232 protein-coding genes, 2 tRNA genes, 1 pseudogene and 1 riboswitch (3 of these 236 cut by a window edge) are annotated in these 230,686 nt (G+C 39.5%); of the genes and pseudogenes, 97 read left to right on the plus strand and 138 right to left on the minus strand.

The window, feature by feature from the left end:
• From IB67_RS05660 to IB67_RS05670, 3 genes are all read left to right on the plus strand, one after another.
• Positions 1-514 carry the end of an ABC transporter substrate-binding protein gene (locus IB67_RS05660; RefSeq protein ID WP_072759723.1) on the plus strand. The gene continues 746 nt to the left of window position 1, outside the view, so only the last 514 of its 1,260 coding nucleotides appear in the window; its start codon lies beyond the left edge, outside the window; it ends in the stop codon at positions 512-514.
• 121 nt (positions 515-635) lie between these two features.
• Complete coding sequence (locus IB67_RS05665; protein ID WP_072759725.1) at positions 636-1,526, plus strand: ABC transporter ATP-binding protein; 891 nt, start codon at positions 636-638, stop codon at positions 1,524-1,526.
• A gap of 30 nt (positions 1,527-1,556) precedes the next feature.
• The gene (locus tag IB67_RS05670; RefSeq protein WP_072759727.1) at positions 1,557-2,357 is read left to right on the plus strand and encodes an ABC transporter permease subunit; all 801 of its coding nucleotides are present in this window, start codon (positions 1,557-1,559) and stop codon (positions 2,355-2,357) included.
• 65 nt (positions 2,358-2,422) lie between these two features.
• On the opposite strand, the gene IB67_RS05675 is transcribed toward IB67_RS05670, so the two are convergent.
• The 5 genes from IB67_RS05675 to uvrC form a co-directional block, all read right to left on the minus strand.
• Positions 2,423-3,574: an ABC transporter ATP-binding protein gene (locus tag IB67_RS05675; protein WP_072759884.1), complete on the minus strand. Its 1,152-nt coding sequence runs from the start codon at positions 3,572-3,574 to the stop codon at positions 2,423-2,425.
• Between the two features lie 29 nt (positions 3,575-3,603).
• Positions 3,604-4,620: an ABC transporter ATP-binding protein gene (locus IB67_RS05680; RefSeq protein ID WP_072759728.1), complete on the minus strand. Its 1,017-nt coding sequence runs from the start codon at positions 4,618-4,620 to the stop codon at positions 3,604-3,606.
• 18 nt (positions 4,621-4,638) lie between these two features.
• The gene (locus IB67_RS05685) at positions 4,639-5,583 is read right to left on the minus strand and encodes an ABC transporter permease (protein WP_072759730.1); all 945 of its coding nucleotides are present in this window, start codon (positions 5,581-5,583) and stop codon (positions 4,639-4,641) included.
• Positions 5,584-5,597: 14 nt separating this feature from the next.
• On the minus strand, positions 5,598-6,635 hold the full coding sequence (locus IB67_RS05690) for an ABC transporter permease (RefSeq protein ID WP_072759732.1): 1,038 nt from the start codon (positions 6,633-6,635) through the stop codon (positions 5,598-5,600).
• 111 nt (positions 6,636-6,746) lie between these two features.
• Positions 6,747-8,432: an excinuclease ABC subunit UvrC gene (gene uvrC, locus IB67_RS05695; RefSeq protein WP_072759734.1), complete on the minus strand. Its 1,686-nt coding sequence runs from the start codon at positions 8,430-8,432 to the stop codon at positions 6,747-6,749.
• 267 nt (positions 8,433-8,699) lie between these two features.
• Here uvrC and pyrG point away from each other — a divergent pair, with 267 nt between their 5' ends.
• The 5 genes from pyrG to IB67_RS05720 all read left to right on the plus strand — a co-directional run bounded on the left by pyrG (position 8,700) and on the right by IB67_RS05720 (position 12,796).
• On the plus strand, positions 8,700-10,277 hold the full coding sequence (pyrG, locus tag IB67_RS05700; protein ID WP_072759736.1) for a CTP synthase: 1,578 nt from the start codon (positions 8,700-8,702) through the stop codon (positions 10,275-10,277).
• Entirely contained in the window at positions 10,274-10,999 is a 726-nt protein-coding gene (locus IB67_RS05705; RefSeq protein ID WP_245789603.1) for a histidinol-phosphatase HisJ family protein, read from the plus strand. The genes pyrG and IB67_RS05705 overlap by 4 nt, the downstream gene beginning before the upstream one ends.
• Positions 11,000-11,035: 36 nt before the next feature.
• The gene (gene tsf, locus IB67_RS05710) at positions 11,036-11,629 is read left to right on the plus strand and encodes a translation elongation factor Ts (protein WP_072759738.1); all 594 of its coding nucleotides are present in this window, start codon (positions 11,036-11,038) and stop codon (positions 11,627-11,629) included.
• 229 nt (positions 11,630-11,858) lie between these two features.
• Complete coding sequence (locus IB67_RS05715; protein WP_424695242.1) at positions 11,859-12,284, plus strand: type II secretion system protein; 426 nt, start codon at positions 11,859-11,861, stop codon at positions 12,282-12,284.
• 53 nt (positions 12,285-12,337) lie between these two features.
• Complete coding sequence (locus tag IB67_RS05720; protein ID WP_339747544.1) at positions 12,338-12,796, plus strand: type II secretion system protein; 459 nt, start codon at positions 12,338-12,340, stop codon at positions 12,794-12,796.
• Positions 12,797-12,802: 6 nt separating this feature from the next.
• On the opposite strand, the gene kamE is transcribed toward IB67_RS05720, so the two are convergent.
• From kamE to atoD, 11 genes are read right to left on the minus strand one after another with little or no spacing between them, the layout of a single operon-like run.
• A complete protein-coding gene (kamE, locus tag IB67_RS05725; protein WP_498875178.1) occupies positions 12,803-13,600 on the minus strand; it encodes a lysine 5,6-aminomutase subunit beta in 798 nt (265 codons plus the stop codon).
• A 36-nt stretch (positions 13,601-13,636) separates the two neighbouring features.
• Positions 13,637-15,193, minus strand: a complete 1,557-nt coding sequence (kamD, locus tag IB67_RS05730) for a lysine 5,6-aminomutase subunit alpha (protein ID WP_072759746.1) — start codon at positions 15,191-15,193, stop codon at positions 13,637-13,639.
• Between the two features lie 41 nt (positions 15,194-15,234).
• On the minus strand, positions 15,235-16,713 hold the full coding sequence (kamC, locus tag IB67_RS05735; protein WP_498875179.1) for a lysine 5,6-aminomutase reactivase ATPase KamC: 1,479 nt from the start codon (positions 16,711-16,713) through the stop codon (positions 15,235-15,237).
• Positions 16,714-16,751: 38 nt separating this feature from the next.
• Positions 16,752-17,744, minus strand: coding sequence for a lysine 5,6-aminomutase reactivase subunit KamB (gene kamB / locus IB67_RS05740; protein ID WP_072759750.1), 993 nt, complete (start codon positions 17,742-17,744; stop codon positions 16,752-16,754).
• Positions 17,744-18,148 (minus strand): MaoC family dehydratase, encoded by a 405-nt coding sequence (locus tag IB67_RS05745; RefSeq protein WP_072759752.1) that lies wholly within the window; start codon positions 18,146-18,148, stop codon positions 17,744-17,746. The genes kamB and IB67_RS05745 overlap by 1 nt, the downstream gene beginning before the upstream one ends.
• Before the next feature lie 4 nt (positions 18,149-18,152).
• Entirely contained in the window at positions 18,153-19,427 is a 1,275-nt protein-coding gene (gene kamA / locus IB67_RS05750; RefSeq protein ID WP_072759754.1) for a lysine 2,3-aminomutase, read from the minus strand.
• Positions 19,428-19,447: 20 nt separating this feature from the next.
• Positions 19,448-20,485: an L-erythro-3,5-diaminohexanoate dehydrogenase gene (kdd, locus tag IB67_RS05755; protein WP_498875180.1), complete on the minus strand. Its 1,038-nt coding sequence runs from the start codon at positions 20,483-20,485 to the stop codon at positions 19,448-19,450.
• Between the two features lie 24 nt (positions 20,486-20,509).
• Positions 20,510-21,325: a 3-keto-5-aminohexanoate cleavage enzyme gene (gene kce / locus IB67_RS05760; protein WP_072759759.1), complete on the minus strand. Its 816-nt coding sequence runs from the start codon at positions 21,323-21,325 to the stop codon at positions 20,510-20,512.
• A 31-nt stretch (positions 21,326-21,356) separates the two neighbouring features.
• Positions 21,357-21,761 (minus strand): 3-aminobutyryl-CoA ammonia lyase, encoded by a 405-nt coding sequence (gene kal / locus IB67_RS05765; protein WP_072759762.1) that lies wholly within the window; start codon positions 21,759-21,761, stop codon positions 21,357-21,359.
• A 30-nt stretch (positions 21,762-21,791) separates the two neighbouring features.
• Positions 21,792-22,442 carry a 3-oxoacid CoA-transferase subunit B gene (locus IB67_RS05770; RefSeq protein ID WP_072759764.1) on the minus strand — a complete coding sequence of 217 codons (651 nt, stop codon included), beginning with the start codon at positions 22,440-22,442 and terminating at the stop codon, positions 21,792-21,794.
• Position 22,443: 1 nt separating this feature from the next.
• Positions 22,444-23,097, minus strand: coding sequence for an acetate CoA-transferase subunit alpha (atoD, locus tag IB67_RS05775; RefSeq protein ID WP_072759766.1), 654 nt, complete (start codon positions 23,095-23,097; stop codon positions 22,444-22,446).
• A 296-nt stretch (positions 23,098-23,393) separates the two neighbouring features.
• Between atoD and pgeF the strand changes: the two genes are divergently transcribed.
• Both pgeF and IB67_RS05785 read left to right on the plus strand, forming a co-directional pair.
• Positions 23,394-24,197, plus strand: coding sequence for a peptidoglycan editing factor PgeF (gene pgeF / locus IB67_RS05780; RefSeq protein ID WP_072759768.1), 804 nt, complete (start codon positions 23,394-23,396; stop codon positions 24,195-24,197).
• 43 nt (positions 24,198-24,240) lie between these two features.
• Entirely contained in the window at positions 24,241-24,909 is a 669-nt protein-coding gene (locus IB67_RS05785; RefSeq protein WP_245789605.1) for a hypothetical protein, read from the plus strand.
• 1 nt (position 24,910) lies between these two features.
• Here IB67_RS05785 and IB67_RS05790 read toward each other — a convergent pair whose 3' ends face one another.
• Genes IB67_RS05790 through IB67_RS05800 form a run of 3 tightly spaced genes read right to left on the minus strand, consistent with a single transcriptional unit; the run spans position 24,911 to position 27,069 of the window.
• Complete coding sequence (locus tag IB67_RS05790; protein WP_072759888.1) at positions 24,911-25,492, minus strand: isochorismatase family protein; 582 nt, start codon at positions 25,490-25,492, stop codon at positions 24,911-24,913.
• A 13-nt stretch (positions 25,493-25,505) separates the two neighbouring features.
• Complete coding sequence (locus IB67_RS05795) at positions 25,506-25,838, minus strand: hypothetical protein (RefSeq protein ID WP_498875181.1); 333 nt, start codon at positions 25,836-25,838, stop codon at positions 25,506-25,508.
• A complete protein-coding gene (locus tag IB67_RS05800; protein WP_245789607.1) occupies positions 25,828-27,069 on the minus strand; it encodes a DUF1576 domain-containing protein in 1,242 nt (413 codons plus the stop codon). The genes IB67_RS05795 and IB67_RS05800 overlap by 11 nt, the downstream gene beginning before the upstream one ends.
• A gap of 402 nt (positions 27,070-27,471) precedes the next feature.
• On the opposite strand from IB67_RS05800, the gene IB67_RS05805 reads away from it, so the two are divergent.
• The 5 genes from IB67_RS05805 to IB67_RS05825 all read left to right on the plus strand — a co-directional run bounded on the left by IB67_RS05805 (position 27,472) and on the right by IB67_RS05825 (position 35,164).
• Positions 27,472-29,307, plus strand: a complete 1,836-nt coding sequence (locus IB67_RS05805) for an ABC transporter ATP-binding protein (protein ID WP_072759773.1) — start codon at positions 27,472-27,474, stop codon at positions 29,305-29,307.
• Between the two features lie 23 nt (positions 29,308-29,330).
• A complete protein-coding gene (locus IB67_RS05810) occupies positions 29,331-31,130 on the plus strand; it encodes an ABC transporter ATP-binding protein (protein ID WP_072759775.1) in 1,800 nt (599 codons plus the stop codon).
• A 168-nt stretch (positions 31,131-31,298) separates the two neighbouring features.
• Positions 31,299-32,291 (plus strand): ABC transporter substrate-binding protein, encoded by a 993-nt coding sequence (locus IB67_RS05815; RefSeq protein ID WP_218587316.1) that lies wholly within the window; start codon positions 31,299-31,301, stop codon positions 32,289-32,291.
• A gap of 85 nt (positions 32,292-32,376) precedes the next feature.
• A complete protein-coding gene (locus tag IB67_RS05820) occupies positions 32,377-34,068 on the plus strand; it encodes an ABC transporter permease (RefSeq protein ID WP_072759777.1) in 1,692 nt (563 codons plus the stop codon).
• A 4-nt stretch (positions 34,069-34,072) separates the two neighbouring features.
• A complete protein-coding gene (locus tag IB67_RS05825) occupies positions 34,073-35,164 on the plus strand; it encodes an ABC transporter ATP-binding protein (RefSeq protein ID WP_339747575.1) in 1,092 nt (363 codons plus the stop codon).
• Between the two features lie 39 nt (positions 35,165-35,203).
• On the opposite strand, the gene IB67_RS05830 is transcribed toward IB67_RS05825, so the two are convergent.
• The 8 genes and pseudogenes from IB67_RS05830 to IB67_RS05865 form a co-directional block, all read right to left on the minus strand.
• A complete protein-coding gene (locus IB67_RS05830; RefSeq protein ID WP_072759781.1) occupies positions 35,204-35,905 on the minus strand; it encodes a queuosine precursor transporter in 702 nt (233 codons plus the stop codon).
• Positions 35,906-35,926: 21 nt separating this feature from the next.
• Positions 35,927-36,262: an STAS domain-containing protein gene (locus tag IB67_RS05835; protein WP_339747580.1), complete on the minus strand. Its 336-nt coding sequence runs from the start codon at positions 36,260-36,262 to the stop codon at positions 35,927-35,929.
• Positions 36,263-36,286: 24 nt separating this feature from the next.
• On the minus strand, positions 36,287-37,636 hold the full coding sequence (locus tag IB67_RS05840; protein WP_072759785.1) for an ArsB/NhaD family transporter: 1,350 nt from the start codon (positions 37,634-37,636) through the stop codon (positions 36,287-36,289).
• 36 nt (positions 37,637-37,672) lie between these two features.
• Positions 37,673-38,620: a SufB/SufD family protein gene (locus IB67_RS05845; RefSeq protein ID WP_072759787.1), complete on the minus strand. Its 948-nt coding sequence runs from the start codon at positions 38,618-38,620 to the stop codon at positions 37,673-37,675.
• Positions 38,620-39,351, minus strand: a complete 732-nt coding sequence (locus tag IB67_RS05850) for an ATP-binding cassette domain-containing protein (RefSeq protein ID WP_072759789.1) — start codon at positions 39,349-39,351, stop codon at positions 38,620-38,622. The genes IB67_RS05845 and IB67_RS05850 overlap by 1 nt, the downstream gene beginning before the upstream one ends.
• Positions 39,352-39,369: 18 nt before the next feature.
• Complete coding sequence (locus IB67_RS05855) at positions 39,370-40,074, minus strand: 2-phosphosulfolactate phosphatase (protein ID WP_084634393.1); 705 nt, start codon at positions 40,072-40,074, stop codon at positions 39,370-39,372.
• A 172-nt stretch (positions 40,075-40,246) separates the two neighbouring features.
• On the minus strand, positions 40,247-42,217 hold the full coding sequence (locus tag IB67_RS05860) for a sensor domain-containing protein (RefSeq protein WP_178137756.1): 1,971 nt from the start codon (positions 42,215-42,217) through the stop codon (positions 40,247-40,249).
• 48 nt (positions 42,218-42,265) lie between these two features.
• Positions 42,266-42,868 (minus strand): annotated as a pseudogene (locus tag IB67_RS05865) (histidine kinase N-terminal 7TM domain-containing protein); the annotation flags it as partial.
• 129 nt (positions 42,869-42,997) lie between these two features.
• On the opposite strand from IB67_RS05865, the gene IB67_RS05870 reads away from it, so the two are divergent.
• Genes IB67_RS05870 through IB67_RS05880 form a run of 3 tightly spaced genes read left to right on the plus strand, consistent with a single transcriptional unit; the run spans position 42,998 to position 45,272 of the window.
• The gene (locus IB67_RS05870; protein WP_072759793.1) at positions 42,998-44,122 is read left to right on the plus strand and encodes an NAD(P)-dependent malic enzyme; all 1,125 of its coding nucleotides are present in this window, start codon (positions 42,998-43,000) and stop codon (positions 44,120-44,122) included.
• A gap of 14 nt (positions 44,123-44,136) precedes the next feature.
• On the plus strand, positions 44,137-44,550 hold the full coding sequence (locus tag IB67_RS05875; RefSeq protein WP_072759796.1) for a hypothetical protein: 414 nt from the start codon (positions 44,137-44,139) through the stop codon (positions 44,548-44,550).
• 38 nt (positions 44,551-44,588) lie between these two features.
• On the plus strand, positions 44,589-45,272 hold the full coding sequence (locus IB67_RS05880; RefSeq protein ID WP_072759798.1) for a DUF554 domain-containing protein: 684 nt from the start codon (positions 44,589-44,591) through the stop codon (positions 45,270-45,272).
• A 58-nt stretch (positions 45,273-45,330) separates the two neighbouring features.
• Here IB67_RS05880 and IB67_RS05885 read toward each other — a convergent pair whose 3' ends face one another.
• From IB67_RS05885 to IB67_RS05895, 3 genes are all read right to left on the minus strand, one after another.
• Positions 45,331-45,687 (minus strand): class II SORL domain-containing protein, encoded by a 357-nt coding sequence (locus tag IB67_RS05885; protein ID WP_072759800.1) that lies wholly within the window; start codon positions 45,685-45,687, stop codon positions 45,331-45,333.
• Between the two features lie 46 nt (positions 45,688-45,733).
• Entirely contained in the window at positions 45,734-46,237 is a 504-nt protein-coding gene (locus IB67_RS05890) for a rubrerythrin family protein (protein ID WP_072759802.1), read from the minus strand.
• A 79-nt stretch (positions 46,238-46,316) separates the two neighbouring features.
• Positions 46,317-46,739 carry a Fur family transcriptional regulator gene (locus IB67_RS05895; protein ID WP_084634394.1) on the minus strand — a complete coding sequence of 141 codons (423 nt, stop codon included), beginning with the start codon at positions 46,737-46,739 and terminating at the stop codon, positions 46,317-46,319.
• Between the two features lie 250 nt (positions 46,740-46,989).
• Here IB67_RS05895 and epsC point away from each other — a divergent pair, with 250 nt between their 5' ends.
• From epsC to pyrE, 7 genes are all read left to right on the plus strand, one after another.
• The gene (gene epsC, locus IB67_RS05900; RefSeq protein WP_372589803.1) at positions 46,990-47,691 is read left to right on the plus strand and encodes a serine O-acetyltransferase EpsC; all 702 of its coding nucleotides are present in this window, start codon (positions 46,990-46,992) and stop codon (positions 47,689-47,691) included.
• Positions 47,688-48,590: a PLP-dependent cysteine synthase family protein gene (locus IB67_RS05905; protein ID WP_072759804.1), complete on the plus strand. Its 903-nt coding sequence runs from the start codon at positions 47,688-47,690 to the stop codon at positions 48,588-48,590. Before epsC ends, IB67_RS05905 begins: the two co-directional genes overlap by 4 nt.
• Positions 48,591-49,078: 488 nt before the next feature.
• Entirely contained in the window at positions 49,079-50,245 is a 1,167-nt protein-coding gene (locus IB67_RS05910) for a dihydroorotase (RefSeq protein WP_072759808.1), read from the plus strand.
• Complete coding sequence (locus IB67_RS05915) at positions 50,217-50,960, plus strand: iron-sulfur cluster-binding protein (RefSeq protein WP_084634395.1); 744 nt, start codon at positions 50,217-50,219, stop codon at positions 50,958-50,960. The genes IB67_RS05910 and IB67_RS05915 overlap by 29 nt, the downstream gene beginning before the upstream one ends.
• Positions 50,951-51,817, plus strand: a complete 867-nt coding sequence (locus IB67_RS05920; protein ID WP_245789610.1) for a dihydroorotate dehydrogenase — start codon at positions 50,951-50,953, stop codon at positions 51,815-51,817. The genes IB67_RS05915 and IB67_RS05920 overlap by 10 nt, the downstream gene beginning before the upstream one ends.
• Positions 51,818-51,832: 15 nt before the next feature.
• Entirely contained in the window at positions 51,833-52,525 is a 693-nt protein-coding gene (gene pyrF / locus IB67_RS05925) for an orotidine-5'-phosphate decarboxylase (protein WP_084634396.1), read from the plus strand.
• Between the two features lie 17 nt (positions 52,526-52,542).
• Positions 52,543-53,133 carry an orotate phosphoribosyltransferase gene (pyrE, locus tag IB67_RS05930; RefSeq protein ID WP_072759907.1) on the plus strand — a complete coding sequence of 197 codons (591 nt, stop codon included), beginning with the start codon at positions 52,543-52,545 and terminating at the stop codon, positions 53,131-53,133.
• Positions 53,134-53,168: 35 nt separating this feature from the next.
• On the opposite strand, the gene IB67_RS05935 is transcribed toward pyrE, so the two are convergent.
• From IB67_RS05935 to IB67_RS05960, 6 genes are read right to left on the minus strand one after another with little or no spacing between them, the layout of a single operon-like run.
• Positions 53,169-53,822: a class II aldolase/adducin family protein gene (locus IB67_RS05935; RefSeq protein WP_178137757.1), complete on the minus strand. Its 654-nt coding sequence runs from the start codon at positions 53,820-53,822 to the stop codon at positions 53,169-53,171.
• Positions 53,823-53,853: 31 nt separating this feature from the next.
• The gene (locus IB67_RS05940) at positions 53,854-54,927 is read right to left on the minus strand and encodes a galactokinase (RefSeq protein ID WP_143145296.1); all 1,074 of its coding nucleotides are present in this window, start codon (positions 54,925-54,927) and stop codon (positions 53,854-53,856) included.
• A gap of 2 nt (positions 54,928-54,929) precedes the next feature.
• Positions 54,930-55,883, minus strand: a complete 954-nt coding sequence (galT, locus tag IB67_RS05945; RefSeq protein WP_072759810.1) for a galactose-1-phosphate uridylyltransferase — start codon at positions 55,881-55,883, stop codon at positions 54,930-54,932.
• A gap of 25 nt (positions 55,884-55,908) precedes the next feature.
• The gene (locus tag IB67_RS05950) at positions 55,909-57,579 is read right to left on the minus strand and encodes a glycoside hydrolase family 36 protein (RefSeq protein WP_072759812.1); all 1,671 of its coding nucleotides are present in this window, start codon (positions 57,577-57,579) and stop codon (positions 55,909-55,911) included.
• Positions 57,580-57,632: 53 nt separating this feature from the next.
• On the minus strand, positions 57,633-58,640 hold the full coding sequence (locus IB67_RS05955; RefSeq protein ID WP_072759814.1) for a LacI family DNA-binding transcriptional regulator: 1,008 nt from the start codon (positions 58,638-58,640) through the stop codon (positions 57,633-57,635).
• Positions 58,641-58,653: 13 nt separating this feature from the next.
• Positions 58,654-60,480, minus strand: coding sequence for a beta-galactosidase (locus tag IB67_RS05960; RefSeq protein ID WP_072759825.1), 1,827 nt, complete (start codon positions 60,478-60,480; stop codon positions 58,654-58,656).
• Between the two features lie 314 nt (positions 60,481-60,794).
• Between IB67_RS05960 and IB67_RS05965 the strand changes: the two genes are divergently transcribed.
• Positions 60,795-62,018: an MFS transporter gene (locus IB67_RS05965; protein ID WP_424695416.1), complete on the plus strand. Its 1,224-nt coding sequence runs from the start codon at positions 60,795-60,797 to the stop codon at positions 62,016-62,018.
• 146 nt (positions 62,019-62,164) lie between these two features.
• Positions 62,165-64,690, plus strand: coding sequence for an adenosylcobalamin-dependent ribonucleoside-diphosphate reductase (locus tag IB67_RS05970; RefSeq protein WP_072759829.1), 2,526 nt, complete (start codon positions 62,165-62,167; stop codon positions 64,688-64,690).
• 72 nt (positions 64,691-64,762) lie between these two features.
• Here the strand turns inward: IB67_RS05970 and IB67_RS05975 are convergent, their stop codons facing one another.
• The 5 genes from IB67_RS05975 to IB67_RS05995 all read right to left on the minus strand — a co-directional run bounded on the left by IB67_RS05975 (position 64,763) and on the right by IB67_RS05995 (position 68,332).
• On the minus strand, positions 64,763-65,404 hold the full coding sequence (locus tag IB67_RS05975) for a redox-sensing transcriptional repressor Rex (protein ID WP_072759831.1): 642 nt from the start codon (positions 65,402-65,404) through the stop codon (positions 64,763-64,765).
• Positions 65,405-65,547: 143 nt separating this feature from the next.
• A complete protein-coding gene (locus tag IB67_RS05980) occupies positions 65,548-66,189 on the minus strand; it encodes a lactate utilization protein (RefSeq protein WP_072759833.1) in 642 nt (213 codons plus the stop codon).
• 86 nt (positions 66,190-66,275) lie between these two features.
• Positions 66,276-66,353, minus strand: a tRNA-Asp gene (locus IB67_RS05985).
• A gap of 117 nt (positions 66,354-66,470) precedes the next feature.
• A complete protein-coding gene (lysA, locus tag IB67_RS05990; RefSeq protein ID WP_072759835.1) occupies positions 66,471-67,655 on the minus strand; it encodes a diaminopimelate decarboxylase in 1,185 nt (394 codons plus the stop codon).
• Positions 67,656-67,657: 2 nt separating this feature from the next.
• Positions 67,658-68,332 carry a class II glutamine amidotransferase gene (locus IB67_RS05995; RefSeq protein ID WP_072759837.1) on the minus strand — a complete coding sequence of 225 codons (675 nt, stop codon included), beginning with the start codon at positions 68,330-68,332 and terminating at the stop codon, positions 67,658-67,660.
• Between the two features lie 144 nt (positions 68,333-68,476).
• Between IB67_RS05995 and IB67_RS06000 the strand changes: the two genes are divergently transcribed.
• From IB67_RS06000 to IB67_RS06020, 5 genes are all read left to right on the plus strand, one after another.
• The gene (locus IB67_RS06000) at positions 68,477-69,652 is read left to right on the plus strand and encodes a CsgG/HfaB family protein (RefSeq protein ID WP_498875182.1); all 1,176 of its coding nucleotides are present in this window, start codon (positions 68,477-68,479) and stop codon (positions 69,650-69,652) included.
• A 123-nt stretch (positions 69,653-69,775) separates the two neighbouring features.
• On the plus strand, positions 69,776-71,344 hold the full coding sequence (locus IB67_RS06005) for a sensor domain-containing diguanylate cyclase (protein ID WP_072759841.1): 1,569 nt from the start codon (positions 69,776-69,778) through the stop codon (positions 71,342-71,344).
• A gap of 83 nt (positions 71,345-71,427) precedes the next feature.
• Positions 71,428-73,242 carry a heme NO-binding domain-containing protein gene (locus tag IB67_RS06010; protein ID WP_072759843.1) on the plus strand — a complete coding sequence of 605 codons (1,815 nt, stop codon included), beginning with the start codon at positions 71,428-71,430 and terminating at the stop codon, positions 73,240-73,242.
• Between the two features lie 80 nt (positions 73,243-73,322).
• Positions 73,323-73,535 (plus strand): 50S ribosomal protein L31, encoded by a 213-nt coding sequence (gene rpmE / locus IB67_RS06015; RefSeq protein ID WP_072759845.1) that lies wholly within the window; start codon positions 73,323-73,325, stop codon positions 73,533-73,535.
• 51 nt (positions 73,536-73,586) lie between these two features.
• Positions 73,587-73,946, plus strand: coding sequence for a S1 RNA-binding domain-containing protein (locus tag IB67_RS06020; protein WP_072759847.1), 360 nt, complete (start codon positions 73,587-73,589; stop codon positions 73,944-73,946).
• Positions 73,947-74,011: 65 nt separating this feature from the next.
• On the opposite strand, the gene IB67_RS06025 is transcribed toward IB67_RS06020, so the two are convergent.
• From IB67_RS06025 to IB67_RS06035, 3 genes are read right to left on the minus strand one after another with little or no spacing between them, the layout of a single operon-like run.
• A complete protein-coding gene (locus IB67_RS06025; protein ID WP_245789612.1) occupies positions 74,012-75,196 on the minus strand; it encodes an MFS transporter in 1,185 nt (394 codons plus the stop codon).
• Between the two features lie 24 nt (positions 75,197-75,220).
• Positions 75,221-75,799 (minus strand): TetR/AcrR family transcriptional regulator, encoded by a 579-nt coding sequence (locus IB67_RS06030; protein WP_072759849.1) that lies wholly within the window; start codon positions 75,797-75,799, stop codon positions 75,221-75,223.
• 43 nt (positions 75,800-75,842) lie between these two features.
• Positions 75,843-77,291: a radical SAM/SPASM domain-containing protein gene (locus IB67_RS06035; RefSeq protein ID WP_072759852.1), complete on the minus strand. Its 1,449-nt coding sequence runs from the start codon at positions 77,289-77,291 to the stop codon at positions 75,843-75,845.
• A gap of 190 nt (positions 77,292-77,481) precedes the next feature.
• On the opposite strand from IB67_RS06035, the gene IB67_RS06040 reads away from it, so the two are divergent.
• From IB67_RS06040 to IB67_RS06085, 10 genes are all read left to right on the plus strand, one after another.
• A complete protein-coding gene (locus IB67_RS06040; protein WP_072759854.1) occupies positions 77,482-77,751 on the plus strand; it encodes a type II toxin-antitoxin system Phd/YefM family antitoxin in 270 nt (89 codons plus the stop codon).
• A 2-nt stretch (positions 77,752-77,753) separates the two neighbouring features.
• A complete protein-coding gene (locus IB67_RS06045; RefSeq protein WP_072759856.1) occupies positions 77,754-78,863 on the plus strand; it encodes an ABC transporter ATP-binding protein in 1,110 nt (369 codons plus the stop codon).
• A gap of 127 nt (positions 78,864-78,990) precedes the next feature.
• Positions 78,991-79,668, plus strand: coding sequence for a 16S rRNA (uracil(1498)-N(3))-methyltransferase (locus IB67_RS06050; RefSeq protein ID WP_072759858.1), 678 nt, complete (start codon positions 78,991-78,993; stop codon positions 79,666-79,668).
• A gap of 456 nt (positions 79,669-80,124) precedes the next feature.
• The gene (locus IB67_RS06055; protein ID WP_498875183.1) at positions 80,125-81,273 is read left to right on the plus strand and encodes an ROK family transcriptional regulator; all 1,149 of its coding nucleotides are present in this window, start codon (positions 80,125-80,127) and stop codon (positions 81,271-81,273) included.
• Positions 81,274-81,307: 34 nt separating this feature from the next.
• Positions 81,308-83,122: an ABC transporter substrate-binding protein gene (locus IB67_RS06060; protein WP_424695390.1), complete on the plus strand. Its 1,815-nt coding sequence runs from the start codon at positions 81,308-81,310 to the stop codon at positions 83,120-83,122.
• A gap of 95 nt (positions 83,123-83,217) precedes the next feature.
• Positions 83,218-84,234, plus strand: coding sequence for an ABC transporter permease (locus tag IB67_RS06065; protein WP_072759866.1), 1,017 nt, complete (start codon positions 83,218-83,220; stop codon positions 84,232-84,234).
• A gap of 2 nt (positions 84,235-84,236) precedes the next feature.
• Positions 84,237-85,079 carry an ABC transporter permease gene (locus IB67_RS06070; RefSeq protein WP_072759868.1) on the plus strand — a complete coding sequence of 281 codons (843 nt, stop codon included), beginning with the start codon at positions 84,237-84,239 and terminating at the stop codon, positions 85,077-85,079.
• Positions 85,080-85,081: 2 nt separating this feature from the next.
• Positions 85,082-86,074: an ABC transporter ATP-binding protein gene (locus tag IB67_RS06075; protein ID WP_072759870.1), complete on the plus strand. Its 993-nt coding sequence runs from the start codon at positions 85,082-85,084 to the stop codon at positions 86,072-86,074.
• Positions 86,071-86,877 carry an ABC transporter ATP-binding protein gene (locus IB67_RS06080; protein ID WP_072759872.1) on the plus strand — a complete coding sequence of 269 codons (807 nt, stop codon included), beginning with the start codon at positions 86,071-86,073 and terminating at the stop codon, positions 86,875-86,877. Before IB67_RS06075 ends, IB67_RS06080 begins: the two co-directional genes overlap by 4 nt.
• A 2-nt stretch (positions 86,878-86,879) precedes the next feature.
• Positions 86,880-87,083, plus strand: coding sequence for a TM0026 family membrane protein (locus IB67_RS06085; RefSeq protein ID WP_072759874.1), 204 nt, complete (start codon positions 86,880-86,882; stop codon positions 87,081-87,083).
• 66 nt (positions 87,084-87,149) lie between these two features.
• On the opposite strand, the gene IB67_RS06090 is transcribed toward IB67_RS06085, so the two are convergent.
• The 11 genes from IB67_RS06090 to IB67_RS06140 form a co-directional block, all read right to left on the minus strand.
• On the minus strand, positions 87,150-88,550 hold the full coding sequence (locus IB67_RS06090; RefSeq protein WP_072759876.1) for a B12-binding domain-containing radical SAM protein: 1,401 nt from the start codon (positions 88,548-88,550) through the stop codon (positions 87,150-87,152).
• Between the two features lie 21 nt (positions 88,551-88,571).
• The gene (locus IB67_RS06095) at positions 88,572-88,970 is read right to left on the minus strand and encodes a thioesterase family protein (RefSeq protein ID WP_072759878.1); all 399 of its coding nucleotides are present in this window, start codon (positions 88,968-88,970) and stop codon (positions 88,572-88,574) included.
• Between the two features lie 51 nt (positions 88,971-89,021).
• On the minus strand, positions 89,022-90,854 hold the full coding sequence (gene ftsH, locus IB67_RS06100) for an ATP-dependent zinc metalloprotease FtsH (RefSeq protein WP_072758688.1): 1,833 nt from the start codon (positions 90,852-90,854) through the stop codon (positions 89,022-89,024).
• Positions 90,844-92,199 carry a tRNA lysidine(34) synthetase TilS gene (gene tilS / locus IB67_RS06105; protein ID WP_084634356.1) on the minus strand — a complete coding sequence of 452 codons (1,356 nt, stop codon included), beginning with the start codon at positions 92,197-92,199 and terminating at the stop codon, positions 90,844-90,846. Before tilS ends, ftsH begins: the two co-directional genes overlap by 11 nt.
• Before the next feature lie 6 nt (positions 92,200-92,205).
• On the minus strand, positions 92,206-95,541 hold the full coding sequence (locus tag IB67_RS06110) for a YjgP/YjgQ family permease (RefSeq protein WP_339746877.1): 3,336 nt from the start codon (positions 95,539-95,541) through the stop codon (positions 92,206-92,208).
• A 52-nt stretch (positions 95,542-95,593) separates the two neighbouring features.
• On the minus strand, positions 95,594-96,289 hold the full coding sequence (locus IB67_RS06115) for a phosphate signaling complex PhoU family protein (RefSeq protein ID WP_072758684.1): 696 nt from the start codon (positions 96,287-96,289) through the stop codon (positions 95,594-95,596).
• A 30-nt stretch (positions 96,290-96,319) separates the two neighbouring features.
• On the minus strand, positions 96,320-97,111 hold the full coding sequence (locus IB67_RS06120; protein ID WP_072758682.1) for an NAD(+) kinase: 792 nt from the start codon (positions 97,109-97,111) through the stop codon (positions 96,320-96,322).
• Positions 97,108-97,404 (minus strand): YggT family protein, encoded by a 297-nt coding sequence (locus IB67_RS06125; RefSeq protein WP_498875184.1) that lies wholly within the window; start codon positions 97,402-97,404, stop codon positions 97,108-97,110. Before IB67_RS06125 ends, IB67_RS06120 begins: the two co-directional genes overlap by 4 nt.
• A 3-nt stretch (positions 97,405-97,407) precedes the next feature.
• Positions 97,408-98,109, minus strand: coding sequence for a YggS family pyridoxal phosphate-dependent enzyme (locus IB67_RS06130; protein WP_245789508.1), 702 nt, complete (start codon positions 98,107-98,109; stop codon positions 97,408-97,410).
• The gene (gene ruvB, locus IB67_RS06135) at positions 98,099-99,094 is read right to left on the minus strand and encodes a Holliday junction branch migration DNA helicase RuvB (protein WP_245789516.1); all 996 of its coding nucleotides are present in this window, start codon (positions 99,092-99,094) and stop codon (positions 98,099-98,101) included. The genes IB67_RS06130 and ruvB overlap by 11 nt, the downstream gene beginning before the upstream one ends.
• Before the next feature lie 67 nt (positions 99,095-99,161).
• Positions 99,162-99,608 (minus strand): hypothetical protein, encoded by a 447-nt coding sequence (locus IB67_RS06140; protein ID WP_072758676.1) that lies wholly within the window; start codon positions 99,606-99,608, stop codon positions 99,162-99,164.
• A 275-nt stretch (positions 99,609-99,883) separates the two neighbouring features.
• Between IB67_RS06140 and IB67_RS06145 the strand changes: the two genes are divergently transcribed.
• From IB67_RS06145 to IB67_RS06180, 8 genes are all read left to right on the plus strand, one after another.
• Positions 99,884-100,357 (plus strand): MarR family winged helix-turn-helix transcriptional regulator, encoded by a 474-nt coding sequence (locus IB67_RS06145; protein WP_084634354.1) that lies wholly within the window; start codon positions 99,884-99,886, stop codon positions 100,355-100,357.
• 4 nt (positions 100,358-100,361) lie between these two features.
• Positions 100,362-102,119: an ABC transporter ATP-binding protein gene (locus IB67_RS06150; RefSeq protein WP_072758674.1), complete on the plus strand. Its 1,758-nt coding sequence runs from the start codon at positions 100,362-100,364 to the stop codon at positions 102,117-102,119.
• Positions 102,120-102,123: 4 nt separating this feature from the next.
• Positions 102,124-104,025 (plus strand): ABC transporter ATP-binding protein, encoded by a 1,902-nt coding sequence (locus IB67_RS06155; RefSeq protein WP_084634353.1) that lies wholly within the window; start codon positions 102,124-102,126, stop codon positions 104,023-104,025.
• A 202-nt stretch (positions 104,026-104,227) separates the two neighbouring features.
• Positions 104,228-104,818, plus strand: a complete 591-nt coding sequence (locus IB67_RS06160; protein ID WP_072758672.1) for a uracil-DNA glycosylase — start codon at positions 104,228-104,230, stop codon at positions 104,816-104,818.
• Positions 104,819-104,845: 27 nt separating this feature from the next.
• Positions 104,846-105,388, plus strand: a complete 543-nt coding sequence (locus tag IB67_RS06165) for a metal-dependent transcriptional regulator (RefSeq protein WP_339746868.1) — start codon at positions 104,846-104,848, stop codon at positions 105,386-105,388.
• Complete coding sequence (locus IB67_RS06170; protein WP_072758668.1) at positions 105,381-106,316, plus strand: SDR family oxidoreductase; 936 nt, start codon at positions 105,381-105,383, stop codon at positions 106,314-106,316. The genes IB67_RS06165 and IB67_RS06170 overlap by 8 nt, the downstream gene beginning before the upstream one ends.
• Positions 106,303-107,535 carry a replication-associated recombination protein A gene (locus tag IB67_RS06175; protein WP_372589811.1) on the plus strand — a complete coding sequence of 411 codons (1,233 nt, stop codon included), beginning with the start codon at positions 106,303-106,305 and terminating at the stop codon, positions 107,533-107,535. The genes IB67_RS06170 and IB67_RS06175 overlap by 14 nt, the downstream gene beginning before the upstream one ends.
• A 15-nt stretch (positions 107,536-107,550) precedes the next feature.
• A complete protein-coding gene (locus IB67_RS06180) occupies positions 107,551-108,108 on the plus strand; it encodes a macro domain-containing protein (RefSeq protein WP_072758665.1) in 558 nt (185 codons plus the stop codon).
• A gap of 4 nt (positions 108,109-108,112) precedes the next feature.
• Here the strand turns inward: IB67_RS06180 and IB67_RS06185 are convergent, their stop codons facing one another.
• Complete coding sequence (locus tag IB67_RS06185; protein ID WP_339746863.1) at positions 108,113-110,020, minus strand: SUMF1/EgtB/PvdO family nonheme iron enzyme; 1,908 nt, start codon at positions 110,018-110,020, stop codon at positions 108,113-108,115.
• Positions 110,021-110,174: 154 nt separating this feature from the next.
• Between IB67_RS06185 and IB67_RS06190 the strand changes: the two genes are divergently transcribed.
• From IB67_RS06190 to IB67_RS06255, 14 genes are all read left to right on the plus strand, one after another.
• Positions 110,175-110,648, plus strand: a complete 474-nt coding sequence (locus IB67_RS06190; RefSeq protein WP_072758661.1) for a hypothetical protein — start codon at positions 110,175-110,177, stop codon at positions 110,646-110,648.
• A 4-nt stretch (positions 110,649-110,652) separates the two neighbouring features.
• Positions 110,653-111,930 (plus strand): cell division protein FtsA, encoded by a 1,278-nt coding sequence (ftsA, locus tag IB67_RS06195; RefSeq protein ID WP_072758660.1) that lies wholly within the window; start codon positions 110,653-110,655, stop codon positions 111,928-111,930.
• Between the two features lie 18 nt (positions 111,931-111,948).
• Positions 111,949-113,013 (plus strand): cell division protein FtsZ, encoded by a 1,065-nt coding sequence (gene ftsZ, locus IB67_RS06200; RefSeq protein WP_072758658.1) that lies wholly within the window; start codon positions 111,949-111,951, stop codon positions 113,011-113,013.
• 41 nt (positions 113,014-113,054) lie between these two features.
• Positions 113,055-114,752, plus strand: coding sequence for a GspE/PulE family protein (locus tag IB67_RS06205; RefSeq protein WP_072758657.1), 1,698 nt, complete (start codon positions 113,055-113,057; stop codon positions 114,750-114,752).
• A 3-nt stretch (positions 114,753-114,755) separates the two neighbouring features.
• Positions 114,756-115,922 carry a hypothetical protein gene (locus tag IB67_RS06210; RefSeq protein ID WP_072758655.1) on the plus strand — a complete coding sequence of 389 codons (1,167 nt, stop codon included), beginning with the start codon at positions 114,756-114,758 and terminating at the stop codon, positions 115,920-115,922.
• A gap of 27 nt (positions 115,923-115,949) precedes the next feature.
• Positions 115,950-117,161 carry an adenosylhomocysteinase gene (locus IB67_RS06215; RefSeq protein WP_072758653.1) on the plus strand — a complete coding sequence of 404 codons (1,212 nt, stop codon included), beginning with the start codon at positions 115,950-115,952 and terminating at the stop codon, positions 117,159-117,161.
• 22 nt (positions 117,162-117,183) lie between these two features.
• On the plus strand, positions 117,184-118,566 hold the full coding sequence (locus IB67_RS06220; RefSeq protein WP_084634352.1) for an Rne/Rng family ribonuclease: 1,383 nt from the start codon (positions 117,184-117,186) through the stop codon (positions 118,564-118,566).
• Positions 118,567-118,607: 41 nt separating this feature from the next.
• Positions 118,608-120,284 carry a nucleoside kinase gene (locus IB67_RS06225; RefSeq protein WP_072758744.1) on the plus strand — a complete coding sequence of 559 codons (1,677 nt, stop codon included), beginning with the start codon at positions 118,608-118,610 and terminating at the stop codon, positions 120,282-120,284.
• Between the two features lie 30 nt (positions 120,285-120,314).
• Positions 120,315-120,803 carry a metal-dependent transcriptional regulator gene (locus IB67_RS06230; RefSeq protein WP_072758651.1) on the plus strand — a complete coding sequence of 163 codons (489 nt, stop codon included), beginning with the start codon at positions 120,315-120,317 and terminating at the stop codon, positions 120,801-120,803.
• Positions 120,804-120,837: 34 nt separating this feature from the next.
• Positions 120,838-121,098, plus strand: coding sequence for a DUF4911 domain-containing protein (locus IB67_RS06235; RefSeq protein ID WP_143145269.1), 261 nt, complete (start codon positions 120,838-120,840; stop codon positions 121,096-121,098).
• 79 nt (positions 121,099-121,177) lie between these two features.
• Positions 121,178-121,741 (plus strand): GNAT family N-acetyltransferase, encoded by a 564-nt coding sequence (locus tag IB67_RS06240; protein WP_072758650.1) that lies wholly within the window; start codon positions 121,178-121,180, stop codon positions 121,739-121,741.
• Positions 121,742-121,857: 116 nt separating this feature from the next.
• The gene (locus IB67_RS06245) at positions 121,858-122,382 is read left to right on the plus strand and encodes a cob(I)yrinic acid a,c-diamide adenosyltransferase (RefSeq protein ID WP_072758649.1); all 525 of its coding nucleotides are present in this window, start codon (positions 121,858-121,860) and stop codon (positions 122,380-122,382) included.
• Positions 122,379-123,860 carry a histidine ammonia-lyase gene (gene hutH, locus IB67_RS06250; RefSeq protein ID WP_178137742.1) on the plus strand — a complete coding sequence of 494 codons (1,482 nt, stop codon included), beginning with the start codon at positions 122,379-122,381 and terminating at the stop codon, positions 123,858-123,860. The genes IB67_RS06245 and hutH overlap by 4 nt, the downstream gene beginning before the upstream one ends.
• Entirely contained in the window at positions 123,857-125,848 is a 1,992-nt protein-coding gene (locus IB67_RS06255) for a methyl-accepting chemotaxis protein (RefSeq protein ID WP_072758648.1), read from the plus strand. The genes hutH and IB67_RS06255 overlap by 4 nt, the downstream gene beginning before the upstream one ends.
• A gap of 71 nt (positions 125,849-125,919) precedes the next feature.
• Here the strand turns inward: IB67_RS06255 and IB67_RS06260 are convergent, their stop codons facing one another.
• The 8 genes from IB67_RS06260 to IB67_RS06295 all read right to left on the minus strand — a co-directional run bounded on the left by IB67_RS06260 (position 125,920) and on the right by IB67_RS06295 (position 132,227).
• Entirely contained in the window at positions 125,920-126,327 is a 408-nt protein-coding gene (locus IB67_RS06260; RefSeq protein ID WP_072758647.1) for a hypothetical protein, read from the minus strand.
• Between the two features lie 2 nt (positions 126,328-126,329).
• Positions 126,330-126,617 carry a 30S ribosomal protein S20 gene (gene rpsT, locus IB67_RS06265; protein ID WP_072758646.1) on the minus strand — a complete coding sequence of 96 codons (288 nt, stop codon included), beginning with the start codon at positions 126,615-126,617 and terminating at the stop codon, positions 126,330-126,332.
• A gap of 143 nt (positions 126,618-126,760) precedes the next feature.
• The gene (metK, locus tag IB67_RS06270; RefSeq protein WP_072758645.1) at positions 126,761-127,951 is read right to left on the minus strand and encodes a methionine adenosyltransferase; all 1,191 of its coding nucleotides are present in this window, start codon (positions 127,949-127,951) and stop codon (positions 126,761-126,763) included.
• Positions 127,948-128,277, minus strand: coding sequence for a hypothetical protein (locus IB67_RS06275; protein ID WP_072758644.1), 330 nt, complete (start codon positions 128,275-128,277; stop codon positions 127,948-127,950). The genes metK and IB67_RS06275 overlap by 4 nt, the downstream gene beginning before the upstream one ends.
• A gap of 4 nt (positions 128,278-128,281) precedes the next feature.
• Positions 128,282-129,271: a M23 family metallopeptidase gene (locus IB67_RS06280; protein ID WP_072758643.1), complete on the minus strand. Its 990-nt coding sequence runs from the start codon at positions 129,269-129,271 to the stop codon at positions 128,282-128,284.
• Positions 129,272-129,312: 41 nt separating this feature from the next.
• Positions 129,313-130,593, minus strand: a complete 1,281-nt coding sequence (hflX, locus tag IB67_RS06285; protein WP_143145268.1) for a GTPase HflX — start codon at positions 130,591-130,593, stop codon at positions 129,313-129,315.
• Between the two features lie 12 nt (positions 130,594-130,605).
• On the minus strand, positions 130,606-130,902 hold the full coding sequence (gene hfq, locus IB67_RS06290; RefSeq protein ID WP_072758642.1) for an RNA chaperone Hfq: 297 nt from the start codon (positions 130,900-130,902) through the stop codon (positions 130,606-130,608).
• 161 nt (positions 130,903-131,063) lie between these two features.
• Positions 131,064-132,227, minus strand: a complete 1,164-nt coding sequence (locus IB67_RS06295) for an MFS transporter (RefSeq protein ID WP_072758640.1) — start codon at positions 132,225-132,227, stop codon at positions 131,064-131,066.
• Positions 132,228-132,426: 199 nt separating this feature from the next.
• On the opposite strand from IB67_RS06295, the gene IB67_RS06300 reads away from it, so the two are divergent.
• The 4 genes from IB67_RS06300 to IB67_RS06315 are packed head-to-tail and all read left to right on the plus strand — an operon-like array spanning position 132,427 to position 134,610.
• Complete coding sequence (locus IB67_RS06300; RefSeq protein ID WP_143145267.1) at positions 132,427-132,828, plus strand: DUF2089 domain-containing protein; 402 nt, start codon at positions 132,427-132,429, stop codon at positions 132,826-132,828.
• The gene (locus tag IB67_RS06305; RefSeq protein ID WP_072758638.1) at positions 132,809-133,306 is read left to right on the plus strand and encodes a hypothetical protein; all 498 of its coding nucleotides are present in this window, start codon (positions 132,809-132,811) and stop codon (positions 133,304-133,306) included. Before IB67_RS06300 ends, IB67_RS06305 begins: the two co-directional genes overlap by 20 nt.
• A gap of 27 nt (positions 133,307-133,333) precedes the next feature.
• The gene (locus IB67_RS06310) at positions 133,334-134,290 is read left to right on the plus strand and encodes a hypothetical protein (RefSeq protein ID WP_072758636.1); all 957 of its coding nucleotides are present in this window, start codon (positions 133,334-133,336) and stop codon (positions 134,288-134,290) included.
• Between the two features lie 14 nt (positions 134,291-134,304).
• On the plus strand, positions 134,305-134,610 hold the full coding sequence (locus IB67_RS06315; RefSeq protein WP_072758634.1) for a LiaF transmembrane domain-containing protein: 306 nt from the start codon (positions 134,305-134,307) through the stop codon (positions 134,608-134,610).
• 61 nt (positions 134,611-134,671) lie between these two features.
• On the opposite strand, the gene guaB is transcribed toward IB67_RS06315, so the two are convergent.
• The 12 genes from guaB to IB67_RS06375 form a co-directional block, all read right to left on the minus strand.
• Positions 134,672-136,165 (minus strand): IMP dehydrogenase, encoded by a 1,494-nt coding sequence (gene guaB / locus IB67_RS06320; protein ID WP_072758632.1) that lies wholly within the window; start codon positions 136,163-136,165, stop codon positions 134,672-134,674.
• Between the two features lie 136 nt (positions 136,166-136,301).
• Positions 136,302-136,377 (minus strand) — tRNA-Gly (locus tag IB67_RS06325).
• Between the two features lie 94 nt (positions 136,378-136,471).
• Positions 136,472-137,635, minus strand: coding sequence for a hypothetical protein (locus IB67_RS06330; RefSeq protein ID WP_072758630.1), 1,164 nt, complete (start codon positions 137,633-137,635; stop codon positions 136,472-136,474).
• A gap of 167 nt (positions 137,636-137,802) precedes the next feature.
• Positions 137,803-138,351: a 2-oxoacid:ferredoxin oxidoreductase subunit gamma family protein gene (locus IB67_RS06335; protein ID WP_072758628.1), complete on the minus strand. Its 549-nt coding sequence runs from the start codon at positions 138,349-138,351 to the stop codon at positions 137,803-137,805.
• Positions 138,348-139,103 carry a thiamine pyrophosphate-dependent enzyme gene (locus tag IB67_RS06340; protein WP_072758626.1) on the minus strand — a complete coding sequence of 252 codons (756 nt, stop codon included), beginning with the start codon at positions 139,101-139,103 and terminating at the stop codon, positions 138,348-138,350. Before IB67_RS06340 ends, IB67_RS06335 begins: the two co-directional genes overlap by 4 nt.
• Before the next feature lie 5 nt (positions 139,104-139,108).
• Positions 139,109-140,167 (minus strand): 3-methyl-2-oxobutanoate dehydrogenase subunit VorB, encoded by a 1,059-nt coding sequence (locus tag IB67_RS06345; RefSeq protein WP_072758624.1) that lies wholly within the window; start codon positions 140,165-140,167, stop codon positions 139,109-139,111.
• 34 nt (positions 140,168-140,201) lie between these two features.
• Positions 140,202-140,432, minus strand: coding sequence for a 4Fe-4S dicluster domain-containing protein (locus IB67_RS06350; RefSeq protein ID WP_072758622.1), 231 nt, complete (start codon positions 140,430-140,432; stop codon positions 140,202-140,204).
• Positions 140,433-140,450: 18 nt separating this feature from the next.
• Complete coding sequence (locus tag IB67_RS06355; RefSeq protein WP_072758620.1) at positions 140,451-141,095, minus strand: ZPR1-type zinc finger protein; 645 nt, start codon at positions 141,093-141,095, stop codon at positions 140,451-140,453.
• Positions 141,096-141,111: 16 nt separating this feature from the next.
• A complete protein-coding gene (gene buk, locus IB67_RS06360; protein ID WP_339746833.1) occupies positions 141,112-142,197 on the minus strand; it encodes a butyrate kinase in 1,086 nt (361 codons plus the stop codon).
• Between the two features lie 30 nt (positions 142,198-142,227).
• Entirely contained in the window at positions 142,228-143,118 is an 891-nt protein-coding gene (locus tag IB67_RS06365; RefSeq protein ID WP_072758618.1) for a bifunctional enoyl-CoA hydratase/phosphate acetyltransferase, read from the minus strand.
• Positions 143,115-144,188 carry a butyrate kinase gene (gene buk, locus IB67_RS06370; RefSeq protein ID WP_072758616.1) on the minus strand — a complete coding sequence of 358 codons (1,074 nt, stop codon included), beginning with the start codon at positions 144,186-144,188 and terminating at the stop codon, positions 143,115-143,117. The genes IB67_RS06365 and buk (IB67_RS06370) overlap by 4 nt, the downstream gene beginning before the upstream one ends.
• A gap of 2 nt (positions 144,189-144,190) precedes the next feature.
• Positions 144,191-145,426 carry an aminotransferase-like domain-containing protein gene (locus IB67_RS06375; protein ID WP_339746827.1) on the minus strand — a complete coding sequence of 412 codons (1,236 nt, stop codon included), beginning with the start codon at positions 145,424-145,426 and terminating at the stop codon, positions 144,191-144,193.
• 285 nt (positions 145,427-145,711) lie between these two features.
• Here IB67_RS06375 and IB67_RS06380 point away from each other — a divergent pair, with 285 nt between their 5' ends.
• From IB67_RS06380 to IB67_RS06400, 5 genes are all read left to right on the plus strand, one after another.
• Positions 145,712-146,854: a pyridoxal-phosphate-dependent aminotransferase family protein gene (locus IB67_RS06380; RefSeq protein ID WP_072758614.1), complete on the plus strand. Its 1,143-nt coding sequence runs from the start codon at positions 145,712-145,714 to the stop codon at positions 146,852-146,854.
• 1 nt (position 146,855) lies between these two features.
• Positions 146,856-147,767, plus strand: a complete 912-nt coding sequence (locus IB67_RS06385; RefSeq protein ID WP_072758612.1) for a hydroxyacid dehydrogenase — start codon at positions 146,856-146,858, stop codon at positions 147,765-147,767.
• Between the two features lie 281 nt (positions 147,768-148,048).
• Positions 148,049-148,477, plus strand: a complete 429-nt coding sequence (locus IB67_RS06390; RefSeq protein WP_072758611.1) for an Hsp20/alpha crystallin family protein — start codon at positions 148,049-148,051, stop codon at positions 148,475-148,477.
• A gap of 278 nt (positions 148,478-148,755) precedes the next feature.
• Positions 148,756-149,235 (plus strand): hypothetical protein, encoded by a 480-nt coding sequence (locus IB67_RS06395; RefSeq protein WP_072758609.1) that lies wholly within the window; start codon positions 148,756-148,758, stop codon positions 149,233-149,235.
• A 12-nt stretch (positions 149,236-149,247) separates the two neighbouring features.
• Positions 149,248-150,300, plus strand: a complete 1,053-nt coding sequence (locus tag IB67_RS06400; protein ID WP_072758606.1) for a vWA domain-containing protein — start codon at positions 149,248-149,250, stop codon at positions 150,298-150,300.
• 62 nt (positions 150,301-150,362) lie between these two features.
• Here the strand turns inward: IB67_RS06400 and IB67_RS06405 are convergent, their stop codons facing one another.
• The 12 genes from IB67_RS06405 to IB67_RS06460 all read right to left on the minus strand — a co-directional run bounded on the left by IB67_RS06405 (position 150,363) and on the right by IB67_RS06460 (position 158,469).
• Positions 150,363-151,076: a pseudouridine synthase gene (locus tag IB67_RS06405; protein WP_339746820.1), complete on the minus strand. Its 714-nt coding sequence runs from the start codon at positions 151,074-151,076 to the stop codon at positions 150,363-150,365.
• Positions 151,077-151,089: 13 nt separating this feature from the next.
• Complete coding sequence (folP, locus tag IB67_RS06410) at positions 151,090-151,914, minus strand: dihydropteroate synthase (protein ID WP_072758604.1); 825 nt, start codon at positions 151,912-151,914, stop codon at positions 151,090-151,092.
• Between the two features lie 11 nt (positions 151,915-151,925).
• Positions 151,926-152,447, minus strand: a complete 522-nt coding sequence (locus IB67_RS06415) for a hypothetical protein (RefSeq protein ID WP_072758602.1) — start codon at positions 152,445-152,447, stop codon at positions 151,926-151,928.
• 76 nt (positions 152,448-152,523) lie between these two features.
• Positions 152,524-152,949, minus strand: a complete 426-nt coding sequence (gene nusB / locus IB67_RS06420; RefSeq protein ID WP_072758600.1) for a transcription antitermination factor NusB — start codon at positions 152,947-152,949, stop codon at positions 152,524-152,526.
• A 36-nt stretch (positions 152,950-152,985) separates the two neighbouring features.
• The gene (locus tag IB67_RS06425; RefSeq protein WP_072758598.1) at positions 152,986-153,300 is read right to left on the minus strand and encodes an Asp23/Gls24 family envelope stress response protein; all 315 of its coding nucleotides are present in this window, start codon (positions 153,298-153,300) and stop codon (positions 152,986-152,988) included.
• Positions 153,301-153,350: 50 nt separating this feature from the next.
• On the minus strand, positions 153,351-153,908 hold the full coding sequence (gene efp / locus IB67_RS06430; protein ID WP_072758595.1) for an elongation factor P: 558 nt from the start codon (positions 153,906-153,908) through the stop codon (positions 153,351-153,353).
• A gap of 20 nt (positions 153,909-153,928) precedes the next feature.
• Entirely contained in the window at positions 153,929-155,305 is a 1,377-nt protein-coding gene (locus IB67_RS06435; RefSeq protein WP_072758593.1) for a PP2C family protein-serine/threonine phosphatase, read from the minus strand.
• The gene (locus IB67_RS06440; protein ID WP_072758591.1) at positions 155,298-155,660 is read right to left on the minus strand and encodes a response regulator; all 363 of its coding nucleotides are present in this window, start codon (positions 155,658-155,660) and stop codon (positions 155,298-155,300) included. Before IB67_RS06440 ends, IB67_RS06435 begins: the two co-directional genes overlap by 8 nt.
• Positions 155,657-156,274, minus strand: coding sequence for a TIGR03936 family radical SAM-associated protein (locus tag IB67_RS06445; protein ID WP_072758589.1), 618 nt, complete (start codon positions 156,272-156,274; stop codon positions 155,657-155,659). Before IB67_RS06445 ends, IB67_RS06440 begins: the two co-directional genes overlap by 4 nt.
• A 36-nt stretch (positions 156,275-156,310) precedes the next feature.
• The gene (gene lptB, locus IB67_RS06450; protein WP_072758587.1) at positions 156,311-157,039 is read right to left on the minus strand and encodes an LPS export ABC transporter ATP-binding protein; all 729 of its coding nucleotides are present in this window, start codon (positions 157,037-157,039) and stop codon (positions 156,311-156,313) included.
• Positions 157,040-157,063: 24 nt separating this feature from the next.
• Positions 157,064-157,501: an OmpH/Skp family outer membrane protein gene (locus tag IB67_RS06455; RefSeq protein WP_245789504.1), complete on the minus strand. Its 438-nt coding sequence runs from the start codon at positions 157,499-157,501 to the stop codon at positions 157,064-157,066.
• Between the two features lie 38 nt (positions 157,502-157,539).
• A complete protein-coding gene (locus IB67_RS06460) occupies positions 157,540-158,469 on the minus strand; it encodes an ROK family protein (protein ID WP_072758586.1) in 930 nt (309 codons plus the stop codon).
• A gap of 144 nt (positions 158,470-158,613) precedes the next feature.
• Here IB67_RS06460 and disA point away from each other — a divergent pair, with 144 nt between their 5' ends.
• A complete protein-coding gene (gene disA, locus IB67_RS06465) occupies positions 158,614-159,684 on the plus strand; it encodes a DNA integrity scanning diadenylate cyclase DisA (protein WP_072758584.1) in 1,071 nt (356 codons plus the stop codon).
• A 26-nt stretch (positions 159,685-159,710) separates the two neighbouring features.
• On the opposite strand, the gene IB67_RS06470 is transcribed toward disA, so the two are convergent.
• From IB67_RS06470 to IB67_RS06485, 4 genes are all read right to left on the minus strand, one after another.
• The gene (locus tag IB67_RS06470) at positions 159,711-160,946 is read right to left on the minus strand and encodes a DUF1015 domain-containing protein (RefSeq protein WP_072758581.1); all 1,236 of its coding nucleotides are present in this window, start codon (positions 160,944-160,946) and stop codon (positions 159,711-159,713) included.
• Positions 160,947-160,983: 37 nt separating this feature from the next.
• Positions 160,984-162,261 carry a serine hydroxymethyltransferase gene (glyA, locus tag IB67_RS06475; protein ID WP_072758579.1) on the minus strand — a complete coding sequence of 426 codons (1,278 nt, stop codon included), beginning with the start codon at positions 162,259-162,261 and terminating at the stop codon, positions 160,984-160,986.
• A 174-nt stretch (positions 162,262-162,435) separates the two neighbouring features.
• Entirely contained in the window at positions 162,436-163,428 is a 993-nt protein-coding gene (locus IB67_RS06480; protein WP_072758577.1) for a phospholipase C/P1 nuclease family protein, read from the minus strand.
• A 33-nt stretch (positions 163,429-163,461) separates the two neighbouring features.
• Complete coding sequence (locus IB67_RS06485) at positions 163,462-164,622, minus strand: alpha/beta hydrolase (protein ID WP_084634349.1); 1,161 nt, start codon at positions 164,620-164,622, stop codon at positions 163,462-163,464.
• Between the two features lie 165 nt (positions 164,623-164,787).
• Here IB67_RS06485 and IB67_RS06490 point away from each other — a divergent pair, with 165 nt between their 5' ends.
• The 5 genes from IB67_RS06490 (at position 164,788) to IB67_RS06510 (ending at position 169,090) form a co-directional block, all read left to right on the plus strand.
• On the plus strand, positions 164,788-165,678 hold the full coding sequence (locus tag IB67_RS06490) for an SPM autocatalytic domain-containing protein (RefSeq protein ID WP_072758575.1): 891 nt from the start codon (positions 164,788-164,790) through the stop codon (positions 165,676-165,678).
• Between the two features lie 150 nt (positions 165,679-165,828).
• Positions 165,829-166,929, plus strand: a complete 1,101-nt coding sequence (locus tag IB67_RS06495; RefSeq protein ID WP_072758573.1) for a M20 family metallopeptidase — start codon at positions 165,829-165,831, stop codon at positions 166,927-166,929.
• A gap of 53 nt (positions 166,930-166,982) precedes the next feature.
• Entirely contained in the window at positions 166,983-167,741 is a 759-nt protein-coding gene (locus IB67_RS06500; RefSeq protein WP_072758571.1) for an SAM hydrolase/SAM-dependent halogenase family protein, read from the plus strand.
• Between the two features lie 8 nt (positions 167,742-167,749).
• Positions 167,750-168,331 (plus strand): hypothetical protein, encoded by a 582-nt coding sequence (locus tag IB67_RS06505; RefSeq protein ID WP_434223526.1) that lies wholly within the window; start codon positions 167,750-167,752, stop codon positions 168,329-168,331.
• Between the two features lie 18 nt (positions 168,332-168,349).
• Positions 168,350-169,090: an energy-coupling factor transporter transmembrane component T family protein gene (locus tag IB67_RS06510; RefSeq protein ID WP_339747360.1), complete on the plus strand. Its 741-nt coding sequence runs from the start codon at positions 168,350-168,352 to the stop codon at positions 169,088-169,090.
• Here the strand turns inward: IB67_RS06510 and IB67_RS06515 are convergent.
• From IB67_RS06515 to IB67_RS06565, 11 genes are all read right to left on the minus strand, one after another.
• Complete coding sequence (locus IB67_RS06515) at positions 169,084-170,217, minus strand: aspartate aminotransferase family protein (protein ID WP_339747357.1); 1,134 nt, start codon at positions 170,215-170,217, stop codon at positions 169,084-169,086. The genes IB67_RS06510 and IB67_RS06515 overlap by 7 nt on opposite strands.
• A gap of 25 nt (positions 170,218-170,242) precedes the next feature.
• Complete coding sequence (locus IB67_RS06520) at positions 170,243-171,448, minus strand: aspartate kinase (protein ID WP_072758726.1); 1,206 nt, start codon at positions 171,446-171,448, stop codon at positions 170,243-170,245.
• 56 nt (positions 171,449-171,504) lie between these two features.
• Positions 171,505-172,221: a 2,3,4,5-tetrahydropyridine-2,6-dicarboxylate N-acetyltransferase gene (gene dapD / locus IB67_RS06525; RefSeq protein WP_072758723.1), complete on the minus strand. Its 717-nt coding sequence runs from the start codon at positions 172,219-172,221 to the stop codon at positions 171,505-171,507.
• Positions 172,222-172,281: 60 nt separating this feature from the next.
• Entirely contained in the window at positions 172,282-172,944 is a 663-nt protein-coding gene (locus tag IB67_RS06530; RefSeq protein ID WP_072758565.1) for a 4-hydroxy-tetrahydrodipicolinate reductase, read from the minus strand.
• The gene (gene dapA, locus IB67_RS06535) at positions 172,941-173,822 is read right to left on the minus strand and encodes a 4-hydroxy-tetrahydrodipicolinate synthase (RefSeq protein ID WP_339747376.1); all 882 of its coding nucleotides are present in this window, start codon (positions 173,820-173,822) and stop codon (positions 172,941-172,943) included. The genes IB67_RS06530 and dapA overlap by 4 nt, the downstream gene beginning before the upstream one ends.
• A gap of 1 nt (position 173,823) precedes the next feature.
• Positions 173,824-174,561: a diaminopimelate epimerase gene (gene dapF / locus IB67_RS06540; protein ID WP_339747355.1), complete on the minus strand. Its 738-nt coding sequence runs from the start codon at positions 174,559-174,561 to the stop codon at positions 173,824-173,826.
• Positions 174,545-175,564: an aspartate-semialdehyde dehydrogenase gene (locus IB67_RS06545; RefSeq protein ID WP_339747352.1), complete on the minus strand. Its 1,020-nt coding sequence runs from the start codon at positions 175,562-175,564 to the stop codon at positions 174,545-174,547. Before IB67_RS06545 ends, dapF begins: the two co-directional genes overlap by 17 nt.
• 108 nt (positions 175,565-175,672) lie before the next feature.
• Positions 175,673-175,807, minus strand: a complete 135-nt coding sequence (locus tag IB67_RS06550; protein ID WP_281246562.1) for a hypothetical protein — start codon at positions 175,805-175,807, stop codon at positions 175,673-175,675.
• Positions 175,808-175,979: 172 nt separating this feature from the next.
• Positions 175,980-176,843, minus strand: a complete 864-nt coding sequence (locus tag IB67_RS06555) for a YitT family protein (protein WP_339747349.1) — start codon at positions 176,841-176,843, stop codon at positions 175,980-175,982.
• Complete coding sequence (locus tag IB67_RS06560) at positions 176,813-177,670, minus strand: succinate--CoA ligase subunit alpha (RefSeq protein ID WP_072758557.1); 858 nt, start codon at positions 177,668-177,670, stop codon at positions 176,813-176,815. Before IB67_RS06560 ends, IB67_RS06555 begins: the two co-directional genes overlap by 31 nt.
• On the minus strand, positions 177,654-178,706 hold the full coding sequence (locus IB67_RS06565; RefSeq protein WP_339747346.1) for an ATP-grasp domain-containing protein: 1,053 nt from the start codon (positions 178,704-178,706) through the stop codon (positions 177,654-177,656). Before IB67_RS06565 ends, IB67_RS06560 begins: the two co-directional genes overlap by 17 nt.
• Before the next feature lie 59 nt (positions 178,707-178,765).
• A riboswitch (cobalamin riboswitch) is annotated at positions 178,766-178,951 on the minus strand.
• Positions 178,952-179,225: 274 nt separating this feature from the next.
• On the opposite strand from IB67_RS06565, the gene IB67_RS06570 reads away from it, so the two are divergent.
• The 5 genes from IB67_RS06570 to IB67_RS06590 are packed head-to-tail and all read left to right on the plus strand — an operon-like array spanning position 179,226 to position 185,136.
• Positions 179,226-181,079, plus strand: coding sequence for a thiamine pyrophosphate-dependent enzyme (locus tag IB67_RS06570; RefSeq protein ID WP_498875185.1), 1,854 nt, complete (start codon positions 179,226-179,228; stop codon positions 181,077-181,079).
• Positions 181,076-181,648: a 2-oxoacid:acceptor oxidoreductase family protein gene (locus IB67_RS06575; protein ID WP_072758550.1), complete on the plus strand. Its 573-nt coding sequence runs from the start codon at positions 181,076-181,078 to the stop codon at positions 181,646-181,648. The genes IB67_RS06570 and IB67_RS06575 overlap by 4 nt, the downstream gene beginning before the upstream one ends.
• A 2-nt stretch (positions 181,649-181,650) precedes the next feature.
• Positions 181,651-183,330 carry a 2-oxoacid:acceptor oxidoreductase subunit alpha gene (locus IB67_RS06580; protein WP_072758548.1) on the plus strand — a complete coding sequence of 560 codons (1,680 nt, stop codon included), beginning with the start codon at positions 181,651-181,653 and terminating at the stop codon, positions 183,328-183,330.
• Position 183,331: 1 nt separating this feature from the next.
• Positions 183,332-184,162, plus strand: a complete 831-nt coding sequence (locus IB67_RS06585) for a thiamine pyrophosphate-dependent enzyme (RefSeq protein WP_072758546.1) — start codon at positions 183,332-183,334, stop codon at positions 184,160-184,162.
• On the plus strand, positions 184,159-185,136 hold the full coding sequence (locus tag IB67_RS06590; RefSeq protein WP_072758544.1) for a redoxin domain-containing protein: 978 nt from the start codon (positions 184,159-184,161) through the stop codon (positions 185,134-185,136). Before IB67_RS06585 ends, IB67_RS06590 begins: the two co-directional genes overlap by 4 nt.
• A 42-nt stretch (positions 185,137-185,178) precedes the next feature.
• On the opposite strand, the gene IB67_RS06595 is transcribed toward IB67_RS06590, so the two are convergent.
• From IB67_RS06595 to IB67_RS06620, 6 genes are all read right to left on the minus strand, one after another.
• Entirely contained in the window at positions 185,179-187,653 is a 2,475-nt protein-coding gene (locus IB67_RS06595; protein WP_498875186.1) for a beta-alanine-activating enzyme beta-propeller domain-containing protein, read from the minus strand.
• A 107-nt stretch (positions 187,654-187,760) separates the two neighbouring features.
• A complete protein-coding gene (locus IB67_RS06600) occupies positions 187,761-188,015 on the minus strand; it encodes a DUF4258 domain-containing protein (RefSeq protein ID WP_072758539.1) in 255 nt (84 codons plus the stop codon).
• Positions 188,016-188,022: 7 nt separating this feature from the next.
• Positions 188,023-189,027: a Gfo/Idh/MocA family protein gene (locus IB67_RS06605; protein WP_072758537.1), complete on the minus strand. Its 1,005-nt coding sequence runs from the start codon at positions 189,025-189,027 to the stop codon at positions 188,023-188,025.
• Positions 189,028-189,042: 15 nt separating this feature from the next.
• A complete protein-coding gene (locus IB67_RS06610) occupies positions 189,043-189,507 on the minus strand; it encodes a YqeG family HAD IIIA-type phosphatase (protein ID WP_143145264.1) in 465 nt (154 codons plus the stop codon).
• 30 nt (positions 189,508-189,537) lie between these two features.
• On the minus strand, positions 189,538-190,161 hold the full coding sequence (locus IB67_RS06615; protein ID WP_339747339.1) for a sigma-70 family RNA polymerase sigma factor: 624 nt from the start codon (positions 190,159-190,161) through the stop codon (positions 189,538-189,540).
• Between the two features lie 22 nt (positions 190,162-190,183).
• Positions 190,184-191,035, minus strand: a complete 852-nt coding sequence (locus IB67_RS06620) for an HAD-IIA family hydrolase (protein ID WP_084634348.1) — start codon at positions 191,033-191,035, stop codon at positions 190,184-190,186.
• A 130-nt stretch (positions 191,036-191,165) separates the two neighbouring features.
• On the opposite strand from IB67_RS06620, the gene IB67_RS06625 reads away from it, so the two are divergent.
• From IB67_RS06625 to hydE, 7 genes are all read left to right on the plus strand, one after another.
• Positions 191,166-192,011, plus strand: a complete 846-nt coding sequence (locus IB67_RS06625) for a hypothetical protein (protein WP_072758533.1) — start codon at positions 191,166-191,168, stop codon at positions 192,009-192,011.
• Between the two features lie 219 nt (positions 192,012-192,230).
• Positions 192,231-193,991: an NADH-dependent [FeFe] hydrogenase, group A6 gene (locus IB67_RS06630; RefSeq protein WP_498875187.1), complete on the plus strand. Its 1,761-nt coding sequence runs from the start codon at positions 192,231-192,233 to the stop codon at positions 193,989-193,991.
• A 413-nt stretch (positions 193,992-194,404) separates the two neighbouring features.
• Complete coding sequence (locus tag IB67_RS06635; protein ID WP_084634347.1) at positions 194,405-196,156, plus strand: NADH-dependent [FeFe] hydrogenase, group A6; 1,752 nt, start codon at positions 194,405-194,407, stop codon at positions 196,154-196,156.
• 15 nt (positions 196,157-196,171) lie between these two features.
• Positions 196,172-196,426 carry a TM1266 family iron-only hydrogenase system putative regulator gene (locus tag IB67_RS06640; protein ID WP_072758528.1) on the plus strand — a complete coding sequence of 85 codons (255 nt, stop codon included), beginning with the start codon at positions 196,172-196,174 and terminating at the stop codon, positions 196,424-196,426.
• Positions 196,427-196,452: 26 nt separating this feature from the next.
• Positions 196,453-197,862 (plus strand): [FeFe] hydrogenase H-cluster radical SAM maturase HydG, encoded by a 1,410-nt coding sequence (gene hydG, locus IB67_RS06645; RefSeq protein ID WP_072758526.1) that lies wholly within the window; start codon positions 196,453-196,455, stop codon positions 197,860-197,862.
• A gap of 13 nt (positions 197,863-197,875) precedes the next feature.
• On the plus strand, positions 197,876-198,127 hold the full coding sequence (locus tag IB67_RS06650; protein ID WP_424695420.1) for a hypothetical protein: 252 nt from the start codon (positions 197,876-197,878) through the stop codon (positions 198,125-198,127).
• 20 nt (positions 198,128-198,147) lie between these two features.
• Positions 198,148-199,176, plus strand: coding sequence for a [FeFe] hydrogenase H-cluster radical SAM maturase HydE (gene hydE / locus IB67_RS06655; RefSeq protein ID WP_072758522.1), 1,029 nt, complete (start codon positions 198,148-198,150; stop codon positions 199,174-199,176).
• A gap of 46 nt (positions 199,177-199,222) precedes the next feature.
• Here hydE and IB67_RS06660 read toward each other — a convergent pair whose 3' ends face one another.
• The gene (locus IB67_RS06660; RefSeq protein ID WP_072758520.1) at positions 199,223-199,492 is read right to left on the minus strand and encodes a CPF_0552 family protein; all 270 of its coding nucleotides are present in this window, start codon (positions 199,490-199,492) and stop codon (positions 199,223-199,225) included.
• 132 nt (positions 199,493-199,624) lie between these two features.
• Here IB67_RS06660 and IB67_RS06665 point away from each other — a divergent pair, with 132 nt between their 5' ends.
• Genes IB67_RS06665 through IB67_RS06685 form a run of 5 tightly spaced genes read left to right on the plus strand, consistent with a single transcriptional unit; the run spans position 199,625 to position 204,645 of the window.
• Positions 199,625-200,371, plus strand: a complete 747-nt coding sequence (locus tag IB67_RS06665) for an ABC transporter permease (protein WP_084634346.1) — start codon at positions 199,625-199,627, stop codon at positions 200,369-200,371.
• Complete coding sequence (locus IB67_RS06670) at positions 200,371-201,093, plus strand: ABC transporter ATP-binding protein (RefSeq protein ID WP_245789500.1); 723 nt, start codon at positions 200,371-200,373, stop codon at positions 201,091-201,093. The genes IB67_RS06665 and IB67_RS06670 overlap by 1 nt, the downstream gene beginning before the upstream one ends.
• Positions 201,090-202,007 carry an ABC transporter substrate-binding protein gene (locus IB67_RS06675; RefSeq protein ID WP_072758518.1) on the plus strand — a complete coding sequence of 306 codons (918 nt, stop codon included), beginning with the start codon at positions 201,090-201,092 and terminating at the stop codon, positions 202,005-202,007. The genes IB67_RS06670 and IB67_RS06675 overlap by 4 nt, the downstream gene beginning before the upstream one ends.
• Positions 202,008-202,029: 22 nt before the next feature.
• The gene (gene hydF, locus IB67_RS06680) at positions 202,030-203,244 is read left to right on the plus strand and encodes a [FeFe] hydrogenase H-cluster maturation GTPase HydF (protein WP_072758516.1); all 1,215 of its coding nucleotides are present in this window, start codon (positions 202,030-202,032) and stop codon (positions 203,242-203,244) included.
• A 6-nt stretch (positions 203,245-203,250) separates the two neighbouring features.
• Entirely contained in the window at positions 203,251-204,645 is a 1,395-nt protein-coding gene (locus tag IB67_RS06685; protein ID WP_072758514.1) for an aspartate ammonia-lyase, read from the plus strand.
• A gap of 46 nt (positions 204,646-204,691) precedes the next feature.
• Here the strand turns inward: IB67_RS06685 and IB67_RS06690 are convergent, their stop codons facing one another.
• Positions 204,692-205,450: a class I SAM-dependent methyltransferase gene (locus tag IB67_RS06690; protein WP_339747320.1), complete on the minus strand. Its 759-nt coding sequence runs from the start codon at positions 205,448-205,450 to the stop codon at positions 204,692-204,694.
• A gap of 22 nt (positions 205,451-205,472) precedes the next feature.
• Positions 205,473-206,918: a cyclomaltodextrinase gene (gene aglB, locus IB67_RS06695; RefSeq protein ID WP_072758512.1), complete on the minus strand. Its 1,446-nt coding sequence runs from the start codon at positions 206,916-206,918 to the stop codon at positions 205,473-205,475.
• Positions 206,919-207,126: 208 nt separating this feature from the next.
• Between aglB and IB67_RS06700 the strand changes: the two genes are divergently transcribed.
• Positions 207,127-208,695, plus strand: coding sequence for a bifunctional aspartate carbamoyltransferase catalytic subunit/aspartate carbamoyltransferase regulatory subunit (locus IB67_RS06700; RefSeq protein WP_072758510.1), 1,569 nt, complete (start codon positions 207,127-207,129; stop codon positions 208,693-208,695).
• A 164-nt stretch (positions 208,696-208,859) separates the two neighbouring features.
• On the opposite strand, the gene IB67_RS06705 is transcribed toward IB67_RS06700, so the two are convergent.
• Positions 208,860-209,546, minus strand: coding sequence for a redox-sensing transcriptional repressor Rex (locus IB67_RS06705; RefSeq protein ID WP_072758508.1), 687 nt, complete (start codon positions 209,544-209,546; stop codon positions 208,860-208,862).
• Positions 209,494-211,500 (minus strand): [FeFe] hydrogenase, group A, encoded by a 2,007-nt coding sequence (locus tag IB67_RS06710; protein WP_072758506.1) that lies wholly within the window; start codon positions 211,498-211,500, stop codon positions 209,494-209,496. Before IB67_RS06710 ends, IB67_RS06705 begins: the two co-directional genes overlap by 53 nt.
• Positions 211,501-211,537: 37 nt before the next feature.
• Positions 211,538-213,439, minus strand: a complete 1,902-nt coding sequence (locus IB67_RS06715; RefSeq protein WP_372589804.1) for an NADH-quinone oxidoreductase subunit NuoF — start codon at positions 213,437-213,439, stop codon at positions 211,538-211,540.
• A gap of 1 nt (position 213,440) precedes the next feature.
• The gene (gene nuoE, locus IB67_RS06720; RefSeq protein WP_072758504.1) at positions 213,441-213,917 is read right to left on the minus strand and encodes an NADH-quinone oxidoreductase subunit NuoE; all 477 of its coding nucleotides are present in this window, start codon (positions 213,915-213,917) and stop codon (positions 213,441-213,443) included.
• Between the two features lie 312 nt (positions 213,918-214,229).
• A complete protein-coding gene (locus tag IB67_RS06725) occupies positions 214,230-214,952 on the minus strand; it encodes a LytR/AlgR family response regulator transcription factor (protein ID WP_072758502.1) in 723 nt (240 codons plus the stop codon).
• A 31-nt stretch (positions 214,953-214,983) separates the two neighbouring features.
• Positions 214,984-215,976 carry a sensor histidine kinase gene (locus IB67_RS06730; RefSeq protein ID WP_072758500.1) on the minus strand — a complete coding sequence of 331 codons (993 nt, stop codon included), beginning with the start codon at positions 215,974-215,976 and terminating at the stop codon, positions 214,984-214,986.
• A 10-nt stretch (positions 215,977-215,986) separates the two neighbouring features.
• Positions 215,987-216,499, minus strand: coding sequence for a hypothetical protein (locus tag IB67_RS06735; protein WP_339747308.1), 513 nt, complete (start codon positions 216,497-216,499; stop codon positions 215,987-215,989).
• On the minus strand, positions 216,489-217,160 hold the full coding sequence (locus IB67_RS06740; protein ID WP_072758496.1) for a hypothetical protein: 672 nt from the start codon (positions 217,158-217,160) through the stop codon (positions 216,489-216,491). Before IB67_RS06740 ends, IB67_RS06735 begins: the two co-directional genes overlap by 11 nt.
• A gap of 51 nt (positions 217,161-217,211) precedes the next feature.
• Complete coding sequence (locus IB67_RS06745; RefSeq protein ID WP_072758494.1) at positions 217,212-217,808, minus strand: hypothetical protein; 597 nt, start codon at positions 217,806-217,808, stop codon at positions 217,212-217,214.
• 144 nt (positions 217,809-217,952) lie between these two features.
• Positions 217,953-219,092 (minus strand): PP2C family protein-serine/threonine phosphatase, encoded by a 1,140-nt coding sequence (locus IB67_RS06750; protein ID WP_072758492.1) that lies wholly within the window; start codon positions 219,090-219,092, stop codon positions 217,953-217,955.
• Positions 219,079-220,743 (minus strand): [Fe-Fe] hydrogenase large subunit C-terminal domain-containing protein, encoded by a 1,665-nt coding sequence (locus tag IB67_RS06755; protein ID WP_072758490.1) that lies wholly within the window; start codon positions 220,741-220,743, stop codon positions 219,079-219,081. Before IB67_RS06755 ends, IB67_RS06750 begins: the two co-directional genes overlap by 14 nt.
• Entirely contained in the window at positions 220,724-220,999 is a 276-nt protein-coding gene (locus tag IB67_RS06760; protein ID WP_084634343.1) for an NAD(P)H-dependent oxidoreductase subunit E, read from the minus strand. Before IB67_RS06760 ends, IB67_RS06755 begins: the two co-directional genes overlap by 20 nt.
• Positions 221,000-221,173: 174 nt before the next feature.
• Positions 221,174-221,728 carry a ribosome hibernation promotion factor gene (locus IB67_RS06765; RefSeq protein WP_072758488.1) on the minus strand — a complete coding sequence of 185 codons (555 nt, stop codon included), beginning with the start codon at positions 221,726-221,728 and terminating at the stop codon, positions 221,174-221,176.
• A 4-nt stretch (positions 221,729-221,732) separates the two neighbouring features.
• A complete protein-coding gene (locus IB67_RS06770; protein ID WP_072758486.1) occupies positions 221,733-222,215 on the minus strand; it encodes a hypothetical protein in 483 nt (160 codons plus the stop codon).
• A 3-nt stretch (positions 222,216-222,218) separates the two neighbouring features.
• The gene (locus tag IB67_RS06775) at positions 222,219-223,046 is read right to left on the minus strand and encodes a DegV family protein (protein WP_072758483.1); all 828 of its coding nucleotides are present in this window, start codon (positions 223,044-223,046) and stop codon (positions 222,219-222,221) included.
• Between the two features lie 18 nt (positions 223,047-223,064).
• Positions 223,065-223,901 carry a DegV family protein gene (locus tag IB67_RS06780; protein WP_072758481.1) on the minus strand — a complete coding sequence of 279 codons (837 nt, stop codon included), beginning with the start codon at positions 223,899-223,901 and terminating at the stop codon, positions 223,065-223,067.
• Between the two features lie 39 nt (positions 223,902-223,940).
• Positions 223,941-224,243, minus strand: coding sequence for a F0F1 ATP synthase subunit epsilon (locus IB67_RS06785; protein WP_072758479.1), 303 nt, complete (start codon positions 224,241-224,243; stop codon positions 223,941-223,943).
• A gap of 32 nt (positions 224,244-224,275) precedes the next feature.
• A complete protein-coding gene (atpD, locus tag IB67_RS06790) occupies positions 224,276-225,694 on the minus strand; it encodes a F0F1 ATP synthase subunit beta (protein WP_072758477.1) in 1,419 nt (472 codons plus the stop codon).
• A gap of 31 nt (positions 225,695-225,725) precedes the next feature.
• Positions 225,726-226,553 carry an ATP synthase F1 subunit gamma gene (atpG, locus tag IB67_RS06795; RefSeq protein WP_072758474.1) on the minus strand — a complete coding sequence of 276 codons (828 nt, stop codon included), beginning with the start codon at positions 226,551-226,553 and terminating at the stop codon, positions 225,726-225,728.
• A 6-nt stretch (positions 226,554-226,559) separates the two neighbouring features.
• Positions 226,560-228,083, minus strand: a complete 1,524-nt coding sequence (gene atpA / locus IB67_RS06800) for a F0F1 ATP synthase subunit alpha (protein WP_072758472.1) — start codon at positions 228,081-228,083, stop codon at positions 226,560-226,562.
• Between the two features lie 4 nt (positions 228,084-228,087).
• The gene (locus tag IB67_RS06805) at positions 228,088-228,633 is read right to left on the minus strand and encodes a F0F1 ATP synthase subunit delta (RefSeq protein WP_072758470.1); all 546 of its coding nucleotides are present in this window, start codon (positions 228,631-228,633) and stop codon (positions 228,088-228,090) included.
• Positions 228,630-229,115 carry a F0F1 ATP synthase subunit B gene (gene atpF, locus IB67_RS06810; protein ID WP_072758468.1) on the minus strand — a complete coding sequence of 162 codons (486 nt, stop codon included), beginning with the start codon at positions 229,113-229,115 and terminating at the stop codon, positions 228,630-228,632. The genes IB67_RS06805 and atpF overlap by 4 nt, the downstream gene beginning before the upstream one ends.
• 10 nt (positions 229,116-229,125) lie before the next feature.
• On the minus strand, positions 229,126-229,383 hold the full coding sequence (locus IB67_RS06815; RefSeq protein ID WP_072758466.1) for a F0F1 ATP synthase subunit C: 258 nt from the start codon (positions 229,381-229,383) through the stop codon (positions 229,126-229,128).
• A gap of 48 nt (positions 229,384-229,431) precedes the next feature.
• Positions 229,432-230,301, minus strand: coding sequence for a F0F1 ATP synthase subunit A (gene atpB, locus IB67_RS06820; protein ID WP_143145263.1), 870 nt, complete (start codon positions 230,299-230,301; stop codon positions 229,432-229,434).
• Positions 230,298-230,686 carry the 3' portion of a hypothetical protein gene (locus IB67_RS06825; RefSeq protein ID WP_072758464.1) on the minus strand. Its footprint extends 1 nt past the window's final position, so the window shows 389 of its 390 coding nt (coding positions 2-390); the start codon is cut by the window's right edge — 2 of its three bases fall inside, at positions 230,685-230,686; the stop codon is at positions 230,298-230,300. Before IB67_RS06825 ends, atpB begins: the two co-directional genes overlap by 4 nt.
• Positions 230,656-230,686 carry the 3' end of an AtpZ/AtpI family protein gene (locus IB67_RS06830; protein ID WP_072758462.1) on the minus strand. Its footprint extends 230 nt past the window's final position, so the window shows 31 of its 261 coding nt (coding positions 231-261); the start codon falls outside the window, past its right edge; its stop codon occupies positions 230,656-230,658. The genes IB67_RS06825 and IB67_RS06830 overlap by 32 nt, the downstream gene beginning before the upstream one ends.

The following is a 230,686-nucleotide window of genomic DNA, read 5'->3' on the forward strand; positions in this document are numbered from 1 at the left end:
CGACATATTTGGTCAAGGCACGGTGTTGTCCTACATCGACACAATAGCAGGTAGAACATACGTTGAACAATCAGCGAAGGGTAAATTCCAGTGGTCATGGGCACCAGTACCAGTTTGGAAGACAAGAAACGTTCCGTTCGCAGGTACAGATGTAATAATGTTCACAACGGCTAAGGAAGAGGAAAAAAGAGCTGCTTGGGAATTTATGAAGTACTTAATCTCTCCAGAAGTCACAGCTTACTGGGCAGTCAATACTGGTTACTTGCCAGTCAGGAAAGCAGCACTTCAAACGACAATTTGGAAGAACGCAGCCAAAGCAGACCCATTGCTTGAAATACCACTACAGCAGATTGACAATGCGAAGATGGACCCACAACTCTCAGTTTGGACAGAAATTAGAAACGTAGTCAGCACAATGTTCAATGACTTTATCAACGGTAAAGTTGATATGGAAAGTGCTATCAAGAAAGCAGATTCTGAAATTAAGAAATACCTCGCAGAAGAATACAAATAATTGTTATTATCAAGAAGTTGGAAAGCAGAGCCCCGAAATGGGGCTCTTTTTATTTGTGTTGTGATATAATCTTATTAGTAATGCTAACTTTCATTTGTGTAACATTCACGGAGGTGGTAATGTGTTATTGGAGGTACAAGATCTTACCAAATTTTACGGAAAGAAAATAGGAATTGAAAATGTCAGTTTCATAGTTAATGAGAAAGAGATAGTGGGGTTTGTAGGTCCGAACGGTGCTGGAAAATCAACAACGATTAGAACAATTATGGGATACCTAATACCAGATGCTGGAGATATAAAAGTATTTGGAGAGAAAGTTAACCAGAAAAGTCTTCCAAAATTAGTTGAAAAGATAGGGTACGTACCGGGTGAGACTAACTACTACGATGATGCTCGAGTTATAAAGATACTGGAGCTTTACAAAAGTTTTTATAAGAATTTTGATGACAATTATTGTGAACAGCTGTGTAAAATCTTTGATATACCTTTAAACAAAAAATTTGAGGAATTATCTATGGGTAATAAGAAAAAAGTTTCGATAATTCAAGCACTTGCACACAAACCCAAACTGCTTATTATGGACGAACCAACAAATGGGTTGGATCCTTTTGTGCAAAAAACATTTTACAAAATATTGCTTGAACAGAAGGAAAGTGGCGTTGGTATATTTCTGTCATCTCACGTGCTGAGCGAAGTTGAGAAGCTTTGCGATAGGGTTATATTTATAAAAGAAGGGCATATCGTAACGCCTCCAAAGTTCAAGAGGAGCATGAAGAAAATAGTTGTGAGCTTGAAAGAAGCCAATAGCATAGACAACATAAGTTCAAAGTTTGCAGAATTTGTCGAAATAAATGAGGGTATAGAGAACGGAGGGTACATAATTTATTTTGATGGAAATCCAGAAAAACTGAAGGAATTAATTTTGAACCTTGACTTTTCCGATATAAGCGTAGAAGACTTGGCTTTAGAGGATGTTTTTGAAGAACTCTATAAGCCTTCTCAAGAGAATTGACCTAACGACAAAAGAAAGGGGATGGAATAGATGCAAGTTTTCAAATGGGAATTCAGGAGAAATCTTAAATCACTTCTTATTTGGCTGATATTTATCATCGGTATTCAGTATATGTATTCTGCACTCTTTCCAAGTTTCGCTGGTGAGGGCGGGCTTTTCAGCTCTAAGATGCAACTGTTGCCCAAAGCCTTCCTAAAGCTTTTTGGTATTGACCAAATTGATTTTTCAAATATACTCCACTTCTTTGCAATGCAAGGGCAGATTTGGATTTCGCTCTTCGCAACTTTCTACGTCATGCGCTTAGCATCGTCAATGCTTTCCAAAGAAGAACACGAAAAAACTGTCGAATTCCTTTTGTCAAAGCCAATAAGCAGAAGCAGGTATGTTTTTGAAAAGCTCCTTGTAGTTACTGTTATACTTCTGATCTACGATACAATAATCTCTTTCGCACTTTTGTGGATGTTCAACACTTACAAAGTTAAACCGTTTGACACAAATCTTTTCTGGTATATTTCACTATCTTTCTGGGCTGTGCATATTTTTATGGCCCTTATTGGGAACGTGCTTTCAACGATTTTCAGAAAAAGGACACTGGCAGATGCGGGTACAATATTTGCACTCGGGTTTTTCTACATACTCGGCTTAATCGCAAGGGTGTATGAAGAATACTCTTATGTTAAAAAATTCACTCCTTTTGGTATTTTTGACCCAGCGGATATTATTAAAACCGGTGAGTTCCACTGGCTCGCGTTTTCAATAGTTGTTTTGATGTATTTTGTTGGATTTGCTTTTTGTATTGTTTATTACAACAGAAAAGATATATACGCTTAAATCAACAAATGAACTAAAAAATAACGAGCCGCCTTTTTAAAAAGGCGGCTCAATTTTTTGTATTATTACAGACTTCCTGGGAAGTGACATGCTACAAAATGCTCAGGTTTAATTTCTCTTAGCTCCGGCTTTTCCTTTGAACAAATTGGTTTTGCAACTGGGCACCTCGGGTGGAACGGACAACCGCTTGGCGGATTAACTGGACTTGGAACGTCGCCCTGGAGTATTATCCTCTGCTTTTTGAATTCCGGGTTTGGTACTGGTATTGCACTCATGAGCGCTTTTGTGTATGGGTGCAGTGGTTCATCAAATAAGTCCTTTTTGAGAGCTGTTTCTACAACTTTACCAAGGTACATGACAACGACTCTGCTTGAAATGTATTTAATCAACGACAAATCATGTGAAATGAACAAGTATGTCAAATTGTGCTCTTTTTGAAGGTCCATCATGAGGTTTATAACCTGAGACCTAATAGAGACATCAAGAGCAGCTACCGCTTCGTCTGCGATTATAAGCTTCGGATTCATCAGCAATGCTCTTGCGATACCTATTCTTTGCCTTTGACCACCGGAGAACTCGTGTGGGAATCTGTACATGTGATTCTTGTGAATGCCTACTTCTTCAAGCGCTTTACCAACTCGGTCAATAGCTTGGGATTTTGTAATCATACCGTGTGCGATAGGACCTTCAGCAAGTATGTTCTTTACTCTCATTCTTGGATTAAGAGAACTGTACGGGTCCTGAAAAACAATTTGGATATCCCTTCTAAATTGAAGGCGTTTTTCTTGCAAATCGTTTGTAAGATAGTTCACCAGAGCTTCTTCTCCGCTCTTGGTGAAGATTTCAAAATACTTCTTGTCTACATCGTCTTTTGGAACAAAACCCTCTTCTTTGAATTTGTCTATGTAATTCTTTTTGACATACTGCTTTGCTTTCCAGCTTGGAAGGAAGTAATGTGTTGTATCTTCACCATCCACAATAATCCTTCCGGATGTTGGTTCATACAACCTTAGAAGTGTCATACCAACAGTCGTCTTACCGCAACCGGATTCGCCAACGAGACCAACAGTTTCACCTTTGTACACATTAAAACTTACGCCATCGACTGCCTTTACCCAGGCTACAATTCTTTTGAAAACACCAGCCTTGATTGGAAAGTGTTTAACGAGATTATCAATTCTGAGGAGAACCTGCTTTTCAGAAGTTGTGTTGCTCATCGTTGAATTGTTTTGTGTCCTTACTTCGCTCATGCTCCTTCACCAGCCTTCAATATTTTTTGAGCTTCTTCAACTTTGCGGTAGAAGAAGCATCTTGAGAGATGTCCTGGTTCTACCTCAACAAGTGGTGGCATCTCAACGGAGCATTTATCTTCTTTGAATTCACACCTGTTGCTGAAACGGCAACCAACTGGGAAGTGAAGTGGATCAGGTACCATACCGGGTATGCTGTAAAGCCTGTCTTGTTCAATATCAAGCCTCGGTATAGCATTTAAAAGACCCCAGGTGTATGGGTGTTTTGGCTTTTTGAAAATTGTCTTTACATCAGATGTCTCCATAACCTTACCGCCGTACATAACAACGACACGGTCTGCATTCTCTGCAATGACCCCTACGTCGTGGGTAATCAATATAATTGCCATTCCGTATTCTTTTTGTAATTCCTTCATCAATTCGAGTATCTGAGCCTGAATAGTAACATCGAGAGCAGTCGTTGGCTCGTCTGCTATGAGCAATTTGGGCCTGCATGATAGAGCCATAGCTATCATTGCTCTTTGCCTCATACCACCGGATAGTTCGTGTGGGTATTCGTCGACGCGTTTCTCAGGTTCAGGAATTCCAACTTTTCTCAACATATCGATTGCCATTTGCCTTGCTGTTTTCTTATCAACATCTTGGTGGAGCAATATAGCTTCCATTATCTGTTCACCTATTGTGAAAACTGGGTTGAGTGCAACCATTGGTTCTTGGAATATCATCGCAATTTCGTTACCTCTGATCTTTCTCATTTCGTCATCGTTAAGTTCAAGCAAGTTCTTCCCATTGAAAATGATTTCGCTACCTTCTTCGATCTTTCCTTTTGGGTCAAGAAGTCTTAATATCGTCAACGATGTGACACTTTTACCACTTCCTGATTCACCAACGATACCAAGTGTCTCACCTTCGTAGACTTCGAAATCCACACCGTCGACAGCTTTAACAACGCCATCTTCTGTATAGAAATAGGTTCTCAAATTACTTACCGTTAATAGTGGTGTCTTTTCCAATTTCTTCACCTCCAGCCGTCATTTAAGTCTTGGGTCAAATACGTCTCTTAGAGCATCACCGACGAGGTTCCAAGCAAGAACGAAAAGTACCATTGCCATACCTGGATAGAAAACGGCATACCAGTAAGTGAAAGCCGACCCGCTAGTTCCGAGTATCCAGTTACGCGTAAAATTAAGCATTGAACCCCAATCTGCGTATCCGACCGGTGCGCCAAGTCCAAGGAATGACAAACCAGCAGCAGTGATAACAAGGGAACCCATACGCATTGATGCTTGTATAAGAACTGGGAAAATTGTATTTGGTAAGATATGCCTCATGATTATGAAATAGTCCTTTATTCCGAGTGCCTTTGCTGCAAGAACGAATTGTTCTTCTTTCACTTGAAGGATATTAGCTCTTATAAGCCTTGCAGCACCCATCCAACCAAATACGGTCATTGCAATCATCACCTTGTCAAGACCATTTCCAAGAATTGTGGTTAGAACCATCGCAGCAAGCAAAAAAGGAATAGACATGAAAACGTCCGTTATCCTCATGAGAATTTCGTCTAACCAACCACCGTAGTAACCGGCGATAGAACCAATTATTATACCAAAAATGGTTGAGATGATAGTCACCGTTAAACCTATAAAGAACGCAGTTCTTGTACCCCACACAACACCGTAGAATATATCCCTACCTTGAATCATACCGAATGGATGTTCCGCTGACGGTGGAACAGGTTCGGAACTCCACGTAATGATAGGCATTATGTAAGGATCATCAAGTTTCGTCGGGTTTCCATTTTCATCTAACATGAGAGGGTTCAACGGTTTAGCAATAAGAGGTGCAAAAATTGCCACTAAGATGAAGAAAGCTAATAGGACAAATCCAAGAACAGCGGAAGGGTTTCTTAAAATTTTCCGCATCACTCTCTTAAATTCTGTATTTGTTTTCGTTTTGGTAACTACATTTTCGCTCATTTTCTGGCACCTCCTCAACCAAGTCTGACTCTTGGGTCGAATACTGCGTAAAGTATGTCAATGATGAGGTTACCAAGGACAAGTATAGTTGAGTAGAACAGAGTGTTTCCAAGCACTGTTGCGTAGTCAAGTTGTACAGCAGCCTCTGCTGCAAGTCTACCTATACCTGTTCTGTTGAATATGACTTCAACGATAACCGTACCAGAGAGAAGACCGATGACCATTGCACCTGCAACTGTGACAACAGGTATCATCGCATTTCTTTTTGCGTGTTTGTGAATTACATCATGTTCGGCAACACCTTTTGCTCTTGCCGTTCTAACATATTCCTTAGAAAGAACTTCAAGCATACTTGATCTTGTTATTCTAAGCAAGTATGCCCACCAGAGGAATGAGAGCGTCATTACAGGACCTATGATATGTCGCAATGCATCCCAGAAAATGTCAAGTCTTCCGTTTATCAAAGCATCAATTGTCAAAAGATGAGTGACTTTTAGGTATTCAGGCGATTTGACAACTTCTTCTGCCCATTGTGACAGATTTCCTGGCGGGAACCAGCCAAGGACAGAGTAGAATACCATTAATATGAGCAATCCGAAGACAAAATCTGGGAATGACCATCCAACGATAGCAAATATTCTTATAAAGTGGTCTAAAAACTTGTCACGATTTACTGCAGCCGCTACACCGAGCCATATACCTACACCAACTACTGGTAACAAAGCGTAGAGTGCAAGTTCAAGCGTATACGGGAACCTACTCCAAATAGCTTTTAGAACTGGCTCTTTACCGACTTGAGACCAACCCAAATCTCCTTTTAATGCATTCCAGAGCCACTTTCCATATCGTTGAACAAACGGATCGTTAAGCCCATACTTTTCTTTTAACGCATCGAGTTCGCTTGGTGTTAACTTGTCGAAAACGTTGGGGTTCACGTACGAAGCGAGAAGTTTATCTGGTCCGAGAATCTGAAAGAGACTGAAGATGATCAGTGAGACACCAACCACTATCAGTGGTAACAAAAGTAACCTCCTGATGATAAACGTGGTCAACTAAACCCACCTCCTATAAGAATTTTAAAAAATTGAGATTGTAGGGTGTTTTACTTTTACTTCATAAATTATAACACCAATGCCGTGATTATCAACTTACTTAACATTAGTTTAAACATCTCTGAGACCAGATAGTTCACTTAGCAAACTTTCTGCAGCCTTTTTTCCTATTAATTGCTCGATTTCTGCCCTTGACGCATTTCTCAATTCATCAACCGAAGTGTAACGTTCAAGTAATAAGCGTTTGCGTTTTGGACCTATCAATTTTATATCATCTAAAACGCTTCTTAGCGATTTCTTAGATGATAACTCGCGAGTAAACTTATTGGCTACGCGGTGCGTTTCGTCCCGTAACTTTACTAAAAGTCTTAGTACTGGATGATTGTAGTCTAACCTTACCATGCCATGTTTTGTAACTATTATCTCTTCCTCTTTTGCTAAACCTATAACATCACAGTCCTTGTTGATTTCTTTCAAAGCATTATATGCAGAATTTACTTGCCCAATTCCACCATCGACAAACAATAAATCCGGCAACTCATGTTTAACATATCGTCGTTTTACGACCATCTCTATGCTTTTGAAGTCATCAAGCACATCGCCTAATTTGTATCTCCTATATTCATCTTTCTTCACTTCTCCGTTTTCGAATACTACAAGCGATGCGACAGTGTTCTTACCTGCCAAATGTGAGATATCAATGCCTTCTATTCTCTTCGGGAATCTGCTTAAACCAAGAAGTTCTTTCATCTGTTTTAAAATAGATCTATTAGAGAGTATGAGACCAACTTCGTAGTTCAAGTTGTCAACAGCTTTATTCAATATTTGCAATTGTTCATCATTACTTGGAATAATGAATCTTACATTCAAAATCTTTTCAAGCTCTGCTATACTCTTTGTCCTATGCTCTACTAATATCATTTCAGGTATATCTGAATTCTTTGTCAGATAGAACTGTTCGATAAAATCTTCTAAAGAACCGTCAAATTCGTAGACCAGTTTTGCTATCAGATAACCTGAACGGATTTTCAGAACCAAATATGTACCGTGTTTTCCTGCAACTGCATCAAGGTTAATATTTTCGCTTAAGACAACCCCTTGCATTTCCATAACTTTGTTGAAGTTGAGCAGTATATCGCGGTATTTTGCTGCATTTTCAAAATCCAGTAGCTTTGCATGCTGCTCCATCTTAGATTTCACGTAATCTACGACATTTAAGAACTGACCTTTCAAGACTCTCATCAGTTCCGAAATTCTTTGGTTGTATTCCTCTTTGCTCTCCTCACCTATGCATACACCTGAACACAATCCAAGATGATAATCCATGCATGGTTTCTTAACGAGCCTCAAATCTCTCTTACATGTTCTAAACTTGTAGACCTTTCTAAGCACTTCAAACAACTGTCTCGTAAAAGATACGTTAGTAAAGGGACCAAAGAATAGCCCAAAACCCTTCCGTGCACGGACAATTTCGAGGTACGGAATTTCGTCTTCAGAAACTCTAATGTACGGATACACCTGCGTATCTTTCAGCATCGCATTGTATTTTGGTTTGTGTTCATAAATCATATTGGCTTCAAGGATAAGAGCTTCCTTTTCGTTTTCCAGTATCATTATCTCTAAATCGTCCGCTTCCTCGACTATGAGTTTACTCTTCCCTTCCTTGGCTTTAAAATGAGACGTTAACCTCTTCTTGAGGTCTTTAGCTTTGCCTATATATATGTACTCTTTATCTTTCTTGAAAAAATATACACCTGGTTTGTGTGGTATATTTTCTATTCTTTCAATATTCAACACTTAAATACCACCTCTGTTAAATTCTGAATATTTCCAAAGTTAATTATATATCATTGTGCGAAAACATCTACTGTTAAGATGATAAATCTACAGAAGAAAAGCCTTCTTACTTAAACAAAACAAAAAGTTAACGAAACTTAATAAGTTTTTCCTTGAAGATTGACAAATATCCGTGTAAACTTGTCATAAGTGTTAAGTGGTGTTGCACAATAATTCGCAAGCTGTGTGATTCATGTACAATTAATTGGAAACTTGGGGGTGCAGTATATGCCCGAGAAGTATATAGTTGTGACTGGCGGAGTGCTCAGCGGAATAGGTAAAGGAATATTCTCTGCTTCTTTGGCAAGAACACTAAAAGAAGCAGGGGTGGACATTAATGTTTTAAAAATAGACCCGTATTTAAATGTCGATGCAGGAACAATGAATCCAAATCAACATGGCGAGGTCTTTGTAACAGATGACGGTTACGAGGCAGATCTTGATTTGGGGCATTACGAAAGATTCCTCGGAGTTAGCATGACAAGAAAAAACAACATAACGGCAGGGCAGATATACTCTGCAATTATCCAAAGAGAACGCGAAGGAAAGTATTTAGGTTCAACTGTTCAAGTTGTTCCTCACGTTACATCTGAAATTAAAGAGCGAATTACTTCCATGCCTGGTAAGGTTCTGTCTATAGAGATTGGTGGTACGGTTGGAGACATAGAGGGTGAAGTATTTCTTGAAGCTGTCCGCGAACTCGCATTTGAAAAGAATAGAAATGATTTTCTCTTTATTCACGTAACGTACGTACCGTATTTGAGAGTAACGAATGAATTCAAGACTAAACCAACACAACAGTCAGTTCAGTTGCTAAGAAAAATTGGTATACAGCCTGACATAATAGTTGTACGAAGTGAAATGCCTATCGATTCGCAAAGTCTTTACAAGATAGCTTTGTTCAGCGGTGTTTCAAGGGAAATGGTTATAAACCTTCCGGACATAGGAAATGTGTATCAAATTCCTGAAACGCTTTACGAAGCTGGTGTGCATAAGCTTGTAGCAAATAGATTGAACTTACAACTTGAGGATAAACCACTCAACTGGACGTATCCGAAATCTTTCAAACCTTACAGAATTGCACTCGTTGGTAAATATCTTGGAACAGATGATGCGTACAAGAGCATAATTGAATCGATATTTTTAGCTGGGGTGCAAAAACCGGTTGTAATAGACGCACAAGAACTTGAAGAGCTTGACGATGAAGGTGTTGCTCAAAAACTCTCTTCATTTGACGCACTGATTATTCCCGGCGGTTTTGGAAGAAGAGGAATAGAAGGGAAAATAAAGGCTATAAAATACGCAAGGGAAAATAGAAAACCAATACTCGGAATATGCCTTGGTATGCAACTTATGGTTATAGAATTCGCAAGAAACGTTTTTAACTTAAAAGATGCGAATTCAACAGAGTTCTATGAAGATACACCACATCCAGTTGTTAATATGATGGAAGAGCAGAAAAAGATAATGAACCTCGGTGGCACGATGAGGCTTGGAGCTCAAAGAATGGAGGTTCTGAAGGGAACGAAATTGTACTCTATATATGGCGAAGATGCGGTTCATGAAAGGCACAGGCATAGATACGAAGCGGATACTGACAACTATGGTTTTATGTACAAACTCCCCGGAGAAGAAGGTTACAAACTTACAATTTCAGGCAGAGCTGAGTTCTTAGAAGCCGTTGAGTTGGACAATCATCCATTCTTTGTAGGTGTACAGTACCACCCAGAGTTCAAGTCGAAAGTAGGCGCTCCACATCCAATATTCTTGAGTTTAATAAAAGCAATTGAGGAGGTTAACAGGTGAGAGTACGAGAACTTTTGGCGGACTACCACATACACAGCAACTATTCACCGGACTCAGAATCGGAAATTCTTGATATCATCAACGCTGCAAGGGAGAAGAAAATAAAGCATATAATAATAACTGACCACTATGAACTTGCTGATGAACATGCAAACACTATTGATATCGATACATACAGAAAAGAAATGGAAAGATATTCACTACCAGTAGGGGTTGAACTCGGTTGGGATGGAGTTAAAGAATTGAACGTAGATACGAAGAAATTTGACTATGTTCTCCTGTCGCACCACTACGTAGAAGAACCTATAAATCAAGAATCGTATAGGAACTATCTTTTGCGTTTGTATGATATAATGAAAAGATTTGATGGATACCATGCTTTGGCACACCTCGACTTTCCGAGAAGGTATCAGAATCAGAATGAGCCCTTCTCAAAGGAACTTTTTGATATAATAACAGACATTTTAAAGCTCTTGATAAGTCAAGGAAAGTCCTTAGAAATTAACACAGCCAGCATTGAATTATACGGAGAACCAAATCCATCGTTCGAGATTTTAAGGCTTTATAAATCCCTTGGCGGAAGGAATATAACCATAGGGTCAGACGCACATAGTTTAAACCAAATAGGAAGAGGCGTTGAAAGAGGTATTGAAATACTTAAAGAATTGGGTTACAATTATATCTTAGTGCTGGACACAGAATGGCGGGAGGCGAAAATTTAAAGAGTTTTCAAATAAAATAACAGGGAGGTATGGAACATGGAAATTAGCGCACAAATGGTTAAAGAACTACGCGAAAGAACCGGTGCAGGTATGATGGATTGTAAGAACGCACTTACGGAAGCGAATGGAGATGTCGAAAAAGCTATTGAAATTCTCAGGAAGAAAGGTCTCGCAAAAGCAGCAAAAAAAGCCGGAAGAGAAACGAACGAGGGACTTATCATTTCCTACGTCCACCACAACGGAAAACTCGGCGTTCTTGTAGAACTTAACTGTGAAACAGACTTCGTTGCAAGAACAGATGAATTCAAAGAACTTGGAACAAAGATAGCTATGCACATTGCAGCGATGGCTCCAAGATGGGTTAAGAGAGAAGATGTACCAGCTGATGTTATTGAAAAGGAAAAAGAAATATACAGAGACCAGCTTAAAGATTCCGGAAAGCCAACACAAGTCATTGAAAAGATAATCGAAGGAAAACTCGAAAGCTTCTATCAGGACTACTGTCTGCTCGAACAAAAATATGCCCTTGACCAGACAATAACAATTAAGGACATGATTCAGCAAGCAATCGCAAAGATTGGAGAGAATATCCAAGTTTCAAGATTTGTCAGAATGCAGATCGGTGAGTAATACTGAAGAATTTAAAATCATAACAGTTTAAAAGAATACCGCAGTAAGTTTTTCACTTACTGCGGTTTTTTTGTTTGTATGTATTTCGTTCACTTTTGAATTTTTGCATTTCATACTTAATTTTGTGCTTTTCATTCTAAGATTTCTACGTTTTATCCTCACAATGGTTTAAATTATTGCTATGGTGTTATAATACAAATGTAAATCTTGAAAAAGGGAGGTCGGTAGTATGAGAAAAGGTTTTACGTTGGTTGAACTCTTGATAGTCTTGGCGGTTATCGCAGCGCTCATGGCAGTTGCAACACCACTTGCATTGAACGCAGTGAAAAACGCAAAGGCAAGCCAGGTTGCGCAGAACTTCAGGAACATTAAAACAGCGGTTGAGAACTACTGGAATACAGAAAAACCAACAGCAGCGGCGTCGATTACGGGGATTTCGATTGGTACACTTGTTAGTAGCAAATATCTAAGCGCAACACCGACGAATTTCTCAGTTGCGGTTACAACAGGAACAGGTGGAGTTTACAACTGTACGATAACATACTCAGGTAAAGATGTTGACGCAGACAAAGTAAGAAGCAATGGAATGGGAGAAGTTCAGGGAAATACAGGTGCCGACTTAACACTTACATTCAACTTGCAAAAATGGTGGTAATTTATCTGGATTAACAACCAATCCCCCGGAAACGGGGGATTGGCTTTTAAAGGATGAGGTATATGCTGACGAAGCCGTTTGTGTCTCTAAAATTCCGTCTTGGCTTCACCATAGTTGAATTGCTTATAGCAATCATGATCATTTCTCTTTTAATGACGGTAGCGTTAACTTTAATCCCTTCAACGAAGATTTACGAGAACACACGAACTAGTAAAATTGCACAGCAGTTCAAAAATCTTGAGAAGGCTGTTCAGAACTACGTTAATTTTGAGAAGCCCGATTCGTTAACTTCACTTTCTATATATTTGCTGGAAGAGAAAGAATATATTTCTGCTGTTCCCAAAACGTTTTTCGTTTCTGGAACAAATTTTGTTAATGGCGTCAGTTCTGTTTTTATCGACTATGCTGGAAACGACGTACCTATTGAGAAACTTAGAGAATATGGCCTAAGTGAAGCAACAACTGTTGGGAACAATATACGAGTTGAGTTAAGAATCCACAAATCTTGGTGATCTTCTTTATTCTTTTTTCCCACCAAATCTTCTTACCCATTCTTGTGCGATGAAAGCCCCAACATCCTCTGCAAATGTTCCTGGTCCAAACCCTGCGTCAAATCCGAGCTCTTTTGCAAGCTCGTGTGTTATCCTTGGTCCACCGACAACAACGATGACATCTTTCCTTATACCTTCCGCTTCGAGCAACTCTATAAGGTTTGTTAAATTTTTTATGTGGACATTCTTTTGTGTCACTGTCTGTGATACAAGAAGTGCATCTGCTTTAACTTCTATCGCTTTTGAAACGAACTCTTCGTTGGGTACCTGGCTTCCCATGTTGTAAACTTCGAACATCTTGTACCTTTCAAGCCCGTAATGTCCAGCAAAACCTTTCATGTTGAGTATTGCATCAAGACCAACAGTGTGAGCATCTGTCCCCGTTGTTGCACCAACGATGACAAGCTTTCGCCCGATATTATTTTCTATGAACTCGTCTATTTCTTCCATGGTCATTCTGTGAACTTCTACTTTCGGGACTTTTATCGCCATGTAGTCAACTGTATGGACGCATTCGCCATATCCGACAAAGAATGTAAAGCCTTCTGTGAGCTGGTGGTGGTAGACTATCATTGGATTATCAAGTCCCATTTTTTTCATCAGAATCTTCGCCGCTTCAACAGCTTCATCTCCATCTGGAACTGGAAGTGTAAAGCTCACTTGCACTTTTCCGTCGTTCATTGTATCTCCATACGGTTTTATTGCTTGTAAATTCAACGTCTTATCGTATTCCTTTTTCTCAAGCGAGTACAGTCCTCCGCTCATTTTATCGCACCTCCAAATCGGTCGTTATCTATTATTTTATTTCCCTCTATTAAGCATCTTCTCAACAAACGGGTTGTAGTAATACTGTCCTTTTTCGAAAACACCGTCGAGTCCTTTTCCACCTTTCATCGGTCTCTTTGTGTTCGCAAACACGCCTTTTTCAAGCGATTTGAAGAGCCCGTCTTCACGCATTTTCTCAAGTAGCTCGATAGCTTGGTCGAGAACTTCCTGCGCTCGTTTCTGAATTATCCCACCGGGTTTGAATATCACTTCGTCACCTAAGTTTTTCATGTTGTTGAATATGTATTTCGCAGTGTCAATTGCTATATACCTGTCTGACAGGAATGGTGTGTGTATGGCTTCTGTCATCATTCCAAGAAGCTGGATTCCTTGTTTGGTCCAGATACCGATGACGTTGAACATAGCATCTTGGACAAGGCCTCTAAATATGTTTCCTGTCATGAATCGTGTCGGCGGCATGTATTTAAGCGGTGCTTTGGGGAAGAGCTCTCTCGATAACTGTGCCTGAGCAAGTTCGTAGAGAAAACCATTTTCAAGCGATGGATCCATTTCGAAAGCATGTCCAAGTCCCATCTGCTCTTCTGGTATGCCTGCAAGCAATGCGAGTTGTTCGTTTATGAGTTGTGAGGATATAACCGTGTATCCTTGTTCGTATGCATCAGCCGTCGTGAGATAATTGTCTTCTCCAGTATTTATGATTATACCCGCATATCCGAGAATTATCCTTGAGAAGTATTGGTCAACCATCGTCCTTATCATGTTGATGTCCCTGAATAGTATCCCGTACAGTGCATCGTTGAGCATGACATCGAGCCTTTCAAGCGCGCCAAGTGCCGCAATTTCTGGCATGCACAGTCCTGAACTGTAGTTGGTCTGCCTGATGTATCTTTTTACTTCTCTTCCTACTTCATCCAATGCTCTTCTCATAATTTTGAAGTTTTCTTGTGTGGCAAACGTACCACCAAAACCTTCAGTTGTTGCTCCGTAAGGTACGTAGTCGAGTAAGCTCTGAGCAGTTGACCTGATGACTGCTATTATATCCGCACCTTGCCTTGCAGCTGCTTGTGCTTGTACAACGTCTTCGTATATGTTTCCAGTTGCGACGATAACGTATACATATGGTTGTGCTGGGTCGCCGAGTTCTTTAAGCATCTTTTCGCGCTCCGCTTTTTTCTCGTCGATTATTTTAATGGCTTTATCAGCAAGTCCATCGACGACACCGCGTATATCGTTAATGTCGTGCACTGGAAGTTTTGATAAATCAAGCTTTTCTGATGCAACAGCCTCTGCAATTTGTTGAGGTGTCATTCCAGTTTCAAGTATCGCATTCCCTATGTACAGTGCTGCACCATTTTGCAACACGCCTTTTTCTTTGAGGTGATCAACAACAACATTCGGTAAAGGTATTCCCTCGTCATTTATGCCATCAATACCAAAAAAGCGGCATATCGTCCTCTCAACACTCACTGTTGAGTACTTCTGGACAAAGTTCGTAACATCAACAGCGATATCTTTTGCAAGCTCACGTGCTCGCTCAACCTTCTTCGGGTCTATACCGAGTTTGCTTTCCATAACGTATCCCCTCCAATCTTTTGCTAATTTTTCCAGTCTATTTATTTTTTTCTTAAGTTATTTTTCGCTTCATATACTAAATCTTCGCTAATATTCAAAATCTCCATCACTCTCAATGCTTCCTTTGGAACGGATGTGCCATTGTCCGGAATTAAAGAGTAATCCATCAAATCTTGAATATCTTTCAGCAACAAGTTCGTATTCTGAACAGGCTTTAGTCCTTTTACTCTGTACCGCCTTTCACATTTTATATCATCAAAATGCGTGACTATCAACGTCCAACAATTTGTGCTGTCAAAGGCTTTTACTATAGCATTCACTATTGCTGAGCCTTCGTATGGATTCGTTGTTCGGGCAGGTTCGTCTATGAGAATTAAAGCTTTCCGTTTCTCCTTAGCGATTTTGTAAGCTTCATCTATCATGAGAATTTCTGAAGCGAATGAAGATAGCCCGCTCAACGGCTTTTGTGTATCTTCGGTTACCAGAGCTATTGCACTTACAACGGGTAGCACCGAGTTTTTCGCAGGGACGAAAAACCCGAGCAGAGCCATGTACTCTATCAACGCTACCGTTCTTAAAACTACGCTCTTGCCTGACATGTTTGCACCGACAATCAAGGTTACGCCTTCTTCTATGGTTACATCAACAGGTTGATAATTTTTTCCTTTTTTTTCAAGCTCATTTCTCAACTGCGGGTTGAACATTCCGGTGATTTTTATCTTATCACAATTATCATAGCCGCTCAGGTTCGGCTTTGAAAGGTTCAAATCGTTTGCAAGGCGTGCTTTTGCAAGTATCACATCGAGATACTGTACTTTATCTATTGCTTCGCTTAAAGCTTTTGAATAGGTTTTCAGACTCATGCTGATTTTCTCTAATACTTCAGCTTCAAGTTCGTGCTCTCTCTGAGTTAGCTCGAGCATTTGAGGATTGTCGGATGAATCCGCAAATTTATTAAGCTCTTCTTTCAGAATTGTTCTCTTCTTCTGTCTAATTTCTTTAAGCCTTTCGTCGTAAGCATCGTATATATAAAACGTTGGAATCCGCAACCCCTCTGGGTCGAGTATATCTAACGGTTTTGAGAGATCAGGAATATGGAAACGTTGTTCAATTGACAAGATTTGTGGTATGCTCTGCGATGCGTTAGAAAAGAGCGCTTCTATTTTCCGTCTCAGGTTTTCGGAGACAATTAGAAAGTTTTTCAGTTCAAAGAGTTCTATTTCGTCCAATACATTGCCGTCTGATAATCTTTTGAGCGTATGCGAGATGTCTATAACGCATTCAAGGTCATGCTCAATCTCTTCTATATACTTAGAAAAAACTGGACTTTTCAATATGCTCAATAACACCTCCGTGTCCTCAAGATGTTGATCAATCTTGTCAGCACTCAATGGTTGGAGGTGTTTAAAATAAATATGCCCCATGGGTGTTTTAGGAGCAATTTGCTCTTTTATGTATGCAGAACCCGTGAGTCTTTCGAAATCTTCTCTTTTTGAAGGTATAAGCATGATGGTAGACATTTTTCATTTCCACCTTTTTTCAAATTGATATTATCGTATTATTCCACTTTCCTGACATCAATTATTGGAATATCGATATATTTTTTAAGTTCGGTGATTATTTCTTCGGAGTTGAGCATGTAACCTGTTGGCGAAAATGGATTTACTGTGATTCCGATGATGTTTGCTTTCTTGAAGACTCTAATCCTCGGTTTGTATTTCGTGTACGTTTCATGTGATACGAATATCTTTGTGAAATCCTGAATGATTATCTCTTTATCGTGCAGTACCTTGAGTACATTGTCGGTAAGAGCACCTGGGATATAGATTCTGTCTATGTTTTTTATATCCATTTCCCTTAATTTGCTCAAGTGAAGCGCAGACTGAACCTTTGCATCTTTCCATTCGCCACCGCTATAAACCATTATATTCTCTGCTTTTGAGAGCATTTGATATTCGCTATCCTCTATTTCAGGCAACATACATAAAGAATACACATATCTTGTATGTCGAATAATTTCTGACTTGTTGAGTGAATATGCAGCACCGGTAGCTAAGATAATACCCTCTGCGATAAACGGTGAAGCTTGGCTGAAACGAGAGAGCGCACCGTCGATAATCACAATGTCTGCATATGCACTAAGAAGCCGAGTAATTCTCTTCATCCAGTCAGTTGATGGAGGACCTGATAGGATAACTCTTCCCGGTTCGAGTGCCCGCGCGATTATCAATCGTCCTGTTGATGTATGTTCTTTTGAAACGTGAAGAATTTCCGAGAGGATTCTCTTTCGTTTGAAGAATACGTCAGTTGTTGTATATACGAAATCCAAATCAACATGCACGGATGGTTTAAGAGTACCGTAGACCAAATCTTTCTCTTCACCATCCGTGCCTATAGATGTTAATGCTACCTTTCTTAAATGCTTAATTTTACTAACTATGTAATTCAACGTCTCTGTTTTTCCGGTGTTCTTTTCTATACCGATTATCGCAATTACCTTATTTTTGACAATTTTGTCAACAAGAGTGCTTACACCATCAAGCAAATTCATCAAACTTTGACCAGCGCCTCACCTTCGATTGCATATTCGCCGTTTTCTTTTACAACAAGAGTGTCCATCAAAACGCGTCTCTTATCTTTATCTATCTCCTTCACGACGAGCTTTACGGTGACTTCTTCACCAACGTATACTGGGCGCTTAAATTTGGCATTCTGCATTAGATATATCGTGCCTGCACCTGGGAATTCAGTTCCAAGCACAGATGATATGATTCCGAGTGAAAGAATTCCATGAGCTATCCTTCCGCCGAATATCGTGTTCTTTGCGAAGTCTTCATCCAGATGTACAGGGTTCTTGTCACCTGTTGCCTCTGCGAAGAGCTTTACCATCTCGTCTGTGACTATCTTCTTTACTTCATACACTTGTCCAACGTAGAGTTTTTCAATGTCAACCATATTCTCATTCCCTTCTCATCTTTTTCTCTTTCCACTCTTTGATTCTATCGTGCCTTTCAAGATGAGCTGGTTCTATGCTGATTTTCTTGTCAGTAAATAGGCTTGCAACACCAGAGAATTTGTACTTTTCCCTGTATTCGGAATCATCAACATCGCTTGTTATGTCTTCAGGTTCATGATAAGCAACAATTACGCCTTCGTAGTTTCTAAGAATGACTGTGTGGTCAGACATAGATATTACGTAGTTCGGCATTACCCTTATTTTTCCACCGCCGGCTGGTGCATCAACAACAAACCATGGAACAGCAAATCCAGATGTGTGTCCAATGAGAGCTTCCATTATTTCAAGCCCTTTCTTAACAGAAGTTCTGAAATGGCTCAAGCCCATGGAAAGGTCGCATTGGTAAATGTAGTAAGGTCTCACACGTATTTTCACAAGCTGGTGCATGAGTTCCATCATTATGTAAGGGCTATCGTTAATACCTCTGAGTAGAACTGATTGATTACCGAGAGGTATACCCGCATCTGCGAGCATTTCACACGCTCTCGTTGATTCTGGAGTAACTTCCTTAGGATGATTGAAGTGCGTGTTTATCCATATTGGATGATATTTCTTGAGCATATTAGTCAACTCTGGTGTAATCATCTGAGGCAAAACAACAGGTGTCCTTGTACCGATTCGGATTACTTCAACATGCTTTATCTTCCTCAATTCTTTGAGTATATACTCGAGCATTTCAACACCAACAAGTAGTCCGTCTCCGCCAGATATAAGGACATCTCTTACTTGCGGTGTTTCCCTTACGTATTCAATCATCGCATCAATTTCTTGCTTTGTTCTTGACCTGTCGTGTTGACCTGCGAATCTTCTTCTTGTACAGTGCCTACAGTACATTGAACACATGTCGGTAACGAGCATGAGTACCCTGTCTGGATATCTGTGCGTTAGTCCAGGCACAGGTGAATCTTCATCTTCATGAAGCGGGTCCATCATGTCCCATTGGGACGTGAAAAGTTCTTTGACAGTTGGAACAGCCTGCCTTCTTATTGGACATTTTGGATCATTTGGATCCATCAAGCTTGCATAGTACGGTGTGATAGCCATTCTAAGCGTCTTTAAGGCGTTCCTAACGCCTTCCTCTTCTTCTGGTGTTAGGTTTATAACCTGCTTAAGCGTGTCAACATCCATTATTCGGTTTCTTATCTGCCACTTCCAGTCGTTCCATTCTTCTTCTGTCACGTTTTTCCAAAGTGGAATGTCTTTAAAGTATCTTGCCATACTTCAGCCTCCTCAACCGCTCAAATATACAGTTTCTCAAACAATTCTCTAATCTCTTTAGATTCTCTCAATATGTTCAGGGCTACTTCCGCATGTCCCTTCGTGTATCCGTTTCCAATAATCATCGTCACGTCTTTGCCAACACCCTCAGCACCGAGTGCGGCCCTTGTAAATGAAGTTGCCATGCTGAAGAAGTAGACTGTCCCCTCGTCTTTTGTAATTAAAATCGAGGACATTTCTGTGGCTGGAACGTTTACGTTGTTTATCACCACATCGCAGTAACTTCCACCTGTCACTTCCATCACTTTTTGGTACACTTCAACTGGTTTTGTCGCATCGGCAATTATAACGTGATGAGCTAATTTTAGTTCTTCTATGCGCTTAGCATTTTCAGGTGAATATTCTACGACTATTACTTTTCCATCTTTCCCAACCGCTTTCATTGCCTCGTAAGCGCAGAGAACTCCAGATTTTCCACCGCCACCGATGATACATACCGTCATTCCAGGCTTTACAAGTTTCTGCGTCTGCGCAGGGGCACCTGCGACATCAAGGACAGCCAATGCGAGCTTTTCTGGTATATCATTGGGTAGTTTTGCGTATATTCCACTCTCAAAGAGTATCGCTTTACCTTCTATGTCAACCTGATCAGTTTCAACGTTAACTTTCAAGATTTTGTCAATTTTCAGAGGTGTAAGTGATAGCGAGACAAGTGTTGCTATCTTGTCTCCAACTTTGAGGTCCGTTGGAAAATCTGGTCCGATTTCTTCGATAACGCCTATAAGCATTCCTCCAGAACCTGTTACTGGGTTCTGCAGTTTTCCTCTATCAGCTACGATCTTTAATATTGTATCCTTTATGCATTCAACGTTCCCATGGCAAGATTCTTCGATTTGTGTGAAACTTGCGGAATCTACATTCAAGGTTTTCACATCGATGAGCATTTCATTAGTATAAATTTCCATGGTGTTATCGATTTTCGTAGCGGCTTGTGGCAATGTTCCTTTTGGTTCTATAACCCTGTGTGTTCCAAACGGGCATCCCTTTATGCTTTTCATGTCTTTACCTCCTCATTTGGCGATTCATTTGGTAATTCCAAGAATTTTCCTTGCTTCCTGCGGTGTTGCAATTTCCCTTCCGACTTCTTTTGCAATCCTCACTACTCTCTCAACAAGCTGTGCGTTGCTTGTAGCGAGTTCGCCTTTTCTGTAGTAGATATTGTCCTCAAAACCAACTCTAACGTGTCCACCCATAAGTATTGAATGTACTGCTAAAGGAAGTTCGTATCTGCCTATTCCTGCGACTGACCAGGTGCACCCGGCAGGTAGTTTATGCACCAAAAACACTAAATCTTCGATGTTACCAGTCATCGCACCAGGGACTCCGAGAACGAAGTCAAAATGAAGAGGTAATTCTAATAATCCTTTTTTTACAAGTCTCAAGGCATTTTCTATCATTCCCGGTTCGAAGACTTCAATCTCTGGTCTTATTCCAAGCTCTTTCATTCTTTTGGCGAGCAATTCCATAAAAGAAGGTGAGTTCATAAACACGTCGTCACCAAAGTTACAAGAACCGGCAGATAACGTCGCCATTTCTGGCAAGGCATCGAGGCACTGTATTCTCTCTTCAGGTTTGTGCCAGACTGCTCCGCCTGTTGAGAATTGGATTATAATGTCGCACTTCTCCTGTATTTTCTTCTTTATCTCAGCGTACACTTCTTTAGATTGCGTTGGCGTGCCGTCCGGCATTCTTGCGTGTATATGTGCAATCGATGCACCCGCTTGCCAGCATCTGTATACTTCCTGTGCTATTTCATCGGGCGTTACCGGAAGATTTGGCTGTTGCTGCTTTGTTACCTCAGCACCGGTAACAGCAACCGTGATTATCAGCTTTTCCATAATTTTCACCTCACAATATGAACAGTTAAAACTATTGTTCTTCGTGTTTGTACCTTTGCTTATCTTTAGGAACAACGCAAGTACCACTTGCTCTGCACACAAGAATTGGTTCTTCCAAAACCTCGGCTGCACTATCGTTTATGTCAGGTCTCGACCTTATCACTTTGTAAGCTTCAAATTTCATCTTTCGCGAAGTTCTACCTACTTCGATGATTTCACCACGTGCTTCTATGTAATCTCCCGCATAAACTGGTGCGAGGAATTCCACACTGTCGTATGCCCTGAAAAGTCCCTCGTCCCCATCGAATCTAATCAATAATTCAGTAGCAACATCTCCAAAGAGCTGGAGCATCTTCGCACCGTCTACAAGATTTCCGCCATAATGAGCATCTGCTTGGCTCATTCGAACCCTAATGATTGCTTTTGGCAAATCCATACATATTGCCCCCTAATTTTGGATTTCTTTTTAGAATTTCTTAAGATCTTTCGATACGATTAATCTTGCTTCTGTGAGTTTCAAAACTTCTTCAAGTGTTGTTTCTTCTGCAATTTCTTCCAAGACAAGTCCCTCGTCTGTTGGTCTTATAACGGCAAGTTCTGTCACTATTAAGTCAACTCTCCTAACTGATGTGAGAGGAAGCGTGCATTTTTTCAATATTTTCGGTTCCCCCTTTGCCGTATGGGTCATCGCTACTATTACCTTCTTTGCACCTGTTACAAGGTCCATTGCACCGCCCATACCCGGTATCATCTTACCAGGAATCATCCAGTTTGCGAGGTGTCCTTCCTCATCAACCTGCAATCCACCAAGCACAGTTACGTCCAAATGCCCACCGCGGATAATTGCAAATGAAAATGCGCTGTCAAAGGTCATAGCTCCTGGGAGTGCTGTAATAAACCCCGCACCCGCATTCGTCAAGTCTTTATTCTCAAATCCTTTCTCCGGTTCAGGACCCATTCCGATTATTCCGTTTTCACTTTGGAAGAAGACGTGTACACCCTTTGGTATGTAATTCGCCACCAACGTTGGCAAACCAATTCCTAAATTTACAAGGTCTCCTTCTGAAAGTTCCATGGCAACTCTCTTAGCAATCTTTTCTTTTGGATCTACTGGCATATCACTTCACCCCCGATACTACGACATAGTCAACAAGTACACCTGGTGTTTTGACCTCATCAGGTGGAATCGAACCTACCGGGACTATCTCTTCAACTTCAACGATAACAATCTCTGCCGCGAGTGCCATAAGTGGGTTGAAATTGGTTGCGGTAAGGTTGTAGACGAGATTTCCATAATAATCGCACTTCTTTGCCTTTATCAATGCAACATCAGCTTTGAGCGGCAATTCGAGCAGATATTTCTTACCCTCTATCTCTATGACCTGCTTTCCATTCTCAACAATAGTTCCAACACCTGTTGGAGTCAGAATTCCACCAAGACCTGCACCACCAGCGCGCACACGTTCAGCCAATGTGCCCTGTGGTACGAGTTCTACTTCCAACTCTCCAGCGATCATCTGTCGTTGCGTTTCTGGGTTAGTTCCGATGTGTGAGACTATGACCTTCTTGCACAGTTTATTCTTTACGAGCTTGCCAACGCCTCTGTCTTCAAATGCCGTGTCGTTTGCTATAACGGTCAACTCTCCAATCTTCTTCTCGACAACTTTATCGATTATCCCTTCAGGTGTTCCAACACCTAAGAATCCACCTATCATCACTGTAGAACCAGGCTTTATATATTCAACTGCTTCATCGAACGATATGATTTTCAAACCAATTCCCCCTTTCTTTGACTAAGGTCTCGCAAATATGTACTTATCCATTATCAGTATATCATTGTAAAGAAAGAGTTTCTAATGTTAAGAAAACAAAATTGAAAACGCATAACGAAGGAAAAATGAGCATAAGAAAGAAAAGTTTAGAAATCAATATCCCTAAAGTTTATAGAAAAAGGCTTTCAATTAACAGAGAGTTAGCTTGTAGGGTTTATTAATTCATGAGTTCGTTGTATAATCGATTAACAATAATCATGGTGAACCTGACATGGAATAATAGAGGGGGATAAGAAATGAAAAAATACCTTGGTAACTATATATTGGAGGATTGGAATGGTGTTTACATCCTCAAATCACCACTAATGAGTCAGTTTCCGGAACTAAAACATTTCTTCACAACGCGAAAAATCGATAAGTATGCCGATTCAGAAAACTTTGGTGAACTTAATATGTCGGTCTCAAGTGAAGACTTCACCAGACATTTCGAATTCCTCGCGAAGAAGTTGAACATAAGCACAAACAGATGTGTCTTCTCCCACCAAGTTCACAGCAAAAATGTTAAGATAGTGACGAGCAATGATATAGGAGAGCCATACTGGAATAGAAAACTGAAGGATATAGATGGTCTTATAACAACCGAGAGAAACTTGTATTTGGTGACATCTTATGCTGACTGTATGCCAGTTGTGGCATACGACCCTGTTAGAAAGGCTGTAGGAGTGGCACATTCTGGTTGGAGAGGAACTCTGCAAGAAATAGCAAAAGAACTCATTCTAAAAATGAACAGTGAGCTTGGCTGTAGACCAGAAGATATCTTTGTCACTGTTGGACCATCCATAGGTCCAGATAGCTTTGAAGTCGGTCCCGAGGTCGCTACAGAATTTTTCATGAAATTTGGTAAGGAAGTAATAATAGAAAAGAACGATAAATTGCACGTAGATCTCTGGAAAGCTTTGGAAATAACACTTTCCTCCGTAGGTGTGAAACATGTGGAATTTTCAAATATAGATACTTTCAAGCATACAGAATATCTGTATTCTTATAGAAAAGAAAAGACTAAGAAGAGATTTGCAGCAGTTGTTGGGATAATGGAGTAATATTAAGAATCATAGCAATTTTCTAACAGGGGAGGAAAAGAGAATGAAAAGGATAAGATTTGGAGACGTTCTATCAGTTTTGTTCTTTGCACTACTTGGTTATTTGCTTATCAACAAGAGCACGCGCGAAGTTTATTTGCATCTAAATTCGTCACATCCATATATATTGGGTTTCTTAAAAGTTGGTATTCTCGCAACTTTTGGGGAAATATTATCAACAAGAATAGTAACCGGTAAATACAAAATACTTGTCGGATTACCCTATAGGTTTGTAGTCTGGGGATTCTTGGGCGTTGTATTCGTTGCTATATTTGAGCTGTTCGGGTCTGGGACTAAAGTACTGCTTGAGAAAAATCTTCTTCCGTATGCAGAAAACACAAGAACGTTTCTTCAAGCGTTTTACACAAGTGTTCTTATGAATCTGATATTTGCCCCTACGTTTATGGCGTTACACAGGATAACAGATGCCTACATTGACTTGAGTCAAGGAAAAATAAGAAATATGCTTAGAATCGAATTGAATACCGTACTGGAACACATCGATTGGAAAACCTTTGTAAGTTTTGTTTTAGGAAAAACTATACCATTTTTCTGGATTCCTGCTCATACAGTCACGTTCCTCTTACCTTCAACTTACAGAGTTCTTGTTGCTGCGTTGTTGTCCGTTGCTTTGGGAGTTTTGCTGACGTTGAGAAAGAAAGCGAAAGCATGAATTATTCAATAGCTTTCAGAATTTGTAAGATTTCGTCTTTGTTTGCAATCACTCCGAATCCATGCGCTATGTTTTTCAATGAGGCGTAGTGGTACCATTCGTCTTTATCCCAAAGACAGTCTTCAACCATCACTATTTTGTAACCCCGGACAAATCCGCTTCGGGCTGTTGTTTCGCAACAAAGATGGGTCATAACACCGGTTATGATGAGTTGATTAACATTCTTTGATTTGAGCAAATCATTCAGATTTGTGTCGTAGAATGCATCATAAGTGCTTTTTTCAATAAGGTTGTCAAGCAGTTCTTGTGGCACAAGAGGAACTGCCCATTCATTCGTAACGACGTTCCCCCACCAGCTGTGCATATTATCGTTCCAACCTTTGTGGATTGTTCCGATGACTGGGATGTCCTTTTTAATGGACTTAACTTCTGTTAAGAGCTGTATAATATTTTTCAGAATGCGCTCAGAACCCCTTAAATATGCAGGCGCATCTTTTTGAAAAAAGTAATTCTGCACGTCTATAACTAATATCGCAGGATTGAGCAAGGACAAACTGTGCTTTTCTTTTTCCAAATAGAACACATCTTCACCTTCCTTACCGTTCAACAAACATCTCTAAAGTAATCGAGTCCACCTTTGCTTCTATTTCAAATTTCTTCATGTAAGACGCAATAGCGAAAATATCTTGTAGACTTCCAACTTGTGTGGCAAGAGACGAATAATATCTCAGCTCAGGGTGGTCTTTTATTTTTGAGAGTTTTTTTAATTCCAGTATTACATCATCAGTCGCTTTGATGTTTGCTTCAAGCATTACATAGAAATTCTTGTCGGATACTACAATTTCCGATGAAACAAGGTGGGCACCGTTTTTTAACAAATAATAAGTCATCTCATTCATAACTGAAACGATAAGCTTTTCAATTTCCATTTCTTTCACCCCACTTCTCAACGATTCTGTTCTTTATATTTTTAACAGCTTCTATTAATGGTAAAAGGAAAAGTGCCACAAAACCTCCTGAGAAACCATTATTGTAGAGGTTCATTCCAAAATGTAAGCTTCCAATGTTCAAGACAAGTGCGCTGTGGAGGTATCCAGCGATTATTCCCCAAATAAACCCGAATTCACCTGCTATAGGTGCCAATGTGGTTCCAAACAGAACAGCTAAGACCATTATAGGACTATTTACAGGTTGAGAATTTGTTAGTGCTCCTATCATAACACCAAGAAAGACAGGTGCAATATTCTTTGGATGTTTTCCCAACGCTCCGAAACCAGCCAACGTCATTATTCCGCCGATGGTTGGTCCATTGAGCGGTGCACCAACCAACAAGACGTATGACGTACCTATCAAACCAAGTATACCAACGTTCATAAACGCAATTGCCTCATTTTCCAAAAGCACAAAGTCTGTTAGAAGTTTTCCCGAATATTTGAATATGCTTTTGTATTTCGCAAATGTCCAGCCGTTCAGTTTTAGCCCATACAACAGAATGAGATAAAAGAAGGTGTATACAAAGATAGACAGCAACAATTGATTTTCAGTGTGCCATATCAATCGAGGTTCTGGATGTAAATCATACGCTCTCAATATTCCACCGATAAACATTCCTAACAAACCAGCAGTGAAACCAATGTTGTAGAGGTTATATCCTCTGTGCAAAGTTAGAGCAAAGCTTCCGAGTGGTGGAAGGAAGAATCCAATTATCAAGACGATTATCAAACCGATATAATCAAAACCTTTGTCAAGAACAAGATGCGTTGTTATAGGTGCGAGTGCTGTTCCAAAGTACGAAACGTATAGGTAAGTTCTCACATTTTCACCAATAACAATTGAATAAAGAAATACTCCCGCAACAATTGGCCATACATTGAAGATATTCTTACCAAATAACGCGAAGCCACCAATAGTCATCACTGCTGCAACCGAAACACCCGTTGGGTTGATTTTGAGAAGCTTAAAGATAAATGTAAAGGCAAGCATCAAAAATCCGCTGTTTAAGAAAGCTCCTCCTAATCCTGCAATTTCAAAGTAATCCGTAATTAAATAATCAGGTGATTTGATAATATGAATAAGTTCTTCAATTATGTTAAACCCTCCGACAGCAATGCCAAAAACAATAAAAATAAAGGAAATGGTAAATAAAAATCTATACACCACCACAAATCACCCCTATTTTGATATATTTTTCACAGTGATTATATCACAGTGTTTTTTTGTTTCGCTATTGACAAAAATCTCCGAAAATGTTAAACTACTTCTGTAAAAACTTTGCAAAGCGAACTTTTGCTGAAAATTACAGCGAAATGAAAGGAGGGTTGTCCGATGAAGATGACAAAGCAAGCATTAATTAAAGTTAATAAGACCTTTTTCAAAGGACAACCCTGTGTTGGAGGTTAGAACCCAGACCTTTAGATTTTCCAAACTTGTCTAACTCCGTACAATTTATGAGGCCAAAATAGATACTCCACGGGTTGTTCCGTGGAGTTTTTTGTTTTCAAATAGTGCAGTCATAGTCACATTCGAGACTTCTGAGGATTTCAAAATTTTGGGGGGATTGAGATGGAGAAAGTATACGGCAAATCAAAGAAAGGATACATTGATAACCTAAGGATGTTAAATAAGTTCATGAAAGGCAGTCGAGTTTCTTACTTCGTAGCCATAGTTTCGACTGCATTAGCTACGTTCCTATCAATTCTGACACCACTTGTTATAAGGTTTACACTCGATAATTTGATAGGAAGAAAAGAAATCGATTCACAACTTGTAAGACGTTTAGTGAATCTTGTTGGATATGAGTTTCTTTCACGAAACATATGGATAGTGGGCGTCTTTATCGTTCTGCTTACTTTATTGAATGGACTTTCAAGCTACCTGAGAGGAAAGTATTCTTCAAAAGCTGCGGAAGGGTTTGCAGAGAGGCTAAAGAACGCTCTGTTTGAAAAGATAATCAAAGTTCCTGTAGAATTTCACAGCAAATACAGTTCCGGGGAGCTCATTCAGAGGTGCACCTCTGATGTAGAGACAATCAGGAATTTCCTTGCAAATGAATTAGTTGAAGTCAGCAGAACAATTTTTCTAATAATAATGGTCATGTATACTATGCTTCGAATGGACAAAGTGCTAACCGGAATCGCAGTGGTAACGATTCCTGCATTGATTGGCGTATCATACTGGTTTTTCAAAATGGTAGAGAAGTATTTTAAGATGGCAGATGAAGCTGAAGCGGAAATGACGACGGTTGTACAAGAGAATATAACGGGAATACGGGTTGTAAAAGCTTTTACCCTCGAAAGAGAGCAGACAGAGAAGTTTCAGAGTAAGAACCTGAACTTTCAAAGGCTTGACTATAAACTGTATGTTTTGTTTGCAAGATACTGGGCAGTGAGCGATTTTATAGCTCTCGTTCAGATTGCGCTCGTGAGTATCTTTGGAATATTCTTTACAATTTCTGGGAAGATTACATTAGGCACGTTCATTGCATTTACAAGTTATGTTGGTATGTTCCTTTGGCCAGTAAGACAGCTTGGAAGAATTCTTTCGAATTTAAGCAAGATGAATGTGTCTCTCAACAGGGTCGGGGAGATATTGAAACATGAAGACGAGACATCGGATGAAGTTTCAGAAAGTGAAGAGATAAGGGAATGGACATTCAGAGGTGAAATAGAATTCAGGAATGTATCGTTTAAATACGGTGATAATGAAGTGCTTCGCGGTGTTTCTTTCAAAATCGATGCTGGAGAAACAGTAGGGATATTTGGTCCTACTGGGTCTGGAAAATCGACTCTTCTTAATCTATTGCTGAAGCTCTATACTAACTATGAAGGTGAGATACTTATCGACGGAATTGAGTTAAGAAATATTCCAAGAAAGGTGCTGAGAGAGAATATAGGCTTTGTTTCACAAGAGCCATTCCTGTTTTCCAAGCAAGTTGATGAAAACGTTGCAATAACAAAAGAAACGATAGATATGGAAGAAGTTATGTATGCAACAACTACAGCATCTTTGCATGATGATATCGAGACTTTTCCAAACAAATATAAGACAATCATAGGTGAACGTGGTGTCACACTTTCAGGCGGCCAAAGACAAAGGATGGCGATAGCAAGAACCATAATTAGAGAATATCCTGTGTTGATATTTGATGATTCCATGAGCGCCGTTGATACCGAAACTGAATACAAGATACGTTTGGCTTTAAGAGAACGAACAAAGGGACTAACTACTATCATAGTCTCTCATAGAATTCCAAGTATAAAACACGCAGACAAGATAGTCGTTTTGGAAAATGGCATTGTTACGGCTATAGGCAAGCACGAGGAGTTGATAAAAATTGATGGGATTTACAAGAAAGTTTGGAAAATTCAGTCGTTGATCGAAGATGAGTACAGAAGCTGAAAAAGTAAGGTGGTGCAATAGTTATGGAAGAAAAACTTGATAATATAAGCCGAAAGAAAGAACGAATTGATGTAAAGCTTTGGCAGGGTTTTTTCGAGTTTCTGAAAAAATACAAGATAAAAGTGTTACTTCTCCTATTAGTCATGGTATTAGTTGGCCTAATTGAAGCTACATTTCCTTACCTTACAAGGTTTGCAATTGACACTTTCGTTGTACCTAAGAGCTTCAACGGGTTCTGGAAATTCATAGCTGCATTTTCTTTGCTTACAACAATTCAATCGATAAATACATATGTCTTAATTGTTCTTGCAGGAAAAATCGAGACTGGAATGACACGAGACATAAGGAATTCTGCATTCTCTAAGCTACAAAAACTCCCGTTAAGCTTCTTTGATGCTAACGGAACAGGACCGCTCATAGCCAGAATTATGTCGGACGTGCAAAGAGTTACCGGAATTTTATCATGGGGAATGGTTGATACGGTTTGGGGTATATCTACAATGACATTTATCACGTTCTACCTTTTTAGGTTGAACTGGAAAATGGCTCTTTTTGTTGTTGGCAGCATACCTGTGATTTTCTTTGTGAGTCTGTACTTCCAAAAGCTTATTTTGAGACATTATCGAATAGTTAGAAGGTACAATTCGGAAGTTACAGGAAAATTCAACGAAGGAATTCTCGGAGCAAAAACAACAAAAATTCTTTCAGTTGAAGAAAAGACTATTGCAGAATTTTCACAGCTAACCTCAAAGATGAGGCAAGAGGCAATAAAAGCTTCGGTAATATCTTCGATATACACACCAATTATTGTCCAAATAGGTAGCATTGTTACGGCACTAATTCTCGTGTATGGCAGCAAAAACTTAGAGCAAGGAAGTATCACATACGGGACTTTGGCGGCTTTCATCTCTTACTCTATCCAATTTTTTGAGCCGCTGCGCGAACTTTCACGTGTCATGGCTGATGTTATCTCTTCACAGGCTGCTGGCGAACGTGTTATGGAAGTATTGCGAGCGCAATCAGAAGGTGAATCAAGTAGAGAGTACGCCTTAGCTGAGTTTGGCTTTGAGGGGAACGTGGAGTTTAGGAATGTTTCTTTCAAGTACAATACAAGTGACATGGTTCTCAAGAATTTTAATTTAAAAGTTAAAAAGGGAGAGAGAATCGCAATTGTTGGACCGACAGGTTCTGGCAAGTCAACAATAGTAAACTTACTTGGGCGCTTCTATGAACCTACAGAGGGCAAGATATATTTTGATGGGGTTAACTACACAGAAATTGATTTGCGAACTCTCAGAAAGAACATTGGATATGTACTCCAAGTTCCACACCTTTTTAATGGAACTATTGCAGAGAACATAGCTGTTGGAAAACCCGGTTGTACTCTTGAAGAAATTGTTGAGGCAGCAAAGGTTGTGAACGTCCACGACTACATTGTCAAACTGAAAGACGGCTATAATACACTCGTGGGAGAAGGTGGAACAAATCTCTCCGTAGGTCAGAGACAGTTAATAGCTTTAGCGAGAGTAGTCTTGGCAAATCCAAAAATCATAGTTATGGATGAAGCAACCAGTTCAATAGATGCCCACACAGAACATATAATCCAAGAATCTATCGATAAGATCTTACACGGAAGGACGAGTTTTGTAATAGCTCACAGATTGTCAACTATACGGAGTGCTGACCGGATTTTGGTCATAGAAAACGGAGAAATAATAGAAGACGGAAGTCATGAACAGCTTATGAAAAAGAGAGGGCACTATTACCGACTATATATGCAACAATTCGTAGAGGAAAAGGAGAAAGAGTTGTTCAACGTGTAAAAAACGAGTTTAGTAAGATTATTAGCTTTAAATCCGGAATTGGAAGAGATAATAGAAGGAATAAAAAGATTTTTTACTCTTTTGTATTCAAGAGAATGATTTTGAGATTTCGTTTATAAGTGATTGTGTATTAGACTATGTATATCCAAAATACCTGGAGGTGAAAGAATGTTGAAGAGGTTATTGCTTGCTTTAATGATATTGACTGTTCTTCTTGGTAGTTTTGCTTTTTCAAAGAAACTTGTCGTCTATTCAAGTGTTGACGAAGCAAATGCTCGAAAGATACTCACTGCATTTACAAAAGATACCGGTATAGATGTTGACTTTGTTTTTCTCTCTTCAGGTCCGGCTTTAGCGCGAATCGAAGCTGAAAAGCAGAACCCACAAGCAGACGTGTGGTTTGGCGCACCTATGGAGAACCATATCATAGCTAAGGAAAGAGGGTTAACCCAACCATACAAGATTACTATGCCTAAAGAGATATCGTCAAGGTTCTATGATAAGGAAGGATTCTATTATCCAATTTATATGAATCCGCTTGGAATTGGCGTGAACATGACCATGCTTGAAAAGATGAAACTACCTCTTCCAGAAAGTTGGAACGACTTACTCAAAACTGTTTATAAAAAGACAATACAGTACCCGAACCCGCAATCATCAGGAACAGGATATAGCTTTGTTACAGGTCTGATAAAGATTTTAGGCGAAGACGCTGCTATGAAATTCTTAAAGCTTATGGCTAAGAATGTTCAGACGTACACTCAGAGTGGTACAGCACCTTCCAAAGCGGTAGGTATAGGTGAAGCAGTCTTTGGAATACAATTCACACCTGCATTCTTCCAGTTCATGGATCAGGGTTACAATGTTAAAGTCGTCTTTCCAAAAGAAGGAGTTCCATATGAAGTTGCCTGTATGTCAATAATAAAGGGTGCAAAGAATATTGAAGAAGCCCAGAAACTTGTTGAATGGATTCTTTCGAAAAAGGGACAACAAGAGATTATCAATCAAAAAACATATTTTTATCCAATTCGTACAGATGTTGACTTTGGAAATTTGCCACCACTCTCTTCGATAAAACTGATACATGTTGATCCTAAATGGGCAGCTGATAACAAGACAAGGATTGTGAATAGGTGGATTAACGAGGTTCTACCTTACTAAAACCTCTTTTCTTTAGAAGAAGGGGCTGTGTGCCCCTTTTTCTGTTAATTTTAGTGCTTCAAGACTTGGTCGTGAGGTGAATACGATGAGTTATTCCAAAGGTGAAATAAAAGCCCATCTACTGAAACTCTTAAATGAACCTGCTTTGCTTATAACAATAGTTCTGATTTCTGGACTCTTGATAGTTTTTATATTGCTTCCTTTGTATAAGATTTTTCAAATAAGTCTCATCAACGACGATGGAAAATTTACGCTAAATGTCTATAAAAGTGTTTTAGAGAACAACTATTTCAGGCGAGGGTTTACAAATAGTATTCTTGTGGCAACTCTTACTGCTATTTTCGGTACATTGGTTGGTTATCTGTTCGCTTACACAATTAATAGAACAGACATACCATTCAAATCTTTTTTTAGAACGATAGCTATAATGCCCATAATATTTCCACCGTTTGTTGGTGCACTTTCACTTATCATGCTTTTTGGAGCAAATGGGCTCATAACTTCAAGACTGCTTGGAATGACAAATGTTTACATTTATGGATTACCTGGCTTAATGGTTGCACAAGTTCTATGTTTCTTTCCAGTTGCTTTCATAACTTTGGACGGGGTACTTTCTACGATAAGCCCAACTTTAGAAGATGCTGCTTTTAACCTTGGAGCTAACCGGTGGCAAGTATTCTATAAGGTGATACTTCCCTTGTCGGCACCTGGAATTGCAAGCACTATGCTTGTGCTTTTTATTGAATCACTTGCTGACTTTGGTAATCCATTAATACTGGCTGGAAGTAAGTTTCCTATTCTGTCTGTCCAAGCATACCTTCAAATAACTGGAATGTACGACTTGAAAGGTGGAGCTGCATTATCTGTTTGGCTATTACTTCCATCATTACTGGCTTTCATATTGCAGAAGTACTTTGTTGATAAGAAGAAGTATTACACGGTAACTGGAAAACCAACGATTTCTGTTCTTAAAAGTGTAAGTGAGCCCGTTAAGTGGATACTCTTTGGTATATGCTCATTCATTGTCCTATTCATACTCCTTGTCTATGGCGTTATATTTTGGGGAGCATTCACAAAAGCATGGGGAGCTAATAACGAATTTACACTTGAGAATTTCAAATACGTTTTTGACGTAGGACTGAATTCGATTAAAGGAACCCTCACAATAGCAGCTATTTCAACCCCTATTTCTGCAATTCTTGGTATGGTTATTGCGTTCTTGGTCGTTCGGAAAGTTTTTCCTGGAAAAAGGGTCATGGAATTTATATCACTACTTAGTTTCGCTGTTCCTGGCACCGTAATCGGAATAGGTTACATTCTTGCTTTTAATAGTCCACCACTCCTTCTAACAGGGACGTTGGCTATTTTAGTACTGAATTTTGTATTTAGGTATATGCCTGTTGGGATTCAGTCGGGAGTAGCCTTGCTAAATCAGGTTGACCCTTCAATAGAAGAGGCTGCATTTACTTTGCGTGCAACGAACAGGCAAGTGTTTACGAAAATCACTTTACCACTTATAACACCTGCTTTCTTCTCAGCACTCGTGTTTGCTTTTGTTCGTGCTATGACTGCGATAAGCGCTGCTATATTCTTAGTTTCAAGTCGGTGGAATCTTGTTACTGTTCAGATTCTCAGTCAAACTGAATCGGGTAGACTTTCCGAAGCTTGTGCTTTTTCTTTATTGCTCATAGTAATAATAATGGTCTTTATAGGCGTATTAAAGGTTTTCTTGAAGAATAAGGTCAGTATCAGCAACTATTCATCGGTAAGGAGTTGAGAAAATGAGTCTTGAACTGAGAGAGGTAAGAAAAGTATTTAAGAACTATGGAGTTGAGACGGTAGCGGTTGAGAATTTTAATTTAACAGTTGAAAAAGGGCAATTCGTTACACTGCTTGGTCCATCCGGATGCGGAAAAACTACCACACTGAGAATGATTGCGGGCTTTGAAATTCCAAGTTCTGGTAAGATAATTCTCGACGGAAAGGATGTAACAAACGAACCACCAAATAAGAGAAATATTTCTATGGTATTTCAAAGTTACGCACTTTTTCCTCACATGACAGTCGAAGAGAATATAGCTTTCGGACTGAGAATAAAGAAAATGACAAGTTCTGAAATCAAACAAAAGGTCAAATGGATAATGGATATAGTAGGATTAATCGGACTCGAAAGACGAAGGCCGGAACAACTTTCAGGAGGTCAGCAGCAGCGGGTTGCGTTAGCAAGAAGCCTTGTAATGGAACCGAGTGTTTTATTACTGGACGAGCCTCTTTCAAACCTTGATGCCAAACTCAGAGAAGCAATGAGGATTGAGATAAGAAGGATTCAAAAAGAACTTAACATAACCGCTGTGTACGTTACGCATGACCAAATAGAAGCAATGAGCATGTCAGATTTGGTTGTAGTCATGAACAATGGGAAAATAATGCAGGTTGGGAATCCATTTGAAATTTACGCAAGACCAAGAAATGAATTTGTTGCAGATTTCATTGGGAAAGTGAATTTGATAGACGCTTTTGTTGAAGACGACAAGGATGAAAAACTGGAATTAAGATGCGATATTTTCTATAATAAATTCTTCTCGATTTCCAAGATGTTTCAAGCAAAAAAGGGTCAGAAGGTCAAGATTGTAATTAGACCCGAGGCTTTCAGACTTTCACCTCAGGGTATCGATAATTCGAACTGCATCAAAGGAAAAGTTCTCTCATCTATCTTTGTAGGAGCAGCAGTTGAGTGCGAAATACAAGTATCTAATAGTGTCATAAAATCCGTAATATCAAATCCTATTGAAAATGCAATCCCTGATATAGACTCAGAAATTAAACTATACTTTTCAAATGAAAGTCTATGGATCATAAGTTCCGAAAAATAAAGCCCCGATGATGGGGCTTTACTTAACTCAAGACTTAACTCAAGCGTTTTTAGAACTGAATAACTCAAAATTTCCTTCATCATCTCTCAAAAATTTCACGCCAACATAAACAACCCATGTGTCGATATAGTCAAGCAAAAATTCGACTATCGTTGTTGTAAGGAATATTTGGAAATAAGTTCTTAAATCTACCAATCCTACGAACGCAATCGTTACAAATATCAAGTTATCTAAAATTTGGCCAATCTTTGTGGCTGCATTATTCCTTAACCAAAGCTTTGTTCTTCCTTTAAGTGCATGGTGTATCCATACTGCTGTGTAACCTGATAATATGAATGCCGTCCAGCTTGCAAACGCTATCCTTGGTGTTACTGCAAATACCTGCGAAAGATAGCTTTGGGCGAAATCGTTCGATGATGGTGAGTAGCTTGTGTAAACAAGTCCCAAAAGAACGAAGGCAAATTGTGCGAAAAATCCAACCCATACAGCTTTTCTTCCTTCCTCTTTTCCGTAAACTTCTGTGATTATCGAGTATATAACAAAAGCCATACCCATGCTCATGTTCGCAGCTGTTACTTCCATTCCAAATAGATTGAAGAGCTTAGCAACACCAAGGTTGGAGGCTATGATGAGCGTTGAAAGCGCAACGTACGCTCCTTCCTTCTTCATGAACCTTAGAGCCAATAGTATGATAAGCGATGAAAGAACATACTCTAACCCGAGTACAAGAGCGTTGTACATCACTTTTCCCTCCCAAAAAGTTTACTGATCTGATAGAGCTTCGCTTAAATGTTCGTACACTTTTATTATTCTGTCCAGGCCTGTCAATTCGAAAAGCCTTTTTATGTTCTTGTTCGGTGATACTATTTTTAAGTATCGAGATTCAGTTATCAATCTTTTGTAAATTCCAACGATTATACCTAAGCCGTAGCTGTCTATATTCTCAACAGCTGACATATCGAAGACGATAATCGTTTGTTTCCTAGAAGTGATGAATTCTCTAACAACCCAGTCTTTGAACTGTGCAGCGTTAGTAGTATTCAACGAACCTGTCATTTTGATAGCCACGGCGTTATCAAATTCGGTATAATCGTACATTTCAAATCAGCCTCCTTTTTAGATTTATAAAAATCTATGTATTACGTACGTTACAAAACTTGATGAGAGGAGTGTTAAACAAGCTGTGAAAAATGTTTCTTTAATAAACTTTTTGTTATTCATCTCTATCCCATAGTATGCCAAAATCCTTGACCACATAACGCCTGCAAGGGCACCTATCAGAGTTATGTTACCACCAATGTTTGAGCCAAGCACCAAACTCATCGCATAATTGAGAGGCTTTTGATAAAGTGCTTGAGCGAAGAAAATAGTCATCGGTTGATTAACCATAACGTTCGCTGCAAAAGCTGTTATGAAAGCTGTTGCAACTGTGCCAATAAGTTCGTTTGGAAAATTAAAAAGAGTTCCAACGTATCTCGTGACACCAAAAGTGGTAAATATGTGCACGAAAACAAAGAAGGTGACAACCATTGGTAGCATCTTCCAAGGAACTCTTCTAATAGTATCTACAACAAACGTCAAGTTATAATCAAAATTCTTAAATTCAACAACTACCTCATCGCGTTCTGACATGACATCTGAAAATGAAAGGTTTAATAAAATATAGATACCTGAGAATATTAATATCGATTTCCAAAGTTGTAAACCATAAAGGTCCCCAGTTGCAATAACTAAAAAGAATATCACAAATATGCCGGAAGACAGGAAGGCGTACCTTTTGTCCTTTATAACTTCCTTTGTTTCTTCAAAATGGACACTTATCTTATCAGATAATATTTTTTTGTACTTCGCATAAAATCCTATAACCGACGTTAAGATTGCTGCAAGTGTTGGGAAAAACATTAGTTTTGCGTAGTTTGAAAAATTTAAAGAGTACGCTTGGGCTACTATAACGTTTGTAGGATTGCCTATGTAGAAAAACATGCTCCAGGTATTAGAAGCGAAAAATACAGAAATCAAGTACGGTAAAGGATTTATACCGGCATACTGACTGATATACACGATGATTGGTGTCAGAGTTAAGGTGACTATGTCATTAGATGTGAAGACTGTCATTACTCCAGCCAGTAAAACGAGGCTGAAAAACAGCTTCTTGCCAGTACCTGCACTTTTTGTAAACTTGTAAGCAATAACTTTTAACACACCTGATGCGTCTAGTGAGCTGCATATATATGCTGAACCAAAAAATATAATCAGTATTTGCCACGGCACAATATTCATCTGTGGCATCATCGCTGATTTTATAGTTGTTAACGAAGCTATGCCAGAGGCTATTAAGAGACCAAGAACAGCCAAAGATACTCTCGCATAATCGAGAATTACTCTCTTGTTTTTAAAAACTATCTCAGGCTCTTTTATAACAAGATAAACAGTGGCAAAAAACAAATGTATCGTGATGATTGTGGCAATCATCAATCTCACCAAACATTTTCATTAAACTTGTGTAAATTACAAAAGTAGCCCTTTGATTATGAGATCAGTAGCTTCTTCTTCTGTGAGTCCTTTTGCCATAAGTGTTTCAAGTTGCTTTTCACTCACGCGCCCTATAGAGGCTTCGTGTGTCAGTTCTGCTAAATCGTTAGTTATTTTTAAAACAGGGGTTGTCGAAACAATCACTTTTTCACCTTTGGTAATTTCCTCACACGAAATATGAGCACGCGAGTACGGAGCATTTCCATAAGCTTCATTAAGAACATTCACTTTTGATTCATCAAGCCCAACCACGACAGTTTTTGCGAGGCCTCTTGCATGTTCACCGCTCAAATGAACAACTTCATTGATGTATACCTCGTCATCTTTTGACCCTTTTACCTTTGATATTAATTCACCAACAGCGTTCTCTTTCAATTCCAAATTCATTATTACGTTGAGCTTCCCTACTCTTGTCTTGGTTAAATGGAATGTGTTTTTGTATACAGCATCTGATTCCACAATAGCATTTGTAGTTGTATTGAGTGTTATTGTCCCAAAATCACTGTGATAGTGCTCGTCGTAATATTCCATAATTGCACCGGATTCAACTATAACATTGGAAACTGCGTTGTGCGTAAACTCTTCTGCTTGTGGAAAAACACAATGTGCTATGAATCTAACACGAGCGTTTTTCTTAACTCTTATGTTAAATATGACCCTTTGATATCCCTTCTTTTCGACAAAGCCCGTGCAGACGTGAATTGGGAGCGGAATTTCAACGCCTTCCTCTATCTCCATATCTACTTGCACACCATCTTCAAAAGTTGTGGGAACAAGTTTTAAACCGCTAACGTTGTTGAGACCGATAACTTTGTTACCACTAATTATTATCGACGCAATTCTTTTATCCATGAATTTCGATGCATCTGTACCAAGCTTCTCCGCTGTTTTGACGATGGTTTCAAACTCTTTCCTCACGTCCATTATCTCATCTCCCCATTAAGAGGTACATTTGGATGTTCGCACACTTCGCATGTACCTCTGAATGCTTTCAGAACGTCTTCGGTCTTGCCATGCATGAGTATCTTACCTGCACATATAAGATAGCCATAATCGGTATTGTAAACCATCTCTTCGCGGTGTGTTATGATTATTGGAGTACCACCATACTGACTTATATAATTGACAACATCGTTTATAATGTTTAAACTCATCAAATCAATCCCAGAATCTGGTTCATCTAAGATTACGTACTTTGGCTTCAGCAGAATGATGGAAGCCAATTCGACTCTTTTCCGTTCACCGCCACTCAGAGTCTTATCTACATATCTATTTAGATACAACTTAGGATTCAAACCCACAAATTCTAATGATTCTATTAGTTCACTCTTTTGAATTGTTAGTTTTCCACCAAGAGTAAGATAATTCTCAATCGTGAGCCCATCAAAGCGTGCTGGTTCTTGCCACATCAAAGTAAGACCGAGCTTTGCTCGTTCAGTTACTGACAGGGAAGTTATATCTTTATTGTCAAGTAGAATCTTACCTTCGAACGGTTTGTAAGAACTAAGTCCCATAATAACGTATCCTATTGTACTTTTTCCTGCTCCGTTGGTTCCTATGACAACGTATTTGTGTCCTGGAATGAACTTCATGTTGAGATTGTATAGTATCTGTTTTTCTTGAGTTTTGTAAGAAACGTTTTGAAGCTCTAACATCTACCTCAACTCCTGTCTTTATTTTATTAAATTCCTAACAATTCTCTCACCTTTACAAATAGGAACTGATGGAAAAACGTCTATCTTTTGGCAAAAATCAACATCTCTTCCAAATCCAAGTTCGATTAGTTTTTGAGAATGTGTTCCCGAAAAGTCGGGCCTTCTAATGGCTTCCCATGTTCTTAGGGCTATTAAAGAACTATCAGATAGAGAATACCTTTTGCATTCGGTGAGCTTTGAAATAATAAAACCGGCAAGTTGAGTGTCTTCATATGATACTTCGGATTCATTACCTGCACATATTATGGCAATATTTTCGTATGCAGATAATTGTTCAACTACATAAGAAATGTTCAAGAAAGCAGCGATATAAACATTTCCTGCGATTTTCTTTGCCTTTTGTATGGCTTTAGTTCCGTTCGATGTAGTCAATATGATTCCTTTTCCGCTGACTACTTCTTCTGAATATTCCAATGGTGAATTTCCCAAGTCAAACCCTTGAGGTTTGATGCCATTTCTCTCTCCTGAAAGTATTAAATCAGGTTGAATCCTTTTAATATCGACTGCTTCTTCAATTTTTCCAACAGGAATTACAAATCTTGCACCATTTGACAGTGCGGTAACTATTGTTGATGTTGCACGCAGAACGTCTATAACAATTGCTGCTTGAAAAGTGTATGATATCGTATCAAGTTCATTATGCGTAAGAAAAGTTGTTAACACAACAAAATCACCCCAATGGTATTATACACCATTGGGGTGAATATGTATTTACTACATGTGTCATGTTTGTGAAAAGAATTTAATCTTCTTTCTCATTTTTCAAACCAACTCAGATGGTATTTGTCTGAATTTGTTAGTAACATAACAGAATGTGCTATCTAGTTCAGTTCTTTCAAATTTGCTGTTGACCCTTTTTGCTTATATTTTGATGAACAAGCAATAGGAAATCTCTTACGGGCATTGGCTTTCCAAAATAATATCCTTGAAAGAGTTTGTAACCTATCATACTAAGAACTTCAAGCTGTGTGGTATTCTCTACACCCTCGGGGATAGCTTCCAGATTAAAAGATTTTGCAATGTTGTATATCGCTTCGAGAAGTTTTATAGAATGTTTGTCATCTGGCAATCTGAAAACAAAGGACCTGTCTACTTTTATCTTCTTGAGTGGGAGTATCGTTAGATAAGAAAGAGACGAATAGCCCGTACCAAAATCGTCAATACACAGTTGACAACCGAACTGCAATAGTTTATCAATATTATCGCGCACAGTTTGGTTCATGTCTATCAATATATTTTCTGTGAATTCAATAACAATCTTCTTTGGAGGAATATTGTAAGACGAAATTATTTCCTTAAAACGTTCAGCCATCTGAGGATCTCTCAATTGAACAGGACTTACATTGATGTCTATGAAGTCAAGGTTGTCTTTTTGTTCAGATAAAATCTCACAAACCTGTCTTAGTATTTCCTCACCGACTGACGTAATCATTCCATTTTCTTCCATAAGCTGGATAAAATCTACTGGCGGTATGATGGTACCATCTTTCTTTATCCACCTTACAAGAGCTTCTGCCCCAACAATATCTGAATAGGAATTGCAGATTGGTTGAAGGAAAATCTTAAGTTCACCATTGTAGAAGGCTTCCTTAATCGCCCTTTCTTTTGCAGCGTGTTCTTGCAGTTCGCTGTCAATAATTGCGTTGTAGAAAACAATATTGTCCTTAGCTTCTTTGGCTCTAATGAGTGCTAAATTTACCTTTCTTAACACCTCCTCAGATGTATCGAAGGAATTAAACACATGTACTCCGAAAGCAAATTTTATGTCGATAAATTCGCCCTGAATGTTATATGTTTTAGTTAATTCCTTCTCTATCTTTGAAATTATGTCATTCACAACTTTCTTTCCTGCTTGGTATGTCTTACCAAGCTTCTCTAAGAATATCCAAAATTCATCGGCATACGGGTGCGATATAGTATCACCTTCGCGAAGGACGGTTCGTAATCTTTTTGCTATTTCTCTTAGCAGTTCATCACCAATGTTATGACCTCTTATGCTGTTTATCATTGAGAAGTTCCTAACGTCCAATGTGATTATAGCGTGATAATCATCAATCGAAGAAAATTCAAGAGAACTTGCGAGTTTTCTGATGAAATAATGTCTCGTATACAATCCCGTTAAATTATCCCTTTGCAAAACTGTCCTCGCAAGATTTATAGCTTCCTTCTCAGAAGTAATATCCGTATAAATAGCATATATTAACCTTTCTGAATCAGATTCAACAACTGAAACTGTTATTCGCACTTCAACAAGCGCTCCGGATTTTCTCCTTCTCACCGTTTCAACTTTGAGGCTTCCTTGTTCTAGGGCGAGGTTTATCAGTTTTTGCGCTTCAGATTCAAGATTTTCTGGAAGGACAAGAGCATCAATATTTTTGCCTATTATTTCTAGTTTCTTGTACCCAAAGATATTTTCAAATTGTTTGTTACAATCAATAACCGTTCCGTATTGGTTAAGCACCACGACACCGTCAGGAATATTTTCAAGAAGTGTATTTAAGAGCATCGAAGTGCTGATGTGCTCCCTTTTGGTAATTACTTGTTCTGTAACATCCTCAATAACCATCAAGAAAGAGTCTTTTAACTCGGCTTTTGAAATTTTGAAAAAATCACCATTGTACTCCAAGATTTGCCCTATTTTGTCAAGCAAATCTATTACAAAATCGTTTTTTCTGCCTAAAATTTCCTCTTTTCTCAATCTAAGATACCTAAGTGCAGCTTTGTTGATATCTACAATTCTCAGGTCCTTATCAAGTATTATATACCCATTGTGTGAGCTATCGAATGCATGATATCGTACACCCAACGCTGTTCTTCTCCAAAATACGTTTATTGCACTAATGTTTAAAATCAAGATTAAAGTTGACAGAGAAAGAAATAATAGCGGGTAGTTGAAGTTAAATAAATATGCAAAAAAAGATAAAAATATACCAAGAGAAATCGAGCCTACTATCAAAAACTTGGTTTTCCTCGGGAGTCGACTTGTTCTAATAATTTTAAAAATTCCAAATGTGATCACAACTGCTGTATAAACTGAATAGGTCCAAAGAAATGAACTACCATGCGGTCTGTGTCTGCCGTGATAAATGTCACTTTGTATGGTGCCTATCCAAAAAAGATTGTGTATTTTATTTGTTAGTGCTAAAATAAGATACAGGGTGGGTAGAAGATAAAGCGTAAAGCTCCTGACATTCTTTCTCTCTACTTCTGAGAGCTTGGTAAAAAAGGAAAACAGTATAACTGGCACGTATAGTAATATGAGGTCTTGAATCATTTCCAAACGAACAATATTGTCCACCTCAAACTTGATATATTCAATAAAAGATAATGTTAAACCTACAATAGATAACCAAATATCTGAGTAAGATATCTTATAAACTCTTCTGTCAAGTACATAAATAACGTTTATTAGAGAGATGACAAATCCAATAAGTGCGACAATTTTGTAAATATATATCCCTCCTCATATTTTTTTCACATTAATTTTATCACAGCAACATCACTAGTCACACTTATGTATAGAGAAAAACGATAAAATTTTAAAAAAATATGCACCAGGAAAGAATATCGTGAAAGGATGGAGAACATGACAAATTTTGATTCTGTAATGCTTCATGAGTTCTTGAATGGAAAGTACAGAATAACAACCGCGGTAGAAATTACAGAGGATAACTTGAAATATCTATACACGCCAGGTGTTGCTCAAGTTGCACAGCAATGTGCAGATGATCCGAAACGCACTTTTTTATATACGAGACGAAAGCATGCTGTCGCAGTCATAAGCGACGGGAGTGCAGTTCTTGGACTTGGCAATATTGGTCCGTACGGAGCACTACCCGTAATGGAAGGAAAGGCTATTCTTTTTAAAGAATTTGGTGATTTGGATGCTTTCCCAATATGTCTGAAAACGCAAAACGTGGATGAAATTGTATCTATTGTAAAGAACTTAGAACCATCGTTCGGTGGTATAAACCTTGAAGATATCTCCGCTCCAAGGTGCTTTGAAATACTAGAAAGGTTAAACGAGGAAATGAACATACCTGTTTTCCACGATGATCAGCAAGGAACTGCAGTAGTAGTTATCGCAGCTCTTTTAAATGCACTGAAGTTGGCGGGGAAAAATATAGAAGATGTGAGAATAGTTGTTAATGGAATAGGGGCTGCCGGGTATAATATCGTTAAACTACTTATAGAATTTGGAGCCAAGAGTGTTATTGCTTGTGATATCAATGGTATACTAAATGAGAAGACAGGACTACATAAATATCATCTTGAAATCGCAAAACTCACAAACTCAGGTAATATTAGTGGCTCTTTAAGAGATGCACTGAAAGGCACAGATGTTTTTATCGGCGTTTCTAAAGGAAACATTTTGAATGGTGATGATGTGAAGCTTATGACACGAGATCCGATAGTTTTTGCTCTTGCTAATCCAATACCAGAGGTTCCACCAGAAGTGGCATACGAGAATGGTGCATTTATTGTTGCAACAGGTAGGTCAGACTATCCAAACCAAGTTAATAACCTTTTGGCTTTTCCCGGAATCATGAGAGCAGCAGTAGAAAAACAAAGGAAGATAGACAAAGCACTATTGATTAAAGCAATTGAAGCATTAGCCAATTTCAAAGCTCCTGAGAGGTTTTCAATTTTGCCGAAGCCTACCGATAAAAGAGTACATATGGAAATCTACAATAGTTTGATAAGCATTTGAAGGGAGGCATCGAAATGAAAATTGCGCGAAGTATTGTAAGTGCATTCTGCCTTTTATTCTTTTCATTCACATTTGCTGCGACAACACCTTCACCAGCTGGAAGGTTGTATGTTTTCTTCAACACTGAAAACTTTATAGGGGTTGAAGTTAGGACAGATGTTAATCCGTACTCTCATATTTTTAGTAATGTTGGATTAAATTATATCTCTGCTGGCTTTAGACTCTCATCTTCTCAGACACGCGGACTGTATATTGCCCCAATGATTTATTATCCTTACAACAATGAGTTGAATTTTGCATTTGTCGCTGGTTATGAGCTCAGGGTTGAAAATTTAAAGAATTTGTACTTTTCTTTTGAAGGTGGAGCAAAAAAATTGAACAATAAGCCTGAAGCGTTTGTTAATTTCGGTGCGAACTTTCTATTCTAAAAATACGTGAGTAATTATATATATCAAGGGGGGTTTTTATGAACATTGCCGGATTACTACCTGCAATCGTCAATTCCGTCGCTGTTCTTATTGGAAGTTCAGTAGGGACATTGTTAAAGAAAGGAATTTCAGATAAGTACAAGAGAATACTATTTTTTGCCGTTGGCTTATCAACATTTGGGATAGGAATAAAAATGATTTTAGAAGTCAACAATTTTCTTATTGTCCTTTTCTCTATGGCATTTGGTGGGTTACTTGGTGAATTTTTTGATATTGAGGGGAAGCTAAAAATAATTGGTGATAAGATGAAAGAAGGCGACTTTTCAACGGGTTTTGTCACGGCGTCATTGCTCTTCCTTGTAGGTCCTATGACTATCGTTGGCTCTATCACAGCAGGTCTTAAAGGCGACGGTAGCATTATTTACACAAAATCACTTCTCGATTTCATATCATCTATAGTACTTTCATCTACTTACGGTATAGGTGTTATGGTATCAGCTTTCAGCGTTCTTGTTGTTCAAGGGGCAATAACACTTTTTGCAGGGTCGTTGAAATTCCTTAGCGAGCCAGTTTATTTGAATGATCTTGTAGCTGTTGGTGGATTAATGGTTCTCGGAATAGGTTTTAGGATACTTGAAGTAAAGGACACATGGGTCGGTAATTTCCTACCGGCTTTGATTTTTTCACCTTTTCTAACGTTCATAACTCTCTTGCTGAAATAGCAAAGCAAATTAAAACAGCCCCTTCACACACGAAGGGGCTGTTTACATATTAATGTTTTTACTCTTCTACAACAACGTCCTTTGTACCTTCCCAAAGTCCGTGAATGTTGCAGTATGAAAGGGCTATAAGTTTCGAGTTCTTTTCAAGTTTAATTTTGACTTTGACGATTGGTTCTTCGAGTGTTGGTGAGAAATCGTATCTGCCTATTCTAAGTATGTATGGAGCGCCTTCAGGCATAGCATAGAGTTCTATCCAAGCAATGTGGTGTTCCACTGTATTTGGGTGTGGAATTTCTTTACCTACCGAGACTTCAACTTCGAACCACTCACCTTTCTTCACTTTGTCAGGACCGCAAATTACTGGAACGTGTTTTTCACCTTTAAAATCACCTGTTTTTACAAAGTCACCTATCATTTTCTCACCCCCTAATTAGCTCATCAATAAAGTTCAGTTGCAAGTTTCAAAACTCAACAAAAGCAGACTTAGAGGCACCACATACTGGACACTTCTCGGGTGCTCCTTCTTCTGTTGTGTATCCACACACGGAGCAAATGTAGATTTTCTCAGCTTCGTAATCCTTTCCTTCATTGACAAGGTTAAGGGCTTTCTTGTACATTTCAGCATGTATCTTCTCTGCTTCAAGGGCATAGTGTGTGCTTATTTGAGCTTCTTTTTCACCCTGTAATTTTGCAGTCTCCTTATAGACAGGGTACATCTCCTCTACTTCAAACGTTTCCCCAGCGATACAGGATTGAATATTTTGTTGGTTGTCGCCAAGCTTTTTCAATGCCTTAAAGTGATTTCTTGCATGAACAAACTCTGCATACGCTATGGCTTTAAACAGATTTGCCAGTTTCTTGAACCCCGCTTTTTCTGCCTCGTCAGCAAAAATAAGGTACTTCATGTGAGCCATAGACTCGCCAGCAAACGCATCTTCCAAAAACTTCTTTGTCATATCCCTCATGCTTACACCTCCCTATGAAAGTCTTACGCATATAATCTGGCTTTTTAACAAGCCAGTATTTTAATAAACAATTGCAATCTTATTTCAAGCAGCTCTTGCAAATACCAACAAGTGTGAGCTGAACGTTTTGTACCTCATGTCCATCTACACTTGAGATCTCTGGTAATTCTACTTCCAATTCTATGTCGTATATTTTCTTACATTTAGTGCAGTAGAAGTGATGGTGATTTTGCCTTACAAAATCGTACCTTATCGCATCCGGTGTGATTATAACCTTGACAAGCCCTGCGGAAGCAAGTGTTCTCAGTGTATTGTAAACAGTTGCCCGTGAAAGTACTGGAAGTTTTGCTTCCTTAACAAAGTGTTCGTAAATTTCGTCTGCAGATGGATGATCGTATGAATTTCTTAAATATTCAAGTATCTCAACTCTGTGAACTGTTGGCTTAACCCCCTTGGCTTTAAGAAGTTCCATGACTTCATCAACCGTAGCTTTTTTTACCATCTTCATGCCTCCCACTTTTTGATACAATATTTTACGAAGTACAATCTTATTGTATCACAAACTTTGAAGAACGTGCAATGGGTAACCGTAATTTCACATTATATTAATTATATCTTATCATTTATAAAAGAATTTTCTTGTAACTCTTTTCACTTGACATAGTCGTACTTCGTGATATAATTAGGTAAAACTAAGTCGATTATTCATCTTGAATTATTCAATCTTGACAGTAGAGGTGATTTCAGATGGGGTGCGGAGTTTGAACATTTTAGGTTTGTTCAGAAAGATGAGTTCTTTGATTGAAAGGCTATTGCAAGCAAGAAAGTACATCAGGCTTGACAAAGAAGCTCTAAAGCAGAATGACCCTTCTTTTGAGAGTTCCTTTCAGTTCTTTTTCCACGCTGGTTTTCGCTCTTTAAGGATGTACCGCATATACCATGCCTTCTACATGTCCGATTTTAAATTCTTAGCTTACTTTTTGTATCATATGAATAGAATCTTGTACTCTGTAGATATACATCCTGCCGCACAATTAGAGCCAGGGGTAGTCATAGACCATGGAACGGGACTGGTGATTGGCTCAACAGCTGTGGTAGGGAGTGGTACCGTGTTATACCATGGTGTAACCCTTGGTGCTAAATACATCACAAAGGGAAAACGTCACCCGACTGTTGGTAGAAATGTGATAATAGGTGCAGGTGCAAAGGTTTTGGGACCAATCACTATCGGTGATGGGGCACGAATTGGTGCAAATAGTGTAGTAATTGCAGATGTTCCGGAAAATGCCACAGCCGTTGGAATTCCTGCAAGAATTATTGTCAGGAAAACAAACTATGATGAAAATACAAATTGTGTAGATTGTTATAAGGCTGTGAACGGAGAAGTGAGTGATGGTCTTTGTCTAATTTCTGAAGATGACTATTCATCAGTTCACAAGGAGGCAGTGATATGAAAAAATCGGTTGAGCATTCCGTTATATCGAGAATTCAGAATTTGCAAGTAGGCGAGACTCCTTTGTTATATTTGGAAAAATACGGTGTGTATGCCAAATTTGAAAAGAATAATCCAACCGGCAGTGTTAAAGATAGACCCGTATACTTTATGGTTCTTCAAGCAGTAAAGGATGGACTCATAGGTGCGAATACTACAATTGTAGAACCTACGAGTGGCAATACGGGAATCGCTTTGGCATGGATTGGTGCTAAACTGGGTTTGAGAGTAATACTCACAATGCCAGAAAGTGTGTCTGTTGAGCGAAGGCATATTTTGAAAAGCTACGGAGCGGATATTATACTAACAGAGAATATGACAAAGGCTGTGGAAAAAGCAAAGGAAATTTCTAACAATATCAATGTGTTCATACCTAATCAGTTTGACAATCCCAATAATGTTAAAGCACACTTGGTTACTACGGGCCCAGAGATATTGCGTCAAATGAAATATAACGTAGATGCCTTTGTTGCGGGCGTTGGAACTGGTGGTACTATCACAGGTGTTGGACATGTTTTGAAAACGTTTGATACTTCCTCAAAAGTAATCGCAGTTGAGCCGAAACAATCGGCGGTATTAAGTGGTCAGACACCTGGGAAACACAGAATACAAGGAATAGGTGCCGGTTTTGTGCCAGGAATTTTCGATAAATCTGTCGTCGATGAGATTTTGCAAGTTGATGATGAAGAAGCTTTAAAGTTTACACAAAGGCTTTGGAAAGAAGGAATATTTGTTGGGATATCCGCGGCAGCTAATCTTATAGGTGCTTTGATGGTCAAAGAGAAATACAACTTGGAGAGAGTTGTCACTGTTTTCCCGGATGATGGAATGAAATATCTGTCAGTATTGTCACAGCATTAAATGTGATTATATATAAACAAACGTGTGCACGCCTGTGGCGTGCACACTGAAAATAACGGACAGCTCCCACCTATCCCCAGTACCCCCATTATCGCTACAAAGTATATCACTTTATATCAAATTTTGTCAAATTTTCCGAGAGTTTTTGAAACAAATGCTTGAATAGGCGCATAAATAAATGCTTGTGACAACTTTTGATATCGTAGTATTGACAGGATGAGACTTTCTGATAAAATTTTACTTGAAAATCTTGGGGGTGGTTAATTTGGTCCAGAGAGGCCAAAACCGTTTGGGTAAACTATCTGAAAGTGTAATTAACATTGAGAATTGCACATCCTTTCAGCAAATATGGCTTAAAGGACAAAATTCTTTGTTTTGTTTTTCTTCAAAATGCAATATTTTATTATTTTCAAAAGGGACCTCTTTAATGAAGTCCCTTTTATTTTCTTTCTCATATCCTTCAAAACTTATATTTGGAGGGATAGTTGATGAAGATTTTTGATTTGAATTCAAGTAGTTTGAAGTATTTTGACAACTTGGAGCTCTTGAATTTTCCTGAAAATGTTCGAAATACAGATAATCTTGTAATATCACCTCCATTTGTAGATTTGCATACCCACGTTAGGTTAAACGCACAAGAAGATTATGAATCACTAAGTAGAGCTGCCATTGCAGGTGGTTTTGGGGTATGCAATATTCAACCCAACACCGTCCCAAAGCTTGAAAGCTTGGAAGTGCTTCTCAAACATGTCGAGCTTTCAAGAGAGAAACCTGTTAACTTTCTGCACACAATAAGCTTTTTTGGAGAGATTAATGACATTTCCACAGTTGACCATGTTTCAAATAGGATTACTGGTTTTTCAACAGACGGAATGCGTTACGATTCAAAGGAGCTTTACGCTTCATTTGCTACGAAAAAAGCCGCTCTTCTTTTCGACCATTCTCAGCTCCATGAAATTCCTGGTGATTTTTACATAGGAACGCAATTGCCAAACTCAATAAGAACTTATTCAAATGAAGCGATAGCGATTTTCAGAACCGTTTTAACAGGTTTAGAGTTTGGCTATACATCATTTCATATACAACATGTATCCACAGCGACGTCTCTTGAGGTAGTTCAATATCTGAGAAGGTTTGCTAACATAACATGCGAAGTCACACCACACCATGTGTTTTTCACCCCTGACATGATTTCGAACACAACTCAAAAGATAAATCCGCCGATTTCAAAAGACAGAGAAATATTGAGAGAAGCTTTGAGAAAAGGTATTATAGACTGCTTTGCAACAGACCACGCACCGCACAATCCTAAGGGGGATAATTTCGAGAATGCGCCTTACGGAAGCTCGCATATAGAGATTGCATTTTCAGTCTATTATACATTGTTTGAAGATATTGAACTTGTTCTGAGAAACCTAACTCTTAACCCTCTCAAAGTGATAAAAAGGTCATATGAAGAGCTTGGAATAAAATATCCACATGATGCTGTTCTAATAGATGCATCCGCTGAGTATACAGTAGATAGCAGTAGATTCTTTAGTCTTGGAAAGAATTGTGCGTTTGATGGTTATAAACTGAAAGGTCAGGTGGTAGGTTTCAGAAGGAACGGAAGGTGGGTGTATTGGAATGGTGAGTTCATCGATAAGGCAATTTGATGGTTCAAGCGAGAAAAAAACAAAGTATAACGTTTTCGAACTGTCAAAAAGAGAGATTATGGAAATAACAGTCGACACTTTTTTAATAACGTTCGAGGAAAAAATTGACTTTTCACCCGGACAGTTTTGTATGGTAGACGTTAATGACTTCGGACTTACCCGAAAGCCTTTTACTCTCGGAAGTGATGCTGAAGGACGAATCATGATTTCGGTAAAGATAGTTGGGGCTGGAACAGAATACATTGTGAAAACACAAAACAAATTGAACATATTAGCTCCGCTCGGCAGGGGATTCTTGCCACCGAATAAGAATGGTGCGATAATTGTCGCGCCTTCTTGCCTTGCCGAGGGCCTTGAGCTATCAAGATACTTCGATGTTCCATTATTTGTAGCCTCAAGAACAAATTTAAACGATGATATTGTACAACACTATGGACTAAACTACATAATAGGTGATTACGATTATATCTATTTGCTTGAAAAACTAAAATTTTCAAATTTCGAATGGTTCTTTGTATCGGGTTCCAAAAAGATGGAGGAAATCACAACTAAACATCTTTCAGCCGAAGGTATAAAGGAGGTATTCGTCTCGCTTAACGAGTATATGGCTTGTGGAATAGGTGCGTGCAAAGGATGTGCAGTTGAAACGACAAGTGGCATTAAGCACGTGTGTCAAGATGGTCCTGTCTTTAGAGGTGATGAAATATGGAGATGAAAAAATCAGGAAATAAGTTGAACCTCCGAACACCTATTGTTATCGCGTCTGGACCAGGAGGTTTTGGAGAGTACTTTGAAATTCCTACGATAGACTGGGCCCTTGTTGGAGCTTACACACTCAAAACGGTTACGTTAAATAGGAAAATTGGAAACAAACCTCCGCGTATATACGCTAAGGATGGATACGTTATCAATAGAATCGGATTAGAAAATCCCGGTTTCGAAGGTTTTAAAGCACTTATGGAGGAAAGGGGATTAGAGGAAGTAATATCACATGTTCCGGTCATACTGAGCGTTGGTGGTGATACTTTCGATGAATACGTTGAACTTACAAGACTTTTAAAACCTTATTTGAATCGATTCATAGCTATAGAATACAACTTCTCTTGTCCAAACGTTCAACACGGTGGGCTATCTATAGTGTCTGATAAAAACGAGTGGCGAAGATTGTTACAAGTGGTACGTAAAGAAACAGATTCATTTATAATCGCAAAGCTCGGTATCGAGGGTGGTTTTATCGAGCAGATGGCAGAGGTTGCAGCATCTGAAGGCTGGAACGGCGTAACCGTAATTAACACTATAAGGGGGTTAATGATAGACGGGGAAAATCGTGTGGTACTGGGTGGCTTATCAGGTCCGAATCTTTTTCCAATAGCTCTGCGTGCTGTTTATGAGGTGAGGAAAAGACTGCCAGATATTTACATCATCGCTTCTGGTGGTGTATACACACCTGATGATGCAAAGCTGATGATTGAATTCGGGGCGGATGCCGTGAGTATAGGTAGTGCACTGTTTAAGAACGAGTCTGTGTTAAATGAAATCGGAAAATCATTGCAAGGTATCCAAAATACTTGAACAGGGGGTGTGTTTATGATTATGTTAGCAGAGGAGCAACAAAGACAAATCGTGTACGAAAGCGATATCAGGAAAGCTCATGTGCGAATAACTGAACCTGTACTCAGTCTTGATATGGAAAATCCTATCGAGTTTGTGCAAAAATACGGGAGTTTTGAGTACGTTAAAGTTGGACACAACCTGGCAGTAGAAGGAAAAAGGGTGCTTGATTACTTTTTAGAAAATGGGTATAAGGTGATTTTAGACTTGAAATTCTCGGATATCCCCTCAACTGTTGCAAGGTCTGTTCGTTCTTGGGACCATCCTGCGATTGTTGGTTTTACCGTACATGCAAATTCTGGGTTGGAAAGTGTGAAAGCTGCATTAGAATCAAGTGGAAAGAGGATATTCACAGTCATAAAGCTTACTTCAATTCCTGGGAAGTTGGAAGACTTCAAGGATGTTATAATTGGACTTTCAAGACTCGGCGCTTCTTTTGTATTACCTGGTCAGTGGGCTATCGCTATGAGGAGATACATAGGTGGTTCGATATTGGTGCCAGGAATCAGAATGGAACAATCAAAGGATGACCAGAAAGACGTTATCTCATTGTGGGACATTTTTGGAATTGCAGATTTCGCAGTTCTTGGAAGGGAGATTTACAAATCTAAGAATCCTGATGAAAAGATAAACGAAATTAAGGAAAGGGTGAAAACATGGAGAGAGTAATGGAAAGAACAGGTGATATGGAAAAACGTGTCTTGGAAATTTTAAAAGAGACTAACGCACTTCTTGAAGGACATTTTATACTTTCCTCAGGTTTACACTCAACAAATTATGTGCAGTGTGCGAAAGTCTTCGAATATCCAAAGTATGGAGAAGAAGTTGGTAAACTTTTGGCTGAAAAGATAAAAGCCTCAAACATTGAAATCGACGTGGTAGTTGGTCCGGCTCTGGGTGGTGTCATAGTCGCATATGAGGTAGCGAGGAGCCTTGGTGTAAGGGGTATTTTTACCGAGCGAGAAGATGGACTAATGAAACTGAGAAGAGGATTTGAAATAAGGGAAAACGAAAAGGTGCTGATTGTGGAGGACGTCGTAACAACAGGCAAATCTACACTTGAGGTTGTTGAAGTTGTCAATTCATGCGGTGGAGAAATAGTAGGTTTTGCAAGTATTATTAACAGGTCAGGCAAAGAAAATCCTTTTGGACAAAGGAAACCCTACTTTTATTTAGTAAAACTCGATTTTCCAACTTACAATCCTGAAAACTGTCCACTTTGCGAATCGAATATCCCTGCAATAAAACCCGGCAGTCGAAAGCTTAACGCTAAGTAGTTTCGCTGCCGGGTTTATTAAATGCTCTAAATATTTTATTTTTGCCTGTACGATGTGATATACTTTTCCCTTAGCAATCTTGCGTGTTCCATTGGAAGAAGAGAAACATTTCCAACTTTCAGCGCTTCAACGTATATTTGGGCGGTCTTTTCTGCTATCAATGTCGCTATGAACGCCTCTTGGAGGTTCTCACCCACGGTCACAAGACCGTGGTTTTTTAAGAATACGCAGTTATTTGTTCCAAGAGCCTCAAGAGCTTTTTGGGCAAGTTCTTCTGTGCCAGGTAGTGCGTACTCTGAGACTTTTAATGTTTCTCCGAGAATCATCACAGCATCTTCCACTATCGGTGGAATTTCTCTTTGCGTAATTGAAACTATCGTGCTGTATATAGGATGAGTGTGAATTATCGCACCAACGTTTGACCTATTTAGATATATCTGAATGTGCAAAGGCAACTCACTCGATGGTTTTAAGTTGCCAAAAACTTTTTGTCCTTCCATGTCAACAACGCATATATCTTTCGGCTTCAATTTATCGTAGGGATAACCTGAAGGAGTAATATACACATATTCTCCGGACTTTACACTGATGTTGCCCCATGTTCCTTTTGTAAGCCTTTCGGCTGAAACTTTTTTTGCATATTCTATGACTTCTTGCGCTATCTTTATATTGAATACTACGTTTTGCATAGTGATCTTTTCCTTTCTGTTTTTCCAATTCTCAGATACTGTCGACTCTGAATACTCCAGAGCTTGTTTCTACATTCATCAAAGAAGGTGTAATACCATATTTCATCGTATACATTTCAGCTACTTTCTTAAAAATCTCTTCAAAGTTATCTCTTGCCAACACAATAACACTACCACCAAATCCTGCTCCAACTATCCTTGCACCGAGCACGTCTGGATATTTTCTCAGTTCCTCTATAAGAAAGTCAATTTCCTCACACGAAACTTCGTAGTTATCTCTTAGACTCTCATGAGACTCGTATAGATAACGGCCTACGAGAAGAAGATTGTCTGATTCAAGAGCCGATAGGGTTTTTAAAACACGCTCGTTCTCTGTAATTACATGTAGTGCGCGTTTTCTCAGCACAGGATCGGAAAGTCTATCAACATCATCCATTGTTACATCACGGAACGATGACTTTTTCATAGATTCCAAAGCAAGCTCGCATTCGTGTCTGCGTCTGTTGTACTCCGAGTTTCCCAACTCGTGCTTTATTCCTGAGTTAATGAGATACAACTTTGCACTGTCCAAATACAATGGCACATATTTGTACTCTCTCGTCATAGTGTCAATAAATAGTGCGTGGTCTTCTTTGGAGAGTGCAACAGCGTACTGGTCCATTATGCCACATCTAACGCCTACAAAATCTACTTCACATTCGTGCGCTATCTTTGCAAGTTCCTCTCGTTCTATTTCATATCCCATAAGTTGAGAAATAGCGTATCCAACCCCTACTTCTAACGCAGCGGAGCTAGAAAGACCAGCTCCCATGGGAAGTTCCGAATCTAAAATCATGTTGAACGGTTCCACTTTGTATCCGTGCTCTCTAAGCTTCACTATCATACCAATGACATAATCAGCCCAGGAGTTAGTCTTTAAAGGTGCTTCGAATTCAATCCCCTTCTTAACCTGTTTTGAGAATATTTTGAATCTCTCAGAAGATTCAATTTCAATTTTTACATACTTCTTAATCGCAAACGGGAGTATGTAACCGTCGTTGTAGTCTGTATGTTCACCTATAAGGTTCGCTCTTCCTGGAGAATAAACAACTATTTTGTTTGCCATACTTAGATCTCGACCTCCACATTTCTTAATTCTCTTGCAGCTTCTTCAGGAATTTTGGGATTGATAAACGCCCATGTTCCTGTTTCAACACTTGCCATCCATTTGATCTTGTCTTTGTCGCGCTTTACAGGATTAAACTCGATGTGAAAATGGAAAGCATGATCATATTTAATGTAGTTTACAGGTGACTGAAAGAGCATCATCATGTAGGGGAATGCTTGTTTGAATAACAAGTCATACTTCATTGTAACAACTTTTAGAGCTTTTGACAAGAGATGCCTCTCATCATTTTTTAGCTCTGCGAGTGTGCTTACATGGCGTTTCGGATAAATGTGTACCTCATAAGGCCACCTGGCATAAAATGGTACGAGGGCGATGAAAGAATCGTTTTCGTATATTACCCTTTCTTTTCTCTTTGTTTCCTCTTCGACTACGTCACACAACGCACATCTGTTATTTTCATCATAGTACTGTGCAAACGCCTTCAGTTTTGATTCGATCCTTTTTGGTATGAATGGAAAAGCGTACAATTGTCCATGCGGATGTGGAAGTGTAGCACCAACTTCTTTACCTCTGTTCTCAAAGATGTACACATACTTGATTGAGCGATGTTGTGAAAGGTCAAGGTACCTATCAGCCCACATGTTTAATAGCTTCTCTATCTGATGGACAGACATTTGACTCATCGCACTCTCGTGCTCTACTGTGTAGACAACAACCTCACACTTCCCGTTGGAGCGTTCCTTTTTAAATAATCCTTCAGACTCAACCTCTGGAGCATCGAGTTTCATCGATGGAAATCTATTGTCAAAAGAGGATAAATCATAGTCACTTTCAAATTCATCACCACCAGGGCAGAGTGGACAGAAATTCGTAGGGTTTGTTGGTCTTGCTTGTGTGTAAGCCGAGATAAGGACCCATTCACCTGTAATTAGGCTCCATCTTCTTTCCATCATATCACTTCACCACCTTTATTCTTTTTCAGTCTTCTGATCTTGGTTCGGTATAATAGTTAAACGTTCTCCCGTCAGGTCTTTTTTCAACAGTTTTCGCAAGCTCAACTCTTTTCTTGTCAAAATTCATCTCGAATGTAGGCAAAGATAAGTCGCCGATTAGAAGCTCATCGACTCCGTTGACCCCAGCTGAGGTTATTTTGTATTTTTCGTTGATTAAACCTTCGACTTTGAACTTCCTTCTTCCGTACTTCCTGTAATCTAAAACCTTATTCCACAAGTCAAAATCAATTTTGTAAGAAAGGTTATCACTTTGAATTATCATGTTATCCAACATAAGTGAGACAAGAATGTACAATTCCCTATGCTTATCATTCAACTGAGTATCCTCTTTTCTCAGCATAAGACAGTCTGGATCATTCCACCAAAGTACGTTGTTCATAAAGCTCCTTGTAATAACATTTCTAAGTGCATAGTATGCATTCGGATATCCAATATCAGGTCCAGTTGGGTCCCAGAATGGCGCCGTATCGGCACTTATTCTCATTCCATCTACAAATCCCACACTTGGAAGAAGCGGAGCACCACAGCCAAGAACGAATGAATCACCAACGCTGTTTCTAATTATCTCCAAACCTTTTCTGTAAGCTTCAATAGGGGTTGCGTTTTCGTATCGTTTGCCTTGAATTGCTGCAGCAAATAGAAAATCTATCTTGAAGTAATCGAATCCGTTTTTCTTCAAATTTTTGAACAGTTCACTTAACCATTTTGCAGCTTCTGGATGTGTTGTATCCAATGCGTATATTTTCTTATTCCAATTCTCGTAGGCAACTACAGGGCTGCCATTATCATCTTTCACCAGCCAATCAGGATGCACTTTAAATATCTGCGAAGTTTCAGATATGCTGAATGGTGCCAGCCAAATTCCTGGAATGTAACCAAATGATGCAATATCATCGGCTATTTTTTCAAGCGATGGAAATTTCTCATTCGGCTCCCAATCTCCGATATCTTTTTCCCAAGCATCGTCTATCTGAAAGACTTCATAATTCAGTCCAAGTTCTTTTGAACGCTTCAAATCACTCATCATTTTTTCATAATCGAAATCTAAAAAGTACTGATACCAGCTCGACCATCCCAATGGATGATTCGCTGCAAATTTAACATCATTCTGATGGGCGATTAAATCAGCATAGTGAGGTAGTCCTATATCTGCTTTTAACCTAAGTACTACGAAAGGCTCGATATCCGTCCAATCATTGAAATTTCTCTCGAAGTATCGCAACATAACTGTTATTTTGTCATCTTCTATCCTGAAATATGGGTGCCCAATTTTAGAACTCAGCGAACCTATTACAAAATCTTCAAAAGCTATGAAATAGTCGCTCAAAAGTGTATTGAAATATTCTTCCGGCATTATCGACGCGCTAAAACCGAATTTTTGGATTAACTCTGAAGGGAAACTGAGTTTGAAGCCTTTTCGTATGACCCTTGATGGTCCCCAAGACTGCCAATTATTCACAAGAAGCTTATCCGGCGTAGGCATTGAGAAAATTTCTAACTTATCGATGACACCTTTAACTTGCCCTTTGATTAAGTATCCAAAATCAATCTTCTCGATCTCTATAATGCATTCACCGCTTTCGAATTTCCTGTACCCTGCAATCTTTTTAATCTCTGATAAGTTATCTATGTACATATAACCTTCCCTACCTTTCGTCATTTTTGATAAAGTTAGTAAGTTAAAACGTTTCACGAAGACTGGCGCACTATTAAATTAACATCTAAGACTATCTTTTTCTTCTCTAACTTTTCTCCCTTAATTATCTTGAGCAACAGTTCAAAAGCTAACTCACCTTCTTGTTGTTTATCAATCCTAACAGTCGTTAATGGTGGCTCAATAAATCTGGCAAACAATATGTCATCATACCCAACAACTGAAATTTGGTCAGGCACTTTTCTTCCACTCTCTTTGAGAGCCCAAACTGTTCCGATAGCCGATATGTCGTTGAAACAGAATACTGCATCAAAGTCTTTTGATGAATTGACAATCTCGAGTACCTTTTGGTAAGACTGCTCAATCCCTTCCTCAACCTCGTAGACCAACTTTTCATCAAACGGAATGCCAAAGTCTTCAAGGGCTTTCTTATACCCAGCTAATCTCATTTGAGCGACCGATTTATAAAGGTAGGCGCTTAAATATATTATCCTTCTTCTGCCATTTTCGAGCAGATGTCTTACTGCAGCGTATGCTCCTTGAAAATCGTTACTGTATACTTCAGGGATGTTCTCTTCATTGAAATGAACACCCAAAACAACAAATGGAGTTCCTGATTCGAGGAGTAGTTTCATATCCTCTGTCTTTTCCTGTGTTGGTGAGATTATAATCCCGTCCACTCTTCTACTGAGCATGGTCCTTATCGCTTCTTCTTCAAGGCCGTAGTCTTTTTCTGTATTCATCAAGATTACGTTGAACCCATTCTCCTTTGCTTTGACTTCAATGCCTTTGAGCACCTCAGAGAAAAATGGATTCGAGCTGTCTTCAAGTATCACACCAACGACCCTCGAAAGCCCGTATCTAAGAGATAAAGCTGTAGCATCTTTTATATAGCCAAGTTCTTTTGCAACTTTTAGAACCTTTGCTTTTGTTTGAGGGTTTATATCAGGTCTGTTGTTTAGTGCCCTGGATACAGTATTTATAGATACTCCTGCTGCCTTAGCTACGTCACGAATGGTAACAAATTTCTTTGACTTCTTCAATCTGTTCAGCCCCCTATAGCTTTTTACATTCAAATGGTTTTAATTCTACTTTCTCACCATTCAAGTATACAACATTAATGTCTTTCTTTAGATTCAATATTACATAACCATCTATTGTTTTGGCAATTTCAAAATCTCTGCCTACAACTCTGGATTTTAAAACATCGGACAAAACTATCTTCCAACCATTCTCATCCAATACCGTACCTATGTAATACCAATTGTTTTTCTGTGTAACCATCGGTGAACAATCACTAAAAATGCCTATGACCTTTGAATCAATTATGTCTATCTCTTCCTTCCAGTAATAAACATCGACATTCTGTGACATTATAGCTCCATTCTCTTTATCGATAGCGCCGAAATCCACCACTTCTAACCCCAGTTCATCTATGAGATTATGAGGTATCCTTTCTCTTATCCAGTTGTTTTGATCTTTCAATGCTGACATAGCCGTCACGAAAACAGGACCTTTGAAACGCTTTAGTTTGCTGGAAAATTCCTCTGGTATATATTTGGCGTATGGCACGATCATCACTTTGTATTCATCTATCTCATCGTCGCTGAACACAAATTCGGCATTATAACCCAAATTCTTAACTGCCTTGTAAATCTCAACCACTGCATCCCAGTATTTAAAATTCCTATTCACATGGCTTATCCTATGAATCCACTCATTCTCGTAATCGAAATATATTGCAATCTCCTTTAACTGCTCAATCATACCAGATGTCTCATTTTTAACTTTTGAAAATGCTTCCAATCTCTTCGACGGACGTCCTGCATAATCGAGAAGCCCACCGTGGTACTGTTCTGCTCCAAATCTAATCTGGTCAAATCTAAATGGCATAACTCCAAAAGCACCATCCAAGTAAGCCTGTTTTGTCCACATTCCCAAGTATTCGGGATCAAAATTCTCATTAGTCACGCGCCAATTAACGCGACCAGGTTGTTGCTCTATCACCAAGAACGGCTTGTGTTTGATAGAACGCATCAAAGAATGATTTGCCGATTGGCGTAACGGATCATAGTCCTTTGTTGCTATGTAATTATCCCATGAAACAAAATCAATGTATTCAGCCATCTTTCTGTAATTTAAATCCATGAAGTCGATCATGAAATTATGTGTAATGGGTTTCTTAGAATGTTTCCTAATGATATCAACTTGTTCTTTTAGGAACTCTATATTGCTGTCTGACATAAACCTGTATATATCAAGCATTTGGTGAGGATTTTCAAACGTTGGCGTATTAATTGGAAAGACTATTTCGTTCCAATCATTGTAGTTCTGACTCCAGAAGACTGTCCCCCATGCTTTGTTCAAATTTTCGATATTTCCGTACTTTTCTTTCAGCCACACGCGAAACTTCTCGAGATCAGCATTTGCAAAGCTGTAAGTTGTACCGTGGCATCCAAATTCATTATCAACCTGCCAAGCATCGATTTCATCACCGTATCTTGAAGCATATTTTTCTGTTATTCTCAGTGCGTAATCTTTATAAGGTTTAGAATTAACTGAATAATGCCTCCTACTCCCAAATCCACGAACTTGTCCGTGCCAGTCAACAGGAAGCATCTCTGGGTACTTTTTTGTTAACCAAGCGGGTGGAGTTGCTGTTGGTGTGCCAAGAATCACCTTGATATCATTTGCTTTCAGTATATTGATCGCCTTGTCAAGAACAGAAAAATCGAATTTCCCGTCCTCAGGTTCTATGACGCTCCACATAAACTCACCGATTCTAACCCACTCAATGCCATACTCTTTCATAACCTTGATATGAACATTCCAAAACTTTTCATCCCAGTGCTCCGGATAATATGCGGCTCCATAGATGTCCATAAAGTAAACCTCCCAAGTTTATGATAATAGTGGTAATCTTGATAACAATCAACGAGACACACTGAACAGCATCGGTAACGTTACCGATGCTGCTAATATTATTTAAACAAAAAGTTCACTGTTTTCAAATCTTGAAATAAGTTGATTATATTCAAATAATTGAAGAAAATTAACTTTTTCTTTCCCATGCATTGTTTTATTTTCCATTGTTTCTTTGAACACACGCCAGTTTGTGATATCATTTATATGTAGTTCGCAGTACGAATTAAATTGTGGGAGGCGTTTTCGGTAGAATGGATCAAGAGCGAAGATATATGAATCCTTATAGGGCTTTAAGGAACAAGTACTATCGAAATTTCTGGGTTGTACAGAGTATTTCACTTATAGGAACGTGGATAGATACAACATTACGAGGTTGGGTAGCCGTCAACATGTTTGCCGAGAATAAAGCATCTGGATTTATTGGTTTGATTGCCTTTCTAAAGGGCTTCCCTTCAGTCTTTTTTTCGCCTGTCGCTGGTGTTCTAATTGATTGGTTCGGACCTAAGAATATTCTTCTTTACAGTCAAGTTATCGATGCTGTAAATGCTTTTATAATGGCATATTTAGTATGGAAGGGGTTGTTAAGTCCGTATGTGTTGCTTGCTTTAAGTCTTGCAATGGGAATAACAAGTGGATTTTATTTGCCGTCTCGAAATACGTTCATATCTAACATTGTTCCGAAAGAACTATTACCAAACGCTCTTGCTCTGCATTCTATGATCTTTAATGTGGCGAGAATGATTGGACCCACGATTGCTGGATTCATAGTTAAGTCTTATGGTTTACAGGTTGGCTTTATCGTAAATGCAATCTCATTCGTGCCACTTATCGTGGTTCTTTTCTTTATTCCTGATAACTATTCTTCATCTTCGAATGTGTCGTTTAAAAGATTTTTCCTTGATTTGCGTGATGGAATACGTTACGTGATTAAGAATGATGTACTTTCAAGAACATTCATAGGTTTAACGATGTATTCCTTATTCGGTATGCCATTTGGAATGTTGATGCAAGCATTTGTAAAGAGCGTTGTTAAGTATGATATCCTCGGATACAGTCTTATAATGGGGATGATGGGTGTTGGAGCATTCATCGGTGCAAATGTCGTGGCGAGCATCAATTCTAAGAGGCTTATCACTTTAAGGGAAGATTTTCTGCTGCTCATAATTGGACTGAGCATCCTTGCAGCATCTTTTCAACCAAAACTCGTTCCTATCTCTGCATTTATCGTTGGAGCATGTCAGTCTTCGTTTTTCAATATCACGAATAGTAGAACTCAACTTCTTTCTCCATCAGATATGAAAGGAAGAACAATCTCTCTTTATTCCTTTATAAACACGGGTGGCTCACCAACAGGAACGTTCGTTTTGGGATTACTCGGTAACGTACTTGGAGTGAAGAACGTCTACATCCTTTCTGGTATTATCCTCCTGTTTTTCTCATTTATTAGACTAATTAATCTGGTCAACTCCACAAAAAGTCGAACAACTACGTTTTAGCTTAAATAAAACCATATGTATGGCAAAATCTCTCCCGTTCTTCGTTACAATTTATTGTATACTATTGATTAGGACACACAATATGTGGTATAATCTTTCACGCAGGAGAATCTTTAGAAATCATGATTTATCCGGGAGGGATATTTATGTACTCAGCTTTATCGAAGTTCATCGATTATTGGAAGGATGTTGAGCCTTCGAAGAATGCATACAAAATATTGAGTGAAAGATACTTTCTTAAGACACCGGAAGGCGAGTACTTGGAAACACGATGGGAACACGTATGTCGCAGAGTTGCTCGCATTATCGCAACTTCAGAATTGGTTAATAACCCAAAACTTAAGGAGAAGGCAGAAGTTGAGCAGTTAGATGAAGTCAAAGCATGGGAAGAATTGTTCTACAATTTCTTAGTCTCGAGGATTTTCATACCAAATAGTCCTACTCTTTTCAATGCCGGTATGGGTGTTAGACATGAACTGTTGTGGAAACCAATAGAACAGATGACTTTGGAAGATTATTGGGAAATTTACAAGTCAAGGAACCATCTCCACATGTTATCAGCTTGTTTTGTAGTTCCAGTTGAAGACAGTATTGAAGGAATATTCGAAGCAGTTAAAGAATATGCACTTATAACCAAGGCTGGTGGAGGTATCGGAAGTAATTTTTCCAGGTTGAGACCAAAAGGAAGCTTTGTGGCTGGTACGCACGGTCAGGCAAGTGGTCCTGTATCTTTTATGCATGTGTTCAACTCAGCAGTTGGCGTTGTTGAACAAGGTTACAGAAGACGCGGTGCGTTAATGGGAATACTCAATATAGATCATCCTGATATAGAAGAGTTCATAACCGCAAAAGAGGGAAACGACGGGGAAAAGGTGCTTAAGTTCTTCAATATCTCAGTTGGCATTCCAATGGATAGGCAAGAACTGTTGAAATTGTACATGGAAGACGGAGAAATTGAACTACGACATCCAAAGTGTAAAGAATCAAAAAAGATTAAAGTTCGAGAGCTGATAAATAAGATGGCCAAAAATGCTTGGAAAACAGGCGATCCAGGACTCGCATTCCTCGGCGAGATGAATAAGTATTATGCCATGTACCCAGAGATGGCAATTGAAAGTACGAACCCGTGCGGTGAAATTGGGCTTGCACCTTACGAAGCTTGTAACCTTGGTTCTATTGACGTCGCTAAGTTTTTTAAGGACGGAGAATTCAACTGGGAAGCTTTCGGCGAAGCTACACGCTTAGCTGTTAGGTTCTTGGACAATGTTATAGACGTCAATGTATTCCCACTTGAGAAAATTGCAAAAGCTGTAGCAGATAGCAGAAGAATCGGACTTGGAATAATGGGATTTGCAGATTTGTTGTATTTGCTTGATATACCTTACGATTCGCCAGAAGGAAGACAATTTGCAGCTGATATGACTGCATATATGGCCATTCATGGACATTCGGAGTCAAACAGATTAGCACAAGAGAAGGGTAACTTCCCCGCATTTGAAAAGAGTAGGTATTACAGAGAGGACAATTTTGCACCGTTTGCTATGGGAATGAGTAAATTTGATGATGAATTGAAACAAGTTCTTGCTGAGTCAAAGCATGGTAAGAGAAATGTGGCAGTTCTTACGATAGCCCCAACAGGTTCAATTTCTAACATTGCAGACACAAGCAGTGGTCTGGAACCGAATTTCCTTTTGGCTTACGTAAGGTACATGAATAAACATGATGGTGGAAAAGAAGCGTTGTTCTACGTGAACAAGGTTCTTGAATCCAAGCTCAAACCCGAAATTCTTGAGAAGATTAAGGAAAGACTTGTAGAAAGCGGTTCCTTAAAAGGCTTTGAGGAAGTTCCAGAAAATATTAAAAGAGTTTTCGTTACAGCGATGGATATAGCACCAATGGATCACTTGCTCATGCAAGACGCGTTCCAAAGATATGTTGATAATAATATCTCCAAGACAATTAATATGCCGAACAGCGCAACTGAAGAAGACGTACTCAACATTTACCTTGAAGCAATGAAATTAAATATCAGAGGTCTCACGATCTATAGAGATGGTTCGTTGCAAACACAGGTACTTACTTCAGCAAAGAATTTGAAGACGAAAGACGCACCAAAGGTTCAATTCTTCGTTCTTGATGATAAACATAAATTGAGACCGAAGCCAAGAAAGGAAACGCTAAGAAGCGTTACAAGAAAGTTCAAATCCGATACTGGTACAACATACATAACAGTTAGTTTCGATGATAACGGAGAGGCTGTTGAAATATTCCTATCTAATGGTACGGAACTTGCAGAAGCAATTGGTAGGCTCAGCTCAATAGCTCTGCGTGCCGGAGTCTCCGCCGAGGAAATTTTGGAGCAACTGCGGAAGGTAAAAGGTAGCTATACACCAGCTTTGGCAAAAGAGATTAAGAATGCGGTTGACGACTTTGTAGATCTGTGGGGAGAGACCCCTGCAGAAGGCTTTGATACATTTACCATAGATGGAACTGCAAAGACTGCCGAAGAAATAGAGAAATTTGTAACTGCAAATGGTCTGCAGTGGAGTGAGGGATACTACATAGATGCAGACGGTAATACCTACTGTCCATCTTGTCTCTCAAAGAACAGCATTATCAAACAGGAAGGATGTACAAGTTGTAGAAAATGTGGATGGAGTAAATGCAGCTAAGTTGAAATAAGATAAACCCCCTTGCAGTTTTGAAGAAACTTGCAAGGGGGTCTTATTTTTGGATATCTTGAATCATTCATCGTCTTCCAAAATAAATGCATTATCTCCCATTATTATAGTATAGGCTAATGTTTCAAATGATAAAGTTATATCCACATCTTCAACAGGTATATTCACTCTCAGTTTAATAGGTGAAAAATTGACAATACCCTTAACTCCCGAATCTTCAACCTGTTCCGCCACATACTGAGCAGCGCTCTCCGGAACTGCTATAACAGCAATTTCTATGTTCTTCTCCTGAACCATCTCTTTGAGATCGCTTATGTGCGTTACAGTTATACCACCTATTTTCTTCCCAACTTTCTCTCTATCGTTATCGAATATAGCAACAACATTGAACTTATGTTTTAAAAGCCCCGGATAATTCGCCAGCGCACTTCCCAGATTTCCGGCACCTATTATTGCAACATTCCACTCTTTGTTGACGCCTATTATAAACGCTATCTCACCAAGAAGCTTGTTAACGCTATAACCAAGTCCGCGTTTGCCAAAGTTACCGAAATACGACAGGTCTTTACGTACTTGACTTGGCTTTATATTCAATCTTTCTGCAATGTCCTGCGAAGAAACAAAGTTAACACCTTCTTCTTTATATCTTGATAAGCAACGATAGTAAAGTCCGAGACGTTTCACCGTCGGTTTTGGTATTTTCATCCCGTTTCACCCCTGCTTTTCTTTAATAATCATAATGCATGTTATATCTTTCACAATTATATCACTTTTCCTTTCATTAATCAAGGAATAATTGATATCGTTTCACAAAGGTAATTATTGAATAGCGAACATCGTTCTTCAGTCTATAAACCACTTTCGAATGTTGTGAGTACAACTTTTATTCGCCCAGGTTGTCGAGCCGACGTTTCCACTACCACAAAGTAGTTGCAAATTCTTTGCTTGTTGCTACAATCTACGCAGTAGCCGGTCTTTATACATGGAGTCTCCAAGTTCAATCTCTTGGAATTCATAGGCGATATAAACTGTAGTCTTCGACGTGCATTTTCAACATCCTCAACAACCTTATTAACACTTGCAATAATCACAACATTTCTTGGACCATACAAAACTGCTGCGACTCTGTTACCATTTCCATCCAAAAATACAAGCTTTCCGTCATTTGTTATGGCGTTTGCACTGGAAAGATAATAATCAACGGTGAAAGACTTTAATTCAATTTCTTTTCTTTCTTGTATAGTTTGCGCTGAAGCTCTATCATAATATACATAGTTTCCACTACGCAATAAATTCAAGACTCCGGTTTCTGCTAAAGTCAAAGAACCACCATTAGAAACAGAAGCACCCTCAGGAATTATACTCTTTACCGTCTCAAGTAATTCTTCCTTTGAGCGGGCAATAAATACATCAAAGTATCTTTTCTTCATTTCTTTAGACAATTGTTCGGCAAGACTTTCATAGCGCCAGTTATAAAGCTCAACTCTCATCACGTCTACCCCCTTCGATTTTCTTGTTTGGCCATTGAATTCATTGGAATCATAAAGAAAAACGGGACCATTAAGGTCCCGTTTGTTGGCGGGGACGACGAGATTTGAACTCGCGGCCACCGGTGTGACAGACCGGCGTGCTAACCAGGCTGCACCACGTCCCCGTCTTTTTGTTGAGTCAGTTTTCGTCACTGACCGAGCAATATTTTGCCATACATTCCGGGAGTTGTCAATAGGGTATTTCAAAAAATTTTTCAAGATTAAACTACTTGAAGTTGTTTCTATACGATTGTCCTGAATAGGTCATCATACGTCTCTCTTCTTCTTATGAGCTTTGCTTCACCATTTGAAGTGATCAGTACCTCTGCGGGTTTCAAAGTTGAGTTATAGTTACTTGACATCGAGTAACCATACGCTCCAGCATTTTCTACTAACAGTAAACTTCCAACTTCTGGTATTTCTATTTCCCTTTGCACAGCTATGACATCTCCTGACTCACAAAGCGGTCCCACGATGTCTACTACATTTTTCTCGTTAGTCGGATTTAAAACCATGATTTTATGGAATGCATCATAGAGTGTTGGTCTAATCAACGCATTCATACCGCCGTTTACGACAACAAATGTCTTTTCTTGTGTTCTCTTCACATACTCTACTTGAAGCAGAAGAATACCAGCGGGTGCGATAATGTATCTTCCAATTTCCATTATCACTTTCTCAAAATCCTTTAGAAGTGGGATAAGTCTCTTTTTGTATTCAAAAATATCTAATTCAGAGCCATTGTAATTAATTCCCCATCCACCACCAATGTTTATCTTGCGCAAATTGTACCTTTTTGAAAGTTCAACCACTTGGGAGATTGCCTCTTCAAATGGTTCTATTGATGTTATCTGTGAGCCGATATGTGTGTGCAGACCTACGATGTTGTGGTTTGGTTTTTCGAGAATTCTGCTCACATCATCGATATTTATTCCAAATTTATTCTTTTTCAGACCAGTTGAGATATGAGGATGCGTTTTCGCATCAACGTTTGGATTCACTCTCAAGAAAAACTCCGGTACACTTTCGTATTGCCTTTTGAACGCCATCCACTGTTCGTATTCTTCGAACGAGTCTATATTAACATATCGAATGTTAGAAAGCACGTTCATATCCTCTCTTGACTTTCCGTTCCCGTTCCAAACGATCATTTCATCTGGTATACCAGCCTTTTTCGAAGCATAATATTCACCGACGGTTACTATATCAGTTCCGAATCCTTCTTCATACAGTATTCTGATCAAATTCGGATTGTTGTTTGACTTGCATGCAAAAGTCGGCAAGAGATTTACACCCTCGAAAACACTCTTTACCAGTCTTGCTCTCTTCCTAATCACTTCTTCAAAATACACGTAAAGTGGGGTTCCATACGTTTTTCCAATTTTGCTAATCAGTTCCTTTATTTCTGTTCTTTCTAATAGTTCCATGACTAAAATACCCTCCCTTTTTGGGTTACCTTGCCATTACTTACCTTAAGTATCTCGCCATTTTCCATCGGTGTTAGGTCGCCATTCACATTCTCAGAGTAAACAACAAAACCAGCTTCGTTTTGATCGTAATATAAAGTGAAATAGTCCGGAGATCTTGAATATATACAACCTACGTAAAGACTATCTTCTATCTCATCATAAAGTAGAAAATTCAAACCGCTATACTTGTGGTTGGTTACATATCTTCTAACATTATCAATTAATGCTTCGAAATTATCAAAAGAGAATATATTAAGAAAAAAGTCATATGTATCGCTTCGAAAATCATTTTCTATATTCGCATTGTACACAGTACCATTGTGAGCCAGATATTTACCGCTTATGTGAAATGGATGGAGCTGTAATTTTGTCTTATCCAAATTTTCGGAAGCCTTACGGGCGTGAACTATTCCCGCTGAAGCTTTAAAGCCTTCAACTACACTTTTCCAGAAATCATCTTCGAAGATAGCAACTACTGATTTATATTCCAGCTTGCGTTCTTTTGTGAATAGAACAAAACCGTACCCATCATCATGTGGTGCACTCTTACCACTCTTTGCCATTTCAGAAACGTTGATTATTATCTTTCCAACTTCAACGTATTCATTAGAGGAAAATGCTGCCATTCTGCACATTCCTTTTCGACCTCCTTTTTCATTTTGAATATTTTACCACATGATTTGAACTATCTGTAAACAGAGAAGGTCTAATATTGTATACAGAGAAGTATTGTGCGGTCATATTCTCTATTCTTCACTATATTTCGAGGAGGTGTATCTATGAACAGCCGAGCGTTTGGAAGAAAATTAGTAATTTTTGTATTCCTGTTTTTACTTGCTTCAATGTTTTTCACCGCAGGTGGAGTCACAATCACTGAAAAGGTCAAGCTTGTTATATTACCGGGGAAAATAGGCCAGGGATGGAACATGGACGAGGTTGACTATTTACTCTCAATACTTGAAGAGCAAGCTCTTGAACTCGGAAGATTCCAGCTCTTTCCGAGGGGTGATTTGCAACAGATAATGAAAGAGAGAAACCTCAGTGAATTCGGAGTCTCCGAAGCGGTAGAAATTGGAAAACTCGGTGGTTCAAAGTACGCATTACTTTTAACACTTACTGAACTGTCTTCATCTTGGAGTAGTAAATCAAACGCTTACATCGCAGTTTCAAGATACACCATAAAGCTTTACAACATTGAGGACGGAAGCTTATTAGCTTCAAAGACACTCGATTCGGGAGGTTCCTCAAAAGAAAGTAGTCAAAAGGCTATTACGGAGGCACTTAAGAGCACAGCGACAGATATTTGGTACGAATTAAGGCAGATATTCAAACTGGAAGCATATGTACAGGCAATCCAGGGCAATACGGTAATATTGGCTGGAGTTGATAGAAAACTCATAAAATCAGGTTATGTGTTTGAGATCGAGACAGAAAGTGGTGTTGGCTATGTGAAAGTTGTTGGATTCAACAAAAATGACGGAACCGTAGTCACACAGCTCATGTATGGAGAAATGCCCAAAGAGTACGATGTTGCAACCGAATATCCGATGCTACCAATTAGAGCCGGAATTGGAGTGAGTTACTTTTCTGGAATGTTTGGTTTGGGGATATCAGGATGGGGTGGAACAGAAGACATACCTGTCCCGTTACACATAGGTCTTGGAACATTCTTGGGCTCCATTTGGAGTTACACACCGGTCTATTTAAACTTAGGCGTTGGGATGAACATACTTACTATGGGACGTATTTCTACGATGGCCAATGGTGGTTTAAGTATGGTAGGACTTGTGGACATGGATACTTACGAACCTGTTGCTTATCTCTTTGGACTTTTTGTAGGTGGAATGATCACTTATGATTTCAATCCAAAATCTGGCGTTTATGGAAGTATTGGCTACTCATACTATTTTGGAGACGTTTCTGGCATTTCGATACAGATAGGTTTGTATTTTTAAGTAGATTTCAGTTTTTGAGGCAGAATATTGCTACTCGAACTTTGCCGTAGCAATTTTATCTGGTATAATCTTGCTTGATAGAATTGGATATTAATCTGAAGCGTAGATGATGGGGGATTTTCTTTGAGAGGTTATTTTTCTTATTATATGAAGAGCAGTTCATACTCTTTAGCTTTTTTTCTTTCCCTATTGTTACTTTTTAGATGGTCTATAGCAGCAGATGGAATCCTAATAGAACAGTGGCAAGTTCTTAGGGATAGCAATCAAGTTTTCCAAAGTGAAATAGTCGATGGTAGGTTTTACAGGGTTATCAAGAAACCCTCAACCGTAAGATTAAGAGCTATTTTAGATAGTAAGAAGCTCAAGAATAATACTAACCAACCACTTTATATTTACATACCTCAAATTGACACATCTTATTTTGCTGTTTATCTTGACGGACAAATCATTGGAAGTTTTGGATTTGAAAATGAACGTACGGCACATGTGTGGTATCAACCCTTTATCTTCAAGCTTCCTGAAAAAATTGCAGTGGATTCCAACATAGAATTTCTAATTTCTGGTGTTTATGAGATTGGCATCGACTTCCCAGTTACTATTATAAATGAAACACAGAAATCGAAGTATGCTGTGTTGTACTTTTTGACAAGCTTAGCTCTTCCCATTGCTACAGGTCTAGCTCTCACGTTATCGGTTATCTTATATTCCATCGCAATGAACCTATCTAATAACAAAAAGGAGATTTACAGACATTTAGCAATTGCAAGCTTTTTCGCAACCGTGTGGCTATTTGATTTATTTGCATTTCCAACGATGGGTTCTGTTACCACTTTTCTTATACTGAGAAAGATCTTTGTTGCTTCAGGATACCTCGGTTTTGCCGCGTTGCTATATGCAATCGACAAAGAAGTATCAAGCTCTCTTTCTAAGACTGGTAAAGTTATGGTGGCGACAAATTTCATCGGTGCTGCTTCTTTGCTATTTTCACCTTCGAATTATTTGCTCAAGGAAATTTCAAATAATGTTGCATTGCTACTTTTAGCCAACGCAGTTTATCTGTTCTTTAAATCATTGAAGATGTATTCAAGAGTTTTGATGGGTTTCATAATGTTTTTCATTTATGCGGTTTTACACGATGGAATTTCTATGTTCTTCTCAACGGGAACTAAGCTACTTTCGGGATTTGGTATAGCTTCAATGTTTGCTGGTTTTGCCTATACTCTGGTTCAGGAATATAAGCAAATGGTTGTTCAAATAACGATGTCACATATAAAGAGCATTACTGACCCACTTACTAATGCTTACAACAGAGGCGCATTAAGTGGGATAGTGTTCAGTCCAGATGATGCTTTCGTATATATTGATATGGATAGGTTTAAGGAAATAAACGACAAGCACGGTCATGACACTGGAGATGAAATCCTCAAGTTGCTTGTAAGTACTATAAAGAGGAATATAAGATCAAACGATATGGTCGTGCGAATGGGAGGAGACGAATTCTTAGTAGTTCTGAGAAGTTGCCCTGTTAATAAAGCACAAGAAATATTTGAAAAAATATCTAAAGAGTTTTATTTATCCCATATTCTCCATCCAAAATTTTCTTACGGAATCGTACAATATCAATTTAATCTTGAGAAAACTATAAGAGTTGTAGATGATTTAATGTATAAGATGAAAGAATCAAGAAGATGAATTTGCAAATTACTATTGTTCCTTGATTGAAATTTGTATAATGTGGTATAATATACAAGAATCGTTTGGAAAGGGGGATGAATATGAAAAGTTTTGTAATGAATATTTGGCTGAAGACGTGGAAGAAATTGTATGGTGAGAGTATCGTTGAATCTCTTATAGAGGAATTTAAACTCGACAAAACAAAACTCCTAATCCCAATAAACGATGTCTCAGATGAACTTGTGATGGAGTTCTCGAAAAGATTGGCGCAAAAAGTTGGAAAGACTTACGAGCAATTGTGGGAGGAAACAGGCTACAACAACATACGCTCTTTCCACGATGCGTATCCAAGTTATTTCAAAAAGAACAACTGTATGTCATTTATGAGCGCAATGGATAGTGTGCACAGAGCTTTGACAAGAAGGATATCTGGCGCTAAGCCTCCAAGGATTATTTTTAACTATATCGACCAGAATACAGCAATAGTCAGATATCAATCGCACAGAGATTTCAGATCTTATTTCTTAGGTTTATTAAAAGGAGCTTCCGAGTTTTTCAATGACCCGCTGAAGATTGAGATACTCGATCAAGGTTCGTCACCTTCTGGTTCATATATAGAAGTTAAACTTCATTCGACAAAACCATACGGAAGAACCGTTAAACTCCGCACGTTCAGGTTATTTTCGTTCGGCCTTTCAAGAAGTTTTATATCAACCTACACGATAGTTTTCCCGATTTTTACATTTATCGCGTCTTACTTGTTCACAAACTTTTTTGGTCCGCTTTTCGGGTCAGTTTTAACAGCGGGAGCTGCTTTAGCTGCTGTGTATTTTGGACTCAGAGACTTCAAAACTGGGTTTACAGCGCTTAAAGATAAGAATGAGATCTTGAAACAAAAGGATTTCAACAACACCGTTAACGTATATGGAGAAAAGAATTTTGAAGATATTTCCCAATCATTTAATGAAGCTGCATATGAATTCAGAGAATTTCTTATAGGTCTACAAGGCGATATGGAAGAAATAATGGCATTCTCTAAGAAAACAATAGATTCGGCTAACGTAGTCCAAGAACAAATAGATACTATGAAGGAATTGTCAACCCAAGTAGCAGACACTGCGGTACAGATAAGTAATGATGCCGAAAGAATTTCAGATGCTGTTACATCGAACGTGGAAACTATTTCAAAGACAATTAATCAACAAAATCAAATCATCAGTGATCTCAATCTTGCCGTTCAAAAGATAAGGGCTGCGGCAAGTAGTGTTGAACAGTCTGCTAACGGCATGAGAAGCATGAGTGATGATTTCGAGAGCATAGCCAATGAGAGCCAACAGCTAAGAAATCAGGCAAGTGCAATAATGGACATAGCGAAAACAGTTATGAGCATTGCAGAACAAACTAATTTGTTGGCATTGAATGCAGCTATAGAGGCTGCAAGAAGTGGTGAGGCAGGAAGAGGATTTGCAGTTGTAGCAGACGAAATCAGAAAACTTGCGGAAGAAAGCAAGGCTTCAGCTGTGAAGATTTCACAATTCCTTGGAAGTGTCTCTGGTGGGATTGATAAATTAAGCTCAAGTATTATTAAAGGCTATGAAGAATTGAAAGAACAATCTCAAACACTAATTAGAAGTGCAGAAGAGAGTAAAGAATCAAGTGAGATTATTTCTCAAATAAGCGAACAACTGAACTTGCTCGTTTCGACCTTGAACAGGGAAACAGACAAACTGGAGAGCATAACAACGAGTATACAAAACTTGCTCGCAATATCAGAAGAAAGTTCCGCAACAGCTGAGGAAATAAGTGCTTCTATTCAGAGGTTCTTTGATGAAATAAACAATGTGTTCTCAAATGTCAAACAAACAATAGCTCTCTTGAATACAATTCAAGAGAATTTCAAGGACATAAAAATATAATACTTGAAAAATCAAAGGAAAAGTGGTATTATATAACGTGAATTTAATCAGGCAAAAATCATGTAGGAGAGGTGAGTGAGTTGAAAAAGGGTATTCACCCAGAACTGAGGCTTCTAAACGTTAGGTGTGCTTGTGGTGCTGAGCACAAGATTTGGACAACTAAGGAACAGCTTAAAGTTGATGTCTGTTCTAACTGCCATCCACTCTACAAAGGAAGTGGAGGTGCAAGCCTGATCGTAGATACCGAAGGACGCGTGCAGAAGTTTAAGAAGAAGTTCGAAGGTAAGTATTGATAATTTTAAAAACGTGTACTCCAATCTTATCTTTCAGGAGGGTTATATTTTATGGAAGTTGGTCAAGTAGTAAAAGGCAAGGTAATAGAAGTACTCAAATTCGGAGCAAACGTCGAGCTTGAAAACGGAGAAAAGGGGTTCATACACATATCAAAGATTTCTAATCAGTACGTCCAGAAAGTCGAAGATTTTCTTAAGGTTGGACAAGAGGTAGAAGCAAAGATCATAGGAAAAGGCAGAGATGGCAAGTGGGAACTTTCACTGAAAGAAGAAACGAAGGAAAATGAAGCAGAAGCAAAGAAAGAAGATTTTGAAAGAAAGCTCCAGAAATTCCTAAAAGACAGCCAAAAGACATATTCTGAGTACAAAAGAAGATTAGACAAAAAGCAAGGAATTACGAAAAGAAAGTAAGAAAAATTAATAGCTAATAATAAAGGGGTGCATAACGCACCCCTTGTTCTTTCAATTTAATCTTGCTATTTTTTAATTTTGCTTATATAGAAGATTACAACTACCGCAGAAACTTGCGTTGCAACAGACAAAGCTATCAAATACCTAATGTCAAGCGAGTACATTAATCCTAAGAATGCACTACCAACAAACCAAGCAATGCCGAATATCGCGTTGAAGAAACCGTATGCTGTACCGCGCACTTCTTTGCTAACTAACTTTGCAATCGTAGCTTTCATTATGGATTCCTGCGCTCCCATTCCAATGCCCCAAAGAGCTGCACCGATAAACACGTTTGCCGAGGTTTGCGAAAACGCAAATATAGAATAAAACGCCGCGATAAATGTCGATAATGCCAATATATTTATACCGAACTTATCAAACAGTCTGCCGAATATGAGTGCTGCAAACGCATCAATTATCATCGCAATCATATAGGCTGTTGGTATCAGAGCTGGGGACAATATACCAAACTTCTGAACATGATAACCAATCAGGGCAAAGTCGGCAAAGCCAAAAGCGATAAGTGATATTGCGATTAAATACGCATAGAACGCCTTGTCAAATTTAATTTGACTGCTTTTGGAAGAAACCGATTCCTTTTCCATTTTCTCAGGCTCTGGAACCAGAACTCTTGCTATGAATATAATACCGATTGTTATTAACGCAGGAAACGCGAGAAATGAGAATGCTTTTCTGTAAGAGTCAATAGTTCCAAGTTTTATATTTTGTGCTATCGTTATACTCATTATCAATGGACCAATAGTAGCTCCAATTTGGTCAAGAAATTCCTCTAAAGCAAAGGTAGTTCCGTATCCGAGCTGACTGCCAGCAAATGAGGTTATTGTATCTTTTGCCGGCTTTCTTAAAGCCTTTCCAATACGTTCTAACACGATGAGTAGTGCCGCTAAAGTCCAGTGTTTTGTAAGTGCAAGCGTGGGTATTACAAGTAAGTTGACAGAGTAACCTAATATCGCAAAAAACCAATATTTCCTCGTTTTGTCAACAAGCTTTCCTGTTAGGTATCTCAGCGTGTATCCCAACAGCTCACCAAGACCAGCCACGGCACTAACTACTACTGCTGATGCACCAAGCAATCCAAGGTAAGGTCCTACAAGGCTCCTTGCTCCTTCGTAAGTGATGTCGCTGAATAAACTCACAAGCCCCATTAAGAGTACAAAATAAAAAGCCTTCTTTTTTGAAGAGTTCACTGTTCATGCACCTCTTGAGAAAATTTATTGATGTGCTGACTGTTCCGGCTTCTCCTTTAAAATAACTCTTACCAAAAACTCTTCTACACTTTTTAACAAACTTTTTCTTGGAATTGAATCAACAGTCGAAATTATTTCAGTTGCTGTTGACGGGTCAATGTTATTTAAAACCCCTTCGTTTTTACCCCTTTCGAAAATCTTTTCAAGCCTACTCAACAGACTGATATATCTCTTATGTGCGTTTGCAAAATTGCTCTCATTTTCAAGTACGTGCATTCGCTCTCGAGCAATCAATTTACTAAGCTGCTGCTTGTTAAGGGCAAACTCAACGTATTTCTTTATTAGTTTCTTAATAACTTTCAGAATGCTACCTTCATTTTCTGCTTCGGAAAATAGTTCTGTCTCTAACTCGTCAATAACACTTACCCAAACTTCCTCGAAAAGAACATCCTTACTTGGAAAGTAATAATAAATAAGGGACTTGCGCACGCCCGAGGCTTGCGCAATGTCCTCCATACTTACTCCGTCGTAACCTTTTTCTGAAAATAATTTCCTTGCAGCAGAAAGTATCTTCTCCCGCGTTTCGCTTGACTTGTTAGCCAATTTGAGCGCCCCCAAATGCTTGCTATGCCATCATATCTTATAATCACAGGGACAGTTTTTTGTCAACTTTAAGTGCCTCTTCTTTGTTCATGTATCGCTTCATTCTTGTTTCGTAATTATAAATTCCGCGGTTTACTGGATACCTTTCAACGTAACCATATTCATACCATAATTTGTCTGCGTATTCTTTCCACTCTGCTGCCAACTTGTCAAGTTCTGGCGCTAATTCAGTAATTGTCTTTTCAGAACCTTCGTGCTGCGGTATTGCATTGAAGTTCTTAACCATTGCTCTAAACACCTTTGGGTTGTCGATAATTGGGCATGGTCTGAATAGGTTATTCGAGAATGGAATCGCTCTCTTGTATGATTCGAAGAACGGAGATTTGAATATTTCTAGCAGTGATTTCTCTCTTATGCTATCAACAGCAAATTGCTGGAAAACACATGGTTCAACGTAACCTTTTGCGTTGACATGGAAATACTTTGCTCCGGCAGACAGACAACCATGAGTTAAGAAGCCGTGATTCCAAAAGTCCGCAACGAATGCAAACCTACCGCTCAGCCTCATCTGCTCTGTCTTAAAGAACCTTTCGTATCTCTGCTTTGGAGTTGGGACAAGATCCATTACTGGGTCTTGTCCAACTGGCATGAACTGGTAAATCCAGACGTAACTTACGCCGTTTTCTTCCAGGAAGTTCCAGAATTCATCTTTCATGATTATATCGTGGTTGACACGCGTTGCTGTAACACTTGCACCGAAAGGTATACCGTACCTTCTCAATCTTTCCCAAGTGTTCTGTATTGCCTTGAAGACACCGTGTCCTCTCCTCCAGTCCGTTTCTGACTCGAATCCTTCGACGGAGATTGAAATCGTTGCGTTTCCAAGCTCAGACAGTTTCTTGGCCTTTTCTTCATTGATAAGGATACCGTTTGAGTAAATCATGAAGTAGTGTTCATTGAATTCTTCTAAAATTTCCATTAGATGTGGCCAGTAGAAAGGCTCACCACCGGTGATTACCCAGAAATAAATACCGAGCTCTTCGCCTTGCTTAAGAATGTTCCTAACCTCGTCTTTCGTTAGTTCGTACTTTCTACCGTAGAGACCAGCGTAACATCCTATACAGTTCAAGTTGCAAGCATAAGTTGGACTTATAACACCGAGTTTCGGAAGAACGACTTTTTCTTCGTGCATTATCTTTTGCCTCGTTGGTTCACCGATTGCAAATTCGTTGATTATAAGGTTGTTGATTATCTTTTCAACGGATTTTGGAGAGGACTTTTGGAATATCTCGATCCACTTTTTAATCATTGGATGTCCTTCTTGTGCCATAAGGCCGAGCTTTTTAAGCCCGCTCTTTGCCGGTTCCTTGCTCAGTGCCGAAACTGTGAAAAGGAGTTTCGCAAACGTTTGCGTATCAGCCTTTCTCATCACAGATGAAATCATCTTACCAGCTTGATGATAAACCAAACCCTTTAATCCACCAACTGCCATAATCTTATCCCTCCTTGAGTATCTTTATATCTTTGGAAATTTATTGACCGTTCAGTCAAATTTCTATCATAATTTTACTCCTCTTCCTCCTCAGCGATATTTCTTATTGGTAACATTTATGTAACTTTTTACTACCTGCAACCATACTTGTCTTTTTTTGACTATAATTATAGTCAGGAGGTAAACAGATATGAGAACTAAGCAAGAATTTCTCTCGTTGGCTGAGGCTAAGGCAAAGTTTTCGAAAGTTGTTGATGATTCCTTGAATTTTGATATTATTGTTACGAAGAATGGCAAACCCACATCGGTTGTAATCTCTTTTGATAAATACAAAAAGATCATGGAATTTATGGAAAGGGTGTGGGATTTGTATTTGTTGGATTTAGGTGATCCTTCGCTTTTCAAAGATTTAAAATTGGAGGAAATTTTTGAATCTGAAACTGATGAGGAGGGTGAGTAAGTATGGCACAGGTTTTGCTCGAACACGTATGGAAGATTTACGAAGGTAAGGTTGAAGCTGTAAAAGATGCAAACTTCACGGTTGAGGACAAAGAATTCGTGGTTCTGCTTGGACCATCAGGCTGTGGTAAAACAACAACACTCAGAATGATAGCTGGTCTTGAAGAAATAACTAAGGGTACTATAAAGATTGATAATCGCATAGTCAATGATGTTGAACCGAAAGATAGAGATATCGCTTTCGTTTTCCAGAACTATGCGTTGTATCCACATATGACTGTTTACGAAAACATGGCATTTGGTTTGAAGCTCAGAAAAGTACCAAAAGATGAGATCGAAAAACGTGTAAGAGAAGCAGCGAGAATTTTGGAAATTGAACACCTTCTTGATAGAAAGCCAAGACAACTTTCAGGTGGTCAAAGGCAAAGAGTTGCTGTCGGTAGGGCAATTGTTAGAAACCCAAAGGTATTCTTGTTTGATGAACCACTATCCAACCTTGACGCTAAGCTTCGTGTGCAGATGAGGGCTGAACTCAAGAAATTGCACATGAGGCTTGAGGCAACAATTGTTTACGTTACACACGACCAGGTCGAAGCTATGACAATGGCTGACAAAATTGTAATCATGAAAGACGGTGTTATCCAACAGATAGGAAGTCCGTATGAAGTTTACAACAGACCAGCTAACATTTTTGTTGCCGGTTTTATTGGAAGTCCTTCTATGAACTTCCTCAATGGAAAGATCATAAGAGGGGAAGGTGGGCTCTGGGTTAAAACAAGTGGTCTAAAACTGAAAGTACCTGCAGAATATGAAGACAAGTTAGCAAATTATATTGACAAAGATATAGTCTTCGGAATCAGGCCTGAAAACATATACGATAAGATGTTTGCAATCGCTCCGAAACCTGAAAACACGGCGGAAGTTACTGTCGATGTTGTTGAACCGCTTGGCAGTGAAACATTACTTCACGTAGTGGCCGGCGATGATAGACTTGTAGCAAGAGTTAATGCAAAGAGCCAAGCTAAGGAAGGACAAAAAATTGATCTCGTCTTCGACATGACAACTATGAACATATTCGATAAGGACACTGAGAAGGAGCTTCTCCACTGGTAATTTCGAATTATTTCGTCCTGCCTTTAAAATTGTTGACTTTTTAGAACATATATAAATCACTACCGCCCTTGTACCTGCCTTTAAATTACGAAGTTGTGCAAGGGCGGTATTTTTGGGGGAGTGTAAATTGCCAAATCTATTCTATTGTATGCCAAAGGAAGATGTTGTTCATTTCGATGAGCACGAGGTAACACACATGAAAGTCACTCGTGTTAAAGAGGGGGAAGTTATTGAGGCAACTGACGGTAATGGTGGTAAGTATAAAGTTGTAGTGAAAAAAATAGACAGAAATTCGGCTTATGGAACAGTTATCAGCTATGATTTTGTTCCAAATACGGAAGGAAGACTTGTCTTATTTGCACCATCTGGACGTTGGGAACGACTCAGATGGACCATTGAAAAGGCTGTAGAACTCGGGGTAGACGAGATATACGTCTTTAACAATGATCGTGCATCAAGGCATTACGATGATAAAATTGAAAAGCTGGAACTGATTGTAAGAGAGGCTTCTAAACAATGCGTGAGATATCATTTTCCAGTAATTAAACCTGTCGAATTTCTTGATATTTTCTCCTTAGCACCGGAGAGTACGTATATTTTAGATTTCAAAGGTAGAAAGATCCCGAAAAGGATTTCAAAGAACATTGGATTAATTGCAGGACCTGAAGGAGGATTCTCCCAAAAAGAGCTTTCAATATTGAAAAAAAAGTTTAAAAGCATATGTCTTGGAAAAAAGATCCTAAGATTTGAAACGGCTATCATTCTTGCTACGGGAATATTCAGTATGAAGTTAGGGAAAGTATAGGAAGTATGGCAAGGCAACGACAAAATATATGATAATTATAACAATCTGGCACAGCTTAGCTGTGCCTTTTTGTTTATTTTCTGAACTTTTCTCAATTCGCTGAAGTGTACAGCATTAAATTCGGACCACACAAGCCCTATAGTATATATTAGAACACAGAAGAGAAATTCGTCATTCATCATAATTCCAATAAAAAGATGAGTTTTCCATCTTTTTCTACATAAGAGTGAAAAATGCATCTTCCTAATTTGTATGCTTTGAAAATTGAAACAAGTTTCATTAAACATTTGAATAACAATAGAATATTTCTTTCTCACTTAGAATAATAAATAATTCTCTTGTAAGTCATTATTGCTTCAAATATATTCAGTATCATAGTGTTTCTTTTATCCGCCTTTGTCTTATATAATATAAGTGATTTTTTCTGAGAAAGAATTAATTCTGTAGGGGGAGCATATGGTAAACAAGAAGCTTAATCCCGTATCTATGAAAAGAAAGAACAAAAAGATGGTAATGAGGTACCTAATGGAGAAAGGGCATGCCACGAGGAGCGAAATAGCTCATAAAACTGGACTTGCTTTAAGTGCAATCTGGAGATTAATGGGTGAGCTTGAATCCGAGAACCTTATTGAGGTTAAGAATACTTCGTCTGGCAGAGGTAGGAAATCTTTAGTCTATGCCCCTACAACTTCTTTCATAACATCGGTGATATACAACGTGGAAGTCAAGGAAACAATTGTAGCTGTCGGTTTTCTTGATGGGTCTTGGAGAATTGTGGAAAACTTTTTAACACCCGACAATTTTGGAGAGTTTAAGAGAATTGTGCTTGACACGTTTTATAGAATTCAAAAGAATTACAGAATCAATAGCAATATTACGAAAGTTGTTTTCTCTCTACCTGGAATGGTTGACTATAAGAGAAAGCTCCTAATCTGTGCTCCTAATTTAGACTGGAAAGATTTGAATCTTCAAAGGGAATTTAAAGAGATGGGTTTAGAGGTACTTGCCGAGAATGATGCAAACCTTTCTTTGCTTGCCGAATTGTTTTTCTCAAATGATGTCAGAGAATCTAAGGTTGCGTTTTTCCTGTACTTTGGTGAAGGTATAGGCGGCTCTATCGCTGTAAACGGTGATATTGTTAGGGGAAAGAATTCTATAGCAGGCGAAATTGGACATGTGGAGTTGAGTGTTAGCAATACTGAGCTCGAGAAATTACTTTCATTATCAAAAATTTTAGACAGAATAGAAAGTCCTACCTTTCATCGAAACGCATCGCTGAAAGATAAGTTTGAATACATGAAAAAACTGTGGTATGAAGGGTACCCTGGTGTTAAACACGTAGTAGATGATTTTATTCACCAACTGGCTTTAACCGTAAGGAATATGGGTTATCTTTTGAATCCCGATGTCATTGTTTTTGGCGGACTAATAAACGATATATATGAAACGTTTTCATCAGAGATAAATGATCGATTGAATCAAATTATTGGAGCAGATAAGATTTTTGATGTGAACATACGCGATACTGTTTTCAAAGAAGTTCCGCCCTCGCTTGTTGATGCAAATGTTTTAGTTCTCGAGGATTTTTTGAGGTCTTTTGATTGATGACTACCCAACTTTACTATCAGGAGGTGTGAGTATGAGGAAGTTAGGTACGTTCTTGGTTTTGTTATTTGTTCTCTCTTTAACGTTTGCAGCGGTGTCTTTCCCGCGTGAGGAAACAGTTTACATTGCTGGTGCTCTATGGGGACCAGCAACGACATGGAACCTCTATGCGCCACAGTCAACATGGGGTACTGACCAATTTATGTACATACCGGCTTTTCAGTACGACCTTGGAAGAGATGCTTGGATTCCTCTCATTGCAGAAAAGTACGAATTTGTCAACAGTACAACACTGAGGATCTACATAAGGCCTGAAGCAAAGTGGAGCGATGGAAGGCAGATAACAGCAGATGATTTTGTTTACGCTTTTGAACTTACAAAGAAACTTGGTATTGGACCAGGAGCAGGCTGGGAGAACTACATAGACTCAATAACACGCCTTGGAACAAAAGTTGTTGAATTCAAGGCAAAGACAAAGCCACTGAACTACTTCCAGTTCTTGTCATACGCTCTTGGAGCTCAACCAATGCCAAAGCACGTTTATACGGCTCTCGAAGCAAAGAAGATAAACATACAAGACTGGATAAACGACAAACCATCTGAGCAAGTTGTCTCTGGACCTTACAAGCTCTACTTCTACGCACCTGATATTGTTGTCTATCAGAGGGTTGAAGATTGGTGGGGTAAGGGTATTTTTGGACTGCCAAGGCCAAAATACATTGCACATGTAATTTACAAAGATAATCCAAGTGCAAGTTTGGCTATTGAAAGAGGAGATGTAGACTGGGCTGGATTGTTCATACCAAACATCTGGGAAATGTGGCAAAAGAAGAATCTCCCAATTGGAACATGGTATAAATCGAAACCATACTTCCTACCAGACGGTGTTGGTTTTGTCTACTTAAATAACACAAAACCTGGACTTTCTGATCCAGCAGTTAGAAAGGCTATCGCTTATGCTATACCATATGAAGATATGCTCGAAAAGGCATACTTCGGCTACGGCAGTCAGGCACATCCTTCGTTTGTCATTGATTTGTTCAAACCAAATAGGCAATACATAAACTATGATCTTGCGAAGAAGACTTTTGGAACAAGCGATGGTAGAATTCCATACGATATTGAAAAGGCAAACAAGATACTCGACGAAGCAGGTTACAAATTAGGAAAAGATGGCATAAGGGTAACACCGGATGGCAAGAAGCTTTCTTACACGATATCAGTTCCTTACGGTTGGTCTGATTGGATGATGATGTGTGAAATGATAGCACTCAGCCTGAAAAAGGTAGGTATTGAAGTTAGAACTGAATTCCCAGATTTCTCCGTCTGGGCAGATAGAATGACAAAGGGAACGTTTGATATAATAATCTCTTGGAGCGTTGGACCAAGCTTTGATCACCCATTCAACATTTACAGATTCGCACTTGATAAGAGGCTTTCTGCACCAGTTGGCGAGGTTACATGGGCAGGAGACTGGCAGAGATACGACAACGACGAAGTAGTAAAACTATTGGACAGTGCAGTTTCCTCTCTCGATTCGAACGTCAGGAAGAACGCTTATTTCAGACTGCAAGAAATGATCTATAAAGATATGCCAAGCATACCTGCATTCTACACAGCTCACTGGTACAATTATTCGACAAAGTATTGGAGAAACTGGCCAAGTGAAGATAATCCGTACTGGTTTAGACCAGCACCATGGCATGCAGATGCGCTACCAACACTATTCGGGATCTCCTCTGTTAAGAGTCCTCAACCAGTTCCAAAATGGTTAGGAACAACCGAAGAAGGCGGACTTGGTATTCCAACTTCTAAGGTATTCGACGACCTTAGCAAAGCTAAGAAATAATTGAGAAATACTTACCTGTTTTTACTTTCTGATGCGGTCCCCATTTGAATGGGGACCGCTTACGGAATTACATAAAAAATGCAAGGAGTGGTAGAATGAAGTCGAAAAATATGTTAAGGTTTTTGTTAAGAAGATTTTTATTCTTACTTGTAACTTACATCGTTGCAACAACCATCGTTTTTATCCTTCCTCGAGCAATTCCAGGAAACCCACTTGCCCAGCTTCTTGCCAATCTTTCTCAGGTTGCACAGGCAAACCCTGAAGCAATAAGAGCTGCTGAAAAGACATTAATGGAGCAGTTCGGCGTAGGTAAACCTGTAGTTGTACAGTATTTCGAATTTGTGGGTCGTGCGTTGAAAGGTGACCTCGGAACCTCGATAACGTACTATCCGAGAAAGGTACTTGACTTGATTATTCCAGTAATACCTTGGACCCTTATTTTACTTTTGCCAGCAACTTTAGTTGCTTGGTGGCTTGGAAATATGCTTGGTGCTATAGCAGCATACAGGAGAAATACCTGGGTAGATAGGTGGGTTCTTACATCCTCGATGATAATTTCTCAAATCCCTTATTATTGGCTCGGAATGTTATTTATATTCTTATTCGGTGTAAAATTAGGATGGTTACCAGTGCAGGGTGCTTATTCACAAGGAACGATTCCAAGTTTCAGCTTGAACTTTTTCTTGGATGCTTTGAAACATTATATAATGCCATTTGCGTCGATAGTTATCTCAGCCATGGGAGGCTGGGCAATAGGAATGAGGGTTATGGTCGTAAACGAACTCGGAAGCGATTACGCACTATTCTCTGAATACCTCGGAATGAGCGAGAAAAGAATATTCAAATACGCTTTCAAAAATTCAATCCTACCGCAAATTACTGGACTTGCGTTAAGTTTAGGTGGAGTTTTGGGAGGAGCATTGATTACGGAAATTGTTTTTAACTATCCTGGAACAGGTTATCTCTTGTTTAAAGCACTAACAACTCTTGATTTTCCAATGATACAAGGTGTGTTTATAATACTCATCGCTTCAATATATCTGGCTAACTTCATCATGGACTTTATGTATGCGTTAATAGATCCAAGGATAAGACTTGGTCAGGGGGAATGATTATGCTTGCGACGATGATAAGACCATTATTCAAGAATAAGAAGTTTCTGGTAGGTATATCAATATTCCTCATCTTCCTATTTCTAGGAATTTTTGGTCCCATTTTTTACACAGTTGATCCTATGGAAATGAGTTGGGATAGAGAGCAACCACCGTCTGCTAACCATCCATTGGGTACAGACACATATGGAAGAGATATCTTGGCACAACTCCTACATGGAATTAGATCTTCACTCTATATAGGTTTTCTTGCCGCTATTATTTCGCTGATCATTGGGGCGTTGATAGGAAGTCTGTCTGCTGTAAAAAGAGGGATTGTAGACGATGTATTAACATCCTTAACGAACATTGTCTTAACTACACCGTCGGTACTTATAGCTATTCTTATAGCAAGTTATTTAAACGTAAGAAGTTTGGAGGTCGTCGCTGTCATATTGGGACTCTTCCAATGGCCTTGGTTCGCGAGGGCGATAAGAGCTCAGTTGATGAGTGTTATGTCACGAGAATATGTTTATTTATCAGTTATGGCGGGATATTCCGATCTCAGATTAATAATTGAGGACTTACTACCAACCATTGCTACGTACGCATTTATGTCGTTCGTGCTTTTCATAAACGGTGGAATAATGGGTGAAGCTGGATTGAGTTTAATAGGTCTTGGCCCAACACGCGGAATATCCTTAGGTTTGATGCTACAGTGGGCAGTGTTAATGGAATCGATGAGGAGAGGAATGTGGTGGTGGTTTGTACCACCGGGAATCGTCATTGTCGCTGTCACAGCTTCGTTGATGGTTATCAGCACGACAATGGATGAGGTCTTTAACCCACGTTTAAGGGAGGAATAATCGTGAAAGACGTACTTTTAAAAGTCGAGAATGCTAGGGCTTACTATGTTTTGGAACAAGCAACCGTAAAGGCCGTTGATAGTGTTTCATTTGAGATATACGAAGACGAGGTTGTTGGTATAGTTGGGGAATCAGGTTCTGGTAAGACAACGCTTTCAAACCTTGTTTTCATGAATATGCTAAAACCTTTGAGGTTGATAGACGGAAAAGTTTTCTTGAAAACGGATGGCAAATTTGAAGAAATATCAGCTATGTCACGTGATGAAGTTAAGAGAAGATTCTGGGGAAGCGACATAACCATAATACCTCAGAGTGCGATGAACGCTCTGATGCCAACTATTAGAATGTCAAAATATGTTGAGCACCTCGCACAGTCACATGGAATTGATGAAAAAGAACTTTTGAAGAAAGCCGAGGAAAGGTTTGAACAAGTAGGTCTCAAACCTGAATGGCTAAGAAGATATCCGTTTGAACTTAGTGGAGGAATGAGACAGCGTGCCGTTATAGCGATTGCAACGCTTTTGAACCCGAAGTTGTTAGTTGCTGATGAACCAACTTCCGCACTCGATGTTGTCAATCAAAAAGTTCTCCTACAGGTCTTAATGGATCTCAAGAGAAAAGGTATTGTAAAGAGTATCATGTTCATAACACACGATATAGCAACAATCAGACAGATAGCAGACAGAATGCTCGTTATGTATGCAGGTAAGATAGTTGAGTTCTCGAATATGGAGAAGATGTTAGAGAAGCCATTGCATCCTTACACTAAAGGCCTCTTTGAATCCGTTTTAACACCAGAACCAGAAGTAAGGGAAAGAGGCATTAGCGTAATTCCTGGCGCACCTGCTAACTTGATAAACCCGCCGAGTGGGTGTAGATTTCAACCAAGATGTCCACACGCAATGGAAATATGTAAACAAAAGGAACCAAAATTGATAGAGGTGGAAAAGGATAGACAAGTTGCCTGTTTTCTCTTTCAGGAGGAGAGAGTATGAGTAGACTCGTTGTTGAAAATTTGACTAAAACATTTTCATTAGGTTTTATAGCAAAGCGACATGTTAATGCCGTTAAAAGCGTATCGTTTACAGTCAAGGAAAAAGAGATAGTGTCATTAGTTGGTGAGAGTGGATCAGGAAAGACTACAACAGCAAAAATGTTATTAAGACTTATACAACCAACCTCAGGAAAGATTATGTTCGAAGGAAAAGATATATGGAAAGATTTGAAAACTCAGGAGGATTTTAAGACCTTTAGAAGAAAGGTCCATGCTGTTTTTCAAGATCCATTCGCAAGTTACAACCCGTTTTATCCGGTGGAAAGGCCACTTTGGCAAGCAATAAATCTTTTAGAAAAGAAGCCTTCAAACAAAAAGGAAGCTCTTGAAATAATAAAGGATTCTCTATTTAAAGTTGGTATAGATCCGAAAGATATACTTGGAAAGTATCCTCATCAGGTGTCCGGTGGTCAAAAGCAAAGAATTATGATTGCAAGATGTTGGATTTTGAGACCATTAATGATAGTAGCAGATGAACCAACATCGATGATAGATGCTTCCAGTAGAGGAGGAATAATACAGCTCTTCGAAAAGTTAAGAGACGAGCAAGGAACATCTATCATTTTCATAACCCATGACCTTGGACTTGCTTACTACGTTTCTGACAATATATTTGTTATGAAAGATGGTGAAATAGTAGACAGAGGCCATCCTGATAAAGTCGTTTTGGAACCACAACATGAATATTCGAAACTGCTTGTTGAGAGTATACCAAAACTATACAGAAAATTGGAAGGGCTGTGATTATGTTTACAAAGGGCATCTTAACAATCTTTACATGGGCTTTTATACTTGAAATCATAGTTTTTATATATTATTTGGGAATAAGCCCAAAACCTGTCGAATTTTATATGAATTTAGCTTTGCTGATTTTCACAGTTCTTACGCTTGTTTCTTTGTTCTTGAGAGAAAGAAAAAAGAGAAAGAAAGAACAAGATGAAGATAATTAACTTTTGTACATCGATTAATAAATGCGGAGCGTAAGCTCCGCGTTTTTTGTTTATGGCGATATAAATCTATTCTTCAAACTTCTCCTGAACATATCGTATGCTTTCGTTTCCATTCAAGTGAGATATTTCATACTGAATTTTCATGGACTTATAACTTTCGAAGTTTAGCTTGACACCTTTCGGTACGCTCTTTTTTATATACGCTGTACGTTTTTCGTATTCTTTCTTGTCTATCATTTTTCTATTAGCAAACGGTGTAGAGAGCTTCGGAACCAAAGGATTAATGCTGACACTGACTTCTTTGTACCCCAATTTCAACACTTGGTTCAAGAATTCTATCAGCTCTTTGTAATCTTCCTCAGTTTCCTCCTCCAGACCAATAATATAGTAAAACTTAACGTTTTCAAAGCCTACTTTCCTTCCTATCTCAAGACCTTTGACTATCTGCTCTGTTGATAAGTCCTTTAACATTATGTCCCGCATCTTTTGTGAAATGCCCTCCGGTGCTACTGTGAATGAATGGTGGTCGGTGATTCTAAGGAGTTTTAGAAGTTTTTCATTCACTTTGTCCACCCTCATCGATGAAACAGAGAATCTTATTTCATTGTTTTCTATATAGTCCAGAAGTTCATCAAGGTATGGGTAATCCGTTATAGTTGCGCTTATCAAACCAAATTCGTGATGTTTAAACCTGTCAAGTGTTTCAATAAAATCATCCAACTTCGCAAATTTCACAGGCTTTTTCGTATATCCAGTAACACAAAACGCGCACCTTCTTATACATCCCCTTCCGATTTCTATCAGAAGCTTATTTTTGAAAGGCGAATGCGGGGTTATATAATGTGCCATAGGTATAGGCGATAGATTTCCGATGCAGTTTTCATAATTCGTTTTTCTGTATTTCTTCGAATATATCTGTGGTATCTTCAGAAGATTGTTCTCTATTTCTTCTTTGTTGTCCAAAGATAAAGCTTCGGAAAACTGATTTGAACAACATTCAAGATCACCTATAAACACAAAATCAGCAATGTCTTCCACAATCCTATGATTAAACAGCGTTACTGGACCACCAATTATGATGATGGGATGGTAAGACTCTCTTTGCTGGAAAGACAATGGAATCCCCTTCTTTTTCAACATTCTTGCTATGTTTATCAAATCATTTTCAAATTGGAATGTGAATAACCAGATTTGAAATTCGTCGATAGGAACTTGTTCCTCAAGGGAATAGAATTTACTGAACCAGTCTTCATAAAAAAAACGCTGAACATTTAGGTTGTTTTTCGTTAGGAGGTTCTGTATCCAACTCCAAGCTAAAGATCCACTCGCTATTTTATAACTGTTCGGGAAAATAAGGGCAACCTTCTGAAGGTTGCCCTTTAGCTTAAAAATTTCAGCTTCTGATTTTTGATAATTAAGAACAAAGTTATATTCTTTAAACGATTCAGAGTCTCTCGGTCTGCGCATTAAACTCTGTTCACCTCAGGTTTAGAAATTCTCAACGGCTTTTCTTTTCAAATAGTTCTTGGAAACCACTACGCGTGTCAAAGTTCCCTCGGCGATTTTTTCGGATTCTCTCATTACGACGAATTTAAATAAGACACGATTACCTACTATATCTGTGATGCGAGCTCCAATTATCAAATTTTCTCCAACAACGACAGGTTTGAGGTGACTAATTTCAGCGTCTGTTACAACAGAAGTTTCTTCTTCGTCAATGTAAGCTCCAAGAAATTCGTACGTAACGTGGCTTACCTCTTTCAAGAGTGACGAAGTCGACACGAGATGTAGGTATGATAATTCTTCTTCCTCTTCCCACACCATACTCTCGTTTGTATTGAGTTCAACAGACTTGTTTAATCCTAAAATGTTCGATAAGTCTTTCATACGATCCCCCCTAAATTTAAGAACATTAATAGAGAGCAGTCCTTAGACAGTTTAAACAGTTTCAAGGGATTCTGTTCCACCGTTAAGCAAAGCCCTCAGTTCTTCTCCACTCATTACTTCTCTTTCAAGGAGTATGTTGACTATTTTCTCCATCTTTTCCCTGTTATTTTCAAGTATTTCTTTTGCCCTGTTATAGCACGTCATGACTATCTTTTGAATCTCATGGTCAATTAGTTTCGCTACATCTTCGCTGTAATTCCTTATTCTCGTTAATTCTTTTCCAAGGAAAACTTCTTGTTCAGTCTTTCCCCATGCGAGAGGTCCGAAGCTTTCACTCATACCATATTCACAAACCATCTTTCTGGCTATTTCAGTAGCCCTTTCGATATCATTGGCAGCACCGCTTGTGAAATCGCCAAATACAATCTCTTCTGCTGCTCTACCACCGAGTAATGTTGTGATATTGTCTAGCAATTCATTCTTACTCACCAGATATTTATCTTCGGCTGGTAGGTGTAGTGTGTATCCGAGAGCTGCATAACCCCTTGGAGTAATCGATATCCTGTGAACGGGATCAGCATTAGGTAATGAAGAACCTATTATCGCATGGCCTACTTCATGGTACGCGACTATCTTCTTCTGCTTTTCTGAAATGATTCGTGACTTTCTCGCAGGTCCTGCGATAACTCTGTCTATTGCCTCTTCAAAATCTTCCATATTTATAACGTTTCTTCCTGCGCGAGCTGCCAGCAGCGCAGCTTCGTTGACTAGATTCTCGAGGTCCGCACCAACGAATCCTATCGTTCTCTTAGCAAGGATGCCAACATCAACGTCTTTTTCTATAGGTTTATTCCTCAAATGTATCTTTAGGATTGCCTCCCGACCTTTCACATCAGGTGGATCTACAACCACTTTTTTGTCAAACCTTCCAGGTCTAAGTAATGCCGGGTCTAAGATATCTGGACGGTTCGTTGCAGCCATAACCACAATACCTTGATTGATGTCGAATCCATCCATCTCAACGAGCAATTGGTTCAGTGTCTGCTCTCTTTCATCGTGACCGCCACCAAGACCTGCTCCTCTGTGCCTTCCAACCGCATCAATTTCGTCTATAAATACAATGCATGGTGCGCTTGACTTGGCCTGCTCAAATAGATCTCTAACCCTTGCTGCACCAACACCGACAAAGAGTTCAACAAAGTCTGAACCGCTTATATGAAAGAACGGAACATTTGCTTCACCGGCAACGGCACGAGCAAGTAGCGTCTTACCAGTTCCCGGAGGTCCAACAAGGAGTATACCCTTTGGCATGCGAGCACCTATCTTAGAGAACTTCCCTGGATTTTTCAAGAAATCAACGGTTTCTTTCAGTTCCTCAACTGCTTCATCAACACCAGCAACATCTTTGAATGTTACCTTGATTTTGTTAGGACCTACCTTCTCGGCTCTGCTCTTGGTGAATGTAAATGCCTGATTATTTCCTCTACCAAGTCCACGTATGATGAATGCAAACAAAATGATTGTGAGAATAATAAATGCGGCGTTTCCAATAACGTTAATCCAAATACTACTATCTACGCTTTTCTCACCATCTACCACTACTCCGTACTCCACAAGTTTGTTAATTTTCTCTATGTCATACCTAAACCATGGAGCATATACGGAATACAGCCTTCCATTTTTCGTTTCCACTCTTAAATTACCATCGTCTTTGATAGTAACTTTCGCGATATCGGTTTCTCCATCACCCATTCGCTTCACGAAATCACTATAACTCATATTGACTTCAATAGCACTCTTCGAGTTGACAAATCCTTCGTATATCCAAAACAGCGAGAGAGCTATTAGTATCAGAAAGATTATAGAGCCAATGCTACGATTCAATACCAAAACCTCCTTTCACTACAACCTGAATATTTAAACTATCGAGAAATCTTGATTTGTAAATATGCGGTATAAAAACAATTTTGTCGTTGTACTCAATTAAAGGTATCATTCTCCGCAGAAACGTCGGCACTTTTCTTTCGTTGAACACTTCCTTTACCTTCTTCCCTTCCAGCGTTCTATCACCTTCCATCCAATTCCTCACTATTAGAACAATTTTGTCAACACCGTACGGTAACATTATATCACGGTTTATAAATTCTATAAAGTACCCATTGATATAATATCTCTTTTCATTTGGACAAAATATAGTTTCATTACCATGTCTTTCTATTGTTAAAGTATATTCAAACCGTTCATGCGAAATAATATCACCCATCATGACCCATCCGTGAGAAACCTCCATTCCCAAATTTCTCCAGAATGAAACTTTAAATGATTTTGATTTCGCATTTTCGAATCTTTCTATCTTTTCCCTGTCGAGCGGTTTACCGAAAAACTCCATCGCAAAACGCCTGACCTGTTCTATCTGAATGTATCTATCTTCGCTTAACTTAAAAAACAATCGATCGTTCGTACGAAACCTTTCTGTCTTTTCTACTACGCTCTCAATGTATTCATCCAGTTTCCACGTGCTTTGCGCTAAGGATTCTGCGGCTCTTTCTATTGATGGGTTCAACTTTCTCAGAAGCGGAACAATCCGGTGCCTTATATAGTTTCTCTCGTATCTTTCATCAAAATTCGAAGCGTCTGTAAAGAAAGTAAGATTTCTTGCTATCGCGTAACTCTCTATCTCCTCACGAGTAAAAAAGAGAAGTGGGCGTAGGTGTTCTCCACTCAGCGGTTTGAGCCCAACCATGCCAAATGGTCCAGTTCCCTTTGCAAGACGTAGAATAATTGTTTCAAGCAAGTCGTTCAGATTATGTGCTGTGGCTATTAAATTGTATCCGTAAGAGTTCTTAACCGAATGGAGAAATTCGTATCTCAAAATCCTTGCTGCTTCTTCTAAGGATAGTTTATTAATGTAAGCATAAGCTTTTACATCTGCACAAGCTGTATAGAATGGTATGGAATGGTCTTCACAGAACTTTTTTACGAATTCAACTTCTTCATCTGCTTCTTTTCTAAGTTTATGGTTGAAGGTTGCTACACCAATTTTCAGCTGTCTCTTAGCTTTTAACCGAATAAACAAATCAAGCATAACTATGGAGTCCACACCGCCTGAAACAGCAAGTAAAAATGAAACTTCCGTGGGAGCGTATTTTCTTACAATACCCTCAAACCTCTCAAACATTCCACCGTGTTCATTTTTACCCTTTTGGCTCGATAAGTCGGAAAACATCATACCACATCACATCCCGCTAAATTGGAACTGCCCTTCCTTAGGATTCAAAAAGAAGAAAATGTCAGGTATATCGGTAAGGTAGAACTTGAACGTTACTTTGTCTACATAATCAAAGACAGAACTTGTGCTCTTATAGGAGAAGTCAATGCCAAAGCTTAACCGCCAGCAGTGCAACGATTTATCCAGAACGACGTTCCCGCTTTCTATTTTATTTTCTTCAGGATTGTATCTTAGTTTCAACGATATGTTCGGGTCAAGCGTTTTTAATTGTGTCTCGAAGACATATTTCTTAGTGTTATCGGTGTTGTACGAAAGAATATACTTCTCATCCTTCTTTTCAAGACTTAAAGTAAAACTGTAGTTTGGTTGAGACTCTCTGGATTGTACAGAATAGTTTGCACTAAGTTTTGCTGAATAGTCAAGGAGTGCAAAAGAACCGGATACAATCGCTCTCTTTACGAAATCGTTCTCTTGGTACAAGGTGGTGGTGAGATTAGAGTATTTAAAATTGTGCACAAAGTTGGAAACAGGTTTTCCGGGGGTTATAGTGTACTGGAGTGTGTAACTTGTTTGAAAATCTTTGAATGTAGTACTAATTGAGATATTCTCATTCCCGAGTTTCTTATTAACGTTATCGTAAGTTCCGGTAATCGAACCATTGATATTCATTGGACCAAAATCTTGAGAATAGTTAATAGTGTAATTGTCCGGAAGCTGTTTACCAGTTACAAAATCAAAGCTTCTTATTAAAGAAGTACTAATGTTTTTTGAATTGATAGAAGTACTAAGTCTCACAAGATTTCTGTTAGTACTCGTAGGCTCATCAAGAAAAGCATAGGTTTGCTCCCAAGAACCCGTCACTCTAAACGGACCAACGTTATAACTCGAGCTCAAAGTATAATTATCAGAAAGCCCAAAAGACTCGTTCTTCGATGTAGTTATGTTAGAAACCCACTTAATGTTAAATTTGTATAGAAAATCTATCGATAGCTGATCAATTCTCGAATTCCAAGGAAGTTGATAAGTATAATTAAGTGTTCTGTTTTCTCCATTGTTCCTTATGTCACCGCCAAGGTTCAGGCTATATCTAATGAGATTGTTATTGACATTAAGGCTGTATCTTGTCTGATAATAATTAGACCAGGGCTTATCAAGTGATGTCAGATAACCGTCTGTTTGTAAACGAACAACACTGTCTAAGTTTAGCAAGAATTTGTTGTCGTTAAGTATGCTCAGATCCAAGCTCTTAACTCCGCCATTTAGGTATATTATGGAATCTGTCGTTTTCCCATCGTACATTAAGTATGGTTTGAAGTATACATTCTGAGACTGCAAATTGAGCCCAAGTTTATGATAATAATTCGATGCATTGATAAAATTGCCTTCTAAAAAAACAATCCCATCGAGCTTGTAGTACACGGAACCCTTAGAATATCTATATGTTATAGGCATTATGGAAAATTCAAACCTGTCGTTCTTTGAATCATAAGTAATTTTCTCACTCTTGTTCTTTGAGTTCTCTGCCGTAAAGGTTATTGAATCTGTTGTTAGAGATAAAGTGTTGTTCCAATTATTTGCTGAGAACGAAAAAGTCTGTGTTACGGCAAGTGTGTTTCCAAAGACTACAGAAAATGAATATGGTGCGGTACCTTCGAGTTTGGTTAAGAAAACAGGGTAAGGAAAAATGGGAACACCGAGAACTATTAGAAAGGAATTTTTAGCAATGATGTACTTATTTTCAAGCACGTACACTTCGTCAGATAATATCACGTAATGTGGTTCCTCTAAGTTGCACGTTGTAAGTTGAGGATCTTCAATTATAACTTCGTTCTTGCTTTCCGTTGCTTCCTGCAATTCAATCGATGTGCCCGAAAGGTAAATAGGTACTTTTTTACCCTTATAATCGTAATTGTAGACAGTCCTGGCATTTAAGATTATTCCTCTTTCAGTTTCAAACTCATAATTGAGATACTTTGCCACGTACTTTCTATCACCATCGAAAAAATTTATATTTCCTGCAGCGAGTATCGACTTTACTTTTCCATCCAAAAGTGTTGCCGTTGCCTCATCGCATTCAATTCTGTATCTATCCCATTCAATAACTATCTTTCCTTCAATAAACGCGTGACTCTCAGATATGGTAAATGATTGAGCTTTTATCTTGACATCTCCAGCAAAGCCTGTTGAACCGAGAACCATTCCAAAAACAGTCATGATAGCTAAGATGATGAAGAGCCTGTTTAAAATCTCGCGTACCTTATAAGCAAACGGCGTATCCATCAGAATGTACATGAAAAAGCCGACGATCGAGAAGAATATATTTGGCAGCCAGGTCGCTAAAACTGGATCAAGAAGCCCCTCCTTACCCATTCCAGATAACCATGCCCCAGAACCCTGATAAAGAACAACTATCAAGAATGTTAATATTACACTCCAAGACCTGCTGGTGAACCCAAAAAGCAGAGAAAGAGGTAAGCCTATCAGCACGATCACCAAAGATCCAAGAGCATTTGCGTACCTTTGGTGAAGTTCAACAACTAAGCTTGCAGTATTAATACCGAGTTTCTTATATGTCTCAAGTTGCTCACGAAGTTCTTTAGAAGTCTTATCGCGCGTGGTTTTATAAGCTCTTAGCATCTGTTCTATCTCGCCAGCCACGTCAAGTTTCATTTCCTTGAACTGCATATCCAATTTGAGAAAACCAGATTCGAGTTCGACTATGTACATATTTCCATCCAAAAGATACCATCCATCACTTTTCTTAATAACCTTCTTAGACGTCAAAATCTGCTCGTTACCTTCTTCGTTCCTAAAAAGCACGACGTCGGACAATTCACCTGCTTGTTTGTTGTACTCTTTCACATAGAAATAAACATCTTTTTCTAACTCAACTAACATGTTTGTCTTGACCACTGTTTCCGGTGACTGCAATATGTACTGATTCAAAACTTGCGAGGATTTATAATTTGCGTTGGGAACAACGTAATCGTTCATTAACCATGCAAAAAAGCCGAGTATAATGGATAAAATAACGAACGGTGTTACTAAACGTTTTGACGATATGCCGTGTACAAGGATTGCTGTTATCTCTCTATTGGTATACATTTCACTGATGACCCAGAATATAGCAAACAAAACCCCAACTGGAATGCCAAGGACCGTGAAATAAGGAAGATTATACAACACAAAAAGGAACAATTTTGATATATCAACTCTGTTTCTAATTATGTAGTCTGAAATCTGGTACAACCACTCAACACTAACGAATACTATGAAACCGCCGAGCCCCATAAAGAACGGTTTTAAAGACTGTTTGAGTACGTATTTTGTTAGAGTTTTCAAAACAATTCACCCCACTGTGGAATTCGGTATGCTAAAGGTCAAATCGTCTAAGTCAGAATTTCTTAAACATATCGATTGAAAATTCCCTGAGTTCATCTCTATAGCACGTATAATACTTAGCAGTCATGATATAATGGGTTGTCTCAATTATCTGTACTGAGTAATCAGAAATCTCTTCTAATGCTCTTGAAATGTCCATCAGTGTTAAACCTCTGCGAATTATCCTCGGGTTGTCCTGAATTAGTTTTATAACATCATCGCTGAATCTCTCGTGCGATTCATCCATAAGTGCATCTTGCGAACATACAGCGGGTGCTCCTTCGAGATTTTGGTCTACGTATATTCGTAATGATTTGCGCAGCATGCGCTGAGCAAATTTGAACATGTCCGGAAGCGCGATGCTCTGATTTATGTCAGGTTCTTTCGTTAGTTTAACGATATCATCAGATATATCCCTTATTCTATCGGCGACGTCAAGAAGTATTTTAGAAATAACCACTGATCCTGAGATAAACCTGAGATCTCGCCTATCCGGCGAAAACATCCCATAAATCAACTGTGAAAACTCCAAAATGTCTAAGTAATTCTTGTAGACATCCCAGTAATTTTGTTCAATCTCGCGTGCTAAATTCGCATCACGTTCCTTAAACGCTTCAGAGCAGTTATGGAGCAGGTCTTCTACATACCATCCCTGTTTCATAACTAATTTTTTAAGTTCTTCAAGCTCCTCTCTCATTAACCACTTCATGAATATCACCTTGCAGTCTATTTTTTATAATTAAACCTGATTCCCATTCCCGAGAATGAGCTTTCCATATCCAATTTTTTCCTTAATAGATGTTGAAAAATCGTAAGTTTTAGGGCGCAACAGCACTATGTTTCTTGTGCATTTCTTCACGAATATCTCATTTGTTCTAAAAAGAATGTCTCCATCAAGAACTAAATTGACAGGTTCGTTGGCGGAAATGCGTATTTTCTCGCTACTTGGGATAACTAAACTTCTTGTCGCCAAAAACTGGGGAGCAATCGGCGTGATTTCGAAAGCCTCGACATTTGGAAGCATTATAGGTCCACCAAGGGCTAAAGCATAAGCAGAAGAACCTGTTGGAGTGCTGACGACAAGGCCATCGGCATGATAGTAAAATGTCCCATCTTTCATTTCCACAAGGAAATCTACAATTTTTTGCTCAACATTTTTTAGGAGTACGGCATCGTTAATTGCAAAATAGTTCAAACCTTCAGATTCTATTCTTAAAACCCAGCGCTTGTCTTCGATAAAGTTCCAACTTTTCAAATCCTTAACAAGCTTATCGATTTCATTTAGTAAATACCCAGAAAAGAATCCCAGTCTACCAGCCTTTATTCCTAAGACTGGGCATTGAACTTTCTTCAATGTCCTTAGTACCGTACCGTCTCCTCCAACCGACAGAACGACACTAACGTTGCTTTCAGGCTGAAAATTCTCGGAAGAATCTTTGAAGAACGATATTTCAAATTCATCTTTAAGTGCACTATAGACGACTTCAGCAGCTTTAAAATAGTCGGTTCGGTAAAAGATGCCTATCTTCACCTTAATCTCCACCCAAGATCGATAAGTGACTGAGCTAAAAATCTATCCAAAAATATGAGCAACAAAATCGCAATTAAAGGAGTTATATCTATATATCCAATTGGTGGTACGATCTTTCTTATTTGTTTTTCAACCAAATCAGCTAAATCTCTTAAAATATGGTAAATGCGAAACTGATAAATCTGCGGTATCCAACTCAATATCGCTGCGATGATAATAACAGTGACTTCAAAATTTATTGCAACACGAAGTACTACACCAACTGCATAGAAAAAATTACCGAGTATAAACATCTTTCACTCCCCCTTGTATTTTCTCTCTCCGAATATCGCAGTTCCAATTCTAAGAATAGTAGCCCCCTCTTCAACTGCAATCCAATAATCATTTGTCATCCCCATCGAAAGCTCACTTATATCTGAAAATTCCTTTAGCAATTCATTCCTCAGTTCCCTCAATTTTTTAAAATATGGTCTCGTCTCTTCTGGATCCACGTATGGTGCCATTGTCATCAAACCCTTAACGCGAATATTTTCATAGTGGCGGATGTTGTTCAAGAAATCAAAAACTTCCTCAGGTTTCAGGCCACCTTTAGTTCCTTCTCCCGAGACATTTACTTCAATCAAAATATCTTGTATTTTCAACAATTTCTTTGCGATTTTGTCTATTTCTCTAACTTCCTCAATTCTATAAACTGAGTGAATTAACGTAGCTACTGGAACGATGTATTTTAACTTGTTAGTTTGTATTCGACCAATAAAATGCCACTCAATATTCTCGCCTTTTAACAGTTCGGCCTTCTCACGCAGTTCCTGTGCATAATTCTCTCCAAAGACACTTAATCCGGCCTGTATCGCTGCTCTGATAGCATCAACTGGATGTGTTTTTGTAACGGCAACGATTCGAATATCTTCAGAACTTCTGCCAACTTTTTGTGCGCTTATTTTTATATTCTCGATTATGTTTGAATAATTTTGGCGTATCTGCTCTTCAAGGTTCACTGAACAACCCTCCATAATTGTTTATTCCAAAGTATTTATAGGCTTTTTCTGTTGCAATCCTGCCCCTTGCAGTCCTTGCAACAAATCCACTTTGAACGAGGAAAGGTTCATAGACTTCCGCTATCGTGTCTTCGGTCACACCCAAAGAGGCGGCAAGAGACTTCAAACCAACAGGTCCACCCTTGTAAACATCGATAATCAACCGCAAAATTTTCCTATCCATCTCATCAAGACCATATTCATCGATTTTCAAAAGTTCCATAACCTCGCCTACGATCTGTGAATTGATATGTGTCATATTTCTAACTGTGCTTAAATCTCTAACTCTTTTTAACAGTCTTAAAGCAATTCTTGGAGTTCCTCTGGACCGCTTAGCTATTAAAAAAGCTGACTCATCGTCGATAGTTACTCCCATAAGTCCCGCTGCGCGGGTAATTATGAGCTTCAGCTCGTTTTCCGTGTAGAAGCTCATCTCGAATATCATTCCAAACCTATTTCGAAGAGGAGATGTCAAAAGTCCGCTCCGGGTGGTAGCACCGATCAAAGTAAAAGGCTGTAACTCCACCCTTATAGATCTCGCCGCAGGTCCTTTTCCGATCATTATGTCAATCTGATAATCTTCCATAGCCGAGTAGAGTATTTCTTCCACACTTCTATTCATCCTGTGGATTTCATCTATAAACAGCACATCTCCGCTTTCCAAATTTGTTAGAATAGCAGCCAAATCCCCTTGCTTTTCAAGAATTGGCCCACTCGTTATGTGGATATTTGCTCCAAGCTCGTTGGCAATTACATTCGCAAGCGTTGTTTTTCCTAAACCAGGAGGACCAGCCAATAAAACGTGGTCCAACTGTTCCCCTCGTATTTTTGAAGCAGAAATAGCGAGTTTTAAGCGTTCCTTGATGTTTTCCTGCCCTATATATTCGGAGAGATACTTCGGCCTGAGTGAGTAAGTATCGTATACTGTTCTCTCGGGTGAAAATATCCTATCTTGTTCAGTCACTCCAACATTTAGTTCGTTTAACACATTTGCCTGAAATTCATCAAATGCCTTATTTTTCTTCACTAATGCTCACCTCTGCGTTCACTGGCAAATTAAGCCTCATACCATAACGGCCAATATTCAATTTCACTTTAACAAAACCGTCTATAGTTATTCTTTCACCTTTCATTTTATCTTTTCCATCGAATAAGTGAACATTAGATATTGTAAAAACGAAATCTTCAGGAACAGCCCCATCTTTAGTCCAGCTCCCGAGGTATCTACCATTCGAATTGTATATTCTTAGTTGTATAATCTCGACATTGTGTTCAATGTCATTTGCCAGAATGTTCAAATTTGCTCTAAAAACTAACGTGATACCTTTTTTGTAGCAATTATCAACAACAAAATTCGCCTTTACTGATTCAACCCTCTTAAAGGCACCATGGAGAGTTTTTAACGAAATTCCGAGAAACAGCACAGACAGTACAAATATTATTAGTAGTGCAATTGACAAAACACGAGAAACCGTAATGTTCTTAACCCAATTCTTCTTTATACTTCATTCCTCCAGGAGCAGAATTTCTTTTATAATTATACCACACTTCGACCTTTTTAGAATCTTTAATGCTTTGAAGATAGTATTCTATTTGATTTCAGTACTTTCAAAACATCATTATTGACATCGAATAATTTCGTGATAGTATAATTATACGTCTAATAATTATATGTCTTATTATAGTACATCTCAATAATAAAGAAATACAATGCTTACATAGGAGGTGTTGAAAATTGGATGAGATTTTTGAAAGAGATACCGTGCTAATGAACCTAAACACTATCCAGAGACTTGTCTACAAATATGTACATGAGAGAACTCTAAGGGGATTTAATGTTCACCCCGGTCAGATTCCAATACTCTTCTTGCTCAAACGAAACCCTGGCCTGAGTCAAAAAGAGATAGCTAAAATTATAGGAGTTGAACCTGGCACCATTGCAATTATGTTGAGAAGAATGGAGAAAGCAGGTTTTGTCTACCGTGTTCAAGACGAAAAGGATAGAAGAATCTCACGTGTTTATCCAACTGAGAAAGCAAACGCTCTAATTCAGAGACTTAGGAATATTTTGTTCGACGTTGAAAAATTGGTTCTAACAGATTTCACGGAAAGTGACAAGAATATATTAAGAACGCTCTTGAACAGGATGAAATCTAACCTCCTTAGCAGAGTACAAGATAAACCATGCAGTTCATATAAGGGAGAGTGAAACCATGATATCGAAGTTTGTGCTTAAGTATTGGTACCTTATTTTAATAACCGTTCTTTTAGTTGCTGTACAAGCAGTAATATCGCTGTATCTGCCCGATCTAATGTCGGATATTGTTGACAAAGGTATTGTAAAGGGGGATACCGGATACATTTGGCACGTTGGTGGAAAAATGTTGTTTGTCTCTTTCATAGGGGTTCTAAGTTCAATTATCGCAAGTTATACTTCCTCTGTGGTCAGTATGGGCCTTGGTAAAGATTTGAGAAACTCAGTCTTTGAAAAAGTTTCAGCGTTCTCAATGGAAGAAATGTCAAAATTCAGCACATCCTCACTTATTACACGGACAACGAATGATGTGATGCAAGTGCAACAGGCTACAACAATGATACTCAGAATGGTGGTCATGGCACCGATAATGGCCGTTGGTGGTATCATAATGGCTGTAAACAAGGACGCAAAACTAACTGGTATTTTAGCCTTTTCGCTTCCAGTAATGCTTGGAGGTCTCGGTCTACTTGCTGCGATTATAGCACCCCTATTTAAAAGTATGCAAAAAAAGATTGACAAGCTGAATCTCATTGTTCGCGAACGTGTCACAGGCATTAGGGTTATCAGAGCATTCAACAAAGAAGAATACGAAAAGGAAAGATTTAAAAAAGCTAATCTCGACCTTACAAATACAAGTTTATGGATAAATAGAATTGGTTCAATACTTTTTCCTTATATGATGATTGTGATGAACTTTACAACTATCGGAATAATCTGGTTTGGTGCAAAACAAATAGATGCCGGCACTCTCCAAGTCGGACAGATGATGGCTGTTATGCAGTATGTTATGCAGATAATGTTTTCATTTATAATGATATCTGTAATTTTCATATTTCTTCCAAGAGCTTCTGTGTCGGCTAAGAGGATTTCAGAGGTTCTCAAAGTACAGCCTAAGATAATCTCTCCAATTTCTTCGGAGCTTTCTCAGAAAAGTACCTTAATTAAGAAGAATAATTCTAACGATTCGTTGGTGCGCGTTGTTGAATTCGAAAATGTTACATTTAGATATCCGGGAGCGAAGGAACCTGTTTTAAATAACATATCTTTTAAAGCATATCCAGGACAAGTAACCGCGATCATAGGCGCGACAGGTTCAGGAAAGACAACCCTTCTAAATCTCATACCCAGATTTTACGACGCAACTTCCGGGAGCGTCAAGCTTGATGGCGTTGATGTTAAAGAAATACCTTTTGAAGTGCTGAGAAGGAATATCGGATACGCTACTCAAAAGCCTGTTATATTCACAGGAACAATCCTTGAGAATATTCGGTTCGGAAGAGACTGGATAGATGACACTATGGTTGAAAGAGCAGCAGATATTGCTCAAGTTTTAGAATTCGCTTCAAAATATCCGGAAGGTTTAAATTACCATATCGAGCAAGCCGGTTTGAACTTATCTGGAGGTCAGAAACAGAGAATTTCTTTGGCGAGAGCGATAGCTGGAAATCCAAAAATCTACCTTTTCGACGATACATTTAGTGCTTTGGATTTCAAGACTGATGCAAAAATACGGCTCAGGCTTTTCAAAGAGACAAAAGATGCAACAGTAATTATCGTAGCACAGCGAGTTGCTACAATTATGAACGCTGACCAAATTATAGTTCTGAAAGATGGAGAGATAGTTGGTATTGGCAATCATGATGAATTGATGAGAGATAACGAAACATATAGAGAGATAGTATATTCTCAGCTGTCAACCGAGGAGACGAGGTGATACCATGAGTGAAAAGAATATGCAGAATAACAAACCACAGAACACACGTATGAGGCCTGGAGGTCCGGGTGGACCGGGTGGTCCTGCTTTTGCAAGAGGCGGTGAAAAGCCAAAGGACTTCAAGAAAGCAATGTCAAAACTTATGAAATACTTGAAACCACATACGATTGGGCTAATAATAGTCTTTGTATTGACTATCGCAGCAACCGTATTGACAATTAGAGCCCCCAAGATTCTCGGACAAGCAACGACGGAAATATTTAGGGTAGTTATGATTAGAAATACTCCGCTTTCGGCATTTCTAAAAACCAAAATGGATTTTGAAAAGATTTTCAATATATTAATGACTGTCGGAATACTATATTCGATATCAGCACTCCTCAATTTCTTCCAGGGATACCTGATGGCAGGAATAACACAAAAGATTGTTAGGAAGATGCGCGAGGATGTAAATGAAAAGCTTCAAAGACTACCTTTGAAATTCTACGATGGAAGAGCACATGGAGATATCATAAGCCGTGTTACAAACGATGTAGATTTGATAAGTAACACGCTTCAACAAAGTCTAACACAGTTCATTTCTGGAATTGTTACAATAGCTGGTATAACATACATGATGCTGACGATAAATGTGTCTCTAACCTTGCTTACTCTCATAACACTTCCTTTGAGCGCTATTGTAACGATACTTGTGGCTAAACACTCTCAGAAATTCTTTGCACAACAACAAAAACTCTTGGGTACGTTAACAGGACAAGTCGAAGAGGTCTACAGCGGATTTATCGCTGTTAAGGTATATGGGCGTGAGGAGGAAGAATTCGAGAAGTTCAAGAAGACCAATGAGCAATTGTATAGCGCCAGTAAGAAGGCGCAGTTCATAAGCGGAATTATCATGCCGGTAATGAACTTTATAGGCAACTTAGGATATATAATCGTTGCTGTTGGCGGTGGTATCCTTGTCACAAAGAAATCCATAACGGTTGGCGATGTACAAGCGTTCATACAGTACTCGAGACAATTCAATCAACCAATTGTACAGATAGCGAACATAGTTAACATGATCCAATCTACATTAGCCGCTTCGGAAAGGATATTCGAAATTCTTGAAGAGGAAGAAGAGGTTCAGGACAAGGAAAATGCCATAGAGTTGGAAAGTATAAAAGGCGAAGTTCAGTTCGAATCTGTTCGTTTCAGTTATCTTCCTGAAAAACCATTAATCGAAAACTTAAACATCGAAGTTAAAAGTGGGCAAACGATAGCAATAGTGGGACCAACTGGGGCAGGAAAGACAACGCTTGTTAACTTATTGATGAGATTTTATGAAATTCAAGGTGGTAGTATCAAAGTAGATGGAATTGATATACGAGATATAAAGAAGTATAACCTAAGAAAGCACTTTGGAATGGTTTTGCAAGATACATGGTTATTTAATGGCACAATAAAAGAGAACATAACTTATGGTAAGGAACAAGCAACAGAAGAAGAGATCATAAATGCTGCAAAGATGGCACATGCTCACCACTTTATACTCGCGCTTCCAGATGGATACGATACGGTTATTGGTGAGGATACAGCCAACATCTCCCAAGGAGAGAAGCAGCTAATCACAATAGCAAGAGCTTTCTTAGCAAATCCTGACATACTCATTTTAGACGAAGCAACCAGCAATGTAGATACTTTAACTGAAATTTACATCCAACGTGCTATGAGGGATTTGATGAAAGGTCGAACTTCGTTTGTAATAGCTCACAGACTCTCAACTATAAAGAATGCAGACATGATACTTGTTATGAACGAAGGAAAGATAATTGAAACTGGAACGCACGAAGAACTTTTACACAAGGGTGGATTTTATGCAGAAATGTACAGAAGTCAATTCCTCGGTGCAATGGTGGAAAGTGCCTGATATTTATTGAAAAAATAACTTGGAAAGCTAACTTTTTTAGATATGTAAAAACTTGAACGCTACCATTGTTAAATGGTAGCGTTTTTTATTTGTCATGTTTTGTATACTATTTTCAGATAAATGAAAAAAATATTGCATGAAAAGATAGTTTTGTGTTATAATAAAATTGTTAGATTGTGATTAACATGTGGGGGAGAAAGTGGTGAAAAAAGAAGACTTAATGAAGGATATAGAAAATAGGGTACATGAATGTCAAAGCTGTCCTCTCGGTTTTATAAGAACCAATGCCGTACCTGGTGAGGGTAACGTACATTCACCAATCATGTTTGTTGGTGAAGGTCCGGGGGAAGAAGAAGACAACCAAGGAAGACCTTTTGTCGGGCGTGCTGGTCAACTTCTGACTAAGATACTCGAATCGGTTAATATAAGACGTGAAGAAGTATATATAACTAACGTTGTTAAGTGTCGTCCTCCGAACAACAGAGTTCCAACTGCTTTGGAAATACAAGCTTGTTCACACTTCTTAATTGCACAAATCGAGGTTATTAATCCAAGGATGATAATTCCGCTTGGGAGTACCGCTGCAACTTTCTTTCTTGGAAAGGAAGAGTCGATAACGAAGATAAGAGGCAAAGAAATTATGTGGAAAGGCGGGATTATTGTTTTTCCAATGTTCCATCCGAGTTACTTGCTGAGGAATCCGTCGAAAGAAAAGGGAAGTCCAAAGGACCTTACTTGGCAAGATATAAAGAAAGTTAGGAGCTATTATGAAAGTTTCTTAAAGGCAAAATAATAATGGTAATAAAGAGGAGGAATGCACGTGAACAACGAGAATAGAGAAATCAGAGAACTTAGGGAAGGGAAGAGAGAAAAGTTAACGCCAACAGTCATGAGCTATATATCAGCTATTTACACACTGATTGAGAAGGAAGGCGTTGCTCGTGTAAGTGATATTGCTAAGTTAAAGGAAGTCTCTTACGCAAGCGCAACGAATGCAGTTAAGAAGCTTTCTTCACTTGGGCTTGTAGAACACAAAAGATATGGTTTTGCAAAATTAACTCAGAGAGGGCTTAGAATAGCCCAGATGCTGAAATCCGGGGAGTCCAGAATCAAATACTTTTTCATGTACGTTGTGGGGATTCCTCAAAAGAAAGCAGAACAGATAGCGAGCTTGATGGTCTATGACCTTGACGCAGAGACAAGGCGAAAGCTTAGAAAATTTTATTCAATTCTCATAGATTTCACCAAAGATAGATGCGAAGAATTGGAGAAATTCATAAAGGAACACAGAATGAATTCAGAATTGCCAGAAGAAGCTTTCAGGCTCAAAGATAAAATAAAGGAGGATGAAGATTATGAGTAAAGTATTGGTAACTGGCGGTGCCGGTTTCATCGGTTCTCATCTTACAGACAAATTAGTTGAATTGGGACACGATGTTGTTGTTGTTGATAATCTTTCAACGGGTAAGAAGGAAAACGTAAACCCAAGAGCAACGTTTTATGAGATGGATATATACGATACAGACGCCGTGAATAAACTTTTTGAAAAGGAGAAATTTGAGTATGTATTCCATTTAGCCGCACAGGCAAGCGTATCAGTTTCTGTAAAAGAACCTGTCAAAGATGCAAATTGGAATATCATCGGTAGTATAAATCTTATAAAGGCTTCCATTGAAAACAACGTTAGTAAATTTATCTTCTCTTCCACTGGCGGAGCAATCTACGGCGAGGATGTCAAAGTATTTCCAACTCCAGAAAGTGTATTTCCACAGCCAATGTCTCCGTATGGAATAGCAAAGTTCAGTGTTGAAAATTACTTAAGGTTCTTCTCCAAGGAATTTGGTTTGAAATACACTGTACTTAGATATGGAAACGTCTACGGTCCAAGGCAGGATCCATATGGCGAGGCCGGTGTCGTTGCCATATTTACTTCTCGAATGCTTAAGGGAGAAGATTGCACAATCTTTGGTGATGGCGAATACGTGAGAGATTATGTGTTTGTTGAAGACGTTGTCGATGCAAATATCAAGGCGATGGAAAAGGGCGACGGACTTGTTATAAATATAGGAACTGCGACCGGTACGACAACAAATGAATTGTTCAAGATTTTGAAAAAATTGACTGGTTACAAGAAAGATCCGATTTATGGACCACACAGGAAAGGCGATATCAGAAAGAGTCTACTGTGTTACAACAGAGCTTGGATTGAATTGAAATGGGAGCCGAAATACACTTTAGAAGAGGGGTTGAGGAAAACTGTCGAATGGTTTAAGCGAAATACTCAGGCCTAAATCTTTTGAAGATTTTGTTGGGCAAGAGCACCTTCTCGCAAAAGGTGCTCTTTTACGTATGTCAATAGAACAAGGACAGTTGTTTTCCGCTATACTTGCTGGTCCGCCTGGTACTGGTAAGACTTCTGTACTTCATCTGATTAAAAGATACACCGATTACGAAGTTGTTCAATTAAACGCAGCTTTCACTTCTGTTGACGAAATAAAGAAGTGGGAAAACTATGCTTACAACCTCAGAGGTATCAAGAAATTGCTTATCTTCATCGACGAAATCCACAGATTCAATAAGAAGCAACAAGATGTTTTCTTACCTGGTGTCGAAACAGGTGTTTATGTGCTTTACGGTACTACGACAGAAAATCCAGAACATGTTATAAATCCCGCTCTGCTTTCAAGATGCCGTATTCTGAGGTTCAAGAAACTACACGAAAATGAGTTGAGAAAAATTCTTCAAAAGGCCATAGAACACGTTAAAATAGATGTTTCTAAGGCTGGTGAGTCTTATTTAATTTCATCTTCAAACGGCGATGGACGTTTTCTTATAAATTCATATGAAATTCTCTCAAACATGGCTAAGACTATTGGAAAAAGCATTATCGACGACGAGATTCTATCAACTTATGTGGGCGAAGAACTTACAAAATACACGGATTCTGAGCACTATAATCTTGCATCAGCGTTTATCAAAAGCATTAGGGGCAGTGACCCAGATGCTGCTCTTTATTACATGGCGAGGATGTTGGAAGGCGGGGAAGACCCAAGATTTATCGCACGGCGTTTGGTTATTCTCGCGAGTGAAGACATCGGTCTGGCGGATCCATTTGCTTTGGTTTTGGCAACAGCAACGATGCAGGCAGTTGAGATGGTGGGGTTACCAGAATGCGCTATAAATCTTTCTGAGTGCGTTATCTACTTATCTCTCGCACCAAAAAGTAATTCAAGCTACGAAGCTGTTTCAAAAGCGATGGAAATTGCTAGAGAAACAAAGAACGTACCTGTTCCAAGGCATTTGCTAAATATCGAAGGAAGTGGATACAAGTATCCGCACAGTTACGGTGGATTCGTTAAACAAGATTACCTTCCGAAGAAAATCAAAGATGGAATATATGTCCCGAAGAACATTGCCAAAGAGGCAAAATTGGCTGAGATTTACAAAAAATTATGGAAAGAGAGATTTGCCACCAAGGATATTGAAGAGGGGAAAGTCAAGAAAGAATAAGAAAGGGGAGATTAAATGGATTTATCAAACAGCATCAGGTTGGGAAACGTTGAAATATATTTTCTCGTAGCCGATATCACAAAACTTGAAGTCGATGCGATAGTAAATGCGGCGAATTCTCACCTGAAGCACGGCGGTGGAGTAGCAGGTGCGATATCAAGAGCTGGTGGACCGGAAATTCAAAAAGAAAGTGACGAATACGTAAGAAAATACGGTCCTGTTGAACCTGGGGGCGTTGCTGTAACAAGTGCCGGAAAGATGAAAGCAAAATATATTATTCACACAGTAGGACCGATCGGTGATAAGGAAGGAAATGATGAGATAATTAAAAAAGCTTTCGAGAATATATTCTCGAAAGTTGATGAATTCAAAATTGAATCAATTGCTATACCCTTCATAGGAACTGGAATATTCGGATATCCTGTCGAAAAATTCGTAAGAGTCTGCGTGAATGAAACATGTAAGTTATTTGCTAATTACAGTGGTTCAATACGAAAAGTATTTTTCTGCGATATCGATAGTCACAAAGTAACCTTGTTACAAAGTGAATTTCAAAAAACTACTTTAAATTGATAAGTCAAAAATTCCAAATTCCAAGCTTAAGTTTCAATTCCAAAATCTTTCCGTTTCTATCAACACTAACTGAAATGATATCTCCCATCTTTTTACCGGAAATTATTTTTAAAACATCATCTGCATTCTTCACGTTCTTTTTCTCAACACTCACTATAACATCGCCGACCTTGATACCTGCAGCATACGCAGGTGAATCGATTTCAACATACGCAACATACAATCCGTCCGATTTAACATTGTAGTTCTTTTTTACAGTCTCATTCACAACGAACCAAGTGATCCCAAACATTTTGTTATTTAACGGCTGTGAAAACACCTTGTCAATGTTCTCTGCATCTATCACAACGCGGAATGTGATATCGTTTCTTGCCTCACTTGGCGAAACAACTATCCTGTCGGTTATTCTATCAGATAGCACACCGCCTCTTGCAACAACATACTGCCCGGATAGGTTGACCGGGTTTTCGCTTGACAGTCTTTTATAAGCATCTTTATCGTAGTAGTCCCTACAAAACTCCAGTGGAAGGCCGTACATGTTAACCACACCATACGGTGAAATATCTGAATTTGAAAATTCGTTTACGCTGTAGTCTTTTTTTCCGTCGTTATACTTCTCGGGTTTTGAGTTACCGCTCGGATATCTTCTACCATCTATTCCTCTTGCTGCTTTTTCCCATTGGGCTTCCGTAGGAAGCTGATAGCCAGCCCATTCACAAAAAGCTTTTGCAGATAAATAGTTTATTCCGGTTATTGGAAAATTATACGCCGAGCTCATTGAAGTAAAACCAGCTCTCATCTTCGAACCGAGAAAATCAATTTCAACGGGGGTAATATACCTCCCAACCAAAACGGAAGTTGTAACGTTTTGAGCTGCTCTTAAAAAGTTCAAATATTGCTTTATTGTGATAGGATACTTGGAAATATAGAATGATGAAACGTAAACGTCTTTCTCGGGTAATTCATCATCGTCTACTTTACCCCATGAACTCTTTGCCCCCATTTTGAAACTACCGCCTGGCACCAGTACGAAGACTATTCCCGTTCTTGGATCAAGTATCTCTTTCGGATATATATTGAGTTTTCTAACTTCCTTCCCATCAACTTTTATTGGACTGTCTACCACCAATGTTGCTATGCCGTTTCTATCGTAAAAAGTGTTTCTTAAGTCAGTCGCATCAGGCCTTTTTGTTTCTTTGTAAGTCGTAAAGATAACGTCATTTATGTCGACGACTTCTTTACCCCAATAACCTGACACTTCATATTTTCCTTCGGAAATCACTTTTATATTGCCGAAGATTTTTCTGTTATTCCTAAGGACAACCATATCGTAACCTTTTACCTTGCTGTAAGGCATGTATAGATCTTCTATTAAGTTTTCTAAAATATAGTAAGTATGACCCGATGCATCTGTCAAAATTATGTAATTTTCATCCCCGGCAAGCTGAGTTCCAATAAAGACATCACCAGTAAGTAATATGCACACATAGTTCTCATTTGTGCTCAACTCCATTCGGAATAATCCAGTTCCACCGAAACTCTGGAACTGAATTTTCTCAAAACCAATGTAATCAACACCTTGCGAGAGATTTAGCTTAATCTTTCCAAACCATGTAATAACTGTTGCGTCGGTTGTAGAAATTTCCGTAGCATATCCTTTATATATTTTCCCATTTACAGAAAGCTCATATCCACTAAAGGGTTTAGCTGATGGATTAAACACGATGGAGCTAACACTTTCGATTGGAACCAGCACTTTTCCAATGTCAGCTTCGACAATGAGATGTGATCCTTCAGTGCCCAGAAGGTTACCAGTTAAAACCCTGCCATCTTTGTATAGTACATCAGCAGGGAATGCAAGGACACTCAGAATTACTAACAAGCTTAGTATTGTCTTCGAAAAAATCTTCACTTATATCACCTCCAATTAGTGATCAATTTCAGATGCCATATTTAAATTATACCAAAATTTCAAAAATAGTTGTTCACTATATCCTTATTTGTATGGTAAAATATTTTTGAATTATCATCAAAGTATGATTATGTTAATTCGGGAGTACGGAATAATGAAAAATAGGTACATGGTAGTATTATTAATCTTCCTCTCGTTCTTTTTTATATCTGCCTACATTTTACATTCAGAATCTTCAAGCACTCAGACTTATGAGAATACTTACTGGTTTTCAATATTTTACAATGATAGATTCTGGAAAGTAAACACTCTTGGAAAGATATATGACCTTTATGAAGATAAAGAGACAGAGTTTGTGCCGATACTTACTGGTTTATCGGTAAATGAGTCTTTAGGAATTGTGGAAGGAGCAGCTCTAAGATACGTACCTTCCAAAATAAAGGAAGGGATATTTGAGATAAATTTGGCGGAGAAATATATCACGACGTATAATTCAGCTATTGTGTATGTTACAGATATTACCGACATACCAGTTTGCATAAATGCTCTTTCGTTGACTTGGAGATATTTAGACTCAAATGTAAGTTATTTGTTCAAAAATGGAAAGATTTATAAGATAAAGGGGTGAGAGTATGCCAAAGACTCACGAGTTAGTTTCTCTTGACATAGGTAGTGATAGCATAAAGGGGATCGTTGTTGATTTCAGTGAGGGGTATGGAAATGTCATTGCATTTTCTAACGTTAAAACACGTGGTATTGAAAATGGAGAGATTAAAGATGTAGTCGCACTAAATGAATCTATGACACAGATTATCCAAGACTTGGAAGAGCAAGTTGGTAGAGACTTGAGGGGAGATGTTTTGGTTTCTTCAAGTTGTGGAGATTTCACGCTGACAGAGATCACTGAAGAACTTCTTTTAACGGAAAAAGAAGATAGTTATGTCACGGAAGAACACGTAGCAAAATTAACCGATAACTTGCTCGCTGATCTCTTTCCAACGAACGAGAAGAATTCTCTTCATTTGTTTGTGAAGAGGTACATACTCGATGACACAAAAATAGTTGTCAATCCGGTGGGAATGAAGGCTAAAAAGATTGACGCAATTTATACTGTTGTTATGGGCTCTGAAAGGTACAGAAATGTTGTTGAATATGCCACGAAGGATATAACGGGGGAGGCTGAGTACTACATATCTTTCGTATCAAATGCTGAAGCAGTATTGTCAAGTGTTGAAAAGGATAGAGGTGTAATGCATGTTGATCTTGGATACAATACAACGACTATAACTTTGTACTATGCAAATACACCTTTTGAATTACAGAGGATCGACATTGCGATGAAGAATGTTCTGAAGGACATAGCTGTTGTTTTAAAAACATCTGTTCAAGAAGCCGAAAGACTTTTAAGAACTTACGGCGTAGCAGTGTATATGGATGTTGAGCCAACACCTATAGAGTATAGAGGACTCGATGGCAGGACAATTCAGAAGACAGATAAAGAATTTCTATCCAGAATCATATATGCAAGGCTCAGAGAAATTTTCATGCGTGTCAAAAAACTCTACAAAGATTACACGGTGAAATATCCAGAATTTGGAAGTGTCGGTATACCTGGTGGTATAGTCCTAACAGGTGGTGGTGCTATGCTGCAACGCGTAGAGACTCTTGCAAGCGAGATTTTCAAGTGTCCCGTGAGAATAGGAACAATCTCAGAGAGTGAGAATTTCAAATGCGAAGGTAATGAAATAAATGTGTTCACACCTCTTTACGCACCAACTTTCGGAAACATAATTGTTTATCAAAAAGAGCAGAATATGTACACCCCTATGATCGGTGAGCGATCTCGAAAAAAACCTTCAGGTGGTTTTTTCAAGAAACTTTCGGAAACGTTCGGAAAGATATTTGGATGAAAATAAGGAGGGAATAATATGCCATTTATGATAGAAAAGGAAAGCAAGCAAAGAGAAATTGACAGACTACCAGGAGTTCCTGTGCTAAAAGTGATAGGTGTTGGCGGTGCAGGTTGCAATGCGATCAACAGAATGGCAGAGATGGGATTGAAGGGAGTTACACTGATCGCTGTAAATACCGACGCGCAAGTCCTCGATGTGAGCAAAGCGGATGTGACTGTGCAGATTGGTGAGAAGTTAACAAAAGGACTTGGTGCTGGTGGAAATCCAAAGGTTGGCGAAGAAGCCGCTTTGGAAGATAGAAAAAAGCTAGAAGAAATACTCCATGGTACTGATATGCTATTCATTACCGCAGGATTTGGAGGAGGTACGGGAACAGGTGCAGCTCCAGTTATAGCTGAAATTGCAAAGAATCTTGGTATACTTACTGTTGCAATCATCACAATGCCTTTCTTTTTCGAAGGAACACCACGCTGGAATGTAGCACTTGAAGGTGTTAAGAAAATAACAGGTAAAGTTGATACACTTATAAAAATCAGCAATAACAAGCTTCTTGAACAGCTGTCTCCATCAACAACAATTGTTGACGCATTTGCTACAGCCGATGAGATACTCCACCAAGGTGTCAGAGGGATATCTGACCTTATCATGAAGCGTGGTTACATAAACCTTGACTTTGCCGATGTTGAATCTGTAATGAGGAATGCAGGAAACGCTATGCTTGGAATCGGTGTTGGAAAAGGTGAAAAGCGCGTCTTTGACGCAGCACGAAGAGCACTTGATAGTAAATTCCTCGATTACCCAATAGAAAACGCAAGGTCTATAATACTCAACATCTCTGCTCCACGCAACGCAACATTACAGGAAATGCAGGAGGCGGCGATGATAGTAAAACAAACATGCAGTGAAGATGCTGACATGAAATTTGGAATGGTTATCGACGACGAACTTTCAGATGACGAAATGAGAGTAACCGTTATTGCAACTCGATTCGATGTTGAAGAGAAATTTGGAAAATCAGAGGAAGATATCCCGGCAATTTATAAATTCGGACTTGAATACAAAGGAAGAGGTAACGAATAAATTAGTGTGAAGATTGTTTTGGTGCCAACGGGGGGATAGATCTGGAGAAGAAGATTAAGAAACTTGGTGACGTTTTGTTAGAGAAAGGTATTGTAAAACCATCAGAATTAGAAAATGCATTGAACTTACAAAAAGAACTTCGCAAACCGCTTGGCGAAGTTCTCATACAAATGGGTTACTGCACATGGGACGATATAGTCAAAGCTCTTGCAGAACAGTACGAAATTCAAGCATGTCTTGGTGAAATCAAACCAAATGAGGACTTCCTGAAAAGCTTTCCGAAAGACTTGATGACCGAGCTTAAGGTAATACCCATAGAAGAGAAGCAAGGTAAAGTACTGCTCGGAATATCTAATGTCTACGATATACCAGTAATCAAGCGCAGAATAAAATTCAGACTTGGAAAAGATGCGGACTTTTGCCTTATGCCCCCAACAGTTTTTGATACATTATATAATGGGATTTTACATGGGATGTCTTCAGGTGTTATAGCTGAGGAATTAGGTGAAATCATAACCCAGCAGGAAGCCCTACAACAGGAACAAGCTGAGGAAAAGGAAGCCACCGAACAGGAAGAAACACCAATTGTGAAGTTGGTTTCAAATATAGTCAACCATGCAATTGAGCTCGATGCAAGCGATATACATATAGAACCGCAAAGAAGGAACGTAGTCGTTCGATACCGCGTTGACGGTGTCCTAAGAAAAATTACTGAGTATCCGAGAAACATGCATGCAGCAGTTGTATCAAGGATTAAAATCTTATCCGGTCTCGATATTGTTGAAAAAAGGCTTCCTCAAGATGGGAAATTTTTTGTAAAAAAAGATGAAGAGCAATACGATCTGCGGGTCTCAACGATGCCATCAGTTCATGGAGAAAAGGTAGTCATGAGAATTTTGAAGGTCTCGTCTTCCAAGAAAAAATTGGAAGACCTTGGATATTCTCCATACAACTTTGAAAGAATCCAAAGGTTGATTGAACATCCTTATGGAATAATATTAGTCACCGGACCAACAGGAAGTGGTAAATCCACAACATTGGTTGCAATTATAAATTCGCTTAACTCGGAAGATGTGAATATCGTTACCGCAGAAGATCCTGTCGAATACACCGTTGATGGTATAACACAATGTCAAGTGAATGCTGAAATAGGTCTGACCTTTGCTAAGTATCTGAGAGCATTTCTTAGGCAGGACCCAGATATAATAATGGTTGGAGAGATAAGGGATAAGGAAACTGCCCAGTTGGCTGTAGAAGCTTCATTAACGGGTCACTTGGTACTTTCAACACTGCACACAAACACAGCTGCTGGTGCCATTGATAGGTTGGTGAATATGGGTATCGAACCGTCGTTGATTTCAGCGTCGTTGATTGGAGTCATGGGTCAGAGATTGGTTCGAAGAGTGTGCAGTAAGTGTAAAGTTCAGAGAGAACTGCCTGAAAAATATAGAGAAATCGCTGCAAAGCTATTCCCTGATCTCCCACCAATTCAATTTGTAGGTGAAGGCTGCCAATCATGTAATAACACTGGATACAAGGGACGTACAGCTGTCGCAGAAGTTCTTATAGTGAACGACGAAATCCGAAGATTCATTCAGAAAGAAGCATCTACTATGGAACTGGACGCTGCTGCTAGACGAGGCGGCATGCTTAGCATGTTCCAAGATGGTCTATACAAGGTTCTCAGCGGTGAAACAACTATTCAAGAAGTGCTCTCCATGATTGGTGAGGAGGAATAAGCATTGACTTTCGATCCAAGAAAGTATAGAGAGGAAAAAGAAAAAGAGATAAGCCAGACATACGGAAATATGAGGAAGAGAAGTTTCAAGTTTCTCTTCCTCAATATATTTATAGTACTTATGGTATTCGTTTTCCTGTTTTTTGTACGCAACATTTCCCCAAGACTTTATTCGAACATAGCTGATTCTTTACAGTTGACGATTGAATTAAACAAACTGGAATACAGCGCACCCGAGAAAGTGGGTGCAAGAGTATACGTTGTCAATACTAAGAGAACAGACAAAAATTTTGTAGTTAGCGAATTTTATTTCCAACTTTCAAATGATAAGAGAACAATCTATGATTTTAATTACCAGAGCGCAGTGGAAGGAGTAGCACCTGCACTTGGCAAGCGTTTACTTTTCAACCTCGAAGACCAAGTTTCCGTATCAAACTTGGAGAATGGAACATACTATGTATACGCAAGATGCAAGATAAACGGTAAGCCAGTTGAAATAAAGCGCTCTTTCAACTACACCGAAGAAATTTTCTACGGAATTTTAACTCAGCAGTTCTATCTTGTTGGAGAAGAAATTCAACCTTCACTGATAATTGTAAACAGAACAGCTAAAACCCAGGAATTGAAATTGGAAAGAATCGTTTGGACTTATAAAGATGACAAAATGACGCAGAACCTGAGCGAGATGGTAAGAATACATCCTGGCCAGTTCGCAACGTTTCAATTCGAGAGAAGATTTAAAGTACTGGACTTGGGAAATGCAGAGTTGTCTGCCCAAGTTTATTTTGATGACGGTAGTATAAAGGAGGTAAAGATACTTGTCCCAACAGTTAAGGATTATGAAAGAAATCCAAAGGATTTGGACTTCAGCATAGAAACCTTAGAATCTGTAGTAATCAATAAATCTGCTGATATTCAAGTCTTTCTGATAAACAAAATAAACAGAGAACGCTTTATCAAATATGATAGTGTACAGTTCAGTATCCCCGAGATTGGTTACAATTTTGAGCTTAGAAATCGGCGTTTGTACGCTTTTCCTTTTGGGAAGACTTTAATTGGAAAGTTGGAAAGACTTTCTTTTACAAAACCGGGTGTTTATAATCTGATAATTACTTTCAAAGCTGAAAACGCAAAGCTCGAAAAGAAGATAGCAGTCGCTGTTGGCAAGTAAATCTATAAACAGTGTGGAGGGATAAACGTGAGTGATTTAAAACATTCAGGTCATCAGAAAATTGAATGGGTTTCTAAGCATATGAAATTGCTCAATCATATCCAGAGCATGGGAAATACATTGACGGGTTTGAAAATAGGAATGTCTATTCACTTAGAAGCAAAAACTGCATATCTGGCAATAACTTTGAAAAAGCTCGGTGCTGATGTTATAGTCACCGGATGTAATCCACTTTCCACTCAAGACGATGTGGCAGAGGCTCTCAAAGACTTTGGAATATCAGTTCACGCAAAAAGAACAGAAAGCGAGAAGGAATATTTCTCTTTTTTGCACAAAATACTCGATTACAAGCCGGACCTAATACTTGATGACGGTGCAGACCTGACAGTTTTAGCTCACACAGAAAGAACTGAGGTACTTGAAAGATTGAAAGGAGTATCAGAGGAAACGACAACAGGTGTGAGAAGGTTGAAAAACCTCGAGAAAAATGGTAAATTAAGAATCCCTGTTATCGCAGTAAACAATGCAAAGATGAAATTCATGTTCGATAATAGGTATGGGACTGGTCAATCAACGTTAGATTCTATAATGAGAAACACAAACTTGCTAATCGCCGGTAAAAACGTACTTGTAGCTGGTTACGGCTGGTGTGGGCGTGGCATTGCGATGCGCGCACATGGACTCGGTGCAAAAGTGATGGTTAGTGAGGTTGATCCAATTAAAGCTGTGGAAGCTATCATGGACGGGTTTGAAGTTGGAAGGATAGAAAACCTCGCACCAAAAGCTGACTTTATTATAACCGCTACCGGTGTATGCAACATTCTAAATGCTGATGTTATAAGAAATCTTAAAGACGGAGTTGTTCTTGCCAATGCGGGACATTTCAACGTCGAGATTCCAATGGAAATCATCGAAAGGATTGCTGAAGAAAAGTATGAAATAAGGAAGAATGTGACATGCTATAAAATAGATGGAAAAGATATCTTTGTTATTGGACAAGGTAGGTTGGTAAATTTAGCAGCTGCAGACGGGCATCCTGTGGAGATTATGGATATTTCGTTTGCCCTGCAGGCGCTTTCGTTGATATATCTTTCAAGGAATTTCGAGAGATTAGAAAACAGAGTCTACGAATATCCTGAAGAACTTGACAAAAAGGTAGCTCAGCTAAAACTCGAGTCCATGGGTATTGGAATCGACACCTTAACACACGAGCAAGACGAGTACTTAAATAAGTTTTAAGGCGTGAATAGAGGTGTAAGTTGTGCTTTTATTACTTAACAAGAAAAATGATACGCTGCAAGCAGCGCTTTTGGAAAACGGAAGGCTAACCGAAATATACTTCCCAGACGAAGATGAAAGCGTGGCTGGGAATATATTTGTTGGGAAAATCGAAAAATTTGTACCTGCGCTTGAAGCTGCTTTTGTAAAATTGACCAACGATGAAAACGGTTTCTTGAGAATAAAGGATATAAGGGATGAGTATCTAAACTTTTTTGGTTTAAAGAAATTGCAAGAAGGTCAAAAAGTTTTGGTTCAAGTAAAGAAAGAGAGTGGTACAAAAAAGGGACCACAGGTAACAACTAACATAGGATTACCTGGACGGTATGTCGTATTGATGCCGTTTTCTCACAGTGTAGGTATTTCGAGAAAAATACACCAAGAGGAAGACAGAGTAAGACTTAAAAAGCTCGGACATGAGATAAGAGATAAATTCGAATGTGGAGTGATCCTGAGGACTGCATCAAGCGAAGTTTCAGAAGAATATATTTGGGGCGAGGTTGAGATTCTCTATTCTACATGGCTTAAAATCGTTGATGATTTTAAACGCTCTAAAAAGGTAAAATTGTTGTACAAGGACTTAGATACGGACTCTTTCGTGTTTAGAGAGTTTCTAAAGGCTGGGGTTGAAGAAGTTATCGCTAACAGCGCAGAGTTAAGAGAGCTTGTCAGAAGCTATTCAAAGAACATTCGAGTAAAAGTAGTAGAAACTGATGTGTTTGAAGAATATGGAGTTAACAAAGAACTGAAGAGAGTTCTTAACAGGTCGATACCTCTTCCATCAGGTGGTGAAATTGTTGTTGACAAAACTGAAGCGATGGTCGTTATTGATGTGAACTCTGGACATTACACAAGTACTGATGACCATGAACAACTGTCAGAAATAACAAATTTGGAGGCCGTAAAAGAAATAGCTCGGATCCTTAGATTGAGAAATCTTGGAGGAATGATAATAGTTGATTTTATAGACATGAAAACTGAAGCCAGTAAGAACAAAATATTGCAAGCAATGAAGGCAGAAGTTATGAAAGACAGAAACAGGGTAGAAATTTATGGATTTACGCAACTTGGTTTACTGGAGATGACAAGAAAGAGAACGACAAAGTCTTTAGACGAAAGATTTACAGTATCTTGTCCTGTTTGTAGCGGAAGTGGACGGGTGATTAACCCGCAATTCGTTATAGAAAAACTTATGTACGAGCTGACGCACAAACCCGCGGATGTCTCGCAAGCAATTATAAAACTGCATCCATACTTTAAGGAACTTATAAACAAGGAAGAGTTGAGACAGATTTCAAAATTAAACGTTCATCTTCATTTTATGTATCATGACCCGAACAGTTATGAATTATCTTGGAAAAAGTAAGACTGTGAAATTGAGCAGATAGGGAGGGCGTTGTTGTGAAAATGGTAGAGAAGATAAAACTGTACATTGATGGAAAAGTTTATGAGATACCTCAAGGAGGAACTTTGGAGGAGATAGCAGACGAATATGGAAAGGAACATAATAAGATAATTTTAGGTGCAAGGATCAACAACACGATAGTTGAATTATTTAGACCCATAAACAGATCCGGAGAAGTGACTTTCATAACCTTAGATAGTCAGGATGGAATGAGGATCTATCAGAGGGGGTTACTATTCATACTTCACGCATCCGTAAGAAAAGTATTTAGAGATTATACACTGAAAGTTCTCCACACTATTGGTCACGGTATATATTGCGAAATACGTGACAATAATACGCCAGTTAACCTATCTGAAGATGACATCAAGGCCATTAGAGACGAAATGTACCAATGGGTTAAAGGAGATTACAGATTCAAGAAAAACGAACTACAAAAGAGTCAGGCTATGACACTTTTTGATGCCGCAGGAATGGAAGACAAAGTTAAGCTATTAAAGTACAGAAAGAAAAAAACTGTTAAGGTTTACGAAGCAGATGGCCACTTTGATTATTTTTACGGATACATGCCACCGTCCACTGGATATTTGAAATGGTTTGAAATAGTAAAGTACGATCAAGGTTTTGTTCTGCTCTTGCCAAGAGTGGAAAACGAAAAAGTAATTGTTCCAGAATTCAAGCCGCTTCCGAAACTTTCTAACGTGTTCTTAGAGTACTCAAGATGGCTCGAGATAATGGAAATCAACAGTGTTGGGGACCTTAACGAAGTTATTGCAAAAGGCGAACGCGCAGTGACTGACTTGATAATATTGGCGGAAGCGTTGCACGAAAAACGAATAGCAATGATTTCTGAAGAGATCAAAAAACGTGAGAGCGTTAGATTAGTACTGATCGCCGGTCCATCATCCAGTGGTAAAACGACTTTTTCAAAGAGACTCATGGTACAACTCAAGGCAAGCGGTTTTAAGCCAGTTACGATATCGTTGGATGATTACTTCGTCGATAGGGAACGAACTCCAAGGGACGAAAACGGAAATTACGATTTTGAAGCTCTCGAAGCTCTTGATGTTGAACTTTTCAACAAGAATCTGGTTGACTTGTTCAACGGAAAAGAAGTTGAAATTCCGAAATTCAATTTTGTGCTTGGCAAAAGGGAATCATCAGGTACAAAGATGAAGATTGAAAAAGATCAAATCATAATAGTGGAAGGTATTCACGGACTTAATCCAAAACTCACCGAGCTTGTGCCAGAGGAATTGAAATTTAAGATATACGCCAGTGCACTCGCCCAACTCAATTTAGATAACGTAAACAGACTACACACAACTGACGTAAGGTTAATAAGAAGAATGGTAAGGGACAGTAAATTCCGAGGGCACGATGCACTTGCCACTCTCAGGATGTGGGATAGTGTCCGAAGGGGTGAAGAGAGAAACATATTCCCGTATCAAGAGAATGCTGATGCTATGTTCAACAGTGCTCTTGTGTATGAACTTGCAGTTTTGAAGATATTTGCCGAGCCACTGCTTGCTGTTGTGCCTGATGACGCCCCAGAATCAACAGAGGCTAACAGACTGCTCAAGATATTGGACTATTTCTTACCAATTACAAATATAGAAGACATACCAAGAACATCTATTATAAGAGAGTTCATAGGAAGAAGCGCGTTTAGATATTAATCAAAAGTTCTCATATAAGAGGTGAAAAGCATGGAGAAACTTGGAGCAACAGAACGTAAGTACCTTTTGGCTGTATATTTAACACTTAATCAGATGGGCTGGACAAGGCTCAAAAAAGTCTCAACATTTCTGAAAGTTAAAATGCCATCCGCCAAACAATTCTTGGAAAGACTATCGGACCTTGGATTAGTTTACTACGAAACGCGAGGCGGTATTTCGTTGACTCCGGAAGGCAAAAGAATTGCAATCTCGGAAAACGCACACTTCAATGCTGTGAAGATGTTCTTCTGTGAAATTTTACAGCTTGACCAAACGCAGTCTGACGAAGCCGCTTGGAATATTTACTTTAATTTAGATCCGGGAACTGTTTCAAGATTTTCTGATTTTGCAAGGTTCTTAGTTGAAGATGAAGGAAAAGAAGTTGTTGAAAAATTCAAGAGTTTCTTGAAACAGCCACGTAAAATGCTTGCACCTTGTCCACTTAATGTTCAAAATAAGGAAGAGAAAGAGGAAAAATAGATCGTAATAATATTATATTGTGGAGGGGCGAAAAATGAGCACTCAACTCAGAGCCAAGGATGTCTTGGAATACGACATCTTAGTGAAGATCAAAAAAGAGGATGTTCACATTCTAAACTATCTTCTTGAAGCCGAGGACAATACAATGAACATTAGAAGTTTTGAAGGTGACTTCTTGAAAGTCATAGCTCCAGCCGATACTGTGATTGATGCTTTGAGACTTCTTGAAAGTGTTAGAAACATTGTTGATTTAGAAGTACTGATGATTAAGCCTAACGAAGGAAGTGCAGATTGAGGTTTTAATATTCAAACCCCAACGTTCACAACGTTGGGGTTCTTTGTAATTATTTGAAGAAAGTGGAGGAGGGAGGAATATGCCTTACACTTCTAATAGCACAAACAAGATAGAATTGCCTACCTACTTTGGAGATTTCTTGATCAGACAGGTAACATCAGATGACATTGAAAAAGCATATGAAATGCGAAAGAATGTGGCGCTTGAAAGTGATACTATACTTTCATCTCCAGAAGAAATAACGATAGATGGAATGAGAAGCTGGATCAACTCATGGCTTCAAGCTGAGAGAAAACTCTTTGTAGTAGTCGAAGATGTGAAAAACTCTAACATTATTGTTGGACAACTTTGGGTGTGGTTTCTGGATACTAAGAAGAAAACATCGCACATTGCAGAATTTGGCTTAGAGATATTGAATAATTACCGAGGACAAGGAATTGGCACAAAGCTAACCGAGCTAGCTATTGCATGGGCGATAAGCAAAGGTGCAAAAAGAATAGAAGCAGAGACTTTAGAGAAAAACATACCTATGAGGAGGATATTTGATAAGTTTGGATTTGAACAGGAAGGAATAAAGAAGTCATACCTTAACGTTAATGGTTCTTACGAAAATGCTGTTATGTATTCACTAATAATAGATTGATGGTGTTAGTTAAGGACCTAAACATTGTGTTTTTTATTATTTTCGAACGTTGAGAAGAATATAATTGTAAGATAAAATTTCATTGAGAATGGATAATTCAATCGGAGGTGAAATTTATGTCAATTACAACAAAAACAGGTGATGCAGGGGAAACGAGCCTTGCAAATGGTGAACGTATATCAAAGGCAAATTTAAGAGTAGAGACATATGGAACCGTTGACGAACTCAATTCCTTTTTAGGACTTTCTAAGCATTTTCTACCCGATTATGAAAGAGAAATTGTTGAAGAAATACAAAAAAACCTTTTTAGAGTAGCTGCCGAATTGGCAAAGGGTGAGCAATACATAAGATTGATCTCAGAGGAAGATATAGAAGTACTAACAAAACACGTTCACTCTTATGAAGAACACGTAAAGTTGGATTCATTTGTCATACCTGGAGAGACAATACCGAGTGCCTATCTTGACGTTTGTCGTACTGTTGCTAGGCGTGCGGAAAGGCTTGTCGTAAGGCTTTCTAACGAGGAACCCGTGCGTGTAGAACTGATAAAATACCTGAACAGACTTTCTGATTTGCTTTACATAATGGCAAGGTTTGTTGAAGGAAAACACTTGACAAAGATAAGGGGCAGCGAAATATGAACAAGCGAATTGTTGTAATAGATGGTGAACATTTGACAATTGAAGACGTGCATCTTGTCAGTCGCAGGTATGCCAAAGTATCCATTTCGCCAGTTGCATATGAAAAAATGGAGAAAAGTAGGAGAGCTATTGATAATGTTATTAATGAGAACAAACCGGTTTATGGTGTTAATACTGGTTTCGGTGCATTGGCAAATGTACGAATCACCAGAGAAAAATTAAAAGATTTACAGAAAAATATAATACTCTCTCATTCTGCGGGAATAGGTAATTACCTTCCTGAGGATATAGTGAGGGCTATGATGCTCATAAGAGCTAACGCTTTAGCAAAAGGTTACAGTGGTATTAGACCCTTAGTTGTGGATAAGCTAATCGAACTTTTGAACAAAGGAATAGCACCCGCCGTGCCAGAAATGGGTTCTGTAGGTGCGAGCGGAGACTTAGCTCCGCTGTCACATATAGCGATGGTATTAATAGGAGAGGGAAAGGTAGTAACAAAGGAAGGAATACGAAGTATAAAGGAATTCGATTTTGCACCAATTGAGCTTGAGGAAAAGGAAGGACTGAGCCTTATAAACGGAACTCAATTCATGGCTGGACATCTTGCCTTAATAATTAGAGACCTTGAAAAGTTTATGAGAATCGCAACGCTCATTGCTGCATCGAGTGTTGATGTTCTTTACGGTACGCCTGCTGCTTTCGATGAGAGAATCCAACTTGCAAGACCACACCCAGGACAGATAAAGATTGCCCAAATGCTTAGAGATTTCTTGGAAGGAAGTGAAATTCGAGAAGCTCACAAAAATTGCTCTAAGGTGCAGGATGCATACACTCTCAGAACAATTCCACAAGTATACGGTGCGGTTTACGATACAATAAATTGGGTTAAGGAGATTGTTGAAAGAGAGATAAACTCAGCAACAGATAATCCATTGGTATTTGGCGATGAGATTATCAGTGGTGGGAATTTCCATGGTGAGCCTCTTGCACTATGCGCAGATTACCTTGCAGTTGCACTTACTTCCATGGGAAACATGATTGAACGGAGAATAGATAGGATTGTTAATCCAAAGGTCAACGAAGGTTTACCACCATTCTTAGCAGGTGGTGAAGAAGGCTTAAATAGTGGTTACATGATATGGCAATATACCGCCGCAGCTTTATGTAATGAAAACAAAGTACTTTCTCATCCGGCAAGCGCCGACACAATACCCACTTCCGCTTATCAAGAAGATCATGTGAGTATGGGGGCAAACGCTGTAAGAAAATTGAGGAGAGTATACGAAAATTTAGTAAGCTTAATATCAATAGAAGCTATGCTTGGAAGCACCGCATTATACTACAGACGTCCTTTGAAAAGTTCTGAACAAATCGAAAAATTTTATGGTATAATTGATGTAAAACCAGGTAATGACAGATTTTTTGGTGATGATTTTGAGCGTGTAAAAAATACAATAGTTAGGGAGGTGCTTTCATGAGTTTACGGACAAAGCTTATATTATCTTTGGTACTTGTAGGTATCTTATCATCTTTTGTAAGTGTGCTTGTTTCTGTTTTAGTCTCAACCTCTGTTGTTAGAGATGCAGCTGGACAAATTCAGTCTTTGGTTCTATCATCTGTGAAAAAAGATATAGAGGTACATTATTTAAACGATATAATCAAACCACTCGCAGATTACTCGTTTAGTGGTGCAATATCACCTTACATGACAAACGTGAGTGATGAACTTGGGCTCAGTCAGCTTGGTTGGGGAGTACGGAATGCTTACAGTGCACTAAACCAGAAAGGTTACCACGATGTCTTTGTAGTTCTTCCAGATATGAGAGTTGTATCAAAGGATGGTTTGGCAAATGTGAAACTACCATCGGAAATAATTGAAAAAGTATTATCAGGAAAGAAAAAGACAGAAATTTATATGCCATACGAGTACAATGGAAAAAATTATATTATGGTTGCTGCTGCTGTTTATGATTTCGGTGAAAATGTTATCGGGGCGCTCGTTGGATTTTATCCAATTGACGAATTGCAAAAAATGGTAAGTAAAATAAAAATTGGTAAAACAGGATACGTTACTCTAGTTTATGGTACTTTAACAGTGGCACACCCAAAAGCTGAATTTGTTGGAAAGCTCGATTTATCAGAAGAAGAAGGAACAAAGATACTTGCTCAAGAAATCACATCCAAAACAAAAGGTACAATAGTGTACACATTTAATGGGAAAAAATTCGCAGCATTTGAAAGAATTGGAAATTACAATTTAACCGCTATAGGTATAATTCCATTTTCGGAAATTACAGAGGCAGCTTATGAAATAATTATGTCTGGTGTTTTCGCTGGTATAATAATCGCACTTGGCGCAGCTTTAATTGCTATATTCCTTACAGACACAATAACTAAACGTATAAATCACGTCGTTGAAATCGCTCAAAAAGTTGCTGAAAATGACCTAACAGCAACTGTTGACGAGGCCAAGCTTGGTAAAGATGAAATCGCCAAATTAGGTCATGCGTTTAAATTGCTTATAGAAAGTTTCAAACAAACAGTAGGCGAAGTTATGAAATTGAGTGCACAAGTTTCTTCAGTTTCATTCATGTTGGACGACCTTGCGAGCAACTCAGCACAAGCAGCGATGACTTCGAAAGAAACAGTTCAAAAGACAACATTAGAAGTACAAGATATAGCGGCAGCAACACAGGAAGCAAACAGCGGAATGGAAGAGATAGCGGCAGGTGCACAGAATATCGCAAAGTACTCGGAAAAGCTTTCTCACAGCGCAGAAGTGATGAAAGAGAATGTGAGTACGGTGTCAGAAAGAATGGTTGAAGTAGAGGTATCTGTAAGCGAGATAAGGAATGGAATGGGAGAATCGTTGACAGCGATAGTAGAGCTGACGAAGTTCTCGAACCAGATAGGAGAGATAGTGGATACGATTTCGAGTATAGCCGAACAGACGAACTTGCTTGCACTGAACGCAGCTATAGAAGCAGCGAGGGCAGGAGAAGCTGGTAGAGGTTTTGCCGTGGTTGCAGATGAAATCAGAAAGCTTGCAGAAGAGAGCAGACAAGCAACTAAGAAGATAGCAGAGATACTCGGCAAGATAGGAGAGCAGGCAAGGAAAGTAGAAAAGGTCACAACTGGTGTGAGTCAAAAAGTTGATGGGTACGTTACGACGGTAAAAGAAGCAGGAGAAAGCTTGAAGTTATTGATTTCGAAGATAGACGAAGTATCAAAGATGACAACAGACCTTGCAGCAACAGCAGAAGAACAGAGTGGGGCAACGGAAGAAGTAAGTGCAGCAATGGATAAGATAACAAAGAACATACAGGAAGTTGAGCATGATGTTGAAGAGATGGCAGCACAGATTGCGAACCAAGCAGAGCAGGTGAACGAGGTTAAGAATTATTCAGATGAACTCTCAAGCGCAGTGAGTCAACTTAACGATTTTGTGAAGAGATTTAATATCTGACAATCAAATCAAAAAAAATACAAACCCCCGACATTTTTTGTCGGGGGTTATTATTTGTTAATACGTCATTATTATTCTTCTTCAACTTCTTCTTCGATATCGTCCAACAACTCTTCATATGGTGGTTTGATTTCTTCTTCCTCTTCTTCAAGGCTTTCTATAGTTCTTTCTTTTATCTCTTCCTTTGTCTGTCCAAGTGGATGAAGTGGGTCCAAGCGACCAGAAAAAATTTCAATCTTATCGCCATTTTCAAATATATATTCCTTGGCATTGACAGGATTTCTGAGCACTTCTAAAACAGCAACCATTACTTCCTCGTCCAAATCTTCGTTTTCTGGAAACTTCAATACAAGCGCTCCGTTATCATATTTAAGTTCGCATCCTTTTTCGGAAACGAGTTTCATTAATTCTTCATTTTTCAATGTGTAACTCGCCCTTTGCTCACTTACATCAAGCTCCATGACGTAGTAGAATGGCATCTTTACACCCCTTGCTCTTTAGCAGCTACGTAAGCCTTAACCTTAGCTGCCAATCTTGACTTCCTCCTGCTCGCTTGGTTTTTGTGTATTGCGCCTCTTCTTGCTGCTTTATCAATCGTACTCTGTGCCTTGATGAAGAGTTTTTGAACTTCTTCAACTGGTTTCTGCTCTGCTATAGCTTTCAAAACTTCCTTAATGCGGTTCTTCATAGCTGTTTTGTAAGCTTTGTTAAGAACTCTTCTTTTTTCAGAAACTCTGACTCTCTTCTCTGCAGACTTGATGTTTGGCATACCAAAACCTACCTCCTGTTTTTCAGTTTTCTGACTTTCTTCATCGATTCACCATCCGTAGATGGTACTTTTAGTACTTTTCCAGAATCTGACAAAAAATCCCGAGACTGTAAACCTCTAATTCTCTTGGTTAACGATGAACGTTAAATGTTGAATGCACCTCTTAATTCTTTAACCATGTCTGTCTTTTCCCACGTGAACTCTGGATCGTTTCTTCCAAAATGTCCGTAAGCAGCTGTCTTTCTGTATATAGGTCTGAGAAGGTTAAGTTTCTTAATTATTGCACCAGGTCTGAAGTCAAATAGCTCTGTAACTACCTTGAGGAGCTTTTCCTCATCGACTTTTGCTGTACCGAAAGTGTTGATCATTATAGATACTGGTCTTGCAACACCTATTGCGTATGCAACTTGTATCATGAACCTGTCAGCTAAACCAGCTGCAACAACGTTTTTTGCAACGTATCTTGCAAAGTAATGGGCAGATCTGTCAACCTTGGTTGGGTCCTTACCGCTGAATGCTCCACCTCCGTGAGGAATCGCACCGCCGTAAGTGTCAACAATTATCTTTCTACCGGTTAGTCCTGTATCTGCCGATGGTCCACCAAGAACGAACCTACCAGTTGGGTTAACAAAGATTCTCATCTTGTCATCTCTTAAATCTGCGGGAATGATTGGATCAATAACGTATTTGACAAGCGCTTCCTTTATTTCAGGAATCGTTACATCTGGTTCGTGCTGAGTTGAAATCAATACTGTGTCAACTCTAACAGGTTTATCATTTTCATCATATTCAATGGTTACTTGCGTTTTGCCGTCTGGTCTCAAGAACGAAAGCGTTCCGTTCTTCCTTACCTCAGCAAGCTTCATAGCGAGTTTATGTGCAAGCATTATTGGAAGTGGCATCAGTTCTTCTGTTTCATTCGTTGCGTATCCAAACATCATTCCTTGGTCTCCAGCACCTACTTTTTCAAGCTCGTCCTCTGCTGCTTGACCTTCCTTGTACTCTGCTGCCTGATCGACTCCAAGTGCTATATCTGGCGACTGGCTGTGGATGGAAGATAGCACAGCACAAGTTTCACCATCGAAACCGTACTTTGCCCTTGTGTAACCAATGTCAAGAACGGTTTTCCTAACAATATCTTGAACGTCAACGTAAGCCTTTGTGGTTACCTCTCCCGCTACTACTGCAACACCTGTTGTAAGAAGTGTTTCAACGGCAACACGAGCTTTTGGATCCTCTGCGATGATCGCATCCAAGATAGCATCGCTGATCTGATCTGCCATCTTGTCTGGGTGACCTTCCGTAACGCTTTCGCTTGTGAACAATCTTCTCATCTCTCGGCCTCCTTTTCATAAGTTTCTCTTGAGATAAACTTTCCACCTTCTATCTCGATACTCACTGGTTTGTACGAACCAGTGAATTTTGCTTTTAATTCAATCTTATTCGGACATTTCGAACCTACATAGACTTTCTCTATAACAAACGGAACTGCACGATTATCGTAATCGATTATAAAATCGTACCCAATTCTAAGATGGCTCCTGAAGACCTCACCGCATCGATTGCATTTCAGATAAACAACGAGAGCATTTCCTTCCTTATAGAACGGGTTCCTCTCAAGATCTGCTTCGCTCTTCTCTCGTTTCTTAAACAGAAACATCGAATCACCTTCTTACTAAGTTGAAGTAGAAGTCTTTTGAGTTGCCAAATTCATCCCTTATTTCCAATTTCACTTGATAGTTAGAAGCGTTATATCCACTCATGTCGTTGACTTTTACAAATGGCAGTGATTCGTCAGAGTACAATTTGTAAAACCCACGATATGTAAGGGCACTCATTACAGTTTTTTCATCATACAAACTGTACGGCTTTTCCCACAATTCCATTGATAATCTGTCAAGCATTATATGATACACCAATTTTTCTGAAAAGTACACTTTTATCTCTTTAACACCAAGTAAATTTTTTGCTAATTCTGTGTATGCTTCCACAGCAATCTTTGGATATGGACCCGTGAACGTGTAAGTTCCATTTTCAGTATAATTAAATTCCTGGCCATCAATAATTAAGCTTTTCAGTATTATTCCCATTTGCACTGGTCTTAACATCGACTTATCAATAAACTCCAACGGATCAAAAATAACCTTTTCTTCCTTATCTCTGACTTCAAAATGACAATGCGCTTGTGCGGCCTCACCTGTCCTTCCAGAAAAGCCTATAACTTCCCCTTTCGAAACTTTGAAATCTTCCGAAAGGAACTCAACAACGATTCGTTTATCCCCGAATTCATCCCTCAACATATTGGCTATTTTTTCAAATTCTTCGTTGAAATTAGCAAGGTGTGCGTAGAGTGTTCTGTACCCATCTGGATGTTCAAGGACCACAGTATTGCCATAGATATTGTCCACATCAATCTCAAGTCTTCTCAAGAAACCTTCCTCAGCAGCCAATATCGGAATTCCTTCTTTTAAAAATGTGCTGAAATCAACTCCCGAATGAAAATGCGGAATCTTTCCGGTTGATCTGAACTCTAAGAATGTCGCTGTAACATATGAATTATCAACAGGTACCCTGTACAAAGCAAATGTCGAAATAGATAGGAATAAAATAAGAATAAATTGAATAATGAGCTTTTGAACAAGCTTTATTTCCATAGTCAACCTCTCCTTGTAAAAATTTAATAAGACTAAGTGATTTACTTTTCTGCACTTATAGAACTTTTTATTTTTTCTAAAACTTCAATCGGCCCGCTTAAATCAACATCTATGAATTCGCCATTAGCGTTCAGAGTATCGTAATTTATGAGTTCTGCATAGCGTAATACCTTTCCGAATTCTGACTGTCTCAATCTTAGTCGAATATGGGAATCGACAAACTGAAAATATCCCGAAATCCGTGAATAAAGTACGTCTAATCCGATACCGTTTTTTGCAGAAATGAAAATAGCTTTTGGATATTCATATCTAATTATTTCCAACCTGCTTTCGGGAACAATATCAATCTTGTTGAAAACAAGCATTATTTCTTTATCTGTAACGCCTATTTCACTCAACACATTATACGAAGCTTTTATCTTATCATTAAAATAGCCGTCCGAAGCATCGACTAAGAGTAATATTAGATCTGCATACAGGACTTCCTCTAAGGTTGAGTGAAAAGCTTCGATTAGGGTATGGGGTAACTTGTCTATGAAACCAACTGTGTCGCTAAAAAGATAGGCACGCCCGTTTGGAAATTTCACTCTTCTAACTTTCGGACTGAGTGTTGAAAATAGTTTTTCTGAAACAAGGATGCTCTTCTCATCAGACAATTTCTTTAACAAGGTACTCTTTCCGGCATTTGTGTAGCCTACTATTGAAACCAGTCTATACCCGCTTTCAAGCCTTGTCTTTCTGATATTTTCCCTTTCTTTCTTTATTTTTAGTAGTTCCTTTTTCAGTGACGAAATGCGCTCTTTGATTTTCCTCTTATCAAGTTCTAAGAGCTTTTCACCTGGTCCTCTTGTACCAATACCGGCTCCAGGGTTTGACAAATACAACCCCTTTCCTCTAAGTCGAGGTAATTCATATGTTAATTTTGCCATTTCTACCTGTAATTTACCCTCATGCGTAGTTGCATGCTGTGAGAAAATTTCTAAGATTACTTGCGTTCTATCAAGAACCTCGAGCTCTAAGAATTCTTCAGTGTTGCGTTGCTGAATAGGGGAGATTTCGTCATTAAAAACCAAAGCATCTACATTGTTTTCTTTACAAAACACCTTTAACTTCTCTAACTTTCCAAAACCTAAATATGTTGCCGGATCAGGTTTATCTCTTCTCTGGACTATCTTTTCAACAACTTCAAAATCTATTGTCTGGCATAGATTTTCAAGCTCGTTTAACGAGTCAAAAGCTTTGTCATCAAGGCGTGGTGATACAGCAACCAGTACTACTCTTTTTATTGTTTTTTCAACCTCCTTAAGAACCTTACAAAGCAAAATTCAGATGAATTATATCTGTTCGCCTTCGCTTTCCTGAGCCTCTTGTTCTTCCTTCTGTTCCTCTTCTTCGGTCTTCATTAGCATTATGTATTCAGAAGGCAAAATCGTACTAATGGCATGTTTGTAAATTAAAGTTTGCTGTTTACCACTCTCCAATAAAACCGTGAAATTATCGAATGATCTAACAATACCCTTAGCCTGAAATCCGTTAACTAAGTAAACTTTAACTTCTATCTTCCTTGTTCTAACAATGTTCAAAAATCTGTCCTGAAGGTTGAACTTTTCCTTTGCCTTTTCCTTTGGCACAAATATCCCCCCGATAGATAATATGGTAAAGAATATTAGATACGAAAGAACGTTAATATGAATTCAAACATATACAAGACAGATAAAATTATATCATAGAATTTGAAAAATTCAAAACAGGATTTAATAAGTTTAAACTCATTCAAAAAGCGCTCTTCAACTTATTCGTGAAGAAGTCTTAACTTCGAATTTAGTCTCTCAGTTATTAAGACCAATGCTAAAAGCAAGCTTAAAAGAAAAAGTGGCAAAAGCTGTATCCCTGCCTTAGAAATTAGAAGTCCAAACAAAAATGGTCCAAACGCACTTCCCAAATACCCACCTGCCATTTGCAAACTAACTATGAAATTTGACACTTCGACGCCAAATCTTCTGGGAGTTTCATGCATCATTGTAGGAAATATTGGTGCACAACCAAAACCAATGACTCCAAGGCTTATTAGATATAATACCGTGGGCATTTTTGACAAAAGCATAATCACCCCTATAAGTATCATGAGTAAAGACAATCTTATCATTGGAATACTTTTGATTTTCATGCTCAAGAAACCAGATAGAATTCTTCCAAGTGTTATTCCAAAGAAGAAAAGCGCAGTTCCTCTGGCTCCAAATGAAGGAGAAAGACCTTTGAAATTCACTAAGAAAGAACTTGCCCAAACATCTGTTGTTGTTTCGATAGCACAATATGCAAAAAAAGCTGTTACTGAGAGAATGGCGTTTTTTACCAAAAGAGGAGAACGTACGATACGTTTTTGCTCGATCTGACCCTCATTATTATTCTTATGAACGTTCCAAACCGGTAACATCAGCATAAATATAAAAGATAACAATAACTGAAACATCGAAACGACAGTGTACCCATTTCTCCACCCACCGTAAGAACCAACAAAAGCAGATATTATAGAAGCACCCAATGTTGTTCCGACACCCCATAGAGAGTGTAGCCAGTTCATATGCTTGGGCTTGTAGTGAAGAGCCACAAAATTGTTTAGTGAAACATCAATGCTACCACCACCTAAAGCCGTGAATGCTGTTGCAATGCAAAGATGTATGAGTGTTCTGGATTGAGAGAATAGTAATAACCCAACAGAAGAAAACAACGTGCTTATCACAATTAGTCTTCCAGTCCCCAAGCGCCTGACAATAAATGGATTTAACAGGGTTGAAAAGACAATAGTCAAAGTGCTTATTAACGAAATCAATCCAGCAGTTGAAACCGGCAACATCATATCATTTCTAATAACAGGCCAAGCGGCTCCAAACATGGAATCAGGTAAACCCAAGCTGATGAATGAAACATATATAAATGCTAATAAAAGTGTGACCATCTTTTACCTCCTGAATATAAATAGATAATTAAGAAAGTCAAATATATTTTATCATTTAGCTAACCAAATACAAGTACTTTCAAATCTCTCATACTGCTTATTTATGCGATTCTTCTCTCTTGTCAAAGTTTGTTCCAATATTTTTGTATTATTTGACAAAAAATTTTATAAGTGATACAATTATTTTGGAGGTGATTGTATGGCGAATATGCTTCCCAGATGTCCAGTGTGCGGGAAACCAATGAAAGTTATACAGCTAAGATGTGATGACGATGGAGTTACGGTTAGTGGTTACTTTGATGCCCCAGCTTTCGCATATTTGGATGAAGAGGATACGAAATTCATAATGATGTTTTTAAGAACAAAGGGAAACTTAAAGGAGATGGAGAGGCTCACCGGTATTGGCTACTTTGCGTTGAGAGGCAGGCTTGATAAGGTGCTCGAAAAGATGGGTCTAACTCCTATCGAATCGGATTCGGAAGAGTCGGAATCCGGAGATGTGTTCAAACTGCTAAAGGAAAAGAAGATAACTGTCGAGGAAGCTATATCTCTTCTAAAAAAGCAGAGAAGGGGTGAGGAAGATGGGAGAACTTCCGAATGACATCAGGGCGATTCTTGAGGCGCTTGCAAGAAAGGAGATCACAGTTGAAGACGCCGAGCAACTTATCCTTGCAATTAAGCAATCTAAAGAATCTGATCGGAGAAAAAAATCGAAAAGTTTTATAGGGAAAGAGTTTGTTTTAAACACAGGTGAAGAATACGTAGGAAATATTGAGATTGTAAACGGTCGAGCAGTGATAAACGGGAAACTTGTCGGTTCTTTGCAAGTTGTTTTTGGAGAAGTCGTGTTTTCAGGTGAAGTAACAAAAAATGTTGAATTAGTAGGGACTAACGTAACGTGGAATGGTGGACGTATTGGTGGTAATCTCCAAATGGTCGGTTGCAATTATAAAGGTGTCAAGCCGGTTGTTGAAGGAAATGTGAGTGAAGTTAACAACTTTTTTGTCAGTGGCATCATAGGTTTAGTAAAGAACGTTGTTGTAAGACCATTACTCTCGGGAATTAAGATAGAGGATTAATGACTCAAGAAGGGGAAGGTGAAAACTATGGAGCTGCGAAAAGTTTTAGAGGCAGTTGAAAGCGGAGACATAACACCAGAAGATGCGGAAAAATTGATTAATGCAATATTCGAATCCGAAGTCAAACACGTTGAGGAAGTAATCGACAGTACAATCGTGATTTCGGAAGGTGAGGTTGTTCGGAAGAATTTATCAGTGACAAATGGCAAAGTATTTATAAGAGGAGAGCTATTTGGAAATGTATCTACTGTCAACAGTACATTAGAAATATCTGGCAAGGTGCATGGAAACATTAACGCTGTAAGGACAAAGGTTAAATGGAGCGGTGGAGAAGTGGATGGCGATGTAAATCTCGTACTTTCGAGTGAGGAGGGCACGCCAACAATAAGAGGTAAACGTAACATAGTATCTTTTGAAGTTCCATTCGTTGAGAAATTTGCAAAGAACATAACATTTGGAGAAAATTCAATAATAGATGGAGAGATGAAGACCGAACGTTACAAGAAGGACAGAATTGTTGTGAATGGGGTTCTTCATGCAGATGATGTAGTGTGCGAAACACTTATCGTAACTGGGAAACTTTTTGCACGGAAGATCTCCACAGAAGAATTTATGGTTTCAAGTAGCGGTTCGATTACTTCTGACGAAATTACAGCAGAAAATGTGGTTAGTAATGGCACAATTGTCGCCAAAACTTTGAATTTTGAAGAACTTCAAAACAATGGTTTAATCAAGACAGAGACGTTTGTTGGTGAGAATATTGAGAATAGCGGAGAAATAGATGCCAGGAACTTGAATATTGAAAATATCACGAATTCTGGGAAGATATCATCTGAAAGTATGCATGCTGAAGATGTTGAAAATAGTGGTACAATATACACGGAGAAACTGTTTACAGAATATATAAGCAATTCTGGAAGCATCAAGGCAAGAGAATTCGATTACGAAGAACTGACTGGAAATCCAATACAAAAAATAGAGTAAGGGGTGTGATGAATGTGTTCTGGGGCGTTATTTTGGTTACGGCTGGTGTTTTTATACTACTTAGCGTTGTATTTTCAATTACTTCCCCAGTGTGGCTTATTTTCGGTGCCATTGCACTGGCGGGCGGTATTATCAGCATGATAAAAAGTTTTCCAAACGGTGTAGGTCTTGCCATACTCGGTGGACTAATTGTCGTACAATCTCTAGATTACATCAAAATGGGATTCTGGGAATTTGTGGTAGCTATCATCGCAGCAGGGTTAATTGAAATTGGTTTAAAGTTCATCATTTCTGGTAAGAGGAAAAGAGATTGGAATTAATTGAAAAAGGGGAGAGTATATCTCCCCTGTGCTTTTCCAATTTCATATGATTCAATAGAAATCACTGTCCACTCCAATAGTTTGGTGGTTCTTTCGTGATAACAATATCATGCGGGTGGCTTTCTTTTACAGATGCCGGTGTAATTTTTACAAATTTCGCTTTCTTTTGCAATTCCTTGATATCTTTTGCTCCTACGTATCCCATTCCGGCCCTAATACCACCAACGAGTTGGTACACTACGTCTTTGACTGCACCTTTGTAAGGCACCATGCCTTCAACACCTTCGGGAACGAATTTTTGGTTTTCGGATTGGAAGTATCTATCGGCACTTCCAGATTTCATCGCTCCGATTGACCCCATACCTCTATATACTTTGTATTTTCTTCCCTGATACAACACGGTTTCACCAGGAGATTCTTCCGTCCCAGCGAATATGCTCCCTAACATGACAGTTTCAGCTCCTGCTGCAAGTGCTTTGACTATATCACCTGAGTATCTTATCCCACCATCTGCTATTATCGGCACATCAAATCTTTTAGCAATTTCTGCACATTCCATGACGGCACTTAGTTGTGGTACACCTATACCAGCCACAATTCTGGTTGTACAGATAGACCCAGGCCCAATCCCAACCTTTATAGCATCAGCACCGGCCTTTATCAGAGCTTCAGTAGCTTCTGCGGTTGCAACGTTTCCCGCTATTAACTCTATCTCAGGATATGTCTTTTTTACCAACTTCACAGTTTCTATAACTTTTCTCGAGTGTCCATGTGCAGTGTCTATAACGATGACATCAACACCTGCTTTAATCAAAGCCTCAACGCGTTCAAGCGTATCTTTTCCCGTTCCGACAGCCGCTCCAACGCGCAATCTACCCTTTTGATCTCGTGCTGCGTTGGGATGTTCTATAACGCTGAGGACGTCCTTTATCGTTATGAGACCTATTAATTTATCATTTTCATCAACTATTGGAAGTTTCTCTATTCTATTTTGGTGCAGGATTTCCTTCGCCTTTTCAAGTGAAATTCCAGGTTTTGCAACAACCAACTTGTTTCTGGGAGTCATAAGTTCTTTTACCTTTTTCTTCACATCTGTCTCGAATCTAACATCTCTATTGGTCAACAACCCGACAAGATATCCACTGTCATCAACAACTGGGAATCCACCTATCTTATACTCTGCCATAAGTTTAAGCGCATTAAAGACCGTATCGTTTGGGTGAATGACTACTGGATTCTCGATTACACCATTTTCTGTTCTCTTTACAATTTCGACTTGGTGTGCTTGTTCTTTAATAGAAAGATTTTTGTGAATAATTCCTATTCCGCCTTCTCGAGCAAGAGCCTTTGCCAACTCACTCTCTGTTACGGTATCCATAGCAGCACTTAACAAAGGGATGTTTAAACGTATTCTTTTTGTTAAGCGCGTTGATACATCGGTATCTGACGGGAGCACTTCACTGTACTGAGGGATTAACAAGACATCGTCAAATGTCAGAGCTTCTTTAAAATTCACTTCTTTTATCCTGCTGACCTGTTTCTTAGAACTTGCCATCTTTTCAACCTCCATTCCGCCCCACGGCTTTTTCGTTTTTGTTTTTCTATAATAAAATAGACCCCGGCAAGGGTCCATTTTCTTAGTATCTATTTGCCATATGCAGATTTTTCTATGTAACTCATCGTAATTCATCTGGAGCGGGCGACGGGATTCGAACCCGCGGCCCTCAGCTTGGGAAGCTGATGCTCTACCAACTGAGCTACACCCGCTCTATGACTTCATTATTTATTATATCACAGTAGTTAAAAGTTTTCAAGTATCCTGAGCACAGACGTGCTGTCTTTAGATTTGAGAATTAACTTATTAGAAATTTGCACTTCCGCCAACGAAAGCTGTTTGTTTCCACTCCTGATTTTCCCAAATATATTTAACTCCGGCGTAGAAACTTCCAAACACAGGATAAGCTATTGTTAATCTTGCCTGCGTATTTGGATCAAAGAACTGTCCATCTTCGAATGGTGTCTCATCGTACAGATATCCGTACAGTACGAGTCCATTGGTACCGCCAATTGCTGGAATATTGACTACACCTTCTCCTGAAAGTGTCATTTTTCCTTCGAAATTCCCTTTTAATGATGCTGAAGCCTTTCCATAAGGACTGAGAGTGAATCCAAGGCTTACTATGTAACCCAGCTCAGCCTTGTACGTTTCAGGTCCAAAATCGTTACTCAATCTAAGTGTTCTATAATTCCTTCCGATAAGCCACGGAGAGAAACCATCAGTTGTCATATATGGTCCTGCTACTAATTGGAGAACTCCGAAATTTCCATAAGCGCCTGCGAATGCACCATAACCAATTGTACCATCTTTCCAATATTGGATATCTGCTTCTGCTCCTAATGATATACCAAATATCTCCTTAGTTAACGACACACCTGCAGCGTATTGCAAAGGTGTTGCACTTGGTGATTCAGACCCAATCTCTACTCCTCCAAATACTGACAAATCAAACATCAAAAGTTTTGAACTTAGCATCCCAGTGTAGAGTGAATCTGATTGAAGAGTTGTAAAATTCGAAAGCTGGGCGATTTGATACGGAATGTGAACCGACAAGTTTGTCTCACCAAATCGAACTCCTAAATCTAGAACCCTTATATCAGGTACAACGTATCCATTGAAAACAAATCCCATGCCATAAGTAATTGGTCTCATCCTTCCGTATCTGAACCAAAAACTCCCAAGATCAAGACCTAAGGCTGTAATGTTAATACCATCGACGATGTTAGTACTTGGTTGTTGAGCTCCGGGATAACCAAAATAGAAGTTACCAGTTGTCAAATCAGTAGCATAAGTAGTCAAGGTAATTCCGAGCGTTAAAGGTCCAACGGTAAACTCTGGACCAAACTCGTAAACCATGTAATTCTCATTACCTATTTGAAGAGTCCCAACGTTCAAGTAAAAATCCGAAAAGCCGTAAACAGCTACAAATAAAATAGAAATCAGTACGAATACTTTCACTTTTCCCATATTTGAACACCTCCTGTACTTATTAGACTGTGTACAAAATATTTTCGTTCAATGTGACATCTAGATTATAGCACAAATTGTATAAACAAAAAAAATACCGGGGAATATTCCCCGGCATAATGCCCGTATCTATCTCATCCGCCTTAGTTGAAACGATAAGCAAGTAATCATTTAAAAGAATTCTTAGCAATTTCCATTCCTTTTAGAATTGCCTGTTTGTTTACTTCTATGAGTGAAGCTTTTCCTCCGCTTAACTTCTTTTCGAGAGCCTTAAAAATACTTTCAGCATCAACGACATTTGTCGCACCTACAACAGCACCAAGCATAACCATGTTTGCGACTTTTAAGTTTCCGAGCTCATCGGCAATTTCGTTACATGGAACTTTTACAATGCTGATGTCATTTCTATGTGCTTCTCTGTCTATAACGGATTCGTTTAAGAATAAGAAACCATCTTTCTCAACGTGCGATTCAAATTTAAGCAAGGAAGGTATGTTCATTGCAACAATAACTTCGGCTTTGTCAGTCACCGGCGATGCAACTGGCTCATCGCTTATCACCACTGTACAATTAGCGGTTCCACCGCGCATCTCAGGACCGTAAGATGGCATCCAAGTAACGTTCTTGCCTTGAATCATACCAGCCAACGAGATTATCTGACCCATCAACATGACACCTTGTCCACCAAAACCGGCAAATATCATCCTTGTTGTCATTTTTCATCCCCTACCTTGTCAACGAATACTCCAAGAGGATATTCAGGTACCATGTGTTCTTCAAGCCACTTGAGTGAAGATACAGGGTCGATTCCCCAGTTTGTCGGACATGTTGAAAGAACTTCAACCATGCCAAACCCAAGACCTTTGACTTGTGCTAAGAACGCTTTCTTTATGGCTTTCTTCGTTTTTTGAACATCTTGAGGTGTATTTACCTTTGTTCGAGCTAAGAAAGCTACCCCTCTTGCTTCCTTAATTACTTCAGAAACGTGAAGTGGGTAACCATCGTTTGTGGCACTTCTTCCATATGGAGTTGTTGTTGTTTTCATGCCAAGTAACGTAGTTGGTGCCATCTGACCACCAGTCATTCCGTAGATAGCATTATTCACGAATATCGTTGTAATCTTCTCACCTCTATTAGCTGCGTGAACTATCTCAGCTGTACCGATTGCTGCCAAGTCACCATCTCCTTGGTACGTAAAGACGTAGAGGTCTGGTCTTGCTCTTTTCATACCAGTTGCAACAGCAGGGGCCCTACCGTGTGCCGCAACTGTTGCATCAGTGTTGAAAAATTGGTATGCAAAAACTGAACATCCGATTGGTGCAACTGCCAGAGTCTTTTCTCTTATACCTAATTCATCAATTACTTCTGCAATGAGTCTGTGTATAATTCCGTGTGTACATCCCGGACAGTATGTGAATTCTCTTTGAGTTAAGCTTTCTGGTCTTTTCAATATCACTTCAAATGCCATATTCATTACCTCCCGAGCTTAGATTTGAGGGCTTGGAGTATCTCATCTGGAGTAGGAACTACTCCACCAAGTCTTCCGTAGTATTCAATCGGTGCGTGATCTTTCACAGCAAGTCTCACATCTTCGAGCATCTGTCCCATGTTCATTTCAACATCGAATATTAACTTCTTGCCTTTTGCAATTTCTTCGAGTCTCTCGTATGGGAATGGCCACAGCGTAATTGGTCTGAGTAAGCCAGCTTTTATACCTTCTCTTCTTGCCTGTTCAACTACACTCTTAGCAATCCTACCAACGGTACCAAAAGCGGTAATCACTATTTCTGCGTCTTCTAATTTGTATTCTTCCCATCGTTTTTCTTTGGCTTCGATTGTCTTAAACTTCTCAATCAATTTAAGATTCATCTTTTCCAAAACGTATGGATCTATATCAAATGAAACAACTATATGCTTTTCTCTTCCAGCAGCACCTGTCAACGCCCAATCTTCGTGCTTTGGAAGAGTGTTCAAATCTCTAAATTCTGGGAATGTTACTGGCTCCATCATCTGTCCGATGACTCCGTCGGCAATTATGAGCACGGGGTTCCTGTACTCGTCGGCAAGGTCAAATGCAAGGTATGTAAGGTCAACCGCTTCTTGAACTGTTGATGGAGCAAGGACTATAAGTTTGTAATCTCCGTGGCCACCACCTTTTGTTGCCTGCCAATAATCTCCTTGTGATGGTTGAATATCTCCCAAGCCTGGTCCACCTCTAACAACGTTCACAAGAACAGCTGGAAGCTCAGCACAAGCCATATACGAAACACCTTCCTGCATGAGGCTGTATCCAGGCGAAGATGTCGATGTCATCACCCTTGTGCCTGTACACGCAGCGCCGTAAACCATGTTGATCGTTGCAACTTCACTTTCTGTCTGCAAGAAAGTACCGTCCACTTCTGGCATTCTCTTTGACATGTATTCTGGTAATTCGTTTTGCGGCGTTATTGGATAACCGAAAAACAATCTACAACCAGCTCTTATTGCTGCCTCACCTATCGCTTCTGTTCCTTTCACAAGCACTCGTTCCATTTCTATTTCCCTCCTCATTCTTTGCTATTTTCACTTATGCGCTTTCTTTATCTCTGTAGACCGTTATGCAAACATCTGGACACATGTTATAGCAAAAACCGCAGGCTATACACTTATCGACATATTTCGCTTCGGCGGGATGATATCCCTTAGCGTTGAAACCATCGCTGAATTCTATTACCTTCATTGGACATACACTTATGCACAATCCACAACCTTTACACCTTTCCTGGTCGATCTCGATGCGTCCTTTTACCTTTGGCATATAGGCTCATCCTCCTTCTCAAATCTCCATTTTCATGAAACGCTTAATTTTGAATATCGGATACCTGAAACCATTTTCACTTACGAACTCTGGTATCACGGTGAATTTGACAGGAACTTCTATAACCTCTGAGACTTTGCTAAGTATTTCTTCGCCTTTCGATATAAGTTCTGGTGTGGTTTCGTAAGACAGATTTGCGTTATTAATGAGGTAATCTACCTTAATCCTTGCGACTCGTTTCAGCTGTTCGTACGCCCTTATAATTCCATCTACTGTTGAAGAAAATGGCCTTGCTATGTTTACAACCATGCTTATTTCGACGTCTCCGAGGTATGGCTTTACGTATCCCAGCACAACTACGCCGTTCTCTTCTCCACCGACGTCCATAACGGTCTTGTACTCTGGATTCGACAAATAACCAATAGCTGCACCGGTTATTATCGGCAAGTCTGCATTCCTCAAAGCTCCTCTCGGATACACAGGTACTATGCCCATCTCTTCAAGTTCTTCGGCAACGTCTCTTGTTCTAAAGTAAGGTGAAATTATATCTCCATCTATGATCGCCACTTTATCGTATTCTTCTTTCAATCTTAATGCCCAGTTTATTGCAACTTCTGTCTTACCGCTTCCAAATAATCCTATAAACGCGTAATTTTTCGCCATTAGATTAACTTCCTTTCTAAAACTGCAATACGTTTTCCCAATAAGTCTTAGCTTTCTCTTGTCCTCTAAGAACTCTTAGTCCACCCATTGCAAGAGCCCTTTCTTCATCTCCGCCCGGGAATATAAGTATCGGTGCGATGAAACTTGTGTATTCAGTTAACCATCTGACCATGAATTCTTTATCGTAAGCAAGACCACCAGTGAGAACTATAGCATCTACTTCTCCTTTCAAAACTGCCGCCATCCTCCCTACCCATTTTGCGATTTGATATGCCATCGCCTTGTAAACGAGCTCTGCTTCTTTATCTCCATTTCTTATTCGTTCCTGGACAGTCATCGCATCGTTTGTACCGAGGTAGTCAACCATCCCACCAGCACCTTTTATCTTCTTTTTCATTTGATCAAACGTGTATTTGCCGCTGAAGCAGAGGTCTATGAGCTGTGTTAATGGAAGCGTACCGCTTCTTTCAGGCGTAAATGGTCCATCTCCATCGAGCGCATTGTTGACGTTGACCACTTTTCCTTTTCTGTGAGCACCTATCGATATTCCACCGCCCATGTGAACGACTATCAAGTTGACATCTTCATAGTTCTTGCCAAGTTGAGCGGCGGCATTTCTTGCCGTTGCTTTCTGATTGAGTGCATGGAAGATCGATTTTCTCCTAAATATTGGATGCCCAGTATATCTCGCCAAAGGCTCAAGCTCGTCTACGACAACAGGATCTACAATAAACGATGGAATATCGTATTTTCTCGTAAATTCGTAGGCAATTAAAGCACCAAGATTAGAGGCATGTTCTCCATTTTTAGCACTCTTCAATAACTCAAGCATGTCTTCTGTTACTTTGTAAGTTCCTCCGGGAATTGGATCCAATAAGCCCCCTCTTCCAACAACTGCGGAAAGCTCTGTCGGAGCTATTCCGAGTTCTTTAAGAAAATCTTCAACTATCCTCGCTCTGAATTCGAATTGATCAGTTAATTTATCAAACGGAGCAAGCTCTTCGGGTGAATGTCTTAGCGTTTTTGAGGCTATCATCTGCTCATCATCGAAAACCGCAACCTTAGTACTTGTTGAACCGGGGTTTATGACCAGAATTTTCATTTTATGCACACCACCTTCATAAAGTAGTTACTACTCAACCATCAAACATGTAAGAGCAATAGATAATAGCTTTGTTTCATCACTGTCTGCTCGAGAAGTTAGAGCGACGGGGCACTTAGCACCTATTATCGCTGATGCAACCTTCGCACCTGCAAGGAATACCATTCCTTTGTAGAAGATGTTACCGGCTTCAATATCTGGCATGATCAAAACGTCAGCATCCCCAGCAACAGGGCTTACGATTCCTTTGTGTTCGGCGGCTTCTTTAGAAACGGCATTGTCCAACGCGAATGGTCCGTCAACAATACAGCCCTTAATCTGTCCTCTCTCGTTCATCTTTGAAAGCAACGCAGCATGAACTGTCGCTTCCATCTTTGGATTCACTACTTCTATCGCCCCAAGTATTGCAACTTTTGGTTTTTCAACGCCAACAGCCTTCCTTGCAACAAGCACTGAGTTCTCAATTAAATGTACTTTCTGCTCAAGATCAGGTGCGATAGTCATCCCGGCGTCACTAACAACCAAGAGCTTGTGATAAAGTGGTGTCTCGAATATACTCACAAGTGACATCGTTCTTCCTGTTTTGAGATTGTACTCATCTTTTAACACCGCTTTCATCAAATCTCCAGTCTTTATGTTTCCTTTCATGACAAAGTGAGCTTTCCCATTAACAACAGCTTTAACAGCATCATCAGCTGGAGCATTGGAATCTATAACTTCAAAATTCGATAGATTAACGTTAGCATTTTTGGCAGCTTTTTCTATTTTTTCTTTGTTACCGAACAAAATAGCGTCAACGATCCCTTCATTGTATGCCATTTCAACAGCTTTAAGTACTACTTCGTCATCTGCTGCCGCAACTGCGACGACCTTTTTTCCATTGGCTTTTGCCTTATCAAGTAGTTCAGAGAGCTTTTTCATCTCTCATCCCTCCACACCTTTGGTAGTTCTTCCCCTATGAGCACACGCAGGGCTCCATAAGCCAACGCTTCCATTTCCATTTCACCTGGAACCACAAATATAGGGCCGAATTTGTATATATATGACCTTATCATTTCTACAAACCTTTCGCTGTATGCCATCCCCCCAGTAAGGACGATTGCATCTACTTTTCCTTTTAATGATACACACATTGCTCCGATTTCTTGTGCAATTTGATAAGCCATTGCTTCAATCACTTCAAGGGCTTTCGGATCACTTTCTGCCATTCTGAAAGCTTCTCGCAAATCGTTTGTCCCAAGGTAGGCAACAAGCCCGCCTTTTCCAATAAACATCCTTTTCATCTGATCTTTGGTGTACTCACCTGAGTAAGCAAGCTTAACAACATCACCAACTGGCAGTTCACCTGTTCTCTCAACACTGAAAGGACCTTCGTCATTGGCGTTGTTGACATCTATCATTCTACCTTTTTCAAAAGGTGCAACTGATATGCCACTCCCAAGATGGGCAATCACCATATTCAATTCGTTGAACTTTTTTCCCAATTCTTCTGCAATTCTTATGCCAACTGCCCGCATGTTTGAAATATGTGAAAGGCTTTTTCTTTCTATATCCTTTATTCCTGATAAACGTGCTTCTGGAATCATTTCATCAACACTAACGGGGTCAGTTATGTACACAGGTATGTTTTTCGATGCCCCACTCGCAAGTTCGTAACCTATAACAGCAGCTAAATTCGATGCGTGTTGGACTTTTGTCCTATTAACAAGATAATCAACCATGTTCTCATCGACTAAGTAAGTTCCACCTTCAACAGGTGGCAGTATTCCACCACGTGCCGCTATTGCATCAAGATCTTCGATTTTCAGTGAATTCTTTGAAAGAAAGTCTAATATAGCCTTTGCCCTCATATCTTTTTGGTCCATTACAGATTTGTATTTATCGAGTTCTTCGACAGAATGTTGGAGTGTTTCCTGGATAACCTTATTTTTGTCTTCAAAGACAGCGATCTTGGTACTCGTTGCGCCTGGATTTATAACCAAAATCTTCATACTTAGATCAGCCCCTTCTTCTTACCGTACTCTTCAACAACCTCTCTGAGCCTCTTAACACCCTCAACAATCTTTTCTTCAGGTGGCAGACAGAAGGAGAGTCTCATAGATGAACTCTTGCCATCATCTATCGTAAATGCTTCACCTGGTATGTAATAAATCTTCTTCTCTTTTGCAATCTCAAACATTTCCATTGTGTCGAAACCTTCTGGAAGCGTCAACCAGATAAACAAACCACCTTGTGGGTTAACCCATTTCGCACCTTTTATGTCAGCAAAATTTTCCTCAAGTGCTTTTATCATCACATCTTTTTTCTTTCTGTAAAGCTCTATACCAGGTTTCAGTTGCTCAAACAAATCATACCTTTCAAGGTATCTTGCAGCGATGCGCTGGTTCAAGCTTGGACTACAGAGATCAGCAGCCTGCTTTGCAAGTGTTGCTTTTCTAACTATATCTGCTCTGCCAACTATTATTCCAATTCTTAAGCCTGGAGTAAGGATCTTACTAAACGTATTCAGAAGAACAACCCTATCTGGACCTGCTAGTTTATAAAGCGAAGGTAAATGCTCACCTTCAAATCTGAGCATGCCGTACGGATCATCTTCAAGAATCAAAATGTCATATTTTTCAGCAATTTCTATCAATCTTTTTCTCTTTTCGAGGCTCATTGTCACTCCGGCGGGATTATGGAAGTTGGGGACGGTATAGATGAATTTTACTCTGTTTATAAGTCCATTCTTATTGAGTTCGTCAAGCTTCTTCTCCAGGTAATTCACGTCCATGCCGTCTTCTTCAAGAGGTATTGTCTCAAACTTCGTGAATGTCATTCGGAAGGCACTTGCTGCACCTAGATAAACTGGGAACTCCACAAAGCAGATACTATCCTTATCCAGAAGCACTCTTGCCATAAGATCTAGTGCTTGTTGCGAACCTGTTGTAAATAGTAAATTCTCTCTTCCGATTCCAGTTATACCGTATGTTCTTTCCAAGAGTTTTACTATTTGAGTGGCTAACTGATCATCACCTTCTGTTGTGTTATATTGGAGCGTATATGCATATTCCTTCTCTATAACCTCTTTCGCAATTTCTGCTAATTCGTGTCTTGGGAATGTATTTGGATCAGGTACGCCACCACCAAACGATATGGAACCGGGTACAGATGCATATTTCAAAAGCTCTCTTATAAGCGACGATCTCAAGTTCCTTCCTACGTCGGATAATATACCTTCTAAGTTCATTGGCCTCACACTCCTTTTGGAAGTTATGAATAGTGTTTTCACTTATATATTAGCAACATTATGCCAAAATTCAAAACAAGCATTTGGATGGTATTTGATAGCTAAAATAGTATAATGAAGATTTTTGACAAATTTCGCACTTGCAAATACTTGCACGCAAAAAATTGCATCATTAAGGATATTGTCAATTTAGTAAGAAAAGATGTAAAATAATTGTGGGCTTATCAAAGATAAAGAAGTAAGTGTATTTTATTACATCACATATATCAAAAAGGAGGGAACAGCATGGTAAAAAGAACTTTACTTTTATCGCCTGGTCCAACGCCAGTTCCTCAAGAGATTCTTTTAGAAGGTGCAAAAGAGACTATCCACCACAGAACTCCAGAATTCGTTAAGATACTTGAAGAGACTCTCGAATTGACAAAATACGTCTTCCAGACACAACATCCTGTCTATGTTCTAACAGCATCCGGCACAGGTGCACTTGAAACAGCGATGGTAAACCTTGTTAATCCTGGCGAAAAGGCAATCATAGTCAGTGCTGGTAAGTTCGGAGAAAGATGGGTAGAAATAGCAAAAGCTTACGGAATTGTTCCTGTCGAGATTAAACTCCCTTGGGGTAAAGCTGTAACACCCGAGATGATAGAAAAGGCAATGAAGGAAAATCCAGACGCTAAGGTTGTTTTCACAACATACAGCGAAACATCAACGGGTACTGTTATAGATCTCGAAAATATAGCCAAGTTGACAAAGAATACTGACGTTATCCTCGTAACAGATGCGGTCAGTGGTTTACTTGCTGAACCACTTAAGATGGACGAATGGGGCGTTGACGTCGTTGTTTCTGGTGCACAAAAAGGTTGGATGCTCCCGCCAGGTCTTGCATTCATCGCTATTAACGACAAAGCATACGCAAAGGTGGAAAAATGCACAAATAATAGATATTATTTCGATCTCAGAAAATATAAGAAAAGCTCACCAGACAACCCATGGACAACAGCAGTTAACTTGATATACATGCTCAACAAGGCTGTTAAAATGCTCAAAGAAGAAGGAATTGAAAACGTCTGGGCAAGGCATGCACTTTACGGAGAAGCAACAAGAGCAGCAGTTAGAGCTCTTGGCTTGACATTCTTCTCAGAACGCCCAGGAAACGTTCTTACAGCAGTCAATTCTCCAGAAGGAATACCATCAAGCAAACTCACAAAACTCATGCGCGATAAATACGGAGTTACGATAGCAGCCGGACAAGAACCTATGAAAGACGAGATATTCAGAATATCACACCTTGGCTACCTTACACCGTTTGACATAATCACAGGTATAACTGCTCTTGAATTTGCACTCAACGAAATGGGATATAAAGTCGAAATTGGAAAAGGAGTCTTAGCTGCAGAAGAGGTACTTTTCAAAGGGTTGGTGAAGTAACATGAGGATACACATAAACGACCCTCTTGACAAACAGGCAACTGAAAAGCTTGCAAACGTTCCGGGTGTTAATCTCACATCTCAGCACTACGAGAAAGACGAACTCATAAAAATAATGCCTGAAATCGAAGTTCTCATAGTAAGGAGCGCAACCAAAGTCACCGCCGACATAATAGAAGCTGGTAGCAATTTGAAGATTATCGGTCGTGCGGGAACTGGACTCGACAATATAGATGTAAAAGCAGCCGAAGCTAAGGGAATTAAGGTAATTAACACGCCGGGTGCAAACAGCATTTCGGTTGCAGAATTGGCTATCGGACTGATGATCGCTTGTTCTAGACACATAGCAAGAGGTACAGCAGATTTGAAAAATGGAAAGTGGACGAAGAAGGAACTCGAAGGTCATGAGTTGTTCGGAAGAACAGTCGGTATAATCGGTTTTGGAAACATCGGCAGAGAAGTTGCTAAAAGGTTACTCGCGTTCGATATGAAAGTACTTGCATACGATCCGTTTGTAAAAGAAACAGATATGCCCGTCAAAATAGTTGACCTTGATACATTGTTTAAAGAAAGTGATTACATAACAATCCACGTGCCACTTACACCTGAGACAAAAAATCTGATAAACAAAGAAACAATATCAAAGATGAAAGACAGTGTCATAATAATAAACGCTGCAAGAGGTGGAATAATCGATGAAGCAGCATTATACGAAGCGCTTACAACAGGCAAAGTATATGCGGCAGGTCTTGACGTATTCGAAGTAGAGCCACCAACAGATGAGTTGAGACAAAAGCTCCTCTCCTTGCCAAATGTCGTTGCAACACCACACGTAGGTGCTTCTACATTCGAAGCCCAAGAAAGAGTTGGCATGTTGTTGGTAGAAAGGTTGATAGCTGAAATAACCAAGTGAATGTAGTGATTTCACAACTAAAAATCAATTAAAGAAATGCACGAGCGGAGGGAATTATTCCCTTCGCTATTTTTTACACGGTGCGTTATCAGTCTTATATTAAGACTGATTAACATTTTAGTATCTGTAAAATTTATAACCTTACAGTACATCTATGTCCAAAATAAACAAGCATAGCAAGGTTATAATTATCACTCTTGACACATGAGTGCTAATTATGTATAATATAGTCGGAACGTGAAAATAAGGAACAAAACCCCAAGGGGAGTGGAGGTGAGAGTATGTTGGCAAGAAGAAGCGACTTATTTGAACCGTTCATGGAACTTCAAAAGGAGATTGACAGACTCTTCTCGGATTTTGTGAGACCATTCAGAAGTGAGTTTGAATTCCTGCCAAAGGTTGATGCATACGAAACAGAAGATAAAGTAGTTCTTGAACTCGAACTTCCTGGTGTAAAGAAAGACGAACTCAAGATTACAGTAGAAGATGGTGTACTGAGAATAACTGGCGAAAAGAAGACAGAAAGAGACGAAAAAGGCAGAAACTACAGAATCGTTGAAAGGTCATTCGGTAAGTTTGAAAGGTCATTCATCATACCAGACTATGTAGATACAAAAGGAATCACAGCAAAATATTCAGATGGTGTTCTAACACTCGAGATGCCAAAGAAGAAAGAAGAAAAGCCTACTGTCGAAATAAAAATTGAGTAAACGCAAGGAAATCAAACGATACCTCCGGCGAGAAATCGCTGGAGGTATTTTTTTTGGCAATCTTCAGGACATTGATTTGACATTACTTACGCGAAATATTCATACAACGTTTTACTGAAAACGAGAGTCATAATACTGTCTTGGAAAGAAGCATCACTTTTGCTCTGATTTTGACTATACAGAACCAGTTATCATTTGAAGTATTTAACTTCATATAAGCAGAGCTAAGGAATACATTGCTCGTGTGGAAGTTCCAAATCTGAGAGGAGAGTGATTTTATGAAGAAGTTTGTCGTAACAGGAGTGCTTTTGTTAGCAATAACCTTAGCATTCAGTTTTGAGATATCTGCATTAGGTGGTTTAGAAATTGGCGGAAAGAACCGTCCATTCCTCGGAGTGCGCATTGGAACGCTTTCTGGTGGGATTTCTCTGATGTTGGAAGCGTATTACCCACTTTCAGACATACAAGAAATCGAAGAAATAGAAGTTGGAGAAATTCAGTTCTTAGAGATTGATCCATATCTTTATCTAGGCATACCGCTCTTTAACACTTTGTTTTACGCAGGTGCTGCACCTATATTTGTATATGATGTTGTTAATTCAGGTTTCACATTTTATCCCGATCTATTTCACGTTAAAGCTGGTGCAAGGTTCGGTCAAGGAATCGTGCTATTTGTAGAAGGTCTTGGTACAATGACAACTTCATTTCAGTTCTTGGATATCTTTGCCGTTTCTGCAGGCATCGGTATCGGATTTTGAGGGGTGATGAATATGAGAAAATTCAGAAGAGCCACGTTATTTGCGTTAATAGCCATTATTAGTGCGCTATTAGTTTATAGCTGTTCGGAAATTCCAATTGCTCCAAGAGTTATTCCGAAAGACCCTGTGGACACGACAAAACCTTCAACATCTGGATATTCAACGACAGATATATTCGGTACAGTGGATAAGACACCTTCACTCGTACCGATAGCAGTTCCAGATACGGTTAACATTAGGATAAGCTTACCAGGTGTTGAGAATTTACCAGTTAGCACTCTCCGGGTGTTCGAAGATAACAAAGAACAAGGATTTGTACTATATAAAGAATCAACAATTAGAAATAGACTTGATATAGCAATAATCTTGGATGTGACAGGTAGCATGAGCTACGCAATAAACGGGGCTAAAAATAGTATAATAGATTTTGCAACAAATCTTGAAGAAAGCGGCATGGATGTAAGAATTGGTGTTATACCATTCGATGACTATGTTAACCCGCCAAGTGATATCGATGTTGATCCTCCATATTTAGGGTTATCTTCACCGTCTGATGCGAAAGATTACGTTGGTGTACTGTACGCTGGTTACGGTGGCGATTGGGCAGAAAACCCGTACGATGCAATAATGTTCGCTGCAACAGCTCTTGAATGGAGACCGAGTGCACAAAGAGTTATGATAGTCATAACCGATGCACCGGCACACTATAAGTCTGACGGCATAGGGTTTTCACATTTTGATAAGGCAGACATGTTCCCAGCATTAGTAGGTTTCTTCACAATCCACGGCGCTTTTGTGCCAAGTGGTTATTACTACGACACCACTACTGACTTTTCAGACCCAGGTGACGTTAGAGAGCTTTGCCAGAAAACAGGCGGTGTGATAAAGTACACTGACAGTGCAGGAAACGTTAATCTTAACGATTTAGGTATCGTCGAGTATGTCGAATCTTCGTGGATAGTCTCTTTCGAAAGCGATTCGCCAGCTGCAACCCATACGATTGAGGTCTTTTACACTACCAGCACTGACAAGAGATATCTGAAAATAGAAGGTGCAACTTACTAAGGCATTTCTAAGACAATGAAAGAAAGAGGCGGTGTGGATAATCACACCGCCTCTTTTATGTTCTATCTCTCAAAAATCTCATCAATCTCTTCTTTTGAAAGTTCTCTCCACTCACCTTTTTTGAGACCACCAAGAGTGAGTCTACCTATGCGAACTCTCATGATTCTTTCCCATTCTATTCCAATCTTCTGGCACATTTTTTTAATTTGATGGTATTTTCCTTCAATAATTGTTATTGAAATAGTCTTCTCATCGATTTGTCCTATCTTTGCTGGCAGAAATTTCTCACCATCAATTTCTAATCCTTTTTCAAATTCTTTTTTAACTTCTTCCGTTAGTTTGTAAGGATGCTTCGTATATATATAGTATTCTTTCTCAACGTGTTTTTTCGGAGATATCAATCTGTGTGTGAAATCACCATCGTTAGTCAGGATCAAAAGACCTTCGACGTCTTTATCAAGTCTTCCGGCTATGTGCAGTTCATCGACATATGGATGATCAATAAGGTTAAGGACGCTTGGTTCATATTCTGAAGTCGTTGAAACGAATCCTGATGGTTTAAAGAGCATTATATAAACGTTTCTATGAGAATTTACATATTCACCATCTACTGTTATCTCATCATTTGGTGACACGTGAAATTCTGGTTCATCTACTACACGACCATTAACAGTAACTCTTCCTTCTTTTATGTACTTTTTTACCTCGCTTCTTGTTCCCACCTTTGCGTTTGATAGGTACTTATCTAACCTTATTGATTCTTTAATACTTTTCATGATGAACCTTCTTTCACGAGTTTTTAATACTTTTGATTGCTTCTATGATTTTCACTACTTCTTTATTCTCTTTTACATCATGGACGCGTACTATTTCAACACTATGCATAGCGCAATAGGCTGTCACCGCAAGCGTTCCGTTTAATCTTTCTTCTGGCGGTAAGTTCAGAATCATGCCTATCATCGATTTTCGGCTTGCACCTATGAGTAGCGGATAATTAAGCTTCCTAAACTCTTCAATCCTTTTCAGTATTTCAAGGTTGTGTTCCAGCTTTTTGCCAAACCCAATCCCTGGATCAAGTATTAGTTTGTCCACTCCATGTTCCTTAGCGTATCTGATACGCTCATCGAAAAATTCCACGATTTCCGCGACAACGTCTTTGTATTCAGGATTCTCTTGCATAGTCTTCGGATTGCCTTTCATATGCATGAGTACAACAGGACATTTGTAGTGTGACGCGACTTCCACCATTTTTTCATCGAATCTCATAGCGCTGATATCGTTGATTATATCAGCACCTTCTTCGATAGAAAGTCTTGCAACTTCGGATTTATAAGTATCCACAGATATGGGTATGTCGAAGTGTTTTCTAATAATCTTTACAGCCGTTACTGTTCGCCTTATCTCTTCTTCAAGAGGTACTGCTTCTGCGCCAGGTCTTGTGCTCTCGCCTCCGACATCTATTATTTCAACCCCATCTTTAATCATTTGCTCAACTCTAATCAACAAGTTCGTCTCATCTACCCTGCTACCTGAATAGAACGAGTCAGGTGTGACATTTATTATTCCCATTATTCTTGTCCTCTTTGCGTCCATTAATTCATTGTAGTTGAACATACAACCACTCCTTATTTTGTTTCATTGTTTTCTCTCACCTTAGTTACTATGATGCTAACAATCTGCACATCAGGGAGAGAAATTGGTATCTTTGCAACACCATAGTACGGATTGTTTATGAGGAGATATCTTTTATCGGCTGATAATTCTAAAGAAAACTCACCATACAATGTATAAACTCGCCGATTTAATAGCCTTTTTGTGTATATGTCGTAAGTATCTCTGTAAATCGTGGTTTTACCTTCCAAAGGTCCAACACATTTGTACAGAACACGTTTAAGATTTTCAACCTTCTCATCAAATGCAAAAGATGACGTAGATAAAGTTTTGGAATATTTTGAATTTGGTTGTTTAGTTGCATGTCTATGGTAATCGAACCTGATGTAGTTGATAACATGGAATACTCTTAAGGTTCTTATATTCGTATTTAATATATAAGCCATGTGCTGGAGCACATGGCTATATCCATCCAAAGCGCTGATAAATATGATGGTAGAAATTATTAGACAAACCAACAGCTCGATATAGCTCAAAGAGAACCCCCCGCAATCCCCTTGAGATACGGTTGTTCAAACAAACAACAAACAATATGAGAAATGAATGATAAATTTAAAGCTTGAATTTTTCCTTAGGTGCTTCTTCTTTTGCTATCCTGTCCAAGACCCCGTTGATAAACTTGGCGCTTTCATCTGTGTCGTACTTTTTCGTGATTTCTACCATTTCGTCCAAAGTAACCTCTATTGGTATGTCATTCTCGTATAGCAGTTCATACGTGCCAAGTCTCAGAACACCTCTTGCAATGTGCGATACTCTATCAAAACTCCAGTTTAAAAGATGCTTTTCAATTATTTCATCAATCTTCGTTTTCTGTTCATGGATATTTTTGAGATATCTTTCTGCATCTTTCTTAATATTTCCATCCTTAACTGATTTTAATGCGTCACTTAATATTTCATCGAAATCTTCAGGTCTAAAGTCAAGTTGAAAAAGCGCTTTCAAAACTGACTCTCGAAGTATCCTTCTTTTGGAAACCAATTTTTTCAACTCCTTGAATTTCAGCACTACTCACGGTTAGGATTTCGAAAACTCTTTATCGCTAACACCAGTAACTACAACGTTAACCGCTTCAACTGTTTTGTCCGTCATCTGCGAAACATTTTCCGTGACAGTTTTCATTATATTTTCAGAGAAAGAAAGAATGTTCTCACCGTACGGAACTTCCAATTTGATGTTAACGATTACATTGTCCTCAGGTGTTCTCTCGATGTCTATATTTTTTCTAAATTTCTTGAACTCTTTATTATCTGGTTCTACACCATATATACTGCATATTGACCTGTACGCAATTTCGGCAATAACATTATCTGATACTGTTATGTTCCCCATCTTCTCCCTCCTTTCGATATCCTTAGATTTCTTCCCATGCCTTACCCTCTTTATGCCCTTTCAATGTACTCGCCAGTTCTTGTATCCACTTTTATTTTATCACCAACGTTTATAAAGAACGGAACACTAATCTTTAGACCTGTTTGGAGAACTGCAGGTTTTCCACCACCAGAAACTGTATCGCCTTTGAAATTTGGTTCTGTCTCTATCACTTCTAAAACAACCGTTGTTGGAAGTTGTATTCCTATTGGTTTTTCATCGTGCATAACCAGATCGACCTGAGTGTTCTCAATTAGATAATTCTTTGCCTCATCAACCTCTACCTCAGGAATAGCGTACTGCTCATAAGTTTGCAAGTCCATGAAGTAATAATTCTCTCCATCGTTGTAAAGGTATTCTGCCTTTCTGAAAGAAAGTTCTGCTTCCTCAACTTTTTCACCACTTGCGAAATTTGCGTCTCTTACAAGTCCGGTAGAAAGGCTTTTAAGCTTTGTTCTTATCAGTCCTGAACCTCTTGCTCTGAAATGCTTGTTGACATCGATCACGCGGTATATGTCACCTTCATACTTTATGTACATACCTTTCTCAAGATCTCCTACTTCGATCATACAGACACCTCCAACTCTCTTTATTCATATTTGACAACCAATATTGTTGTATCATCATGTTGCGGTACACCATGAGAAAATTCAAAAACAGAATCCATGATCCTTTTTACTATATCAGAAGCCTTCAAATATCTGTTCATCATTATCGTTTCTTGCAGCCTTTCAAAGCCATATTCTTCACCGGAGATATTTCTGGCTTCCACAACTCCATCTGTGTACGCAATCAGTATATCTCCATACTCAAGTTTGAACTTTTCAACATCGTACCACCCATCTCCAAGAATGCCGAACGGAGTGCCAGTGGATTCAAGCTTTACTATTCTATTTCCTCTTAGTATATATAACGGATCATGACCAGCATTGACGTATTCCATGTTACCGTCAGAAGTTATCCTTAGTATTATAGACGTTATAAACCTACCAGTTTCAAAATCTTCATGAATCATTTTATCAAATTGAGCCGCCAGTTTTTTCAAGTCAGTAGATATCTTTCCCGATAGCCTAAACATGCTTCTAAAAGATGACATAATAAGCGCTGCAGGTAATCCTTTTCCAGAAACGTCCGCAATGCAACATACAAAAGATCCATCATCAGCTTCAATTACATCGTAATAATCCCCACCAACCTGTATCGCGGGAACGCTCCGGGCGCTGATATCAAATCTTTCGTGCGTTGGGAAGTACTTGGGTAGTAGACCTTGCTGTATATTCCGAGCTATTTGAAGCTGCTCTTCGAGCTTTCGCTTTTCTATTTCACGTTGGAGCATTATATATCTATTAATAGAAGTAAGTAATTGTTGAGCCACTGCTTCCGTGATTTTCTTGTCGCCCGCTGTAAAAATCTTCTTAGTTCCATATCCAGAGATCAGTAATATACCGTATCTACCAAACTCCGCATAAAGAGGAACGGCAATAAATCCTCCGGAATCTTTGTTATAATCAACAAAAAAGGTATTTTCATCTTCGATATGTTCAATGGCAACTCTTTTAATGTAATCCTCTGCTTCTGAAAGTCCAAAGTATTCGTAATAGGATTTTTCATCGACATTCAGTATAATTACTCCTGCAGAATAGTTCACAGCATTTTTCAAAAGTTTTAAGACATTTCTCAGAATCATCCAAGGCTCGTTTACAGAGGCTATTATCTTATTTATTTCAAAAAGAGCAGAAAGTCCCTCGTATGTTGCCGTTAGTTCTTCGAGCTGTGCATCGATTAGTTGTTGCAGAGCATCGTTATTTGATTTTTGATCAATTATCCATTTTTGAAGATATTCTGTAACACGAGTACACTCCAAAACCAATGTTTCTACATCATTTATGGGTAGAATTTCCAAACCTACAAGCTGTGCAACATCTGTAACAGCTTTTGAGAGTTTCAGAAAAATTTCGTCATTCATTCGCCAAACTCCTCACTTCTTCAATGAGCTGAGTTGGGCTGAATGGTTTTGTAAGAACTTTTTTTGCACCTAAGGATAAGGCAATTTGTTCGTCATCTTGCCCACCCTTTGCAGTCAAGACAATGACAGGAATATTCTTTATGTTTTCATCTCTCCTCATCTCTTTGAGGACAGCAAATCCATCCATTCTTGGCATCATTATGTCCAAAATTACAACATCTGGTTGCCAAGTTTTCATCTTTTCAAGTCCATCTATTCCATCTATTGCTTCTTCCACGTCAAATCCGATTTTTTTAAGGTTAAAAACCGTTATTTTTCTAAGGACATCTGAATCGTCAACAACAAGTACTTTCATAAATCGTCCCTCCACCTATTCTCTTCCAAGTCATTTAAAAGGTTATGCAAATCCAATTCTTTAGCAAATGCCCTTTTTCTTGTAACCAAAAAAACACCGTTTAACAAGTACGGATTGAATATGTTATCCTTCGCAATTCTATATTTTAACACATAAATTCCATTTCTCAAAACTATATGAAAATCTCTTAACAACTCGCTTGGTATAAAAACTTTTCCAGAATGTTTTTTAAATTCCTTTTTCAAGTTAATTTCTTCTTTTGAAAACACAAGGTACTCATATTCATCAACAACACGGTTTAAATTGACTTCAACATCAAAGACATCTGCCAATTCAAGTCCAAAAGGCGATACTTCATTCACTGATTTCAAAATCTGCGCTTTTTTTATTTCATGACTTGTTTTTTCAGCATCCAATTGAACTGAAACGTAAAGCGCTAAATCTATAACTCCTGTTGGCGTTGAATCCAAAAAGGAAATCTTCGGCTTCGGGTGGAATCCTTCAGAATATTGCAATTTCAATCCTGACCTAATAAGTGTTCGTGTTATCAAATTTGCAGTTTCTATGGCAGAAAGAAACCTTAGAAAACCTTTCTTTTTGAACAGTAAAATCATTATACTCCTCCGAATCTATCGCTATATCTTATTCTCTCATTCTTCTCCAAGATAGACTTTCTTCACCATTGTATCTTGCAGAACATCTTCCGGATGTCCTTGTGCTAAAACTTCACCTTTATGAATCACATATAACCTATCTACAATAGGCCTTAACGCATCAACCGAATGGTCGGTGATTATAACCCCTATGCCTTTTTCTTTTAACTGAATTACTATCTTCTGAATTTCCTTTACAGTTTTCGGGTCAATACCTATGAAAGGTTCATCCAAGAGAACAAATTTAGGGCTTAGTGCCATCATCCTTGCCAATTCAAGTCTTCTTTTTTCTCCTCCTGAGAGTGAAAATGCAAACTGCTTTTTCAAATCTTGAATACCGAATTCTTCCAAAGTTGATTTAACAATCTCTTCTCTTTCTATTCTTCTTAGTTTCTGAAACTCAAGAACTAATCTAACATTGTCCTCTACTTTCAAGTCTCTGAAAACAGAAGTCTCTTGTTGAAGATACGTAATTCCAAGCCTTGCACGTCTGTGTATGGGCATATTCGTTATATTCTGTCCGTTGAAATAAACCCTACCTTTTGTTGGAACAACAACACCGAGTATAATGTTAAATAATGTAGTCTTGCCCGATCCATTTGGACCGAGCAAGCCTACAACTTCTCCAGTATTAACGTAAGCATTAACGTTATTAAGCACTACTTTTCTACCAAACTTTTTGAATATGCCTTCACAAGAAATCTGATCGAATACTCTTTCATCCATACAGTGTTTTTGTTTATTGCAATCTTATTTCTTTGCAGTCTTAAGATATTTTATGAACGCATCTGTAATGTTGTACGAACTGCTTCCGTAAGCCATAGTTGTGCTGTTGAAGATAAAATCGTATCCCATTACTTCCGCATATTCCTTTACTTTATTAAGTATTTCTGCCTCTATTTGTGCTTGTGTTTGAGCGATCTTATTGTTGATTGTCTGCTGATATTCAAGATACTTTTGTTGTTTTTGGTTTTGGTCCTTTATCTTATCAAGTTCGGCTTGGTACTTCGCAATCTCGTCTTGCATCTGTTTTTGAAACGTGATCCACTTATCGTAATTCTGAAGAACCTTGTTTGGATCGATGTATCCAAGTTTTGGACCAGACTTTGAATCAGCAGCTGTACCAACGATAACTGCTAATACAACAAGTGAAAGAACAACTGCATACAAAAAGTACCTTTTCATCATAGTAGCACCTCCATGCTGTGATTAAATTACAAATCATATTACAGATTCTGCAAAACTATTGAAGCAGCGCCAAGAATTCCAGCATTTTCAACTAACGGGCTTTGAACTATTGTATACGTATCTTTGAAGGAAGGCATAACAAGGTGTCGAACCTTTTCGCGAAGTGGGGCAAAAAGTATGTTTCCTGCCCTGGAAACACCACCACCGATAACTACTATACTTGGGTTGAATATATGTATAAAATTAGCGACTCCGATTGCAAGAGCATTTACAACACGTTCAGCTATCATCTGTCCGAGCAAATCACCATTACGTGCAGCATCAAACACCGCCTTAGCATTTATCTCTTCAGCAGAGAATATCTCGGATTCCGGAAATTTCTTCTGCCCTTCAAGAGCCATTCGCCTTATTGCAGTTGCCGAGGCAATAGCTTCCAAACATCCGTAATTTCCACAACCACACTGTGGTCCGTTGGGTTCTACTATAACGTGACCAAGTTCAGTCCCTATTCCATCTTTTCCTGTTATGAGTTTCCCATGTGAAATGACACCACCGCCAACACCTGTTCCCAACGTCAAGGCTACTATGTGTTCATGACCTTTACCTGCTCCAAACCATTTTTCACCAAGCACAAATGCGTTTGCATCATTCTCAACAAAAACAGGCTTATTTAGCAACTTTGAGAGAGTTCCACCAAGATTGAAATTTATCCAGTCAGGGAAATTAGGGGAGAACCTTACAATTCCATTATCGTGGTCAATCGAGCCAGGAGAGCCTATTCCAACACCAATATAGTCCTCACCATTGCTAACCTCTAAAACTGCCTGAGCCATTCTTTTAACTACTTTTTCCTTACCTTCCGCTACTCGAGTTTCCCATTCAACTTTTCGGAGAATCTCACCACTTTCGGTATCCACAAGCCCAACCTTAAAAAAGGTTCCACCTAAGTCTATACCAACTACGTACACTTTCGATTCCTCCTTAGTAATAATTAGAAAAAATTCTCAATTCATTATAACACACTTTCGGTATATATTGTATAATAGAATTTGAAATAGAGCAACAAGTACAATTTAAATTCTAAATTCTTTATCAGGAGGAAAGTTGTAGAGATGCCTGACTATACCGAACAAACAACTCAGGATATCCTCGAGAAAATAAAGCTATTATCACCTGGTACAAAACTGCGAAGAGCGCTCGATGACATAATACACGCTCAACTTGGCGCGTTAATTGTTTTCATCAATGAAGATGATATGAAAAACAGCAATGTTTTTCAGTCAGGTTTCAGGCTAGACTGTCCATTTACACCGGAAAAACTATACGAATTATCAAAAATGGATGGAGCAATAGTAATGGATGAAAACGCGACGAAGATATTGGCAGCAAACGTTCATCTTGTGCCGGATCCGAGCATTCCAACATCTGAAACAGGCACGCGGCACCGAACTGCAGAAAGAGTTGCCAAGCAACTTGGCAAAATGGTCGTCGCAATTTCCAAGAGACGGAACGTTGTCACATTGTATTACAGAGATAGAAAACACGTTTTCGAGGATATAAACTTCGTCCTGACAAAAGTTGGTCAAACGATAAACGCACTCGAGCGCTTCAGAGAATCTTTTGACAGGGATTTGGAGCGTCTCGACGAAATTGAGATCGAAGGACGTGTACCGTTGGAATTCGTATGCGAATTGTTGATTAGAGGTGTTGAGATCAACACGATCTCTGCAAATATTCAAACAAGCATAATAGAACTTGGAAACGAGGGAAAATTGGCTCAGCTCAGATTAAGAGAAGTACTGAGCGATCTGGACGAAATCATAAAACTTTTAGTTATGGATTATTCGAAAAAAGAGGTAACAGAGGAAGAAGCGGCAAAGATAACGGAAGCAATAACCAAATCCGAGCACAAGATAATGAACGTCTCTAAAGCTCTTGGATACGATGTACCAAACATCCAGCAACTTTCAGAAGTACGTGTAAGTCCCCGAGGTTACAGAATTCTAAGGAACGAAGTTCACATACCCATGAACATTTCACAAAATGTCATAAAATCATTCCACAGTATCGATAAACTGGTTAAGACGAACGCAAGTGTGCTTCAAAAAGTGGACGGCATAGGCTCAAAACGTGCAAAAGCAATTGTAAAAAGACTAAGAGAGATAAAGAAAAGGCGCGTGTAAGACGCGCCTTTTCAATTGCCGTTCTCTTAAATTAAATGTACGACAATACCACTCTTCAGTTTTGGTTCGAACCATGTGGATTTTGGAGGCATTATCTTTCCTTCATCGGAAACTTTGAGCAGGTCATCTATCGACGTTGGGTACATTGCAAACGCTACCTTAAAGTTTCCACTGTCTACGAGTCTTACAAGTTCTTCGATGCCAAGAATACCACCAACGAAATCTATTCTCTTATCGGTCCTTGGATTTTCAATACCAAGTATCGGAGCTAAGAGATTGTTTTGCAGTATGGAAACGTCGAGTGAAGCGATGACATCGTTTTCATCATACGTTCCAGTCTTAGGTTCGAGTCTGTACCATCTGCCAGATAGGTACATACCGACTGTGTGTTTTCTCTCTGGTTTGTACGTACCATTAACCTTTGTAATTTCAAACACTTCGCCGACTTTTTTCAAAAACTCTTCTTCACTCATGCCGTTCAAATCCTTCACTACTCTGTTATAGTCAAGTATTTTAAGCTGGCTATGTGGAAATAGTGCCGCTAAGAAATAATTGAATTCCTCTTCGCCTGTGTAGTTCGGATTCTCATTTCTGAAATCTATCGCAGCCCTGACAGCGGCAGCAGCCCTGTGGTGTCCATCTGCGATGTAGAACGCATCGACACTTTTGAATGCTTCAACAATCTTATTGATTTCATTTCTATCTCTTAATACCCAAACCATATGTCTTACACCTGATTCATCTGTAAAATCGTATTCCGGTTCACCGGTCGCGTGTTTCATTATCAATGAATCAACTTCTGGTCTGGATTTGTACATCAAAAATACAGGTCCTGTGTGAGCCTTTACTACTTTGACGTGTAAGGCTCTTTCATCTTCTTTATCTTTTCTTGTGAGTTCGTGTTTCTTAATCTTGTTCTCTATATATTCATCAACTGAGAACGTTGCGAAAATTCCAGTCTGAACGTGGTCTCTCCAATGTTGTTGATAAATGTAGATGTAGGGCTCACCATCTTCGAACATGTGACCTTCTTTTATAAGCCAATCCAGATGTTGCCTTCCCGTTTTCAACACTTCTGGGTCATGCGTATCGGCTGAATATTCGAAATTTATCTCTGGTCTTGAGACTTTGTAGAATGTGTACGGGTTGTTTTTTGCAACATCGCGTGCTTGCTCTTCTGTCACAACGTCGTACGGTTTAGCTGCTATTTTACTGACCATTTCCTTAGTAGGTCTTAGTGCCTTAAAAGGTCTAACTACCATCCAATCACCCCCAAGTATGTATCTATTTATCTAAGAATTATTCGACAGCTATCTTGCCTTGATAAAGCGGGAACTTCTTGCAGAGCTCCATGACACGGTCGGAAACTCTCTTCGCAACTTCTTCGTCTACATTTCCTTCCTCGTCCTTAACGTTCTTAAGCACTGTTACGATGAGCTCGGCAATTTCTTCCATCTGCTCTTCCTTCATTCCCCTGGTTGTTAGTGCCGGTGTTCCAAGTCTTATTCCACTCGCCACAAATGGTGACCTTGTTTCATTTGGAATCGTGTTCTTATTGACTGTTATATGGCAATATCCGAGTGCTGTTTCTGCAGCTTTACCCGTTACGTTGAGCGGGTTAAGGTCAACGAGCATCAAGTGTGTATCGGTACCGCCGGAAACGATTCTCAACCCCCTACTTTCAAGGGCTTTTGCAAGAGCTTTTGCGTTTGCTACTATCTGTTTTTGATATTCTTTAAACTCATCAGTCAACGCTTCTTTGAAACATACAGCCTTAGCTGCGATAACGTGCATCAGCGGACCGCCCTGTATTCCGGGGAATATCGCTTTATTTATCGCCTTGTAGATTTCTTCGTCGTTTGTAAGAATCAAACCACCGCGCGGACCTCTCAATGTCTTATGTGTCGTACTTGTCACAACATGTGCGTATTCAAGAGGATTTGGATATAACCCCGCTGCCACCAAACCAGCAAAGTGTGCCATATCGACAACGAGGTAAGCACCAACTTCATCTGCTATTTCTCTAAACCTCTTGAAGTCGATAATCCTTGAGTAAGCACTTCCACCCGCTACGATTATCTTTGGTCTGTGCTCTAATGCTAATCTCCTGACTTCATCGTAGTCAATTACTTCCGTTTGAGGATTCACTCCGTACTGGACAACTTTATATATCTGTCCCGAAAAGTTAACACTTGCACCGTGTGTAAGGTGTCCTCCGTGACTTAAAGACATACCCATCAAAACAGAACCAGGTTCTGCAAGCGCAAAATATGCTCCCATATTCGCTTGAGAACCGGAGTGTGGCTGTACGTTAGCATACTTGGCGTTGAAAAGCTTCTTTGCGCGTTCTCTTGCAAGTGTCTCTGCAACATCAACCCATTCACAACCACCGTAGTATCTTTTCTTTGGATAACCCTCCGCATACTTGTTTGTCAAAACACTTCCCATAGCCTCCATGACAGCTGGAGACACAAAATTCTCAGAGGCAATTAGCTCAAGCCCATATTCTTGCCTTTCCCATTCTTTTAAAATAACCTCATAAATCTCTGGATCGCTCCTCTTAACGCTTTCCCACATAGCTACACCTCCCAATTTGAGCTAATAAACTACAAGAATTTACGCTTGTACGATAAGATTATATATCAACAAGAAAAAAACGTGGAGTTCGAAAAACTCCACGCATGGACAAAAATTCAAAAGATTTTGCGCTTTTCACAAGGATGTTTGACGAAACATATTTATAAAACACGTTTATTCTTTATACTCCAAATACCGTGAAAGATAATCGTTCAGAAAAGCCTTGATAGTTCCAGTCATCGTTACTATAATCTCCTTCGTCACCTTGTACAAGCCTTCTAACTTTCCCTCTTCTTCAAGTCGTCTGAAATCATCAATTTCTGGTATCCTTTCTGTAAGGATACCTTCAAATGCTTTTTTCAACTCACTATGTACTAGCGGGAATTTTATATATCCGTACATCATCACCTCATTCATCAGTGATTCGTTATTTGATGGGATTCTTATTGCAGGAGTACTTTCAATCAGATTTCGTATCTCATCTCTATGTTTTGAATAGTAAATCAAGTACAACAGGTAATTGTCGTACGTGTAGTGCGCATTGTTGAGCAAATTCATAGTTTTCTTATCCATCAGGCTCATCAAAACTTCCCAAAAACTGCCCGGTGTTTCGTGGTATGGCTGGAATAAGTCTTCCATATAGTGCAAAGCGTACGATAAGAACCTCAACCCCCAGTAGCTATCATTTTTTGAAAACGCTTCCTGTGACATATTAACAAAATAAAGAAAAGACTTATCTCCTTCGAAAGCCTCGATAATTCCGAGTTTATACCTCATGTGTCTTACGCCTTGGCTGTTGCCTATAAGTGCTTGGAGTGGTGAAAGGTTGAGTCCTTCATCCATTCCGAAATCCGGAAATTGCGCATAAATTGTCAAAATCTGCCACACTGGAAGTTTTCCATCAACAGGTGCTGGATCTGATGGAAACTTTCCATCACCGAGCGGGTCGAAAAACTTCCTTTGACCTGCAAAATCATCGGTGTAATAAAACTTCGTATTATAAACCCGAGATTCGTTATATGTGTATGGTTTTATCTCTATTAGCTTATCCATGTTAAAATTAAGTGACTTAACAACCAAGTAAGTATATGCCTCATGTCCGCTCCAACCAAAGATTTTAACAACAAGTGTCAGAAACAAAACTACCAAAATACCCTTCTTTCCCATCCTATCCCACCACCTTTCATTCCTTTAATCTGTTTAATTTGACTCTTCTGTTCCAAAGAAATACACGAGCATCTCAGGAAGTCTTCTTGCCCAAGCGCCTTCTGAATGTGTTCCCCCTCTGTCTTCGATGTACAACACTTCCGAGTTATCTTTCTTATCCAATATCTTGAAAAGTTCCCTTGCGTTGTTCAGATGCACTTCTGGATTCTGCCCTTCTGCACTTCCCATGTCAACATAGAACTTCGTTGGATAATTTACTTTCTCAGATTTTACAAATTCTATCAATGCTTTATTAGCAAACCAAATGGAAGGACTCATCGCTCCAATTTTTGAAAAGACGCCGTTGTATTTTATCCCGATGTACAGAGAAATCAAACCGCCCATCGACGAACCGAGTATCGCTGTGTTTTCTCTGTCTGAAAGTGTTCTGAAATTGACATCGATGTATGGCTTCAGCGTATTAACTATGAACTGAGCGTACGAATCTCCTTTGCCTCCACCGTAGTTTGAGTCAACCCATGGGGAATACTCATTAATCCTATCAGCTCCGGTGTTGTATATGCCAACGATGATAATCGGCTTAATTGCACCGTTTTTGATTAATTCTTCAGCACTTTCGTCCGCTTTCCACTCAACACCTGCGAAAGACGTTGACTCATCGAATATATTTTGCCCGTCGTGCATGTACAAAACCGGATAACGATTATCTGATATTTCATAATCTGGTGGCAAGTAGATGATTATATCTCTCTTATTCCCAAGTTCAGGAGAATAAAAATCCTTAATCAGCTTGATATTTCCAGTATAAGTCTTTCTCAACGCTGCTTGTTGCTTTTCCACAAAATCCCTCCAGTGCAGAACAGTTATCTTTACTTCCATGTCTTTATCTACATCCAACACCCTATTAGGTATCTCCGCACCCTTTACACCCTTCTCGACAGTCTCCCAAGAACCGCGAGTGACTTTGAATTCCACCTTGCCAGATAAATCCAAAACCTTCTTGTACACAAATCCGTCTCTAACGCACTTGTAGTTCTCATCTTTTGGATTCCAGTTATTGAACGTTCCAGCCAGATAAATCTCAGCATCGTCTGGTGTGTATATTGGCACTTCGATGATGAATGTGACTTTGTAGGCAAGAGCACTTCTTAGAAACATCAAGAACACGATGAATATCACGACCTTCTTTAACATAACCTTCCCCCCTTCTATTTTCTAGAACAATTATAGCACATTACAATGAAGTTTTAGTATTGATTCCTGCTACCAGTTAAGAGACCAAAAAAGGTTCTACTAATATTCCTCATTTTTCTGCCGATAAATAAAGTGAAATTATACCTGAAAAGCGAGGCGAACTATATGCGCATCGATGACTACAACGTCGAGTTGTCATCTGAAAACCTTGCGATAAATTACTCAAAGTTCTCAAGTAAGATAAGAAAATACCACGTTCCAGAAAAGGTAGTAATCGAGATTAGCGAAAAGAAGCCGCAAATTGATGACAAGCATTTGCAAAAGATAAAACTGCTCAAAATAATGCTCGAAAAACTCACAGGCAAGAAGCTGAAGATATACATACCTGATGATAAGCAGTACGAAATAAGCATCAGAAAAGAAGGCGGGCAGGATATCGTCGAATACGAAAACGAAGAGGAGTACCTAAATGTTCAGTACTCCAACTTTTCAGCAAAAGGACAAGTTAAGACGAAAGATGGAAGGTTAATAGATTTTTCCATACAGACAAAATTATTCCAGCTGAGCTATTCGTATACAAAGACTTCCGGTAGAGTAGTAGACCCACTTGCGATTGATTTGAAGGATAAGACTGGCTCTCAGAAGATTGTTGAGCTCGATTTGAACTTTGACGGTACAAGAGAGAAGTTCTTCTTGGGCAGAGGTGTTGGATTGTTGGTGTACGACAAGAACGGAAATGGCGTTGTTGACAACGCAGCAGAGTTGTTTGGACCTGTTACAAACGAGGGTTTCTCAGAACTTTCGCAACTTGATACAGACAAAGACAATTGGATCGATGAAGATGATTTGGAGTTCTTGAAGATAAAGATTTGGACGATTGACGAAAACGGTAGAGAGCAAGTAGTAGGTTTACTTGATTTAAACGTTGGTGCAATATTTCTTGGCAGTGTGAGTACACCGTTTGACTATGCTGATTCAGTGCAAAAAAGCACAGGAATATACCTCTCAGAAGATGGGAATGTTGGAACAGTCAGGCAGATTGATTTCAAAGTGTAATCATGAAATACGCATAACCTCACCATATCTTCTTTTGTCCACCTGAAAGGGTGGACTTTTTTGATTTTTTTCTTGGGTTTGGTATAATAATAAATTAGATATTGTTCTTTTTAAAGCTAAGTTCAAAATCAATTTGAAGGGAGAAGGTATATGCTCTCGCCCATCGAACTGAGACACGAGTTACACATGTCTCCAGAGCTCGCATTCAATGAGTACAATACCCAAAAAATTCTATCGGAAGCGCTTAAAGAACTCGGTGTAGAATTTCACCCCATTGCAAAAACCGGATTGGCCGTCTTGATTCAGAGAGAGCCAACCGCGCCTTCTGTTCTATATAGAGCAGATATGGATGCATTGCCTATAAAGGAAGAAACCAGGTGGGAATACTGCTCGAGGAATGAAGGTTTAATGCATGCATGCGGGCACGATATCCACATGTCGGTGATGTACGGTGTTATCAAGAAGATCACTGAAGACGATATCCCAGGCAATTATGTATTCATTTACCAACCAGCAGAAGAAACAATCGGTGGGGCAAAGTATGTACTAGATGAGATGAGAGAAAGATACAAGGTTAAATACGCAACTGCCCTACATGTGACTGATGAATATAGACTTGGTGAGTTCGCCTCCACAAATGGCACTCTCTTTGCATGTGCCATGGAGATAACTGCGAAGTTCAAGGGGCTCTCTGCTCATATCGCACAAAAAGAAAAGGGAATTGATGCGATAAAGAATGCTGTAGCATTTACGTCTGAATTCTATCAAAATCCGATAGATAACAATGAGAAAGGTAGAAGAGTTCTTGCAGGATTTGGAAAGATGTTCGGTGGAAACGTCAGAAATGCCGTGGCAGATTATGCACAAGTCGAAGGTTCAATCCGAGGAGAAACTTTGGAAATTGTTATCGAAAACTTCGAAAGGCTCAAAGTTCTTGCAGAAAAGTATAGTGGTACTTTGGAAAGGGGAAGTCTTTATCCGCCAGTAATAAACAACGAGAAGCTCTTCGAACTTTTCAAAGATTACGCTTCAAATAATGGAACTTTCATAGATTGCGGCATGAAATATACTGGTGAAGATTTCGGCTTTTTCACGATGAAATATCCCTCGCTGATGTTCTGGGCTGGTGTGAGGACCAGCGAAGAGGTTTGGGGACTTCACAATCCGAAATTCCTTCCTGATGATTGTGTTATTCCACATTTGGTTGATTTCATGGTTGAATGGTTGATGTTATTAAGTAATAATGTTTGATGGTATAATTTAGTACGCAGGATGAGTAAACAGAAAGGGTAGGTGAATCAGAGATGATAGCATTTATGACCGACTGGGGCAATTCGCACTATGTTGGCATCTGTAAGGGTGTTATGAGACAAATCACAGATGCGGAAATACTTGACTTAACACACAATATCTCGCCATATAACGTACGGGAGGCAATGTATATACTCGATAGAAGTGTCGATTACTTTCCGGAAAAAACGGTATTTTTAATCGTTGTCGATTTTGGCGTCGGTACTGCAAGAAAGGCAATCGCCGTTGAAACAGATAAATACTATTTCGTTGCACCTGATAATGGGATTTTGACACTCGTTCTTGAAAGGCACATTCCAAGAAAGATAGTTGATTTGGTCAACAAAAAATACCATTTTGGAACATCGAGAACGTTCCACGGCAGGGATATTTTCTCACCAGCTGCAGCCTACATAACGAAAGGTATATTCGATGAGCTTGGAACGAGATTGCCTAACTACGCTACACTGCCTTACAGAAAAGCTCACCTTACACCAAATGGTGCATACGGAGAAGTTGCGTATTTTGACCGTTTTGGAAATATCGAGACAAATATTCCATTCAGTTGGATTGCGGAGAAGGACGCTGTTAAAATAAACGTCGGAAAGAAAACGTATGAAGTTCCGGTTGTTGAAACGTACGCCGATGTAGACGAAGGCGAGTTACTTGTACACGAAGATAGCACCGGGTATGTTGAAATTGCGGTCAATAAAGGCATCGCTCGAGAAAAACTGAAGTGTTTCGAAGGGAATGAACTGGAGATACTCTTTTGAGGTGTGACATGCGCCGGTTCCTAACTTTTGCGGTATTTGTTTTGTTAGCTCAATTAGTCTTTTCCGGTGAGCTCTACGACTTTGCGTATTCTTTTATGATAAAGCAGAAGGTACCTGAGAACCATGCCAGGTTGATGGCAAAGGCACTCGAAGAAGAGTCGCTTAAAATTCCAAAAGTGGTTGATCCTTTGTTCATGCTCGCTTTTGGCATTTGCGAGACCGGGTTTATAAACGCTATAGGCGACAACGGAAAAGCGGTTGGGTATTTTCAGCTACATGAAAACGCTCTTTTCTACGTAGCAAACTTTTATGAGGACGTCAGGAAGTTCAAACAGGAGAACCGAAATCATCTGTCTTTGTTGAATTATCCCGATTGGCAGTTGAGAATTGCCTACAGATATTTCTATTTAAGTTTGAAGTACATATTTGACTGGGACATCGTCCGTGCAATTTCGGCTTACAATGGTAGAAGCGATAGGTACAATGTTTATACGGTTAAATTTTTCTCGAATTACGGGAATATAGTTAGAGAATATACTGAGTTCATCAACTCAAGAAAGGATACATCAGACACTTCAAAGACCAAATAAAAGCTTGGGTGATTGATATTGAAACTGACAATTGGTAAATACATTCCTAAGAATTCTCTTATACATAGCTTAGACCCTCGGGCTAAGTTGTTTGTTGTTCTTTTACAAGTAACATCTATCATGTTGGTCAAGGATTTGATAGGTTATATTATACCAGTGTCACTCTTTATTATCTTGATGATTATGTCTAAGATAAAACCCGTTGTTTATTTGAGAAGTTTGAGAAGTTTGTGGTTTTTAATAGTCTTTGCCGCAGTGATACAATATTTTGTTTCAGGTTTTGTGATGAGTCTTTACATCGCTTTGAGGCTTTCTCTTATCTTTCTTTTTGCCTCTATGTACACCTACACAACCCCACCGTTGTTGACTGCACGTGGAATCGTCGATATTTTGAAATTCTTCCGTGTAAGTGAAGAGAAGCGGGAAGATTTTGGTATGATGCTTGCGATATCGATAAGATTCATACCCATTTTGCTCGATGAGGCTGATAGAATAATAAAAGCTCAAATTTCACGAGGTGCTAAGTACTCAGAAAAAGGGCTGAAGAACAAGCTCTCTGCAATGACAAGCATAATAATTCCGCTGCTTGTTTCGTCTTTAAGAAAAGCTGAAGAGCTGTCGTTAGCTCTTCAGGCAAAAAAATACGGTATCGGGAAGAGAAATCATTATTATACTCTTCAGTGGACAAAAAATGACACATTCTATCTGGTGTTAAATACAATAGCTCTTGTTGGAATAGTGATTCTAAGCTTTCAATAGTCCTTCAATGTTTTTTTAAATCTGGTGTGGATTTCTTCGATTTCTTCTTCTGTTATGTTAAGTGGTAGCAGGAATCTGATTACACCATTGCTCAAGATGTTTACAAGCAACCCATTGTGCAGAAATTCTTCTATCTTCGGCACTTCGCTTTTCATCTTCACGCCCTTCATAAGTCCTAACCCGTATACTTCACCAAATTCGGAGAACTTCTCACTGAATAATTTTCCCATCTTGTTGACATTCTCAAGCTTTTCATCATCTATCATCTCCAAAACTGCCTTCCCTGCTGCTAATGCTACAGGGTTAGGCGCAAAAGTTGAACCGTGTTCGCCGACCTCGAACACATTAGAGTAGTCTCCAAGCATGATGCAGGCTCCAAGAGGTAATCCACCACCGATACCCTTTGCAACCGTTACGATATCGGGGTTAATATTAAAGTGCTTGTAAGCGTAGAACTTTCCAGTTCTACCAAGCCCACTTTGTACTTCGTCTGCAACAACAATATATCCGAATTTGTTTTTGTATTCGTTTATAATATCAACAATCTCTTCTGGAATAACATTCAACCCACCACTCCCGTGGACAGTCTCAATGAAAACGGCAGAGATAGATTTCTCGTTCTCAAAAAATTCTCTTACTACTTTAATATCGTAGGGTAGGAATACAACATCTTCGCTGTTTACAAACTGCGTTCTTATGTTATCAAATCCTGTAACGCTCAGTGCTTGAAGCGTTCTTCCGTGGAAGTTTTTGACAAACGAGACAATTTTTCCGTTTTTCCTGACTTTTCGAACAACCTTCAACGCACACTCGGTACTTTCTGCGCCAGAATTTGTAAAAAATACCTTTCCATTGACACCAACCTCTTTCACCAAACGCTCGGCGATGAAACAAGCATCTTCGTCAAGAAAGAAATTTGATAGGTGAACGTACCTTTCAATCTTGTTTTTCATAGCTTCAATAACCTTATCATGATTATGTCCGAAAAGAAGAACGCCAATCCCCATGAATGTGTCTATGTACAAATTTCCCGCTGTATCCCAGACGTAGATACCTTTGGCGTGGGATATGGATATTGGATATCTCTTGTAAGTGTTAGCGATATAAGTGCAGTTGCTATTACTCATTTTATCAACTCCTGTTCATTGAATATCAGAGATCGAACTCTTCGCAGATGTTTTTCATAAGTTCCTCCGCCTTCTCTTCAGGAACCAACACAGAAATCTTTATCTCAGATGTTGTTATAATCTCAGGTTCAATGCCGTTTTTTGAAATAACCTCGAGAAACTTCGAAGCAACACCGTAATGCGAGCGCATACCTGTACCCACCACAGTGATTTTGGCGAATTGACCGTAGAAGTGGTACTTTGCACCGTACACTGAAAGTGTGTCATCGAGTAAATCTTTTATCTTCTCAACCCTATCTGGAACGACGGTGAATGATAAGTGGGTCGATGTTCCGTTCTTTACAAGCGAAATCATGTCGACGTTGATACCTTTCTCAGCAACTCTTTTGAATATATCCGAAATTATGTTTGCATCATTCGGAAGGTCCATTATAGATACCTTAACTTGATTTCTGTCCAAGCTTACCCCTGTAACAAGAGGTTCTTCTAACCATTCTGGTAACGTTCCTACCACCCAAGTTCCCTCCTCATCAGAAAATGATGAACCACAATATACCCTTACGTTATATTTCTTAGCTATCTCAACTGACCTTGAGTGCAACACCTTTGCACCCGTTGCGGCAAGTTCTAACATATCATCGTATGTAATGTACTTAAGTTTCTTAGTTTGGGGATAGAGCTTTGGATCGCACGTATAAACTCCTGCCACATCGCTGTAAATTTCACAGTCGCACCCAAGTTTTGCTGCCAACGCCACAGCTGAAGTGTCCGAACCACCTCTTCCCAACGTAGTTAAGTGCTCGTCTTCGGTTATACCCTGGAATCCAGTGATAACAAGCACATCGTGTTCCTGCAAGTATTTCTTGAGCCTTTTTTCGTCTATATCCATTATCCTTGCATTTGTGTGGTGCCTTGTCGTAAGGACGCGTATCTGGAACGCATTAAGCGAGATGGCATTTATCCCAATATCCTTCAGTGCCATAGCAACAAGTGCGCATGATATTTGCTCTCCAGTAGTCAGAAGCATATCCAACTCTCGCTCATCTGGTTTTGGAACCAAACTCTTTGCCATGCTGATGAGGTTATCAGTAGTCTTGCCCATGGCAGAAACAACGGTAACTACTTTGTGCCCTTCTCTGACTCTCTTAGCAATTCTGTTTGCCACGTTTCTAATTCTATCGACATCCGCAACCGATGAACCGCCATACTTTTGTACTATCACACTATTAATCACTGAACTTGACGATGTCTTTGTGCCCAATGCCCTCACCTGCCAAAGTACATATATTATTTATTCAGCTCTCTCAAACTTTCCAATATCTGCGTCTTGCTTGCCGTCTTTTCATCAACTTTTTTGACAACCCTTGCGGGAACGCCTGCAACGACTGTGTAAGGTTCTACATCATTCACTACCACCGCACCTGCCGCCACTACCGAATGGTGTCCAACCCTGACTCCTTCGAGGATAACAGCATTCGCACCAACCATTACGTGGTCTTCTATGACAACTGGTGATGCGCTCGGTGGTTCAACAACACCTGCAACAACGGCACCCGCACCGATATGACAATACTTTCCAATTCGAGCCCTCGCACCTATGACAGCATTCATATCAATCATCGTGCCTTCGCCTATTGTCGCACCAAGATTGATAACTGCACCCATCATGATAACAGCTTTGTCACCGATCTCCACGTATTCTCTGATAATAGCACCTGGTTCAATACGGGCATTGAATTTCGAAATATCAACAAGCGGAATTGCGGAATTTCTCGCAATGTATTCAATCTTGTAACTCTTTATCTTCTCATCTTTAAGAACGTTTGAAATGGACTCGAAATCTCCAATTAGAATACCAAAATCTGCACCCGAAATGATATCAAATTCTCCGTTGGTATTGTACTTACCCCAGTCGATAGAAGACAACTCACCTGAAATGTAGACTCGCACTATGGTCTTCTTTTTGCTCTTTGCAATAATTTCAATAATCTCTTCGCTGGTCAGTTCTCTGGCGCTTTTCTTGATAATTTCTTGAAAGTCACCCACAGCTTTCCCTCCCATTAACTAACGTAAATTCTCATTTAATACATCTTCGTACGAATAAAAACCCTTTTGCTTTTTCAAAGTGAAAAGCGCTGCATGTCTAACTCCTATTGAAAAAGCCCTTCTTGATAGTGCACTGTGTTTAATTTCTACTACCTCTCCTGCGTTCGAGAAAATCACGGTATGTTCACCGAAAACACCGCCGATTCTCAACGAACTTATTGGAATGTCTCTATTCATATCGTTTCTTAACATCTTTGCAGTTCCAGATGGTGCGTCTTTCTTCTGGGTGTGGTGTATCTCAACCATAGCAGCATCCCAATCTGAAAAATAGCGAGTATATTCTCTAAGAATCTTGCGCAAAATATTTATTCCCGTTGAGAAGTTGTAACTTTGGACGACTGGAACCTCATTTGCCAATTCTCTTAGCATTTCGAAGTGCCTTTCTTCCAAAGCTGTTGTCCCAAGTACAAGAGCAATCTTGTGTTCTCTGCAAAGTTTTACAGTCTCTTCCAAAGCGCTTGGAGAGGAAAAGTCTATTATCACCTGCGGTGTGTCTGTTTGCTCGAATGAATCAACATCCTTCTTAAGCACACACTCATCGCCAAACGTTGAAAAATACTCGAAAATCTCCCTTCCCATCTTTCCGCGGAAACCAACGATGCCGTATTTTAGACCGATCATGATATCACTCCCAGTTCTCTCAGAACTGCTCTAAGCTTTTCCATAGTTGATTCTTTCGGTGGCACGAGAGGTAGTCTGAATTCGTTTTGGATTCTTTCCATGATATGAAGCGCTCCCTTAACTGGCATCGGGTTTGTTTCGATGAACAGGACTTTGAAGAGTGGAACCAATCTAACATGCAAATTCAGAGCGTTCTGTAATTCTCCTCTGAATAAAGCTTCAACCATTTCAACCATTTCCTTTGGCACAACGTTCGATGCAACAGAAATAACGCCCTTTGCACCGGCGCATATCATGTGGAATGCTCTATCATCGTTACCTGAGTATATGTAGAAATCAAGGTTTTTAGTTAGCCTGTATATCTCATCAGCCTGAGCAATATCCAGATTGGCTTCTTTTATTGCCTTTACATTCCTGCACTCCGCCGCAAGCCTTGCAACGGTTTCTGGTGCGATGTTTACTCCAGTTCTTGAAGGTACGTTGTAGATTATTATTGGCAGAGTTATTCTTTCGGATAAGTACTTATAGTGAGCATACAGTCCTTCTTGAGTTGGTTTGTTGTAATACGGAGTGACTATGAGTACCGCATCTGCACCGTTTTTTTCCGCACTCAGCGATAATTCCAAAGATTTATGCGTATCGTTCGTTCCTGTTCCAACAATTACCTGTGCTTTACCTTCGCAGATTTCCTTAGTTATCTGAATCAATCGCTCCCTCTCTTCGATAGTCAAAGTCGCCCCTTCGCCTGTGGTTCCTGCAACGATTATTGCCTTTACTCCGCTTTCAACTTGCCACCTAACTAAGTTTCTGTAAGCCTCGTAATCAACTTCACCGTTTTTAAATGGAGTTACTATAGCAGTTCCAACGCCTTCAAACATCTTACTCATTTACAACACCCCCTCCTAAGTAGATACCATCACTTTCGAATGATAGAGTTAAAATTCCTCCCTTTGTTTTAGCCACCAGCTTATCGGGTATCAAAGTATCCTTGTTTAAGTAGTACTTGATGAAATAACCCGTTGCAGTCGTTCCCGAGCCACAGGATAAAGTCTCTCGCTCAACACCCCTTTCGAACGTTCTAACCTCAAACAACTTGCTATCTAAAACATTGAACACGTTCACATTTGCGTTGAACTTGTGTCTTAATTCTTGTGCAATTCCCATGTCAAAATCCCATATATCTGCCCCGACATTCAAAACAACGTGCGGTACTCCAACCGTTATAAAAGCTCCTTCAAATCCAGCGAGTTCTTCTGGCAAGAGCATCTTTTCGAAAACTGGCTTTGGCATTTGGACCGATATCTCAGCGTCTGCTCTTCCAACTAACAAGCCAGCGTTCGTCCTAATCGATACCTTCCCACTTAAACCAAAGTGTTCCATCAGAAACTTCAAAAAAGCTCTTGAACCGTTCCCACAGAACGATGCACGCTTGCCGTCTCTGTTGAAGTAGTCCATAAAATATGATTCATCAGCCTTTTCGACAAAAATAACACCGTCTCTATCTTCAACAACTTCAAGTACTATTTCCTCTTTCTGTAAGTCGTTTAGATTTATTTGTGTAGCATCCACAATCACAAGACTATTTCCTGTTGCTGTGTACTTATATACTTTCAACACGTTCGACAGCTCCCGCATTCTCAGTAGTCTTCGAATTCAATTGATAATGTAATTTCAATATTCTGACAGCGTTCGTCGCCGCTCCGACTCTCAAATTGTCCGCAACAACCCAAATTCCAAAAGTATGTGCATCAAATAATCTGACTCTGCCAACATGTGTGTAATCATCACCGGCAATTTCAAGAGGGGTGATTATATCATCGTGGACAATAACATCTTCACCAGAGGCAATCGTTTCTATGAGGTCGTCTTTGCTCATAATAGGGAATAGTGTGCGAGCAATAACACTCTCGGAATGTCCTATTCGAACTGGAACTCTAACAGTTGTTGGAAAGACAGAAATTGAATTTGAATTTAAAATCTTCCTTGTTTCATTTATCATCTTCCATTCTTCTTGGGAGATGTCATCTCTCAAATCACCTATCAAGGGAATCACATTATGTGCAATCTGCCTTGGAAATACGTTATGTGTATTCTCTCCGTTAAGCTGATTTTCGTACTCACGTACTGCCTTGTAACCGGCGCCAGATACTGCCTGATAAGTCGAGACGAATATCTCGTGTAGCTGATACCTATCGTGCACCCTGTACAATGCCAACACCATTTGGATTGTGGAACAATTTGGGTTTGCTATTATTCCCGAATACCCCTTAAGTAACTTTCCATTGACTTCTGGCACAACCAATGGAATTTCTGACACCATCCTGAAAGCGGAGGAATTATCAATAACGGTTGTACCTACCTCGGCTGCAATTGGTGCATATCGTCTTGAAACATCGGCACCAGCTGAGAAAAGCAAGTAATCAAAACCTTCTCTCATCGCTTCTTCCGTTAATACTTCTACACGAACTGTTGTACCTCGGAATGGAATTTCTTGACCTGCTGACCTTTCCGAAGCAAAGAGCCTGAATTCTGAAATATCAACACCACTACTCTCAAGTACCTCGACCATATTCCTTCCTACCGCACCGGTTGCTCCAACAACGCCTACTCTTAATCCCATAAAAGCACCCTCCTTCTATCAAAATTTGATGGTATTATAAAATTAAAGCGGGCTACAGTTTTTTACTGTAGCCCGCCTATGGTGGTTTATATTTAATCGCCTGCGTTTTTATTCCATGCCAAACGCAAGCTGACCACCAGTAAGCGGGCAGCTGCGTTTAGCTTTCTTATTCATCTTGTTGTCAATTATGCTCATATTTTCGTTTTCAACAATGTTTATCAAAAAATTTCGAACGTATAACACGACTTTCTCTTCCTTTCTTTCGTATGCTTTACTTTGCTTGTATTATATCACACAAGTACCCTATTATGTCAATAGTTTTTCAAAAAAATCCTCTGACACGTCTTGTGTCAGAGGGAAAAGAAAGTAACAATAATGTCGAGATTTGGGAAGGGATGCTGGATTGATAAACTACTTACACGAGTTCTTTGAAACCCTCACCATACACTTGCCGGGCTTCGTTGACGAAGAAAAACGCCTTCGGGTCGATTGTTCGAATTGCAGTTGTAAGTTCGTGTAACTCGCGCCTTTTTATAACTATCATTAGAACATTCTTAGATTGATTTGTGTATCCTCCCCTTGCCTCAAAGACTGTAACACCTCTTTCAAGCTCGTTCAGCACAAATCTTTTAATATCGTCTGCTTTTTCTGAAACAACCCACAGGTTCGTTGATAGTTCGAGACCTTTCATAACAAAGTCAATTGTTGTTCCATTGACGATAATGGCAAGAATAGAGTATAAACCAGTATCTATGTTGTAAGCCAGTCCTGCTGAAAGACCTATGGCAAAGTCGAGAAAGAGTATAGACATACCAAAAGGCGCTCCAAAGAATTTATTAAGAATCTTGGCTATAATGTCTGTACCACCTGTAGATGCGTTCTGTGAGAAGGCGATAGCCATACCAACGGCTGTTAGTATATCGCCAAAGAAGACAGCCAAGATCATGTCGCTACCATGATACTTGTACATTGGAATAACCCTGTCAAATAAATCTATGAGAAAATTCAGCAAAAATGTACAGTATATCGTTTTGAAACTGAAGTCAAAACCTATTATCAAAAATGCGGTCAAAAATAGCGTAGCGTTTATTATGTACATCCATATACCAACCGATATTGGCAAGAATTTGTTCAGAACTATCGCTAAGCCTGAAGCACCACCAGCTGCTATATTATTGGGAATCAAGAATATTACCAAGCCAAGTGCTGTGAGAAATACTCCGAGCGATGATAAAACGTACTCTCTTGTTAGTTCAGCCAAGCGTTTCCTACTTCCCACGGAAATTTCACCACCCTTATTCCCATCTCATTCAGTATTGATTCCTTATACTGTACTTTTCCTTTTTCTCCTTCAACAATAGCACCTGCGTGCCCCATTTTCTTTCCTTCCGGTGCATGCCTCCCTGCAAAGAAAGCAACTATGTCTTTCGGAAGAAAACCTATCTTAAGAGCGTGTTTAATACCACTTATCTCATCTTCACCACCGATTTCGCCTATCACTAAGACTTTATCATACCCCAATTTCTTTACAGTATCAAACGCCTCTGAGACATTTGTACCAACAACTGGATCTCCGCCAAGTCCTAATCCAACCGCTACTCCAATACCATCACTCAGGTATTTTGCTGTCTCATACATCAACGTTCCACTTCTTGAGATAATCGCCACCTTACCGGGTTTGAAATACCGTTCTGGCATTATTCCGACTTTCACTTTTTCTAATGGGTGTATAACCCCCGGACAGTTCGGACCTATAACATTTATACCTTGGTACTTCGCAAGTTTTAAAACTTTCAATGTGTCATGTACTGGAACATGCTCGGTTATAATCACGCAGTTCTTTACACCGTTCGAAGCAGCATCTTGAAACGCCTCCAAGACACTTGGTGCAGGCACGAAAAGAATAGCTGTATCTACTGGTCCCAATTTGGAAACGTAATCTTCGAGTGATACTACAACTGGAATGTTTTCTATCGATTTCACTATCCTATTTTTACTCACGCCACAGACAACATTTGTACCGTACTCGAGCATTCTTTTGAGATGATAACTACCGTATTTTCCAGTAGCTCCATATACACAAACTCTCTCATTCGCGAACAACATCTCTTCTCACTCCTTTAACTCTCCTATCTACAGATTCAATAAGTTCCTTCATGTCATTGGCTGATACGATTCCACTCTCTTCTAAAAGCTTTTTGGCTAGTATTTCATTGTTTCCTGAAAGTCTTATGTATATCTCAAAACCCGGATTTTTGGTTTTGAATTCGGTAACTCCTTTTGCAATTTCAAGACAGTCGGTTATTCCACCGAATATGTTCAGTACAGCCTTGTTTGTTATCTTTTGCACCTTTGTCAACGCACTGTAAAGTGTATCAGCCGTTGCACCACCGCCGATATCGCAGAAATTCGCTGGCTTGAACCCGTGTTCAGTGAGTGCATCTGTTGTGGCCATGACGATACCTGCTCCACAACCGATGACACCAACGTCACCGCCGAGTACCACGAAAGAATCTTCCACGGAAGACTCTCCCGCCCACCACTGACGGTAGAGCGCGCTGTCGTCCACGTGGAAAACAGCATCAAGTGCGTAGTAATAACCATTAGATTCAACGAACGGATTTATTTCAAGCAGTGTCAGGTCGTACTTAACGAATATGTCATAAAGTCTTCTTGCAAAAGCTCTTACTTCAAGTGGTAAATCGTTTACTCTTTTTGTTTTTACAACTTCTTCTGGATGAGTCTTCGTAAACTCTTCGATATCTATTCCTCCATGACTCGAATATACAAAAACGATGTCTCTTAGACTTCTATCTATCGTTATCGAAATATAGTGTTCACTTTCGTGTGGAACAAATTCTTCAACGAGAACCCCTTCCTGAATTTCACCTTTTATTTCGCTGTCCATAATCTTACTCACATTACTTATTGCCTGTTCAATGGTTTTTGAAACAAGCACTCCTCCAGCCTTCATCCTTCCGCCTACAAGAACTTGAGCTTTAGCCACCTGAGGAAATCCTAATTTTTTTAGTGCTTCTACATAGTCTTGTAAGTCTGAATTTCTAAGAATCAGAATACTTTTCGGAACTCCCACTCCTTCGGCTCTCAAAATGTCCTTCGCAACGTACTCTTGCACTTTCATACTCTCGCCTCCCCTTAAAATTTTCAAAGAAAAATACCCCAAAAATCTGTGGTTTTTGGGGCGCCCATTCCTTAAAGGCAGGTCTCCCGACTTGTGGATCATCCTACTCCCTGCGCCTTCCCAGCCTTTTGAGAATTAGCCAGTGGCATTGTGCAGGTTTCGTCCCCACTCACGGTGGCCCGACCGTCCCGGATTCGCACCGGTGTTCCCTTTTAAGCTTTCGCACCTCTAAGGTAGGGGATATTTAGATTCAGTATGATTTTTCACTAATATCATATGGTGACTTGATGAAACTTTCAATACTTGCCAATAGTCGAATTTTGAAAATTATAAAGATTTAAATAACTGTTTTTCTAAATTTCATCTTAAATCTTCTGTATACTATATTCACTATTTCTCAAAAAACGATATAAAATTTATATGTAGACAAAGTCTATCTTTTTATGTTATAATAAGTTACACCTAATTTAGTTATATTCGGACTCTTTTTATTAGAAAGTGAAGATAAGGGGTGGTTGTATGAAAAACTTGGGTCAATTATTACTCCAAGAAGAACCTTTTTCAGAGATTGTTATTGGCAACACAGCGATAGTGCGAGCAATGATTGAAAGTGGCGTTAGAGTAGTTACATCGTACCCTGGTTCGCCAACACCTGAGATAGCTGAAACGATTAATCTACTTCCAAAAGAAAAGTCCCCGCTTTATTTCGAATTTTCCACGAATGAAAAGGTAGCCCTTGAGGTCGCCTTCGGTGCGGCGGTGAATGGATACACATCGTGTGTCTTTTTCAAAAGCGTAGGTATGAATGTTGTAGCTGATTCGTTTGTACAGTTAAGCATGATGGAGATACCAGGGGGTATGGTTGTTGTAATAGGCGATGACCCGGGTGCGAATAGTTCTCAAAACGAGCAAGATAACAGACATTACGCAAGACTTTCATATACACCTTTGTTTGAACCAAAAGACGCTCAAGAAGTTTATAGCATGTTCATCGAAGCGGTTAAATACGCAAGAGAATTCAAGTCTCCTGTAATCCTCCGCCTTACAACCCACACAGCCCATTTCAAGCAAAAAGTCAAATTTGGAATTTACAAACAAACCGAATTAACACCTCATAGGTTTGACCCCAAAAATCTTGGACCGTACATCCCAATAGGGCAAAACGTACCAGTTATGAAGAGGCGTGCACTGGAAAAATTGAGGAAGTGGGAAGAAGTTTCCGAAAAGTACGCGTACATTTTAAACAACGGTAGCGAGATTGGAATTATAACCGCAGGGTTACCTTACCTTTCACTGCTCGATGTACTCGGTGATAATAAAAACAAAGTTGACATATTGAGGCTCGGAATGGTATATCCATTCCCACGAAAGGCAATCGTAAAGTTTCTTAGGTCACATAAGGTGATCAAAATACTTGAAGAGCTCGATGATTTCATCGAGGAAAAAGTTAAGGCGATTGCATTCGAGGAAGGTATAAACGTGAAGATTGTCGGAAAACAAGATATGGAAGATTGGATTGGCGAATACACACCGGAAAAGGTATTCAAAGTAATGAGTAAATTCATACCTGAATTGGTAAGAGAAATTAAAGTTCCAGAATATAGAGTTAGAAGCATCTCAAGGCCACCACAACTCTGTCCAGGTTGTGGTCATAGACCTGTCTTTTACGTGCTTTCTAAAATCCTCCGCGAGTATGACATATCGGTTGCAGATATCGGTTGTCACACGTTGGGATTCTTAGAACCATACAACGTCGGACAAGTGCTACTTTCGATGGGGCACTCAACTGGTACTGCTTCGGGTTTGAGTTTGTTCAACACTGAGAGAAAAATCGTGGCTTTCCTTGGCGATTCCACATTCTTCCATGCAGGAATTCCTGGAATCATAAATGCTGTATTCAATAGGCATAACTTTACACTCGTTGTTATGGAAAACGGTACAACAGCCATGACCGGTCACCAAGACCATCCAGGAAAGGCAATGAAAATTAGGAACATCTTAGGAGCGATTGGCGTAAAGCAAATATGGGAAGTTGACACTTACCAACAAGATAAACTTGAAGAGATTTTGAAGACAGCGCTATCAACGCCGGAGTTCAACGTCGTCATAGCAAAGCACCCGTGTATGTTGAAATTCACAAGGGAAAGAAGACGGAAGGGTATTGTCAAGGTACCGCAAATGAAGGTTACAAATGCCTGTACTCTTGCAAGAGTTTGTATCTCCAAATTCGCATGTCCGTCGTTCCAAATTGCAGATGACGGGAGTATTTTCGTACATGAAGACTTGTGTATTGGTGATGGCTCGTGTATTCCTGTTTGTCCTTCAGGTGCGCTTGAACTCGAGAAATTTGAAGTTGGTGGTGATACAAAATGAGAAAATTCGATATTTATCTCATCGGTGTCGGCGGGCAGGGAATAGGACTTCTCAGCGAAGTGCTCATACGTGCAATAGATTACAGCGGGCAAAATTGCATAGGGGTTGACACACACGGACTTGCTCAGAGAGGTGGTGTCGTGTCTTCGCATATAGGAATCGGAGACGTTAATTCTCCACTGACGATGTCAGGTGATGTTGATTTAGTCTTAGCACTTGAAAGGCATGAGGCAGGTAGAGCTATGAATTACCTAAAAGACGGTGGTACGTTGGTCTATTATGATACATCGTGGCAACCATTACCTGTCAGACTGGGAAGAGAAGGAGAATTGAAAAATGAAGAATTAGAAATCGTCGCAAGAGAACGGAATATTAAACTCTTCAGAGCTAAGTACAATTTGCCGGATGTACGGATGCAAAACATATCATTACTGGCAGTCGTAGCTAAGAATAATTTGATACCGAATGTCAAAACCGAACACTATTTAAAAGCTATGGAGGATCTGATGAATGAAAAAGTTTTTGAATCAAACAAGAAAGTCTTTGAAAGTATATTGGAGGCGATGTAAGTATGGAAAAGAGAAATGAGATATCAATCGTACTGAGCGGTGCGGCTGGTCAGGGAATTCAAGCTGTCGAGCACATATTGACACGAGTTGCTAAAGACTCTGGCTTTCATGTATTCGCTACAAAAGAGTACATGTCGAGAGTAAGAGGCGGAAACAACTCAACTGAAATCCGGATAGCATCACAACCTGTAAAGGCTTTTGTGAACAGAATCGACGTACTTGTTCCACTTAACGATAATGCAATTGAAAGACTGAGAGAAAGGATTACAGAAGAGACGATTATCATCGGAGAGGGGCGATATGTGGAAAAAGAGAAGAACTCGATACCGCTCATGTTCGAAGAGATAGCTGAGAGTTTTGGGAATAAGATTTACGAGAATTCTGTCGCCATCGGCGTCTTGGCAGGGATAATTAACGCCAGCGAGGATGCTTTGGTGAAGAATATCAGCGCCTATTTCTCAAAGAAAAATGAAGAAGTTGTGAAAGGTAATGTCAACGCAGCGCTTAAAGGTTACGAAATTGGTAAGTCACTTGGTTTGAAATTCGAGATAACGCCAAACGAAAAGGTTAAGAAACAGTATCTCTTGAACGGTTCAGAAGCAGTGGCTAAGGGTGCCATCGCAGGTGGTTGTAACTTCATCTCTTCATACCCGATGTCGCCTGCCACTACGGTATTCACCGAACTTTCAAGATTGTCAAACCAGTACGGTATATTGGTTGACCAAGCTGAAGACGAAATTGCTGCGGCAAACATGGCTATCGCAGCTTGGTATGCAGGTGCAAGAGCTATGGTCTCAACATCTGGCGGTGGTTTCGCACTTATGACAGAAGCGATAAGTTTATCAGGAATGATAGAGACTCCTATCGTTGTCCATCTTGGTCAGAGACCTGGTCCAGCTACTGGATTACCGACAAGGACTGAACAGGGAGATTTGAATCTGGTGCTTTACTCAGGGCATGGAGACTTTCCAAGAGTCATCTACGCTCCTGGCAACTTGTGCGAAGCATATGAACTTAGTGCAAAAGCGTTCAATATCGCGGATAAATATCAAGTTCCAGTCTTTATTCTCACCGATGAATACTTCCTCGATTCGTTCTACAATGTGGAGGAAATGCCAGAAGTAAAGATAGAACGCTACGTAGTGAAGAGTGATGAGAATTACAAACGCTACCTTCTAACCGAAGATGGAATCTCTCCAAGAAGTATTCCGGGTTACGGTAAAGGATTAGTAAGGGTCGACAGCGATGAACACGATGAATACGGACACATAACCGAGAGCGCTAAGGTCAGAAAAACAATGGTTGAGAAGAGGTTGAAGAAAGGCAAAAAGTTGTTGGAAGATGCCGTACCACCGAAGTTGTTCGGAAATGAGAATTATGATTACCTTATCGTCGCATGGGGCTCAACTCAGTTGATAATTCGCGAAGCGCTCGAAAAGATGGGAAATGAAAAAGTTGCACTCTTACATTTTTCACAAGTCTATCCTGTACCAAGAATCGCAGAAGAGTATTTGAGAAAAGCCAAGAAAGTAATATTCGTTGAGCAGAATGCGACTGGTCAGTTTGCAGACTTGGTTAAACTCACTTTTGGAATAGACACGAGTAACAGGATACTGAAATACGATGGATTTGCATTTTCTGTAGAAGAACTTGTTGAAACACTCTCCAAGGAGGTTGAGTAATATGTTCGAACCAAAGATATACGATATTCCAGATGCTGATATAGCCTGGTGTCCAGGTTGTGGAAATTTTGGTATTATAAACGAATTGAAAACTGCCCTGGCACAGCTGGAACTTGACCCAACTCAAGTTGTACTGGTCTCTGGAATTGGCCAAGCTGCGAAGATGCCGCAGTATGTAAAGGCGAACATGTTCAATGGACTGCATGGTAGGTCTTTACCTGCCGCAGTTGCGATTAAGATGGTCAACCCTAATCTTGTAGTCATCGCCGAAAGTGGTGATGGATGTACATACGGAGAAGGAGGAAACCATTTTATTCATACGATACGAAAGAACCCTGACATAACGAATATAGTTCACGACAACCAGATATATGGTTTGACAAAAGGGCAAGCGTCACCGACAACAGCCCGTGGACAAGTGACTACACTGCAATTCGACGGAGTTTACGTAGACCCATTTAATCCAATCGCTGTAGCTGTCGCGTTGGATGCTTCTTTCGTTGCAAGGAGTTTTTCTGGAAATTTCCAGCTTACCGTTGAGCTCATCAAAATGGCTATAAAGCACAAAGGCTATGCCCTTATAGACATACTCCAGCCCTGTGTCACGTTCAACAAAGTCAACACATATCAGTGGTACAGAGAGAACACATACTTGCTGCCTGACAGTTATGACCCAACCGATAGGGAACACGCTTTTAGAATAGCAACGGATACCTCAAAGCTCGCTCTTGGAGTCATATACAAGAATCCAAACAAACCAGTCTTTGAAGAACAGCTCGCGCCCTACAAAAATGATAAGACACCAGTTGCATTGAGGGGGTTAGAGGTATGATAGAGTCGAGGTACAGATTAATCCCTCAATTTACACTCAAAGATGAGGACGGAAACGATTTTTCGTGGAAGAACTTGCTTGGCAAGTACTCAGTTGTCTATTTCTACCCAAAAGCGAACACGCCGGGTTGTACTATGGAAGGTTTGGACTTCACAAAACTAATAGATGAATTCAACGGAAACGTGGTTGGTATATCACCTGACAGTTGCAACGCAATATCGAGTTTTAAATCAAAGAAGGGATTAAAAGTTAAGCTACTTTCTGATCCTGAAAAAACTGTGGCTGAACAATTCGGTGCGGCGAAAGACGGAAAATTGATTCGCTCAACGTTCATAGTCGATCCATGGGGCAGGATAAGAAAAGAATGGCTGAAAGTTAGTGTGAATGGGCATGCGGAGGAGGTACTCGAGGAATACAGGAAAATTATACAAGAAGATAATGAAATTAACGATAGTATATTGCTACGCAGGGCACTTAGAGGTGTAAGACCCGACCCTGTAGATGACGAAAAGATTGAAAAATTGATTAGAGCTGCACACCTCGCACCATCTTGCATGAATAAGCAACCATGGAGATTTATCGTCGTAAAGAGTCAGGAGAACCTCGAAAAGCTACATACTGCGCTCTCTGAAGGAAATTACTGGATGAAACACGCACCAGTCATGATAATAGTATATACTGACGACGAACTCGGCTGTCAGCTCAGCGATAGAAGGAACTATTCGTTGTTTGACACGGGAACGGCCGTAGGGTTCTTGTTAACTCAAGCAACACAGATGGGACTTATCGCACATCCTGTTGCAGGATACGACCCAATTAAAGTAAAGGAGCTATTTGGTATTAATGGAATTGTTATAACACTCATCGCCGTTGGCTACTGGGGGAATATAGACATTCTAAATGAAAAGCACACAGCGGTAGAATTGGGCGATAGGATGCGGAAACCAATTGAAGAAGTTTGCAAAATCATCTGAAACAATTAAAAAAGACAAGCAGGCACAAAAGCCTGCTTGTTCTTATTTATATCCTGTGTTTTTCAAATCCTTTTTGAATTTGGGCCAGTCGCTCCAAGCTAAGCCAGAAGATAACGTGTAGACACCTTTTAGATATCCATCACTTGTTCCCACGTATATTATCCCATCGTTATCAATGGTCAGCGATGAAGGATTACCACCTATGTATGATTTCCATTTCTTATTTCCATTCGCGTCAAGAGCGTACAAATATCCATCATCGCTTGCAACGTATATCGTACTCCAAGAAGCTAAGAGTGGCGTTGATCTCACATAGCTGTTTGTCTTAAATCTCCACTTTACAACGCCATCTCTACCAATGGCGTATAGATATCCATCATCGCTTCCGATGTAAACTGTGCCGTCAGAACCTATCACCGGAGACGACCTTATCCAGTCGTCTGACCGAAATTGCCATCTCAGTCTCCCGTCTGACGTTATTGCGTATAAACAACCATCGTCGCTACCTACGTACACAGTACCGTCGTATCCAATCGCTGGTGATGAACGGACAGCTCCATTTGTCTTGTATTTCCACTTCAAAGAACCCGAGAATTTGTCAATTGCGTAAAGGTACCCATCATCGCTACCGATGTACACAGTCCAATAATCAACAGCTGGGGAGGAATATATATTTCCCGTGGCATAAAAAATCCATTTTATTCTCGACGGTGAAAATTTATCTATAGCCATCACTTTCCCACTGATGTTTGCAACATACACATGCGAAGAATCAATCGCAGGGGATACTTTAACTATATTCCCAGTTGAGATACTCCATTTTGGAGTTCCATCGGGGTTTATTGCATAAAGATATCCATCATCACTACCAACGTATATCGTTCCATCAGTATCTATCGCCGGTGATGATTGAATCCTAGCGTTCGTTTTGAACTTCCATTTGAATTCGTTATTCAATCCTACAGCGTATAAATATCCGTCACCACTGCCAAAATATATCGTATTTCTGTAAGAATCTATAGCGGGACACGTTACAACACTATCGTTCGATTTGAATTTCCATACTATATCCCCTTCTACAGGTCTTCTGATATTGAGTGATATACTCTTTTCAGCCTCATTATTTGCCAAATCGTACGCTATTGCTCTTAACGTGTAAGAGCCTGAATAATACCTTGTATCAACGACAAACGTGTACGGATGCTCTTTCTTTTCTCCAACCTTGATGAAACCCAGATAGAGCTCAACTTTGTCCACTTTGTTGTTGTCACTCGCGTTAACTTCGACATTCACAAAGCCTACGACCACTTCACCATTCATTGGTTTTGTAATATTCACCGTTGGAAATGTATTATCTATACGTATCTGGATACTCTTTTCCTTTGATTTGCCGAAAGTATCGTAAGCAACTGCTCTTAGTGTGTACTGACCATCTGGGTAGTTCTTAGTGTTAAGTGTGTATCTGTAGGGACTTGCTGTCATTTCGTTGATTTTTGTTGTATTAAGGTAAAGTTCAACTTTCTGAATGCCGTTTCCATCACTTGCCGAAACTTCGATGTTTGCGTTTCCTGATAGATATGCTCCATCTTTCGGTGAGATAAATTCCACGCCTGGCTGGTTATTCTCAAACACGAGCTGCATATTTGCTTCAGCTGTGTTTCCTGCTAAGTCGTAAGCTATCACCTTAAACGTATACCTTCCATCTGAATATCTTGTCGTGTCAATCGAATATGAATACGGCGCTGAAGTCTTTTCACCCAACTTCGTTGAATCAAGATAATATTCAACCTTGCTAATGCCAACTTGGTCAGTTGCCTCGATATTGATATTTACTGTACCTGAAACGTACGGACCAGTTATATTTGTCAATATCATTGCTTGTGGAGGAATTTTATCGACGATGATATTCTTCGATGTTTGTCCGACTATGCCGAACTCACTTACAGCTTTCACAAGAATCTCCGTGCTATCATCGGTAATAGATACCGGCACTCTCTCTATTCCTTCAGATATTTCTGTTCCTTTCTCCCCAACTTTCTCGTTGTTTGAAAAAACTTCTATTTTATTGAGTTTTGGACCTTTTTGTACTTCTACTTCGACGTAATTGCCCACGTAGTCGTTTTTAATGGTCACCTTTGGCTGGTTAAAATCCAAAGTTAACTCGCCCTTGCCAGATTGAGTGACATTGCCAGACTTATCATAAGCCTTGGCTGTAAATTCAAAATTCTTAATATTTCCTTCCTGTACAGGAACGTCCGGAAGGTAAAATACCACAGTTCCAGACTTTTTACGGACAGTTCTTGATTCTACAAGGTTTGCACCATCGTACAGTTCTATCCTGTCTACAATATCGTTGTCTGAGAACTGCACAGTTACAGCAACTTTGACGTTCGGTATATCAACAATGTAACTTACTGAGAGACTTACGGTAGGATTCTGCCTATCTTGAAATAGCACACAGGACGTGGTTGCAATCAGGATAATCATAAGCATGAGAACAGAAATACGCTTTTTCACATTAACACCCCCGTGAGTTACACAAGAAACTTACAGTCACTCCATTAGACATTTTCAATAAAGTTTTCGTTCAAAGTACAAAAATAATAACCCCTCATGTAGAGGGGCTAATGTGCTTTCTTTTTATTTTCACGAAAGACAGTTATTATGTACAAAACACTGCCAGAAAGTTGCAGAATCGCCGAGATGTTACCATTTGTCACCTTAATTCGAAAATTCTTCTGCATAACAGCCATTGAATCTTTCGATTCAAGCATTTCAACAAGTTCTTCAAGTGTTATCCCTCGTTCGAGCATTCTTTCGTAAACATGTGGAGTTAATAGTGCTTCTTTATCAATCAAAGATATATAAAGTTTGTCCATAAGCTCTTTATTTCATCAAAGAATCAACTTCTATTCTCATGCCTCTTGAGCGTATCGCTGCTTCAAAAAATGCAAGATCTTTCAAAGCTTCCACTGGATGTCCAAGAACATTTGGTTTACCTTGAGTTAGTACTTCGTAGAAATCGAGAAATTCGTTTTTAAAGGTATTCTCTTCTGGAATTTGGATTTCAGCTCCATGCTCCCCCACTATTCTAATCTTCGACTCGTCCATGTATATTCTGCCATTAGTACCGACTATCTCAAAGTACTGGCGACCACTGAGTGCGTACGAAATGGTGTAATTTCCAATTACACCGTTTTTGAATTCGAAAACTGCCGAAAGTGAATCATCGTCACCAAGATAGTCCGAGACACGCTTTACCGTTCCACTCACCCACGCAATGTCTCCAAAGATCACCCTTAATGCCGCGATATGGTGAACTCCGCCGTCTGATAGAAATCCACCTATGTGCTTAGGGTTTTGTCTCCATGCAGTTTTAGCGTATTTGTTCGACTTATCCATGCCTATCCATAGATGCCAGATGACAAAGACAGGTTTACCTATAACATTTTCATCAACTATGTTTCTTATCTTGTTGAATCTAAAATCATGGCGGTAATTTTCAGCGATGTATATTACCCTGTCCGTCTTTGTCGAAAGTTCGATGATTTCTTTACCTGTTTCCACATCTGTTGAGATTGGTTTTTCGCATATTACATGAAATCCTTTTTCGATGCTCTTCTTGATAAAAGGCACATTTAGTTCAATTGGGAGAGTTAAGTCTACAGCGTCTACGCTTTTCGAATCTAACATTGCTTCGTAAGAATTGAAGATCTCAGGTGTGTATCCAAGCTGGGTTTTAATCATTTGAGCGAATTCTTCCGCACTTTCCTTCCTTCTACTTGTAACTGCTGAAATTTCGAATTTATCCTTCAAATCAACAAGAGCTGGAAGGTGAAGTTCCCTTGCCGCAATTCCACAACCAACTATTCCAAGTTTGATTTTCTTCATATACATCGCCTCTCTTCACAAGAGCTTTTTGAGAACTTTTTCGAAAAACCTCAAAATCTTTGTTCCAAAGAACTCTCTTGACTTATCTAATGGCTCAACTTTAACAACACAAACGCCTAAGAATTTTCCAAAAAGTACGTCTGTGAATATCTGATCCCCAATCACAACGACCTTACTCCTGTCTTTAAGTTCTTTCCCAAGAATGGCTTTTGTCTTGAACGTTAGAGGTTTCAAAGCACGCCATATTACAGGAACATCATAATCAAGATTGCGTCTCCTACCATTAGAGACAATGTAAATAGAAGCACCTTTCGATTTCAAATATTCAAAAATTTTAACTATGTCCTCCGGAACATGTTCAGAACGCCAGATGTTTATTGTATTGTCGAAGTCAAAAAGAAAAACCCTTTTTCCTTCATTAAGAAGTTTATCAAAATCTATATCAGCCACCGATTGGGCGTATCGCATACACTTTGCCATTCAATTATTCTCCTTTCAGAATTCAAGTTTCTAACCTTCCAAGAAGGGCATTATCGAAGCACTCAACCTACTTCTGACAATCCTCTTAACCTTTTGGATAGTATTATCTACCTTCTTAAAATTCACGCCAACCGCTTCTTCGATTTCTTTATAGCTATAACCATCGAGCCAAAGCTCGAATATTTTAGTTTCGTCTTCATTCAAAGCTTCCAAAATCTCTTCGTGTACAACGCTTAAAATAGTGTTCCTCACAACGTTGGTGCTTGCCGCAGTATCGGCAACAAAGTAATCTATCTGCTCGTCGTCAACATCGTCGAATACCGAATCCATGCTTGTTGAATCGGAGAGCATCTTATTTTTCTTCCTGTTCTGGTAAGTTATGAACGTTTTTACCTCCGACTCTATACTTCTCCAAGCAAAGGTAGAAAAAGAACTCTTTCCAGGTTCAAAGTAAAATATCGCCTTAATCAGCCCTATGAGTCCGTTTTGAACTATATCGTCGAACTCCGCCCAAGGTGCATAAAACTGTGAGGCTATCCTCACGACCATAGGATAAAACTTTTCTATTAACAAGTCTATAGCTTCACTCAATCCACTTTGAGCGAGTTCAACAAGTTTTTCTGTAGGTTTACTTCTAAGGGCGTACTTTATCATCACTGATACCTTCTGCTAAAGTTTATATAACACCGTTGATTATATCAGCTAACGTTCCAATATCCTTTGCAACCAAATGTGGTTTTATTGGGTTTTTCTCAGCTTGTTCTAACGTTGCCTCGCCAGTTAAAACAAGGCATGTCAATGTTCCTGCCTGCAGTCCGGCGAGTATATCTGTGTAAAGCCTGTCTCCAACCATACAGGTTTCTTCTTTTGTAACGTTGTTGTGCTTCATAACCATCTCTATCAACTTAGGTTCAGGCTTACCGAAAACAATGTTTGGATACATTCCTGAAGCTTTTCTTATCAAAGAGGCTATAGCTCCGGCATCTGGAAGAGGTCCTTCGTCAGATGGGCAGTTTAAATCTGGGTTTGTTACTACGAAAAGAGCACCCTTGGAAATGAACTGTGTCGCTTTCTTCAATTTCTCGTATGTAAGGGTTTTATCAAACGTGACAACGACAATTTCCGGATTATCTTCTACTACTTGGTGTCCAGCGTTTTGAAATTCGAGCTTTATATCTTCAGTTCCAACCACGTACACTTTTTTGCTTCCGAATTCATCGTAAAGGTACTGAGCTGTCGCTACGCCAGCAGTCACAATCTGCTCTTTGGATATCTCGATTCCCATATCCTTGAATTCCTCGACATAGCTTTCCAAAGTTCTGTTAGAGTTATTTGTTAGAAAAACCATCTTTCTGGACTGACGCTTTATCGCTTCGTAGAATCTTTTTGAACCATCAAATAGTTTACCGCTTATATAAAATGTTCCGTCTATATCCAAGATAAACAATTGGCATTTTCCTATTCTTTCCTTAGCATTTTCAGATATTTCGAAGTAGCTGAACTGCTCAATTTTCGATGAATTGTTCACTTATAACCCTCCCTACGTAAGAAATTTAAACTTTTGCAATCTAATTATACCACAATCATGCTCCCTTATTTTGTAATAGAAGAGTTCGGTGATATAATAGCGCTATACTGCCCACAAAGGAGGTGGCAATATGAAAAAGATTTTCGTTATAACTTTGATGATTGTTTTAACAACATTATCTTTCACTTCGACATCTACATCTGAAAACTTTGTATTAAGTATTGTTCCTCAGCATCCTCAAGGTTTATTTGTAGAGTTCACTTCTATAGGTTTTTCTTTTGGAAACTCTGAAATATCAACACAACCTCTATTCGACGTAATTGGTGCGTTCAATCTAAAGTTAAGGTACTATCCAACTAATTGGATCGTAATAAACAACGAAACATATTTGTGGGACCCGTTTTTTATCAACAAGGCGTACTTAGGTGAGAGCATTGATCCAAACTATCAAATGTATATACTTCTAAACATGACGCATCTACATTCAAATTTCTTCATAAGTCCTGTTGTAGTAAGGCCCTTTGTTCAAACGGGATTGGTTTCCGTGTTTAACCCAGGTTCAGAGTATGTAACAGTCCTTGTAGGACGTGGGTTTCTAAGTGCCGGAATATTGGCAACGGAAAATATAGAAATTTTCTCGACAATAGAAGGCGGTATGCTTATAAACGTATGGCAATCGGCTAATACACCGGATGACTGGGAATCGATTGTGAACGAAGCTCGCCAAAAATCCCTATATGCCACAGCAAGAGCCGGTTTCATTTGGTACTATGACAGGTACTCAGGCTTAGAATTAGGTTATCGTCTAATATTGCATGGAGCTGATAGTCCTCTCAGGTTTATTCAAGGTTACTCTTTCACTGACTACATATACAATTATTTCAGTGCTCTGTACTACGCGAACCCAGATGATCCAAGAATAAGCATCCCATTTATAACAACTGATTATTACTTGAGTTTCACAACAAAATTCTAATATGTTGAGCATGTATTAAGTTCGTGAAAAAAAGGATTATCTAAAGAAAAATTCACTTGCTTAATTTTATTTATATCAAGGTGATTTTGAAAGAAAATCAACATTATTTATGCTTTTCTTCTAAAATCTTTTCATTTATAACTTGTGAAATTTTTAGTTTTGTGATAGAATAATTTTGAATAATTTGACTTTTCTATCAAATTTGGAGGTGGGTGGCCGATGGTAACGATTCATATCAACGACAAGCCTTACGAAGTGCAAGAAAACAAAACAGTCCTTGAAGCTGCAGCAGAGCTTGGATACAAGATTCCTACACTCTGTCATCACCCTGAACTCGAACCAATCGGAGCCTGTAGAATCTGCGTTGTTGAAATCGAAGGTGCAAGAACGCTTCAGCCAGCGTGTACCACAAAAGTTGCAGATGGGATGAAAATAAAGACAAACACCGAAAGAGTGGAGAGTGCAGTCAAGTTCAACCTCTCGCTCATCATGGCAAACCATCCACACGAGTGTATGTACTGTGAAGCTGATGGTAGATGTGAACTCCAGAAACTCGTACACATTTATGACATTCAACCAATATTTGGTGTAAATGTTGATCTTGATAAAGAAATAGATGTCAGCAGTCCGTCAATAAACAGGGAGCTCTCAAAATGTATCAAATGCCAAAGATGTGTCCGTGTGTGTAGTGAAATTCAGGGAATGAACATCTACTCCATGATTGAGCGTGGATACGAATCACTACCAGAAACAGAATTCGGAGTACCCGTTTACGAAACGAATTGTATAAGCTGTGGACAGTGTGCATACCTGTGTCCTGTCGGAGCTATCTACGAAGCGCCAGATTGGAAAAAAGTGCTTAAGATGTTGAACAGCAAAGAGCCGGGCAAAGTATATGTGGCACAAACAGCTCCATCAGTCAGGGTTGCAATCGGTGAAGAGTTTGGCATGGAACCGGGAACTGTGAGCACAGGAAAGATGGTTGCAGCACTCAGAAGACTCGGATTCGACTACGTATTTGATACGAACTTCGCTGCTGACTTGACGATTATGGAAGAAGGTTACGAACTAATCCACAGGCTGCAAAATAGTGGCAAATTCCCAATGTTCACAAGCTGCTGCCCAGGTTGGGTAAACGAAATGGAAAAAGAATGGCCCGAACTTACGGAGAACTTGTCAACAGCAAAATCACCACAGCAGATGATGAGCAGCATTGTAAAGACGTACTTCGCACAGAAGATAGGTGTGAAACCAGAAGATATCGTTATGGTCTCGGTAATGCCGTGTACAGCTAAAAAGGATGAAATTACCAGACCGCAACAACTCGTAGATGGCATAAAGGTAACAGATTACGTTATCACAACCCGTGAACTCGGTAAACTTGTCAAGCTCAAGGGAATACCATTTGTGAATTTGCCAGAAGAAGAATACGATAACCCACTTGGAACATCAACAGGTGCTGCTGCGCTCTTCGGTGTAACCGGTGGTGTTATGGAGGCCGCACTGAGAACAGCGTACGAAGTGATAACAGGCGAAAAGTTGCCAAAACTTGTCTTCGACAGCGTCAGAGGTTTGGACGGTGTTAGGGAAGCCGAGATCGATATTAAAGGTAAAAAGTTGAGAGTAGCTATAGCGCACGGAATGGCAAATGTCAAGAAGGTGCTTAAAGAAATGAAAGAAGGAAAAAGATACTACGACTTTGTCGAAATCATGGCATGTTACGGCGGTTGTATCGGTGGCGGTGGACAGCCAAAGAACCTCGATCCAGATATACTCAAGAAGAGAGCAAGCGCTATCTACAGCATCGACGAACTAAGCGTGTTAAGAAGGTCTCACGAGAACCCGGATATCATAAAACTTTACGAAGACTTCCTTGAAAAACCAAATAGCCACATCGCTCACCACTTGTTGCACACGCATTACACTAACAGGTCAAAAGCTGTCAGAAAAGCCGCAAAGCAAACTGAAAGTGTTAATTAATAGATAAACATTCTAAGTGCCCCTAACTCAGGGGCACTTTTTTGTATGAAAGAGCAAGAAGTGAAAAAACTCACAAAAAGAGCAGATATTTTTCAGTTTTGGACTAAATTCAACCAAATCCGGTCTTCATGAATTTGCAATTTTAAAACCGAATATGGTATAATACAATTGACATGTGAATAATTTCGCTTATTTGCGCTTTCTGAGGTGGAGGATGCGATCTGACACCAAGGAAAGAGGGATTGATAAAGTTGTGGAAAGTACATCTAATTAGGCTATTCCTTCTTAGAGCTTCAACTTTGCCTTTTTAGATTTTGTCTTTACATTGAATACTATCCCTCTTTCCTTGGGAAAGGAGAGAGGGATTTTTGTTTATTTTGCGAAAACTAGGAGGAAATTGGGAGGTGGTGGCTGTGGTAAAGATATATATTAACAACAAACCTTACGAAGTTGATGAAAATAAGACTGTTTTAGAAGCTGCTGCACAGTTTGGATATAAAATACCAACTCTATGTCATCATCCAGAACTTGAGCCTATCGGAGCTTGTCGTATATGCGTCGTTGAAATTGAAGGTGCAAAGACACTCCAACCAGCATGTACAACAAAGGTCTCTGACGGAATGAAGATTTGGACAAACACTGAAAGAGTAGAGCAAGCGGTGAGATTCAATTTGAATTTGATAATGGCAAACCATCCGCATGAGTGTATGTACTGCGAAGCAGACGGGAAATGTGAACTTCAGAACCTCATTCACTACTATGACATCCAGCCGATTTTCGGTACACCTGTGAGTTTTCCAAAATATATCGATACAAGCAGTCCTTCGATAAATCGCGATCTGAAGAAATGTATCAAGTGCCAACGATGCGTGCGTGTATGTAGTGAAATACAGGGTATGAACATTTATTCGATGATTGAACGTGGATACGAGACGATTCCAGAGACTGAATTTGGTGTTCCAGTCTACGAGACGAATTGTATTAGCTGCGGACAGTGTGCATATCTATGTCCTGTAGGTGCGATATACGAAACTCCTACGTGGAAGAAGCTAATTAAGATGCTTGAAAATAAGAATGGAAAAGTTTTCATCGCTCAAACAGCGCCTTCTGTTCGTGTGGCAATTGGTGAAGAATTCGGTATGGAACCCGGCACTGTAAGCACCGGAAAGATGGTAGCAGCACTTAGAAAGCTTGGATTTGATTATGTATTTGACACAAATTTCGGTGCTGACTTGACAATAATGGAAGAGGCACACGAACTTATTGGAAGACTCAAAAATGGCGGTACATTGCCAATGTTTACAAGCTGCTGCCCCGGTTGGGTAAATATGGTTGAGAAGGAGTTCCCAGAATTTATACCCAATCTATCAACTACAAAATCCCCCATGCAGATTATGAGCAGTACTCGTGAGTATTTTGCAAAAAAGATTAACGTAAAACCTGAGGATATAGTTATGGTAGCAGTTATGCCTTGCACAGCAAAGAAGGACGAAATTGAAAGGGCACAACACGTGGTAGATGGGATAAAGGTAACGGACTACGTGATAACCACCCGTGAGTTTGCCAAGATGCTGAAATTCAAAAACATTCCATTCGTGAACCTGCCAGAAGAAAAGCACGACAGCCCACTCGGAGCTTCGTCCGGTGCAGGTGCTATATTCGGTGTCACAGGTGGTGTTATGGAGGCTGCGCTGAGGACCGCGTACGAAAAGTTGACAGGCGAAAAACTTCCGAGGTTGGTTTTCAACGAAGTGAGAGGCTTGGAGGGAATCAGGGAAGCGGAGGTCGATTTCAAGACGAGAAAGGTTAGAGTCGCTATCGTCAACGGAACAGGGAACGCAAAGAAATTGCTGAAAGAAATAAAGGAAGGAAAGAAACATTACGACTTTGTAGAGGTTATGGCTTGTCTCGGAGGATGTATAGGTGGTGGAGGCCAGCCTAAGAGTTTGGATCCAGATATAGTCAAGAAACGCGCTAAAGCAATATACAGTATCGACGAAATGAGTGTCATTAGGCGTTCACATGAAAACCCGGAAATAATACAGCTCTACGAAGAGTTTGTCGGAGAACCGAACGGACATATCGCACATCACTATCTGCATACACACTATACAAACAGAACGAAAGAAGAGAGAAAAAAGCAAAAATCCAAAACAGCTGACTAAAAGGAGGTTTCCCGAGTGGAAGGAAAAGCAGAAGAAAGATATTACACGGTCGATATCATCGTTCACGACAGGGAAAATGCGTACTCAAAAGTAAATGAATTGCTCCACCAATATGCTGAGATAATAAAACTGAGAGTCGGATATCCTGTGCCAGATGAAAACATAGCAATAGTGTTTCTTATCGTAAAGACAACGAACGATAACCTTGGTGCATTTACTGGAAAACTTGGGAATGTTAAGGGAGTAAAGGTTAAAAGCATAGCAGTTTAAAAGAGAATATACGGAGGTGATTTAAGATGTATGTCTTTACAAAAGAAATCGATACCGAAAAGACATTTATTCCAGAGGCTGAAATATGGGAGCTTCTTGAACAGACAAAGAACCCGGATAGATCGCGCGTAATGGAAATTTTGGAAAAATCATTAAACAAAAACAGATTAGAACCTGAAGAAGTCGCAACGCTATTGAATGTTGAAGAACCTGAACTCTTAGAAGAAATATTCCACGCTGCCAGAACGCTTAAAGAGAGAATTTACGGGAATAGAATAGTGCTCTTTGCACCTCTTTATATAGGAAATGACTGTATCAACGACTGTGTGTACTGCGGATTCAGAAGTTCAAACACAGAAGTGTACAGGAAAACTCTCGAATTTTCCGAGCTTAGAAAGGAAGTTGAAGCTCTTGTCTCAAAAGGACACAAGCGCTTGATAGTAGTTTACGGCGAACATCCAAGGTACAGCCCCGAGTTCATAGCCGAGACGATACGCATAATATACGACACGAAAATCGGAAATGGTGAGATCAGAAGAGTGAACGTTAACGCAGCACCACAGACTGTGGAAGGATACAAGATCATTAAAGATGCTGGAATTGGAACGTTCCAGATATTCCAGGAAACTTATCATCAGCCAACATATAGACAGTTGCACCCAAGAGGTCCAAAATCCAACTACGCTTGGAGGCTTTATGGCCTTGACAGAGCAATGCTTGCAGGAATAGATGATGTAGGCATCGGTGCACTCTTTGGACTGTTCAACTGGAAGTACGAAGTGATGGGATTGATATACCATACAATTCATCTTGAAGAAAGGTTCGGCGTTGGTCCTCACACGATATCATTCCCAAGAATAGAACCTGCTGTCGGAAGTGAAATATCATACCATCCACCTTACAAGGTCAGCGACGAAGATTTTAAAAAATTGGTTGCTATAATACGACTTGCAGTACCATACACAGGAATGATTCTTACAGCTCGCGAACCGGCTGAACTGAGAAAAGAAGTTTTAAAAATGGGCGTTTCGCAAATCGATGGCGGTTCAAGCATAGGAATAGGTTCGTATTCGCAAGATGACCCAGAAAAGATACGCAAGAGCCAATTTATACTCGGCGATAACAGAACTCTTGAGGAAGTTATTCAGGATCTGCTCAAAGAAGGCTATATACCATCTTTCTGTACAGCATGTTACAGAATGGGAAGAACAGGAGAGCACTTCATGGAATTTGCAATACCGGGCTTCGTAAAAAGATTCTGCACGCCAAATGCTCTGTTCACGCTCAGAGAATACCTCAACGACTATGCCTCGGAAGAAACCAAGAGAATTGGTAATGAATTGATACGAAAAGAAATGGAAAGAGTAAATAGCAGAGAAATGGTTGAGAAGTATCTTGAGAGAATCGACCGTGGTGAGAGAGATGTCAGATTTTGAGAAGTTAAGCTCCATGTTAATACAATACGCAGCAATGCTCAATACAAAAATATGGATATGTGAAAAAATAGGCAGACGTTTGTCCTGCATAGCCCGAGCTGGAGATGAGCGGTACACTGAAAGCTTCATCGTGTATGAGGATGAAAAGTACCTAATGTTCGCTGAGAGGGAAATAGATGAAGATGAATACGTTTTGATTAGAGAGATAATTGAGAGAGTAAAGGAAATGAGAGAACCGAGCGAATCAAGTGACTTGAAGGAATAAAAATCGTTGAGGTGAAGCATATGTTGGATGTAAAGAAGATTCAGAATGTTGATTTGGATTATTTGACGCATATAATTAGCACAGATGAATACGATGAAGAGATATTCAGGACTGCAGATGAAATTAGAAGGAAATATGTTGGTGATGAAGTGTATTTGAGAGCAATCATAGAATTTTCGAATTACTGCTCTCAACACTGTCTATATTGCGGTTTGAGAGCTGAAAATAAGAACTTAACGAGATACAGAATGAGCGTCGAAGAGATTGTTGCACGCGCTAAGTTGATAGCCCAGATGGGAATTAAAACAGTAGTACTGCAATCCGGCGAGGATCCATATTACACAACAGAAATGATGTGCGATATCATCAAACAAATCAAAGAACTTGATGTTGCAATAACACTCAGCATCGGTGAACGAACATTTGAAGAATACAGAATTTGGAAAGAACTCGGTGCTGATAGGTACCTGATGCGCCACGAAACAGCTTCACCGGAGCTGTACGCAAAATTGCATCCCGGTGACACGTTCGAGAACAGAAAAGCGCACTTGTACGAGATAAAAAGACTTGGTTACGAAACTGGCGCAGGCTTCATGGTTGGATTACCTGGTCAGACACCTTACGACTTGGCTTTGGATTTGGCGTTCTTGAAAGAAATCGACGCTGACATGATAGGGATAGGACCATACATACCGAATCCCGACACACCGCTCAAAGATGCAAATGGAGGAGATTTGAAAACAACACTGAGAATGGTTGCACTCGCTCGTATAGTAGTCCCAACAGCTAACATACCAGCTACAACAGCGCTTGGCTCTATAAATCCCTACGGTCGCCAATACGGACTCAAGTACGGTGCGAATGTAATAATGCCAAACTTGACGCCAAATCCGTACAGACCGAATTACTCGTTGTATCCGGGAAAAATATGTTTATTTGAAAAAGACACAGCTTGCGTTGAATGCACTAAGGCGATGATAAAAAGTGTGGGCTTAACTGTTGGCGAAGGATTCGGAAGCAGGAAGAGAATTGATGAAATCTTTGTATAAAAAAGGCGGTGAATATCACCGCCTTATGATTGTTTGTGTACGTGATTTATATTTCTAACTTCATGTACTTAGCAGTCACACCATCAATACCGTTGAGTTTTTGGCAGAGCTCTTCGTGTTTTGTTTCATCGTCAACAAGTTCAAGGATTATAAGCCCAACTGGCGAGCAGTATTGGCCTGCACCTTCATGGAGTCCAAGACGCGTTTTGATGTAGCAGCCGTACTCTGTGAGCAACTTCTGAACTTCTACGGCAGCTTGTTCTCTCTTGTCAACAAGAATAGCCATAACAGTTCTTACAGTGATATCTTTTGCCATGCACTACACCCCCTTTGTTTTGTGGTATCATTATTATATCAAAAGCAGGTATACTTTGTCAAAAGTTTCACTTTGAAAAAATTGTATTGTGTATAGCTAAGTTTCGACAAAAAATGAAGCAGGTGAATTAAAATGCGAACATTTTTGAAGTACGTTTTCGGCTTGTTTGTAATCTTTTTCACATGGTGGCTTTTATCCTACATAATCAATTCTGACCTTATACTTCCAAGACCGCCCTTGGTACTTAAAACGATGGCTTTGGAATTGATGAGATTGGGAGTTCTTGACTCTTTGGGTTCAACGCTTCTCAAAGTCATTGTGGTGTTGATTTCAACCGTAACAGTGGGTGTATTCATAGGCTTCATAATTGGGCTAAATGAGACATTGTGCAACATGTTTAGACCTCTAATTTTGGTTGTCCAAGCGATACCCATAATCACGTGGCTTGCTTTGGTGATGTTCATCTGGGGCATTGGATGGACTGGTCCGGTTGTCGTAAGCATTCTATCTTTGCTACCTCATGCTATTCTCTCGACTGCTGTTGGAATACAGACAACTGACAGGAAATTGTTAGAAATGGCAAGAGTTTACAAGGTCAGTAGAAAAAAGGTTGTAAAAGATATTTACTTAGGCTCCATCTTACCTCAGTTTTTAAGTGCTATACAAGTTATCTTTGGAAACGTTTGGAAAGTTGTCGTCGTATCCGAATACATGTGCGGAGATAATGGTATCGGCGTGTTGATAGCTTGGGCAAGGCAATCTGTCAGCGTTGAGAAAGTATACGCGTACACTGCAATTATCATAATAATAGGACTTACAGTGGAGAATTTCGTTAATAGGTTTATCAAAAATGCACTCAAAAATTGGGAGCTGGTATAGTGGAGCAAGTATGTAGCATAAAGAATAAAATCCTGTTGAAGATCGAGAATTTATCAAAGCATTTCGGACCACTGAAAGTGATAAGTGATATATCGTTTGAATTGTTAGAAGGTGAATCTATCGCACTCCTCGGACCATCAGGTTGTGGAAAGACTACTTTGATTCGTATAATGGCAGGGTTGGTTCACGATTTTCAAGGAAAAGTCGAACTGTACGCTGAACGAATAGGATATGTTTTTCAAGAACCGCGCTTAATACCTTGGAAGAACGTTTTAGAAAACCTTAAATTCGTTGTGGAGGACGAAGAAAAGATACACCAGATTTTAGAATCGCTTAGAATAGATGATTTTGCAAACTACATGCCTTCAAAATTGAGTGGTGGAATGAGGCAAAGGGTTAATCTGGCAAGAGCATTGCTTGTAAATCCACAGCTCTTGTTGCTCGACGAACCATTTGCATCCTTGGATGTACATTTGAAGATATCCATAATCTCTGACATCATTCAGAAAAGAAAAGAAGCCTGCTTTTCCATGGTCGTCGTGACTCACGATGTGAGGGAGGCTTTATTACTTTCTGATAAGATATACTTGCTCAGCGATAAACCCAGCAGAATTTTGGAGACGATAGATGTTTCAAGGATACCAAAAGATATATCGAATTCCGAGTTTCTTAGTGCGGAATCTGAAATTCTCTCTAAAATCATGAGGAGGTGGAGTGTATGAAGAAGTTTGTGAGCATTATTCTATTATTCTCGGTGATATTCGGTTTTGGTGTTACGCTTATCAATCCATTCGGACCTACTATCTTCCCGGTTGCAGGACTTCTGAACAAAGAAGTGAAAACTGACATTGCGCTTGATATTAAACTTTGGAAGACAATGGACGAAGCCACGGCATATATAGTCTCGAAAAAAGTCAACTTTGCAGCACTTCCAGTTACGTTTGGCGCAACACTGTACAACAAAGGTGTAGACGTAAGGCTCGTTGGAGTTTACAGCTGGAGGCTCTTCTATGTCGTTGCCTCTCCAGACTTTGAGTTCAAAGGCTTTCAGAGCTTCAAAGGTGAGAAAATCTACACAGCACACGGTAGAGGACAGACAGCAGACATAGTTATGAGATACTTACTCGTCAAGAACGGTCTTGAACCAGACAAAGATGTTACGTTTGCTTACGCACAGCCACAAGAAATAGTGTCTTTATTCAACAGTGGAAAAATCAAAATCGCCGCGATTCCAGAGCCGTTCGTTACGATGACATTGTCGAAAGGAAAGATAATACTTGACCTACAAGATGAGTGGAACAAGGCATCAGGATTGAAATACGGAATTCCAATCACTGGTATCTTCGTTACTGGAAAGCTCGTTGACTATCCGCAAACCGTAAGACTTTTCGAAAAATCGTTTAAAGAAAGCTTGTCGTGGGCGTACAAAAATATCGACAGAGCAGTCGAAATTACGAGTGCACAACTCGGAATGCCAGCAAATGTGCTCAAAACTTCGCTCCAGAGAAGCCAGTACAACTACGTAAGTGCGGCTGATTGTAAAGACGAGGTTTTATCGTACTTGAGAAAACTGAATGAATTGTATCCCGAAGGCATGCCAAAGGTGCCAGATGAAAAGTTCTTCTACACAAAATAGCTGAATTTGTGAGGTGTTAAGATTGTTACCAAGTGGTGGATTTAGAAAATACATCTCGATAGTCGGACGAAGAAACGTTGGAAAATCTTCTTTCATGAACGCTTTAACTGGACAAGAGATATCGATAGTGAGTGACGTGCCCGGGACAACGACAGACCCTGTTTATAAAGCTATGGAATTACATCCTCTTGGGCCAGTTACGCTCATAGACACTCCCGGGCTTGACGATGTTGGTGAACTTGGCGAAAAGAGGGTTCAGAAAGCAATCAAAGCTTTCTACAAAGCTGATGCTGGAATACTTGTGACAGACAATTTCCCAGGTGAATACGAAAAAAGAATCACAGAAATTTTCAAAGAGCTCGAAATTCCATTTATCGTTGCGGTAAATAAAGCCGATTTACTGGACAAAAAAGCAGAAGAAATAGCTCGAGCATATGAAAGAGAATTCTCTACGAGAGTATTTGTAGTAAGTTCTGTGAGGAAATCAGGTTTTGAAAATATAGGCAAGACACTGAACGAAATTATACCAAGCGACGATGAACTGCCGTTCATTCCGGAATTCGTCGACGCGGGCGATTTGGTGGTCTTAGTCGTCCCGATAGACCTCGGTGCGCCAAAAGGAAGGCTAATAATGCCGCAAGTCCATGCCATAAGAGAAATCCTTGACAGAGAAGCGGTCGCAATTGTTGCTAAGGAAAGAGAGCTGAGATACACACTTGAAAAACTGAACGAACCACCGAAGCTTGTCATAACCGACTCACAGGCGGTCATGAAAGTTGCGTCCGACGTTCCAAGTGATGTAGCACTGACAACGTTCTCAATACTCGAAGCAAATTACAGAGGCGACATACGGTACTTTGTAGAAAGCGTGTACGAGATAGAAAAACTAAAAGATGGCGATACAGTGATAATAATGGAAGGATGTACGCATAGACCGTTAACAGAAGACATAGGTCGTGTAAAGATTCCGAGGTGGCTTGTCAATCATACAGGAGCAAATATAAATTTCAAAGTGTGGGCTGGAGTAGACATGCCTGAATACGAAGAAGTAGCGGATGCAAAGCTCGTCATACACTGCGGTGGTTGCGTGAATACAAGGAACCAAATGATGAGAAGGGTGAGGATGTTCAAGCGCCTCGGCATCCCGATGACAAATTACGGAATAGTCATTTCCTACATGCACGGCGTGCTTGAACGGGCACTTGAGCCACTCAAGATATCTGTTGCAAAGAGGTAGTTAGACATGGAAAATGTAGAGAAAAGATACAGAATAGAAGAAGATTACCTTGGAAAAGAGCAGATACTGGAAGATGCATATTATGGCATAGCTACTGTAAGAGCTCTGAAATTGTTTCCACCAACAGGTGAGATTTTCGATGAAAAATTCATATGGTCTTACTTCATGATAAAGAAAGCCACAGCATTGCTCAACGCTGAACTCGGAAGGCTCGACAAGAGCATTTCTGAAGCGATAATAAAGGCATGCGACGAGTGGGAAGAATTGAAAAAATGGATTGTTGTCGACCCACTGTGCGGCGGAGCGGGTACTTCTGTGAATCTCAACATCAACGAAGTCATCGCAAACCGTGCAACGGAAATGCTTGGAGGAAAGAAAGGCGAATACAGAGTTGACCCATACAATCACGTTAACCTCCACCAATCGACAAATGACACATTCGTAACAGCCGGGAAGATGGCAGTGATTGTACGGCTTCGCGAAGTTGTCGATGGGGTTATAAGACTTCAGGAAATGATACAAACAAAGGAGAAAGAGTACTACAACGTACGAACGATTGGAAGGACGCAGTTGATGGACGCAGTCCCAATAATGGTAGGACAACAATTCGGTGCGTGGGCTGACGCACTTGCTCGAGACAGGTGGAGACTCAACAAGGTTGAAGAAAGAATAAGGAGTGTCAACCTTGGCGGTACAGCGATAGGAACAGGTGTAGGCGCACCGAAAGAGTACATACTCAGGATAGTCGAAGTGCTCAGGCAGATTGCGAATGTGAAAATTGCAAAGTCTGAAAACCTGATAGATGCAACCCAAAACCTCGATACATTCACCGAAGTCCATGGACTGCTAAAATCTCTCGCTGTGAATCTCTACAAAATTGCAAACGACATACGCCTGCTCGGCAGCGGTCCAAACACAGCGATTGGAGAATTCAAACTGCCAGCCGTTCAGGTTGGCAGCAGCATAATGCCTGGAAAAGTAAATCCTATCGTTCCTGAATACGTCATGCAGAATGCACTTACCGTGTTTGGTCATGACGAGATAGTTTCTCATGCATGTGCACAAGGAAACCTACAACTCAACCAATTCGCACCGGTAATTGTACACTTCACGCTTAAATCGATGCGATTACTCATAAACTCATGTAATGCACTTGCAGAATATATCAAACTCTTGGATGTAAACGACGAAAAATGCAAAGAAAACCTTGAAAAGTCGACATCAAACCTTACGCCATTGATAAATTACTTTGGGTACGAAACGGTTTCGGAAGTGATAAGGAAAGCTGGGTACGATATATCGAAAGCCATTGAAATACTTGCAGAAAAAGAAGGCATTTCAAAAGAAGAACTAATGAAAAAACTCCAAATCGAAAAGATGACAGGGCTTGGGTATGTGTGAATAAGAAAACAAAGGGCATCCGAAGAGGATGCCCTTTTGATCTAGATTATGTAGAGCAATTGCCTTTGCTATTTCTTAGTATAATAAACAAATGTTCCAGTTCATTTACCAGGTATTTTCCATATCTAAGTGCTTTTTCTACCTTATCAAAAGCAGCCAAAGCTTCTATCTCTATTGCCTGGAAGCTGTGCTGTTTCACTAAGAGTTTTATCTCCTCTGCTGTAAAACACCTCGCTTCAAACACACCGTGTTCCGAACCGATCGGTAGTCTCTTCTTCCTTTCGAGTGTTCTGTAATCCTCCCACGTACCATGGATTATTACGTCTTTCAAGTACGAATAATAATTATCAACCGTTGCAAACATAAGCGCATTTGGTGATGATATTTTGGAAAGAACGGAAAGAACTTTGTCCAAATCACTCACGTAACTCAGCACATCGCCCAACGCAAAAATGACGTCAAATTGTTCATCTATATATTCATCCATCTGCTCAGCTGTCGAGTTTATAAACCTTGCTTTTTCCAGCAGTCCCACTTGTGCAATCTTCTCCTTCGCAATCTTGAGCATATTTTCTGCAGGTTCAACGAGTGTAACTTGTGCTCCTCTTTGCAAAGCCCAAAAGGACCAGTAGCCGGTCCCAGCACCAACGTCCAGGATTTTTGCACCATCAAGTTGCGGTTTGTATTTCAGTATAGCCATTTCTATTTGTTTTCTTGCAACTTGCCAATACTCATCCTCGTACATTGAGTCGTACACTTTAGCGATTGAATTGTAGTATTCACTTGAATACGAAAATCTTTTCAAGCAGATAATTCCTCCTCGGTTCTTAGTAAATTCTCTTGTACTGGTTGTACCCATTCCTTGTCCTGTTAGTCATCTTGAGAATTCTGAAACCTTTAGATGGCACTTCAAATCTCATGATTCCACCCGTTACCCAGAACTCTTCGCCCGTGAAAAGATCTGTGAAACACGTTCCGGCAAGAATTCTGCCATCTGGAATCGATATTGTAACTTGCTTCGTCTCGGACTTGTTCACAGCAACGATTACACTATCAAAAACATGTGCTGTTCTTCTGTAGAACACCAACGGTTCTTTTTTGAGCACTTCAAATGTTCCAACTTTGAGTGCTGTTTCAGTCTTTCGTATATTTATGAGTTTTTTGTAGAATTCTCTCAATTCTTTATCCCACTCATCTTCGTTCCAACGCATCGTTGCCCTGCACTCTGGGTCGTTTCCACCTTCCATGCCTATCTCTGTTCCGTAATAGACAACAGGAACTCCGGGATAAGTAAATTGCAGCACAATACCGAGTTTCCTCAATTGCTTATCTGGAATAACCGTTGCGATCCTTTCTGTATCGTGGCTGTCGAGCATATTCCAGCAACCGTGGATATTTGTCGTATCGTTGTATGCCTGCTGGAGCGCATCGGCTAAGTTGTCGAATTCATTTTTAAGGTAAGCGATGACACTGTTTCTGAAATGGTAGTTCATTATTCCATCCACCATCCCCCAATCTGATGGATAGTTCCATGTCTCTGTAACAACGTATTTTTCCATCGAAATGCTTTTTGCTGTTTGTGTTATCAACGCGTTGTTGACATATCCAAGGTCGTAGCCAACGTCTAATCTCCAGCCATCTACTCCCTGGTGTAGATAGTGTTTTACAACTGAGAGAATGTACTCCATCACTTCGACTTCCTCGAGGTGCCATTCGGGAAGTGATTTGAAAGCGTTCCACGCTCTGTGACCATTTTCATGTATGGCAAATTTACTTATGTGCTTCCTGTCGCCTTTCAATGCCTTTTTGAACCACGGATTTTCGATGCTGAGGTGGTTGAACACGCCATCCAATATCAGCCTGAAATTCTCTTCTTTTGCTTTTTTTACATAATATTTGAAGGCTTTTTCGCCACCAAATTGCGGGTCTATTTTCAAGTAATCAATCGCATCGTATTTGTGGTTCGTCGGGGAAAGAAAAATTGGGTTTGTGTATATGGCGTTGACACCTAAATCTTTTAAGTAATCAAGCTTTTCAGCAATACCCCACAAATCCCCACCGTAGAATTCCATTACGTGGCTGGCTTTTTCCTTCCTTACCGGCGGAACATTCCAATCGACTATCTTTCCACACCTTGATGCGTAAAGTTTTTCCTTGTCTTTCACGCTTTTGCCTTTACCTATCGCAAATCTGTCAGGAAAGATTTGATAAATGACACTTTCGTGTACCCATGTTGGTATTGGATATGAGTTCTTCGAATTTTCGATTCTCATGTTTGCATCTCCCTCCATAAATTTTGGAAATCTATTGCTAATCAAGATTATAACATCTATTCTTTTAGTTTTCCATATGCGGAACGTCGTATCTTCGTTGTTGAATCTTTGGAAAGTTGGTGTATAATATACCGAGATATAAAAAGTCGGGTAAGACCGACTGTTAAACAAAAAACAGCGTAAAGAACGTGGGGGGAGTGATAAGTATATGGGAAACTTTTTAAGCCGGACGCTGGCAGTTATCAACGATTTTTCTGTCGATGAGCAACTCTTTTTGTACCAATCTACTAAGAGGCTGAAGGAAAAACTGAAACGTGGAGAAGATGTGAGTGAATTTCAGATTAAGAGAGATACCGGCATTTACATCGTCTTCGTAGAACCTTCCACCAGAACGAAAGAATCCTTCATAAACGCTGCTAAATTCCACAAAACTGCAAAGGTAAACATCTTCGATTCAGAGCACTCCTCATTTAATAAGCAAGAAAGTTATGTAGATACGTTCAATATGTTAACAGGTTACAGCGAGTATTCGATTTTCGTTTTGAGAACAAGGCTTGAAGGTGTGGTTCGGTTGCTCGAGCAAAAAGTTGGTGAGTTCGCCGATAGGCATGGAATAATGAGACCTGCTTTCATAAACGGCGGAGATGGAAAACACGAACACCCAACCCAGGAACTCCTCGATGAATTTACCTTCCTTGAGCACAACAATTTCGACAATTCGCACATAAGAATAGCACTCGTAGGTGACTTGCTCCACGGAAGAACGGTACATTCAAAAGCAGATGGGTTAAAAGTCTTCAAAAACGTTGAAGTCGACTTGATTGCCCCTCCTGAGTTGCAGATGCCTGAAGGATATGTACAAAAGATGAAGCGAAATGGTTTTGAAGTGAGGCAGTTCTACTCAATAGACGAGTATCTGTCGAATGGTAATCCTGCTAATATCTGGTACTTCACAAGATTACAGCTTGAACGAATGGGTGAAGACATACTCGAAAAGGAAAAGATTTTGAGAAAGGCTGTTACTTTTAGAAAAGACATGCTCGAGAAAGTTCATGAGGGGACCAAATTCTATCACCCACTCCCACGTCCGAAGTTCAATCCTGAAATACCTACATTCCTCGACACGCTTTCGTTGAACGGTTGGGAAGAACAGGCGATAAATGGTTACTACGTGCGTGTAGTGTTGTTGTCGATGTTAGGTGGTGCGCTTGAAGTACCGTTTGAAACAGGAAGAATGCAAGAAGAAAAAGATGAAGATTTCATTATTCCGGCTCCGATAGTTGATGGAACAAAAGGCGTATCGAAGGAAGGCAAGAGGGGTATAAAACCGATAGAGAACGGAACGGTTATAGACCATGTGGCAAAGGGAAAGACACAGGAAGAGATATACAATACAATAATTAAGATTAGAAAAATTCTGAGGCTTTACGACGTCGACAGTGCAGATGGCATTTTCAAATCCGCCGATGGAAATTACAAAGGTTACATAAGCTTGCCAGACAGGTATTTATCATTCAAAGAGATTAAGAAGCTATCGGCGATATCGCCAAATACAACTGTGAACATTGTTAAGAATTCTCGAGTCATCGAAAAATACAGAATAAAGATGCCACCGCGCATTTACGGTTTTGAAGAAATCAGGTGTAAGAACGAAAATTGTATCACAAATCCTGCACATGGCGAAAACGTAATGGCATCTTTCATACAGGTAGATGGAAAGTTCGTGTGTGAATACTGCGAAACACCGCACGAATACCACGAAATTTGGAAGATTTAAACTTAATGTTCTATAACTGAACCCCGGCTGACAAAGCCGGGGTTTTTGATAATAAAAAAATCCCCCGGTGGTGAGACCGGGGTGGGAAGGTGTGGTGGCCGTTGTGAGGTCTGTCCTCACTATTTATGCGTGATACACGTCACGCTCATTTATATTTTTCATATTTACCCTTCATTTACCTTCATCGCATCTATACTTGAACTCTTTTCAGACTCAGCAAGCATGTGTTTCACGCCAAGCAGTCCTCTTGTTATATCTTCGTTCTGAACTATGATATTCGGCGGTACGTCCAATATTCGTGTGGAGAAATTCCACAATGCCTTGATACCGTGTCCGACAAGTAAGTCCGCTACTTGTTGAGCCGCACTTTCTGGAACGCAGATAGCTGCTATTTTGACTTTAAAGCGTCTTATTACCCTCGATAAATCCTTCAGTGGCAATACCATCAAATCGCCAACCATCGTTCCTATCTTGCGTGGATCGTTATCAAATATCGCTGCTACGCGAACACCGATGTTTTTAAAACCTTTGTAATTCACAAGTGCACTTCCAAGATGTCCAGCACCGATTATAATTATGTTCTCGTCAACTCCGGTTCCAAAGAGTTCGTCAAGTTCGTCTAAGAGCTCTTTGATAACGTATCCGACCTTCGGTTTTCCCTTTGTTTCAAGGAATGAGAAGTCTTTTCTTACTTGCTCTGGGGTGATTCTAAGCATCTCTGCTATGTCCTCTGATAAAACATAAATCTTTCCCTCGGCATGGATTTGGCTTAAGAAAGCATGGTACAATTTAAGACGCTCAAACGTTGCTTTTGGAAACCTTAGAATCCCCTTTCTTTCCTGATAGCTCATTTATAGCCACCTCTTTTACTTTTTCGACTGTTGCTTCGGATACTATTATATCATTTACTACAACGTTTGGTGATTTTCCGCAGTTCTCAACGCAGAACGTACCTTTTATTTCAAGATTCTTTGCCCACTCTTCTTTGTTTGCAGCTGCGATTAGTTTTTCAAGTATTTCGTATGAACCTTTTGAGTAACAGGATGTACCAAGACATACGCTGACTTTGACTTTATCTTCTGTTTCTTCTGGAAGTGGTAGTATGTCGATCTCGTCTTCTTGTACTCTCTTTCTGTGTTTGTAGAGCGTGTGAATTACCTCATGCGATGCGTGGCTAAGTGGTTTTTCTAAGTACTTTTCGTAAAGTTGGTGCATATGGAAGTTTTCAGTTGGCGATATCAAAACGTCAATGCTCTGGACTTCTTTAAGTATCTTAGCTCTTCTTGCACGTGTTCTGACATCGTTTGGATACGGCTGTCCACCGCCACCGATACAACCATAGTTACATGCCATGACTTCAACAACATCTGCTTCCATTTCACCGTTCTTAAGTGCATCGACTATCTTTCTCGCATTTCCAAGTCCAAATACTGCAAGTCCCTTTACTACCTTTCCGTTAGACAATTCAACGGTTGTCAAAGATACGCCTTCTGAGAGTTGTTTTGTTTCTACGCTCTTCACACTCATCTTGTCATTTATTACGTTAACAACGCTTCCGAGCACTCCGCCAGTCTTACCGAAGCTCAAACCTGATTGTGATGAGAGTCCGTATGGTCTGTCGAACGGTTCTGGGTCAACCATCTTTATATCTATTCCTGTCGATTTGATTACTTTCACCAATTCCCTTGTTGTAAGGACTATGTCCACGTTGCCTTCAAACTCTTCTCTTTCAGCTTCGAATTTCTTGGCTGTACATGGCATTATTGAGACGAGAACTATATCTTTCGGGTCAACACCAATTTCTCTTGAGTAGAATTTCTTGATTATCGCACCAAGCGCCATCTGTGGCGACTTCACACTTGAGAGGTGAGATATGTACTCTGGGTAGTACTGTTCAGCGAATTTCACCCAACCTGGGCAGCATGATGTGAATTGTGGTAACTTTTCACCTTTCTCGACTCTTTCGAGGAATTCATGTGCTTCTTCATATGCAACGAGGTCTGCTGCGAATGCAACGTCGAAAACTTTCTTGAATCCTATCATCTTGAGTAGTGAGACAACTCTACCTGATGTGGCGACATCATCTTCAAGCCCAAACTCTTCCTGCAACGATGCGCGCACTGCTGGAGCTATCATGCCTATTACGTACTTTCCATCTTCGATAGCCTTGTAAACTTTATCAACATCGTTCCTAATTGCGAGAGCACCTGTTGGACAGTACGCAACACACTGACCGCAGAGTACACATTCGGTATTTTCAAGTTTTTCTTCGAATGAAGGAACTACCTGTGCTTCAAAGCCTCTGTATGCAAAATCTATCGCAGCGATACCCTGAATTTCGTCACATGCTCTGACACAGTCTCCACAAAGAATACACTTTCCATTATCCCTGACTATTACCGAAGATGTATCTGTAACCGTCTTTTTCGATATCTTTTCGAACCTGTTCGTTGTAAGCCCGAATTCCTGAGCGTACTTTTGAAGTTTACATTTTCCGTTCATCTCACATGTCGTACATTCTCCATCGTGTGAAGCAAGTAAGAGCTGTAATATACCCTTTCTCATCTCGTATATCTTTGGTGTGTGTGTCTTTATTACCATACCTTCTCTTGGCTGGAGCGTACATGACGTAACGATATCTCTTCCGTCAACTTCAACGAGACACATTCTACACGCACCGTAGACTGATGTTTCGGACAGATAACACAAGTTTGGTATCTCTATCCCAACTTCCCTCAGTGCTTCGAGCACATTTCTTGCGTCATCTCTTATCTCTATTTCTCTGCCGTTCACGATTATTCTCATTATCCATCACCCTCCCGAAAACGCTCTTCGCTGACAATTAACCAACGAGCTCGATAGCGCCGAACTTACATTTCGTTACACACAAACCGCATTTAATACACTTTTCCTGGTCGATTACGTACGGCTTTCCTCTTTCTCCACTTATTGCACCATTTGGACAGCTTCTTGCACACAAGCTACAGCTCTTACACTTTTCTGGTATAATCACGTACTTCTTGAACGCCGTACACATGCCACTTGGACATTTTCCTTCGATGTGTTCTATGTACTCAGGTCTGAAGTATTTCAGTGTACTTATAATTGGATTCGGTGCCGTTTTTCCAAGTCCACACAATGATGCCGTCTTTATCACTTCTGCAAGGTACTCAAGATTTTCTAAGTCTTGGTATGTTGCCTTGCCTTGAGTGAATTTTTCGAGTATGTTGTAAGCCTGCATCGTTCCTTCTCTACATGGGACACATTTACCACACGACTCTCTCTTTGTGAAGTCGAGGAAGAACCTTGCCACTTCGACCATACATCTGTCTTCCGTAATTGCGACGATACCACCTGAACCGACCATTGCACCGACAGATTTTAGAGAATCGTAATCGAGTGGAAGGTCAAAGAGTTCTTCAGGCAAACACGCACCAGATGGTCCACCTATCTGGATAGCCTTAATCTTCTGACCATTTGACGTTCCACCGCAGATATTCTCAAGGATATATCTCAACGTCGTACCGAATTGTATTTCGATGATACCTGTCAATTTGAGAGGACCTGTCACCGAGAACATCTTCGTTCCTGGTGAGTTCTCAACACCGCGGCTTCTGTAGTTCTCCACACCATCTTTTATTATCTTTGGAACATTTGCGTAAGATTCAACGTTATTGATGAGTGTTGGTTTGCCCCAAAGTCCTGACTGTGCTGGGAATGGTGGTCTTGGTCTCGGAACGCCACGTTTACCCTCTATTGATGCAAGGAGTGCTGTCTCTTCACCACAGACGAACGCTCCAGCACCTTCTTTTACGTAAAGTTCGAATGAGAAGTCTGTACCGAGTATATTTTCACCGAGCAGTCCGTATCTTCTTGCATCTTCTATTGCCTTGTTGAACATCTCAACAGCGATTGGGTACTCGGCTCTGATGTATGCGTAACCTTTCTTAGCTCCGATTGTGTAAGCTGCGATTACCATTCCTTCGAGAACAGAATGTGGGTCTCTTTCGAGGAGTGTTCTGTTCATGAACGCTCCTGGGTCTCCTTCGTCCGCATTACAGACGACGTATTTGATATCGCCTTGACTCTTGTATGCAGCTTCCCACTTGAGACCTGTTGGGAACCCACCACCGCCACGACCACGCAGGCCCGATGCTTTAACCATCTTAATTATCTCTTCCCTATCCATTCCGGAGAGAACCTTTGCGAGCGAGAGATATCCACCGCGCGCCATGTAATCTTCGATGCTCTCACATTCACTTGTACCAATCGCGTCCATTATGTAGAACGTCTGGTTCTTAAAGAACGTTGCATCTTCAAGCCTTTCAACTTTCCTGTCAGTGATTGGGTCTGTCAAAAGTAATCTATCGATTGCCTCGCCTTTGACAAGCGTCTTTTCAACTATCTCCTCGACATCGTCAACTGTAACGTGGCTGTATGTAATACCGCTTGGCATTATCTTTACAAGTGGACCGAGCGAACAAAGTCCACAGCATCCTGTCTTCTTTACTGGTTCGTCGTCATCTATCGTCTCAACTTTAAAGTCTAATCCTTTGGACTTAATAACTTCGACGAATTTTGCGTAGACCTTTCTTGAACCGCTTGCTGTACAACCGGTACCGACACAAACGTAAACTGACGGTTGCTGGAGTTTCTTCTCCCTCTTTTCCTTAAGCTTTGATATATACTGAACGAGTTCCTCGGGACTCTTTATTATTGGCTCATTGATAACGACTGTTGACATCTTAATCCTCCTTTCTCTCTTTCAACTTTCTAAGAATTTCTTTAACTTTTTCCCCGTCGAGTTTCCCGTATACTTCATCGTTTATAACCATCGCTGGTGCAAGTGCACATGCTCCGAGACATCCAACCTTATCGAGACTGAACTTCAAATCTGGTGTAACTTCTCCGGGTTTTATTCCAACTTCTTCCTCAATTGCTTTTACCAAGCTCATTGAACCTTCCATGTGACATGCCGTTCCGTCGCAGATCAATATTGTGTATTCACCCTTTGGTTTGAGGGAAAACTGAGCATAGAACGTAGCAACACCGTATATCTTTGCCGGTGGTATTCCGAGAGCTGTACCGATGTAATTCACAACATCCCTTGGGATATGTCTGTACTCTTTCTGCACTTCGAGGAGGATCTTAATCAGCATCTCTTTTCTGTATTCGTATTTCTTGAGTATCTCTTCGACCTTACTGTAAGTTCGAGTAAGCATCTCCACACCTCCACTCATAACAATAAATTCTCTATAGCTTTTGCTTTTATTCTTACATTCGTAGGCTTATTCGTGATAGTTTTCACGAATATGATAAATCATATTTTTAGACTTGTCAATGGGTATTTTAGAAATTTTTCACGAATGAAATGTTAAGAATAGTGGTATTATTTGACAGAAGTTTTTACAATGTTATGCATAGAAGAATGGGGTATACGATAACTCTTGAGAAGGTAGTTAGCACAAGTAAGAGGGGGGTAATTCCTGCTTTTTGTGAAAATACAAACCGATAAAGCAAGGTGGATAAAAATATCAGTTCTTAAGTCCAAGCCTTTTAAAAACTTCCTCTTGATAATTTCTTGAAAGTTTCAGTTCAGTATTGTCTGAGAGGACTATAATATATGAATTCTGGAACCATTTTTTCACTTCCACAATATGCTCCACGGAAACTATGTAGCTTTTGTGGATGCGTACAAATTTATCTGCTGGTAGCTTTTGTTCAAGTGTGTATAGTGGTGTAGATGTCTCGTACGTTTCACCTTCGGTGAATATCTTTATTGTCTTATCATCAGCTTCCAAGTAGATTATATCTTTCAAATCGACAAGTATTATACTTTCGCCTTGTTTTACTGGCAGCTTTAATATTTGCCTGACATAGTATTCATTTGGTCGTCTATTCAAGCCCAACCTTTTGATTCGATCAATCGTTTTCGATAGTCGTTCTTTTGAAATAGGTTTTAGAATATAATCAATTGCCCCTTCTTCAAAGGCTTTTAAAAGATATTCGTCGTATGCAGTGATGAAAACAATGTGCGGTTCGTAATTCAGCCTTTCCAGATGTCCAAAGATAGTGTCTTCCGATATGTTAATATCAAGAAAAAGCACGTCTGGTTTGTATAGGTTTGCACATTTTACAAATTCACTGCAGTCGGTCGCTTTGAAAACTATCTGAAAAGCGCTATCTATTTCTCCAATGAGTCTTTCCACTCTTTCGATAGCGACAGGGTCATCATCTACGATACCGCAAGTAATCATCTTAAACACCTCTCATTAACACATCTCCGCTTTAAGAAGTTGTTGGAATGTATAGACGGAAAATGGTCAAATTTTCTTCTGTCAAGAATTCCAGCTTCCCACTAACAAATTCCAGCAACTTTGAAACTATTGTTAAACCCGTGCCAAATTTCTTAATGCATACCTCATCGAAAGCGGATTTTGAATTTTTAATCTCAATACAAAGTCCATCTTCTAACATCACGTTTATTGATATTATTCCACCGTTATTTTTCTTTATGCCGTACTTAATTGCATTCTCTACAATTGGTTGAGTGATGCCTGTGGGTATTAAATAATCTGCAGTGTTTAAATCATAATCTATTTCATACTCTATCGGAATATGTGAAAGGAGTTCCTTCTGAATTTCCAGATACTTTGAGATAAACTCGAGCTCTTCTTTAACTGTCCATCTGTCTTTGAATTTTAAAACCTCTCTGTAATAATCCGAAATCTTTATTATCATCTCTTCTGCCCTTTCTGGATTTCCGCGTGTTGTTTCGGCTAAGAAGTTGAAAGTGTTGAATACAAAGTGTGGGTTGAATTTAGAACTTATAAGTTCAAAATTCATCTGCTGGATTTTTCTTTCCAGTTCAGCTCTCTGGAGCTTTTCTTGTAGGCCAGAGACATAGTTTGATACAAGTACAGAGAATATTGTTATAAGTATCGTATATATATCGTTCATATCCAATTTATTGGATTTAAAAGCTATAACCTTCAAGACAATTTCGGAAATACTGAAACCTAAGAATATAGAATAAAGGCAGTTCAAAAGGTCAAATATATATTTTACTCTTGATTTTGCTCTGTTTAGGCGTTTGAAATTTCTGAAGAGAAAATATGTTATGTTTACAAGAGTTAATGAAAAAACCAAAGGGGTTATGAAATCCTTGAGCCTTGTTGCAAAAAGGAAGATGATGTACAACACGAATGTCGTTATCTCAACTACGATTATCTCTTTACCTGTATTATCCATCTTCTCTTTGAATTTGTATTTTTCTTCCATATTCTTCACCTTAATAGGCAGTATTGGCGGTCTTGAAATTTGGAAAACGCTCTTTTAACTTATCTACGTAATTATTGGAATTTTGAAGCTCTTTTAGTTTTTCGTAATAATAAATTCCTTTAACGATATCCTTTTTCAAAAGCAAGGTATACGTGAGCATGTAATAGACTTTAAGTATCTCTTGTGCTTCAAGTGTCTTTTTATCGCCTATTATAACTATGAACTCTCCATCTTCTAAGACAACATCTTGTGCCATTTTGTTGTTGTCAACAAACTCGAAAAATGCCTCCATTCGCACGTATCTAATCCTCACATTGTAAGGTGAAGCCGAAACCGCATTATTGAGTTGTAGACTACCTATGTAGAAATAAAGGATGTTGACAGGAAACGGCACGCTCATGCTTTTTTGAAGCATAAGCGCACCTTCTTTGGCAGAGTCTAAATCACCGCTTCTGGAAAATATGAATGTCGAAAAAAGAATCAAGAGAATAATTACAATTCTAAAGTCCTTCTTAGAATCCAAAACCTACTCCTCCGTAGATAGTGTACATAAGCAAAAATTTGTTTTCATCACTTAATCCTGTAAGCGGCTTGTTATTCACTAACCAACCATCGTACGAGTAACCCGCGATTCCAAGAGCTCCCGCTCTGAGTTCCATGAAGTTTGTAACCTTTATACCCAAAGACAGTTCAAATGCAACTGCGAGATAACTTATGTTGGCAAACAAGTAACCTTCCAAAGTACCACCTTCAAGATTTCCGATACTCGTGTTATTCTCATTTACCTTCCTTCCAAGTTCGATATCAATACCACCAAAATGTGCGCCTGCTTGCAAAGATACACTTCCAAAGGACAAATTTCTCAGCATTCCGCCGAAGCCACTTGAAACGACGAGCTTGTATTTATTCCCATCTTTCGTTACTTCTTTTTCACCACTGAATCCAAAACCGCCACCGTATGAGAGACCAGGAACCCCTCCATAACCAAATCCTCCAAGAGCTATTATACCATCTTCAAAGTTTGGAAAATCGAGTACGGGAACGTTGATGTTTTTAAGATTGAAGAAAGTTCCTCCAGGGATGAACATCACGAACGGTCCACCACCACCGAATTCGAAACCGAAGACGTTCAAAGACACGCATATCAGTAAAACTGCCAGCAAAACGTTTATACCTTTCTTCATACCCTTCACCTCCCAAAAGATTTATGGAAAGAAGATTTCACATTATCTCGTTCACCAATTTCTTATCTTCACCTTTGGATTGTTCAACTTTATCTTACCTTCATCGCCACTCTTTACATATACAGTGACGTCTGCGGTTGTGCTGTTTATCTCTAACGACACATTTTCATACTGTTGCAATTTGTCCACATATATTTCTCCATTCAAGACAGCTGCGGAGATAGTTATATCACAACCATTTTTAATAATTATTTTATTTATCTCACAGGTTGCAGAAGATATTTCAAGGCTTTTTAGATTCATTACTCCTAACACACTAACCACTGCCGTTGAGATCTGCAGATGCTCAATATTCTTTGTCCCAAGTATAACAGAGTTTGTGATACCACTTATTCGTGTTATATCTTGAGATACACTGAGACTCGGGGTATATGAATCGGAATAGACTAACTTGTCATCGTCTGGTGAAAGAGTGATTTTGAGTGTCGCTGCTGATATCAACACTTTGGGCGTTAGAACTTCAACTCTTTCAACACTTCTTGACTCCGTGTATTCATTTATAACAAACTCATTCTGGGGTACCGCAATTACAAACAAGAAGACACCAAGCAAAGACAACGCAATTATTTCACGCAAGCGCAATGCCATTCGAATCACCTCCAATACGATTTCTGATGCTATTGTAACACCTTGTTCGAGAAGAAATATACATTTTTCGTAACAGGCAGAATTTTTGTCGTGAAGTTCTCAAAAAGTTGTGTGAAGTGATAGGAAAGTGTTATATAAAATAGATCAATAATACTCCACTTTCACGATCTTTCCACGCTTTTCGAGTATGTTGGAGATGTCGTGGATGAGCCTGAATTTGAGGGATATGTCGTGGGAGAATAGTGGGTTTTGGTGGGCAGGATTAATTGCCCTTCCAACGAGGAAGGTTATGACATCTGATTCTTCAAATAAATCTATAAGCTTCTGTGCACCAACACCAAGTGTTGAATCTTGATTTTCATAGTATCTGAAAACTTGTGAGAGGGTAATTATACCCTCTGTCACTAGATCTATTCCCTCCATGTATCCTATCGGTGGAGAATATTCAGATATGCTCGAAAAATCAATCTCCACGCTTTTGCCGAGCACTTTTTCAACTATCTGGCTCGTTGTTCCACCACAGACAACTTTCTTTCCCTCCGACTTGATGAGTTTCTCAACTACAAGTTCGTCGTACTCTTTCCTTTCTGGTGGTCCTACCATTATTGTTAAATTTCTTCTTTCCCTGACTCTTATCGCACAAGCTGTTGCATCATCACCTCTTGTCCCGGTGTCAAGTGCATCAGCTAAGTGCACGAGGTGGCTAACTATGCTTTTCAGATCAACTTTATTCAGAAGAAGATTGTTAAGTTCTTTGACAACGTTTTCAATACCAAAGCCAAATGGAAATCTTTTCGTCCCCATGCCTGCTTGAGTAATTCCATCTGTCATAAGGAAAATGATATCACCAGGTTTAGCTAAAAAGTTTGTCTCATATACTTTCCGGCCTTGAATTTCGTACTGGTACTTCTTAATTTCTATAGGCATGCCTTTACGATAAACTAATACTACAGGACAGTCGTATTCAAAGATATGAGTCTCTCCTGTGTGGTGATTAACTGAGCAAGTTGCGAGGGTTGCGTAACTTATTCCGCGTTCTTTACAAGTTGGTAGCGTCGAGATGATTGAATTGAACACTTCTGATATAGGAACTTCATTCAACACCATGGTAGTCGCCATGGAAGCAGTTAGAGTAGAAAGAATACTTGCTTTAATTCCACTTCCTAGCCCATCTGAGACGCTAATGACTGTCTTATCTTCGCTTTTCTTGTATTTAACCGTGTCTCCGCAGACTTCTTCACCACGCTTGTTCTTCTGTGCGTAATATATCTCACATGTCAACATTTTCGTCCCCCAAGAATCTCTTGAATTCTGAAAAGTGTGATTTCGTTTCAGCAATTGATTCACCTAATAGACTCGCTATATCCTGAGCTAATTTCATTTGGTCATTCAAGACTTCCTCAATCTTTTGTATAGTTTTCTTCCTCATTTCGTTCATCTTTTCTTTCTGAACCATCATCTCAGTCATATCTACGAGTAACACAACGGTACCACCGTTGTTTGGTAGGTCAAAGACTTTGGGATAAAGATATACTTTTCGAGATTTTACATAAAGTTCGTGTATTCTACTTGAATCAGCTTTGAATTTGCTGCATATATCTATTATCAATTCATTTGAATAGTCTGAGAAGAGGGACTTGGCAGAGTTATTTAGATAAAGCACATCTGAATCCTGATATATTATTATTGCATTCGGCGTCTCTTCGACTACGAGGTTGCTGAAAGAAGAGACTTTTTCAACAAGGTATTCAAAACACATCTCCTTTTCAGCCTTGCCAATGGCTACTGCCCTTGCTTTTTCTCTGCATGTTTCATAACCACATCCTGTACAATTAAGCTCTTTAACAGGATCAGTCTTTCCCATTTCTTCCAGTATTTTTGAGATAAGATGATCTGGCACGTTATATCTAACTTTCCTGTCTTTGAATGTCCTGTGAATCTGAAGGGGTATGCTATCCGTATCTATTCTTTTACCTTCAAGTTTATCAAGCTGCGAAATTATTTTTCTCATCCTTAATCTACGCTGTAAAATATTATCGTCCTTTCTCATTGCAGGACCATTTATACAACCACCGACACAAGCAGATGCCTCAATCAACACTTTTTCCTCCAAAGACTGCAATGTATTCAAAAATTCAATAATGTTATTTATGCCCTCAAGTATGTAAGACTGACTATCATGCTTACCTTCGAAACTTGCTGAACGGATTATTCCTCCGGATTCTGGGTAGATTCTCGTTCTTCTCGGATACGGTGCATCGGGGAAAGTTTCCTTCAGTGTTGAAACTTTTTCTTTAAGTCCCTGTTTTTCAATTATTCCTTCGAGTTCCTCAAATGTTAGCACAACGTCGAATTTTCCATCAAGCTCCTCTTTTTTTGCGATACAAGGACTTATAAAAATTTTCGGAATAGAACCGAACATGTGATTAAGGAATTCGTAGTGCGCAAGAGCGGGTGATTTTAGTTCAAGAAGGTAATCTTTTAGTTCTGGGTAGTGCTTTTCAATAAGTGAAACAACAACAGGGCAGGATGTTGTTATCGCAGGTCCCGTTCTTTTCTGAAAAAGCTTTAAGTATTCATTTGTAACGTATTCAGCTCCTACTGCCGTTTCTGAAATATAAACTGCCCCTAAGGATCTCAATAAAGAAAGAATTTTAAGTGGTTCTTCAAAGTGTGCGTAAAATGACGGAGCAATCGAAAGTACAAAAGGTTTTCCAAAAAGCTGAATCATTTTGTCAGAATCTTTTCTGTATGTTTTCGCACTCTGAGGACAAGTAAGGACACATGTTCCGCAAAGAACACATTCCTCTTCTATAACAAGAGATTCATTGTTCTTAAAACTTATGGATTTTACTGGGCAATTTCTCAAGCATTTATAGCAGTACTGACAATTTGCTTTGTCAGAAAGTATATACTTACTTACAGTCAGTTGCATCATGAACACCTGCTCTTCTTATTATGCACTCAATAACGCTCTCCAGATTATTCTCTGAAACATTTGGGATAAGCTCTTCTCCAGCCTTTATGTTTATCCCTTCAGCACATCTTCCCATGCAAAGGGAACCTCTTAAATCAACTACATCCCCTAATCTGCTTTTAAGTGTTTCAACGATTCTGTAAGCACCTTTCAAATGACAAGAACTTCCAAGACATATTTGAACTATAATTCTTGAAGAGTTATCCTCTATCATGTCCCACACCTACCCTGTATGTTAATTACTCAGTGGAAATATTTTTCGTGATTTCTTTCACAATTAAATTCTACAGCTTCTCTTTCCTTGTGTCAAGGAGTACAAAGACTTCAAAAAAGCAAGTGCCCTTGCGGGCACTTGTTTATTTATGGCATTCTATTAATTTTTCGGATTTTATTCTTCAAATTCAATGAGTCCGTATTTTCCGTCCCTTTTGTAAATTAGGTTAATTTCACCGGTATCGACGTTTCTGAACACAAAGAACTGGTGGCCCATAACGTCCATTTGGGCAATTGCTTCTTCCAAGCTAACGTGAGCCAAGTAAATTCTTCTTACGTTTTCAATCTTATCTTCTTCGTCTTCTATTTCATACCTTGGTGCAAGTTCTTCAGCCATTGCTTCAATCGTGCCCTTCACATTTGATTTATGATACGATTTGTAAAGTTCTCGCTCTTTTCTAACAGCCTTGTCAAAACTGTCGCACGCGTTATCAATCACGCCGTAAATGTCATTCGCTTTTTCCTGCACCACAACATCTTTACCATTGATGTGGGTAAGCAATCTTAACGTATAATAGGGACCGTCCTTGTCAAACCTCGCCTCGATATTTGTACTTTCCTTGTTCCCAAGATATCCCAAAGCTCTCTTTACTTTGTCCAATCGCTCGTTTAAGTAGCTTTCAATAGCGTCTGATAACTCAAAACCGCGTGCAAATGTTCTGACTTCCATACAATCACCTCCGAGTGATTTGTTCGTTTAGCTCTGTCACAAGCTCCATCGTGTAGAATGACAAAGTGATGAGGAAATAAGACAAGGTTTTTCCGACGAACAATTCGCTTTCTTCCAAAACAAACTTCCTTGCCGTAAGTATAAGTGCAAAAATCAGAGCAGTAGTTATGAGAAATAAAAACGGGATAAAGTAAGCAAGAAATGCAAAAATTATTGTGAAAGTAAGATATAAATTTGAAAGTGCGTACAACTTATCATCTGTATTTCTAAACCACTTTGAAATTACAATTCCTACACCAACCACACCAATGAAGAATACGGTGTTAGCAATCCCGATAAACGCCCTGACGACAGGATGGTCGATGAAGAAAAATGCGTTTGAAATTATCGACATGATAAAACCAATCGAAAAAAGAACCGACGAAAAGACTATGAAATCTTTCGATGACTTTTCTTCAATAATGCTGTTTAGATAATCCTTTATCATCTATCAAAACCCCCTTCCAACAACAAGACCGAAGACTTCAGGTCCTACATGAGCCGATATTGCAGGACCAATTCTGGCTACCGAATGCACATTAAAACCTTGCAAAAGTTTGTCGAGGTAAGTCTTCATTTCTGAAACTCCATACCCACCCATCACGATTGGATTTGAAACTTTTCTCGCAAATTCCTCGGCCAACTGCTTCATCTTAGATATGCATCCCTCGTGTGTCCTTTCCATTCCGAGTGAAATTGTATATCCTTCTTCATCGGTTGAAAGAATTGGCTTTATTCTCAATAATTTACCGAGCAATGCTTTCGCTTTGCCAATCCTTCCTCCACGTTCGAGGTATTCTAAAGAAGAAACTGTGAAAACTAACAAACTGTCTCTGACAAACTCATCGGCAAGTTCTTGCGTGACCTTGACGCCATTTTCCGCCGCACCAATAACTCTGTACAACACGTACGTCGTTTTCACACTTCCACTTTTAGAATCTATCAGAGTGACATTTTTAAGCTTCTCATTTTCTATAATCGACTGAACAGTATCATATGTTCCGCTGAGTTTTTGTGATATTGTTACAACGTAAACTTCATCAAATTCCTTAGAGTATTTTGTAAGCTTTTCCTTAATCATTTCTTGTTTAGGCTGCGATGTTGTGACTTTAGCTCCACTAAGGCAATACTTGTAAAATTCTTCATCTGTTATCGTAACCTTGTCGATGTATTCTTTATCGTCAACGTATACTCTCAACGGTAAAACATCCGTAGGAACACCAAAATCAATATCTTTCTGAAAATCCACGGAACTATCAAAAATGTAAATTTTCTTCATATTTTCATCTCCCAAATACTACTCCCAAACACCAATCACCAATCCGAATCCTTCCGTTCCCACATGTGTCATAACCGCCGGTCCGATATCAAGAAATTGTGGTTTTAAATCATAGTTCTTAGCAATATCATATACATAATCTTTATACTCATCTCTTCCGACAGCTCCGTATATTACAAATGAACTACTGCCCAGATTTTTCTGTTTTTCAACAAACGCCTCAACGCGCTCTCTCAGTATCTCAGAAATCTTCTTAGAACTTACAGCCTTCTGTACCAGTTGCACTTCGCCACTTCGTGCAATTGTTAGAACTGGTTTGACGTGCATTATTTTTCCTATTAGAGACACGACTTTACCTATTCGACCACTCTTGTGTAATCTTGTTATGTCGAAAACAGATATTAGGAATAGCGATTCATCTCTATATGATATTATATCATCTTCTTCCAAAATTTTACCATTTGAAATATCCTTAATCATACGTTCTAAAACATAAGTGTTCTGAATACTTACCGTTTTCGAGTCGAAGACTATGATATTCTCGTATTTGTTCGCTATTGTGCACAGTAAATTGTACGTACCACTCAAAAGTGAAGATACTGAAAGGACATAAACTATATCATATTCCTTGTGTAGTTTTTCAAATAGTTCTTCTATATAGTCTATTCGCGGTAACGATGTCTCTACTTTCTTATCTTCTTTAATGCTTTCCAATATCTTTTGGGTAAGTCCGTCTGAATCTTGGAACTCTTCATCGTCTATAAACACTCTAACAGGAACTGTGTATATATCTACATCAGAAGAAAAATTCTTTCTCAATTTTGTCGTACTATCAATTACTATCGCACTTTTCAAATCTTTTCACCCCACCATATTCATTGCTCTTATCAGTCGCTAAGATTCTTGGAATTCGGTTTTCCCAGCAATTTTGTGAGGGTCGAAGTCTTCCGGTCTTCCTACGTCTTCTGTTAGTATGACTACATTGTCGTTGCCATCACAATGCATAAAACCGCCTATGACTTTGAAGGTTTCCTCTGCATTTTCTGTCTTTATTCTCACATCAGAAACTGCAAGCTTAGCAATAATGGGTGCCCTCTTGTCGAGAACACCCATTTCACCTTCGACTGTTTTGAATACTATTAACTTTGCATTACTGAATTCTACTATCTTGTACGGAGTAACTATTTTGATTTTCATATCTCAATTCACTCCCGACTGTTCGAAACTAATCAGATAACTGCTGCTTGCATGAGTTTTTTACCTTTCTCAACAGCTTCATCTATTGTACCGACCATGTAGAATGCCGCTTCTGGAAGGTCGTCGTGTCTTCCTTCAAGTATTTCTTTGAATCCTCTTATGGTTTCTTTGATTGGCACATATACACCAGGAATACCCGAGAATTTTTCAGCAACGTGAGTCGGTTGAGTAAGGAACCTTTGTATCTTACGAGCCCTTTGAACAATCAATTTGTCTTCTTCTGACAGTTCTTCCATACCAAGAATAGCAATGATGTCTTGCAAGTCCTTGTACCTTTGGAGTACCTCTTGGACACCTCTTGCAACTTCGTAGTGTTCTTTCCCAACTACGTTTGGATCGAGAATCTTAGACGTAGAGTCAAGTGGATCTACTGCTGGATACAGACCAAGAGCTGCAAGTTGCCTTGAAAGGACTATCGTTGCATCGAGGTGCGTAAATGTTGTTGCTGGTGCTGGGTCTGTGATGTCGTCTGCAGGAACGTAAATTGCCTGGACTGATGTTATTGACCCTTTCTTTGTTGATGTAATTCTTTCTTGGAGCTCACCCATATCTGTAGAAAGCGTTGGTTGATAACCGACTGCAGACGGCATCCTTCCAAGCAAAGCTGAAACTTCACTACCAGCCTGTACAAACCTGAAGATGTTATCTATGAACAACAAGACATCTCTACCTTCAACATCCCTGAAGTACTCAGCAATTGTAAGTGCAGTTAATGCTATCCTAAACCTTGCTCCAGGTGGTTCGTTCATCTGACCGAAAACCAATATTGTGTTGTCCAAAACTCCTGCTTCCATCATGTCCAAGTACAGGTCGTTACCTTCCCTTGTCCTTTCTCCAACACCTGCAAAAACTGAGAATCCGTGGTGTTCAATGGCAATGTTCCTTATCATTTCCATAACAAGAACTGTCTTACCAACTCCAGCACCGCCGAAGAATCCTATCTTACCACCCTTCGGGAATGGAGCGAGAAGGTCGATAGACTTTAGACCAGTTTCAAGTATTTCAATCTCAGTCTTTTGTTCGGGCATGGAAGGAGCGGGCCTGTGTATGGGCCAGTACTCAACGTTGCTTACCACTCCACGTTCATCTATCGGTTCGCCGATAACATTGAACATTCTACCAAGTACACCACGTCCCACTGGTGCCTTTATAGGTTCTCCAGTGTTTTCTACCTCAAGACCTCTAACAAGACCGTCGGTACTGTCCATTGCAACAGTTCTGACGGTATTGTCACCAATTAACTGCTCAACTTCAAGAATTAACTTTTTTCCTGTTTGTGGATTCTTTACTTCGAGTGCATCGTATATATCAGGCAATTCGCCTTCTTGGAATTTTACGTCAACAACAGGACCTATAATTCTTACAATCTTTCCAACTGATTTTTTGGACACGTATATCACGCTCCTTTTTGATTAGAAAACGTTACTCTTCTTTCAAAGCATCGGCACCCGTCACAATCTCTATGAGCTCTTGTGTAATCGATGCTTGTCTGACTTTGTTGTAATCTACTGTCAGCAGTCTTACAACTTCTTCCGCATTTTCAGTAGCATTTCTCATAGCATTTTGCCTTGCGTACAGTTCACTTATCTTCGTTTCAAAAGCAAGTGAGAACAAAACACTTGAGGCGTAAAACTCCAAAAGGTGCCTTTGGAAAGCTTCCTCAATGGGTTCGAATTCATACCTATCGCCTTTAGGCTGCCCTTCTTCCAATTTAATTGGTGTCAGTGTGTAAACATCAGGAAGCTGAGCGAGTTTACTCTTGAATTTTCCATACACTACCTTAACGTTCGCTACGTTGTTTGACAATACGTCGTTGATAACCGTTTTAGTGAAATCGAAAGTTGGTGTATCGTACTCATGCTCGTATATTCTAACTACTTTCGGATTATTTTTGAACACTGGTGTTATCTTTGCGCCAACCACATAGATAAAATCAAAATTCTCTTTCTTATCAAGAGTTTGCGCTCTCTTGACTATCTCTGTTGGAAACGAGCCACAAAGCCCCATATCTGTTCCAATTACGATAAGAGCACTTTTGCCATTACCTGTGACGAATGGGTGCTTCACATCAAAGTGAACTTGAGATACCATCCTGCTCGTTTCAGCAAGAAACTCTCTTGCCATTCGCAATCTTTTTTCAACCTTCTTTATTTGAGCGGTTGAAACCATTTCCATTGCTTTAGTGATTTTTTTCAGCGACTGGGTTGCTGTTATTTTTCTTTTGATCTGTAACAATTTACCTCGACTCATTTAACATCACTTCCCGTACATTTTTACGAACTCTTGCTTGTACTCCTTCACAACTGTGTGTAGTTTTTCTTCAGTTTCCTTTGTTATTTGCCTTTTAGTTCTGATTTCTTCTAATAAATCACTATATCGCTCCTTCATAAATTTCAGTAAACCGTCTTCAAAGGGTCTTACTGAAGATGCTGGAATATCATCTAAGTATCCGTTGACACCTGCAAAGAGTACAACCACCTGTTCTTCTACTTCCATTGGGCTGTGCTGCGGTTGTTTCATGAGTTCCATAAGTCTTTGGCCTCTTGTGATCTGTGCCTGAGTTGCTGGGTCCAATTCTGTTGCAAATTGTGCAAACGTTTCAAGTTCCCTGTACTGCGCCAAATCAAGCTTCAACGAACCTGCAACTTGTTTCATCGCCTTTATCTGTGCAGCACCACCGACACGAGACACCGAAAGACCTATGTTTACCGCAGGCCTTTGACCAGCGTAGAACAGACTCGGTTCAAGGTATATCTGACCGTCTGTTATTGATATAACGTTCGTTGGGATATACGCAGATATGTCATTTGCTTGAGTTTCAATTATCGGAAGTGCGGTTAAAGAACCGCCCCCGTAATTATCGTTTAGCCTTGCTGCGCGTTCCAAGAGCCTTGAGTGCAAGTAGAAAACGTCACCTGGATAAGCTTCCCTTCCTGGTGGTCTTCTGAGGAGCAACGATATCTGTCTGTACGCAACCGCATGTTTCGACAAGTCATCGTAAATAACGAGCGCGTCTCTGCCGGTGAACATGAAGTATTCACCCATTGCACAACCTGCATATGGTGCAAGATACTGGAGAGTGGCAGGATCAGATGAAGATGCAACAACCACTGTTGTGTAATCCATAGCGCCAGTTTGTTTGAGCTTTTCAACTATCCTTGCAACTGCGGATGCTTTTTGACCAATTGCAACGTATATACAATATACACCTTTGCCTTTTTGATTGATTATTGTATCAACTGCTATTGCCGTTTTTCCAGTCTGTCTATCACCGATTATCAGTTCCCTTTGTCCACGTCCAATTGGGATAAGTGAGTCGATGACTTTCAAACCTGTTTGCAGAGGGGTATCGACTGGTTTTCTGTATATAACACCAGGGGCTTTGAATTCGACAGGTCTTGTCTCCTTATATTCAATCGGTCCAAGACCATCAATTGGTTCTCCAAGTGGATTTACGACGCGGCCGAGGAGTCCTTCTCCAACAGGGACTTCCATGATTCTGTTCAGTCGTCTTACAGTATGTCCTTCCTTTATTTCTTTATAATCTCCGAGTATGATTATACCTACGTTGTCTTCTTCTAAATTGAATGCCAAACCACGCGTTCCAGTCTCAACGAACTCGACCATTTCGTTCGCCATGACGTTGTTGAGACCGTAGACTCTCGCAATTCCGTCTCCAACTTGTATTACCTTTCCAACATCTTCCAATCTTAACTCTTCTTGGTACTCGGCAATTTTACTTTCAAGTACCCTTACTATTTCGCCAGGGTTTAATCTCAAGGTATCACCCCTCTCTTCTTAACACATCACGGGCTAATTTTTCAAGTCTACCTTTAATACTTGCATCGTACCTCTTGCCGTAAAATTCGACAACTACACCAGCAATAATTCCTTCGTCGACTTTGACGCTGAAAACTGGTGTTTTAGAAGTATATTTTCTAACAAACTCAGTAAGCGCTGATTTTTCTTCATCATTCAAATCTGTCGCTGATATGACTTCAACAGGAACCAAACCGTTTTCTTCAAGTATCGCGTAATCAAACAAGGTTGCGATCTGCTTGATGTACTTCATCCTCTTATTTGATATGAGCAGATAAACAAACCTACCAAAAACTTCGTCTGGTTTGAATCCAAGCTCAGACATTATGTCGCATACTAACTGTGAACGTTTAACTGGCTTGATAGCTTGATTGTTCAAAAAAACCGAAAGCTCGTTATAGATGTTCACAAAAACATTCAATCTTTCTTTGTATTCATCTGTTTTTTGATTAATCTTGGAAACGTTATAAAGAGCAAGTGCGTATTTACTTGCTATAGATGAATACATCATTTTTCATGCTCCTTTATTATCTTCATAAGATACTCTCTCTTAGCTTTTTCATCAACAGCGTCTTTTAGTACTTTCAGAGCCAGGCTCACAGCAAGCTCTGTGGCCATTCCTTGTACCTGAGCAAGAACCTCTTGTTTTTGCCTCTCTATTTCTGCTTGAGCATTTGATATGATTTTCTCAGCTTCCTGCTGTGCCTTCAACTTTGCTTCTTCAACTATCCTTTCAGCTTCCCTTTCGGCGTTCGATATAATTTGCTCAGCCTTTTGTCTTACATCTTTTAGCTCTTTTTCAGCCTGAATTCTCATTTCATCAGCTTGTCTTCTCAATTTTTCAGCCTCTGCAAGTTCTCCTTCGACCTTTTCTCTTCGCTTATCCATCATAGAGAAAAAAGGTTTGTACAAAAGCTTGTTAAGTGCCCACAAAAGAAAGAGAAAACTCAACAGCTGAACAACAGCTGTCAAATTGATTTCAAAAAGATCCATACGGATCGCCTCACAATACGAAGAGTATCAAGAAAGCGATAACAAGAGAGTATATACCTGTTGTTTCAGCGATAGCGTCAGCAAGAATCATACGCGTTATGATGACGTTTGTGAGTTCAGGTTGTCTCGCAATAGCTTCCATTGCATGTCCACCAACGTGACCTTCACCGATACCAGGTCCAATAGCTCCGAGTCCCATTGCCAATCCTGCACCTATAGCTTTACCGGCAATGATAATAGCATTCGCAAGTTCCGTCATGTTTTCCATAGATACTCCCTCCTTAAAAGTTATAGATTTTGGAAAGCACTAACTGAATTACTCTATCTGTGATGCCATATAGGCAACGGCAAGTGTTGAGAACACAAACGCTTGAATCAATCCTGAGAAGATTCCAAAGTAACCCCATAAGAATGGCGGAAGGAACATGTACTTCAAAAAGTAGCTAACCACCAGAACAAGTATCCCACCACCTGTTATGTTACCAAACAAACGCATTGAATGAGAGAGAGGCTTTGCAAGTTCTCCAACGATATTCATTGGCAGCATGAACGCGATTGGCTCAAGAAATCCTTTTAACCAACCTTTTACCCCTTTTGTTTTTATTGCAAAGTACTGGCTCATTATGAAGACCATAACTGCATATGTAACGTTCGTATTCAAATCACCTGTAGGTGCAGGCCAAGTATCGTTAAAAAACACAAACTTAACACTGCGCGTTCCGTCAGCTAGGATTGAAACATTTGGTGATATTCCAGGAACAAAACCACCGATTAAGTTAGAAAGAGCAATATAGAGGAACAACGTCATAGAGATTTTGAATACAGTCCTTGCGTATTTCTCGTTTGGGATACTGCTTTGGACCATATCATACATGAATTCCAGCAACGATTCAGCAAAAGCCTGTTTTCTTCCAGGAATAATTGAAAACTCCTTATAAACTGATCTTGCGAAAGCAACTAAGATAGTTATTACAACCAGCGACATTATTACCGTAGCTGGGTTGATTCTGTAATACCAAACATTCTCTGGACCGAATTGCACAACCCACCTGTTTGTAACATTAGATAAAGCCTCTTTCGGAGATGCGGTCATCGTTCTTGCATTTATAATACCTATGACCGTGTAAACTATCAGAAAGACTATTAACTGTATTTTGGCTTTCTTGCTCATCTTCCGCTTAGTCATTTAAGCCACCTCCATGCAAAGAGAAATGCAACAATCTTAGCATTAAGCAATCCTACAAAGACTCCCAAAATCCCTTGAAGCGGACTACCAAAAGCAATTGCCGAAAACAAAAAGAGTGAAGTGTAAAGCAAATACCTTATAAAATAACCAAGCTCAAGAACAATTTTACCATCCGCCAGACTGACAATCCGCTTCTTACCCTTTAGCAATGAAAAAAGGCCCAAAACCATTCCTGCCGTACCTATCAAAATTCCAATAGCCACAACCTTGTATCCAAAAAGCATTGCGAAAGTGAATTCTGCAAAAGCAAAAAGGGTTATGTAGACTATCAATCTGAGCAAAAATAGATAACTATCATCTATCTTTGTCTTTATCAATTTTATCA

It is taken from the genome of Fervidobacterium riparium (genome assembly GCF_025370035.1).
GTDB classification, from domain to species: Bacteria; Thermotogota; Thermotogae; order Thermotogales; family Fervidobacteriaceae; genus Fervidobacterium; species Fervidobacterium gondwanense.

What these genes read in the sequence shown, in the direction of transcription:
- hydG (WP_072758526.1), top strand. Translation starts at nt 196,453, where the DNA reads ATGTATGTCTTTACAAAAGAAATCGATACCGAAAAGACATTTATTCCA.
- IB67_RS06485 (WP_084634349.1), bottom strand. Translation starts at nt 164,622, where the DNA reads ATGTTAAAGAAGGTCGTGATATTCATCGTGTTCTTGATGTTTCTAAGA.
- IB67_RS06300 (WP_143145267.1), top strand. Translation starts at nt 132,427, where the DNA reads ATGGCGAATATGCTTCCCAGATGTCCAGTGTGCGGGAAACCAATGAAA.
- IB67_RS06080 (WP_072759872.1), top strand. Translation starts at nt 86,071, where the DNA reads ATGAGTAGACTCGTTGTTGAAAATTTGACTAAAACATTTTCATTAGGT.
- IB67_RS06765 (WP_072758488.1), bottom strand. Translation starts at nt 221,728, where the DNA reads ATGGAAGTCAGAACATTTGCACGCGGTTTTGAGTTATCAGACGCTATT.
- IB67_RS06240 (WP_072758650.1), top strand. Translation starts at nt 121,178, where the DNA reads ATGCCTTACACTTCTAATAGCACAAACAAGATAGAATTGCCTACCTAC.
- IB67_RS05810 (WP_072759775.1), top strand. Translation starts at nt 29,331, where the DNA reads ATGGAAGAAAAACTTGATAATATAAGCCGAAAGAAAGAACGAATTGAT.
- kal (WP_072759762.1), bottom strand. Translation starts at nt 21,761, where the DNA reads ATGGATTTGCCAAAAGCAATCATTAGGGTTCGAATGAGCCAAGCAGAT.
- IB67_RS06545 (WP_339747352.1), bottom strand. Translation starts at nt 175,564, where the DNA reads ATGGGATTAAGAGTAGGCGTTGTTGGAGCAACCGGTGCGGTAGGAAGG.
- IB67_RS06180 (WP_072758665.1), top strand. Translation starts at nt 107,551, where the DNA reads ATGGATTTATCAAACAGCATCAGGTTGGGAAACGTTGAAATATATTTT.
- IB67_RS06150 (WP_072758674.1), top strand. Translation starts at nt 100,362, where the DNA reads ATGATATCGAAGTTTGTGCTTAAGTATTGGTACCTTATTTTAATAACC.
- IB67_RS06570 (WP_498875185.1), top strand. Translation starts at nt 179,226, where the DNA reads ATGAAAAACTTGGGTCAATTATTACTCCAAGAAGAACCTTTTTCAGAG.
- IB67_RS05950 (WP_072759812.1), bottom strand. Translation starts at nt 57,579, where the DNA reads ATGTACATAGATAACTTATCAGAGATTAAAAAGATTGCAGGGTACAGG.
- dapA (WP_339747376.1), bottom strand. Translation starts at nt 173,822, where the DNA reads ATGTTTGAAGGCGTTGGAACTGCTATAGTAACTCCATTTAAAAACGGT.
- IB67_RS06755 (WP_072758490.1), bottom strand. Translation starts at nt 220,743, where the DNA reads ATGCAACTGACTGTAAGTAAGTATATACTTTCTGACAAAGCAAATTGT.
- IB67_RS05830 (WP_072759781.1), bottom strand. Translation starts at nt 35,905, where the DNA reads ATGTACAACGCTCTTGTACTCGGGTTAGAGTATGTTCTTTCATCGCTT.
- IB67_RS06610 (WP_143145264.1), bottom strand. Translation starts at nt 189,507, where the DNA reads ATGGCAAAGTGTATGCGATACGCCCAATCGGTGGCTGATATAGATTTT.
- IB67_RS06665 (WP_084634346.1), top strand. Translation starts at nt 199,625, where the DNA reads ATGCGAACATTTTTGAAGTACGTTTTCGGCTTGTTTGTAATCTTTTTC.
- IB67_RS06335 (WP_072758628.1), bottom strand. Translation starts at nt 138,351, where the DNA reads ATGACAACAAGGATGATATTTGCCGGTTTTGGTGGACAAGGTGTCATG.
- pgeF (WP_072759768.1), top strand. Translation starts at nt 23,394, where the DNA reads ATGAAAAAATACCTTGGTAACTATATATTGGAGGATTGGAATGGTGTT.
- IB67_RS05905 (WP_072759804.1), top strand. Translation starts at nt 47,688, where the DNA reads ATGAAAAAATCGGTTGAGCATTCCGTTATATCGAGAATTCAGAATTTG.
- IB67_RS06805 (WP_072758470.1), bottom strand. Translation starts at nt 228,633, where the DNA reads ATGATGTATTCATCTATAGCAAGTAAATACGCACTTGCTCTTTATAAC.
- IB67_RS06630 (WP_498875187.1), top strand. Translation starts at nt 192,231, where the DNA reads ATGGTAACGATTCATATCAACGACAAGCCTTACGAAGTGCAAGAAAAC.
- buk (WP_339746833.1), bottom strand. Translation starts at nt 142,197, where the DNA reads ATGAAAATTCTGGTCATAAACCCCGGTTCAACAAGTACTAAGGTTGCG.
- IB67_RS06305 (WP_072758638.1), top strand. Translation starts at nt 132,809, where the DNA reads ATGGGAGAACTTCCGAATGACATCAGGGCGATTCTTGAGGCGCTTGCA.
- IB67_RS06745 (WP_072758494.1), bottom strand. Translation starts at nt 217,808, where the DNA reads ATGGCATTGCGCTTGCGTGAAATAATTGCGTTGTCTTTGCTTGGTGTC.
- galT (WP_072759810.1), bottom strand. Translation starts at nt 55,883, where the DNA reads ATGATGGAAAGAAGATGGAGCCTAATTACAGGTGAATGGGTCCTTATC.
- IB67_RS06815 (WP_072758466.1), bottom strand. Translation starts at nt 229,383, where the DNA reads ATGGAAAACATGACGGAACTTGCGAATGCTATTATCATTGCCGGTAAA.
- kamB (WP_072759750.1), bottom strand. Translation starts at nt 17,744, where the DNA reads ATGAATTTGCTTGATGGTGTAAGCACTCTTGTTGACAAAATTGTCAAA.
- tsf (WP_072759738.1), top strand. Translation starts at nt 11,036, where the DNA reads ATGGAAATTAGCGCACAAATGGTTAAAGAACTACGCGAAAGAACCGGT.
- IB67_RS06750 (WP_072758492.1), bottom strand. Translation starts at nt 219,092, where the DNA reads ATGTTGACATGTGAGATATATTACGCACAGAAGAACAAGCGTGGTGAA.
- IB67_RS06035 (WP_072759852.1), bottom strand. Translation starts at nt 77,291, where the DNA reads ATGGCAGTTGGTGGATTAAAGGGTTTGGTTTATCATCAAGCTGGTAAG.
- hydE (WP_072758522.1), top strand. Translation starts at nt 198,148, where the DNA reads ATGTTGGATGTAAAGAAGATTCAGAATGTTGATTTGGATTATTTGACG.
- IB67_RS06660 (WP_072758520.1), bottom strand. Translation starts at nt 199,492, where the DNA reads ATGGCAAAAGATATCACTGTAAGAACTGTTATGGCTATTCTTGTTGAC.
- IB67_RS06560 (WP_072758557.1), bottom strand. Translation starts at nt 177,670, where the DNA reads ATGTTGTTCGCGAATGAGAGAGTTTGTGTATATGGAGCTACTGGAAAA.
- IB67_RS05845 (WP_072759787.1), bottom strand. Translation starts at nt 38,620, where the DNA reads ATGGACGTGAGGAAAGAGTTTGAAACCATCGTCAAAACAGCGGAGAAG.
- atpB (WP_143145263.1), bottom strand. Translation starts at nt 230,301, where the DNA reads ATGACTAAGCGGAAGATGAGCAAGAAAGCCAAAATACAGTTAATAGTC.
- IB67_RS06155 (WP_084634353.1), top strand. Translation starts at nt 102,124, where the DNA reads ATGAGTGAAAAGAATATGCAGAATAACAAACCACAGAACACACGTATG.
- IB67_RS05895 (WP_084634394.1), bottom strand. Translation starts at nt 46,739, where the DNA reads ATGGTAAAAAAAGCTACGGTTGATGAAGTCATGGAACTTCTTAAAGCC.
- IB67_RS06480 (WP_072758577.1), bottom strand. Translation starts at nt 163,428, where the DNA reads ATGGGAAAGAAGGGTATTTTGGTAGTTTTGTTTCTGACACTTGTTGTT.
- IB67_RS06530 (WP_072758565.1), bottom strand. Translation starts at nt 172,944, where the DNA reads ATGATCGGTCTAAAATACGGCATCGTTGGTTTCCGCGGAAAGATGGGA.
- IB67_RS06340 (WP_072758626.1), bottom strand. Translation starts at nt 139,103, where the DNA reads ATGGCATTTGAAGTGATATTGAAAAGACCAGAAAGCTTAACTCAAAGA.
- IB67_RS05815 (WP_218587316.1), top strand. Translation starts at nt 31,299, where the DNA reads ATGTTGAAGAGGTTATTGCTTGCTTTAATGATATTGACTGTTCTTCTT.
- IB67_RS06355 (WP_072758620.1), bottom strand. Translation starts at nt 141,095, where the DNA reads ATGGCGAAAAATTACGCGTTTATAGGATTATTTGGAAGCGGTAAGACA.
- atpF (WP_072758468.1), bottom strand. Translation starts at nt 229,115, where the DNA reads ATGGATCTTTTTGAAATCAATTTGACAGCTGTTGTTCAGCTGTTGAGT.
- kamD (WP_072759746.1), bottom strand. Translation starts at nt 15,193, where the DNA reads ATGGAAAGCAAACTCGGTATAGACCCGAAGAAGGTTGAGCGAGCACGT.
- IB67_RS06275 (WP_072758644.1), bottom strand. Translation starts at nt 128,277, where the DNA reads ATGTTTCTGTTTAAGAAACGAGAGAAGAGCGAAGCAGATCTTGAGAGG.
- IB67_RS06505 (WP_434223526.1), top strand. Translation starts at nt 167,750, where the DNA reads ATGCGCCGGTTCCTAACTTTTGCGGTATTTGTTTTGTTAGCTCAATTA.
- IB67_RS06590 (WP_072758544.1), top strand. Translation starts at nt 184,159, where the DNA reads ATGATAGAGTCGAGGTACAGATTAATCCCTCAATTTACACTCAAAGAT.
- IB67_RS05820 (WP_072759777.1), top strand. Translation starts at nt 32,377, where the DNA reads ATGAGTTATTCCAAAGGTGAAATAAAAGCCCATCTACTGAAACTCTTA.
- IB67_RS05795 (WP_498875181.1), bottom strand. Translation starts at nt 25,838, where the DNA reads ATGGAAATTGAAAAGCTTATCGTTTCAGTTATGAATGAGATGACTTAT.
- IB67_RS05915 (WP_084634395.1), top strand. Translation starts at nt 50,217, where the DNA reads ATGGTGAGTTCATCGATAAGGCAATTTGATGGTTCAAGCGAGAAAAAA.
- IB67_RS06040 (WP_072759854.1), top strand. Translation starts at nt 77,482, where the DNA reads ATGAGAACTAAGCAAGAATTTCTCTCGTTGGCTGAGGCTAAGGCAAAG.
- IB67_RS06605 (WP_072758537.1), bottom strand. Translation starts at nt 189,027, where the DNA reads ATGAAGAAAATCAAACTTGGAATAGTTGGTTGTGGAATTGCGGCAAGG.
- IB67_RS06065 (WP_072759866.1), top strand. Translation starts at nt 83,218, where the DNA reads ATGAAGTCGAAAAATATGTTAAGGTTTTTGTTAAGAAGATTTTTATTC.
- pyrG (WP_072759736.1), top strand. Translation starts at nt 8,700, where the DNA reads ATGCCCGAGAAGTATATAGTTGTGACTGGCGGAGTGCTCAGCGGAATA.
- IB67_RS06440 (WP_072758591.1), bottom strand. Translation starts at nt 155,660, where the DNA reads ATGAAAGTACTTGTTGTTGACGATTCAGATGTCCTTAGAAAAATAACG.
- IB67_RS06020 (WP_072759847.1), top strand. Translation starts at nt 73,587, where the DNA reads ATGGAAGTTGGTCAAGTAGTAAAAGGCAAGGTAATAGAAGTACTCAAA.
- IB67_RS06495 (WP_072758573.1), top strand. Translation starts at nt 165,829, where the DNA reads ATGCTCTCGCCCATCGAACTGAGACACGAGTTACACATGTCTCCAGAG.
- IB67_RS05720 (WP_339747544.1), top strand. Translation starts at nt 12,338, where the DNA reads ATGAGGTATATGCTGACGAAGCCGTTTGTGTCTCTAAAATTCCGTCTT.
- IB67_RS06390 (WP_072758611.1), top strand. Translation starts at nt 148,049, where the DNA reads ATGTTGGCAAGAAGAAGCGACTTATTTGAACCGTTCATGGAACTTCAA.
- IB67_RS06625 (WP_072758533.1), top strand. Translation starts at nt 191,166, where the DNA reads ATGAAAAAGATTTTCGTTATAACTTTGATGATTGTTTTAACAACATTA.
- IB67_RS05875 (WP_072759796.1), top strand. Translation starts at nt 44,137, where the DNA reads ATGAAAATTGCGCGAAGTATTGTAAGTGCATTCTGCCTTTTATTCTTT.
- atpG (WP_072758474.1), bottom strand. Translation starts at nt 226,553, where the DNA reads ATGAGTCGAGGTAAATTGTTACAGATCAAAAGAAAAATAACAGCAACC.
- IB67_RS06055 (WP_498875183.1), top strand. Translation starts at nt 80,125, where the DNA reads ATGGTAAACAAGAAGCTTAATCCCGTATCTATGAAAAGAAAGAACAAA.
- IB67_RS06395 (WP_072758609.1), top strand. Translation starts at nt 148,756, where the DNA reads ATGAAGAAGTTTGTCGTAACAGGAGTGCTTTTGTTAGCAATAACCTTA.
- aglB (WP_072758512.1), bottom strand. Translation starts at nt 206,918, where the DNA reads ATGAGAATCGAAAATTCGAAGAACTCATATCCAATACCAACATGGGTA.
- IB67_RS06260 (WP_072758647.1), bottom strand. Translation starts at nt 126,327, where the DNA reads ATGCCATTCTACTACGTCATGGAGCTTGATGTAAGTGAGCAAAGGGCG.
- efp (WP_072758595.1), bottom strand. Translation starts at nt 153,908, where the DNA reads ATGATCGAAGTAGGAGATCTTGAGAAAGGTATGTACATAAAGTATGAA.
- IB67_RS06365 (WP_072758618.1), bottom strand. Translation starts at nt 143,118, where the DNA reads ATGAAAAAGCTCTCTGAACTACTTGATAAGGCAAAAGCCAATGGAAAA.
- rpsT (WP_072758646.1), bottom strand. Translation starts at nt 126,617, where the DNA reads ATGCCAAACATCAAGTCTGCAGAGAAGAGAGTCAGAGTTTCTGAAAAA.
- ftsZ (WP_072758658.1), top strand. Translation starts at nt 111,949, where the DNA reads ATGCCATTTATGATAGAAAAGGAAAGCAAGCAAAGAGAAATTGACAGA.
- IB67_RS05975 (WP_072759831.1), bottom strand. Translation starts at nt 65,404, where the DNA reads ATGAAAATACCAAAACCGACGGTGAAACGTCTCGGACTTTACTATCGT.
- IB67_RS05940 (WP_143145296.1), bottom strand. Translation starts at nt 54,927, where the DNA reads ATGGCAAACAAAATAGTTGTTTATTCTCCAGGAAGAGCGAACCTTATA.
- IB67_RS06295 (WP_072758640.1), bottom strand. Translation starts at nt 132,227, where the DNA reads ATGGTCACACTTTTATTAGCATTTATATATGTTTCATTCATCAGCTTG.
- IB67_RS06280 (WP_072758643.1), bottom strand. Translation starts at nt 129,271, where the DNA reads ATGGAAATAAAGCTTGTTCAAAAGCTCATTATTCAATTTATTCTTATT.
- IB67_RS06125 (WP_498875184.1), bottom strand. Translation starts at nt 97,404, where the DNA reads ATGTTTATACTCGGTAATTTTTTCTATGCAGTTGGTGTAGTACTTCGT.
- folP (WP_072758604.1), bottom strand. Translation starts at nt 151,914, where the DNA reads ATGTTCAACTACAATGAATTAATGGACGCAAAGAGGACAAGAATAATG.
- IB67_RS06500 (WP_072758571.1), top strand. Translation starts at nt 166,983, where the DNA reads ATGATAGCATTTATGACCGACTGGGGCAATTCGCACTATGTTGGCATC.
- lysA (WP_072759835.1), bottom strand. Translation starts at nt 67,655, where the DNA reads ATGGAACTATTAGAAAGAACAGAAATAAAGGAACTGATTAGCAAAATT.
- IB67_RS05745 (WP_072759752.1), bottom strand. Translation starts at nt 18,148, where the DNA reads ATGGTTGACATTGAAAAACTCTACGTTGGACAAGTGTATGAAGTAAAG.
- pyrE (WP_072759907.1), top strand. Translation starts at nt 52,543, where the DNA reads ATGGAAAAACGTGTCTTGGAAATTTTAAAAGAGACTAACGCACTTCTT.
- kamA (WP_072759754.1), bottom strand. Translation starts at nt 19,427, where the DNA reads ATGGCAAGATACTTTAAAGACATTCCACTTTGGAAAAACGTGACAGAA.
- IB67_RS06000 (WP_498875182.1), top strand. Translation starts at nt 68,477, where the DNA reads ATGAACAGCCGAGCGTTTGGAAGAAAATTAGTAATTTTTGTATTCCTG.
- IB67_RS06225 (WP_072758744.1), top strand. Translation starts at nt 118,608, where the DNA reads ATGGTAGAGAAGATAAAACTGTACATTGATGGAAAAGTTTATGAGATA.
- kamC (WP_498875179.1), bottom strand. Translation starts at nt 16,713, where the DNA reads ATGTCTACCATCATGCTTATACCTTCAAAAAGAGAAGATTTCGAAAGA.
- IB67_RS06255 (WP_072758648.1), top strand. Translation starts at nt 123,857, where the DNA reads ATGAGTTTACGGACAAAGCTTATATTATCTTTGGTACTTGTAGGTATC.
- IB67_RS05770 (WP_072759764.1), bottom strand. Translation starts at nt 22,442, where the DNA reads ATGCCAGTAGATCCAAAAGAAAAGATTGCTAAGAGAGTTGCCATGGAA.
- IB67_RS06515 (WP_339747357.1), bottom strand. Translation starts at nt 170,217, where the DNA reads ATGAGTAATAGCAACTGCACTTATATCGCTAACACTTACAAGAGATAT.
- guaB (WP_072758632.1), bottom strand. Translation starts at nt 136,165, where the DNA reads ATGGCAAGTTCTAAGAAACAGGTCAGCAGGATAAAAGAAGTGAATTTT.
- kdd (WP_498875180.1), bottom strand. Translation starts at nt 20,485, where the DNA reads ATGAAAAGCATAAAGGGATGCCCGTTTGGAACACACAGGGTTATAGAA.
- hutH (WP_178137742.1), top strand. Translation starts at nt 122,379, where the DNA reads ATGAACAAGCGAATTGTTGTAATAGATGGTGAACATTTGACAATTGAA.
- IB67_RS06615 (WP_339747339.1), bottom strand. Translation starts at nt 190,161, where the DNA reads ATGATAAAGTACGCCCTTAGAAGTAAACCTACAGAAAAACTTGTTGAA.
- IB67_RS06740 (WP_072758496.1), bottom strand. Translation starts at nt 217,160, where the DNA reads ATGAAGAAAGGTATAAACGTTTTGCTGGCAGTTTTACTGATATGCGTG.
- glyA (WP_072758579.1), bottom strand. Translation starts at nt 162,261, where the DNA reads ATGTGGGAAAGCGTTAAGAGGAGCGATCCAGAGATTTATGAGGTTATT.
- IB67_RS06090 (WP_072759876.1), bottom strand. Translation starts at nt 88,550, where the DNA reads ATGCGCAGACCGAGAGACTCTGAATCGTTTAAAGAATATAACTTTGTT.
- IB67_RS06085 (WP_072759874.1), top strand. Translation starts at nt 86,880, where the DNA reads ATGTTTACAAAGGGCATCTTAACAATCTTTACATGGGCTTTTATACTT.
- IB67_RS06425 (WP_072758598.1), bottom strand. Translation starts at nt 153,300, where the DNA reads ATGGGGAACATAACAGTATCAGATAATGTTATTGCCGAAATTGCGTAC.
- IB67_RS05980 (WP_072759833.1), bottom strand. Translation starts at nt 66,189, where the DNA reads ATGAGAGTTGAGCTTTATAACTGGCGCTATGAAAGTCTTGCCGAACAA.
- IB67_RS06375 (WP_339746827.1), bottom strand. Translation starts at nt 145,426, where the DNA reads ATGAACTTAGAAGGTATATTATCCGACGTAGGAAGGAACTTGAGATCG.
- IB67_RS05835 (WP_339747580.1), bottom strand. Translation starts at nt 36,262, where the DNA reads ATGTACGATTATACCGAATTTGATAACGCCGTGGCTATCAAAATGACA.
- IB67_RS06380 (WP_072758614.1), top strand. Translation starts at nt 145,712, where the DNA reads ATGGTAAAAAGAACTTTACTTTTATCGCCTGGTCCAACGCCAGTTCCT.
- IB67_RS06230 (WP_072758651.1), top strand. Translation starts at nt 120,315, where the DNA reads ATGGAGAAACTTGGAGCAACAGAACGTAAGTACCTTTTGGCTGTATAT.
- IB67_RS05970 (WP_072759829.1), top strand. Translation starts at nt 62,165, where the DNA reads ATGTACTCAGCTTTATCGAAGTTCATCGATTATTGGAAGGATGTTGAG.
- IB67_RS06345 (WP_072758624.1), bottom strand. Translation starts at nt 140,167, where the DNA reads ATGGAACGAGTGCTTGTGAAAGGAACAGAAGCGATAGGTGAGGCAGCA.
- IB67_RS06115 (WP_072758684.1), bottom strand. Translation starts at nt 96,289, where the DNA reads ATGAAGTGGTTAATGAGAGAGGAGCTTGAAGAACTTAAAAAATTAGTT.
- kce (WP_072759759.1), bottom strand. Translation starts at nt 21,325, where the DNA reads ATGGAAAAGCTGATAATCACGGTTGCTGTTACCGGTGCTGAGGTAACA.
- IB67_RS06330 (WP_072758630.1), bottom strand. Translation starts at nt 137,635, where the DNA reads ATGGGAAAAGTGAAAGTATTCGTACTGATTTCTATTTTATTTGTAGCT.
- IB67_RS06700 (WP_072758510.1), top strand. Translation starts at nt 207,127, where the DNA reads ATGGGAAACTTTTTAAGCCGGACGCTGGCAGTTATCAACGATTTTTCT.
- IB67_RS06190 (WP_072758661.1), top strand. Translation starts at nt 110,175, where the DNA reads ATGAAAAATAGGTACATGGTAGTATTATTAATCTTCCTCTCGTTCTTT.
- IB67_RS06070 (WP_072759868.1), top strand. Translation starts at nt 84,237, where the DNA reads ATGCTTGCGACGATGATAAGACCATTATTCAAGAATAAGAAGTTTCTG.
- IB67_RS05840 (WP_072759785.1), bottom strand. Translation starts at nt 37,636, where the DNA reads ATGATTGCCACAATCATCACGATACATTTGTTTTTTGCCACTGTTTAT.
- IB67_RS06010 (WP_072759843.1), top strand. Translation starts at nt 71,428, where the DNA reads ATGAAAAGTTTTGTAATGAATATTTGGCTGAAGACGTGGAAGAAATTG.
- lptB (WP_072758587.1), bottom strand. Translation starts at nt 157,039, where the DNA reads ATGGATGAAAGAGTATTCGATCAGATTTCTTGTGAAGGCATATTCAAA.
- disA (WP_072758584.1), top strand. Translation starts at nt 158,614, where the DNA reads ATGCCTGACTATACCGAACAAACAACTCAGGATATCCTCGAGAAAATA.
- IB67_RS05995 (WP_072759837.1), bottom strand. Translation starts at nt 68,332, where the DNA reads ATGTGCAGAATGGCAGCATTTTCCTCTAATGAATACGTTGAAGTTGGA.
- IB67_RS05935 (WP_178137757.1), bottom strand. Translation starts at nt 53,822, where the DNA reads ATGCAAAACGTAGTATTCAATATAAAGATAGCGCAAGAAGTCATAGAA.
- IB67_RS06435 (WP_072758593.1), bottom strand. Translation starts at nt 155,305, where the DNA reads ATGAATGACGAAATTTTTCTGAAACTCTCAAAAGCTGTTACAGATGTT.
- IB67_RS06770 (WP_072758486.1), bottom strand. Translation starts at nt 222,215, where the DNA reads ATGATAAAGGATTATCTAAACAGCATTATTGAAGAAAAGTCATCGAAA.
- IB67_RS06565 (WP_339747346.1), bottom strand. Translation starts at nt 178,706, where the DNA reads ATGAAAGTGCAAGAGTACGTTGCGAAGGACATTTTGAGAGCCGAAGGA.
- IB67_RS06715 (WP_372589804.1), bottom strand. Translation starts at nt 213,439, where the DNA reads ATGTCAACAGTCGTTATCAATGAGCCAATAATAAAGAGTCCCGAGGAA.
- IB67_RS06310 (WP_072758636.1), top strand. Translation starts at nt 133,334, where the DNA reads ATGGAGCTGCGAAAAGTTTTAGAGGCAGTTGAAAGCGGAGACATAACA.
- IB67_RS05850 (WP_072759789.1), bottom strand. Translation starts at nt 39,351, where the DNA reads ATGTTAGAGCTTCAAAACGTTTCTTACAAAACTCAAGAAAAACAGATA.
- IB67_RS06730 (WP_072758500.1), bottom strand. Translation starts at nt 215,976, where the DNA reads ATGGAAGAAAAATACAAATTCAAAGAGAAGATGGATAATACAGGTAAA.
- IB67_RS05920 (WP_245789610.1), top strand. Translation starts at nt 50,951, where the DNA reads ATGGAGATGAAAAAATCAGGAAATAAGTTGAACCTCCGAACACCTATT.
- IB67_RS06095 (WP_072759878.1), bottom strand. Translation starts at nt 88,970, where the DNA reads ATGAAAGACTTATCGAACATTTTAGGATTAAACAAGTCTGTTGAACTC.
- IB67_RS06045 (WP_072759856.1), top strand. Translation starts at nt 77,754, where the DNA reads ATGGCACAGGTTTTGCTCGAACACGTATGGAAGATTTACGAAGGTAAG.
- IB67_RS06245 (WP_072758649.1), top strand. Translation starts at nt 121,858, where the DNA reads ATGTCAATTACAACAAAAACAGGTGATGCAGGGGAAACGAGCCTTGCA.
- IB67_RS05885 (WP_072759800.1), bottom strand. Translation starts at nt 45,687, where the DNA reads ATGATAGGTGACTTTGTAAAAACAGGTGATTTTAAAGGTGAAAAACAC.
- IB67_RS06170 (WP_072758668.1), top strand. Translation starts at nt 105,381, where the DNA reads ATGAGTAAAGTATTGGTAACTGGCGGTGCCGGTTTCATCGGTTCTCAT.
- pyrF (WP_084634396.1), top strand. Translation starts at nt 51,833, where the DNA reads ATGATTATGTTAGCAGAGGAGCAACAAAGACAAATCGTGTACGAAAGC.
- IB67_RS05685 (WP_072759730.1), bottom strand. Translation starts at nt 5,583, where the DNA reads ATGAGCGAAAATGTAGTTACCAAAACGAAAACAAATACAGAATTTAAG.
- IB67_RS06705 (WP_072758508.1), bottom strand. Translation starts at nt 209,546, where the DNA reads ATGAGCTATCAGGAAAGAAAGGGGATTCTAAGGTTTCCAAAAGCAACG.
- IB67_RS06575 (WP_072758550.1), top strand. Translation starts at nt 181,076, where the DNA reads ATGAGAAAATTCGATATTTATCTCATCGGTGTCGGCGGGCAGGGAATA.
- IB67_RS05825 (WP_339747575.1), top strand. Translation starts at nt 34,073, where the DNA reads ATGAGTCTTGAACTGAGAGAGGTAAGAAAAGTATTTAAGAACTATGGA.
- IB67_RS06785 (WP_072758479.1), bottom strand. Translation starts at nt 224,243, where the DNA reads ATGAAAATCAAAATAGTTACTCCGTACAAGATAGTAGAATTCAGTAAT.
- IB67_RS05675 (WP_072759884.1), bottom strand. Translation starts at nt 3,574, where the DNA reads ATGAGCAACACAACTTCTGAAAAGCAGGTTCTCCTCAGAATTGATAAT.
- IB67_RS06725 (WP_072758502.1), bottom strand. Translation starts at nt 214,952, where the DNA reads ATGATTACTTGCGGTATCGTAGATGATGACCCTGTCGCTATCGAAAGA.
- IB67_RS06405 (WP_339746820.1), bottom strand. Translation starts at nt 151,076, where the DNA reads ATGAAAAGTATTAAAGAATCAATAAGGTTAGATAAGTACCTATCAAAC.
- kamE (WP_498875178.1), bottom strand. Translation starts at nt 13,600, where the DNA reads ATGAGCGGAGGACTGTACTCGCTTGAGAAAAAGGAATACGATAAGACG.
- IB67_RS05880 (WP_072759798.1), top strand. Translation starts at nt 44,589, where the DNA reads ATGAACATTGCCGGATTACTACCTGCAATCGTCAATTCCGTCGCTGTT.
- IB67_RS05785 (WP_245789605.1), top strand. Translation starts at nt 24,241, where the DNA reads ATGAAAAGGATAAGATTTGGAGACGTTCTATCAGTTTTGTTCTTTGCA.
- IB67_RS06400 (WP_072758606.1), top strand. Translation starts at nt 149,248, where the DNA reads ATGAGAAAATTCAGAAGAGCCACGTTATTTGCGTTAATAGCCATTATT.
- IB67_RS05715 (WP_424695242.1), top strand. Translation starts at nt 11,859, where the DNA reads ATGAGAAAAGGTTTTACGTTGGTTGAACTCTTGATAGTCTTGGCGGTT.
- IB67_RS06760 (WP_084634343.1), bottom strand. Translation starts at nt 220,999, where the DNA reads ATGATAGAGGATAACTCTTCAAGAATTATAGTTCAAATATGTCTTGGA.
- IB67_RS06775 (WP_072758483.1), bottom strand. Translation starts at nt 223,046, where the DNA reads ATGAAGAAAATTTACATTTTTGATAGTTCCGTGGATTTTCAGAAAGAT.
- IB67_RS06385 (WP_072758612.1), top strand. Translation starts at nt 146,856, where the DNA reads ATGAGGATACACATAAACGACCCTCTTGACAAACAGGCAACTGAAAAG.
- IB67_RS05805 (WP_072759773.1), top strand. Translation starts at nt 27,472, where the DNA reads ATGGAGAAAGTATACGGCAAATCAAAGAAAGGATACATTGATAACCTA.
- IB67_RS06580 (WP_072758548.1), top strand. Translation starts at nt 181,651, where the DNA reads ATGGAAAAGAGAAATGAGATATCAATCGTACTGAGCGGTGCGGCTGGT.
- IB67_RS06455 (WP_245789504.1), bottom strand. Translation starts at nt 157,501, where the DNA reads ATGATGAAAAGGTACTTTTTGTATGCAGTTGTTCTTTCACTTGTTGTA.
- metK (WP_072758645.1), bottom strand. Translation starts at nt 127,951, where the DNA reads ATGAGAAGATTGTTCACAAGCGAAAGCGTTACGGAAGGTCACCCAGAC.
- buk (WP_072758616.1), bottom strand. Translation starts at nt 144,188, where the DNA reads ATGAAGATTTTGGTTATAAATCCAGGCGCAACGAGTACCAAGATCGCT.
- IB67_RS06235 (WP_143145269.1), top strand. Translation starts at nt 120,838, where the DNA reads ATGAGCACTCAACTCAGAGCCAAGGATGTCTTGGAATACGACATCTTA.
- IB67_RS05870 (WP_072759793.1), top strand. Translation starts at nt 42,998, where the DNA reads ATGACAAATTTTGATTCTGTAATGCTTCATGAGTTCTTGAATGGAAAG.
- IB67_RS06060 (WP_424695390.1), top strand. Translation starts at nt 81,308, where the DNA reads ATGAGGAAGTTAGGTACGTTCTTGGTTTTGTTATTTGTTCTCTCTTTA.
- IB67_RS06650 (WP_424695420.1), top strand. Translation starts at nt 197,876, where the DNA reads ATGTTAATACAATACGCAGCAATGCTCAATACAAAAATATGGATATGT.
- IB67_RS05965 (WP_424695416.1), top strand. Translation starts at nt 60,795, where the DNA reads ATGAATCCTTATAGGGCTTTAAGGAACAAGTACTATCGAAATTTCTGG.
- IB67_RS06685 (WP_072758514.1), top strand. Translation starts at nt 203,251, where the DNA reads ATGGAAAATGTAGAGAAAAGATACAGAATAGAAGAAGATTACCTTGGA.
- IB67_RS06600 (WP_072758539.1), bottom strand. Translation starts at nt 188,015, where the DNA reads ATGGACAAACTTTATATATCTTTGATTGATAAAGAAGCACTATTAACT.
- IB67_RS06490 (WP_072758575.1), top strand. Translation starts at nt 164,788, where the DNA reads ATGCGCATCGATGACTACAACGTCGAGTTGTCATCTGAAAACCTTGCG.
- IB67_RS06710 (WP_072758506.1), bottom strand. Translation starts at nt 211,500, where the DNA reads ATGAGAATAATCGTGAACGGCAGAGAAATAGAGATAAGAGATGACGCA.
- IB67_RS05670 (WP_072759727.1), top strand. Translation starts at nt 1,557, where the DNA reads ATGCAAGTTTTCAAATGGGAATTCAGGAGAAATCTTAAATCACTTCTT.
- IB67_RS06675 (WP_072758518.1), top strand. Translation starts at nt 201,090, where the DNA reads ATGAAGAAGTTTGTGAGCATTATTCTATTATTCTCGGTGATATTCGGT.
- IB67_RS06585 (WP_072758546.1), top strand. Translation starts at nt 183,332, where the DNA reads ATGTTCGAACCAAAGATATACGATATTCCAGATGCTGATATAGCCTGG.
- nuoE (WP_072758504.1), bottom strand. Translation starts at nt 213,917, where the DNA reads ATGCTTACTCGAACTTACAGTAAGGTCGAAGAGATACTCAAGAAATAC.
- IB67_RS05960 (WP_072759825.1), bottom strand. Translation starts at nt 60,480, where the DNA reads ATGGACATCTATGGAGCCGCATATTATCCGGAGCACTGGGATGAAAAG.
- tilS (WP_084634356.1), bottom strand. Translation starts at nt 92,199, where the DNA reads ATGATGTTTTCCGACTTATCGAGCCAAAAGGGTAAAAATGAACACGGT.
- IB67_RS05890 (WP_072759802.1), bottom strand. Translation starts at nt 46,237, where the DNA reads ATGAGGGATATGACAAAGAAGTTTTTGGAAGATGCGTTTGCTGGCGAG.
- IB67_RS06350 (WP_072758622.1), bottom strand. Translation starts at nt 140,432, where the DNA reads ATGCCAAAGGTAAAAGGACGCATCGAGATCGACCAGGAAAGGTGTAAA.
- IB67_RS06445 (WP_072758589.1), bottom strand. Translation starts at nt 156,274, where the DNA reads ATGATTTTACTGTTCAAAAAGAAAGGTTTTCTAAGGTTTCTTTCTGCC.
- IB67_RS06470 (WP_072758581.1), bottom strand. Translation starts at nt 160,946, where the DNA reads ATGGTAGTTAGACCTTTTAAGGCACTAAGACCTACTAAGGAAATGGTC.
- IB67_RS05910 (WP_072759808.1), top strand. Translation starts at nt 49,079, where the DNA reads ATGAAGATTTTTGATTTGAATTCAAGTAGTTTGAAGTATTTTGACAAC.
- ftsA (WP_072758660.1), top strand. Translation starts at nt 110,653, where the DNA reads ATGCCAAAGACTCACGAGTTAGTTTCTCTTGACATAGGTAGTGATAGC.